The following is a 230,686-nucleotide window of genomic DNA, read 5'->3' on the forward strand; positions in this document are numbered from 1 at the left end:
CACCCTTATGGCTGGCACTAGGGCGCGATGCCGTCACCACCTGCTGGATAGCCGCGCGCACCGCGTGGAACTGGTGATAGCCGGCAATCTTCTTGACCAATGCACCGTCATCCTCGAACAGTACAAAGAAGCGCAGGTAGTCCAACAGGTAGGTCGGTGCCAGCACACCGCGTATCAATGTTTCCAGCTCGTTGAACTGGCCGAGCGGGTCAAGCTTGGCGCCGTCGATGGTGCGCCATTGCATGAAGCGCTCCGTATCGGCTGAAAGCGAGCCCATGCGCGCCTGCGACCCGTCCGAAATCACCAGGACCTCGTTGTACTGGAAGACGTCCGGAATCTGCGCCTTATAGGTCTGAATCTGGTCATAGGCCTTCCAGATGTCGGCGTTCTGGTCAGCGGGGTTCTTCAGCTCCAGCAGCACCAGCGGAAGACCATTGACGAACAGCATCACGTCGGGTCGCCGCGTGTGGTGCGGGCCTTTGATGGCGAACTGGTTGACCGCCAGCCACTCATTGGCTGCCGGGTTGGCCCAATCGATGAGACGCACGAAGTCACCGCGTGTCTCACCGTCGCGTTGGTATTGCACAGGCACGCCACCGACCAGCAGCTGATGGAACCGCCGGTTGGCCGACAGCAGCGCGGGAATGCCGAGGTCCTGCACCTGTTGCACGGCATCCTCCCGTGCCTGAAGTGGGATACCCGGGTTGAGTTGAGCAATGGCGCCGCGTAGACGTTCGACCAACAAGACTGTGCGATAGTCGGCACGCTCGGCGCCGGCGCCGTCAGGCGCGAGGTCTGGGCCGAAGAGGCAGCTGTAACCTACATCGGCCAGCCAGTCCAGCGTTTCCTGTTCGAGTTGGTCTTCGGTCATGGTCGTTCTTAGGCGGCGAGTGCTTCGGCTTCGGGTAAGCGGAGTTGGCCAGAAATTAAGCGAGGGAGCAAACCGTCGCGCACTACCGCCAATTGCCCACACAATTGCCAGTTTTCTGCGACCCGTTGCAAAAGAGGCCTAACCGTATTGGTGAATGCCCCATAAGTTTCGGCTGTCGCTATGACAGTCCGTAACGAAGCTACTTGGTCTGGCTTCACTCTTTGGTGACTATTCGAGGTACCAGTCACCAAGGTTCGGACTTCCGCTTCAAACGCCGTACTTTGCAAAAGGCAGTACACAACCTCGGGGCTTGCGGGAGCCTTCGCTAACCAGGGTAAGAATTCCGTTGAGCAAACTGCCGCCGTCCCAACAGTTTGGGGATACCAAACACGGGGAATATGAGGATTCAGTTTCGATTGAAGTACGACGCCCGAACACATACGGGTCTTGTTGCTCTTGATGGACGCACCAAGCTCAACCACAGGGAGCCGGTGTGCATCAAATGCCGGCAGACTGTAATGCTCGAATTCCCGGCTCGGCGTATCAAGCGGATTCACAGAGCCTTTCACCTGTACGGCTAGGTCTCCAAAAACGCCTACCCGCCACCCTTTGGGCGCCAACCCCAGCTCCGACTCCTCGAACCCATCCGGAAAAAGCGTAGCAGTGGCCTCGTCCACGCCTTCGGGCGCACGACCTTCCAGCTTGGCGCGAACGGGGTCGAAATTGATAAACCAAGACTTGAACAAGGCTTGAGCGATAGCTTCCAGGGTAACGTTGGTTTCACGTAGGATGCAGATGCGGTCGTCGAGGGCTCCTAAGAATTCCGCAATCTTTCGTTGCTCCGAAAGCGGCGGCCAGGCAGTTTTTATCGGATGAACGTGATTTCGATTCAAAGTCGGGTTTGCGGACCCTACATCAAGGGCAGCAAGGTCCGCCGCGCGTGAACGAAAAAAGTAATAAACAAAAAGCGCATCGTTCCCGTGAAAATCTTTGACCCAGAGTGTTGTATCGTGGGGCCAGAAGTCTTTATTTACGAAGTACACGCTACCGACCACGCCTTTACGACCGAGCACAACGCCAGGTCCCTTTACCGCTGCAGCATTGTGGTAGCTATTCGTGCCCCCTGACGAAATCACAGGAATGCTGCCCTCTCGTTGCTGCGCCTTCGTAATGTCAAAGCCCCTCTGAAGGGTGGCCTGGTCGCCTATCGTTGTTGGAATCCACTCAGAATTCATATCCCAGCCCCCCCAGCTTCTGCCGAATCAACTGGTCCAGTTCTGCGCCCTTCGCCATCTGTTCGCCCAGCTTTTCCGTGAGTTTCTGCATCTTCTCGGCAAACGCTTCATCGTCGTCCTCAATCTCCTCGGTACCGACGTAACGTCCCGGTGTCAGCACATGGCCGTGCTCAGCAATTTCGGCAAGGCTCACGCTGCGGCAGTAGCCGAGGATGTCCGCGTATGCGTCGACACCATCAGTCGCGTCGCCACGCCAGGCGGCGACAGTATTAGCAATGCGCGTAATAATCTCGTCGGACAGTTCCGTCTGCGTACGGCTAATCATGCTGCCGAGCTTGCGGGCGTCGATGAACAGCACTTCACCCTGGCGGTTGACTTTCTGTTTGGCGAGAAACCACAGACAGGCTGGAATCTGGGTGTTGAAGAAAAGTTGGCCCGGCAATGCGACCATTACTTCGACCACGTCAGCGTCAACCATGGCACGACGGATGTCGCCTTCGGAGTTCTGGCTCGAGCTCATCGAGCCATTGGCCAGCACGATACCCGCGCGGCCATTGGCCTTGAGGTGATACAGCATGTGCTGGAGCCACGCGTAGTTGGCGTTGCCCTGCGGCGGCGTTCCATACACCCAGCGCGGGTCGCCTTCCAGGCTGCCGTGCCACCAGTCACTTATGTTGAAAGGCGGATTGGCAAGCACGAAGTCGGCGCGCAGGTCCGGGTGCTGGTTGCGTACAAACGTGTCGGCCGGTTCGCGCCCGAGGTTGTAGTCGATACCCCGAATGGCGAGGTTCATCGCCGCCAACCTCCAGGTGGTAGGGTTGGACTCCTGCCCGTAGATAGACACGTCACCCAGCTTGCCGCCGTGGGCTTCGATGAACTTCTCGGACTGCACGAACATGCCACCGGAGCCACAGCAGGGGTCGTAGACTTTGCCGTGGTGAGGTGCCAGCACAGCCACAAGCGTCTTGACGATGGACGCCGGCGTGTAGAACTGCCCACCCTTCTTGCCTTCGGCACTGGCGAACTGGCCGAGGAAGTATTCGTACACCTGCCCGAGCACATCGCGCGCCTGGCTGGCGTCCTCGCCAAAGCCGATGGTCGAAATCAGGTCGACCAGCTCGCCCAGTTTGCCGTCCGGCAACTGCGAGCGGGCATAGCGCTTGTCCAGGATACCCTTGAGCTTGGGGTTCTCGGCTTCGATTTCCGCAAGAGCGTCGTCAATGCGCTTGCCGATGTCGGTCTGCTTGGCCGCGCTGCGCAGGCTCTCCCAACGCGCGGTTTCGGGCACCCAGAATACGTTGACCTCGCGGTAGTAGTCACGGTCTTCAAGCTCGTCGGCGAGCAGTTCGTCGTCACAGCCGTGCAGGAAGTATTCGTCGCCTTCGTCGGCAAAACGGCGGGTCAGCTCTGCGCGCCGGGCCGCAAAAGTATCGGAGATGTACTTAAGGAAAATGAGGCCGAGCACGATGTGTTTGTACTCGGCAGCGTCCATATTGGCGCGCTGCTTGTCGGCGGTTGCCCAGAGGGTCTTTTTGATGTCATCAAGCATCAGAACTGGTTCGTCCGGTCAAAGTCAGGTGTATCTCCAAGCAAAAGGCCCGGCATCTCGCCATCAGGAAATTGGAAGCGATTCTATCTTGAATGACACATGGACTCGCCCACTGCCTTAAGTACGGTGCCGCGGGGTGTCCAGACGTATGGCGAGCGGTAGATTTCGCCGGAAACCATGCGCGATGTTTCCCGTCAGCTTTCACGTGCGGCTACCTCACCGTCCTTGTCGCCTGACGCCCGTCATGTGTTCGCGAGGCTCGTCAGATACTCGAATGTATTCCGCGCATCGCTACCATTGACGGTTACTGGCATGGAAGCGTTTGGGCAACCGCTATCGCAGTTCTTGCAGCGCTTGGACTAACGCCGTTGCTGCGGCTCTATGGCGCTCAGAACGTACAAGCAGCTCTGCGAATTTTTGAATAAGCGGGTCTGCGGTCTGGGTCTGTTCGACCGAAATTTGCAAATAATCTACTATTTTTTGCAAATTCTTTGACGAATATTTGAACTCACCCCTTTCGAAGCGGGACAGTTGTCCTACATCTACCCGAACCTTCCTCGACAGCTGGTCAAGCGTTAGTTCGAGCTGCGTCCGCCGCTGACGAATAGCGCTCCCCAGTACTTTAGCTTCCAGTTCGGACTTGCGGTTTATTTGCATACTGTTTATTATTTTGCAAATATTTTTGCAAAAAGGCAAGCATGGCGATTTACGTCGACGACGAGCGAATTCCTTGGCGGGGCAAGTTGTGGTGCCATCTCGTAGCAGACTCTTTGACGGAGTTGCATGAGTTCGCCCAGCGTCTCGGCTTGCGCCGAGCTTGGTTCCAGGAGAGGTCGGTCTATCCCCACTATGACGTCACGCTGGGCGTTCGAGACAAGGCATTAGCGATGGGCGCCGCGCTGGGCGACCGCAGCACCATTATCGGTTGTGCAAAGCAGCTGAAAGCGGAGCTTTACGAAAGTCAGGACCCTGTGCCACAGTCCTAGATAATAAATACAGCGAGAGGCCGACGGTATGTACGCTATTGAGGATGCTACTGGCAAGCAACTGTCTCTGTCCGAATACCAGGCTCGTGCCAGTGCAGCCAATCGTTTCAAAGGCAAAGAGGACGCATTTAGCCAGCTTAGATTCGGTTTTTTTGGTGAAATTGGTAGCGTATTGTCCGCGGTCAAAAAAACAAGCCGGGATTTCGGTCTAGCGGAACAAGCAAATGTCACGGAGGAGCTCGGCGACGCTCTCTGGTATCTGGCGACTATCGCTGAGGAATGTGGCCATACCCTCGACCAGGTTGGTGCATCCGCGTTGACCGTCCTGCAACGCCGGCTCGATGTAAATCACACGCACTCAGGTGATACGCTGAACTTCGCAGAATTTGATGGATTGGTGGCGTTCTGCCGGAGCAAAATCGAATCGCATTCGCGCGCGACCGCCCTATGCGAGCTCGGTGCAAACTGCGGCCATTTGATGGCTGTGCCGGCGGCTGGCAACGATTTGGCGGGACAGTCACGGCTCGAACCGCTTGGCACGTTGTTGGCGGACATGGTCTTGGTGAGTGCACACTTCCATGTGAAATTCGAAAAGGTTGCGACCGACAATATGAGCAAGTTTGAGTCGCGGTGGCCGCGCGAAGGTACAGAGCACGTGCCCTTGTTTGATGTCAACCTGCCGGAGCTCGAACAACTCCCTCGGGAATTCACGATGCGGTTCATTCAGTTGGTGGGGGCGGACGGGGTTCCGTACGTTATTCAGCAGCTGAACGGTGTGAATATTGGAGACCGGCTTACCGATAACCGCACCGAGGCCGATGGCTACCGATTTCATGACGTAATCCATTTGGCGTACGTGGCGCACCTAGGTTGGTCTCCCGTTATCCGAGGCTTGTTGAAGCTTAAGCGCAAAAGCAAGCCGGACGTTGACCGTGACCAAGATGGCGCCCGCGCGATGATTATCGAAGAAGGCATTGCTACCTGGATTTTCAATCACGCTCACCGCCGCCGTTTTTTTGTGGACACCGAGCCGGGTAAGCTCGAGTACGGGCTACTCAAGCAGGTAAGGGATATGGTGAAAGGCTATGAGGCCTATGACTGTCCGCTTTGGCAGTGGGAGAAGGCTATCTTGGAAGGTTTCAAGGTCTTCCGTGAGCTATACGACGCAGGCGGTGGTGATGTGCATGTCAACATGCTCGCGCACACAATCAGTTTCAGCCCCGTAGCCGACAGGCCTCAGGCTCCGATTCTCCGTCCCAAAAACCAAAAATTGGTCGGTGCAGTTCTACCGCCCTTGAGTACAGAGTAATTATGACTCCCCGCTCGTTCGTTGCTGCCCTTTCGCAAATCAACATGGAAGGTGTGTTCAACCCATACAACCATCGCTGTGACGTGCACGACCTTGCAGATGCACCCGCAGTTCGCCGGCGGAATCTGAGGACATACCTTGCAGCAATCGAGCAATTGGGGGTGGATACTATCTGGATGGGACGCGACCTTGGCTATCGTGGTGGCCGACGCACTGGACTCGCACTGACGGACGAACGCAGACTCGACGCCGTCGCGCATTCCTATCCCGGCGCTACACCAAGCAAAGCGACACGAGGCCCAGTCGTCGCAGAGCGAACCGCCGCAGAAATCTGGGCAATATTGGAGCGGCTTGACCGGCTGCCGCTGCTGTGGAACGTGTTTCCGTTTCATCCCCACGAGGTGGATGACCCACTGACGAATCGCAAATTCACGGCAAAGGAACTCGCAACTGTCACGGAGCTTAATCACGAACTCTTCAAATGGCTTGGTATTACGCGCATCATTTGCATCGGCCAAGATGCTACCAACTACGCGAAGGCGTTTGGAGCCACAGTTGATTGCGTGCGGCATCCAAGCTACGGTGGCGTGTCCGACTTTCGCAACGGAATGGCTCGAATCTATGGCCACAGTCTTTCGCCCGCTCCCGCATCTGCACAAGTCTCGTTATTCTAATTTGCCGACAGGCCCAATATAGCCCGGGTGCGGTCGACACCGCCCCACTCATCCACGTCAAGTACAGCGTGAGAAGACAAGCAGGTGAGTGTGCCGACCTCTAGCTTGGCCTCCTTCGCAACGAATGAGAGCAACTGTGCTAAGCCGATAAGATTGCCGAGCGCTCGGGCGCAATAGTGGTGCGACCGATACATCGCGGTAAGGTGCACGGCGTGACCGGTTGCCGTCTTTATGCGCTTGAAGCTCAAATGAGAGAGGCACGGTAGTCCCAACCAGCGGCGCCCGTCCAACCCTGCATCGTATGTTGGAACATCTCCACCCAAATCAGCTAAATCGGCGATACCCAAGTCGGACTCTGGGTCCGATACCGCCAATTCATAAGCCGAGGTGTACGACGATGACTTTCCGTCTTTTTGGCTTGGTTGACCACTGTCGCTTAGCCGCTCGATGAGCATCTCCAACGGATTGATTCGACCTCTCCCTTTGGAGGAAGGCCTGTCCATCATCCGCAACGCATAGGTGCCCCATGTGCCTTGTTTTTTGCCGCGCACAATCATCTTCTTGTACGCATCATAAAAGTCGGGGCGCCCGTATCGATGGTAAAACGCCAGCGGGAAAATCGTTCCCGCCACCGTGCTCAGTGTCAGGTCGAGTTTCTCCAAGGCGACATCCACTCGGCCCATTATCGCTTTGTCGTCATCTGCAATCGTGAGAGGGTCGGAAATCTCCAAAACGATGTTCATTGCCTTGCGGTCGGGCATCTTGTCGAGATACTGAGCTGCTGCCAGCCAAGTTGGTACCACGCGAGACTGCTTGTCGAACAGAATGGCCATGTTTTCCTTTACACCGAGAATCCCTCTTGCATGTGTAATCGGAGATATCGCTCCGATACCCAAGCATGCCCTTGTCGTCCCCACCCCGCACCCCAGGAGTTTCGCAGCAAAACGTGTGTCTCGTGTGATTGCGTGTGCGCGCCAACGCCAACGGCCAGCAGCGCATGGAACTGATTCGGAATGACGAAGGGGTCAAACTCGACGATTCCGTCTTGCGGGTAAAACAGTGATTTCGTGACCGCTATTACTATACAGACCGCGCGGGCGACCCGAACCTGAGTCAGGACATCTTCAAGCGTTAAATCTTGTTCCCTCACATTGCCAGAGTAGAGCGGCAAAAGATTCGCCGGCGGTGCCAGGAGTGGCGCATCGGGCGTACCTATCTGATACGGATAGATTTCTTCCGATGGCTGGCCAGGGCGAGTGAGCGCTGTAAAAACTTGGTCCGTCGTAAAGCCGTCGCCAGGTTGCCAGCCATCTATTGCCTTCGCGGCGAAGTGGCACAAGTACTCGACACTGAGATGCCCCGTCGAGTGAGCGAAAGCGTTCAGGTCGGATGCAGCGAATGCCAAGCATGTTGGCCGTCTACCCTGGTTGCGCGGAGGACCGAGGCGGTCCGAATGGTTCACCTCGATTTCAATCATCCACGCCCCCTCGAACTCTTTCCAACCTTCGCGCACGCTCGGGCTTCGACAGTCCGCCTTTGATGTCGTCAAATTCAGTGCTGAACGAAAATGCATCGTGGCTTGGTGCTGTGGCCGCCCACGGGGTGGTCTCGTGAACCGACACTAACGCTCGCACGTTGGGTTCGGAACTGAGGCCCTGCGCGAAGTTGGCGACCGGTGTCAGCGAATACCTCAGGGTACGGTCAACGCCCAGACCGCCCACGATTATGGAATCGCGCGGTGGCTTCGACACCGTTCGGGCGTCGTGAGTGAATGGTTCTAGGGTGAAGCCTTCACAGCGTAGCTCGTCAATTGTCCACAAATGACCGGCCGCTGCATGATTTGGTAGGTCGACTACAAAACTGTCTTTCGTCGATGGCTCAATGACTCGGTCCCTGTCCGACGAGTCGAGTACCCAAACGTCGCCCTCGACCTTTGTCGACGCATCTTTCTCGTACAAGGCGGCAAGCTTCAAGGCTTTTGGGCTTTGCCCCAAAGCCGGCGTCGCTTGCCCCTCGGAGAGAAGGCCCAAGCGTACTAGAGACCATATCATTGCCGAATAGCTCGTCCCAAGGCGCAACGACAGTTGATAAATTACAGACGGGTCAGCGAGGTGATGTTTTGACCAACGCTTCATCCTCATGATGGTGGCTATCAGCCACTGCGGCGCGAGTAACGAATATGCGAACTGGTTTGCTTGCCGTTCGACGAGGCTAGCACTCTTGCCGATGTCGACCGTTTCATCGGTGTTGCTTTCGTGGTCAAGGAAGTAGTGCCCAAGCTCGTGAGCACACGTCATATGAACCAACCCTCTGGGCCGCTCGGAGTTGACCAATATGCCGACTTGGTCGCCTTCACGCAAAAACCCCCCGAGGAGACGCTCGAGTGGGCGGAACATCACAGTCACGCTAGCTTCGCTAGCCAAGCGTGTCGGGTCAACGCGTGTGTATCCCGCAGTAATGCGGTCACGAACAGAGAAGTCGTTCAAAACCTCTGCGGCTCGCCGCGCAGCCTGCAGCAAATCGTCGCGTGCCATTACTCGCCTCGACGTTTGGAGTTGCCCGAACTGCGCAAAAATTCAGCGAAGCGTCCCAACTCTTCCAAATCCTGGGAGCTTAAGCCGTGGGTCGCCCTTGCCAGAAAGGCGAGGCGTGCGTCATTTGTAGGGGAGGAACCAGTGAGAAGGTATTGAACCGTCTGGCCATAGAGCTGGCTTAACTTGTCCAACTCCAAGGCCTCGACCTTTCGCGTTCCCGCCTCAATGTTTGTTACGGCGGGCCTAGATATGCCTAATGCCGCGGCGACATCTTCTTGAGAAAGGCCGACGTATTCGCGAGCCTCACGCAATCGCCGGGCTAGTGAGAGGCGCTGGTCTTCATCTGATGCTGGCGTCTCTTGACTCATTTTTTTGCAGCTGTCAGATGCGCCATCACCCGTGCCGATAAACGGGTTACAAACTCGTCTTTCGTTTTGTATCCACCAGCTTGAATAAGTGTGTTCGGCAGGGCTTTTCCGACAATCTTATCGAGCGTTGATAGCACTTCAACTGCGGTCATCGACTCAATCGGTTCCAGTAACTCGTCAACCGTGCCCTCCGTGCCAACCTCGACAACGATGGCACGCTCATCCCAAAACTGAACCAACGCCGCTTTTATGCGTTCCTCGATTTCGTTCATTTCGTCCTCCGTCATACGGGGTTGAATGTACGAAAATCGTACATAGGATGTTCGATTTTGTCAAGGTCAAACATTTTGAGGTTTTCGCAGGAGGCATTGGAGAGCACGAACGAGGTACGCGTCTGGACGCACTAAGGTTTCAGGCTTGCCCTTTCAGTCGAAAAAGCGCTTGCGTGCTGACACGGGTCCGACGGACCTGCAACCGTCACCGACTTCGCCAGATTCCACGTTTTGGCGACATCGGACTGAAAGATGCACCGCCGCCCGCTCGGAAATCTTTGCGAGACGGTGGGCGTTGATGAGTTATCGGTTAATTCGAGCTATCAAAGAAAAAGACCCATAAGTTTCTCAGCTCATGGGTCCCAGATTCTCAGGTTATGCGTTCAGCTACACTTCAGCTCAAACGTCAATATTCCCCGCCCTAAGCGCATTCGACTCAATAAACGCTCTCCGCGGTTCCACATCATCCCCCATGAGCGTCGTGAAGATACCGTCAGCCGCAATAGCATCCTCAATCTGCACACGAAGAAGACGACGCACGGTCGGATCCATCGTAGTCTCCCAAAGCTGCCCAGGGTTCATCTCACCGAGACCCTTATAGCGCTGCTTCGAAATATTCCGCTCAGCGTCGGCCAGCAACCACTTCATCGCACTCTTGAAGTCGGTAACCGCCATACTCCGCTCACCCCGCTTGATCACCGCCCCAGCCTGAATCAACCCCTTAAACGTATTAGCCGTATTAATAAGCTGTCGGTAATCCGCAGTCAGCTGAAACTCTTCATCCAGCACAAAAATCTTCTGATTCCCGTGATGCGTCCGCGCGACGCGCAGTGAGCGCAACTCACGCACTTCGTCATACATCGTCGTCACCTTAACTTCAGGCTTCAGCGGTTCATCGCGCAACTTCGCTTCCATCGCCCGAGCCGAAGCCTCAGCCGCTTCCTCACTGGACAGGTCCATCACGACCCCATCCATCACCGCTTCAAGCGCGCCAGCGTCATACAAACGGCTCAACCGATTCACTACCGCCTGCGCCAGCAAATAAGCACGAGCCAACTCACCCAACGCGTCACCAGTAATCGGCGTAGCGCCTTCAGCCGGCACCAGTTCCGAGCCCTGCAACGCCAGCTTCAAAATGTGAGCATTAACCTCGGACTCATCCTTCAAATACCGCTCATCCTTCCCCGCCTTGATCTTGAACAGCGGCGGTTGCGCGATATAGATAAACCCACGCTCGATCATCTCCGGCATCTGGCGATAGAAGAACGTCAGCAACAGCGTTCGAATATGCGCGCCGTCCACGTCAGCATCGGTCATGATGATGATGCGGTGATAACGCAGCTTCTCCAGGTTGTAATCGTCCTTGCCGATCCCACAACCCAACGCGGTAATCAGCGTAACGATCTGCTCGGAAGAAATCAGCTTATCGAACCGCGCCTTTTCAACGTTCAGCACCTTGCCGCGCAACGGCAAAATCGCCTGAAACTTCCGATCGCGACCCTGCTTCGCCGAGCCGCCTGCCGAGTCACCCTCGACGATATAAATCTCGGACTTCGCCGGATCCTTTTCCTGGCAATCCGCGAGCTTCCCAGGCAAGCCAACGCCGTCGAGCACGCCCTTACGCCGCGTCATTTCGCGCGCCTTCCGAGCCGCATCCCGCGCGCGAGCCGCGTCGACAATCTTGCCGACGATGATCTTCGCGTCGATCGGCGTCTCAAGCAGAAACTCCTCGAGCGCCTTCGCGACCACATCCTCCACCGGCGCGCGCACTTCCGACGACACCAGCTTGTCCTTCGTCTGCGCGCTGAACTTCGGCTCCGGCACCTTCACCGACAACACGCACGACAACCCTTCGCGCATATCGTCACCCGACGTCTCGACCTTCGCCTTCTTGGCGACGTCGTGATCGTTGATGTACTTGTTCAGCACGCGCGTCATCGCCGCACGCAACCCGGTCAGGTGCGAGCCGCCGTCACGCTGCGGAATGTTGTTGGTGAAGCACAGCACGTTTTCGTTGTAGCTGTCGTTCCACTGCATCGCGACTTCGACGGCAATGCCGTCCTTCTCGCCGCTGACGTGGAAAATATTCGGGTGCAGCACGGCCTTGTTCTTGTTGATGTACTCAACAAAACCCTTCACGCCGCCCACAAACGCAAAATCTTCTTCCTTACCCGAGCGCTGATCCGTCAAACGAATCCGCACGCCGTTATTCAGGAACGACAGTTCGCGAATCCGCTTCGCCAGGATGTCGTAGTGATATTCGACATTGCCGAAAATCGTGTCGTCGGCGAGAAAGTGCACTTCGGTACCGCGATTCTCGGTATCGCCCGTCACCTGAATCGGCGACACGGCCACGCCATCGATCTCTTCGATGATGCGGTTCTGCGGCACGCCACGGTGAAACTCCATGAAGTGCTTCTTACCATCGCGACGAATCACGAGACGCAACCACGCCGACAGCGCGTTCACGCACGACACACCCACGCCGTGCAAACCGCCGGACACCTTGTAGCTGTTCTGGTCGAACTTGCCGCCGGCATGCAACTCGGTCATCACGATTTCAGCGGCACTGCGCTTCGGATCGTGCTTGTCGTCCATCTTCAGACCGGTCGGCACGCCGCGGCCGTTGTCGGTGATCGAGATCGAGTTATCCGCGTGAATAATCACCTGGATGTCGTTGCAATGCCCGGCCAATGCTTCGTCGATCGAGTTGTCGAGCACCTCGAACACGAGGTGATGCAAACCGGTGCCATCCGATGTATCCCCGATGTACATCCCCGGCCGCTTGCGCACCGCCTCCAGACCTTCGAGGATCTGAATGGACGAGGCGCCGTAGCTGTTGTCGGGTTGCGTATTGTTCGTTTCAGTCATGGATTTTTTCCGGTTCTGCGTTACTGCAAGGTTGCTGCTCGGGACTTTTCAAAACACCATAAAAACGCCAAAGGGGCACTGCGCCCCTTGGTGTCTTCTCGGTATTGGACGCGTTAGATGCGCATCGGCATCACTACGTATTTGAACTCGTCGTTCTCGGGAATCGTGATCAACGCGCTGGAGCTGGCGTCGCCCAGGCTCACTTGCAACATGTCGACCTTCAGGTTCGCGAGCACGTCGAGCAGATACGTGACGTTGAACCCGATATCGACGCTGTCGCCGTCGTACGCGATTTCCAGTTCTTCCTGCGCCTCTTCCTGATCGGCGTTGGTCGACATGATCTTCAACTGGCCCGGCTCGATAATGCAGCGCACGCCCTTGAATTTGTCCGACGTCAGAATCGCGGCGCGTTGCAGCGAGCGCTGCAGTTCTTCACGGCCGATCAAAAATTGATTCTTGTGCGACTTCGGAATCACGCGCTGGAAGTCGGGGAATTTGCCTTCCACCAGTTTCGACACCAGTTCGACCTGGCCGAACGTGAACTTCACCTGCGTTTGCGCGATGTCGATCTTCAGCGTGTCGTCGATGTCTTCCAGCAGACGCTGCAATTCCAGAATCGTCTTGCGCGGAATGATCACTTCCTGACGCGCGAACGTGCCCTCGATCTTCATCGACGAGAACGCCAGACGGTGGCCGTCGGTTGCGACTGCCATCAACTGATCGCCGTCCACTACCAGCAGCATGCCGTTCAGGTAGTAGCGAATGTCCTGCTGGGCCATCGAAAAATGGACCATGCCGAGCAACTGGCGGAACGTTTTCTGGGGAACCACGAGGTTCGCGCCGTAATCTTTAGCTTGCGCGACCGTCGGGAATTCGTCCGCCGCGAGCGTTTGCAGCGCAAAGCGGCTCTTGCCGGATTGCACGGTCAGACGCTTGTCGTTCAGCGTGAGCGTGACCTGCCCGTCGGGCATGGCGCGCAGAATGTCGAGGAGCTTTCTTGCTGCCACCGTGGTCGCCACCGAATCGCCGCCCACGCCGAAATCGGCACGCGTGGTGATCTGCAACTCGAGGTCGGTGGACAGGAACGACACGTCAGGGCCGTTCTTGGTAATCAGCAAATTGGCGAGGATCGGCAACGTATGGCGGCGTTCGACGATGCCGCTCACGGTTTGCAGCGGCCTGAGGAGGTTATCGCGTTCGGTCTTGACCAGTTGCATAGAGTTCCTTCGTTGATATAACGGCCTGCGCGCCTTGCCAGGCAAGCGATCCAGCTCACAGCCGTGGCCCCCCGCCGGCGCCACGCAGCGCCTGCCACAGCGTGAAATCCGCCCGCGGCCGCCGGGCGGTTAAACCTGTATTGTGCCTGAAAACAGAACCGCCTCACTAAAATGGGGGCGAGTTTGGAAATAAACAGGTCGTTTTTCCCAGTCGACTTGCTTAGCCCTTCAGCGTCTGCTCCAGCACGTGCAATTCGTGGTTCAGTTGCGCGTCAGTGCTGCGTTCGGCTGCGATCTTGCGCACCGCGTGCAGCACCGTGGTGTGGTCACGCCCGCCGAACAGCTCGCCGATTTCCGGCAGGCTCTTCTGCGTCAGCTCCTTCGCCAGATACATCGCAATCTGCCGCGGCCGCGCGATGTTCGCCGGACGCTTCTTCGAATACATGTCCGCGACCTTGATGCTGTAGAAGTCCGCGACCGTCTTCTGAATGTTTTCCACCGAAATCTGGCGGTTCTGCACCGTCAGCAGGTCTTTCAGCGCTTCCTTGGTCAGTTCGATCGTGATTTCGCGGCCGTGGAACTTCGAATACGCGAGGATCTTGCGCAGCGCGCCTTCCAGCTCACGCACGTTCGAGCGCAAGTGTTTCGCGACGAAGAACGCGACGTCCTCGTTCAGGCTCACGAACTCCGATTGCGCCTTGCGCATCAGAATCGCGACGCGCATTTCCAGCTCGGGCGGCTCGATCGCCACCGTCAGGCCGGAGTCGAAGCGCGAGATCAGACGGTCGTCGATGCCCGAAATTTCCTTCGGATACGTGTCGCTGGTGATGATCACCTGCGCCTTGTTCGCGACCAGCGCCTCGAACGCGTAGAAGAATTCCTCTTGTGTGCGCGACTTGCCCGAGAAGAACTGAATATCGTCGATCAGCAGCAGGTCGAGCGAGTGGTAGTAGCGCTTGAAATCGTCGAACGCCTTGCGCTGGTACGCCTTCACCACGTCGGACACATACTGTTCCGCGTGAATGTAGCGAATCCGCGCGCCGGCCTTGTCCATCAGAAGCTGGTTGCCGATCGCGTGGATCAGGTGGGTCTTGCCGAGGCCGACGCCGCCATACAGGAACAGCGGGTTGTACGAGATGCCGGGGTTATCCGCGACCTGAATCGCCGCGGCGCGCGCCAACTGGTTGGCCTTACCGGTCACGAAGTTGTCGAAGGTCAGCACCGGGTTGAGCTTCGAGCGCTCGTACATCGAATCGTTTTCGCCATTGCCGTTCGAGTTCGCGCTCTGACCCGGACGCCACGTGCGACGGGCGGCCGCGGCTTCGTTCGCGTCGAGGCTGGGCAGATCGAGGTCGGCGGCGTCTTCGGCGGCGGCGGATGCCGCGCGCGCGTTCGCATGTTGCTGCGCGGCGGCGTTCACGCCGCCGGCGCGTGTGGCATGCGCCGCTTGCACGGCGCCGACGGCCGCGTCCACTGCGGCGCCACCGCCAGAGTTACCGCCCATTGGCGCGGATGAAGATGAAACAGTACGGGTCGAACCCGGCGACGACGTGGCCTGCGGCGCGCGCATGCCGGCTTTCGGGTCCAGAACAAATTGCACGTCGACCGGGGCTTGCCAGAAATCGCGGGCCATATCCGCGATGCGGCCGGAGAACTGGCTCTTGACCCAGTCGAGCTTGAAGCGGTTCGGCGCGGCGATGCTAAGCGTGTTCGCAGCGGCGTCGAAGGCGACCGGGGCCAACGGTTTGATCCACGTCACGTACTGCTGGGGCGTAAGCTCACGCTCCAGCAATGCGGAACAGTGTTGCCAGAAATCGTTCATCGAGTTGCTGTCGTTATGGTGTGCACGGCGGTCGCCGCTGCCCCTGTCGCGTGCGCGCAACAAGGCCCTGAGCAGCCAGGCGTAACGGCTCCAGGCGCTTGTGCCACAAGGGTTTGCGGGGCAAGCGAGCCGGAGCGGCGTGCAGGATTTTTGGGAAGTAAGGCGAGATTCTAACGCCAAATGCTACCCGGAAGGGAGTTATCCACAGGGACGGATCATCGGCCCGAGCCAGCGCCGTCGCAGGCCGGCGAGCGCTAAACTATTGACGGCCAACAGAAAACCGGTTTAAATAGCGGGTTCCGCGAAAACCAATTCTGTAAACCTCCGGCCATTGCCGCTTCAGCGATGATCGTGCGGTTATTTTTCGATCAGTCGATCAAGTGAGAGCAACATGAAACGTACTTACCAACCTTCCGTTACCCGTCGCAAGCGCACCCACGGCTTCCGCGTTCGCATGAAGACCGCAGGTGGCCGCAAGGTCATCAACGCACGTCGCGCGAAGGGCCGCAAGCGCCTCGCCATCTAAGGCAGGCGAGCGGATTGCGCGCTGTGACTGAAGCCCGCGGTGAGGCGGGAACAGGTGGGGCGCAGCAACTGGGCTCGGTTCCGTTGCGAGCGCAAGCCGCCTTCCCCAAAGCCGCAAGGCTACTGAAAACGGATGAATTTTCATCCGTTTTTCGTTTGCGCCCGTGGCGCCGCACCGCGCACTTCGTGGTGTACGGCCGGCCCACCGGCAACGACGCACGTCTTGGCCTCGTAATCGGCAAGAAGTACGCGCCGCGCGCGGCCACGCGTAATCTGGTACGTCGAATCGCGCGTGAAGCCTTCCGGCTGCGTCGCGCGGAATTCGGCGGTTGGGATGTGCTGCTGCGTTTGCACACGCGCTTCGACAAGAAAGCTTTGCCGAGCGCCTCGTCGCCGCCTTTGAGGGCGTTGTGCCGCAGCGAAATCGAGGCGCTGCTCGACAAGGCAGCGCGCGAAATTGTCCGTCGTCAGGCGCCGCCCGCGGAAGCGCCCCAAACGGAATGACGCTCAAGTGACTGCCCGTTGCGCCGCTTTGCGGCTCCCGCAGCCCTGCTGCGCGGGCATCCACCCGGACCTCCACGTTGCGCGGCGCTGTTAGCCGCACCAGCCATGCAAACGGTACTCTTCGCTTTATTGCGTTTCTACAAGGTTGCCGTGAGCCCAATGCTCGGCAACCGGTGCCGTTTTTACCCTTCCTGCTCTGATTACGCGCGCGAAGCAATCCAGTATCATGGCGCCGCGCGCGGGACTTATCTCGCCGCCAGGCGTATTTGCCGTTGCCACCCGTTTTCCGCGGGCGGCATCGATCTCGTCCCGCCTCCCACTTCTGAAAAGCGCTGACGCGCCGTTCCATCGACACTGAGACAACGCATGGATATCAAACGCACCGTCCTATGGGTCATCTTTTTCATGTCAGCGGTCATGCTGTTCGACAACTGGCAACGCGACCACGGACGCCCGTCGATGTTCTTCCCGAGCGCCACGCCGACGCACACCGTCGGTAGCGCCGAACCGGGAACCACGACGCCGGGAACCCAGCCCGCCGATTTGCCGGCCACGAACGCAGCTGCTCCGGGCAACGCGCCGGCCGCCGCGCAATCGCAACTGATCAAGTTCAGCACCGACGTCTATAACGGCGAGATCGACACCCGCGGCGGCACGCTGTCGAAGCTGTCGCTCGTGAAGCAAGGCGACGGCAAGACGCCGGACCTGGTGATCACGCTGTTCGACCGCACCGCGAACCATACGTATCTGGCGCGCACCGGTCTGCTCGGCGGCGATTTCCCGAACCACAACGACATCTACACGCCGTTGCCGAACCAGCCGCACGATCTGACGGGCGACGAAAAATCGTTCCAGCTCAGCTTCGAATCGCCGGTGAAGGGTGGCGTGAAGGTCATCAAGACCTACACGTTCACGCGTGGCAGCTATGTGATCGGCGTCGACACGAAGATCGAGAACGTCGGCACCGTGCCGGTGACGCCGTCGGTCTATATGGAACTGGTGCGTGACGATCAGCCGGTGGAAACGCCGCGCTTCTCGCACACGTTCATCGGGCCGGCTGTCTATACCGACCAGCATCACTTCCAGAAGATGACGTTCAGCGACATCGACAAGAACAAGGAAGACTTCGTCAATTCGGCCGACAACGGCTGGGTCGCGATGGTGCAGCATTACTTCGCGTCGGCGTGGATTCCGAAGCAGGGCGTGAAGCGCGACATCTACGTCGAGAAGATCGATCCGGCGTTGTATCGCGTCGGCGTGAAGCAACCGGTGGCGACGATTGCCCCGGGCCAAACGGTCGAGGTCTCCGCGCGCCTGTTCGCCGGTCCGGAAGAAGAGCGCATGCTCGAAGGCATCGCGCCGGGTCTGGAACTGGTGAAGGACTACGGCTGGGTCACGATCATCGCGAAGCCGCTGTTCTGGCTGCTCGAGAAGATTCATAGCTATGTCGGCAACTGGGGCTGGTCGATCGTGCTGCTCACGCTGCTGATCAAGGCGGTGTTCTTCCCGCTCTCGGCCGCGAGCTACAAGTCGATGGCGCGCATGAAGGCGATCACGCCGCGTATGCAGGCGCTGCGCGAACGCTTCAAGGGCGATCCGCAGAAGATGAATTCCGCGCTGATGGAGTTGTACAAGACCGAGAAGGTCAATCCGTTCGGCGGCTGTCTGCCGGTCGTGATTCAGATTCCGGTGTTCATCTCGCTGTACTGGGTGCTGCTGTCGTCGGTGGAAATGCGCGGCGCGCCGTGGATTCTGTGGATTCACGATCTGTCGCAACAGGATCCGTTCTTCATCCTGCCGGTGCTGATGGCCGTCTCGATGTTCCTGCAGACACGTCTGAACCCGACGCCGCCGGACCCGGTTCAAGCCAAGATGATGATGTTCATGCCGATCGCGTTCTCGGTCATGTTCTTCTTCTTCCCGGCCGGTCTGGTGCTGTACTACGTCGTGAACAACGTGCTGTCGATCGCCCAGCAGTACTACATCACGCGGATGATGGGCAAGTCGAAGACGAAAGCGGCCTGAGATCGGGTCTGACGGCGAGCGCTAACGCGCTTGCCGTCCGCAAGACCGATTCACGCCGACGCCAGCTGATCGCGGTATTAAAACCGCAGCAGCGCGTAAAAAGAAAAGCCGCCCGGTGCAAACCGGGCGGCTTTTTTCATGGTCGGCGCGTCAACGTTCGGCCGGCAAACGCCGCGGTTATTCTCCCGCCGTATCCTCGCAGTAAAAACGCACGATCATCTCTTCCACGAGGAACCGGTCCTTCGGGGTAAGCGACTCGATCTTCGACGCCAGTTCGATCGTTTCGGGCGAAGGCGGATACTTTTCGCCCCGCGCGAGCGGCCTCGCATTCGCGCCCGGCGCCGGTCCGTAGTGAAGCCAATGCTCTTTCACATTCAGCCACTCGGCCAGCATGCGCAGCTTGTCCGGCTTCGGAATCGTCGCGCCCGACAGCCACTTGTGGGCGGCTTGCGTCGTCACCGGACGCTCCCCGTGATAACGCAGATTAAACTGTTCGGCGAGCTTGGTCCCGCCGCGAATTTTCAGCGGTTCTAGCAGGTCACGCAGCCTCTTGGCAAAGGCCGCTTTCTCTTGTTTGGTCGGCATGGGCCAGATTGTGCAATTCAGCGTCTAACCAGTTGACAACCATACGAGCTATGATTTAGCGTATTTGAGATAGATTTAGCTTGTATCCCGCTTCACGCAAGCCGTTTCGCAGAATTCAAATTTTTTGATTTTTCTTTGTATGGCGGGCGTGCCAGCGACATGACCATCTTAGAAAGCCTTAATTTGTCTCAACAATCGCGGTAACAATCCTAGCTTAGTTGAGATAAATCCGAATCGCTGGCAGAAAGTGGTGCCCGAGGCGGGTCACAGCAATCGCACCCACACCCCGCAACACACGCTACGTCTCACCCTCCCCCGCCTTCATCTCTTCCACCGGTTCCACCTCTTCACCGTAAAACCGCACGATCATCTCCTCAACCAGAAAGCGGTCCTTCGGATTCAGCGCGCCGATCTTCGAAGCCAGTTCGATGATTTCAGGCGACGGCGGATACTTCTCCTCGCGAGCGAGCGGCTTCGCGGCCATGCCCGGCGACGGTCCATAGCGAAGCCAATGTTCGGTCACCAGCAGCCATTCGGCTAACGTGCGCAACTTGTCGGGCATCGGAATGGTGCTGCCCGAGTGCCACTTATGCGCGGTTTGCGGTGTCACCGGTTCGCCGCGATAGTGTTTATTGAATTCCTTGGCGAGCTTCGTCCCACCGCGGATCTTGAGCGGTTCCAGCAGGCCCTTCAGTCTCTTGGCGAAGGCGGCTTTTTCTTGTTTGGTCGGCATGCGCCGGATTGTGCAATTCTACGTCCGGTCTGTTGACAACCCCGCGGGCTATGGGGTGGCGTAATTGAGATAAATTTAGCTTGTCTGCCGCTTCGTGCAACGCGTTCCGCCGATTTCAAATTTTTCGATCTTTTCCTTATTGGATGGCCTTCCAGGCGATTCGGCCGGCCTACGCGCTCCTAATTATTCTCGGAAACCACGACTACATTCCTAGCTTATTTAAGATAAATCCCAACTGGCGGGGTAAAGTGACCGATGCGACGCGCCACCGTTGCTGGAAGCCGCCCGTCGCAAACCTTGGCAAACGCTCGCGTTACAATGCCTCGCGCCGCGTCGGCCCACTCGGCCCACACTACGCCGCGCCGCCCTTCCTCCGTTTTTTGCCAAGCACCCCATGCTCACCACCGATTCCGATCCCATCGTCGCCATTGCCACCGCACCCGGTCGAGGCGGCATCGGCGTCGTGCGGATTTCGTTCGGCCGTGCGGGCGAAGCGGCGGCTCAGCCGTTGATGCTGGCGCTCACCGGTCAGTCGCTAGCAGCGCGTCACGCGAGCTACGTACCGTTTCTCGACGGCAGCGGCAACGTGCTCGACCGTGGCATCGCGCTGTACTTTCCGGCGCCGCATTCGTACACCGGCGAACACGTGCTCGAACTGCAAGGCCACGGCGGTCCGGTCGTCCTGCAACTCGTGCTGCAGCGCTGCGTCGACGCCGGCCGCGCGTTCGGCCTGCGTCTCGCGGAGCCGGGCGAATTCACGCGCCGCGCCTTCCTCAACGACAAGCTGGACCTGGCGCAAGCCGAAGCCGTCGCCGATCTGATCGAGGCCAGCACCGAAGCCGCCGCGCGCTCGGCCGGCCGCTCGCTCGACGGCGCGTTTTCGCGCGACATTCACGCGCTGGTCGAAGACGTGATCACGCTGCGCATGCTGGTCGAAGCCACGCTCGACTTCCCGGAAGAGGAAATCGACTTTCTCGAAGCCGCCGACGCCCGCGGCAAGCTCACACGCATTCGCGAACGCCTCGCGCACGTGCTGAGCGAAGCGCGCCAAGGCGCGCTGCTGCGCGAGGGTTTGTCGGTGGTGCTCGCGGGGCAGCCGAACGTCGGCAAATCGTCGTTGCTGAACGCGCTGGCCGGCGCTGAATTGGCGATCGTCACGCCGATCGCCGGCACGACGCGGGACAAGGTCGCGCAAACCATCCAGATCGAGGGCATACCGCTGCACGTGATCGACACGGCAGGCCTGCGCGACACCGAGGACGAAGTCGAAAAGATCGGCATTGCGCGCACCTGGAGTGAGATTGAACGCGCGGACGTGGTGTTGCATCTGCTGGATGCGCGCATCGGCATGACCGCCGAAGACGAAACGATCGCCGCCCGCTTCCCGGGCGGTGTGCCGGTGGTGCGCGTGCTGAACAAGACCGACCTGACCGGCCTCGCGCCAGCGACGCAAGCGCTCGATACCGACGCCGAGCTCAGCGAGGTGCGGCTATCGGCGAAACAGGGCGATGGCGTGGCGCTGCTGCGCGACGAGTTGCTGCGGATTGCCGGCTGGCAAGCGGGCGCGGAAAGCGTCTACCTGGCGCGCGAGCGGCATCTGATCGCACTGCGCGCCGCCGAGGAGCATCTCGCGACGGCGGCCGCGCACGCGGATCAGAACTCGCAGGCGCTGGATCTGTTTGCGGAAGAACTTCGGCTCGCCCAGGATCAACTGAACTCGATCACAGGCGAATTCAGCTCGGACGATCTGCTTGGGGTGATTTTCAGCAGGTTCTGTATTGGGAAGTAGCGAGTGCTCGGCTTGTTCGCTAGCTTGACAGAAAACCTCATCAAGAAAGGCTCGCTTGATCAGCCACCACATTCCGATCGGCCGCCTTCAACCCACCGTTGTGATGCCAAAACACAGCCAATCTTTGGTACACAGACCGGATAAGCGCTAAAATCCCCGCTGGCCACGTACCCGCGATCCCAGCATGCCCCGACTAGCCGTCCCGCTCACCGAAAGCCAGATTCGCGCGCTCGAACCGCGCGCCACCCGCTATTGCGTCGCGGACGGCAACGGCCTCGTCATCGAAGTCATGACGACCGGCACCAAGGTCTGGCGCTTCCGCTATTCGCTGAACGGTCGCCGCCAGCCGCTCGCCACGATCGGCGATTATCGGATGATCTCGCTGCGGGTCGCGCGGGCCAAGGCGCAGAAGTATGCGGAGATGGTCGCGCAAGGCGTCTCGCCGGTCGCGACGGCGCGCCGGGACCGCGGCGCCGAGAGCAAAGCCGACGTGCTGCGCGAAGCCGCCGAGCTGTACCTTGCAACGGAAATGGCGGGCAAATCGGCCGAATACCGCCGCACCACCCGTCGCGCGCTCGATAAAGACGTGTTGCCGGCCATCGGCGGCATGGCGATCAAAGCGGTGACCGCAGACGACGTCGTCGCGATCTGCGAGCGCATCAAAAGCCGTGGCTCGCCGAAAATGGCGCTGCACACCCGCAACGTGATCAAGCGTCTCTATGCGTATCTGATCGCCCGCCAACTCGCCACCAGCAATCCGGCCGACGTCGTGCCGGCGCGCTCCATCGCCACGTTCGACAGCCGCACCCGCGTGCTCTCCGGCGACGAGATCGGCGTCATGCTGCGCGCTATCGACGCGTCGAGCATTCGCCGCCCATTGAAGCTCGCGCTGCATCTGCTAGTGCTGACGATGGTCCGCAAATCGGATCTGGTGGAATCGCGCTGGGACGAATTCGATCTGGACCACGCACGCTGGACGATACCCGCCGCACGTCTGAACAAAGAGCAGGATCAACGGGTGCCTCTGCCGCGTCAGGCCGTGTCGATGCTGCGCGAGCTTCAGCACGCCAGGGCAAGTGGAAGCTTCGTATTCCCGAGCGTCAGGGGCGGCGACAAGCCCATCGCCAAAAGCACGCTGAATCAGGCGGTCAAAGCGCTGGGGCTGGAGGTGGAGCATTTCGTCCTGCATGACTTCCGGCGCACGGCGGCCGCGCATTTGCGGAACCTGACGCAATCGACCGACGCGGCAGATGAAACCGCCGGTCAAGACACGAACCAAAAAGACGCCGCGGAGCAGCGTGCACAGGGGCAGGGCTGGGCGGACTTCGTCGATTCGCAAATCGAGAGTGGGCGGAAAGCCGGGGGGTGAGCCGCGTCTAGCGATCAACGCTTCCGGCTCGACACCGGCTTCGCGAAACCTCAACCAAGTCGTCTTTTTGGTACACAAGACCTAAAACACCCGACTTAAACCATTGTCAAAAAAAGAAATCACCTTCTTCGTCGCGTTTTAAAAGGTGAGAAGAATAGGACGCCTCCACGCACATCACGTCGCCCTTTTTTCCTGCGATTCATCGCCTAAACTGAAAGTCCGACGCGACCCAATACGGGGGCTCCCATGTCTGAATCGTTGTTGGCTTATTTGCTGGGACCCGTTGTCATGCTGCTGGTCGGCGTGGTTATCTGGGCAGCGTCCCACTATCACCACAAGACCAGGCCGCCAAAATTCGAGCGCTGGCTCGACACGCACTACGCGGAGTGGCTGCATCACCGGCACTGAGCGGCATATGAAACAAAAAGCCGTCGCTTCAAAGGCGACGGCTTTTTTATGTTCGTACAGCGCGCGCGAGGCGCGCCGGACGCTCACCAACCCGGCTGAGGCTGCGGATATCCCGGATACCCGTATTGCGCTTGCGGAGGCGGCCCACCGCACGCGACATAGCCGCCGCTATACTGGTCATAGCAATATCCCGGCGGCGGACCCGCATACACGGGGGCCGGCTGATACGCCGGTTGCGCATAAACGGGCTGCGCATACACCGGTTGCTGGTAAGCCACTACCGGCGCCGGATTCAGCGCCGAGGTCACCACCGCGCCCAGCAAGGCCCCGCCGATCAGCGCACCGACCACGTCGCCGCCATTGCCATGAGCCGAGGCTTGCCCCGCCATGCTCAGGCTCCCAATCATCACCAACGCCACTGCGATCTTTTTCATGTTTGACTCCCGCCGTTGAGGCATGGAACGGATTGTGGAGGTCGCGGGCAGAAATAGATGCTGCAAGTGGTAACTAGACATTACCCGTGTAACCGCCGCGCGCCGTGCGTCGCAAACCAGTTTCCCAGGGGTTCCACCGCTCAACGAGATCAGCCCCCCAATCCGCCGATCAATGTAAAATTCGCCGCACAAGCTGTCGGATCAATCCGGCAGCCCGCAAAGCTTTCCGATCCCTCGACCCGAGACATCCCACGTCGACCAACCGGGTTCGAGACAAAGCCAAAGTAAGGGGCGTGCGCGTGAAACAATGGACCATCCGGCAACGGATTCTGTGCAGCTTCGGGATCGTGCTGATCGTGATGCTGACAATGGCGATCGTCACTTTCGAACAGCTCGGCGGCATCGACCGCAACGCCAGGAGCCAGCAGCAGGACTCCATGCCTGGCCTCTACTACGCCACCGCCATGCGCGCGGCGTGGTTCGAGAACTACTCCGTCACGCAGCGCCTTATCTATGTCGACGCGGACCCCGATTCCGTCAAGCGCGATAGCTTGCGTCTGCAGGAAACCCAGCAGACGCTGCAGAAGCTGCTCAACGACTACAGCGCGACCATCTTCCGCGACGTCGACCATGAGCTCTTCAACGATTTCCGCCAGCAGCAGGCGCAGTACGTGCCGATCCAGGCGTCGTTGCTGAACGTCCTGCCAGCGTCGAAAGACAACGCCGCGCGCATCTTCAACACGCAACTCACGCCGATCTGGGAAACCGGTCGGCTGTCCGTGCGCAAGCTGGTCGAGAACAACAAGAGTTACGCCGACGCCTCCGCCGAAAGCATTCGCGGCTCGGTCGAAGCGACCCGCATCGTGCTGCTCGTGATGATGCTGCTCGCCGCGACTGTCGCCGTGCTGTCCGGCTACTGGCTGCTGCGCGCGGTCACGACGCCAATGGCCAAAGTGCTGCAGGTCGTCGACATCATGCGCACGGGCGATCTGACGCAACGCCTGCAACTGAACCGCGCGGACGAAATCGGCGCGCTCGAAACGGGCTTCAACCGCATGACCGACGAAATCACCGCACTGGTCGGCCAGGCGCAGAAATCGGCGGTGCAGGTCACCACCTCGGTCACGGAAATCGCCGCGACCTCGCGCGAACAGCAGGCCACCGCGAACGAAACCGCCGCCACCACCACCGAGATCGGCGCAACCTCACGCGAGATTTTCGCGACGTCGCGCGATCTGCTGCGCACCATGAACGAAGTCTCCGAAGTAGCCGGCCAGTCGGCGGCACTCGCGGGCACCGGTCACGCCGGTCTCGCGCGCATGGAAGAAACCATGCGCCTCGTGATGGAAGCGGCCGGCTCGGTCAACGCGAAGCTCGCGATCCTCAACGAGAAGGCCAGCAACATCAACCAGGTCGTCGCCACCATCACCAAGGTCGCGGATCAGACCAACCTGCTCTCGCTGAACGCGGCGATCGAAGCGGAAAAAGCCGGCGAATACGGCCGCGGTTTCGCGGTCGTGGCCACCGAAATCCGCCGCCTCGCCGATCAGACCGCGGTCGCGACTTACGACATCGAACAGATGGTCAAGGAGATCCAGTCGGCCGTGGCCGCAGGCGTGATGGGCATGGACAAGTTCTCCGAAGAAGTCCGGCGCGGCATGCTCGACGTGCAGAACGTGGGCGGCCATCTCACGCAGATCATCCAGCAGGTGCAGCAACTCGCGCCGCGCTTCTCGATGGTCAACGAAGGCATGCAGACCCAGGCGACCGGCGCCGAACAGATCACTCAGGCGTTGACGCAGCTTTCCGAGGCCGCGCAGCAAACGGCGGAATCGCTGCGCCAGTCGACCCAGGCGATCGACGATCTGACGCACGTCGCCAACAGTCTGCGCACCGGCGTGTCGCGCTTCAAGGTCATGGCCTGACGCGCGGCAGCCCGCGCCACGAAGCCAGACACCCTTCCCGTCCAGCCACCGCCCACGCCGATGCTCTTCATCCTCTTCACGCTCGATAGCGAACGCTACGTGATCGACGCGACGCAGGTGGAGCGTCTGATGCCACTTACGCCGCAATCGCCGCCGAAGACGATCCCCGGCGCGCCGTCATGGGTAGCCGGCGTGCTGGACCACGAGGGCACGCCGCTGCCGCTGATCGATCTGCCGGCGCTCGCGCTCGGCCGCCCCGCCGCGCAACTCATGTCGACGCGCGTGGTGCTGGTGCGCTATCCGTACGCGGGCACCGTGCGCCTGCTTGCGTTGCTGCTCGAAGGCGCGACCCGCACCTTGCGTCTGGACGCCGACGCGTTTCACGACGCCGGCATCGACCTGCCGCACGCGCGCTATCTCGGCCCGGTCGCGAGCGAGGCCGGCGGTCTGGTGCAATGGATTCGCGTCGAACATCTGCTGCCCGACGACGTCAAGGCGCTGCTGTTTCCCGAGGCGCACGCATGAACGCGCATCACGACAACGCGCCGCTGTACCGACGCTTCGCGGAACTCCTGCACCGGGCCATGGGACTCGACGCGGCGTCGCTCGGCCATAGTGCGATCGAGCGCGCGGTCGACCAGCTCGCTGCGGCGTGGTACGCGGACGGTCACCCCGACGCCACGCTCGCCGACTACTGGAACGCGGCGCTCGCGTCGCCGGCCATCGTGCAGGCGCTGATCGAAACCGTGGTGGTGCCGGAGACCTGGTTCTATCGCGACGCCGACGCGTTCAAGGCACTCGCGCGGCTCGCGCACGAGCGCTTATACGAACGCGGCGCCGCGCTGCCGCTGCGCATTCTGAGCCTGCCGTGTTCAACCGGCGAAGAACCGTACACGATCGCGATGACGTTGCTCGACGCGGGCATCGACGCCGCGCAGTTACGTATCGACGCGATGGATATCAGCGAACGTTCGCTCGCCGTTGCGCAGCGTGCACACTACGGCCGCAATTCGTTTCGCGGCAACGCGTTTCCGTTTCGCGACGCGCACTTCACACGCACCGAAGACGGCTGGCGTCTCGCGCCGCGCATCGTCGATACGGTGCGATTCTCGCGCGCCAATCTGATGCAACTCGACGCCGCAGCGCTGGGCGTCTACGACTTCGTGTTCTGCCGCAACGTGCTGATCTACTTCGACCGTGACGCGCAGCAAACCGCGTTGCACGCGCTCAATCAGGTGCTCGCCGAAAACGGCACGCTGTTCGTCGGTCCGGCGGAAACCGGGCTGCTGATGCGTTACGGCATGCAGTCCGCGAAGATTCCGCTCGCGTTCGCCTTCCATCGCGCGGCGCCGGGCGAAACGCAGTTGAACGGTTGGCATACCGCGCCGCTCGCCACCGCCGCCGCACTCGCCATGACGCACGCGCCGGTGCCCGCGCTCGCTCCCTTGCAAGTGTTCTCGGCGGAGCCGTTCGCGTGGCCCGATCCGGTTGCGCGCGCATCGATCAACGGGGCGGCACAGAGCGCACCGTTTAACGGCATCACTGCCGGGTCCACCACGCCGCTCAACGAGGCAATGCCGTCCGCGTCGCTTCATGCCGGATCGTTGCCAGCGCGACAATCGCCGATGACTTCGTCGCCAACGCACAACGTGCTGCCGCCCACCGTCACCGCGCCGACCAACGCCGCCCGCGACAGTCTGGACGCCGCGCACGCGCTCGCCGATGCCGGCCGTCTCGCGGAAGCCGCCACGGCGATCAACGTTTATCTGGAGCAACACGCGCCGCACGCCGACGCGTTTTATCTGCTCGGCGTATTGGCCGACGCCAACGGCGAAACAAACCTCGCGCGCGGCCACTATCGCAAGGCGCTCTATCTCGATCCGCAGCACACGGAAGCACTCGCCCATCTGGCGACATTGCTCGAACTCGAAGGCGACCGCAACGGTGCGCGTTTGCTGATGCAACGCGCGTCGCGCACACAGGGAGCGCCACGTGGCTGATACGCAGACGATCGGCTTCGACGATTGCTGGAACCGCATCGGCGTGCGCGGCGATTCGTCGTGCGAGCGTCTCGACGACTATGTGCGTTGCCTGAATTGCCCGGTGTTCGAGGCGGCCGCGGCCAGACTGCTGGAGCGGCCGATTCCGCGGGTGGATCTCGCGCTGCATGAAGCGCGCGTGCCGGCGCAGACACATCAAAAACGCGAAGGACAAAACGCGAGCGAATCCTTCCTCGTCTTTCGTATCGGTGACGAATGGCTGGCGCTGCCCACGCCGATCTTCAAGCGCATCGTGCAGACGCGGCCGATTCATACGTTGCCGCATCGGCAACATCGCGCGGTGCTGGGCGTGGTGAATGTGCAGGGCGAGTTGCTGGTGTGTTTGTCGCTCGCGCATCTGCTCGGTTTCGACGCCGGCGGCGTTGCGCAAGACAAGCGCGATAAGCGCAACGACCGCAACAGTCGCGACGACCGCGCGCGGCACGAACTGCCGCGTCTGCTGGTGGTCACGCGCGGCGAAGAACACGCGGTGTTGCCGGTCGACCAGGTGGACGGCGTGCACCGGTTCGCGCTCGACAGTTTTTGCCCGCCGCCCGCCACGCTGTCGCAAGCGGCCGCCGCGCATACGCGCGCGGTCGCGCCGTGGCGCGGCATGAGCGTCGGTCTGCTCGACGCCGACGCGCTATTCGATACCTTGAACCGGAGTCTCGGATGACGGACGACCCGCGCCGCCCGTCGCTGATCGATCTTTTCCGCGAAGAAGCGCGGACCCAGGCACGCGTGCTGAACGACGGCCTGCTTGCGCTCGACCGTGCGCCGCGCGACGCCGCCGCGCTCGAAGCCTGCATGCGAGCCGCGCATTCGCTGAAGGGTGCAGCGCGGATTGTCGGCGTGCAGGTCGGCGTCGAACTCGCGCACGAGATGGAGGAGTGTTTCGTCGCGGCGCAGGAAGGGCGCGCATTGCTCGACGCGGTGTGGATCGACGAGTTGCTGCGCGGCGTGGATATCATCGCGCGCATTGGCAATGACGAGGATGAATCGGCCCGCGATGAGGTCGGCACCTGCGTGGCGGCATTGCATGCACGGATGGCGAGTGTGCTGCCGCATGGGGCAGCGACGCGGAGTGGGTTTGCGTTGGGTGCTGACTCGGCACTGACGTCGGCTTCCGGCTCCATGGCCGCTTACGGTTCTACGCCCGCTACGTCTGCCACTCCTTCCGCAGCCGCACCGAGCACAACGACGCCATCACCCGCCCCCGCCAACGCCCCCCCAGCATTCGACCCCGACGCCGCCTTCAACCTGCTAGCCGAAGCGCTGCGAGCTGAAGCGAAGTCGACTGCCTCCGCGCCTGCGCCTGCGAACGTCTCCACATCTGCGAGCGCACCCGCAGATCCCACAGCCGCCCCGCTGCTGCCATCAGCGCCCGCCTCGATCATCGCCGGCAACGCAATTCCCGCGCAGCCCGCAGCGCCCTCGGCGAGCAACGCGAGCACCACCACCGAATCCGGCCGCATGCTGCGCGTACGCGCCGACAACCTCGACCGTCTGCTGTCGCTGTCCGGCGAATCGCTGGTCGAATCGCGCTGGCTGAAACCCTTCGCGCAATCAATGCTGCGCATCAAGCGCGTCCATCGCGACGGCACCCGCGCGCTCGATCAACTGCACGAAACGCTCGCCGACCTCAAGCTCGACCCACGCGCCCAGGCCGCGCTCGAAGAAGTGCGCCGTCTCACCGCCGAATCGCAGCACCTGCTCGCCGAGCGTCTGGCCGATCTCGAAAGCTTCGACCGTCGCTCGACGCATTTGTCGCAGCAGCTCTACGACGCCGCGCTGCAATGCCGGATGCGTCCGTTCGGCGACGGCACCGGCGGACTCGCGCGGATGGTGCGCGATGTCGCGCGTTCGCTCGGCAAAAAGGTGCGCTGGCAACTAGTCGGCGAATCGACCCAGGTGGACCGCGACATTCTCGACCTGCTCGAAGCGCCGCTCGGCCACATGCTGCGCAACGCGCTCGACCACGGCATCGAAGCGCCCGCCGTGCGCCTCGCGCGCGGCAAGCCGGAAGAAGGCACGCTCACGCTCGACGCACGCCACACCGCCGGCGCGCTGCTCATCACAGTCTCCGACGACGGCGCGGGCATCGACCTCGACGCGTTGCGCGCGTCGATCGTGCGCAAGAAGCTGGCGAGCGACGAAACCGCCGCCCGTCTGTCCGAAGCCGAACTGCTCGAATTCCTGCTGCTGCCCGGCTTTTCGCTGCGCGATCAGGTAACCGATCTCTCGGGCCGCGGCGTCGGACTCGACGCGGTGCACGACGTCGTCAAACGCGTGCGCGGCACGGTGCGCATCACCCATGAACCCGGCCTCGGCACGCGCGTGCAACTGCAATTGCCGCTCACGCTGTCGGTGATCCGCAGCCTGTTGATCGAAGTCGCAGGCGAGCCGTACGCGGTGCCGCTCGCGCACGTGAACCGCACGCTGAACGTGAGCCGCGCGGAGATCGAACTGCTCGAAGGCCATCAGCACATCGCCTTCGCCGGCCGGCGCATCGGCGTCGTCACCGCGCATCAGATTCTGGACACCGCCGCACCCGCCGATCAAAGCGACGCCGTCAGCATGATCGTGATCGGCGACGGTCCGCACACGTACGGCGTGGTGGTCGACCGTTTTCTCGGCGAGCGGATGCTGGTGGTGCAGCCGCTCGACCCGCGTCTCGGCAAGGTCCGCAATATCACCGCCGGCGCGTTGATGGAAAACGGCGACCCGGTGCTGATCGCCGACGTCGACGACTGGTTGCGTTCGGTCGAACGGCTCGTCGCGGGCGGCGATCTGAGGCACACGCAACACGGTGTCGCGCCGGCCGCACAGCGCACGACCCGCCGCGTGCTGGTGGTCGACGACTCGCTCACCGTGCGCGAACTCGAACGCAAGCTGCTGGCCACGCGCGGCTACGACGTGACGATCGCCGTCGACGGCATGGACGGCTGGAACGCCGTGCGCGGCGAACGCTTCGACCTCGTCATTACCGACATCGACATGCCGCGCATGGACGGCATCGAACTGGTCACGCTGATCAAGCGCGATCCGCAGTTGCAGTCGCTGCCGGTGATGATCGTTTCGTATAAAGATCGCGAAGAAGACCGTCGCGCCGGCCTGAACGCCGGCGCCGACTACTATCTGGCGAAAGGCAGTTTTCACGACGAAGCACTACTCGATGCGGTGCGTGATCTGATTGGCGAAGCTTACGGCTAAGCCCGGGGGTAAAACGGATGAAAATCGGAATCGTCAACGACATGCCGCTCGCCATCGAGGCGCTGCGCCGCGCACTCGCGGCGCGCCACGACTACGACGTGCTATGGGTCGCGCAAGACGGACAGCAGGCGGTCGATTTCTGCACCGCGCAGCGGCCCGACATCGTGCTGATGGACCTGGTGATGCCGAACGTCGACGGCATCGAAGCTACGCGCCGCATCATGGCGCGTGCGCCGTGCGCGATCCTGATCGTGACCGTCGACGTCGGCGCGAACGCGTGGCGCGTCTATGAAGCGATGGGCGCGGGCGCCCTCGACGCCGTCGATACGCCGTCGCTGAGCGGGCCCGACGCGCACAAAAGCATCGCCACGCTGATCGCGAAAATCGACCGCATCGGCGCGCTGGTCAAGGAGCGCATCGCACCCGGCGCGGCAGCTGCCGGCACACCCGTCAGCGCGACGAACAGCGATACGCCGCTGGTGGCGATCGGCGCATCGGCGGGCGGTCCCGCCGCGCTCGCAACCTTGCTCGCCGGTCTGCCGAAAGATTTTCCGGCGGCGACCGTGATCGTGCAGCACGTTGACGCGGCGTTCGCGGCCGGCATGGCCGACTGGCTGAACCAGCAATCGGCGTTGCCGGTGCGGATCGCCCGCGAAGGCGACCGGCCGCAAGCGGGCCTCGTGCTGCTCGCCGCCACCGACGATCACCTGCACCTCAAGTTGCCGAACGTGCTCGGCTACACACGGGTGCCGGAAGAAACGCCGTACCGCCCGTCCGTCGACGTGTTTTTTCACAGCGTGGTGGCACGCTGGCCGGCGCGCGCGGTCGGCGTGCTGCTGACCGGTATGGGTCGCGACGGCGCAATCGGTCTCAAGGCAATGCGCACCAAGGGCTATCACACGATCGCGCAGGACGAGGCGACGTGCGCCGTGTACGGCATGCCGAAAGCGGCGGCCGCGCTCGACGCCGCCGTCAGGATTCTGCCTTTACCGAGGATTGCTACTGCACTCGCGGCTGCGATCAGCGCGTGATTGGCGCACACTGTCCGCGCGACCGCATCTGAGCACGTTTCGATTCACTGACATTCATTCTGGCTGAACATCATGGACACTCCTAAACCGCATCGGAACGCCGCCGCGCAGGACCTCGCAGAAGACGACGCGAACGCGCAGGCGCAAGCGTTGGAAGCGGAGGACGCCCCCAATCTCGCCGTTGACGACGCGTTGGCCCGCATCCTCGGTAATCCGCCGGCTGCCGAATGCCCGATCATGGTGTTGCTGGTCGACGACCAGGCGATCATCGCCGAAGCGATCCGGCTGGCGCTGGCCGGCGAGTCGAGCGTCGATTTCCATTACTGCGCGTCGCCCGAAGAGGCGGTGCGCTGCGCCGACGAAACGCGCGCCACCGTGATCCTGCAAGACCTGGTGATGCCGGGCACCGACGGCCTCACGCTGGTGCGTCAGTACCGCCAGAATCCGGCCACGCGCGACATTCCGATCATCATGCTGTCGACCAAGGAAGAGCCGCTGGTGAAAAGCGCGGCATTCGCTGCCGGCGCCAACGACTATCTGGTGAAGCTGCCGGACCGCATCGAGTTGATCGCGCGGATTCGTTATCACTCGCGCTCGTATCTGAACCTGCTGCAACGCGACGAGGCGTATCAGGCGCTGCGTCAGTCGCAACAGCAGTTGCTCGCGACCAATCTGGAGTTGCAGCGGCTCACGCATTCGGACGGGTTGACGGGGCTGTCGAATCGCCGCTACCTCGATCAGTATCTGGCCGCCGAATGGCGCCGCGCCATGCGCGATAAAACCGGCCTCGGCTTTCTGATGATCGATGTGGATAACTTCAAGGCCTACAACGACACCTACGGCCACGTGGCTGGCGACGAAGTGCTGAAGCGCGTCGCGCAAACCGTCGAAGCCTGCCTGGGACGCTCGCCGGATCTCGCAGCGCGCTTCGGCGGCGAAGAGTTCGCGGTGGTGCTGCCGGGCACGTCGTCGGGCGGCTTGCGGCTGCTTGCCGAGAAGATCCGCATCGCGATCGAAGGGCTCATGATTCCGCATGCGGGCTCCGCGAGCGGCGTGGTGACGATCAGCATCGGCGCGGCGACGCTGGTGCCGTCAGCGGCCGAGCCGGTGACCAAGCTGATCGAAGCCGCCGACATCGGCCTGTATCGCGCCAAGCGGGACGGGAAAAATCAGGTCGCGGTGAGCGACTGATCGTTCAGCGTTGCCAGGACGCGGCGCCGGGCGCTGCGTCACCCCGATAGCGGGCGCGCACTTCGGCGAGTACCGTGGCCTCGATGGCGCCCTCGTCCACCAGCGCCTTCAGTGCAGCGATCACGATGGAGCGGCGGTCCACTTCGAAGAATTCGCGCAGCGCCTGGCGCGTATCGCTGCGGCCGAAACCATCGGTGCCGAGCGTCACGTAGCGGCGCGGCACGTAGGCGCGAATCAGTTCGGGCACCGCGCGCACGTAGTCCGTTGCGGCGATGATCGGACCTTGCGATGCGGCGAGCGCTTGCGTGACGTAGGGCGTGTCTGCATCGGTATCGGTGCCGTTGCCGAGACGCGCAAGCCGCTCCGCCGCCATCCCGTCGCGCTGCAACTCGGTGAAGCTCGTCACGCTCCACACGGCGGCGTCGATCTGCCAGTCGTCCTTCAACATCTGCTGCGCCGCGATCACTTCGCCGAGAATCGCGCCCGCGCCGAGTAACTGCACCCTGGCGTTCGCGGCACTGTCCTGCTGAGCGCCCAGCGCGTAGATGCCCTTCAGAATCCCTTCCCTCAGCGTCGTCCAATCGCTATCCGGCACCGAAGGCTGCGGGTAGTTTTCGTTCATCACAGTGACGTAATAGAACACGTCGCGCTGTGCCTCGACCATCTCGCGCATGCCCTCGTCGACGATCGCGGCAAGCTCGTACGCGAACGCCGGATCGTACGCGCGGCAATTCGGAATCGTCGATGCCGCCAGATGACTCGACCCGTCCTGATGCTGCAAACCTTCGCCGCCGAGCGTCGTCTTGCCCGAGGTCGCGCCGATCAGAAAACCTCTCGCGCGTTGATCGGCCGCCGCCCAGATCAGATCGCCGATGCGCTGGAAACCGAACATCGAGTAGTAGATGTAGAACGGCAGCATCGGCAGATCGTGCACGCTGTACGACGTCGCCGCCGCGACCCACGACGACACCGCGCCCGCCTCCGAAATGCCTTCCTCGAGAATCTGGCCTTGCGTGTCCTCGCGGTAGTACAGCATCGAGCCGAGGTCTTCCGGCTCGTACAACTGCCCGAGCGGCGAATAGATGCCGACCTGCCGGAACATGTTCGCCATGCCGAAGGTGCGCGCCTCGTCGGCGACGATGGGCACGACGCGCTGGCCGACTTCCTTGTCCTTCAGCAGCGCGGTCAGCATGCGCACCAGCGCCATGGTCGTGGACATCTCGCGGCCGTTCGACTCCAGCGCGAATTGCCCCCAAGAGGACACCGGCGGGACGATCAGCCCCGTCGATGCGACTCTCCGCCTTCTGGGCAGATAGCCTCCAAGAGCCGCCCGGCGAGCATGCAGGTACTGCATTTCCGGGCTGTCCGCTGCGGGTTGGTAAAACTTCACCTGTTCGACGTCGTGGTCCGTCAGCGGCAGGCGGAAACGGTCGCGAAACGCCTTCAGGTCATCGAAATCGAGTTTCTTCTGTTGATGCGTGGTCATGCGGCCCTGCCCCGCGGTGCCCATGCCGAAGCCCTTCATCGTCTTCGCGAGGATCACCGTCGGCTGGCCTTGATGGGCCAACGCCTTCGCGTAGGCCGCGTGCAGTTTGCGCACGTCGTGACCGCCGCGTCGTAAACGGTCGATATCGTCGTCGCTCAATTGCGCGGCGAGCGCGGCCAACTCCGGGTTCTGGCCGAAGAAGCGCTCGCGGTTGTACGCGCCGTCGTTCGCCGAGAAGGTCTGGAACTGACCGTCGACGGTTTGCGCGAACGCGCGCAGCAAGGCGCCGGTGCGGTCGCGCGAGAACAATGCGTCCCAGTCCGAGCCCCACAGCACCTTGATCACGTTCCAGCCGGCGCCGATGAAATGCGCCTCCAGTTCGTCGACGATGCGGCCGTTGCTGCGCACCGGGCCGTCGAGACGCTGCAGGTTGCAGTTGATCACGAACACCAGATTGTCGAGCCCCTCACGCGCGGCGAGCGAGAGCGCGCCGGTCGATTCGGGCTCGTCCATCTCGCCATCACCGAAGAAGCCCCACACCTTGCGGCCTTCGGTTTGTGCGAGGCCGCGGTTGGCCAGGTAGCGCATGAAGCGCGCCTGGTAAATCGCGTTGATCGGGCCGATGCCCATCGAGCCGGTCGGGAACTGCCAGAAGTCCGGCATCAGCCACGGATGCGGATACGAACACAAACCCGGGCCGCCGATCTCGCGCCGGTAATGCTGCAGGTTCTCCTCGGACAGGAAGCCTTCGAGGTAAGCCCGCGCATACACGCCCGGCGACGAATGCGGCTGGAAGTACACGAGGTCGCCAGTGCCCGCCTCTCCGCCCGGCGCCGCCGCGCGGAAAAAATGGTTGAAGCCGACTTCGAACAGATCCGCCGCCGACGCATAACTCGCGATATGACCGCCGAGTTCGCCGTAGGCCTTGTTCGCGCGCACCACCATGGCGAGTGCGTTCCAGCGCAAGGCGGCGGCGAGCCGTTCCTCGAGTTCGAGGTTGCCCGGATAGCGCGGCTGCTGCTCAACCGGGATCGTGTTCTGGTACGGCGTGACGTTGGTGCGTGCCGATTCGACACCGAGCGACAGCGCGTGGCTCGCCAGCTTGTCGAACAGGAACTGCGCGCGGTCGCGACCGACGTGTTCGACCACCGCATCGAGCGCGTCGAGCCATTCGGCGGTTTCCTGCGGATCGTCGTCCGCCTGCTCCGCGCCGCCGACTTGCTGCACATTCAACGCCCGCACCTGCTCATTACCGTTGGACAAATCCGTCATGGCACCACTCCCGCAATCGACGCGTTCGGCTCAAGATCGAGTGAGTCAATGGTAACCATGAGGTCGCAAAATGAGCGTCTGAATTGCTTGTGATCGTCCGCTGCGATAGGCTATTTATTCCGAAATTCGCCGCCCACACGGAATATTTCATCTATGACGACGCCACCCCGCCGGCTAGACCGTATCGACATCGGCATCCTGAGCCAGTTGCAGCAGAACGCGCGCATCACCAATGCGGATCTGGCGCGCTCGGTGAATCTGTCGCCGACGCCGTGCTTCAACCGCGTACGCGCGCTCGAAAAGCTGGGCCTGTTCAAGCAGCAGGTCACGCTGCTCAATCCGGAACGGCTCGGGCTGCGCATCAACGTGTTTATTCAGGTGAGTCTGGAAAAGCAGGTGGAAGACGCGCTGCAGCGTTTCGAGCAGGCGATTTCGGAGCGGCCCGAGGTGATGGAGTGTTATCTGATGACGGGCGACGCCGATTATCTGTTGCGCGTCGTGATGCCGGATATGCAGACGCTCGAGCGCTTCATCGTCGATCATTTGACGAAGATTCCGGGTATTTCCAATATCCGTTCGAGTTTTGCGCTCAAGCAGGTGCGCTATAAGACGGCGTTGCCGTTGCCGTCGTCGGGATTGACGCTGGTCGATCCCGACGACGTGGCGACGGATTGGCGCTAGGGCGCCGCGCCGTACAGCCTTCTTCAAGCCGCCTTGGCGCTCGCGTAACGAGCGGCCGGCAGCTTGTGCGACAGATTCGGCTGCAAATGCTGGCGCGCGGTGTTGAAACGCTCCCAATCCGCGGCGTCCGGCAACGACGGAATCGTCACGAGTTCGCCCTGGTCCAGACCGGCGAGCGCCGCGTCCACCATGTCTTCGGCGGTCATGACGATCTGCGCGGGCAAATGCTCGACCGCGAGTCCGGCACGGTCCCAGAACGCCGTGCTGGTCGCGCCCGGCAACACCGCCTGCAACTGCACGCCCTTGTCGCCCACTTCGTGCTGCAGCGACTGCGTCAGATTCAGGACATAGGCCTTGGTACCGCTATACGTGCCGTTCAACATCTCCGGCGACAACGCCACGACCGACGACACATTGATCAGAATCCCTTTGCCGCGCGCGACGAAACCCGGCACGGCCGCCGCCGTCAACCGCGTGAGCGCGGTCACGTTCAGCTCGATCATCTGCTCGAGCGAGTCGACATCGGAATCGATCAGCGACGCCGTCGCGCCGACGCCCGCGTTGTTGACCAGCATCGTGATGTTCTGGTCCACGCGCAACCGGTCTTCGATGCGGCGCGTATCGGCCTTCACGGTCAGATCCGCGCCGATGGTCTCGACGCTGCGACCGGTGGCCTGCTTCAGACGGTCGGCCAAACCGTTCAACCGGGTGACATCCCGTGCGACGAGGATCAGGTCGTAGCCGCGCCGTGCGAGGCGATCCGCATACACCGCGCCGATGCCCGACGATGCGCCTGTAACCAATGCTGTTCCTTTGTTGCCTGCTTGCGTTGCCATTTGAAGCGCTCCTCGCGGGCGTGGCGCTTTGCGCCTGTGCCCTGTCAGATTCAGATGAAGGGAAAAACCGGAAACCGCCGCTGCCGTGCCGTTTTCATCGCGCACTGCAGGTTGACGAGGCAAGTCTAGACGCGTAGTCTTTCGTCTCAAATGTCGTAATTACCTCGTTTTAGGACATCGCAATGAGACACGTCGGCGTGGTGGTTTTTCCGGGCTTCCAGATCCTCGATATGGTCGCGATCTCGGTGTTCGAACTGGCTAACCTGGTGGCTGGGCAGCCCGAATATCAGGTCGAGGTGATTTCCGAACTCGGCGGCACGGTGCGCAGCTCGTCCGGCGTCGAGGTCGTCTCGCGACCATTCGGCGATCCCACCTACGACACGGTGGTCGTGACAGGCGCCATGGAGATCGCGCCGTCGTCGCCCGGCATGCTGGCGTTTCTGAACGACGCGCTCGCTGCGTCGCGCCGCACCACCAGCATCTGCACCGGCGCCTTCGTGCTGGCGGAAGCCGGGATTCTCGACGGCCGCCATGCCACCACGCACTGGGCCTATGCGGGCGAGCTGCAACGGCGCTTTCCCGGCGCGCGGGTCGACGACGACCGCATTTTTATCGTCGACGGCTCCGTGTGGACGTCCGCCGGCATGACGGCGTGCATCGATCTTTGTCTGGCGCTGGTTGAAAACGATCTTGGCACGGCGGTGTCGCGCGCGATCGCCAGGAAGCTCGTGGTGTATCACCGGCGCACCGGCGGCCAGTCGCAGTTTTCGGCCATGCTCGATCTCGAGCCGAAATCCGATCGCATCCAGAGCGCGCTGTCGTATGCCAAGAACCATCTGCGCGAGCCGTTGACGGTCGAACAACTCGCCGACGTCGCGCATCTGAGCCCGCGGCAATTCAGCCGCGCGTTTCGCGACGAAACCCGTCAATCGCCCGCCAAAGCGATTGAAGCGTTGCGTGTGGAGGCCGCGCGCGCCATGCTGGAGGCCGGCCGCCATTCAATGGAAGCCGTCGCCGTCGACACCGGTTTCGTCGACACCGAACGAATGCGGCGCGCCTTTCTGCGGGCGTATGGCCAACCACCGCAGGCAATCAAGCGCGCGGCCCGCGCGCTGTAACAGTCGAGGCGGACAATAGAGGCGAATGCGGCATCCCTCGAACTGTCCCTGCAACCCAGGAAAGGAAGCGTGATGAACTACGACAACAGCAATCCCTTCGCGAGGATTCTGCGTGGCGAACTACCCTGCATCAAAGTCGCGGAAACCAGTACGGCGCTGGCCTTCATGGATCTGATGCCGCAAGCGGACGGCCATTTGCTGGTGGTGCCGAAAGAGGCGGTCGTGGAGATTTTCGAGCTGTCGGATGCGTCGACGGTGGCCTGCATGCGCATGACGCAGAAGCTGGCAATCGCCGTGCGCGCGGCCTTGCGGCCCGACGGCGTGTTTATCGGCCAGTTCAATGGCGAGGCGGCCGGTCAAACGGTGCCGCATGTGCACTTTCACGTGATTCCGCGCTGGGACGGCCAGCCGCTGCGCATGCACGCGCGCGAGGTCGCCGACGCGGATACGCTCGAAGCCCTCGCCCAACGGATTCGCGCTCATTGGCGTGCCGATTGAGGCGGCCTGAAGCATCGCTCGAAGCTGAACGCCGCGTATTGCGCCGTAATAACTGTAAAAGCCGGTGAAACCAGCGGCGCGCGTTCACAAGTTAGACTTATCTCTGCCTTGTGTACCCGCAAGGCATTGAGTGTGGATCTCTTTTTCAGCCTGCCCGAAACGGCAGGCTTTTTTATTGGCGGCACGTATTTGCACGCGCCGTGCTGCCGGTCTCGGGCGCCCTGCATAAAAAAACCCGCGCGCGGCGGGTTCGTGATGCATCAACGGTGATACGGCGCCGGGCCATGATGCGGCGGCGGCCGACGATGATGGGGGTAATGATGCGGCGGCGGCACGCGACGGCAGCGCTTCACCAGCCGACCATGCACCCACACGCGTTTGCACACCACCCGGGAATGGGAATGCGCCTCGGCAGCCGCCGGCACGAAGGCCGCGGCGGTGGCCGCCAGCAGCATCAAAGACATCAGTTTGCGCACAACACCTCCTGTTCAACGGGCCGTCATTCTAAAACGGCACCGTCGATTCGTGCTGTGCAGCACCCAGGAGGATCAGCGGCCAGTCAAAGCCCGCGCATTAAAGCCGATGCCGCGTGCGGCGCAACGGATGCCGCCAGTCGATGCGCCGCGGTTTAACGTGCGCGGGTCGCATCTCGTGCAGATGGCGGTGTTCTTGCCACAATTCGTCGGAGAAAAGAAACGCGACGATAAGCAGCGGAATCACCAGAAAAACGCCCAGAATCAAGTGCTCGATCACGGTGGCCTCCGATCGCAGGAGCAAGATTTCATTGTAGAGCACCGCATGTGCCCGAACGGTGTCGCGCCACGCATAAACACGCGGCAGGCCACCTGCGACAACGCGACGCCCCGCCCGCGCCAAACCCGCGCGCCGCCTCGGTTCGCCGCGTGGATAGGTCGCACCGCGCTGGCACGCTTTACGAACTCCCGGCTACGCGCCCTGACTAACTAGCGCGCGCTTGATGCGCCGTCACCGGCCTCGCGCGCCTAGACCAATAATTCTCAAGGGGAATCTCATGACCACCGAACGCAGCAACGACCTCACCTTGCGCCCACTCGAGCGCACCGATCTGCGCTTTGTGCACGAAGTCAACAACAACGCGAAGATCATGCGTTACTGGTTCGAGGAGCCGTACGAAACCTTCTCCGAACTGACCCAACTGTACGACCAGCACGTGCACGATCTGCGCGAGCGCCGCTTCGTCGCGATCGACAACGAAGGGCAGACCGTCGGCGTCGTCGAGTTGATCGAACTGGACTATATTCACCGGCGCGGCGAGTTCCAGATCATCATCGCGCCTCACGCTCAGGGCCGCGGCTACGCGACCGTCGCGACTCAACTCGCGATCGACTATGCGTTTTCGGTGCTGAATCTGCGCAAGGTCTACCTGATTGTGGACAAGTCGAATACCGCGGCAATCCACGTCTACGAGAAGTGCGGCTTCCGCCACGAGGCCGAGTTGATCGAGGAGTTTTTCGGCAACGGCAGCTATCACAACGCGTTGCGCATGTGCCTGTTCCAGGCGCAGTTCTTCGCGTCGAAGCAGCGCGAAAAGTGAGCGCGCGAGGGTTGCCGGATGTCGCTGACGCGCACCGGCGACTCAGCCTGGCATTGTTTATCTTCTGCACGTACACCGTTATTTCGCGATTTTTCATTGATCGTCTGAATGACTTTGTGTGCAATGCACCAAGTGCGCGAATTAAATGTAGTAAATCGCTTAATTGGTGCTACTCGTTTACGCCGATACGCGCCGCAAAGCTTTACTGGTTAAAGCGGCGTGCCCTGCTTGCCTGTCAGTTATCCACCGCCATTCCAATCATTTAAGCGGCTGCTCAATGTTTAAGCAGCCATGGCGCATGGTGCGACAATTCGCCACTGTTGCGACCGCACACAAGATGTGCTTGTTGTTCTTCGCCATTCTCCTAAAGTGCAAGTTGCGGGTGGGACGTTAAAGTTAAATACATAGCTAACCAGAGTATTCCCGGCCCGCACCGGAGGAAAATATGAAAACGCGAATCGCCCTTGTTTTCGCCATTGCGGGATTGGCTGCCGCGACTGTTCAGGCGCAAGACGTCATGATCAAGCCGCAGCAAACCATTCAGTTCAAAGCCAATGCGTACGGCTGTCTGTCGAAAGATAAACTCGACGCCGCCGATGTGCATGCCCAGGCCGGCGAACAGCAGAAAATGCAGGAATTCTTCTCCGGATATCAATGCGTTTCGACGCCGGAAAATTCGAGCTTCCGCGTGGTGCGCGTAGTCGGCCACGACGTCGAGTTCGTGAATTCCGGCAATAGCGATACGGAAGGCCTCTGGGCAAACGATCGCTTTATCAAACAATAAACTGAAAATAAGCTGAACGCCGTCATTCCGGCATCACGCCGGAATGAGTTGTTGTGTCGGACAATTAGATTCTCTGACTGTTAAAAGCCGGAGGCGGTGGACCTGTGAGTAATAGATCGGCCGGGCATTATGTGCCCGGCCGATTTTATTTTGTGCGTGGCGTTTTTTACGGGTTAACGCTTTGACGCCGAACTGAAGCGGACGCGGACAAAAAAGCCGATGCGGCCTATCGGCCCACATCGGCAGTACGCCTTCTCGCAAAGCGCAGGTTCAATCAATCCATTCTTGAGTCAACGCGTCATTCAGCGCAGCGATCAATGCGAATCGCGCGGCACCGCCGCGCCGCTCGAGCCGACGAGGAAGTCCAGGTCCGCGCCCTGATCCGCTTGCAAGACATGCTCGACATACAGCTTGTAGTAGCCGCGTTTGGGTGGCTCCGGCGGCTGCCATGCGGCGCGCCGGCGGGCGAGTTCGTCGTCGGAGACGTCCAGGTGCAGACGGCGTGCTTCGACGTCCAGTTCGATCATGTCGCCGGTTTGCACGAACGCGAGCGGGCCGCCCGCGGCCGCTTCCGGCGACACGTGCAGCACCACCGCGCCGTAGGCCGTGCCGCTCATGCGGCCGTCGGAAATCCGCACCATGTCCGTGATGCCTTTTTGCAGCACCTTTTTCGGCAGCGGCATGTTGCCGACTTCCGCGAAACCCGGATAGCCCTTCGGGCCCGCGCCCTTGAGCACCATGATGCAATGCTCGTCGATATCGAGCGACTCGTCGTCGATCTTCGCGTGCAGTTCCTCGATGTTCTCGAATACGACCGCGCGGCCGCGATGCTTGAGCAACTCCGCCGTCGCCGCCGAAGGCTTGATCACCGCGCCATTCGGCGCGAGGTTGCCCTTGAGCACGGCGATGCCCGCCTTCGGCTTGAACGGCTCGGCGAACGTGGTGATGACTTTCTCGTCGTGATTCGGCGCGTTGCGCACGTTGTCCCAGATCGTTTTACCGTTGACAGTCAGCGCTTCGCGATGCAACAGGCCTTGTTCGCCCATTTGCTTCAACACCGCCGGCAAACCGCCAGCGTAGTAAAAATCCTCCATCAGATATTCACCCGACGGTTGCAGATTCACCAGACACGGCACGTTCGAACCCAGCTCCCAATCCTCCAGCGACAACTCCACGCCAATCCGCTTGGCCAGCGCGATCAGATGCACGACGGCATTGGTCGAGCCGCCGATCGCCGCGTTCGTGCGAATCGCGTTTTCGAACGCCTGGCGTGTGAGGATCTTGTCCATGGTCAAATCCTCGCGGACCATGTCGACAATCCGCCGGCCCGCCAGATGCGCGAGCACCTGACGGCGCGCGTCGACGGCGGGAATCGCCGCGTTGTGCGGCAAGCCCATGCCGAGCGATTCGACCATCGACGCCATCGTCGACGCCGTGCCCATCGTCATGCAGTGACCACGCGAGCGGTTCATGCACGACTCGGCTTCGGTGAATTCTTCCTGCGTCATCGAGCCGGCGCGTACTTCCTCCGACATCTGCCAGACGCCCGTGCCCGAACCGATATGCTTGCCGCGAAACCGGCCGTTGAGCATCGGCCCACCGGACACCGCCAGCGCCGGCAGATTGCACGACGCGGCGCCCATCAGCAGAGCGGGCGTGGTCTTATCGCAGCCGACCAGCAGAATCACGCCGTCCATCGGATTGCCGCGAATCGACTCCTCGACGTCCATTGAAGCGAGGTTGCGAAACAGCATCGCCGTGGGCCGCAAATTGGTCTCGCCGAGCGACATCACTGGAAACTCGAGCGGCAGGCCGCCCGCTTCGTGCACGCCTTTTTTCACGTACTCCGCGAGCTCGCGAAAGTGCGCGTTGCACGGCGTCAGTTCGGACCACGTGTTGCAGATGCCGATCACCGGACGCCCGTCGAACTCGTCGTGCGGAATGCCCTGGTTTTTCATCCACGAGCGATGCAGAAAACCATCGCGGTCCTTGAGGCCGAACCACGCCTGGCTGCGCAGCGGCTTTTTAGTCTGGTTCGAATCAGCCATGAAATCTCCTGTTGGCAAAGAGGGGGAGCAGGGCGTGCGTCAGTGCACGCGCTTGCTGCGGCGGAACTGATCGAACAGCACCGCGAGCAGCAGAATCCCGCCGCGAATCAGGTACTGATAAAAGGTCGGCACGTTCATCAGGCTCATGGCGTCCTGCACCGAACCCATGATCAGCACGCCGACCAGCACACCGGAAATCGTCGCGACGCCGCCCGTCAGCGACACGCCGCCGAGCACGCAGGCGGAAATCACACCCAGTTCGAGCCCGACCGAAGTTTTCGGATCGCCCAGACTCATGCGCGACGCCAGCATCACGCCCGCAAAACCCGTCACGAGGCCTTGCAATACGAACACTGTGATCTTGATCCGCGTGACCGGCAAGCCCGCCAGCAAGGCCGCCTCGCTATTGCCGCCGACCGCCAGCACGTTCTTGCCGAATACGGTTTTCTTCAGCAAAAATCCGAACAGGACGAAGCCGACGATGTTGCTCCAGATCGGGTACGAAATACCGAGGAACGCACCGCCGCCCAGGTCGAAGAAACGTTCTTCGGAGATCATCACCGCGTCGCCGTTCGAGGTGATGTAGGCGAGGCCGCGCACGACTTCCATCATCGCAAGCGTGACGATCAGCGAGTTGATCTTGAAGCGCGCGACCAGCACGCCGTTCACCAGCCCGACCGCGCCACCCGCGAGCACGCCGGCCGCAATGCCGAGCGTCACGCTATGCGTCGCGGTGATCAGCGTGGACGCCACCACGCCCGCGAACGCGACGATCGACGCCACCGACAGATCCACTTCGCCGAGCGCGAGCACGAACATCATCGTTACGGAGATCGAGCCGATCAGCGTGACCGAGAGCAGCAGGCCCTGAATGTTTCGCGAGCTCAGAAAATCCGGCACCGTGAACGACAGCACCGCGAACAGAATCACGAACACCATCACGATGCCGGACTTGTTGATCAGATCCCAGGTGCGCGCGGCGCGCGCGCTGAGACCTGAGGCGACGACGGGGGCGGTCGAGGTGTCGGTTGAAGGTGTCTGCATGATGTGTGTTCCGTTTCAATGGCGCGATGCGCCTGCTTTGTTTCGCCGGGTGCGGTGCGGCCGGTTGCCGTTAGCGCGGCAACGCGAGCTTGATCAATGCGTCCGGCGTGGCCTGCGCCTTCGGCAGATCGCCGACAATGCGGCCTTCCTTCATCACGATCACGCGATCCGCCACGCCGATCACTTCGGCGAGATCGCTCGACACGACGATCACCGTGCGGCCCGCTTCGGCGAGTCCATACAGCAAGCCGTAGATTTCACTGCGCGCGCCGACGTCGATACCGCGTGTGGGTTCGTCCATCAGAAACACGTCGATCTCTTCGGCAAGCCAGCGCGACAGAATCACCTTCTGCTGATTGCCGCCGGACAGCGTGCCGATCGGCGTGTCGCCGTTACGCGTCTTGATCGCGAGCTTGCCGATGAAGGTTTTTGCGGTCTGCGCTTCCTTGCGGCCGTTGAGCACGTTGAAGCGGCTGAAGTGACGGCGGCAACTGATGTTGAGGTTGTCCGACACCGACGCGATCGAAACGATGCCTTCCTGCTTGCGGTCTTCCGGACACAGCGCGACACCGGCGCGCACTGCGTCGCGTGGTGTGGCGAAGCGCACCGCTTTTCCCTTGAGCGTGATGTCGCCGGCTGTCGGTTTGACCGCGCCGTAGATCAGCTTCATCAACTCGGAACGTCCCGCGCCGACCAGGCCGAAAAAGCCGACGATTTCACCGCGGCGCGCGGAGAACGAAGCCGGCTCACGCAGGCCGCGTCCCATCAATCCTTTGACGTCGAGTTGCACGTCGCCGAGTTCGCGTGAGCGGTAGCCGTACACGTCGGCAATCGAGCGGCCCACCATGCAACTGATCAGACGATCGCGATCGAGTCCTTCGCCGGCGTCGAACGTATCGATGCGGCGTCCGTCGCGGAACACCGTCACGCGATCGCATAGCTCGTAGACTTCGTCCATGCGATGCGTGACGTAGATAATCGCGCGGCCTTCGGCCTTCAATGCGCGAATGATCCGGAACAGTTGCGTGGTTTCGCGCGAAGACAGCGAACTGGTCGGCTCGTCGAACGCGATCACGCGCGCGTCGCGCATCAACGCCTTGCCGATTTCGATCATTTGCCGCTGGCCGATCGAGAGATTCTTCACCTGTTGCGACGGATCGATCTTCTCGCCGAGCCGTTCGAGTTCATGCACCGCGCGCGCCACCAGCGCCTTTTCGTCGAGCACGCCGAAACGGTTAGGCAGTGCGCCGAGCATCAGGTTTTCCGCGACCGTCAACTCCGGCACCAGATGCAGTTCCTGATAGATGATCGCGACGCCCGCCGCGATCGCCGCTTTCGTCGTGGTGAATTGCTGCTCGACGCCGTCGAGCGACAACGTGCCCGCAGCGGGTTGATTCACACCGGAGAGCACCTTGAGCAGCGTCGATTTGCCGGCGCCGTTTTCGCCCATCAAGCCATGCACTTCGCCGCGTCGTACTTCGAGCGAAACCTGGTCGAGTGCGAGCACGCCGGGAAAGCGCACGGTGATGCCGTCGAGTCGCAGATAAGGACGCGACGACGCAAATGCCGTTGCGGGCGAGGGCGCTTGCGTCGGCAGCGCCGTCTCGCCAAGGTGAGACTCACTGGGTGAAGCCGTCATCGAAAACCTCGAAACCTCGAACTGATAGACAACCAACCGGTGCAGGCCGCGCTCGCGTGAATCCGCAAGAGACGGCCCGCCGCGTGCGAACGCGAATCCCGCTTAAATGCCGAGTTCTTTACGCACGTCCTGCCAGTTGCCGCGCACCATCAGCTTGCCGGTGGTCTGCGTATCGGCGGGCGGCTGCTTGCCGTCCTTGATCCACTCGACGAGGTTCTCCGTGCTCTCCTTGCCGTGCATCGTCGAGCTCACGGCGATCGTGCCGTAGAAGCCCGTCGGTTCTTTCTTCTGGAATTCGGCGAACGCTTCGCCCGCGCCGTTGATGCCGACGCCGATCACATCCGCCGCCGGAATATGCAACTGCTCGGTCGCGCGCACGCCGCCCAGCACGCTCTCCTCGTTGAGCGCGAAGATCACCCACTTCTTGATGGTCGGATGCTGCGCCAGCACCGGCGACGAAGCGTTGAAACCGCCTTCGTCATCGGTCGTTTTCTGCGGGGCGTCGAAGATGTTTTCCTTCTTGAAGCCGCCGGCCAGCAGCGATTGCGTCGCGCCATCGGTGCGCAGCTTCGCGGTCGGCAGTTCGTAGTTCGTGATGCGCAGCGCGCCGACTTCTTCGGGTTTCCAGCCACGGCGTTTCATTTCGTCGCTGATCGCCTGACCGACCTGATTGCCGATCTTGAGCGCGGACATGCCCAGATGCGGCACGTTCGGCAACGGCTTGCCGGTGGAGTCGACGAGTTGATCGTCGACGGTGACGAACTTCATGTTGTAGCGCTTCGCGCGGGCCTGAATCGCAGGGCCAAGGCGCACGTCGGGTGCGCAGATCACGAAGCCGCTCGCGCCTTGCGCACCGAGGTTGTCGATCGCGGCGAGCACTTTTTCGCCGTCGGGCGTGCCGATGTTGACCACCGAGAAGCCGTCTTTCTGACCGAGTGCGGAGGCCGCTTTCTGCTCGTTGATGAACCACGCCTGTTCCGGCATCTTCACGAGGAAGCCGACCTTGAGCGGCTGGTCCGCGTGCGCGGAAAACTGGGCGGCGAAGGGCGCGGCGAGCGCGGCGGCGGCGAGCGCGGATAGCGTCAAACGACGAAGCTTGCGGGTCATGGTTGTCTCCTGAAGTTGTAGTGCTGCGTTGATTTGATTTATGGGCAGCGGGGCGAAGCGGAACGGCTCAGAAAGTCCACGAATGGTATGAGCGGCTCCGATAACTTTCCAATCCCTTTTTAGGCCAACCCGATACCAATTCCGGTATGGCATCATGAAGCCTTGCTCGGCGCTCACGAGCCGGCGAACAGCGTTGAGCCGTTTTGTGCCAATCGTCGGGAAGTCTGGGAGACAAGCCATGACGCGTAACTACTCGAACTGGTTCGTCCGCGCGCGCCTGAAGACGCGGCAATTGCAGTTGCTCGCGGCTATGGAAGAGGAGGGCAACGTCCGGCGAGCCGCCGACATGCTCGGCATGACCCAGCCGGCGGCGTCGCGTTTGCTGAAGGAGTTGGAGGACATGCTGGAGGTCAGCCTGTTCGACCGCACGCCGCACGGCATGCGCGCCACGCTGTATGGCGAAGTGATGATTCGCCACGCACGCATGGTGCTGTCGAATCTGAGCCACGCGCACGACGAGATTTCGGCGTTGCGCGCCGGTCTGGCGGGGCAGGTGCGGATCGGCGTGATCGCGGCGGCCGCCGCGACGATGGTGCCGCGCGCGATCTCCCGCGTGAAAGAGCGCTATCCGCAGTTGCAGATCTGGGCCGAAGTGGAAACCTCGGATGTCATGCTGCCGCGGCTCGCCGAAGGTGAGCTGGACATCATGATTGGCCGCGTTCTGGAGCGGCAGAACCAGTTCAAGGCGGAAGTCAGCTACGAACCGCTCGCCGACGAACCGCTGTGCGTGGTCGCACGCCCCGGGCATCCTCTCGAAAATGAGACAGGTTTGACACTACGGGGAATCGTCAACGCAAGCTGGGTTTTGCATCCGCCGGGCAGCGTGTTGCGTCATCGCTTTGATCTGATGTTTTCGCACATTGGACTGAATCCGCCGCAAAACGTCGTGAATACGAACAATTTTCTGGCGATTTCGAGCTTACTGTTGCAAAGCGACATGTTGGCGGTTTTACCGGAAGAAGTGGCGCGTCAGTACCAACAGTACGGTGTCCTGAAGCGTATACCGATCGATTTACCGTACAGGATGGATACATTCGGTATCATCACGCGCCAGTCGCATCTCCTTTCTCCCGCGGCCTGTGTCGTGCTCGACGCCTTACGGGACGCGGCCGGCGAGGTCTACGGCACGGCTTTCGAGCCGGGTGTGGCGCGATAAATGCTTCTCCCGTGGTATCAGAAGCCGGCCGACGGCGCGGGAGGACCATACGATGTACAACAAACACGGAAAACGGCAACGCGCCGTCGACGATTCTTTTTCTGTTCGCTCCGGTGGAGCGAGCGCCTGGTTTAGCAACGGCATGGCTCTTAAATCGACGATTTACAAGGCGGAACTGCAGATCGCCAACATGGACCGGCACTATTACGCCGACCATGCGCTGACGATCGCCCGCCATCCCTCGGAAACCGACGATCGGATGATGGTCCGCGTCGCCGCGTTCGCGCTATTCGCGCAGGAACGCCTCGAATTCTGCAAAGGTTTGTCCGATGTGGATGAACCGGATCTGTGGCAGAAGGACCTGACTGGCCAGATCGAAACCTGGATCGAAGTCGGTCAGCCGGACGAACGGCGCATTGCCAAGGCAAGCGGTCGCTCGAACGAGGTGATCGTGATCGCCTACGGCGGCCGCACGTCGGACATCTGGTGGCAAGGCGTGCGTAGCAAGGTGGAACGCATGCGCAACGTGACGGTGTGGTCGCTCGGCGAAGATATCGCCACGGCGCTCGGCTCGCTCGCCGCGCGGACCATGCGGCTGCAATGCACGGTGCAGGACGGCGAAGCCTGGCTCGGCAGCGCCGACGCCGATGCGGTGAAAATCGACTGGACGGTGTTGAAAGAGCCCGCCAACGCTTGATGTCGGCCTGACGCCGGCGGCGCCTGACGCTCAGAGCGACGTCATGCGCGCCGCTTCAGGCGGGCCTTTGAGTTCGACCATATTGCCTTCCGGGTCGAACAGATACAGCGACGGCCCAAAGCCGTCCGCGCCGTAGCGCAGTCCCAGTTCGCCCAGCCGGACGCCGTGCCCCGTGAGATGCGCCTTGAGCGCGTCGGCGTCGAACGGATCGACGCGCAGACACAGATGATCCATATTCCGCCCGGTGCCCGGCACGCCGTTTTCGGGGTGATCGAGCCGCGCGCCGACCTGCAACAGGTCGATCAGTGAATGCCCCGCGCGCAACTGCGTCAGACCCAGATCCCGCTGTTCCTTTTCGAGGCTGCAACCGAGCACGTCGCAGTAAAAGCGCGCCATCGATTGGGCGTCGGCCGCGCGAATGACGACGTGGTCGATCTCGCGAATGTGGATTTTCATGTCGAACGCCCCTTGGCAGGTTCGCGGAACGGAGGAATCGCCAGTGTAGAAGAAAGGGCGCGGCCGCGAGCGGAGCGCGTGAAGCCCGCCTGAGGGGCCGGATCGGGAAACGATGGACGAAAAAAAGCCCGCTCTATGTGGAGCGGGCTGAATCCATATCAGGAGGAGACATGGAGGAGACAAGAACTAATATACACACAGGGTTGGTGCGACGCAATAACTTTTTAAGGGAAAACCCGATATTGAGCCAAATTGTCGCAGTTTTCGGCAAAACGACCGTCCGGCGGGCGTTTCGGCCCACGGTGAAGCGCAATGACAGAGCAAGAACCGGGGCGTAGTGTGGGGGCAGGCAGCCTACATTGCTGAGCATCGACATCGCCCATTCGGAACCCTCATGACCCGCAATCCTATCGAGCACGCATCCGGCCCCGTGAGCTGGACTTCCGACGACGACCGCTGGGACGCCGTCACTCGCCGCGAGCCGCAGGCCGACGGCGCGTTCTTCTACGCCGTCAAAACCACTGGCGTGTTCTGCCGCCCGTCGTGCGCGTCGCGCCAGCCGCGTCGCGAGAATGTGGCGTTTTTCACCGATGCCGCGGCCGCGCGCGCTGCGGGCTTTCGCGATTGCAAGCGCTGCCAGCCCGGCGGTCTGCCGCGCGAACTGGCCATCGTCAATCGTGCCTGCGCCGCGCTGGATGCCGACCCGCAGCAGCGTCTCACGCTCGCGCAACTGAGCGACGCCGTGCACGTCAGCCCGTTTCACCTTCAGCGTCTGTTCAAGCGGGTGGTGGGCGTGTCGCCGCGTCAGTATCAGGCGGCGCAGCGCGGCGCGGCATTGCGCGATGCACTGCAAAGCGGCTCGGACGTCACGCGCGCCACGCTCGACGCCGGCTTCGGCTCGCCGTCGCGCATGTATGACAGCGCGTCGGCCGAGTTGGGCATGGCGCCGTCCGCGTATCGCCGCAAGGGCGCGGGGCTCACCGTGCGTTACGCGTGCGCGCCGACATCGCTCGGTGTCGTGCTGGTCGCCGCGACGGACAAAGGCATCTGCAAGATCGGTTTCGGCGACGACGAAGCCATGCTCGCCGACGACCTGCGCGGCGAATTCGCCAACGCCGATCTGCTGCAAGACGCAGACCGGCTCGCACCGTTCATCGCACAGATCGACGCGTATTTGCGCGGCAGCCGTCAGGACTTCGATCTACCGCTGGATATCGCCGCGACCGCGTTCCGGCAGCGCGTCTGGGATGCGCTGCGGCGCATTCCGTACGGCGAGACGCGTAGCTATTCGGACATCGCCGAAGCGGTCGGCTCGCCGCGTGCCGTGCGCGCGGTGGCGAGTGCGTGCGCGACGAATCCGGTCGCACTGGCGATTCCTTGTCATCGCGTGGTGCAGAAGGGTGGGGCGCTGGCAGGTTATCGCTGGGGTCTGCCGCGCAAGGCGGCGTTGCTCGATAATGAAGCGCAGCATGCCGGCCATGTTTCGTCCAATTCACGCCTGCGCCAGCAAGGCACCGCTGACGACGCAAGCGCAAGCGCCGGCGCCGGTGTCAAACCCACCCATACCAAACTGGATCACGTCGCGTGAGTACGCTTGAAGACGTAGCAACTCTCGAACTACCGTTCAAACCTCCCTTCGACTGGCCGCGTCTGCTGCGATTTTTCGGCGGACGCGCGACGCCCGGCGTCGAAGCCGTCGAAGACGGCGCGTATCGCCGCGCGATCGATTGGGCCGGCGACAGCGGCACGCTCAGCGTGCGGCTGCATCCACGCAAACGCTGTCTGGTTGCGACGATCGACGGACCGGCAAGCCGTCACGCCGATGCGCTCGCCGCGCCGATCGCGAAGATGTTCGATCTACGCGCCGAGCCGAAAAAAATCGCCGCCGAGCTCGCCGCGGACCCGTGGCTCGCGCCCTTGGTCGAAGCCGTGCCCGGTCTGCGCGTGCCCGGTGCGTGGTCGGGTTTCGAGCTGGTGGTGCGCGCGATCGTCGGCCAGCAGGTGAGTGTGAAGGCGGCGACCACGATCATCGGCCGGTTGGTGCAACGTGCCGGCGAGCGCATTGAAGGGCATCCGCATGAGAACACCGCGTGGCGTTTTCCGACGCCTGCCGCGTTGGCCGCGGTGGATCTCGCGCAGATCGGCATGCCGGGTAAACGCGTAGCCGCGTTGCAGGGTTTCGCGCACGCGGTCGCCACCGGCGAAGTACCCGTCGACAGCACAACCGCCGACAGCGCCACGTTACGCGCCGCGTTGCTCGCAAGGCCCGGCATCGGACCGTGGACGGTTGAATACGTCGCGATGCGCGTATGGCGCGACGCCGATGCGTGGCCCGCGTCGGACCTCGTGCTGATGCAAGCGATCACCGCGCGCGATCCCTCGCTCGTACGGCCCACGCAGCAGCGTGCGCGTACCGACGCATGGCGGCCCTGGCGCGCCTACGCGGCCATGCATCTGTGGAATGAGATTGCGGATCGGGCGGGCGGAGCACGCGGCGGTTGACGGCGCGAGCGGGGAGATTCAGGCGCTGAAAACGCCCGCCTAAGCGGCCTCAAGCAGCCGTTCTGGCGAGATGTTAAAGTGCCCGCTACTGAAAATTCCGCCGAACGTTGTCGACCGCGCCGTGCTGCCAGCGAGCAGCGCAGCGGCACATGGCGGCCGACAACGCCCGACTCGCCTCAATGCCAAACACCACACCTTCCCGCACGACCGACGCGTTCTCGCACCGCCTGTCCGTGTTGACCTCAGGCCCGCAGCGCGACGCGCTGTTGCGCGGCTTGCGCGGCATCGAAAAGGAAAGCCTGCGCGTCACGCACGAGGGCCAACTCACGTTGACGCCGCATCCGCGTACGCTGGGTTCGGCGCTCACGCATCCGTCGCTCACTACTGACTATTCCGAAGCGCTGATCGAACTGATCACGCCGGCTGAGCACGACGTCGCGCTGACGCTCGGGAAGCTCGATACGCTGCACCGTTTCGTCTACGCAGAACTCGACGGCGAGATCCTGTGGAACAACTCGATGCCGGGCCTGCTGCCCGACACCGACGAAGGCATTCCGATCGCGCGTTACGGCAACTCGAACATCGGCAAATTGAAGTACGTTTACCGCATTGGTCTCGCGCTGCGTTACGGCCGCACGATGCAGTGTATTGCGGGCATCCACTACAACTATTCGCTGAACGAAGAAGTCTGGCGAGTGCTGCATGCCGATCAGCAATCCACCGCGAACGCCGTCGACTATCAGTCCGAGCGCTATCTCGCGCTGATCCGCAATTTCCGCCGCACCAACTGGCTGCTGATGTATCTGTTCGGCGCGTCGCCGGCGCTGGATCGGCGCTTCCTGCGCGATCGACAACACACGCTCGACAGCTTCGACGCCGACACGTTGTACCGTCCATACGCGACCAGCCTGCGCATGAGCGACCTCGGCTATTCGAACACCACGGCGCAGGCCGAGTTGCATGCCGACTACGACACGCTGCCGGGCTATCTCGACGCGCTTGCAAAAGCCGTGAGCCAGCCGTACCCCGCGTACGAGGCAATCGGCACGCAACGCAACGGCGAGTGGGTGCAGATCAACACCAACGTGCTGCAGATCGAAAACGAGTTCTACTCGACAATCCGTCCGAAGCGCGTCACGTATCCGGGCGAGCGTCCGCTGCATGCGTTGGCCGCGCGCGGCGTGCAATACGTCGAAGTGCGCTGCATGGACATCGATCCGTTCGAGCCGACTGGTATTTCGCTCGAGACGTCGCGTTTTCTCGACGCCTACCTGCTGGTTTGCGCGCTCGACGACAGCGCGTTGCTGCCGCCGGACGCCTACGCGGAAGCGAACCAGAACTTCGGCCGCGTGACGATGGAAGGCCGCAAGCCCGGCCTCGAACTGACGCGCGACGGTCAGCCGGTCGCCATGCTCGACTGGGCCAACGAGTTGATGCTCAAGATCGACGCCGCAGCAGCAACGCTCGACGCTTTGCACGGCGGCGACGCGCATGCACGCTCAGTGGCAGTGCAGCGCGCGAAGCTCACGGATGCGTCGCTGACGCCGTCGGCACGCGTGCTGCAAACCATGCGCGACAAGCAGCAGAGCTTCCTCGCGTTCGGTCTCGAACAGAGCGAAGCGCACGCTGCGCATTTCCGCGCGCGTCCGCTGGATGCCGAGGAAACGAAGGTGTTCACCGACCTCGCTGCGCAGTCGCTCGCGGAGCAAACCCAGCTCGAACAGGAAGAAGTCGGTTCGTTCGATGCATTCGTCGCGGCTTATCGGGCCTACACGTTGAATCGCTTCAGCGTCTAAGCGGCGAGCACGCCAGCGCGTACGACGAAAAGCGGCCCACGTGGCCGCTTTTTCTTTGTGCGCAGGTAACGTCTACGTCAAAAGCGGTCGAGCGCCGCGCGATATCGGCAAATTCTCCGCACGCTCTGACGATTCTCTGATGCAGATGAAACACCGCATCGACAGGACGGTCCAAACTTGCATGACGCACTCCAGCGAGGGAGGAATCAACGTGATGAAAAAAGGTCTGTTGGCTGTGTTGTGCGCAGCGGCGGCGGGGTGTTCGACACAAGGGCAGGTCAACCCGGACGTGATGCAGATCGCGACAACGCCGTTGACGTGCACGAGCAAAGCTCAGTGCGACGTCTGGTGGCAACGCGCGCAAACGTGGGTGTCGGGTCACTCGAAGTACAAGATCGAATCCGCCACCGACACCTTGATTCAAACCGCCGGCCCCGACGGCGGCAAACGGGCGCTGGCGTATCAGATCACGCGCACCGCGAACCCCGACGGCACCGCGACGATCGGCTTCGCCGCGCATTGCGATGGCGCGATGGGTTGCAAGCCGAATCCGTGGGAAGCGGGCGCCGACTTCAAGGAGTACGTGCGCGGGGTCGCGAACGGTACGCCGCAGAGTGGGGACGGTGTGAAACCGGCGGCGCATCCGGATGTTTCGCAGAGTCAGTCGATCCCGTCGACGAATGGCGAAGCATTGACGCAGTGAAGAGCGGTTTCGGCCTTAGCGGAAGCTGGAGCCGAAGCCAAAAACGAAAACGCGCGACTAGGAGCTTGGACAAACTCCGCTTCGTCGCGCGTCTTCGTTTTAACGTGAAGGCCTGGCTTAATGGCCCAACGAAGGTCCAGCACCCTTGCGCGGCCTGGTGAACCAAACCAGCACCGCCAGCGCGAGAAAAGCCGCACAGGAAATCCGGAAGAAATCGTTCGTGGCCATCATATAAGCCTGCGCGGTGACCACCTGATTCAACTGCGCGGTGATGCTATCGCCCGTCAAACCAATGCTGGCCAACGCATTGGTATACGCATTCGTATTGTCCGCATAGACGTTGACCGAATCGGTCAGCATCGCGTGATGGCGGATCATGTCGTTTTCCCAATACGTCGTACTGATCGCCGTGCCGATCGCGCCCGACAAAGTCCGGAAAAAGTTCGACAGACCGGACGCACTCGCGAGCCGCTCATCCGACACGCTCGACAGCGTAATCGTCGTCATCGGCACGAAGAAGCACGCCACGCCGATGCCTTGCACAATCCGCGGCCAGATCACATGATTGAACGGGACGTCGAGCGTAAAGGTCGAGTTCCAGATCGAGACGAACGCAAACACGATGAACGCGAAACTCGCCACCACGCGCAGATTCAGGCGGTGCATGTTCCGGCCGATCATCGGCGATAAAAACAGTGCGAGCAGACCGACCGGCGCGGTGGCGAGCCCGGCGAGCCCGGCCGTGTAGCCCATCACCGTCTGAAGCCACAGCGGGAAAATCACCACCGAGCCGAAGAAGGCCATGAAGCCGAATGAAATGATCACCACGCCGAGCGCGAAATTGCGATCCTTGAACAGCGAGAGATCGACGACCGGCTCTTTCTCCGTCGTCTCCCACACCAGCATGAAGGCGAGCGACACCACCGCGATGATCGCCAGCGTCACGATGAACGTGGAGTTGAACCAGTCGCGGTCCTTGCCGAGGTCGAGCACCATCTGCAGGCACGACACGCCGATCACCAGCAACGCGAGCCCGACCGCGTCGATACGCTGTTTGGTGATCTTCGTTTCGCGGCCACGCAACAGCAGGTACGCGCACACCGCCGAGAACAAACCGATCGGCACGTTGATGTAGAAGATCCACGGCCACGTGTAGTTGTCGGTGATATAGCCGCCCATCACGGGGCCGAAGATCGGCGCGCAGATCACGGTCATCGCCCATAGGCCGAGCGCGAGGCCGCGCTTTTCCGGTGGATACGAGCGCATCAGAATGGTCTGCGAAAGCGGCACCATCGGTCCGGACACGAGCCCTTGCAGCAACCGGAACGCGATCAGCGACTCGAAGTTATGCGCGAAGCCGCACAGCGCCGAGGCGATTGTGAACAGCAGCACGGACAGCGTGAAAAGCCGCACTTCGCCCACGCGCCGCGCGAGCCAGCCGGTCAGCGGCACCGCAATCGCCGAAGCAACCGAATACGACGAAATCACCCAGGTGCCCTGGCTGGTCGCCACGCCAAGGCTGCCGGAAATGGTCGGCACCGCGACGTTCGCAATCGATGTGTCGAGCACTTCCATAAACGTGCCGAGCGCAAGGCCGACGGTGAGCAGGGCCAGCGTGCCGCCTTTGAGCTGCGCGGGTTCGGCGGCGGGTAGGGCGGCGGCGGGAGCCGTAGCGCTCATAGGTTCTTCTCCTCAGCCGGGAAAGCTTGTCGCGGCAGCTTTATCGCACCCATCAACCGGTGTGCTTATATGCCGGATCACTCTCTGCCCAGACAGATATCCTCAGACTTCGACGCCCTCAAAAGCGCCGTGTGATTAGGGTTCGCCGCGCTCCGGCGACGATGCTTCGGGTGCTGCCTGCTGCGATTCATCGTGCGCGCCTAACCCGCAGCCCGCGCTGATGCCCTCGCTGATACCGTTCGCGATAAAGCGCGCGAGCAGGTCGATCAACGTGGTCAGGTCGGCGGTGGAAAAGCCGCGCAACTGCTCGTTCAGCACTTCCGCGCCGAGCCCCGGCAACTGCCGCGCAGCTTCGTGGCCTTGCGGCGTCAGCTCCAGTTTCACCATGCGGCGATCGGCTTCGCTGCGCGTGCGCACGATAAAGCCTTTCTTTTCAAGGCGATCGAGCAGGCGCGTCATGGATCCGCTGTCGTAAGACATGGCGCGCGACAACTCGAATGGCGTATTCGCCCGCCCCGACGACAACATCAGCACCACGCCGATCTGCTGCGCGGTCAGCCCCAGCGGCTTGACGGCACGGTCGGTTCGCTCGACCAGCACATTCCGCGCTTTCGACAGGTAATAGCCAAGACTCGATTCGAGGTGAATCTCGTCCGCCTTGTAGGGACCGTCAGTCATTGTGTTTTCGGGACATCATCAAGCAGATCGAATCTTAGCTGCCTAAGCAGACAAGTCAAATCTGATTTCGCGTAGGGCAAACCGTCAAAAAACAACGGTATGGTTTCGCCCGGAGCAAAGTATCTTGAAATTTAATTGCATAGTCAATATTATTATAGGCAACGAGTTACGCGCGATCCGCGCCACCCGAGACCATGTTCTGACCGATTGTCTGCACGCCGCAAACGCGTCGTGCGAAAAAGGATTTCCCCCATGCTGTACCTCAAAAACACGCTTGGCGGCTTGAGCCGCTCCCTGACCGATTCCGCGCTGAACAGCTTTCAAGGCCCGCACCGCTGGTGGAAACTGGCGCTATTCGCGGTGTTGTTCGTGCTGCCCGGCGGGTCGGTGGGCGTGGCGGTATTGGCGTGGGTCGAGCATCGGCGGGCACGCAAAAGCGGCAAGGTGGCGGCGGTGAAGCTGCTCGGCGCGCCGGCCTCGTCGGCGAGTGTTGCTCATGCCGGGCATTCCGCCGGCGCCCCGGGCTCGGCGCTTCAACCGGGCAATCTGGTGGCTGCCGCCGGTCCGTGCCTCGCGCGCGGCGACGCGCCGTGCCGCGCGGCCGCCGGCAAACAGGCCCGCCAAACCAAGTCGACGGAATCGCGCGTTTGACGCGCGGCCAGTAACAGCACGTAACCATCGCGACACCCTCAGTAACACACCTGCGCTCTTCCCCGCATTACCCTTTCAGTTTCCCGCGCTCAGGCGGGCTCATACGCTAACATTCCGGCAGACCATGATCTCGCCCGGCCAGTGGTGCCGCCGTTGCCGGCGCCGCGGCGTCCTGAAGGAATCAATTGCATGCAGTCTGATCGAATCTCGCGCGCGCGGACGTTTGCGCCTCGCGCCCTGACCATCGCGGTAGCCGCTGCCCTCGCCAGCCTGCTCACCGCTTGCGTGGTCGGCCCCGACTACCGGCGGCCGGCGGCGGAAATTCCCGCTTCGTACAAGGAAGCAGCGCCCGGCTGGAAAATCGCGGAACCCGCTGATCAGCAGGATCGTGGCGCCTGGTGGACCATTTATCAGGACCCGCAACTCAACGCGCTCGAAGACAAGCTGAACGTCGCGAACCAGACCGTCGCCCAATACGCCGCCGCTTACCGGCAGGCGCGCGCGCTGGTCGGCCAGGCGAGGGCAGCGTATTTCCCGACTATCGGTGCATCGGCGGGCGCAACGCGCTCGGGCAACGGCTCGTCGTCGAGCGGCAATTCGACGACGGCAACGAGCCGCTCGGGCGTCAACAACAGCTTCAACGCGCAACTCCAGGCGAGCTGGGAGCCGGATCTGTGGGGTTCGGTGACTCGCTCGGTGAATTCGCAGAAAGCCGGTCAGCAAGGCGCCGCCGCGGACCTCGCGAACGCGCGGCTGTCCGCCCAGGCCACGCTCGCGCAAACGTACTTCTCGCTGCGCGCGCTCGACTCCAGCCAGAAGCTGCTCGACGATACCGTCGCGGCCTATCAGCGCTCGCTGCAACTCACGCAGAATCAATACGCGGCCGGTGTCGCGGCGCGCTCCGACGTGATTCAGGCGCAAACGCAATTGCAATCGGCGCAGGCCGCCGCGATCGACAACGGCGTGCAACGCGCTCAAGACGAGCATGCAATCGCCGTGCTGGTCGGCGAACCGGCCTCGACCTTCGCGATTGCGGCATCGCCGCTGACCGCCACGCCGCCTGCCGTACCCGAGCAGATGCCGTCGGCGCTGCTCGAGCGGCGGCCGGACATTGCGTCGGCGGAACGCAAGGCCGCGGCGGCGAACGAACAGATCGGCGTCGCGATCGCCGCGTTCTTCCCGACCTTGACGCTGTCGGCCACGGGCGGCTACGAAAATTCGGTGTTCTCGCAATTGCTGACCATGCCGTCGCGTTTCTGGACGGTCGGCCCGCAACTCGCCGCGACGCTGTTCGACGCAGGTCTGCGCCAGGCGAAAACCGAAGCCGCGCGCGCGGCTTACGACCAGGACGTCGCGAGCTACCGTCAAACGGTGCTGGCCGCGTTCCAGGATGTCGAGGACAACCTCGCGTCGCAGCGCATTCTCGAACAGGAAATCGTCGTGCAGCAGCAAGCGGTGGATTCGGCGCGTCAGGCGCTCGCCATCGTCACGAATGAGTACAAGGCGGGCACGGTCGCTTACGTCAACGTACTGACCGCGCAAACTACCGCGTTCACGGCGGAGCAGAAGCTCGAAACCATCGCCGGACAGCGGATGGTGTCGTCGGTTGGTCTGGTGAAGGCGCTGGGCGGCGGCTGGGACATCGCGCAGATGAACCGCGAAACGGGCGATGTCGCGGCACCCGCGCCGTTGCCGGCATCGTCGGCCATGCCGGTTGCACAGAGCGGCGCGACGCCGCCGGAGATGCCGGCGTCGCAGAACAAATAGGCGCAATGACGGATGAAGTAAAAAGGCCTGGCCGCGAAATGCGTCCAGGCCTTTTTTATCGGTGCGAGTAATGCAGCGAGTCTGTGCGCAAAAACAAAGCGCGTTCGCTAAGCGCCCGCCAGCCGCCCGCTTACCCGTCCGACATGCCAATCAATGCGCAAACGTCAGCGCCACCGTATCCGGACCGCTCGGCCGTCCCAGTAGATTCAGCAGTCCCGCGAGGTTATCGCGCGCTTCGGGCGCGGCGCTCGCCGTGCCATGAAACTCCGTCGAAGCCGCCGACACCGTGCCGTTCCCCGACAGCATCAACGGCCCCTTGATGGTCGTCAGATCGAGCGTCGACGACGCGCCCTGCGCCTGAAACACCACCCGGTACGACCCCAGCGGCCTGACCAGCGAAACGCGCGAACTGGCGTCGGTGAGCATGATCGTCATCTGACCGAACGCTTCGTGATTGAAGCGACGCCAGTCAGACCACGACAGTTGCACATCGCCCTGCAAATCGAGCGTATTGAACGGCGCGCCCAAACCGCTCAGCAACGAAGCCGGCACGGCGATCGTGCCGGGCGTCACCGTGGCGGTGCGCAGCGTGGCGTCGACGGTGATCGGCTCCGGCATCGCCTCGCTGTGCCGCATGGTCATCCGCACACGGCCGGTGAAGAGCGGCCAGAACGCCGTCTGCCATTCGATCCGTCCGGGCAGCAGCGTCGCCGCGCTCGTATCGGCGCCGGCGGCCAGCATCAGCGTGGCCGAACCGTGCCACAGCGAGCCCGCCGGGTTGACGAGATTGACGTGACCGCCGGTCTGTCTGGCGAATTGCGGGGTGATCCAGGCGGCCGGCAACAGCGTGAGCATCACAGCTGCGGCCGACAACACCGCAACCACGAGCCAGGGTAGCGCGACGCGTAGGCGCCGCATCCAGTAAGTCATGCGAGAAAATCCTGTGACGACGCCGCGATCATTTCGCGGTGGACGGCTGCAACGACGCCGTCAGATCCACCTGGCCATCGTCCTTCAACGCGGTCACGTGCGCTTCGGCGACTTGCACCTTGAACTGCTTGCGCGCGTCGTCGACCCAGCTCGTCCACGCCGGAAACGACGCGTTCTTCATCTGGATCTGCACGGCATTGCCGATCACCTGCACCTGCGTCGCGGCAAGACCGTGATCGGTGAGCGACGCGGCGAGCGCATCCTTCAACGCGGCGCCGGTCGGCGCGACGCCTTGCGCGGCCGCCGACAACGTACGCGCTTCGTTCGACTGCGCGGTCATCGAAGCGAGTTGCCGTTGCAGGCTCGGCAGCGATTCCTTCAGATGCGCGCGGCCCTCCTGCGCCGGCGCCCACAGCACCGACCACGCGATCACCACCGCGAGGACACCGCTGCCCCACGCGAGGATGGTTTTTTCGCGCTCGGAGCGCTGGTCCCAGAATCCGGCCCATGTTTGAGCGAGTTCAGCTTTCATTGTCCGTTCCTGATGGTCCACTTGCCGGTGTTGCTGTCGATCTCGCCAGTCAGGCCGTTGCGCGCGAGGCGCTTGGCGAAGTCCGGATCGAGTTTCACCTCGGGTTTGAAGGTCACGTCGAGGCGACGGTCGTGATAATCGAGCGCGGCGATGCCGTTGACCGGCACCGGCGCCAGCGAGCGCGCGAGGCCGTCGGCGAGCGACAGGAAGTCGTCCGGCGACAGCTCACCCGCCGCCACGCGCAGTTGCTGCAATTGGCGCGACATCTGATCGGGCGCGTCGAGCACGACGGTCGTCTTCGGGAAGGTGTTGAGCAGCAGCTCAGTCATCTGCGTGTTGATCGCGTCGCGTTGATGCGCGAGCATCAGCCACTGCACGTTCATGCCGACAATCGCCACGACCAGCGCGCCGACGCCGAGCAACACCGGCAAACGCAGACGGCGCAGCGTCGCGCGGTCGAGCCGCCACGGCTGCGACGCGAACTCGAACTGGCACAGGTCGAAGCGGCATTCCAGCGCGCGCCGCGCCAGTTGCTCGAACGGCAGCGGACTCGCTCCGTGGATGTGCGCAGCCAACCGCGCCGGGCTTTTTGCAGCGAGGCTGGGCTCATTGCCCGGCAGTTCGGTCAGCATGTACAGCGAGACGGGCGCCGCACCCGCGAGCGCGGCGAGTGTCGCGTTGACGGCGGTGGCCGGCACCGCCAGCCCTTCGCCTTGTACGCCGCGAGCAATGGCCAGTTCGACGCGCGGCACGCCGCTGTCGACCACGCTTTCGAGCAGCAGCGCGGGCGCGGTCTGGACCACCGCGCCGAGCACCGTCGCCACCATCGGCATGACGGACGCCACGCCGGGCGCGACCACCGGCGCGACGCCCGGCAGCGACGTCGCCACCTGAGCAGCGCCGCCCACGCCGGGTTCACCTGCGCTGACCAGTTCGGCGACTTCAGCGGGCACATCGGGCGAGACGGCTTGCGGCAGGCAGCGCGTGACCGGCACGGCGCGCAGGCTGCGGTGTCCGGCGGCCGAGAAGGCTTCGCAGATAAAGCGGAACCAGCCACGGTCGATGATCGCGAGCATCTGCTTACCGCCCGCGAGCGGTTTCGGGTCGACGGCGATGTGACAGGTTTGCGGGTCCTGGATCAGTTGATCCTCGACGATATTCGGCAGGGCCTGACGCAGCTTCGGACCGCGCAGCGGCGGCAGCGTGGTCGGCATCATCAGCAGATCGCGGGCGGCGACCATCAGCACCGTCGACGACGCGCGCGGCAGCAGCGCGAGCGACGAGCGTCCGGCGCGCTGGGTGCGGCCTGACTTGTCGAGCAGCACGAACGGCAGCTCCGGCAGTTGCCATTCCTGCGATGGCACCGCCGGATCACGCGGCGGGAGTAGGACGATCAGCGTGCTCAAAGGCCACTCTCTCTGGGAAAGGCGTTATTCATAGTTGGTCTTGTACTCGCACGATACGCGTAGTGTGAGTCAATGGATCGCGATAGACGAGGGTGGTGCGATCGACTTCCGCGCGTTCATGCTGCACGCGGCCGTGGATCAGGAAATAGCTGGTGTTGACGTCGAGCTGATTCGGGTCGATTGAGGCTTGCTGGGCGCCGGCGCCTTGCAGCGCGAGCATCACGTCGCTGGCGTTATGGAAGAACACGGTTTGCCGACGTGCGACGAATGCTTGCGCGGACGACAGGCTCATGCCCGGCACGATGGCCGCGACCACTTCCGCCGAGGCGGTGTTCATGTTGACCGCCGAGACGGTGGGCAGCACGGTGACGAACGGGCGCAGGCGCGCGACGGTTTCCGGCGTGTAGCCGGGGATATCGAGCAGCGAGTCGACGCTGGTTAATTGCAGCGGGGCTTGCGCGGAGTTGTCGTTGCTGTCTTCCATGCCGGGTTTATCGGTGAACGTACCGCCGGTGGCGCCGCCTTGCGGCGTTGGGGTCGGTGCTGTGCCGTTGGTCGACGTGATCGTCTGGAAGCGGGTCGCCGATTGGCCCAGGCTTGCGCGGACTTGCAGGGCGGTTGCTTTGGCTAGCTGGCCGCTTATGCCTAGCGAGACCAATAGGCGCTGGTAGGAGGCGATTTGCTCCACGTTCAGTTGCATGACGCCTGGGGCCGGGCTTGAGACCAGGTTTCGCAGATTGAACTTGGATTGGGCGTCTTCTATCGAGCCTGACAGGTAGGTTTCGGCGCCCTGGGCGGAGCGGGCTTCGCCGATCTGGCCTAAGAAATCCGATAGGCGCGTTTTGGCGATGGGGACGCCCCATAGGCCGCCCAGGTACGTTATGCCCGCTGAGGTGTCGCCTTCCGAGCGCAGGATCAGGCGTGTCCAGTCCAGCGCGCCTCGCGAGACCCATTGGGCCTGGGACAGCAGGCGCTGGTTTTCTATCCGGCGGATTTGGACTTGCTGGCGCCAGAGCATGCCGGAGACCAGGATCGCTGATAGCGCGACTACCAGCAGAGCGCTGATTATGGCTACGCCGGTTTCTTGGTTTTTTCTGGTTAGGCTTGTGGTCTTGTTGTTGGCCTTTCCTTGTTTTCGCGGTGGTCTATTGGCGTTCCCCCTGTGCGGGGGGGCACCTACTTTTCTTTGCCTGCCGCAAAGAAAAGTAGGCAAAAGAAAGCGGCTCACACCGCTAACTCTTAAGTGGGCCCCGTGGTCCACCACCGGCAGTGGTGCATCTGGAATCCGTGCCCCCGCACACTCCGCGCTTGTGACAAAGCCGTCATTCGTCCCGTCTTGCACTGCGTGCTCGTCGGAACGGCTAACCAGGAACCCCCTCGGGTTTGTTGGCGTGTTAGGGGGGCCGTCGGCTTCGCCTTGGCGTGGAGCGAAAGCACCCCGCTGGTTTTCGAAGCTGGCGGTCGGCGCGCGTAGCGGCGCCGGAGCTGATGATGGCTTTGTCACGAGCGCGGAGTGTGCGGGGGCACGGATTCCAGATGAGCCAATGGCGTGGCTGCGCGAGGGACCCGCTTCAGAATTAGCGGTGTGAGCCGCTTTCTTTTGCCTACTTTTCTTTGCGGCAAGCAAAGAAAAGTAGGTGCCCCCCCGCACAGGGGGAACGCCAATAGACCACCGCGAAAACAAGGAAAGGCCAACACAATCAGAACAACGACAAAAACAAAACCCCCGTCCAGAAGAACGAAAACCCGAAGAGCGTCGCGGAGACAAAAAACAGAACCTCATTTCATTCTCCGACGAGAAAAACGCGCGTCACTGGCCGCGCCAGCGAAGTAGCCCCAATACTGACCTCAAGCCCGGTAACCGACCGCGGCAGCGGCGCACTCCCCAACTGGGGAACCTTCAAATTGTTATCCGCCTCGGTAATCGCATTCTGCACATCGCCCATCTGGGTAGTCCAGCCAACCTTAGGCACATACAACCGCGCATTGATCGCCCCAACCCCACCCATCAAAGGCACAGCACTCCACCCATCGCCTTCACCACCGCGCAACGCGCGCCGCAAATCCCCAGCATTCCCCAACGGCGGCGACGCATACCGAATCACGCGTCCATTGGAAATCCGATACCGCACCACCTGCAACCGCGGCGCCGTCCCGGGCAACATCAACTGCCGCACAACCTGCAATACATTGCCCGACACCGACACCGCCGCCTGACCCGCTTCGTCGTCCGACGCGGCCTGACGCACGTCGATCCGCATCTGATCGAACAGCTGCGCAAACACGCGCTCGTCTTCCATCGCGTTCGTAATGGTCTGCCGGCCACGAATGATCTGGTCAAGCCCGCGCCACGACAGCACGGCAATCACCGCCAGGATCGCAATCGCGACCATCAGCTCGATCAGCGTGAAGCCACGCCCGCCCGATCGGCGGCGGCGCTCAGAGCGAACGGTTCGTTTCATTCGCGACCACCGTCACCATCTGGGCAAGATTGCCTCTACCGCCAGGCGTCGTCACCATCACTTCCACCCGACGAAACACCGGGTTCGGCGTCGCCGTCACACGCTCAGTACAGATCAACTGCAAATTACCCTGCGAACAATCGAAACTCGTCGAACCGACATTCGGCCAGCCATGCGTCAAATGCAATTGCGCCAACGTGTTGTCCGCGCTCCAGCCAGCCAGCAAACGCTTGTGCAAATCGGCCTCGCCAGTCGCCAGACTGCCCACGGCGCGCAACGACGCGGCCAATGCCACCGCGATGATCGCCAGCGCCACCAGCACCTCGATCATCGTAAAACCGCGCTGCGCGCGGTCGACCTTCTCGTGAGCCATCCTGCTCCTGCAACGACGCATCTCAGTGCACCTCGTAGCGGCCATTGCCGGTGCCGACGATCGTCGCGCGCCCCGCCGCCGAAAACAGCGTGATCTGCACAGGCACGTCGATCGCCTCGGTGCCGAACACCACCCGGCTCGGTTGCGTATCCGAACCGGGATAGTTGATCGACACACCCGTCACGCCGCCTTCCCAACGGCGCGGTCCAAGCAGATCGTCGCGCAGCGGACGCCAGCCGTCTTCGGTGCGCAGATCGAAACGGAAACCGCCGTCCACCGGCTGCCATGCAACCGGTCGTGCGCGCACCTGCGCTTCATCGCCGGCCGACTCGAACAGCAGCGCGAGACGTTGCGCTTCCTCGTTCAGATCGGTGCGCGGATTGCGCGTGATCGTCAGCGCGGTCAACGACACCAGCAAGCCCGCGATCACCAGCACCACCAGCATTTCCAGCAGCGTAAAACCCGCGGTGCGGCGGCGGCCGTTCGGCAGTGGACCTCGCATGAAAATCTTCTCTACGCCGACGGATTACTGCCACGACCCGACGTCGGCATCATTGCCTTCGCCGCCTGGCTTGCCGTCCGCGCCATAGCTGAACACGTCGATCTCGCCATGCACGCCCGGATTCAGATACTGATAGGCATTGCCCCACGGATCGTTCGGCAGACGTTCAAGATAACCACCGTCCTTCCAGTTGTTCGGCACCGGGTCCGTGCTCGGCTTTTCGATCAGCGCGCGCAGACCTTGCTCCTGGGTCGGATAACGGCCGTTGTCGAGGCGGTAAAGCTTCATGGCCTGCATCACGGTGCCGATGTCCTGCTTCGCGGCAACACGCCGCGCTTCATCCGGACGACTCATGATCTTCGGTACGATCAATGCCGCCAGAATGCCCAGAATCGCGATCACGACCATGATTTCAATCAGCGTGAATCCACGTTGACGACGGCTGCGCGAACCCGCGATTTCAGTACGGCGAGTGGTCGACAGTTGCATAGCTTGCTACCTCTTATCAGGTGGAATTTTTTGACGGGGCGGGATCCGCGTGTCAGCAATCAGGCTGCCATTGAACACGCCCGGCCGGTCATTTTAATGTTACGCAGTTGAAGGGTTGTCAGAAAACACCGAGACACTTTCCACCAACGCAATTTTCACAATAGTCCGTACAATGATGCGCATGAACGCTATCCAAATCCGCCTTCTGTCGCTCGCACTGTTCGCCGTGTTTTGCGCGACGGTGACCTACTGGGTCATCACGCTCAGCACGTTGTCCGGTGCGCCGTTGCCCGCTGCCGCCGCGCACGCGCAGGTCTCGACCGACCAGGCCGCCACACTGTTCGGCGGACAGCTCACGCGCAACGCCAATCAGGACGTGCATCTGTTCGGCATCCTCGCTTTGACGGAAGGCGCCGCGGCCATCGTCAGCGTCGGCGGCGAACCGCCGCACGCGGTGTCGCTCGGTAGCACGCTGATGCAAGGTGCCACGCTCGGCGAAGTCCGTGCCCGCTCGATCATCATCAACCGCAATGGCGCGCATTCCGAAGTATTTCTGCCGGCCAATCCTGCAGGTCCCACGATCTACGTGCGCTGAAGCGAAACGCATCAAATTGCCGCTTCGTTTCAGTTGACGCTTCATCTGATCGCGCGGCCGCCGCAACGGTGGCCGCCGTGCTGAGCTCTACAGCGAGGCCGCGAGCCCCGTCACGCAACCTCCGCCGCTGCGCAATCCAGACTCCCCAGCCTTACTGCACCAGGTTGTTCAACTCGATGATCGGCAGCATCACCGCCAGCACGATCACCAGCACCACGCCCCCCATCGCCAGAATCAGCAACGGTTCGAGCAGGCTCGTCAGGAACATCGTGCGACGCTCCAGTTCGCTCGCTTCGCCTTCGGCCGCGCGGTCGAGCATGGTCGTCACGTCGCCGGTTGCTTCGCCCGAACGGATCAGGTGAACCAGCACCGGCGGAAACGTCTTCGTATTGCCGAGCGCGCGCGACAGCGACGTGCCTTCGCGCACCCGCACGATCGCATCGTCGATGTTCTCGCGCATCGCGTTGTTGCTGAGCGTTTCGGCCGCCGCTTGCAGCGCGCGCAGAATCGGCACGCCCGCCGCGGTCAGAATGCCTAGCGTGCTGGCAAAGCGCACGGTGTTATAGCCGCGCACGAGTTTGCCGAGCAGCGGCGCGGTCAACAGCCAGCGGTCGAATGCGAGACGCGGGCCGGGCTGCCTCAAAATCGAGCGCACCAGATACGCGAGCACCAACACGCCGATCAGCATCGCCCACCACCAGTGCCGCACGAACCCGGACAACGCCATCATCATGATGGTGAGAATCGGCAGTTGTTGTTTGGTGCTGGCGAACACGTTCACCACCTGCGGCACCACGTAGCTCAACAGAAACGTGACGATGCCGAACGCGATAATCGTGACGATGCCCGGATAGGTGAACGCGAGCACGATCTTCTGCTTGAGCGAGTTGCGTTGCTCGATGTAGTCGGCGAGCCGCGACAGCACGAGACCGAGCTTGCCGGTGTGTTCACCCGCCGCGACCAGCGCGCGATAAATCTCAGGAAAGTCTTTCGGATGCTGCGTCAGCGCATTGGCGAGCGAATGGCCGCCGAGCACTTCCGCGCGAATCGACGCCATCAGCTCGCGAATGTAGTCGCGCTCCGATTGCTCGGTCAGCACGGCAAGCGCTTCGTCGAGCGGCAGCCCGGCAATCAGCAGACTCGCGAGTTGCCGCGTGAGGATTGCCTGTTCGCGCTGCGACAAACGCCGGCCGAGCGACAGCCGTTGATTGCGTTCGCCACGCGTGCGCGACGCCGCCGGTTCGACGACGAGCGGCGTCAGTCCCTGCGAGCGCAGATTGGTTCGCGCGCCGCGCGCGCTGTCGGCGTCGAGCACGCCTTTTTGCGCCTTGCCCGCCGCGTCGATTGCTTCGAAACGAAATGCCGGCATGCGCTTACGCTCCGCCCGTTACGCGGATCACTTCTTCGAGTGACGTCAGCCCCGATTCGAGCCAACGGTCCGCGTCCTCGCGCAGCGTACGCATACCTTGCGCGCGGCCTGCCGTGAGAATTTCCGAATCGGCCGCGTTGCGGTGAACCAGCGAGCGGATCCCGTCGTCGATCAGCAGCAGTTCGTACACGCCGCGCCGTCCCGCATAACCGGACTGCCCGCACTTGTCGCAACCCACCGGATGCCAGCGCACGCTGCCGTCTTCTTCGGTACGCTCTTCGCGGCACACCGGACACAGGCGCCGCACCAGTCGCTGTGCCAGCACGCCGAGCAGCGACGACGCCAGCAGATACGGTTCGACACCCATGTCGGTCAAACGCGTTACGGCAGATGCCGCGTCGTTCGTGTGCAAGGTGGCGAGCACCAGGTGGCCCGTCAACGAGGCCTGCACCGCGATCTGCGCGGTTTCGAGGTCGCGGATTTCACCGATCATGATGACGTCCGGGTCCTGCCGCAGAATCGAGCGCAGCGCTCGTGCGAAGGTCATGCCGATCCGCTCGTTGACCTGCGTCTGGCCGATGCCGGACAGGTCGTATTCGATCGGGTCTTCGACCGTCATGATGTTGGTGGTCGCCGTTTCGAGCCGCGACATCGCTGCATACAGCGTGGTCGTCTTACCCGAACCGGTCGGGCCGGTCACCAGCACGATGCCGTGCGGCTTGCCGATCAGCTTGTCGAATTTGACCAGCGTGTCACGGCCCATGCCGAGCGCTTCGAGGTTCAGGCGCGACGCGTCTTTTTCCAGCAGACGCAGCACCGCGCGTTCGCCGTGACCTGTCGGCAACGTCGAGACCCGCACGTCGACCGGACGACCGCCGACGCGCAGCGTGATCCGGCCATCTTGCGGCAGACGCTTTTCGGCGATATCGAGCTGCGCCATGATCTTGATCCGCGAGATCAGCGCGCCGTGCAGCGCTTTCTTCGGCCGCACGACGTCGCGCAGCGTGCCGTCCACCCGAAAGCGCACCACCGACGAAGTCTCGAACGGCTCGATGTGAATATCCGATGCCTGTTCACGCGCCGCTTGCGTCAGCAGCGCGTTGATCATGCGGATGATCGGCGCGTCGTCTTCCGATTCGAGCAGATCCTCGACCTCGGGAATGTCTTGCATCAGGCGCGACAGATCGACTTCGCCTTCCACTTCGCCGACCACTTGCGCAGCGCTGCCGTCCTGGCGCGCATACGCCTGGTTGATCGCCTGCGCGAGTTCATCGGCGGACAAACGCACGACCGAGACCGCGCCGAAGTTGCGTGTCACTTCGGCGAGCGCGGCTTCGCTGGTGCGTTCGCTGATCCAGACTTCGAGGCTGTCGGGATGCTGGTGCGCCACCAGAATCTGGCCGCTGCGCGCGAAGCCGTACGGCACGAGGCGTGCGGCGAGCGGCGAGGGCGCGCCGCGTTCGACGGGTTCAGCCGCGCCACCGCCCGGCATCGCCGACGCTTGAGTCGACGCAGCAGTACGCGACGCTGACGGCGGCGTGGACGGCGTGCTCACGGCTGCACTCCAGGCGCTGCGGTCGACGGCGTCGGGCTGCTTTGCACCGCGCCGTTGTTCGACGGCACCGGGTTGGTCTGCACCGCACCACCATTCGCCGGCGGGGGCAGATTGAGCGGCGGACGCGTCATCTGCTGGCGACGCATCTGGTCGAGATCGAACAGATTCATGGCCGGCGCCACACCCTGACTCGGGCCGAGCGGCATCGGCGGCATGACCGGATCGTCGTTGTCCTTGATCAGCCGGTTATCCGACTTGTATGCGCCTTGCACACCCTGGATGTAGTCGTAACGGTTCGACGTCACGGCCTGCGCGGTGCTGCGATCGTTGATGATCACGGGGCGCAGGAACACCATCAGGTTGGTCTTGTTGCGGGTCTTCTGCTCCGAACGGAACAGCTGGCCGATCCACGGAATATCGCCGAGCAGCGGCACCTTGCTGTTGCTGACCTGGTAGTTGTCCTGCATCAAGCCGCCGAGCACGATGATCTCGCCGTTGTCGGCGAGCACCGTCGACTGGATCGAACGCTTGGTGAATTCCGGGCCGGCCGGATTGGTCGTGACGTTGGTCGTGCCGTTCACGATCGCCGAGTCTTCGGTGTAGAGCTGCAGCTTGAGAATGCCGCCGTCGGTAATCTGCGGCTTGACGTGCAGCGTCAGGCCCACGTCGACACGGTCGTAGGTATTGAACGCCGAGCTCGCCGTGGAACTCGTGAGGTTCGAATACGAACCGGTCTGGATCGGCACGTTCGTCCCGACGACGATCTTCGCTTCTTCGTTGTCGAGCGTAATCAGGTTAGGCGTGGACAACACGTTCGCGTCGGCGGTCTGCGACAGCGCCTGCAGCAGCGCTCCCAATCCCTGCACACCGAAAATGTTGCGGATCCAACCAACGTTGAGGCCCTGCTGAAGCCCGCCCTGGCTTGCGAGCGCGCCAGCGAGTCCGCCGGTCCCCGCGGTCGCTGCGGCCACCGCCGCGGCCCCCGTCAGGTTGACGATGCTGTTGCCGGTGCCGCCCGTCGTCAGGTTCGTGCCCGCATAGATCGAACTGTTCGCCACTTGCCACTGAATACCGAGATTCGCGTTCGTGTTCGAGTTGAGCTCGACGATCAGCGCTTCGATATAAACCTGCGCGCGCCGTGCATCGAGCTGGTCGATCACCGCACGCAGATTGCGGTACACCGGCTCGGCTGCCGTGATGATCAGCGAGTTCGATGCAGCGTCGGCCTGAATCATGCCGCCGGGCTGATTGTCGTCGCCCTTGTCCTTGTCGCCGCCGAGCAGGCCGGCAGCACCGGCGCCGCCGTTCGAGCCATAACCGCCCGAACCGCCGCCGCCCAACGACGACGAACCGAGCGAGCCACCGCCGCCGAGTCCGCCCGAGGGCAACGGCGGCGTACCGGAGCCGCCCGTCGAATTGTTGCCTAAGCCACCGCCACCGCCGCCACTGCCGTTCTGGTTGAACGAATTGGCTTCGTTCGAACTGGCCGACGAGCCCGTGTCACCCTTGCCGAGCATACCGCGCAAGGTCTTCGCGAGCTTGGTCGCGTCCGCGTTGCGCAGCGGCACGACGTGGATGTTGCCGGGCATCGAGGTCGGTGCGTCGAGTTCTTTCGCCAGCGTCTTCGCGGCCGCGAGACGCGCGCCGTTCGACGCGCGGATTAGCAGCGAGTTGGTGCGCGGGTCGGCGGTAATTTGCACCTTCAGCGTCGCATCAGTACTGCCGATCGCGCCGGGGTCGAGCATCTTGGTCAATTGCTGCGCGATGTCGAGCGCGTTCGCGTTCTTCAGCGGCACGACCGACACCGACTGGCCCGCCGCCGTATCCACCCCCGCGATGATCTGCGCGATGCGGCGTACGTTGTCGGCGTAGTCGGTGACGACGATCGTATTGTTGGCCGGGTAAGCGGCCACGGTGTTGTTCGGCGAGATCAGCGGACGCAGCACCGGCAGCAGGTTGTTGGCCGATTCGTTCTTCAGCACGAACACCTGCGTGATCACCTGATCGCCCCGCGCGACCGGCGTATTGCCGACGTAGGTCGGCACGCCTTGCAGCTTGGCGTCGGCCTCCGGTACGACCTTCAGTACGCCGTGGTCCTGGACCAGGGCGAAGCCCTGCATACGCAAAGCGGATTGCAAGGTCTTCAGTGCCTGATCTTCAGGCACTGCATTTTCCGACACCAGGTTCAACTGCCCCTTCACACGCGGGTCGACGATGATCGTTTTACCGGTGGCCGCGCCGATCGCCTTGGCCACCTGGTCGATGTCAGCGTTCACGAAGTTCAGTGTCACCTGTGCCTGTGCTGTCTGCGCGGTGATCAAGCCAGCCACCAGCAGCGCCGTTGCGACGCGACGCAAAGCCATACGATTTATTCTCATGGAATGTGGTTTCGATGCCGGCAGCCAAAACTGCCGACGGTCACGCCGTGCGGACATGGGAACAGGCCGCCGCCCTATCGGTCTGCCAGGCCGCCTTGCGAACAGACTTGGCCCGCTTCGTCGGCCACCCTATGTCCGAAAAAAATGAACAGTAACAGTTTTTCATGTCGGATTTGTCACAAAACGAACGGCGCCGTGCGAATACTCTAAAGACCGTTTGTTGCCGTCAATCAAATGAAAGCTCGTGCGAGGTTGGGCGCGAATGACGCAGCGCCTTGTTTCCACATGCTTATGTCTGTTAGCTAACTTGACGCGAGTCTGCCTGTCGGTATGATACGAGCCGTTCGAGTCAGCGGTTGCGGCTTGCCGACGCGGGTTTTCCCCGATGCCGGACAAACGCCCGGCCAGTGCGGCTCGACGGCTGCAAGCGGCTGAAGTATGGCCGACGAACCGCCTTACCAAACCTTACCCTTGCGCTTTACTTAGTCGTCTTGACCGATGAAACGAACCTTCGTCACTGTCGTCGCAGGACTTGCCGTGCTGGTTGCAGCAGGGCAGGCGCGCGCCGATTGTTTCGACGAAGCGGCGAAGTATCAGAAAGTCAACCCGTTGATTCTGCGCGCCATTGCTTGGCAGGAGTCTCACAATCGGCCCGATGCCCAGCATAAGAACGCCAACGGCTCGATCGACTACGGCGTTATGCAGATCAACTCGATTCATCTGCCGGTGCTCGCGCAATACGGCATCTCGCAAGGCACGCTGATGGAGCCGTGCAAGAACGTCTACATCGCGGCGTGGCATCTGCGCCGTCAGATGAACAAGTACGGCAATACCTGGCAGGCAATCGGCGCATACCACTCGGAAACGCCGGCGCTGCGCGATAAGTATGCGATGCAGATCGCCACGATCCTGCGCAAGTGGAATCTGATGCCGGCCGCACGTTAAGCGAGCGTGTCGGTTTTATTCGCTTTGGATCGTTACTCTTATATATAGACGATCTTTCGTCTGGCCGTTCGGTCATACGCTCCAACGTCGACTTAAGCACCAACTTCAGCCTCTGCGTCATTTCAGCCGTGTGCCGATCCGGCTCGCCAGGAGGGCTTCGCCCGTTTTGATGCACAATGCGGCTTCGTGCTGCCGTCGCGATGCGACCGCCAACGCGGTCATGGGTCACGCGGTCCTGCGACCCACGCCCGGCACGCCTTCCAATCCTCTTGTTTCCCGTACTGCGATGAACCAGCCGCTTTTGCCCGTCACCGTGCTCTCCGGTTTTCTGGGCGCCGGCAAGACCACGCTCCTGAATCACATTCTCGCGAATCGCGCCGGCTTGCGCGTCGCCGTGATCGTCAACGATCTGGCCGCCGTCAATATCGATGCCACCCTCGTGCGCGACGCCGCGGCGCTCTCGCATGTCGAGGAGCAACTGGTCGAACTGTCGAACGGCTGCATCTGCTGCACGCTGCGCGACGACCTGCTGAAAGAGATCAAGCGCCTTGCCGGCGAACAGCGTTTCGACGCGATCCTGATCGAATCGACCGGCGTAGCCGAGCCCATGCCGATCGCCGAGACCTTTACCTTCGTCGACGACGACGGCGCGTCGCTCTCCGACGTCGCGCGGCTCGATACGATGGTGACCGTGGTCGACGCGTTCAACTTCCTGCGCGACTACGGTTCCGCCGACGCGCTCGCTGAGCGCGGCATTGCCGCGACCGAAGAAGACGATCGCACGCTGGTCGAGTTGCTGATCGAGCAGATCGAGTTCTGCGACGTGCTGGTCGTGAACAAGGCCGACCTCGTCAGCGCCGACGAGCTCACGCGTTTGCAACGCATCCTCGCCCGCATCAACCCGCGCGCGGTGCAGGTGGTCAGCCGTTTCGGCGAAGTGCCGCTCGCGGAGGTGCTGAACACCGGCCGCTTCGATTTCGACGAAGCGTCGAGCGCGCCGGGCTGGCTGGCGTCGCTGAATCATGAACATGATCACGAGCACGGTCATGCGCATCACGGTGAAGCGGACGAATTCGGCATTGGCAATTTCATTTACCGGGCGCGTCGGCCGTTTTATCCGGAACGTCTGTGGGCGCTGCTGCATCAGGAGTGGAAGGGCGTTCTGCGCAGCAAAGGCTTCTTCTGGCTGGCCACGCGTAACGATATCGCCGGTTCGCTGTCGCAGGCCGGCGGCGCTTGCCGGCATGGTCCGGCGGGCATGTGGTGGGCTGCGCAGGACCGCAGCGAATGGCCGGACGGTGACGACGAGCTGGCGGCTGAAATCGCCGCCGACTGGCATGGCGATCCGGACGATATGAGCATCGGCGACCGTCGCCAGGAACTGGTGATGATCGGCGTCGGTATCGAACCGGCGGTGTGGAAGGCGAAGTTCGACGCCTGCCTGCTGACCGATGACGAATACGCGTTGGGACCGCAAGCGTGGCAGCAGTTCACGGATCCGTTCCCGGCATGGGACTTCGACGAAGATGATCATGATCACGATCATCATGGCCACGGGCATGATCACGGTCACGACCACCACGACCATGATCATGACGGTCACGGCGAAATCATCCACCGCCACGACTAGCCAGACTTGACTGACCGCGCCTGAAGGTTGAACCGCGACACACGTCGCCGTTCAACCCGCTGCTGCAAAACCAGCAGACGAAAAAAAACCCGCCGTTGGCGGGTGTCAACTGCCGGGCAGTAATCTGCTTAGCGCTTGTTGACTGCGTCCTTGAACGCCTTACCAGCCGTGAACTTGACGGTCTTGGCGGCCGGGATCTTGATAGTCTCGCCGGTCTTGGGGTTACGACCCGTACGTGCTGCGCGCTTGCCCGAACCGAAGCTACCGAAGCCGATCAACTGGACCGCGTCGCCCTTCGACACAGACTTCTTGATCACTTCAAGCAACGTGTCCAGCGTTTCACCGGTTTGAGCCTTGCTGGCGCCCGTCTGTCCTGCGACGGCGTCGATCAGTTCCTGTTTGTTCATTAAGGTTCCTTTCTGAGTTTAGGTTGACACGAACAGCGCGAACGCGCCGATTATACGTGCGCGGGCCGCGCCGTCGAGCAGCTGCGGCTCCGGATCCCCTCCGGACCTGAACGCCCGGCAGATGACTGCCTGGCGGCCGTGCCGCCGCTCCCTTCGCGGCGCTTGCTATGATAGCGCAGCGCAAACCCAATCAGGATAAGGGTTTCGAAGATTTACGCGGTTCCGGGGCCGATATCGCAAGGAAACCGCAATTTTTGCTGTCGGCGCCTCCCGCGGATGGCTGAAACCCAGTATGGACGGGGCTTGGCGTTGGATTTTGCCAACGTTCGGCGCGTCTTTTTCGCCGTCCGGCGAGCGGCCCGCGCGGACGGTAACGTTCGACCCGCTCTTGCGAGCCTCCAATTCCGTCCGGCATGACCGATCCGCTGATCCCCGCTGTCGTCGCTTTTCGCGATAACGGCTCGCTTTATTCGCCGCTTTATAACGACATTTATCACAGTGTCGTCGGCGGTCTCGAACAATCTCAATACGTTTTTCTGCGCGGTAATGCGTTGCCGGAACGATGGCAAAAACGCCGCGTTTTCACCGTGCTCGAAACCGGTTTCGGCATGGGCATCAACTTTCTGATGACGTGGGCCGCGTGGCGCGCCGATCCGGCGCGCTGCGAGCGGCTGCATTTCGTGTCGACCGAGAAGCATCCGTTCCTTCTGGACGATTTGCGCACCGTCTACGCCAAAACCATTTCCGACCCGACCATTAGCGCGCTGGCGGAAACGCTGGCCGACGCCTGGCCGATGCTGGTTCCGGGCACGCATCGGCTCGAATTCGACGAGGGCCGCGTCGTGCTCACGCTGGTATTCGGCGACGCGCTCGAGAGCTTGCCGGCGTTGAGGCTACGCGCCGACGCGTTCTATCTCGACGGTTTCGCGCCGGCCAAGAACCCCGAACTCTGGACCCCGGCGATCTTCAAGTCGCTCGCGCGCCTGGCGGGCGAGGGCGCGACCTTCGCCACTTACAGCAGCGCCGGCGACATCAAACGCGCGTTGACGCAATGCGGCTTCGAGTACCGCAAAGTGGACGGCTTCGGCTGGAAACGGGCGATGCTGGTCGGCCATTTCGCGCCGCGCTGGCGCGTGCGGCGTTATGAACCGCCAGCGCCGCTTGCGGTGGAAGAACGGCACGCGGTGGTGATCGGCGCGGGGCTCGCGGGCTGCGCGGTGATCGAGCGGCTCGCGGCGCGCGGCTGGCGCGTGACGTCGCTGGAGCGGCATGCGTCGGTGGCCCAAGACGCGTCGGGCAATCCCGCCGGCGTGTTCCATCCCATGATTTCCCGCGACGACAGCGTCGCGTCGCGCGTGACGCGCGCGGGCTTTCTATACACGCTCAGGCGCTGGGCCGCGCTGGAACGGCTCGGCCATCAACCGTTGCGCGGCGCGCGAGGCCTGTTGCAAATCGCCGCGGACGACGACGAAGCCCGCTCGATCGGCGACGCGATCGCCGCGTTCGGCTATCCGTCCGAGTACGTCACGCCCGTGTCGGCGCAAGACGCGCAAAAACTCGCCGGCATGCCGCTCGCGCGGGGCGGCTGGTTCTTTCCACACGGCGGCTGGATCGATCCGGCTTCGCTGTGCGCCGCACAATGCGCCGCGGCGGGCAACTTGCTTGAACGTCGCTTTGGCGTGGACGTCGCGCGAATCGAGTGGGATGGCGACCAATGGACCGTGTTCGACACGTCGGGGCAAGCGGTGGCACGCGCGCCGGTGGTGATCGTCGCCAGTGCGCACGATGCCGCGCGCATCGCCGGTTTGCGGCATGCGCCGACGCGCAGCATCCGCGGCCAATTGACCTTGCTGCCAGCCGGCGCGGTCGCGCCGCTGGCGCTGCCGGTGATCGGTGAAGGCTACGCGGTGCCGCTCGTCGACGGCGTCACGCTGACCGGCGCGACCTACGAACTGGACGATCCCGACACATCGCTGCGCGCGGACGGCCATCTGGAAAACCTCGAGCGCGTCGCGCAGATGCTGCCGGCGTTCTCGGGCGTTGCGTCGGCGACAGCGACGGCTCAAGCCTCACAAGCTGCTCAAGCCGGCCGAGCCGGACAGATGCCGTCGGCCGCGTTGGCCGGCCGCGTCGCCTTCCGCTGCGTCACCAGCGACCGCATGCCGATGATCGGCCAACTCGCCGACGAAACCCTCGCCACACGCGACGCCCAACGTCTGCGTGGCGCCTGGCCGCTCGACCTGCCGCGCACGGACGGCTTGTACGGCGCCTTCGCCTACGGTTCCCGCGGCCTGGTGTGGGCGGCGCTCGGCGCGGAACTGATCGCGTCGCAGCTCGAAGGCGAGCCGTGGCCAATCGAACGGGATCTGGCAGAGGACATCGATCCGGCTCGCTTCCTCCTGCGAGCATTGCGTCAGGGCACCGTGAGTTAACCGCGCGTCGAGCCGTGTGAACCGTGTTAACCCCGGTGGATAACTTATCCACCACACCCTGTGGATAAGCTTGCCGTTAACCGGCGAAACTCATGTGGAACCGTTGTGGACGTAAACGGGGTAACTTTGCCGCCGCCGGAAATCGCCAAAAGTTACCCCTGTATACCCGCCGCTCCCGCACAAGCTGTGCATCCGGTTATGCCGTCGGCAAGCTGATGATTCATTTCGGTAAACAGGAGTTATCCACAGAAACCGAGGCAGCTTGTTAACTGTTACTACGTATACATACGGTAAACCTGTAAACAGAAAGACCGAGGCGAGCTGGAAAGCGGTCGTCATCGGAAAGCCCGGCCAACCGCCCTCCAAACCGCCCCAAAATTTCCGGTTAACCTTCCCGAAAAACACATCTAGCTCCGTCAAACTGAACGTCCAGACGACCCAAGCTCATCTCAAAACGGTCGCTTTTTCCTCATGCTGCGAAGATAACGTACGTTTTTACCGTTTTGCCTGCATGTTCGCGCCTTTTCGGTCAACTCTGAAAAAGCTATGGCACAATCGCCGTTCTTTTCCGCGTCGTGCTTCGCCTCTAGCGGCACACGCAACAACGGAACGGTGCCGCTCAATCAGAATCTGATTCAAAGTCGCCGGCGTTCTTTCACCGTGCCGTGCCGGTTGCTACGGCCGCACTCAGGAATGCGCCGGGCTCCCAGCGGCTGCGGTGCATTCAGATCATCCGATCGTTGAAAAACTCGCAACGCGGGTCACGCGAAGCGGTCGCGACTGTGAGCGCTTCATGCGCTCGCCCGCTCGCCGGTGTTCGCGCCGGTTCGTGTCGCCTGCCGTTGCTGCCAAGGAGAACCCATCACGATGAAGTCGGCGTTTTCATTCTTTCCGGCCTGGCCTCTCGCACCCGACGCCATTTTTTGGGCGGGTCTCGCCTTGCTTGCCGCCGGCCTGTGCGGTGAACTGTGTTATCGCGCGTGGCGTCTGCCGCGCATTTCCGGCTATGCGGTGATTGGTCTCGTCGCCGGCGCGGCCGGTTCGGGCGTGATCGATGCCGATTCCGCCAGCGCCGCGCGACCTTTGCTCGACGTCGCGCTCGGTTTGCTGTTGTTCGAACTCGGTAGCCGGCTCGATTTGCGCTGGATTCGCCGCAACCCTTGGCTGATCCTGTCGAGCGTGGCGGAAGCGACGCTGACGTTCGCGTTGGTGTTGCCGGTTTTGCTGTTGCTGAACGTACCGGTGATCGTGGCGACGGTGCTCGCCGCGATTGCGATGGCCACCTCGCCCGCGATGGTGATCCAGCTCAAAACGGAATTGCGCGCGGAAGGCCAGGTCACGCAACGCATGCTGACCTTGACCGCGTTGAACAGCATGTACGCCGTGGTGATCGAAAAGCTGGTGTCGAGCTGGTTGCATCAGGAGGCTTACGGCAATGTTTTCGCCACCATCCTGCAACCGCTGTATCTGCTGGTCGGCTCGCTCGTGCTCGCCTATCTGCTCGCGCGGACCTGCACGTTCTTTTATCGCCGTCTGAACATGCAGGACGAGCATTCGTTTGTCGCGCTGTTCGGCCTCGTGTTGCTGGCGATCGCGGTCGCGCATCTGTTCAAGCTCTCGACGATTCTGGCGCTGCTCGCGGCCGGCATCATCGTGAAAAATCATGAGGCGCGTCCGCAATTGTGGCCGGAGCATTTCGGTACCGCCGGCTGGTTGCTGACCGTGATTCTGTTCGTGCTGACGCTGACTTCGTTCGAATGGAAAGATATCGCGCTCGGCGGCGTGGCGGCATTGGGCCTGATCGTTGCGCGTCTCGTAGCAAAACTGGTCGGTGTGCTGGCTTTCGCGAAACCGAGCGGCTTGAACTGGAAGCAGGGCATAGCGCTCGGTTTATCGTTATCGCCCATGTCGGCGCTCGCGTACCTGCTGGTTGACGATACGTACAACCTGTATCCGAACTTCGATCCGCAACTGCGCGCGATCGTCATGTGTTCGATTTTCGTGCTGCAGATTCTCGGGCCGTGGCTCGTTTATCGCAGTCTCGCGATGGTGGCCGAGCGGCGCGAAGCGTAAGCGCTCGGCGCTGCTCGATGTTTCATCCGCCTGATTCGACTTACTCGAGTTATTCGATTCAAAAACGGCCGGGCAGGCGACAACTTCCCGGCCGACTGACACAGGGGACGCTATGTCACTCGAACCCTTCATCGATTCGAAACCGTTTACCTTCGGTGTCGAACTCGAGATGCAGATCGTCAACACGCACGACTATGATCTGACCAAAGCCGGCTCGGATCTGCTGCGCCTCATCAAGGATGAAAAAATTCCCGGCAACATCACGCCGGAAATTACCGAAAGCATGATCGAGCTGTCGACCGGCATCTGCACGACGCACGAGCAGGCCGTCACCGATTTGCGCAAGATTCGCGACACGCTGGTTTCCGCGGCGGATCATCTGAACGTCGGTTTGTGCGGCGGCGGCACGCACGCGTTCCAGCAATGGAGCGAACGGCAGATCGTCGATACGCCGCGCTTTCAGTACCTGTCCGAGTTGTACGGCTATCTGGCCAAGCAATTCACGGTGTTCGGCCAGCACGTGCATATCGGCTGTCCTGATCCGAACAGCGCGCTGTATCTGTTGCATTCCATGTCGCGCTTCATTCCGCATTTCATCGCGTTGTCGGCTTCGTCGCCGTTCGTGCAAGGCGTCGACACCGGCTTTCATTCGGCACGCCTGAATTCCGTGTTCGCGTTCCCACTGTCGGGCCGCGCGCCGTTCGTGCTGACGTGGGACAGCTTCGAGGAATATTTTTCGAAGATGGTCCACACGGGCGTGGTCAATAGCATGAAAGATTTCTACTGGGACATCCGGCCGAAGCCAGGTTTCGGCACGATCGAAGTACGCGTGATGGACACACCGCTATCGGTGGATCGCGCGGCGGCGATTGCCTGCTACATCCAGACGCTGGCGCGGCATTTGCTGCTCGACAAACCGATCACACCGCAGGAAGACGATTACCTCGTCTACACCTTCAATCGCTTCGAAGCGTGCCGCTTCGGTCTGGCCGGCACCTGCATCAATCCGCAAACCGGCGAACGCAAGACGATTTCCGAAGACATTCTCGAAACGCTCGATCTGATTGCACCGCACGCCGAAGCATTGGGTTCGGGTAATGCGCTTGCCGAGATCGGCGCGATCGCGCGCGGCCAGGTGAACGATGCGACCTGGGTGCGTGGCGTGTTCGAGAAAGAAAAATCCTTGCACGAAGCTGTCCGTCAGCAATGTCTGCAATGGCGAGCCTAGTCAGGATTAAAACGGATTACGTCAAACCGTAAGGAAACCCGCTTCGTGCGGGTTTTTTTATGTAATTTATTTTTCCAGCCGGACGTGTCTTAGGTTTTTATAAAGTTAACGTATACCAAAGTAGTAGTAGTTAACAAGCATCGCCCAGGCCTGTGGACAACTGAATAATTCCCTGCAAAGTCAACGTGCTGCGTAAACCATAACCGGTCGGGACGTGAGCACATCGACGCCGGTATACGAGGACAACTTCAGCAGGTAAAAACACCGCCTGGATGGTTATCAAGAATCGGTGCACAAGCCGTCCCCAGGTTTTCCCGTGGTTATCCACAGCTTGCCCTGGATAAGTTAGCTGTACGATTCGCCGCTCTCGCATAGAATGTCGTTTTCGCAGCCTTGGCTGGTCAGGCGGCAAATTTTTGAGATAGTAGAAACCGTCTTGTCCGTAGTTGGGCAAGGCTACCCCCACAGGCTGCGGGCGCGGTCGGCGAGCAAGTCGCCGGTCTTGAACCAAGGCTGTAAATAAACGAATCGAAGATTATGAGCGAAGGCGTATACGGAGAACAGGCAGCCGGGCGGGTGACCCACAGCCTCTTGCGATTGAGCACGGCGATGCGAAGCCAGGCTTGGGAATGGGCCGAAGGCGCGGGTCTCACCCCGACGCAAGGCGAAATTCTCGTCCTGCTGATGCAGCGCAAAGGCCCGATGCGCCTCGGCGAAATCGCCCGTGAAACGGCTCTGACCGCAGCGACCACGAGCGATGCGGTCAGCACGCTCGAAACCAAGGGTCTGGTCGAAAAGCGCCGCGCACTCGACGACGGCCGCGCGCTCGCGGTTCGTCTGACGGCACGTGGCCGTACCGCTGCGAAGCGCGCCGCGCAATGGCCGGACTTCCTCGCGAAGGCGGTCGGCACGCTGCGTGACGATGAGCAGTCGGTGTTCTATCGCACGTTGCTCAAGACCGTCCATCAGCTGGAAGCGCAAGGCACGATTCCGCCGCACCGCATGTGCCTGAGCTGCGCGCATTTCGAGCCGAGCAAGAATCCGAAGAAGACGCCGCATCACTGCTCGCTGCTCGACATGAACATGTCGGACACGAACGTGCGTCTGGATTGCTCGGTCTACGAAATCGCCGACGTCGCCACCCAGAAAAAGACCTGGAAGATCTTCGCCCAGTAAGGCGGCTTCTTCCGGGACAATCCGCTACACTGCCAAGCCGGCTTGGGGTGGCATAAGCCACCCTGAGCCGATCGGCGCCGCGTAGCGGCAAGTCTTTAGTCAACCTGAAGGTGGGTCAGGCCGATGAATCGCGAAGTTCTGGCCATTCGCCATGTGCACTTCGAGGATCTGGGCAGTCTTGAGCTGGTGCTCGGCGAGCGCGGCCGTCCGGTCCGTTATCTCGACGTCGGCTTAGGCCGTATCGAGGCGCCGAATCCGGTGTCCGCGTCGGTCATGGTGGTGCTCGGCGGGCCGATCAGCGCCACCGACGACGCGCTTTATCCGACGCTCGTGCCGCTGCTGTCGCTGATCGAAAAACGCATTGCTGCCGGTTTGCCGACGCTCGGCATCTGCCTCGGCGCTCAACTGATCGCCCGTGCGCTCGGTGCGCGGGTTTATCCCGCCGGGCATACCGAACTCGGCTGGACACCGCTCACGCTGACCGATGCCGGTCGCGCTTCGCCGGTGCGCCACCTGGACGCCGCGCAAACCTCCATGCTGCATTGGCATGGCGATACCTTCGATCTCCCTGACAACGCCACGCGTCTTGCTTCCACGCCGGCCTGCGAAAACCAGGCGTTCAGTTGGGGCAATCATGTGCTCGGTTTGCAATGCCATCCGGAGATTCGCACCGATCGCTTCGAACCCTGGCTGATCGGCAATGCGTGCGAGCTTGTCGGCCACGGTATCGATGCACGCCAGTTGCGCGCCGAAACCGCGCAGTTCGGCCCCGCACTGGAAGCCGCTGCCTGCCGGATGTTCGGCGAGTGGCTCGATCAAGTCGAGCCAAAGCCTTAAGCCCTTCGCTCAAGCGACCCCTGTCTGCAGTAAATTCCCTGCGGTGCTATGCTCGATCGCTCTCGGGTTTCTACTGGGCGACATCCATGAGCGCGCTTTTTTCTCCGCTTACGCTGCGTAGCGTGACGCTTCCCAATCGTATCGTCGTGTCCCCGATGTGCCAGTATTCCGCCGATCGTGGCGAGGCCACCGCGTGGCACATGATCCACCTCGGCAGCATGGCTTTGTCGGGCGCCGGCATGTTGTGCATCGAGGCGACCTCGGTCGAACCGGACGGCCGCATCACCCCCGGCGATCTCGGCCTGTGGGACGACGCGACAGAAGCCGCGCTCGTGCCGGTGCTGGCCGCGATCCGCAAGCATTCCCACATCAAGGTGACGATGCAGTTGTCGCACGCCGGGCGCAAGGCATCGAGCCAGGCGCCGTGGGAAGGCGGCCAACTGATTCCGGTGTCGCAAGGCGGCTGGTTGCCGCATGCGCCGTCGGCGCTGCCGCACAAGGCCGGCGAAGAGCCGCCGTTGGCGCTCGATACGCCCGCGCTGAACCGGATTCGCGAAGCGTTCGCGGCCTCCGCGCGGCGTGCGGCGCGCCTCGGTATCGACGGTCTGGAAGTGCATGCGGCGCACGGTTATCTGCTGCATCAATTCCTGTCGCCGATCGCCAACCAACGTACCGACGACTACGGCGGTTCGCTCGAAAACCGCATGCGTTTTCCGCTGGAAATCTTCGACATCGTGCGCGCCGCGTTTCCCGCCGACAAACCGGTCGGCGTGCGTGTCTCGGCAACCGATTGGGTCGAGGGCGGCTGGACGCTCGAAGACACGATCGCGTTCGCGCAGGAATTGAAGAAGCGCGGCTGCGACTGGATCGACGTGTCGTCCGGCGGTGTCTCGCCGTTGCAGAAGATTCCGCTCGAACCGGGCTATCAGATTCCGTTCGCGAAGGCGGTTAAAGAGGCCACCGGCCTCACGACCATCGGCGTGGGCCTGATCACCGATCCGCTTCATGCCGAGCAACTGATCGAAGCCGGCGACGCCGATCTGATCGCGCTGGCCCGCGCATTGCTGTACAACCCGCGTTGGCCGTGGCACGCCGCAGCGCAACTCGGCGCGACGGTCGAGGCGCCGCCGCAATACTGGCGTTCGCAACCGCGCGAGCAAAAAGCGCTGTTCGGCGACATTTCGTTCGGACAACGTTGAAGCGGGTGAGGTGCGTGACACGATCACGTCTTTTTGACGGTTGAAGGATGCCGTCTGGAGCGTGTAGGATGCCGGATGTGGCGTAGGTGCGCCGCAAGTCGACGCGGCGCTCGCAAGGCGCCGCGTTTGCTATCCGCGTCGGAAAAAAGCAGCGCGTCAGACGCGGGCATGTCCGGCGGCTGCCGGACCTCATCCCCGTTATTCACAAGGATTCATTCAATGAGTTCACGCAGGATCGCCGTGCGCCGTTCGGGTGTGCACGGCAAAGGCGTGTTTGCCATCGAACCGATCAAAGCCGGCGAGCGGCTAATCGAATACAAGGGCGAGCGGATCTCCTGGAAGGAAGCGTTGCGTCGGCATCCGCATAATCCGGCCGAACCGAACCACACGTTCTATTTCGCGCTCGACAGCGGCAAGGTGATCGACGGCAAGGTCGACGGCAACAGCGCGCGCTGGATCAACCACTCGTGCGCGCCGAATTGCGAAGCCGAGGAAATCGACGGTCACGTGTACGTGCACGCGCTGCGCGACATTGCGGAAGGCGAGGAAGTCTTTTACGACTACGGCCTCGTGATCGACGCGCGTCAGACGAACAAGTTGAAGAAGGAATACGAATGCCGTTGCGGCGCGCGCAAGTGCCGCGGCACGATGCTGGCGCCGCCGGAGAAAGAGAAGGGCGAGAAGTCGGCCAGGAAGGCCAGCAAGAAAGCGAAGAAGAAATGAAAACGCGGGCTGCCGCGAGCTCACTTCAGTGAGCGATCGCGGCAGCCCGCGTGGGGTATCCCTACGTTAGATGTCGATCGGCGCCGAGTGCGCCGATTTTTTTACCGGACGCCGTTCGTCGGCAACCGGCTCGTTCTGCACGGTGATCGGCACGAGCGGAATACGCACGATGAAACGTGCGCCGCCATCGGGCGCATCTTCGTAATGCACGCTGCCGTGATGCAGCACCATGATGTCGTGAACGATCGCGAGGCCGAGACCGGCGCCGCTGTCGACTCCGGCTTCCGTCTGACCGTCGCCGCGGAAAAAGCGTTTGAACAGATCCGCTTGCTGCGTGAAGGGCACGCCCGGTCCGTTGTCTTCGACGATGATCTCCGCCATGCGCAATTCGTCGATCACCGTTTGCGACACCGTCACGGTGATACGTCCGCCATCGAAGCGCGACGGCGGCACGTACTTCAGCGCGTTATCCAGCAGATTGGCGATCACTTCGTGCAGCAACACCGGATTGCCGCGCGCGATCAACGGCTGCGCGTTGGCGGGGTCATCGAGGCGCTGGAAGCCGAGGTCGACCTGGAAGGTCAGCGCGCGCGGCACCCATTCCGCGCCGGTGTCGAACGCGAGCGCGGCCATGTCGACATTGACGAAGCGTGCCGCCTGTTCACCCGGCTCGGCGCGCGCAAGCGACAGCAACTGATTCGACAAGCGCACCGCACGGTCGGCCGCCGCGCGTAGTTCGCGAACCGCCTTGAGCGTCTGCTGCGGGTCGCGCGCAACGGCCGCCTGTTCCGCGTGCAACTTGACGGCGGTGAGCGGCGTACGCAACTGATGTGCGGCGTCGGCGATGAATTTGCGCTGACCGTCGAGCGCGGTTTTCAGACGATCGAGCAGCGCGTTCAGCGCGCCGGTCAGTGGCCGGATTTCGACCGGCACATAGGTTTCGTCGACCGGTTCGAGCGAGGTGTGCGTCTGACGATTCAACGAGTCGGCAAGATCGGTCAGCGGATTGAGCTGCTGATTCACCACGCGCCACACGATCACCCAACCCGCCAGCAGCAGCAACAGCAGCGGCATCATGATCGCGACCAGAAACTCGGCGGCGATCCTGAAGCGGTGATGCACCGGCTGCCCGACTTCGACGACGATCGGATTGCCGCTCGGTTGATCGACGCGCACCTGAGCGACGCGCACGGTCGTGCCCTCATGCTGCGTCTCGAACACATAGGCGTAGTGCATCCGTCGTACGCTGGTGCCTTGCAGCGGCAGATTGTGGTCGCCGGCGATTTCGGTATCGCCGTTGCTGATCCGGTAGACCAGATTTTCGGCCGGGTCGGAGAACATGGCTTGCGCGAGCGGTGGCACCGTGATGCGGGCATCCGGTCCGGCAATCTGGATCTGCTTGGAAATTGCGGTGGCGAGGTCGGCGAGCGAACGGTCGACCACGTGTTGCGTGTATTGCCACGCGAGCCAGTAAGCGATCAGGCCGCTCATCAGCGCGAGCAATGAAAGGGGAGCAGCGAGGCGCCGCAGCAGCGTGCGGCGCAGACTATTGGCGGCCGGCTGGGGCATGATCGAACGCGCGGGAAAGTAGCTACGGCACAGACGCCGTGAAATTCCGCCGGGTGCCGGCGTGGTGCGCACCGAGTGCGCGGCGCCGGCCCGGCGCCGTCAGGCCACCATGACGATGGCGGCCTTCATGACGATTATGCGGCCTGACGGATTTCCTGCAACAGGTAACCGAAGCCGCGCACCGTGACGATCTCGACACGGCAGTTCTCAAGCTTTTTGCGCACCCGGTGCACGTAGACTTCGATCGCGGTGTCGCCGAGATCGCCGCCGAAATGCGTCAGGTGGTCTTGCAGTTGCGCCTTGCTGACCACGCGGCCGTGGCGCAGCAACAGCATTTCGAGCACCGCGAATTCACGCGGCGACAGTTCGAGCGGCTTGTCGTCGTTGAAAATACGACGGTCGACGCCCGACAGACGCACACCGCCCAGCGACACTTCCGGACGCGGCATATCGCCGTGCGGACCGCTGCGGCGCATCACCGCGCGAATGCGTGCTTCGAGTTCGGTGGGTTCGAACGGCTTCAGCATGTAGTCGTCGGCGCCGGAATTCAGGCCCTGGACACGGTCGTTCAATTCGTCGCGCGCGGTGAGAATGATCACCGGCGTATGACGGTTGCTCTGGCGGAAACGCGACAGCAGCGTCATGCCGTCGATACCGGGCAGACCCAGATCGAGGATCACGAGCTCGTGGCGGTTTTGGGTCAGGGCCTGTTCGGCGAAAATACCGTCATGGACCATGTCGACGGTGAAGCCGGCTTGTTCGAGACTACTTTGGATGCCGCGTGCGATGGGGCGGTCATCTTCGATCAGAAGGAGTCGCATGGATTTCGCTCAAGTACAATGGGTTTAGGCGTTTGGGCAAGCGGTTCGCCGGGGCGCCTGCTGCACAGATCTGGAGAGCGATCACGACGTCATGTCCGAAATAAGCATTCACGAACTGGAAGCCGCGATCAACTTCTGGCGCGCCCGCTCACCATCAAGCGGCGACGAACTCGTTCTGTGCAAGGAGGCAAGCGCGCTCTCCAAGCCGTATGCGCTGATGATTGTACAGCGTCAGCACACGCTATCACTGGAACGTTTGGACGGGATTGCCAGGCAAGCATGGGAATCTTACGTGCGGCTTAATAATAGCCTGTAGAACTGAAGGTTTCGATAAGGGATTGCCTGCAATGCCCTTTCATTCCGTCCCATTGTTTGAATCACCGGGCATAAACGTCATCGAATCGCCTCGGATCGCGTGTATTACGCGGTAATACTATCAATGAAGGTGGCGAGTTTGATGTCGCGCTCGGTCAGTCCATTGGCGTCGTGCGTGGACAGCGTGATCTCCACCTTGTTGTAGACGTTGAACCACTCCGGGTGGTGATCCATCTCTTGCGCCTTGATGGCCACGCGCGTCATGAAGCCGAATGCTTCGTTGAAGTCGGCGAATTTGAACTGCCGCTGAATCGCATCGCGTCCGGCCACAGCTTGCCAGCCGTGCAACTGGGCGATCTTCGTCGCGCGTTCTTCGGAAGTCAGTTTGCTGATCATGATGTTTACCTCTCGGGTCTGAACGGGCCTGCCGGCCAGCAGGTCCATTCGCTATTTTTCCATGGATGCCGTCAGGCCGTTGCCAATGCGTTCAGCCGCTTCGCTCAGATATCGCCGTCGGTTTGCCAGCCTTGCTGCGAGCCACGCGTAATCACGCGATCGTGCTCGAGCACATCGCCGGCCGCGAACGCGGGCTCGCTGACGAGCTTCGCCAGAAGCGGCGCGAAATCGGTTTGCGCGACGCCGAACAACTGGGCGAAGTCGTCGATTACAAAGTAGGTTTTCTGGAACGTGTCGATGCGATAGCGCGTGCGCATCACCCGTTCCAGGTCGAAGCCGATCCGGTTCGGCGCCGCGTCGTGCTGGCTGTAGACCGTCTCGCCTTTGCTCGACACAATGCCCGCGCCGTAGATCTTCACACCGTTCGGACTCGCGGCGTCGCGGATCAGTCCGAACTCCACTGTGTACCAATAGAGACGCGCCAGCAGCGGCAGCGCGCCGGCGTCGCTGGCGGCTAATGCGGCACGGCCGTACGCGTGCATGTAATCGGCGAACACGGGGTTGATCAACAGCGGCACGTGGCCGAACAGATCGTGAAAACAGTCGGGTTCCTGCAGATAATCGAGCTGGTCCGGACGGCGCATCCACCACGTCACGGGAAAGCGGCGGTTCGCCAGATGCTCGAAGAACACCTGGTCAGGCACGAGACCCGGCACCGCGACGATCTGCCAGCCGGTGGCGGGCGTGAGCTTCGCGTTGATTTCATCGAACGACGGCACGCGATCGGCCGGCATGCCGATACGTTCCACCCCTTCAAGAAACGCGTCGCAGACGCGGCCTTTGAGCAGCGCCGTCTGGCGGGCATAAAGCTGTTGCCAGACGGCATGGTCGACCGCGCCGTAGCGTTCGGTCGGTTGATCGATGGTGAAGTCCGCGCGGGTTTCGAGGCCGGCGTCGAATTGCTCTTTCAGTTTGGCGGTGTTCGCGGTGGACATGGTGCTGGGGCTCTACGGCGTATGCCGATCAAAATCGATGATGCGAGTGTAGAGCGGCACACATGCGGAATGGGCGCAATCATGGTGTTTTATCGTGTCGATATGCAATAATCGTGCATAAAATAGCGATTACATGCGGATATCTAACATGCTAGAACTGGATCACTTCGATCTCGCGTTGCTCGACGTGTTGCAACGCTTCGGCAGGGCCACGCATCAGCAACTGGCCGAGCAGGTGCCGCTGTCGCCGTCGCAGATTGGACGGCGCTTGCAGCGGCTGGAGCAGGTCGGCGTGGTGGACGGTTATCGCGTCGTGCTGCGGCCGGAGAAACTCGGTCTCGGCGTGACCGCGTTTACCAGTTTGAAGTTGAAGCACCACGGCGATTCGATCATCGAGCAATTCCAGCAACAGATCGACGTGTTGCCCGAAGTGCTCGAATGCCATGCGGTGGTGGGCGACGCCGATTATCTGCTGCGGATTGTCGCGCCGGATCTGAACTATCTGTCGACGTTCGTGATGAAGAAGCTGATGCGCGTGCCGGGCGTGGACAGTGTGCGCTCGAATATCGTGCTGACCACGTTCAAGCGTAATGGGCCGTTACCGCTTGGGCATCTGTCGCCGGGGGGCGCCGCCGCTTGATGCGGCGGCTGTTAGAAGAGCGCGGCGTTTGTACGCCTCCTGCGTGTCCCACGCGGCCCACGCCGCGAAAAATCGCTCCGCTTAAATTTTAAGCAGCCTGCTTCGGCTCGCTCGCCGGGCTCAGCAGGTCGACGTAAGCCACCGCTACCAGATCCGACTCCGGCACACCGAGCGTTTCGAACATGGCATGCGCTTCGGCGTGGCCGCCTTCTTCGTCGTCATCTTGCGCGAGCAGCACTTCGAGTTCAACAAAGTCACCCAGACCGTCCACCCGGTCCAGATGGATTCGCGTGCGTCCAGTCAGGTACACATGGCGTTCTTTGGTGACGATGCCGCGCGTGGTCAGCGCGGTGGCGAGCAGCGCATGCATGGCTTCGGGATTCGTCACCGGGCTGCGCGTGTAGTACGAGGCCTTCGGACCATCACGATCGTCGCGCTGATAGAAGATCAGCTCGGCCGGCGTGCCGTCGTCGAACTGGCGCAGCTTCAGGCGCCCGCGCGGCACGTCGTAGAAAAAATCCTGCTGGCGGAAGATCAGCGGCGCGTCCGGCGCGAGCTTGGCTGCGCGCTCACGGAGTTGCTCGAAATGCTGGGCGCGGGCTTTGATTTCAATGTTGCGTGCCATGTCAGGTTCCTGTCGAAAGGGTGGAGTGGTCGGCGGCTTCCGGCGAGGCCGGGGCGAAGCTGCCGGGAAGGACAGAGTCAGGCGAAACGAACAACGATGCGGACCGGCGCGTCAGCGCGAACCCTCAATCTAACAAAAACTGCGTGACGGTGTGGTTTCAGATGAAGGGACAGGGGCGGGCGATGGTTGGCGGTTTGCCGGCGAGTGGCGGTGTGCAAGGCGAGTAGCGTGAGCCTGACGGCGTGCAGGTGGCTAAAAGCCGCAGAGTGGGTCGGCTCGATACGAGGTCACGCTCAACCGAGGCGGCTCGGCTGTCATGAGAACAGCTCATATCGCTGCGTAGCGCGTAGAGCCCCTACGCACTACGCCGCAAACACGCCATCACGTCAGCCACTGCTGCTCGATCAACTTCAACGCCGCGGCAATCGCCGGCTCGTCCTTGCGTGCGTCGAGCGTGATGAAACTGAGCTGCGTCGGCACCGTCACGCCTTCGACGATGGTCAACGCGTGCGCATGTGCTTCGGCGATCGCGGTGGCGTCGCGTGCGAGCGTGAGACCGACGCCCGACTTGACCAGATCGAGCATCGACGGCTCCTGATCCACTTCCGCGACCTTCACCGGTTTCACGCCCGCCTCGTCGAAGCAGCGTGACAACAGCCGATTGTGCGCGGACGCGGGCGGCGTCCAGATCCACGGTAGCGCGGCGAGCGAGCGCCAGTCGCGCGCGCCTTTCACGCGATCTTTCCAGCCGGCTGGCGCCAGCACGCGATACTGGAATTGCGTCAACGTGACGGCGTGAAAGGCGGCACCGTCGCGCGGTTCGTCCTCTGACGGCAGGCCGATGTAATAGCCGACATCCAGCTCGCCCGCGCGCACCTGCTCCAGCACCCAGCCCGACATGCCATGACGCAGCGCCGTCTCGATGCGCGGCCAGGTTTCCACCAGCTGCTTGAGAAAGCCACCCAGACGCAGAAACGCCGGGTCGAGGATCGTGCCGATCCGCAAGCGCCCGCGCACTTCATGCCGCAGCGACTGCGCCGCGCGCTGCACATCGCTGGCCGCGCCGAGTGCGCGTTCGGCGTGGGGCAGCAGGGCCTGGCCATCGCGTGTGAGCGACAGCCCGTGCGAGGTGCGGGTGAACAACGTCACGCCGAGCGTCTCCTGCAAATGCTTGATTTGCAGGCTGACGGCGGGTTGGGTCAGGTGGAGTTGCACCGCCGCGCGCGTGAGGTTGCCCTCGCGTGCAACGGTGACAAAGGCCCGTAGCAGAGTCAGATCCATATCTTGATATTAGCGTGCCTTATATCGCAATTGAGCATTACTCATTGGATTTGTTGCCCCGAAGCGCCGTACGCTTGCCCTTCGACACGCCCGCACGACGCCTTTGAACCGGCGCGGACACGGGGGGCGGAAGACTTCACCGAAAGAGGAAAACCATGAGCGAGACAGATCAGGACGCGGCTGCGCGCAGCGAAACCCAGGCGCGCGCGCTGACCCATTTCATCAATAGCAAGCCGGTCGAGGGCACGAGCGGCCGTTTCGGCGACGTATTCAATCCCGCGCTCGGCAGTGTCAGTGCGCGCGTGCCGCTGGCGAGCGTTGCCGAAGTGGACGCCGCGGTTGCCGCCGCCAAGGCCGCTTTCCCCGCATGGAGCGAAACCGCGCCGATCAAACGCGCGCGCGTGATGTTCAAGTTCAAGGAATTGCTCGACCGTCACCACGACGAACTCGCGGAACTGATCACGCGCGAGCACGGCAAAGTGTTTTCCGACGCGAAGGGCGAGGTGATGCGCGGCATCGAGATCGTCGAGTTCGCGTGCGGCATTCCGAATCTGTTGAAGACGGACTTCACCGATCAGATCGGCGGCGGCATCGACAACTGGAATTTGCGTCAGCCGTTGGGCGTGGTGGCCGGCATTACGCCGTTCAATTTTCCGATGATGGTGCCGTGCTGGATGTTCCCCGTCGCGATTGCGTGCGGCAACACCTTCGTGCTGAAGCCGTCGGAACGCGATCCGTCGTGCGCGATTCGTCTCGCGGAGTTGCTGAAAGAAGCCGGTTTGCCGGACGGCGTATTCAACGTGGTACACGGCGACAAGACCGCGGTCGATGCGCTGCTCGTGCATCCGGACGTGAGCGCGTTGTCGTTCGTCGGATCGACGCCGATCGCCGAATACATCTATACGGAAGGCACGAAGCACGGCAAGCGCGTGCAGGCGTTGGGCGGAGCGAAGAATCATCTGGTGGTGATGCCGGACGCCGATCTCGACCAGGCTGTCGATGCGTTGATCGGCGCCGCGTACGGTTCGGCCGGCGAGCGTTGCATGGCGATTTCGGTGGCGGTCGCAGTGGGGCATATCGCCGATGAACTGATCGAACGGCTCACGCCGCGCGTGAAGAGCCTGAAGATTCTCAACGGCATGGAATCGGCAGCGGAGATGGGGCCGTTGGTGACTGGCGTGCATCGCGACAAAGTGGTCGGCTATATCGACGCGGGTATCGCGGCGGGCGCGAAGCTCGTGGTCGACGGACGCGGTCATCAGGTCGAAGGACACGAGAAAGGCTTCTTCCTCGGCGGCACCTTATTCGACGATGTTTCGACCGACATGAAGATCTACCGCGAAGAGATTTTCGGGCCGGTGTTGTGCGTGGTGCGCGTGCCGGATTTTGCGTCGGCGGTAGAACTCATCAACGCCAACGAATTTGCTAACGGTGTCTCGTTGTTCACGTCCGACGGTGGCGTCGCGCGTGCGTTCTCCAGACAGATCCAGATCGGCATGGTGGGCATCAACGTACCGATTCCTGTGCCGATGGCATGGCATTCTTTTGGCGGCTGGAAGAAGTCCCTGTTTGGCGACCATCACGCGTATGGTGAAGAAGGCGTGCGGTTTTACACGCGCTACAAGAGCATCATGCAGCGCTGGCCCGACAGTATCGCGAAGGGTGCCGAGTTCACGATGCCGGTGGCGAAATAGTGTGACGCGTTGACCTTCGGTGCGGCGTTCCATCGCGCCCCGAAGGTCAACGCAAGAAAGCGCAACGAACAAATAAAATCGGCCCGACGCCGCAGGCGCAGGGAAGCATCGCCTGTCTGCGGGCAGAGAAGCTTAGGAGACTAGACCATGAGCGACACGCACACCAAGGCCGTATCGGAAGGCCGGCGTCTGGAAGGTGAATTCGACTACATCATCGTGGGTGCGGGGACGGCGGGTTGCGTGCTGGCCAATCGACTGAGCGCGGATCCGGACGTGCAGGTTCTGCTGCTCGAGGCCGGCGGCAAAGACGACTATCACTGGATTCATGTGCCGGTCGGCTACCTCTACTGCATCGGGAATCCACGCACCGATTGGCTTTACAAAACGCAGCCCGAGGCTGGCTTGAATGGACGCGCGTTGTCGTATCCACGCGGGCGCGTACTCGGCGGCAGCTCTTCCATCAACGGCATGATCTACATGCGCGGTCAGCGCGAAGACTACGACGAATGGGCGCGCGTCACCAACGACTCGTCATGGTCCTGGAACGGGGTGCTGCCGGTCTTCAAACGCAGCGAAGATCATCACGCCGGCGCGAATGAATCGCATGGCGCGGGCGGCCCATGGCGCGTCGAAAAGCAGCGCCTCAAATGGAAAATTCTCGAAGAGTTTTCGCAGGCCGCGCAGCAAACCGGCATTCCCGCCACCGACGATTTCAATCGCGGCGACAACACCGGCGTCGGCTATTTCGACGTCAATCAGAAACGCGGCATTCGCTGGAATGCGTCGAAAGCGTTTTTGCGTCCGGCGCTCAGACGACCGAATCTCACCGTCATCACCGGCGCGCAGACACAGCGTGTCGTGTTCGAAGGGCGCCGTTGCAGCGGTGTCGAATATCGCGGCGACAACACCGACTATCTCGCCAAAGCGCGCTGCGAAGTGATCCTCAGTTCGGGCGCGGTGAACTCGCCGCAATTGCTCGAACTGTCCGGCATCGGCAACGGCGCGCGTCTGCAGAATCTGGGTATCGATGTCGTCAACGATCTGCGTGGCGTCGGCGAAAATCTGCAGGACCATTTGCAATTGCGCATGGCCTATCGGGTCGACGGCGTGCGCACGCTCAACACGGCGTCCGCGCATTGGTGGGGCAAGCTGATGATCGGCATGCAGTACGCGCTGTTTCAAAGCGGGCCAATGTCGATGTCGCCGTCGCAACTCGGCGCGTTCGCCAGGTCCGATCCGCACGATCGCTCGCTCACGCGGCCCGACCTCGAATATCACGTGCAGCCGCTGTCGCTCGATCGCTTCGGCGAACCGCTGCATCGCTTCAATGCATTCACGGCGTCGGTGTGTCAGTTGCGGCCCACGTCGCGCGGCAGCATTCATATCGAGTCCGCGGATGCGTCAGCGCCGCCGCTGATCGCACCGAACTATCTCTCCACCGACTACGACCGTCACGTCGCCGCCAACGCACTGCGTCTCACGCGACGGATCGCCGCCGCGCCCGCTTTGGCCCGCTATCAGCCACGGGAGATTTTGCCGGGCATCCAGTATCAAACCGAAGAAGAACTTCAGCAGGCCGCCGGTGCGGTCGGCACGACGATCTTCCATCCGGTCGGCACCTGCCGCATGGGCACGACCGACGACCCGGCCGCCGTAGTCGATAACCGCCTACGTGTTATCGGTGTTGACGGCTTGCGGGTGGTCGACGCATCGGTCATGCCAGTCATCACGTCGGGCAACACCAACTCGCCCACGCTGATGATCGCCGAGCGCGCCAGCGAGATGATTCGCGAAGACCGCCGCGCCCGCGTGGCCGGCAGTCGCGAGGCGCAAGGCATGGCGGGCGCGTCGATGTCGGCTGTGTGACAGCGGCACGTTGATTGCATGGGCCGCCCGCCGCCTGCCACGCGTAGGCCGGGCGGCCTGCGTGCGTCCGCTGTTAGGCGCGCCGGCACGTTCCGCGCGGCAGACCGACGTCATCCACTAAGTGCAAATCCCAATGAATGCGCTGCATCATTGGCGCGACAATGGCAGCCATGCTGCGTGCCGCGCCATGGATTACCGTCCGGATTGGTGCAGTACGCCAACGAGCGGCATGGGGTGCCGCCGTCATAACAAGTCGCGCAAAACTTCGCGCGTAAGATCGTAGTGCTTCGCCTTACTCCGTATGGAAGGGAACATGATTCTCGGCGATACGATTCTCGAAACGCGCGGCCTCACCCGTGAGTTCAAAGGCTTCATTGCCGTGAACGGGGTGAACCTGCGCGTGCGCCGTGGCTCGATCCATGCGCTGATTGGTCCCAATGGGGCAGGCAAGACCACCTGCTTCAATCTGCTCACCAAGTTCCTCGAACCGACCGCGGGTCAAATCGTCTTTAACGGTATCGACATTACCGGCGAACGCCCTGCGCAGATCGCGCGGCGCGGCATCATCCGTTCATTCCAGATTTCCGCGGTGTTCCCGCATCTGACAGCATTGCAGAATGTGCGCATCGGTTTGCAGCGCCAGCTTGGCACGGCATTTCACTTCTGGAAAAGCGAGCGCACGCTGCGCCAGCTCGACGATCGCGCGATGGATCTGCTCACCCAGGTCGGCCTGACCGATTTCGCCGATGTCATGACGGTCGAACTTTCCTACGGCCGCAAACGCGCGCTGGAAATCGCCACCACGCTCGCGATGGAACCGGAGCTGATGCTGCTCGACGAACCGACGCAAGGCATGGGTCACGAAGATGTGGATCGTGTCACGGCGTTGATCAAGAAAGTCTCGAGCGGCCGCACGATCCTGATGGTCGAACACAACATGAACGTGATCGCCGGCATCTCCGACACGATCACCGTGCTGCAACGAGGCGAAGTGCTCGCCGAAGGCAGCTACGCCGAAGTGTCGAAGAACCCGCTCGTGATGCAAGCCTACATGGGCAGCGCCGACGCGGCGCTCGCCGGAGCCCACGCATGAATACGATTGCCGAGCGCGAAAGCCTCGAAGTAAGCGGCACCGCGGACGCCGTGCCCGCGCTGGAGATTGCGGGTTTGCAGGCGTGGTATGGCGAGTCGCACATTCTGCATGGCGTCGATCTGACGGTGAATCGCGGCGAAGTCGTCACGCTGCTCGGCCGCAATGGCGCGGGCCGCACTACCACGCTGCGCGCGATCATGGGTTTGACGGGCCGGCGCACGGGCTCGATCCGGATCGGCGGTCGCGAAACCATCAACATGCCCACGCATCGCATCGCGCACTGCGGCATTGGTTACTGCCCCGAAGAGCGCGGGATTTTCTCGAGCCTTTCGTGCGAGGAAAATCTGCTGCTGCCGCCGCCCGTCGGCGACAAAGCGCACATGATGTCGCTCGACGAAATCTATTCGATGTTCCCGAATCTGCAGGAACGCCGCATGAGCCAGGGCACGCGGCTCTCGGGCGGCGAGCAGCAGATGCTGGCGGTCGCGCGCATTCTGCGCACCGGCGCGAGTCTGTTGCTGCTCGACGAGATCTCGGAAGGGCTGGCGCCGGTCATCGTGCAGGCGCTGGCACGCATGATCATCACGCTGAAAGAGCGGGGCTATACGGTCGTGATGGTCGAACAGAATTTCCGCTTTGCCGCGCCGCTTGCCGATCGCTTCTATGTGATGGAGCACGGCACGATCGTCGAGCACTTCGGGGCGGGTGAACTCGAAAGCAAGATGCCGGTGCTGCACGATCTACTGGGCGTATAAAAGCCGCCCGATTGCCTCTGATAACCACAAGTGAAGAAACAGGAGACAGGAATGAAAAAGAACCCACTCGCGCGACTCGCCACCCTTTGCTTCGCGGTCGCCGCCGGCGCCGCTCTGACAATGGGCAGCGCGCAAGCGGCTGACGACGCGGTGAAGATCGGCTACATCACCGATCTGTCGGGGCTGTATGCGGATATCGACGGCCCGGGCGGACTCGAAGCGATCCGTATGGCGATCGCGGACTTCGGCGGCAAGGTCAACGGCAAGCCGATCACGCTGGTCTACGCGGATCACCAGAACAAGGCGGACATCGCCGCATCGCGCGCGCGCGAATGGTTCGACCGCGACGGCGTCGACATGCTGATCGGCGGCACGAACTCGGCAACGGGTCTGTCGATGAACACGGTCGCGGGCGAGAAGCACAAGGTCTACATCAACATCGGTGCGGGCGCCGATACGCTGACCAACGAGCAATGCACGCCGTACACGATCCACTACGCGTACGACACGACCGCGCTCGCCAACGGCACGGGTTCGGCGGTGACGAAGCAGGGCGGCAAGACGTGGTACTTCCTGACCGCCGACTACGCGTTCGGCAAGGCGCTGGAAAAAGCGACCTCGGACGTGGTGAAGGCGAACGGCGGCCAGGTGCTGGGCGCCGTGCGTGCGCCGCTGTCGGCGTCGGACTTCTCGTCGTTCCTGTTGCAGGCGCAAGCATCGAAGGCGCAGATTCTCGGCCTCGCGAATGCGGGGGGCGATACGGTCAACTCGATCAAGGCCGCGAAGGAATTCGGCCTGACCAAGACGATGAAGCTGGCCGCGCTGCTGATGTTCATCGACGACGTACACAGCCTTGGTCTGGAAACCACGCAAGGTCTGGTGCTGACGGATAGCTGGTACTGGAACAAGGACGCCACCACGCGCAAGTGGGCGCAGCGCTACTTCGAGAAGACGAAGAAGATGCCGTCGAGCCTGCAGGCCGCCGACTACTCCGCGACCATGACCTACCTGAACGCGGTGAAGGCAGTCGGTTCGACCGACACCGACAAGGTGATGGCGCAACTGCGCAAGACCAAGATCGACGACTTCTACGCGAAGGGCTACATCCGTCAGGACGGCAGCATGATCCACGACATGTACCTGATGCAGGTGAAGACGCCGGCCGAGTCCAAAGAGCCGTGGGACTACTACAAGATCATGGCGACGATCCCGGGCGAGCAGGCGTTCACGACCAAGGCGCAAACGCGCTGCGCGTTGTGGAAGTAAGCGCGGGCTGAGGGCCCGACGCTGAAGGTCTGCTAGTCGTCTGTCCGCAGACCGCAAACCGTTTCACATGCCGCGCGCGTTTCGGCGTTATTGCCGCCGAAACGCGCGCCGGCCGGATCGTGCGTCACCGATCTCACCTTGGCGATAGCTTCAGGGGTTAAGGCTTCAATGGAAATCTTTGGCATTCCGCTACCGGCGATGCTGAGCCAGCTGCTGCTGGGGCTCGTGAACGGCTCGTTCTACGCGATTCTGAGTCTCGGGCTCGCGGTGATCTTCGGCTTGCTCAACGTGATCAACTTCGCGCACGGCGCGTTGTTCATGCTCGGCGCAATGCTCGCGTGGATGGGCTTTTCGTATTTCGGCCTGCCGTACTGGGTGATGCTGGTGCTCGCGCCGCTGATCGTTGGGCTGTTCGGCATCGCGATCGAACGCACCATGCTGCGCTGGCTCTACAAACTCGATCACGTGTATGGGTTGTTGCTGACCTTCGGTCTGACGCTGGTGGTCGAAGGTGTGTTCCGCTCTATTTACGGTTCGTCCGGCCAGCCGTACGACGTGCCGTCGGCATTGTCCGGCGCGACCAACCTCGGCTTCATGTTCCTGCCGAACTATCGCGCGTGGGTCGTGGTGGCCTCGCTCTCCGTCTGCTTCGCGACGTGGTTCGTGATCGAGAAGACGCGGCTGGGCGCCTATCTGCGCGCGGGCACGGAGAACCCGAAGCTGGTGGAAGCGTTCGGTATCAACGTGCCGCTGATGGTCACGCTCACCTACGGCTTCGGCGTCGCGCTGGCGGCGTTCGCGGGTGTGCTCGCCGCGCCGGTCATTCAGGTTTCGCCGTTGATGGGCCAGCCGATGATCATCACCGTGTTCGCGGTGGTCGTGATCGGCGGCATGGGCTCGATCATGGGCTCGATTCTCACCGGCCTGATGCTCGGCGTGATCGAAGGACTGACGCGCGTGTTTTACCCGGAAGCGTCGGCGACCGTCGTCTTCGTGATCATGGCGCTCGTGTTGCTGGTGCGACCGGCGGGTCTCTTCGGCAAGGAAAAATGATGCAGAGAAAAATGCTCTACGGTCTGCTGCTGATCGTGCTTCTCGCCGTGCCGGTGCTCGGCATCTATCCGCTGTTCGTGATGAAGGTGCTGTGTTTCGCGCTGTTCGCGGCGGCGTTCAATCTGCTGATCGGGTACACCGGTTTGCTGTCGTTCGGCCACGCGATGTTCCTCGGCTCGGCCGGCTATGTGACGGGGTACGCGATGCAGACGCTCGGCTTCTCGCCGGAGCTTGGCGTGCTCGCGGGCACCGCGGCGGCCACCTTGCTCGGTTTCGTGGTCGGACTTTTCGCGATTCGCCGTCAAGGCATCTACTTCGCGATGGTCACGCTGGCGCTCGCGCAGATGGTCTACTTCGTGTTCCTGCAGGCGCCGTTCACGCATGGCGAGGACGGTCTGCAAGGCGTGCCGCGCGGCAAGCTGTTCGGCCTGCTGGATCTTTCGTCCGACGTGACGTTGTACTTCGTCGTGCTCGCTGTCATGGTGCTGGCCTTCCTGCTGATTGTGCGGATCGTGCATTCGCCGTTCGGTCAGGTGCTGGTCGCGATCAAGGAAAACGAACCACGCGCGATCTCGCTCGGCTACGACACGGATCGATTCAAGCTGCTCGCGTTCGTTCTGTCGGCGGGTCTCGCGGGTCTCGCCGGTTCGCTGAAAGTGCTGGTGCAGGGCTTCGAAACCTTGAGCGACGCGTACTGGACCATGTCCGGCCTCGTGATCCTGATGACGCTGGTCGGCGGCATGGGCACGCTGTTCGGGCCGCTGCTCGGCGCGGCGTTGATCGTGGCGCTGGAAGATCGTCTCGGCGACATCGGCACGGCGCTCGCGTCGTCGACGGGCATCGACTGGTTCCGCTCGCTGGGCGAGTCGGTCACGATTGTCACCGGTTTGATTTTCATCGCGTGCGTGCTGGCGTTCCGGCGCGGGATTGTGGGCGAGATCGTCGCGCGAGTGCGGCCGTTGCGCGCGTGATTCCGATTGGTCTGCGTAACTGCTTCGGCATCCGATATAATCCGCAGGCAGTTGAAATGGCGAGGCGGGCGTTGAAGTCCGCCAGCCATTCGACGCAAGCGGCCAAACCCGCGCAAATGCGCCCCAATTCAGTGCGGCAGTGCACCACTAGGGTAATTGCTAGTTGTAGTACACCATGTGCTCGTTTAATCTTCATGCAGTTCTGATGCACCACGAATTTTGCAGGTGGAGAACGAGGAGACAATGAGGCACTCAGTGCCCAGACGAAAGCGCTGTTGGATTGATATCCAGCAGCGCTTTTTATTTGTGCTTTCGGAATGGCACGACACCAATTGCGTGCCAATTTCCCGGCCCTTTTTTATTCCCTTAGCCATTCCATTTCCGCACGCCGTTTCCCTGCAAAACGCTTGCAGCGCGGGGCTGCGCTCCGCTACACTCGCTATTCACCGACCGCTGGGTCGGGATTAAATCCGCAGAATGGAATTCGCGGATTTAACGTCAAATGAATAACGGGGTAGACAGAGGAGCGGGATGAAGTCGGCATTGCGTTGGATAAGCGCGGCATTAGTCGCCACCGGGGTATCCGCAGCATGGAGCGGTATTGCATTCGCGGACGTGAAAATCGGCGTGACGGTATCGGCAACCGGCCCGGCTGCGTCACTCGGTATTCCGGAGAAAAACACGATCGCGCTGCTGCCTAAAGAGGTAGCCGGCCAGAAAATCGATTACATCGTGCTCGACGACGCGACCGACTCGACCCAGGCGGTCAAGAACGCCCGCAAGCTCACCAGCGAAGACCACGTCGACGCGCTGATCGGTTCGACCGTCGTGCCGAATTCGCTCGCCATGATCGACGTCGCCGCTGAAAGCACCACGCCAATGATCTCCATGGCGGCCGCGGCGAGCATCGTCGAGCCGATGGACGCAAAGCGCGCGTGGGTCTTCAAGACGCCGCAGAACGATATCCTGATGGCCACCGCGATCGCGCAGCACATGTCGAATCATGGCGTGAAGACGGTCGCGTTCATCGGCTTCTCCGACGCTTACGGCGAGAGCTGGTTCAAGGAATTCGGCAAAGCCGCCGAACTCGTCAAAATCAAGATCGTCGCGAACGAACGCTTCGCGCGCAGCGACGCGTCGGTGACCGGGCAGGTGCTGAAGATCATGTCGCAGAACCCGGACGCGGTGCTGATCGCGGGGGCGGGTACGCCGGCCGCGTTGCCGCAGAAAACCCTCAAGGAACGCGGGTACAAGGGCAAGTACTATCAGACGCACGGCGTCGCGAATAACGACTTCCTGCGCGTGTGCGGCAAGGATTGCGAAGGCACGTATCTGCCCGCTGGCCCGTTGCTGGTCGCCGATCAGTTGCCCGATTCGAATCCGGTGAAGAAGACGGCGCTGACCTATAAACGCGCCTATGAAACCGCTTACGGTGTCGGCTCGGTGTCGACCTTCGGCGGCCACGCGTGGGACGCCGGTTCGCTGCTGCAACGCGCGATTCCGCTGGCGCTGAAGAAGGGACAGCCGGGCACGCCCGCGTTCCGCGAGGCGCTGCGTGCGGCGCTTGAAAGCACGAAAGACATGCCCGCGTCGCACGGCATCTTCAACATGAGCGCAAACGACCACTCTGGCCTCGACCAGCGGGCGCGCGTGATGGTGGAGATTGTCGGCGGCAAGTGGAAGTTGGCCGGCGACTGAGCGAGGGCGAAGCGATACGGAACCCCATTCAAAAAGACGCGTGCAGTTGACGCGTCTTTTTTATTGGCCGTTTCACGTGAAGTCGCGCGACGTCGCGTGAAAAAGTGTGGTGTCGCGGCTTCAGGACAAACCCGTATTGGGCCCGCAGCCGCTTGACCGTCGATGATGCAGAACGCAATACTACTAACATGTTAGTGTTTTGCTCGCGACAAATCGCAGCACTAAATCGCGACGAAGATCGCGAGAAAATCAGCATGGGAATCGCAGCAGTCCGCAGTCGTGGCACGCAGCAGGGAAGTGGCACCAACGGGGGAGGCAACTCGCGTCGAGCAGGGAAAACCATGCTTGGCATGCCCGAACCCTATAACTAGATTCAGACACCCGGCCCGTGAGCCGGATTACAGATACGCGCTTCAAAGCGTTTGGAGACTGGCAATGAAAAAGACAAATCAATGGGTACGTACCGGCATCGCGATGGCGCTCATGTGCGGCGCGGGCGCCGCGTTCGCGCAGGTGAAAATCGGCGTGACGCTGTCCACCACGGGGCCGGCTGCATCGCTCGGCATTCCCGAGAAGAACACGATCGCGCTGCTGCCCAAGGAGATCGGCGGCAAGACGGTGCAGTACATCGTTCTGGATGACGCGTCCGACACCGGCAAAGCCGTGCAGAACACGCGCAAGCTGATCGACGAAGACCACGTCGACGCCATCATCGGCTCGACCGTCACGCCGAACTCGCTCGCCATGCTCGATCCCGCTGCGGAAGGCAAGACGCCGGTGATCTCGCTGGCGGCGTCGGCGGCGATCATTTCGCCGATGGACGCGAAGCGCGCGTGGGCCTTCAAACCGCCGCAAAACGATAGCCTGATGGCCGACGCGATCGCCGACTATATGGAACGTCACGGCGTGAAGACGGTGGGTTTCATCGGCTTCGCGGACGCGTATGGCGACGGTTGGAACAACGTCTTCACGGCGGCCGCCGCGGCACACCATCTGAAGATCGTCTCCAACGAGCGCTTTAACCGTACCGATGCGTCGGTGACCGGTCAGGTGCTGAAGACCATGGGCGCGAACCCGGACGCGGTGCTGATCGCGGGCGCGGGCACGCCGTCGGCGCTGCCGGCCAAGACGCTCAAGGAGCGCGGCTACAAGGGCAAGGTCTATCAGACGCACGGCGTCGCCAACAACGACTTCCTGCGCGTGTGCGGCAAGGATTGCGAAGGCGAATTCCTGCCGGCCGGCCCGATCCTGGTTGCCGATCAGTTGCCGGATTCGAATCCGGTGAAGAAGTCGTCGGAAGCTTATAAGACGGCTTACGAGAAGGCCTATGGCGCGGGGTCGGTGGCAACCTTCGGCGGTCACGCCTGGGACGCCGGCCAGATGCTGCAAGCGGCGATTCCGGTCGCGTTGAAGACCGCTCAGCCGGGCACGGAAGCGTTCCGCGTGGCACTGCGCGGCGCGCTGGAAAACATCAAGGAACTGCCGGTGTCGCACGGCATCATGAACACCACGCCGACCGACCACAACGGCCTCGACAAGCGCGCACGCGTGATCGTGGAGATCGTCGACGGCAAGTGGAAGCTGCAGAACGACTAATAACAAAAGCGGTACGCGCCTCTCGCGCAATGTGCGGCCTATGACGCCGCATTGCCATTCTGGTCGATGAGAATGGTATCGACCGCCGCGCCGTGTCCCGGCGCGGCGGTCGCCTTTTCAGACTTGCAGGTCGCTGGCCGCTACGGTGCCGCCACGACTGTTTCCCGGTTTCGATTTCGACGCTTCAGGACGAGGAAGTATGGATCTATCAATTGCGGCGATCCTCGCGCAGGACGGCATCACCACCGGCGCGATCTACGCGCTGCTCGCGCTTGCGCTGGTGCTGGTGTTCTCCGTGACGCGGGTGATTTTTATCCCGCAGGGGGAGTTTGTTTCGTACGGCGCGCTCACGCTCGCCGCGTTGCAGACACAAAAATTTCCGGCCACCTGCTGGCTGCTGATGGCGATGGGCGCGGCGTGTTTCGTCGTCGAAGTCGCGGGTCTCGTGCGGCATGCCGAGCGACGTCGGCACGCGGCGCGCACGCTGGTGACGCTGGTCAGCAAATATCTGCTGTTCCCGATCGCGGTGTACGCGGTGACGCAAGGTCTTTTCCTGCATCCGCTGCCGATGATCGCGCAGATCGCGTTGACGCTGCTGATCGTGATTCCGATGGGACCGTTCGTCTACCGGTTGGCGTATGAGCCGATCGCGGAGGCGAGCACGCTGCTGCTGTTGATCGTGGCGGTGGCGGTGCACTTCGCGATGGTCGGCGTCGGGCTCGTGATGTTCGGCGCGGAAGGCTCGCGGACCACGGCGTTTTCCGACGCGACGTACAACCTGGGCAGTCTGTCGATCTCCGGACAGAGCTTGTGGGTGATCGGCACCGCGGCGGTGTTGATCGGGGCGCTGTATCTGTACTTCGACCGCACGATCTCGGGTAAGGCCTTGCGCGCGACGTCGGTAAACCGGCTCGGCGCGCGGCTCGTCGGCATCGGCACGACGCAGGCGGGGCGCCTCGCGTTCACGCTGGCTGCGGGGCTCGGTGCGCTGTGCGGCATCCTGGTTGCGCCCTTGACCACCATCTACTACGACTCGGGCTTCCTGATGGGTCTGAAGGGCTTCGTGGGCGCGATTATCGGCGGACTCGTCAGCTATCCGCTGGCCGCTGCCGGCGCGATCCTGGTCGGCTTGCTGGAATCGTATTCGTCGTTCTGGGCGAGTGCTTATAAGGAAGTGATCGTGTTCACACTGATCATCCCGGTGCTGCTCTGGCGAAGTCTGGCCAGCCCGCACAGCGAAGAGGACGAGGAGTGACGCGATGAAACGGATCATGCAAAACAAGTTCTTCTGGTTGTTCCTCGTGGTGCTGTTCGCGCTGCCGGTGTTGCCGCATCCGATTCACGTGCCCGAGTACTGGGTGACGCTGCTCAACTACATCGGTCTGTATTCGATCGTCGCGATCGGCCTCGTGCTGCTGACCGGTATCGGCGGCATGACGAGTTTCGGGCAGGCGGCGTTCGTCGGGATCGGCGCCTATGCAACCGCCTATCTGACGACCACGTATGGCGTGTCGCCGTGGCTCGCGTTGATCGCGGGTGTGATCGTGACGGCGCTGATCGCGCTGATGCTGGGTCTGGTGACGATGCGTCTGTCCGGGCACTTTCTGCCGCTCGGTACGATTGCGTGGGGCCTGGCGCTGTTCTACCTGTTCGGCAATCTGGACATGCTCGGCAAGTACGACGGCATCAACGGGATTCCGGTGCTGAATGTTTTTGGCATCAACCTGGAGTCCGGCCGCCATATCTATTACCTGATCTGGGTCGTCGTGCTCGGCGCGGTGATCTCTGTTCAAAATCTGCTTAATAGCCGGCCGGGGCGGGCGATTCGCGCGTTGCGCGGCGGCGGCATGATGGCCGAGGCGATGGGCGTCAATACGGCCTGGATGCGCGTGGTGATTTTCGTCTACGCGGCGGTGCTGGCGTCGATCTCGGGCTTTCTGTACGCCCACCTGCAACGCGCGGTGAATCCGACGCCGTTCGGTTTGAATCACGGCATCGAGTTTCTGTTCATGGCCGTGGTGGGGGGCGTGTCGCACGTATGGGGCGCGGTGCTCGGCGCGGCGATCCTGACCGTGTTGCAGGACTATCTGCAAACCCTGCTGCCGAAGCTGCTCGGCGAAAACGGCAACTTCGAAGTGATCGTGTTCGGCATCCTGATGGTGCTGTTGCTGCAATACGCTCGACAAGGCGTCTGGCCGTTCGTCGCGCGCTTTTTCCCACGCGGGCCGCGTGCGCATCTGGCGGAACATGCGGAGCCGTTGCCGCAACGCAGCAAACCGACGGCGGGTGAAAACCTGCTGACGGTGAACAAGGCACGCAAGCAGTTCGGCGGTCTGGTCGCGGTGAACGACGTCAGTTTCGAGGTCAAAGCGGGGCAGATCATCGGGTTGATCGGCCCGAACGGTGCGGGCAAGTCGACGACGTTCAATCTCGTGACCGGCGTGCTGCAAGCCACCAGCGGCGAGATCACGTTCCGCGGCGAGCGCATCGATTCGCTGAGTTCACGTGAAATCGTCAAGCGCGGGATCGGCCGCACTTTCCAGCACGTCAAGCTGCTGCCGGGGATGACGGTGCTGGAGAACGTCGCGATCGGCGCGCATCTGCGCGGTCAGGCGGGCGTCTGGCGCAGCATCGCACGCTTGAACGGCGCGGAAGAAGCGCGCTTGATGGCGGAGGCCGCGCGTCAGATCCGCCGGGTCGGGCTCGAGCAGCATATGTACGACGAGGCGGGCAGCCTGGCGTTGGGGCAGCAGCGGATTCTGGAAATCGCCCGCGCGTTGTGCTGCGACCCGACCTTGCTGCTGCTGGACGAGCCGGCGGCCGGGCTGCGTTATCAGGAAAAGCTGCAACTCGCCGACCTGCTGCGCCGGCTGAAGGCCGAGGGCATGAGTGTGCTGCTGGTCGAGCACGATATGGATTTTGTGATGAATCTCACCGATCGTCTGGTGGTGATGGAGTTCGGCACGCGGATCGCGGAAGGTTTGCCACAGGAAGTCCAGCAAGACCCGGCCGTGCTTGAAGCTTATCTGGGTGGGGTGGAGTGATGGAAAACACGATGAATGCTGCGGGTCCCATTCTGGACGTGAGTGGTCTGTCGGTTCGCTACGGTAAGGTCGAGGCGCTGCACGGCGCGGCGATCAAAGTGCGGCCGGGGCAGATCGTCTCGGTGATCGGCCCGAACGGCGCGGGCAAGTCGACGTTGCTGAACGCGATCATGGGCGCACTGCCCACTACGGGTCATGCGAAAGGAACCGTTCTCTATCAAGGTGAGGATGTGAGCGCGGTGCCGGTCGAAAAGCGCGTCGCGCGCGGCATGTGTCTGGTGCCGGAGAAGCGCGAGCTGTTTGCGTCGATGACCGTGGAAGACAACCTCGTGCTCGGCGCTTACCGTCGCAAGCGGGCAGGGGAGCGCAATTTCCTCGATCAGCTCGAACCGGTGTTCACGCTCTTTCCGCGGCTGAAGGAGCGTCGGCAGCAAGCGGCCGGCACGTTGTCCGGCGGTGAACGGCAGATGCTGGCAGTCGGCCGGGCGCTGATGGGCAAACCCGATCTGCTGATGCTGGACGAGCCGAGCCTCGGTCTCGCGCCGCTGATCGTGAAGGAAATTTTTCACATCATTAGCGCGCTGCGTCAGACGGGCGTGGCGACGCTATTGATCGAGCAGAACGCGCGCGCGGCGCTGCAGATTTCCGACTACGGCTATGTACTTGAAACCGGAGAACTGGCACTGGAAGGTCCGGCGGCGGATCTGGCGCAGAATCCACGCGTGATCGAGACGTACCTCGGGCTGGCGAAAAAGGTGGCCTAGTTTTTCGTTTTTCGCCGACCGTGGATGTCTGAAGCGGTGTGTTTCACGTGAAACACACCGTTTTTTTTATGGGCTGACCAATCGGGCGAAATTCGGGCCTAAACCGAACCCGTTATAATTCGCTCATACATTTTCCTTTGAAGGCTCACGCGACGATCTGGCGTGAGATCCGCGATGCTCTTTCCCACAGAATTTGACGTAATCGTCGTCGGCGGCGGCCATGCCGGCACCGAGGCCGCATTGGCTTCGGCGCGCATGGGCAACACCACGCTCCTGCTGACCCACAACATCGAAACCCTCGGCCAGATGAGCTGCAATCCGTCGATTGGCGGCATTGGCAAAGGCCATCTGGTCAAGGAAGTCGATGCGCTCGGCGGTGCGATGGCGGCCGCGACGGACGAGGGCGGTATCCAGTTCCGCATCCTCAATTCGTCGAAAGGGCCGGCTGTTCGGGCGACGCGCGCTCAGGCCGACCGTCTGCTGTACAAACAGGCGATCCGGCATCGGCTGGAGAATCAGCCGAACTTGTGGCTGTTCCAGCAGGCGGTTGACGATCTGATGGTGGAGGGTGACCGCGTGGTCGGCGCGGTGACGCAGGTGGGGATTCAATTCCGCGCGCGCGCCGTTGTGCTGACGGCGGGGACGTTCCTCGACGGCAAGATTCACGTGGGTTTGAACAACTACACCGGCGGCCGTGCTGGCGATCCAGCTTCGGTGTCGTTGTCCGCGCGCCTGAAGGAATTGAAGCTGCCGCAAGGGCGCCTCAAGACCGGGACGCCGCCGCGAATCGACGGCCGCACGATCGATTTTTCGAAGCTCGAAGAGCAGCCGGGCGATCTGGATCCGGTACCGGTGTTCTCGTTTCTCGGGCGGGTTGAGCAGCATCCGCGGCAGGTGCCGTGCTGGGTCACACATACGAATGAGCGGACGCACGACATCATCCGCGGTGGCCTTGATCGTTCGCCGATGTACACGGGCGTGATCGAGGGAGTCGGGCCGCGCTATTGCCCGTCGATCGAGGACAAGATTCATCGGTTTGCGTCGAAGGAATCGCATCAGATTTTCCTGGAACCGGAAGGGCTAACGACCAACGAGTTCTACCCGAACGGGATTTCGACGAGCCTGCCGTTCGACGTGCAGCTTGAGTTGGTGCGTTCGATGCGCGGTTTGGAGCACGCGCACATCCTGCGCCCCGGCTACGCGATTGAGTACGACTACTTCGATCCGCGTGGGCTGAAGGCGTCGCTGGAAACGAAGGTGATCAACGGCCTGTTCTTCGCGGGACAGATCAACGGCACGACCGGCTATGAAGAAGCCGCGGCGCAAGGCCTGCTGGCCGGTATCAACGCGGGTCTTTTCGTTCAGGGCAAGGAGGCGTGGTGCCCGCGTCGCGATCAGGCTTACCTTGGTGTGCTGGTCGACGATCTGGTCACGCGTGGCGTGTCGGAGCCGTATCGCATGTTCACGAGCCGCGCCGAGTATCGCCTGAGCCTGCGTGAAGACAATGCCGATATGCGGTTGACCGAGATTGGCCGCGAGCTTGGCGTGGTCGACGACGTCCGTTGGGACGCGTTCAGCCGCAAGCGTGATGCTGTTTCACGTGAAACAGAGCGTCTTCGCACGACGTGGGTGAATCCTAAGACGTTATCGGCCGACGAAGCGACCGCGCTGCTCGGCAAGCCGATCGACCATGAGTACAGCCTGGCTGATCTGCTGCGTCGTCCGGGTGTCTCGTACGACGGCGTGTGCGGCCTGCGTGCGGGTGCCTGCGCCGCGCCGGAGATCCTCGCGGAAGACGACGTGCTGCTCGCCCAGATCAAGGAACAGATCGAGATTGCGATCAAGTACCAGGGCTATATCGATCGCCAGGCTGGCGAGATCGAACGTAATGAGGCGCACGAAAGCACGCGCTTGCCGGATGCATTGGACTACGCGGAAGTGCGCGGGCTGTCGTTCGAGGCGCGCCAGAAGTTGACGCAATTCCGTCCTGAAACCATCGGTCAGGCATCGCGCATCTCCGGTATCACGCCGGCGGCGATCTCGTTGCTGATGGTTCATCTGAAGCGCGGCTTGGGGCGTCGTTCGACGAAACCCGCCGAACCCGGCACCGACAGCACGCCGGTGACGCAATGACGGTAAGCCAGAAGGGAAGCGGTCGGGAAGCATTGGCGCCGTTGCTGGAAGAGGGCGTCCGCGAACTCGGCCTCAAGTTGAGCGATGCCCAGCTTGGCAAGCTGCTCGACTACGTCGCGTTACTGTCGAAGTGGAATGCCGTCTACAACCTGACGGCTATCCGCGATCCGCGGCAGATGCTGATCCAGCACATTCTCGATTCGCTTTCGATCGTGCCGCATCTGGCGCCGCGCGGTCCGTCGTCGGTGCTCGACGTCGGCTCGGGCGGCGGTTTGCCGGGTATCGTGCTGGCGATCGTTTTGCCTGAATGGACTGTGACCGTGAACGACATCGTTCATAAAAAAACGGCGTTTCAGTCGCAGGCTAAGGCCGAACTGGGTTTGGCCAATCTGTCGGTGGTGACCGGCCGCGTCGAGACGTTGCAGCCCGGCGCCGAAGTACCCGCAAAGTTCGATGTAATCGTCTCGCGCGCATTCGCAGAGCTCTCGGATTTCGTTACACTGGCCCGTCATCTGGTGGCGGAGCAGGGCGCGATCTGGGCGATGAAAGGCGTGCGTCCGGAAGGCGAGATCGAGCGTTTGCCTGCCGGCGCCCACGTGGAACAGATCGTCCGGCTGAATGTGCCGTCGCTCGACGCCGAACGGCATCTGATCAAGGTTCGGGTGGATTCAGCCAACTGACGGCCGCAGCTTCGTGGGCTGCTGGCCACTAGCCGGTAGACGCGCCCCGTACCAGCAGCAAGCTTTATTTACTTCATCCAGGCAGCAAAAGGGACACACCAACGATGGCAAAAATCTTCTGCGTTGCGAACCAGAAAGGCGGCGTCGGCAAGACGACGACCACAGTCAATCTGGCCGCGAGCTTGGCAGCGCAGGGACAGCGTGTCCTTCTCATCGACCTGGACCCGCAGGGTAACGCCACGATGGGCAGCGGCATCGACAAGGCCGCCTGCGCGAATACGGTCTACGAAGTGCTCGTGGATGGCGTCGCGGTGACCGACGCGCGAGTACGGCCCGAAGCGGTCGGCTACGACGTGCTGCCGGCGAATCGAGAACTCGCCGGCGCGGAAGTCGAGCTGGTCAGCGTTCAGAACCGTGAGCGTCAATTGAAAAACGCGCTTGCCGCGGTCGAAGGCGAATACGATTTCGTGCTGATCGATTGCCCACCGGCTTTGTCGCTGCTGACGCTCAACGGCCTGTGCGCCGCACACGGCGTCGTGATTCCGATGCAGTGCGAGTACTTCGCGCTCGAAGGTCTGTCCGATCTCGTGAACACCATCAAGCAGGTGCACGCCAATCTGAACCGTGATCTGAAGGTGATCGGCCTGTTGCGCGTCATGTTCGATCCGCGCATCACGCTGCAACAGCAAGTCTCCGATCAACTGAAAGAGCATTTCGGCGACAAGGTATTCGACGTGGTGATCCCGCGCAACGTGCGTCTGGCCGAAGCGCCCAGCTACGGTTTGCCGGGCGTGGTGTTCGACCGTGCATCGCGCGGCGCGCAGGCGTACGTGCAGTTCGGCGCGGAAATGATTGAGCGGGTGCGCGCGTTGAATGACGCGCCCCAGGCATCCTAAGCGGATCGAGGAAGCACGATGAACGCAGTAGCGAGAAAGAAGGGATTGGGTCGCGGCCTTGAAGCACTGCTGGGTGGCAGCGCGGATATCACCGAGGCCGTTGCCATTGAAGGCGCGCCGAACGTGCTGCCGCTTAGCAAGATGCAGGCGGGCAAGTATCAGCCGCGTACACGCATGGACGAAGGCGCGTTGCAGGAGCTGGCGGCGAGCATCCGCGCTCAGGGTTTGATGCAACCGATCCTGGTGCGTCCCGTGTCCGCGGACAAATACGAGATCATCGCCGGCGAACGGCGTTTCCGCGCGGCGCGGCTTGCCGGACTGAGCGAAGTGCCGGTGCTCGTCAGGGACGTGCCGGATCAGGCCGCCGCGGCGATGGCGCTGATCGAGAACATTCAGCGCGAAGATCTGAATCCGCTGGAAGAGGCGCAGGGCATCCAGCGCCTGCTCGATGAGTTTAATTTCACGCACGAGCAGGCGGCGGAGTCGGTGGGGCGTTCGCGCAGTGCGGTGTCGAATCTGCTGCGCCTGCTCAATCTGGCGTCGCCGGTACAGACCATGCTGCTCGCCGGCGATCTCGACATGGGCCATGCGCGCGCGCTACTGGCCGTGGATGCCGCGACGCAGATCACGCTGGCCAATCAGGTCGTCAATAAGCGCATGTCGGTGCGTGAGACCGAGAAGCTGGTCACGACGACCACCAAGGCCGCGCCGGCAGTGAAGGCGCGCGCGAATCCGGACGGCGGTCGGGACACGCGGCGGCTCGAGGAAGAGCTGTCCGATTTGCTGGCGGCGACGGTGAAGATCAAACTCGGCCGACGCGGGCGAGGGCAGGTGCTGGTCGACTTCGGCGATCTGGATGCGCTGGAAGGTATTCTGGTGCGCTTGCGCGGTAACGCTGCGGCTGTTTGATTGGCGAACTGAAGTAGGGCGCTTGCGACGGATCGGGGTGAGATTTCGATCGCAAGCTACTTCTTGGCGCGTTGCAGGTTATCAGCTGCGACGGAGTGGGGCCAAGCGATGCAAGCCCGCGGCGTTGATTGAGCCGCCGCCTGGCGATCAGAGCGTGCTGGAGTCCTAACTAAATCCTGTGTCGAATAATCGGGATTCCAGATGTACGCGGCTTGGCCTGAACAGCTAACGCGATCTACGAAGCCGACTGCCTACCCAACGCCGCCCCGCCTGTCCACCCGCGCGCGCAAAAATCGGCGTTTGTTGCATTTTCGAGACGACCGTTACAGCGTTAAAAGGCCGTTTGCGCGGGCGCAAATTGATGCGATTCAATGCGCATGTTTTGCTACCCCCCAGCCGCCTTACATTTGGCGCGTTTTGGCCCGCCAGGAAGCCATTCCCGCATCGTGAGGGGCGGTTTCACGCAGCTTATTGAACGGCCTAAAGTCTTGAATTGCCTGCAACTATCGCTTACAATCGCCCGGATTTAATTGCACGGCAACCCCGTAAGCGCAGCGTAAGCTGGCGGGCTGGAACAAGACTTTCGGAACACTGCGATGGCGGTCAAAACGTCGAATCAAGCGCCGAAGAATGGGCACGACGAATCCGCTGAACGCACCGCTTCCGTTGCGTCCACCGGTCAGCGAGTCCCTTCTGACGAAGCGTGGGATGTCGAGCAACAAGATAACAATATCGTTCCGCTCACGCGGACCGAAGCTGAAAAGCTGTTTGGTCCGAATGTGAGTCGTCCATCGCGCGTTACGCCTTTCAAGGTCGTGGCGGCGCAAATGGTTTTGTCCCTGGGTGCAACGCTGCTGTGGTGGCTGTTCTACAAGCCGCCGGGCGATGCTGCGCTGTCCGCGTTCCTGGGGGGAGCGATCTGCTGGGTGCCGAGCGCGTTGTTCGCGGCACGACTTAGAACGCTGAGCGGCGCCACGACAGCCATGAGCTGGATGATTGGCGAAGCGCTCAAGATGGGGACAACGATCGCGATGTTTGTAGTCATCGCCTTCTGGTATCACGACGTAAGCTGGGTTCCGCTGCTCGTGACCTACCTCGTCGCGCTCAAGACGTACTGGATCGCCTTAGCCTGGCGCTAAGGGTGCAGGAACAAAAGCAGTACAAAATTCAGGCTGGCGCGCAGCGCCGGCATCAGGAGTGCGGATATGACACGATCCGCACCCGGCGTGTTCCCGCAATACAGAATTGCTGCGGGAACGGCCTAAGACGATTTTCGACAATTTGGGTGGCTTTAACGATATGGCAGCTAGCGAAGGCACGCGCGCAATGGATCCGTCCGAGTACATCGCGCACCACTTGCAGAACTTTTCCACCGCGCATCAGACGTCGATTTTCGACATTCACGTGTGGAATCTGGACACCCTTTTCTGGTCGATCGTTTGCGGTCTGGCCACCATCTTCATTCTGCATCTCGCTGCCCGCAAGGCAACGTCCGGCGTGCCGGGCCGTTTCCAATGCGCAATCGAAATGCTGGTCGAAATGGTCGAGGATCAATCGAAGTCGATGATCCACGGCTCGCGCACCTTCATCGCGCCGCTCGCCCTGACCGTGTTCGTCTGGGTCGCGCTGATGAACTCGCTCGACTTTATCCCTGTGGACCTGCCGGGCAAGATCATTGGCTTGCTGGGTCTGTCCGAAGTCATCCCGCACCACCGCATCGTGCCGACCGCTGATCTGAACGGTACGCTCGGCATCGCCCTCGGTGTGTTCGCGCTGATGATTTACTACAACATCAAGATCAAGGGCGCCGGCGGCTTCGTGCATGAACTGCTGTCCGCTCCGTTCGGTGCGCATCCGCTGCTGTGGATCCCGAACCTTGCACTGAACATCATCGAGTTCGTCGCCAAGACGGTCTCGCTCGGCATGCGGCTGTTCGGCAACATGTACGCGGGCGAACTGTTGTTCCTGCTGATTGCCCTGCTCGGCAGCATGTGGGGTTTCGGCGCGGACGTGTCGGTGCTTGGCTTCATCGGCCATGTGATCGCAGGCACGGTTTGGGCGATCTTCCACATTTTGATCGTTCTGCTGCAGGCGTTCATTTTCATGATGCTGACGCTGGTGTACCTCGGCCAGGCTCACGATACCCACTAGTAGCGGCTGCACGTCGCGAATAGTTTTTGGTTTTAGCTTTAGTTTTTTAAATCCCAGTTCCAACCAGTTCTAAAAGACTTTTCACAAAGGAGTGATCATGCAAGCTTTCATCGCCAACATCCAGGGTCTGACCGCCATCGGTATCGGCATCATCATCGGCCTGGGTGCAATCGGCGCCTGTATCGGTATCGGCCTGATGGGCGGCAAGTACATCGAAGCATGTGCTCGTCAGCCGGAGTTGATGAACCCGCTGCAAACCAAGATGTTCCTGCTGGCTGGTCTGATCGATGCGGCGTTTCTGATTGGCGTTGGTGTGGCAATGCTGTTCGCGTTCGCGAACCCGCTGCTGTCGAAGCTGGCAGGCTGAGGTTCCTCGGAAGTTTGCGCCTGAGCTATAACTGGTAAAGGCGCAGGGCGGAACGGGCACTTGGGCGCTGATCGAATACAGAATCGATGAGCGCCTTGCCGTTTCACTTTCCGAACTAGCAACGTTTAAGGAAACACCGTGAATCTTAACGCAACCCTGTTTGCGCAAATGGTCGTGTTCCTGATCCTCGCGTGGTTCACGATGAAGTTCGTGTGGCCGCCGTTGATCAACGCCCTCGACGAGCGCTCGAAGAAGATTGCTGACGGTTTGTCGGCTGCTGAAAAGGGCAAGGCTGAACTCGAAGCCGCTCATAAGCGCGTCGACCAGGAACTCGCTCAGGCACGCAACGACGGTCAGCAACGTATTGCCGACGCAGAAAAGCGCGCTGTGACAGTCGCTGACGAAATCAAGGCGCAAGCACACGCTGAAGCCGCTCGCATCATCGCGCAAGCGAAGGCCGACGCGGACCAGCAAGTCGTGAAGGCGCGCGAAACGCTGCGCGGCGAAGTCGCTTCACTCGCAGTGAAGGGCGCTGAACAGATCCTGAAGCGCGAAGTCGACCAGGCAGCTCACGCTGACCTGCTGAATCAACTGAAAGCCGAGCTCTGATCATGGCCGAACTTGCAACCATCGCCCGTCCGTACGCAGAAGCGCTGTTTGGCGTGGCCGAAGCTGGTGACATCGCCGCCTGGTCCACGCTCGTGCAGGAGCTGGCACAGGTTGCGCGTCTGCCCGAAGTGCTGTCGATCGCCTCGAGCCCGAAAGTAAGCCGCGCCCAAGTCAGCGAACTGCTGCTGGCCGCGGTCAAGTCGCCGCTCAAGGACGACGCGCAAGCGAAGAATCTGGTGCAAATGCTGGTGGACAACCATCGCCTGCAATTGCTGCCGGAAATCGCTACGCAGTTCGAAGAGTTGAAGAATGCCCGCGAAGGGGCGGCCGATGTGCTGATCGTCAGCGCATTCCCGCTCGAAGGCGCGCAGTTGAACGACCTCGTCGCAAGTCTCGAACGCAAGTTCCACCGCAAGCTGAAGCCGACGGTCGAAGTCGACTCGTCGCTGATTGGCGGTGTGCGCGTGACGGTTGGCGACGAAGTGCTCGATACCTCGGTCCGCGCGCGGCTTGCCAGCATGCAGACGGCTCTGACGGCCTGAAGCGCGTAACGCGCTGAAGCGGCTGGCACGCAACAGAATTGACTATCAGGAGCGAATAATGCAACTCAATCCCTCTGAGATCAGCGAGCTGATCAAGAGCCGGATCCAGGGCCTTGACGCGAGCGCAGACGTTCGCAACCAGGGCACCGTGATCTCCGTGACCGACGGTATCGTGCGTATTCACGGCCTGTCGGAAGTGATGCAAGGCGAAATGCTCGAATTTCCGGGCAACACCTTCGGTCTCGCGCTGAACCTCGAGCGCGACTCGGTCGGCGCCGTGATTCTGGGTGAGTACGAACACATTTCGGAAGGCGACATCGTCAAGACGACGGGCCGTATTCTCGAAGTGCCGGTGGGTCCGGAACTGCTCGGCCGCGTGGTCGATGCACTCGGCAACCCGATCGACGGCAAGGGCCCGATCAACGCGAAGAAAACCGACGCAATCGAAAAGATTGCACCGGGCGTGATCTGGCGTAAGTCGGTTTCGGAACCGGTCCAAACCGGTCTGAAGTCGATCGACGCGATGGTGCCGGTTGGCCGTGGCCAGCGTGAGCTGATCATTGGCGACCGCCAGTGCGGCAAGACCGCAGTCGCTGTCGACGCGATCATCAACCAGAAGGGCAAGAACCTCTTCTGTATCTACGTCGCGATCGGCCAGAAGGCTTCGTCGATCATGAACGTGGTTCGCAAGCTGGAAGAAACCGGCGCGCTGGAATACACGATCGTCGTGGCCGCTTCGGCTTCGGAATCGGCAGCGATGCAGTACCTCGCACCGTACGCCGGCTGCACGATGGGCGAATACTTCCGCGACCGCGGTCAAGACGCGCTGATCGTGTATGACGATTTGACCAAGCAAGCCTGGGCATACCGTCAGATCTCGCTGCTGCTGCGCCGCCCGCCGGGCCGTGAAGCTTACCCGGGCGACGTGTTCTATCTGCACTCGCGTCTGCTGGAACGTGCGGCTCGCGTCTCGGAAGACTACGTCGAGAAGTTCACGAACGGCGAAGTGAAGGGCAAGAGCGGTTCGCTGACGGCACTGCCGGTCATTGAAACGCAAGCCGGCGACGTGACCGCATTCGTTCCGACGAACGTGATCTCGATTACCGACGGCCAGATCTTCCTGGAAACCGACCTTTTCAACGCAGGTATCCGCCCGGCAATTAACGCCGGCGTGTCGGTGTCGCGCGTTGGTGGTGCGGCTCAGACGAAGGTCGTGAAGAAGCTGTCGGGCGGTATCCGTACCGACCTCGCGCAGTACCGTGAGCTGGCTGCGTTCGCGCAGTTCGCGTCGGACCTCGACGAAGCGACCCGCAAGCAACTGGAGCGCGGCCGCCGCGTGACGGAACTGCTGAAGCAGCCGCAATATCAACCGCTGCAAGTGTGGGAACTGGCGGTCGCGCTGTTCGCCGCGAACAACGGTTACCTCGACGATCTGGAAGTCTCGCAAGTGCTGCCGTTCGAAAAGGGCCTGCGCGAGCATCTGAAGTCGAGCCACGCTGACCTGGTCAAGCGCATCGAAGATACCAAGGAACTCTCGAAGGACGACGAAGGCCTGCTGCACACGGCCCTCAAAGACTTCAAGAAGTCCGGCGCTTATTGATCCGCGAGTGATCCGCAAGGCATAAACGGACCTTGAAGCGGCGCGGGCCGCATGAGAATGCTCCCGCGCTGCTTCGATGGGCCCGAGTCAGCGCTAAAGCGCTAACTCGGGCCGACAAGGAGCAAGCAATGGCTGGAATGAAGGAAATTCGCGGCAAGATCAAGAGCGTGCAAAACACGCGCAAGATCACGAAAGCGATGGAGATGGTGGCCGCATCGAAGATGCGCCGCGCTCAGGAGCGCATGCGCGCTGCTCGCCCGTATGCCGACAAGGTCCGCGATATCGCTGCACACATGAGCCGTGCGAACCCGGAGTATCGTCACCCGTTCATGGTGTCGAACGAAGGCGCGAAGGCGGCCGGCATCATCCTCGTGACGACCGACAAGGGTCTGTGCGGCGGCATGAACACCAACGTGCTGCGTGCGTCGGTGCAGAAGTTCAAGGAACTGGAAGGCCAGGGCAAGACGATCGAAGCAACTGCGATCGGCACCAAGGGTCTGGGTTTCCTGAACCGTTTGCGCGCGAAGGTGGTGTCGAACGTCGTGCATCTGGGCGATACGCCGCATCTGGAAAAGCTGATCGGCGCGGTGAAGGTGCAGCTCGACCTGTACTCGGAAGGCAAGGTTTCGGCGGTGTACCTCGCGTACACGCGCTTCGTCAACACGATGAAGCAGGAGCCGGTGATCGAGCAACTGCTGCCGCTGTCGGCAGAACAGTTCGAGCGCAAGGAAGAAGACGGCACGACGCCGAGCACGCAGTGGGACTATATCTACGAGCCGGATGCGCAGGCCGTGGTGGACGAACTGCTGGTGCGTTATGTCGAAGCGCTGGTCTATCAGGCCGTCGCGGAAAACATGGCATCGGAGCAGTCGGCCCGCATGGTCGCGATGAAGGCCGCTTCGGACAATGCGAAGACGGTCATCAACGAACTGCAGCTCGTGTACAACAAGAGCCGTCAGGCCGCGATCACGAAAGAACTGTCGGAAATCGTCGGTGGCGCGGCGGCTGTCTGACCGTGACGGTCAAGCACACCGCTTCGTGTGCGCCGGTATGGCGCACCCACCGAAACTGCGCCTTTGCGCGAGTGAAGAATTGAGTATCTAAAGGAAAAGCGATGAGTACTACTGCTTTGGTAGAAGGCAAGATCGTACAGTGCATCGGCGCGGTGATCGACGTGGAATTTCCGCGTTCGGACATGCCGAAGATTTACGACGCGCTCATTCTCGAAGGTTCGGAACTGACCCTCGAAGTCCAGCAACAACTGGGCGACGGCGTTGTCCGTACCATCTGTCTGGGTGCATCGGACGGCCTGCGTCGCGGTACGGTTGTGAAGAACACGGGTAAGCCGATCAGCGTGCCGGTCGGCAAGCCGACCCTCGGCCGGATCATGGACGTGCTGGGTCGCCCGATCGACGAAGCCGGCCCGATCAACTCGGACGTGGTGCGCGGTATTCACCAGAAGGCTCCGGCGTTCGACGAACTGTCGCCGTCGACCGAACTGCTCGAAACCGGCATCAAGGTTATCGACCTGATCTGCCCGTTCGCTAAGGGCGGCAAGGTGGGTCTGTTCGGTGGCGCCGGTGTGGGCAAGACCGTGAACATGATGGAACTGATCAACAACATCGCTAAGGAACACGGTGGTTACTCCGTGTTCGCCGGTGTTGGCGAGCGTACCCGCGAAGGGAACGACTTCTATCATGAAATGAAGGACTCGAACGTTCTCGACAAGGTCGCGCTGGTGTACGGCCAGATGAATGAGCCGCCGGGCAACCGTCTGCGCGTGGCGCTGACCGGCCTGACGATGGCTGAGCACTTCCGTGACGAAGGTCTGGACGTGCTGTTCTTCGTCGACAACATCTACCGTTTCACGCTGGCAGGCACGGAAGTGTCGGCACTGCTCGGCCGTATGCCGTCGGCAGTGGGCTATCAGCCTACTTTGGCTGAAGAAATGGGCAAGCTGCAGGAGCGTATTACGTCGACCAAGACCGGCTCGATCACGTCGGTTCAGGCCGTGTACGTCCCTGCGGATGACTTGACCGACCCGTCGCCGGCTACAACTTTCGGCCACCTCGACGCAACCGTCGTGTTGTCGCGTGACATCGCTTCGCTGGGTATCTACCCGGCAGTCGACCCGCTCGATTCGACCTCGCGTCAGATCGACCCGAACGTGATCGGCGAAGAGCACTACGCGATCACGCGTGGCGTGCAGCAAACGCTGCAGCGCTACAAGGAACTGCGCGACATTATCGCGATTCTGGGCATGGACGAACTCGCGCCGGAAGACAAGCTCGCCGTCGCGCGCGCTCGTAAGATCCAGCGTTTCCTGTCGCAGCCGTTCCACGTTGCTGAAGTGTTCACGGGCTCGCCGGGCAAGTACGTGCCGCTGAAGGAAACGATCCGTGGCTTCAAGATGATCGTTGAAGGCGAGTGCGACCACCTGCCGGAACAAGCGTTCTACATGGTCGGCACGATCGACGAAGCCTTCGAAAAGGCCAAGAAGATCCAGTAAAGGTCGGGTGTAACGAAGCGGGCGCCGGCCTCGCGCGTATCGCTACCGAACGGTAGCGGAACGCAAAGCCGGCGCCTCTTACTACGTTCAACCCAGCCTTGCATGAGACGAGGGGAAGCGCTAAAGCGCCCACTCTCGTCGACAGGAGTCGACACTTATGGCAACTATTAAAGTAGACGTCGTCAGCGCGGAAGAGCAGATCTTCTCGGGCCAGGCGAAGTTCGTCGCACTGCCGGGCGAAGCAGGTGAACTCGGCATTCTGCCGGGCCACACGCCGCTCATTACGCGGATTCGTCCGGGTGCGGTGCGCATTGAAGCTGAAAACGGCGAAGAAGAGTTTGTGTTCGTCGCCGGCGGCATCCTCGAAATCCAGCCGGGCGCTGTGACGGTTCTCGCCGACACCGCGATTCGTGGCAAGGATCTCGACGAAGCCAAGGCTGAAGATGCACGCAAGCGTGCAGAAGAAGCGCTGCAGAACACGGGTTCGAACCTCGAGTACGCCACCGCGCAAGCGGAACTGGCGTACGCGACGGCGCAGCTCGCTGCGATCCAGCGTCTGCGCAAGCTGCGCGGTCAGAACTAAACAGCGGTTAAGCGTTTCTAGGACTAAGCGGCGTGTGTCGCTGCCTCCGGCGGAACGGTAAGAATGAAAAAGGGCTCCTGATAGGAGCCCTTTTTTACGTCCGCTTGCTGAACGGTGTGACGCGTCAGGCTTTAGGGTCGTTCTGAACGAACGCCTGCATGTTAAGACGCGTCAGTCGGTCCTGGTTTCGATTCAGATGCATGTTGGCGATATCCGTCTCGGCGTGATACGGGACACCCGCATAACGATTCAGATACGCGCCAAAACGCGACCAGTTCCTATCACCTTGCGAGAGCGTCGAATCGTGAACATCGTTCATGAAGGTCCTATATTCCGACGACGACGCTTCGGCGTTCGTCATCTTGCCGTTTTGAACGCGATTGAGATTGGTCGATATCCGGTCGAAGGCCTGGTCGGATAGGCCAACCTGCAATCGCGAAAGTCCATCGTTCACGAGTTTGACGCTGTTTGCGTAGCTCCCCGGATCGCTGGCACTTCGGATCACGCCGAGTTGGGCGCCGAGCGTTTGGCGGTTGGTGTTGCGGTCCGCCTCGCTGTAACTCGACGAGTTGGCCGGTGTCTTGTCGAAAAGACCGCCGCCCTTGAGTCCCACGTTGCTATGCAGCGTGAAGTTGCCGTCGGCATCACGCCGTATCGGGTATTGGGGTTTGTAGGCCCTGTCGGGCTGCCAGACGCGCAAAGTGCCGTTGTCGGCGTCATCGCGCACCGGGTACCAGCCTGAATCGTGATGGAGGTATTGGCTGCCGCCCGCGTCACGATAGAGGTTCGGTTGCCGGGTGACCGGCGATAGCTCGCCTGCGGGGCGCTCCACGGCATAGGCGGCCGGAAAACCCGGCACCGGTTCGCGCAAGGCGGCACCGCTCGCCGCGTCGTGCGGATTCAATGCCGGCGTCGGCGCATCTAGTCGGTTTTGCGCGCACGCCATGTCTGCAGCCGGATGACAGGTGTTGCTGACTACTCTCATTTCAATTTCCTTCGAAGCGTCGAGTTCACGGCGTCGCCGGTCATCGCGCTGCCGGATAGGCCGACGTGGAATAGCCGCGGTGATTCGGGGCGCCACCCGGTCGCGAGCGACTAACGCATCGCGATCGTTCGGTTTGCCCGGGCGAACACGACAGCCACCGTGGTCGTTGTGCTTCGCCTGCATTCCGTGTCTCCATCTTCGCTGTGCTCGCCGAGCCCCGGGGACGCTAACCGCCCGCGCCATGACCACGGTCGACAACGCCACACAATTCGCCAATGGGCATGACGGGGTAACACCACCGGCCTGCGGTGCGGGTAAGACTTGATGCCGCCGCGCCAGGCGGTAATGGCACAATCGGCTTCAAATTCATTTCAATAGAGCAACGATTGCCTCTCGGAGACTTCACCATGGCAGCTCAGCTAACAGACGAAAGTGCGCTCATCGAGCCCCGCGACGGCATCTCTTATGTGCGCGGCTCGACGCAGGTCCCGCTCAGCGATGCGACGGTGAGTCAGTTTCTTCGGGACACCGCACAACGCTTTCCAACCAGGCCGGCCGTAGTTTTCCGGGAGCAGGGCATCCGCTGGACATGGCGGGAATTCGCCGACGAGGTCGACGTGCTCGCGTCGGGGCTGGCCGCGCTGGGCATCGTGAAAGGCGATCGCGTCGGGATCTGGTCACCCAACCGTGTCGAATGGTTGCTGACCCAGTTCGCCACCGCGCGGATCGGCGCCGTGCTGGTGAATATCAATCCCGCCTATCGTCTGGCCGAACTCGAATACGCGCTGAACAAGGTGGACTGCAAGGCGATCATTGCAGCAGAGCGCTTCAAGTCGTCGATGTATCTGCAGATGCTGCAGGAACTCGCCCCCGAGCTAGCGAGCGCTGCGCCCGGCAACCTGCATGCCGCGCGCCTGCCGGGGCTGCGGATCGTGATTCGCATGTGCGATACCGAGACGCCCGGCATGCTGTCGTTTTCGGAGGTGGTTGAGCAGGGCCGTGCGTCGCTCGACCCCGCGAAGCTCGACGCGGCCGCCGCGACGCTGCACGCCGACGAGCCGATCAATATCCAGTTCACCAGCGGCACGACCGGCAACCCGAAAGGCGCGACGCTGACGCATCGGAACGTCGTCAACAATGCGCGCTATATCGCGATGGCGATGCGCCTGAGCGAGCAGGACGGCCTGTGCATTCCAGTGCCGCTCTATCACTGCTTCGGCATGGTGCTGTCGGTGCTGGCGTGCGTGTCGGTTGGCGCCAACATGGTCTTTCCCGGCGAGGGCTTCGACCCGGCGGCGACGCTCGCCGCGGTCGCGGAAGAAAAGTGCACGGCGCTGCACGGCGTGCCGACCATGTTCATCGCCGAACTCGACCTCCCTGATTTCGCCACCTACGATTTGTCGCGCCTGCGCACCGGCATCATGGCCGGTTCGCCGTGCCCGATCGAGACGATGAAAAAGGTCGTCTCCAGAATGCACCTGAGCGAGATCACCATTGCTTACGGCATGACGGAAACGAGCCCGGTGTCGTTCCAGAGCTCGACCACGGACCCGCTGGACAAGCGAACGACGACCGTCGGCCGTATCCAGCCGCATCTCGAAGTGAAGATCGTCGACCCGCTCGGCGAGATCGTCCCGGTGGGCGAAACCGGCGAGCTTTGTACGCGCGGCTACTCGGTGATGCAAGGTTATTGGGGCGACGAGGCGAAGACGCGCGAAAGCATCGAAAATGGCTGGATGCATACCGGCGATCTGGCGACGCTCGACGCCGACGGCTACTGCAACATCGTCGGTCGTCTGAAAGACATGCTGATTCGTGGCGGCGAGAACATTTACCCGCGCGAGATCGAGGAGTTTCTGTTCCGCCACCCGAAGATCCAGAGCGTGCAGGTGTTCGGCGTGCCGGATGCGAAATACGGCGAGGAGGTTTGCGCGTGGGTGGTATTGCGTTCCGGAGAGCAGGCCACTGCGGAAGATATCCAGCAATTCTGCCAGGGGCAGATTGCGCACTACAAGGTGCCGAAGTACATCCGTTTCGTCGACGAATTGCCGATGACGGTGACCGGCAAGGTGCAGAAATTCATCATGCGCGAACGGATGATCAGCGAACTGAAGCTGCAGGAAAACAAGACGGCTTGACTTTAAGGCCGGCCGATCAACAGAAGCCGCGCCTGCAAGTCATCTTGCGGCGCGGCTTCCGGATCGAAAAGATTGGTCAAAACCGTTTGCTGTGCAAGCCCGCGCAAGCCACTAACTGGCTACGAACAGACTCCAACCGGCGCGATACCGCACCGCGCAAACGTTTGACCGGGCGAAAAAAAAGCGGGCCTGGAGCCCGCTAAAAACCACACGCTACGGGGTTAGCGCGAGGAGACCAAAGGTGGAACCCACTGAGACGACGCCCCAGCGTCGACTACGGCCCCAGCAGGGATGCCCCTTCACAGGGCTTCGGCATACGCCGACCGGCAAGTGCATCGTATCCGCTCACACCACGCACCCAGCCACATCCGTGTTGAAACCGTTGAGGGCATTGTGGGCGAATTAACCTACGAGCGCCGTAACAAAGTGTTTCAGGTTGTAACGCCCGCCAGATAAGGCGTTGCGGGACATATTGCCAAATAAAAATGTTTTAAACGTAATTATGACCGATGACTTACCCGCAATTTCATACGCATGATTGATGCTATTCGCGACGCATGGTGCGGTGTAGTCCATTCAGTCGATTCCGCATGAAATGGTTGCATCCTCATCGTTTTTCTCAAGGATCGCCTGTGTTACATGGGATTTTCCAACTCGAGAAATTAATCAGAGAAAACGAACCGCGGCGTGCTGCATTGCGGAACGTCGAACCGACTAGAAGGCCGGAACGGGGCCAGCTCATCAGAGGCAATCCGGCCACATTGTTCGGCTTTCGCTTAACTCGTCGGCGTTCCGTTACATGATCGAGTGGGCGATGCGGCCCTATCAATGCGTCGAACCGCCGTCCCTCCGTCAAATAAACCGACCGCGCCGCTCAACCTCGAAGGTTTATTTCAGCCACTTATCCGAGATCGCCTGATACTCGCCCGTCGCGCGTGCGAGGTGCAGCCACTGGTCAACGTACTGCTGGAACGTCACGTCGCCGCGCGGCAGCAGCCAGGCTTTCTCGCCGTACTGGAATGGCTTGTCGGGATGTACCGAACACAGACCCGGATTCAGCTTTTGCTGCAGCAAGGTTTCCGACGCGTCCGTCACCATCACGTCGGCCTTGCCGGCCAGAATCTGCTTGAAGACCGTCACGTTGTCCGGATAGACGGTGAGGTTCGCATGCGGAAAGTATTGCTTCGCGAACCGTTCGTTGGTGCCGCCCGGATTGACGATCACACGAGTGCCCGGTTGGTCGATCTGCGCGACGGTTTGATACTTGTTGACGTCGTCGCAGCGCACGATCGGCGTTTTGCCGTCCACCATGTACGCCTGCGTGAAGAACGCGCGCTTTTGCCGTTCGAGTGTCGGCGACACGCCGCCCATGCCGATATCGCATTTGGCGACGAAGTCGTTCATCAGATTCGACCACGACGTTTTGACGTACTCCACCTTCACGCCGAGCGACTTGGCGAGCGACTCCGTCATGTCGATGTCGATGCCCTCGAACTGGCCGTCCGGCTTGTAGAACGAGTAGGGCTTGTAGTCGCCGGTCGTGCAGGCGCGCAGTGTGCCGCGCGCAAGAATATCGTCGAGCCGGGAGGGCGCCGCGGCGGTGCTGGTCTGCGCCACGGCCACGCCTGCGTGCATCAAAACACCGGCCAGTGCGCCGAGCAGTGCGAGTGCTGCCTTGTTCATGGAGTCTCCTTGTTTGCGTGTAATTGTCCGGTAAGGTCGTCGGATAATAGCCCGGCGTTTCGGGGTTGAACATTAGCCGTTCAGCCAGGTACGCATCGGTATTGGGCGCCGCCAGCCGCGCCCACCGGCCGGTTGCGCAACAGTTATTGCCCGCATCAAGCGCGATGCCGGGAGCCGGGTCCGGTAAAATGCCCCTTTGCCCTCAGTCGTACGCACCGTGGCCCATAAACTCCTGAACGACACTTTCCTGCGCGCGCTACTGCGCCAGCCGACCGACTACACGCCGATCTGGCTGATGCGGCAAGCTGGCCGCTATCTGCCGGAATACAACGCCACACGTGGCCGTGCGGGCAGCTTCCTGGGGCTCGCGAAGAACCCGGCGTTCGCAACGGAAGTCACGCTGCAGCCGCTCGAACGCTATCCGCTCGACGCCGCGATTCTGTTTTCCGACATCCTCACGGTGCCGGACGCCATGGGCCTCGGCCTCGAGTTCGTGACGGGAGAGGGGCCGAAATTCGCCCGCCCGGTACGTACCGAAGACGACGTCGCGCGTCTCGCCGTGCCGGATATCGACGCCACGCTGCGCTATGTGACCGACGCCGTGCGTGAAATCCGCACCGCGCTCACCGACGCGCAAGGCCGTCAGCGCGTGCCGCTGATCGGCTTTTCGGGTAGCCCGTGGACGCTCGCCTGCTACATGGTCGAAGGCGGCGGTTCGGCCGACTTCCGCACCGTCAAATCGATGCTGTACGCGCGTCCGGACCTGATGCACCGCATTCTCGAGATCAATGCGCGCTCGGTGGCGGCGTATCTGAACGCGCAGATCGAAGCCGGCGCGCAAGCCGTCATGATTTTCGACACGTGGGGCGGGGCGCTGGCGGACGGCATCTACCAACGTTTCTCGCTGCAGTACATCCAGCAGGTGGTGAGCCAGTTGAAGCGCGATCACGACGGCGAAAAAGTGCCGGTGATCACCTTCACGAAGGGCGGCGGCCTGTGGCTCGACGAGATCGCCGAGATCGGCGTGGATGCGGTCGGCCTCGACTGGACCGTGAATCTCTCCAAAGCGCGCGAGCGTGTCGGCGGTAAGGTGGCCCTGCAGGGCAATATCGACCCGTCCGTGCTGTTTGCGCCGCCGGCGGCGATCCGCATGGAAGCGCGTGCCGTGCTCGACAGCTTCGGCAATCATCCGGGCCATGTCTTCAATCTGGGCCATGGCATCTCGCAATTCACGCCGCCGGAAAATGTCGCAGAGCTCGTTGACGAAGTGCATCGTCATAGCCGGGCGATTCGAAGCGGCGCGCATGCACCGGCGTGATGCTGTAATCGTTACCGTTTTTGCTGCAACGCGGCGAAGTGGGCTCTCGCTCTAAGGGAAAATTGGCATGCCACAGGCCGTCAGACGGCGGTCCTGCGAAAGTCAAGACTTGACTTATGCACATTCTTCACGCTGCGGCGCGGTAGAAGCTTTCGTCGTACGGTGGCCCTTGCACTTTGCCGGCGCATTTGATCCAAGCCTTGTCTGGCAAGGGTTTCAAGGGTTCACGGCAAAGTGTGCGGAAACCCACAGAAGGCCGCTGCGGCGCGCTTCGCGGCCCTTTCCAGCGAAGTTCTCAACAAAGTTATCCACAGGCACGCGGACCGATTGCAATTGTTCAGCCGAATCCAAAACTTAGCGCCGAAATTGAAGTTTTACTTTAACTTCGACGGGTTCGGCACGTGCTCAACGTGCACGGAGATGCGGCGTCGTGCCGCGCCGGCGCATCCGCTTCGGCTTGCCGCGTGAGCGACGTGTTCGTCCGTGTTGCGCTGGATCATCCGCTGCCGACTCTGTTCGACTACCGGTGCGACACGCCCGAACTTGCCGAACCCGGCATGCTGGTCAGCGTGCCGTTCGGCAAGCGCCACGTGGTGGGGCTCGTCTGCGAAGTAACCGCTCACAGTGACGTGCCCGCCGACCGGCTCCGCGCCGTGAGCGCCGTGTGCACGGCGTGTCCGCCGGTGTCGGCGGAATGGCTCGCGCTGGCCGGCTTCGCAGCGGATTACTATCAACGCGGTCTCGGCGAAGTCGCGCTGCCCGCGCTGCCTCAAGCGCTGAGGGACGCCTCGCGTTGGTCGCGCCTGTTTGCGCCCGAAGAGCGCTACAGCCTCACGGCCGAAGGGCGTGCGGCTTTGCCCGACGCATTGCCGGCGCGCGCCAGCGCGCTGCGCAAGCTCGCCCAGGCACTCACCGAAGCCGATTTCCTGCTAGCCGCCGACGCCCGCGCGCTGCATCCCAAAGCAATCGCCACCTTCGAAGCGTGGCAAGGGCAAGGCTGGGTTGCGCTGGAAGTGATCGAAGCCGCCGCCGTAGTCGGCGCGGCGGCCCCACCCGAGACGCCAGCGCCCACGCTACCCACGCTCACCGACGAACAGGCCGCCGCCGTTGAAGCCATTCGCGACGCGAACGGTTTCGCGCCGTTCCTGCTGCACGGCGTGACGGGCAGCGGCAAAACCGAGGTCTATCTTCGCGCGCTCGCCGAGATTCTCGCGGCCAAACCGGACGCGCAAGCGCTCGTCCTCGTCCCCGAAATCAATCTGACGCCGCAGTTCGAGGCAGCCTTCCGCGCCCGCTTCGCCGCGCTCGAAGGGACGTCGATCGTCACGCTGCACAGCGGTCTCGCCGAAGGCGAACGCGCGCGCAACTGGTTCGCCGCACACACCGGCCGCGCCCGTATCGTACTCGGCACGCGACTCGCGATCCTCGCGTCGCTGCCAAAGCTGGCGGTGATCGTCGTCGATGAAGAACACGATCCGGCGTACAAGCAGCAGGAAGGCTTGCGCTATTCGGCGCGCGATCTGGCGATTTACCGCGCCAAGCAGCTCGGTTTGCCGGTCGTGCTCGGCTCGGCGACGCCGTCGCTGGAAAGCTGGTGGCAGGCCGACCAGGGGCGCTACAAGCGCCTCACGCTGTCGCGCCGCGCGGTGGCGGACGCCGTGCTGCCGACCGTCCGGCTGATCGATCTGGAAGAAGAGCGACGGCGCGGACGGGCGTCGGTGGAAGGTCTGTCGGGGCCGCTGATCGCTGCGCTGAAGGCCCGGCTCGAACGCGGCGAGCAAAGCCTCGTGTTTCTGAACCGTCGCGGCTATGCGCCGCAACTCGCGTGCGATGCCTGCGGTTGGGTCGCCGGCTGTCCGCGCTGTAGCGCTTACGTGGTTTTGCACAAGCCGGAGCGCGCGCTGCGTTGTCACCATTGCGGTTGGGAGTCGCGCATTCCGCGCTCGTGCCCGGACTGCGGCAATGTCGACATCGAGCCGATGGGGCGCGGCACGCAACGCGTCGAAGAAACGCTCGCGAGCGCGGTGCCCGGCGCCCGCGTGTTGCGCATCGACGCCGACAGCACGCGCCGCAAAGGCAGCGCGCAGGCGCTGTTCTCCGACGTTCACGCCGGCGAGGTCGATATTCTGGTCGGTACGCAGATGATCGCGAAGGGCCACGACTTTCAGCGCGTGTCGCTGGTGGGCGTGCTGAACGCCGACACCGCGCTGTTTTCGCACGACTTCCGCGCGAGCGAGCGCCTCTTTGCGCAACTGATGCAGGTGAGCGGCCGCGCCGGCCGGTCAGGTTTGCCCGGCGAAGTGCTGGTGCAGACGCGTTATCCGCGCCATGCGCTGTATCACGCGTTGGGTCGTCACGACTACGTCGGCTTCGCCAATTCGACCTTGGCCGAGCGCCGCGACGCGCATTTGCCGCCGTTCGTTTATCAGGCGCTGCTGCGCGCCGAAGGGCGCACGCTCGAGGCCGCGATCGCGTTCCTGCAACAGGCCGCGGCGGCGTTGACCGGCATTCCGGCCGCTGAACGCGTAACCGTCTACGACGCGGTGCCGCTCACCATCGTCAAGGTGATGCACGTGCATCGCGCGCAGTTGCTGATCGAAAGCGCTTCAAGGGCGGCTTTGCAGGCGACGTTGCGCGCGTGGCAACCGCTGCTGCGCGGCTTGAAAGGCGTGCTGCGCTGGAGTGTCGAAGTCGATCCGCTCGACATCTGACGACCGCGCCGTACCACCCGCGCTACTCAAATCAATCGTTCAACGCCGTCCGCGTATCGCCAGCCGATGCACGCGATGCCGCGCGCGTGCGTCCTTCGACCGCCGCGCGTTTGTCCGCACCGCCGGTTGCGCCACGAATAAACAGCACCGCGCAAGTCGCACACATTGCCCAGATACCCAATACCACCAGCCACTTTTCCATTTCACCGATCCTCTAAAACGCCAAACCCCGTTTCGTTTTTTTTGCGTGCCGTGAGGCCGCTTGCCGCCATGTTCTCTATAACGGCGCGCCGTCCCGTTTGATAAGGGTAAAAGCAAAAAGAATCACGCCAGGGAAAGTACTGACCGCAACCCGCTCCGCCGCACGCGGTGCCATCGGGCGCAAACCCGCGCCCCGCAAGGGTTTAAAGAAGGTGCAACCATATACCCGGTATGGTTGCACCTTTTTATTGAGAGGCGTACGATTCGCCAACTTTTAGTCTTTCGCCGGGCATTCGCCTGGTATCCGAAGAAGGAAACATGGCTAGCACCACCCTTGGCGTCAAGGTCGACGACCTCCTGCGTTCCCGGCTGAAAGATGCCGCCACTCGCCTCGAACGCACTCCGCATTGGCTCATCAAGCAGGCGATCTTCGCTTACCTCGAAAAGATCGAGCACGGCCAATTGCCGCCCGAGTTGTCCGGGGTGATGGGTTCCGCCGATCTGGCCGATGGCGCTGCAGTCGAACAGGAAGAAGACGGTGCCTCGCATCCGTTCCTCGACTTCGCGCAAAACGTGCAACCGCAGTCGGTGCTGCGCGCGGCGATCACGGCGGCTTACCGCCGTCCGGAGCCGGAGTGCGTGCCGTTCCTGCTGGGTCAGGCGCGCTTGCCGGCCAACCTCGCCGGCGACGTGCAAGCCATGGCTCACAAGCTGGTCGAGACGCTGCGCACGAAGAGCAAGGGCGGTGGCGTCGAAGGGCTGATCCACGAGTTCTCGCTGTCGAGCCAGGAAGGTGTGGCGCTGATGTGCCTCGCCGAAGCGCTGCTGCGCATTCCCGACCGCGCAACCCGCGACGCGCTGATTCGCGACAAGATCAGCAAGGGCGACTGGAAGTCGCACGTCGGCCAGGCGCCGTCGCTGTTCGTCAACGCCGCGACGTGGGGTTTGATGATCACCGGCAAGCTGGTGACGACCAATAGCGAAACGAGTCTTTCGTCGGCGCTCACGCGTTTGATCGGCAAGGGCGGCGAACCGCTGATCCGCAAGGGCGTGGACATGGCGATGCGCCTGATGGGCGAGCAGTTCGTCACGGGCGAGAACATCTCCGAAGCGCTGGCCAACAGCCGCAAGTACGAAGCGCGCGGTTTCCGCTACTCGTACGACATGCTCGGCGAAGCGGCGACCACCGAAGCCGACGCGCAGCGCTACTACGCGTCGTACGAGCAGGCGATCCACGCGATCGGCAAGGCTGCCGGCGGCCGTGGCATCTACGAAGGCCCGGGTATCTCGATCAAGCTCTCCGCGCTGCACGCACGCTATTCGCGTTCGCAGCAGGAACGCACGATGAGCGAACTGCTGCCGCGCGTGCGCTCGCTCGCGATCCTCGCGCGCCGTTACGACATCGGTTTGAACATCGACGCCGAAGAAGCCGACCGCCTCGAAATCTCGCTGGATCTGCTCGAAGCGCTGTGCTTCGATCCGGAACTGGCGGGCTGGAACGGCATTGGTTTCGTGATCCAGGCATATCAGAAGCGCTGCCCGTTCGTGATCGATTACGTGATCGATCTGGCGCGCCGCAGCCGTCATCGCGTGATGGTGCGCCTCGTGAAGGGCGCGTACTGGGACACCGAAATCAAGCGTGCGCAAGTGGACGGCCTTGAAGGCTATCCGGTCTACACGCGCAAGATCTACACGGACGTGTCGTACCTCGCCTGCGCGAAGAAGCTGCTCGGCGCGCCGGACGCGGTGTATCCGCAGTTCGCCACGCACAACGCGCACACGTTGTCGGCGATCTATCACCTCGCGGGCAACAACTACTATCCCGGCCAGTATGAGTTCCAGTGCCTGCACGGCATGGGCGAACCGCTGTACGAGGAAGTGACCGGCCGCGACAAACTGAACCGTCCGTGCCGCGTGTACGCGCCGGTCGGCACGCATGAAACGCTGCTCGCGTACCTCGTGCGCCGTCTGCTGGAGAACGGCGCGAACACGTCGTTCGTGAATCGTATCGCCGACGAAAACGTCGCCATCAAAGACCTGATTGCCGATCCGTCCGACGAAGCGTCGAAGATCACGCCGCTCGGCGCGCCGCACGCGAAGATTCCGCTGCCGCGCAATCTGTTCGGCGCGGAGCGTCTCAATTCGATGGGCCTCGATCTGTCGAACGAACACCGGCTGGCTTCGCTGTCGTCGGCGTTGCTGGCGAGCGCGCATCATCCGTGGCGCGCCACGCCGATGCTCGAAGACAACGAGATCGCCGTGGGCACCGCACGCGACGTGCGCAATCCCGCCGATCAGCGCGACCTCGTCGGCACCGTCGTCGAATCGACGCCGGAGCACGTGAGTGCCGCATTGGCGCACGCAGTGGCCGCCGCGCCGATCTGGCAAGCCACGCCGGTCGATGCGCGCGCCGATTGCCTCGCTCGCGCCGCCGATCTGCTCGAAGCGCAGATGCATACGCTGATGGGTCTGGTGGTTCGCGAAGCCGGTAAGTCGCTGGCGAACGCGGTCGCGGAAATCCGCGAAGCGATCGACTTCCTGCGTTACTACTCGACGCAGATTCGCAACGAGTTTTCGAACGACACGCATCGTCCGCTCGGACCGGTGGTCTGTATCAGCCCGTGGAATTTCCCGCTGGCGATTTTCATGGGCCAGGTGGCCGCGGCGCTGGCCGCCGGCAACACTGTGCTCGCCAAGCCGGCTGAACAGACGCCGCTGATCGCCGCGCAAGCCGTGCGCATTCTGCGCGAAGCCGGCGTACCGGCTGGCGCGGTGCAATTGCTGCCGGGCAATGGCGAAACGGTCGGCGCCGCGTTGGTGGCCGATCCGCGCACCCGCGCGGTGATGTTCACCGGTTCGACCGAAGTCGCGCGCCTGATCAACAAGACGCTGTCGAATCGCCTCGATCCGGACGGCAAGCCGATTCCGCTGATCGCCGAAACGGGCGGCCAGAACGCGATGATCGTCGACTCGTCGGCGCTCGCCGAACAGGTCGTGGCGGACGTGCTGCAGTCGTCGTTCGATTCGGCTGGTCAACGGTGTTCCGCGTTGCGCGTTCTTTGTTTGCAGGACGATATCGCGGACCGTACGCTCGAAATGCTGACCGGCGCGATGCGCGAACTGGCGGTGGGCAATCCGGACCGTTTGTCGATCGACGTCGGCCCCGTGATCGACCTCGACGCGAAGCGCGGTATCGACGCGCACGTCGCGGCGATGCGCGAGAAAGGTCGCAAGATCGAACAACTGCCGATGCCGGACGGCTGCGCCCAAGGCACCTTCGTACCGCCGACGCTGATCGAACTCGACAGCATCGACGAACTGAAGCGTGAAGTGTTCGGCCCGGTGCTGCACGTGGTGCGTTATCGCCGCAGCCAGCTGGACAAGTTGCTCGAACAGATCCGCACGACGGGTTACGGCCTGACGCTCGGCATTCACACGCGAATCGACGAAACGATCGCTCACGTGATCAGCCGCGCGCACGTCGGCAATATTTATGTGAACCGCAACGTGATCGGCGCGGTGGTGGGTGTGCAGCCGTTCGGCGGCGAAGGTTTGTCGGGCACGGGTCCGAAAGCGGGCGGCGCGTTGTATTTGCAGCGTCTGCTGGCCACGCGTCCGGCCGGTTTGCCGAAGTCGCTGGCGCAGTCGTTGATCGCCGACGTACCGCAAGGCGGTGAAAACAGCGACAATCCGTCCGCCGCGCTGACCGCGTTGCGTGACTGGCTGATCGCCGAACGTCAGCCGCAATTGGCCGCACGTTGCGACGGCTATCTGTCGCATGTACCGGCCGGCGCGACGGCGGTATTGTCGGGGCCCACCGGCGAGCGCAATACCTACACGCTGGGCGCACGCGGCACCGTGCTGTGTGTCGCGTCGACGGCGAGCGGCGCGCGCGTGCAGTTCGCCGCGGCGCTGGCTACGGGAAATCGTGCGTTGTTCGAAGGCGCGGCTGGCGAACAATTGGTGTCGCAACTGCCCGCCTCGCTGAAGTCGCATGCGAGCGTGAAGAAGAGTGCCGACACACCCTTCGACGCCGTGCTGTTCGAAGGCGATAGCGACGAATTGCTCGCGCTGGTTAAGGAAGTGGCGAAGCGCACCGGGCCGATCGTGTCGGTGCAAGGTGTCGCGGCGCGCGCGCTGGAAAGCGGCGACGAAGACTACGCGCTGGAGCGTCTGCTGACGGAACGCTCGGTCAGCGTGAATACCGCGGCAGCCGGCGGTAATGCGAATTTGATGACGATTGGTTGAGCGACCCTCTTTCCGATCTTTTCAACAAAACGGAAGCGGTACGGCGACCCCGAAACCGCTCCATCCACACCTGGTACCAAGGAGAAGCTATGCAATACAAGATGAAACAGCTGGCAGGCGCCGCATTGGTTGCGGCGATGTCGCTGGCGGGGACGGCTAACGCTCAATCGACGGAAGACGTGAAGGTCGGTTTCGCCGGCCCGATGACGGGTGCGCAGGCGCACTACGGCAAGGACTTTCAGAACGGTATCGTGCTGGCCGTGGAAGACATGAACGCGAGCAAGCCGATGATCGGCGGCAAGCAGGTTCGTTTCGTGCTGGATTCGGCCGACGACCAGGCTGACCCGCGCACCGGCACGACCGTCGCGCAGAAGCTGGTGGATGACGGTATCAAGGGCATGCTGGGCCACTTCAATTCGGGCACCACGATTCCGGCGTCGCGCATTTACGCGAACGCGGGCATCCCCGAAATCGCCATGGCAACGGCGCCGGAATACACGCAGCAAGGCTTCAAGACCACGTTCCGCATGATGACGTCCGACACGCAGCAAGGTTCGGTCGCCGGCACGTTCGCGGTCAAGACGCTGGGCATGAAGAAAATCGTGATCGTCGACGACCGCACGGCTTACGGCCAGGGTCTGGCGGATCAGTTCGAGAAGGCAGCGAAGGCTGCGGGCGGCCAGGTTGTCGATCGTGAATACACGAACGACAAGGCTGTCGACTTCAAGTCGATCCTGACGAAGCTGAAGTCGGTCCAGCCGGATCTGATCTATTACGGCGGCGCGGATTCGCAAGCAGCGCCGATGGTCAAGCAGATGAAGGCACTGGGCATCAAGGCGCCGCTGATGGGCGGCGAAATGGTCCACACGCCGACGTTCATCCAGATCGCGGGTGACGCAGCGAACGGCACGGTGGCATCGCTCGCCGGCCTGCCGCTGGAACAGATGCCGGGCGGCAAGGACTACGTTGCGAAGTACAAGAAGCGTTTCAACGAGGACGTGCAAACGTACTCGCCGTACGCTTATGACGGCGCAATGGCGATGTTCGACGCAATGAAGAAGGCGAACTCGACCGATCCGGCGAAGTACCTGCCGCTGCTCGCGAAGACTTCGATGCCGGCAGTGACGTCGTCGAACCTGGCTTACGACGGCAAGGGCGACCTGAAGAACGGCGGCATCACGCTGTACAAGGTGGTAGATGGTAAGTGGACGACGCTGCAAAGCGTGGGCGGGAAGTAAGTTTCCGTTCGAGCATGTGCGCGTCACGTCGTGATTTGACGTGATGCTTGATGCGAAAAAGCCCTGCGATTCTCTGAATCGCAGGGCTTTTTATGGGTAGCTTCGCTGCATGCGTCGCGTGCCAAATCCGCGCTACGCTTCCCCGCGCAACTTCCTCCCCTGCTCGCGAATCTGCTCCAACGTCGCCCCCGGCGTACTCGCTTCCTGCGGCATGCGGATCTCGATCACCGCCGCGCGCTTCGCTTCCATCGCGCGTTGCAAGGCCGGCAGAAAATCTTCCGTGCGCTCCACGGTTTCACCGTGCGCGCCGAACGATCGCGCGAACGCCGCGAAGTCCGGATTGGTCAATCCCGTGCCATGCACGCGCCCAGGATAATGCCGCTCCTGATGCATGCGGATCGTGCCGAAGTGGCCATTGTTCACGACGATAAAAAGCACATGCAGGTCGTACTGCATCGCCGTCGCGAGTTCTTGCGCCGACATCATGAAGCAGCCGTCACCGGCTAACGCAACCACGGCGCGCTGCGGGTAAAGCGACTTCGCCGCGATCGCCGCCGGCACACCGTAGCCCATCGCGCCGCTCGTCGGCGCGAGCTGCGAGCGATAGTGCCGATACGAAAAATGCCGATGCAGCCACGTCGCGTAATTGCCCGCGCCGTTCGTGAGAATCGCGTCGTCCGGTAGATGCGCGCGCAACTGCTGGATCACTTCGCCCATCTGCACATCGCCCGGAATCTGGCGCGGCTTGCGCCAGTCGAGATACGCGCGGTGCGCTTCGTCCGCCGCGCCTCGCCAGGCGAGCGCGTCGTTAGAGGCGGGTTTCATTGCCGCCAGCATCGCCGCCAACTCGGGCATACCGGAGACGATCGGCAGATCCGCGGCATACACGCGTCCCAATTCCTCCGCGCCTTGATGGACGTGAACGAGCGTCTGCTTCGTCTTCGGAATGTCCAGCAACGTGTAGCCATTCGTCGTGGCCTCGCCCAGACGTGGTCCGATCGCAAGTAGCAGATCCGCGTCGTGGATACGCTTTGCGAGCGCCGGATTGATGCCGAGGCCGACATCGCCCGCATAGTTCGGATGCTCGTTGTCGAGCGTGTCCTGAAAGCGGAACGCGAGCCCGACCGGCAACTGCCAGTTCTCGACGAAGCGCCGGAAATCCGCGCAGGCCTCCGGCGTCCAGCCGCTGCCGCCCGCGATCACCATGGGCCGTTGCGCGCCTTCCAGCAGTTGCCGCAATGTGTCGATCTGCGCGACCGACGGCGACGCCGCCACGCGCCGATAAGCCGGCGCGCCGGCCACGACATCGCACGCCTCGCTCAGCACATCTTCCGGCAAGGACAACACCACCGGCCCAGGCCGTCCCGACGTCGCGGTGTGAAACGCATGACTCAGATATTCGGGAATGCGCTTCGGATCGTCGATCTGCGCGACCCACTTCGCCATCTGACCGAACATGCGCCGATAGTCGATCTCCTGGAACGCCTCGCGATCCAGATGCTCGCGCGCGCATTGGCCGATCAGCAAAATCATCGGCGTGGAGTCCTGAAATGCGGTGTGCACACCGATCGATGCATGCGTGGCGCCCGGCCCGCGCGTGACGATCGCGATGCCCGGGCGGCCGGTCAATTTGCCGACGGCTTCGGCCATATTCGCGGCGGCGGCTTCGTGACGGCAAACGACGGTCTGGATGCGTTCCGTCTCATCGTGCAGCGAATCCAGCACAGCGAGAAAACTCTCGCCGGGTACACAGAAAACACGTTCGACACCGTGCGTGAGCAAGGCATCGACAACGAGACGCGCGCCAGTGGTTTGAGCGGCGACGGAACCTGAAACGGGAGCATTCGGCAGCGACATTGCGATGAAGCCTCCAGGCAGTACATGAGTGCGATCTGAGATTGCCGCATCGGCGAAGAGGGGGGCCGATCGGCGCTTCGACAGCTTACGCCGACAGCGCATGCACTGTCATGGCGCAGCGCAATGGGCGCACATACGGCGAAGCGTCATCGCCGAGCCATGCAACCGCGCGCCCATAAAAAAACGCGGACCGTAGCCCGCGTTCATCGTCATTCACCGTACAACACAGCGCTCAACATTCGACGATATTCACCGCCAAGCCGCCGCGCGAGGTTTCCTTGTACTTGGTCTTCATATCCGCGCCGGTCTGCATCATCGTCTTGATGACGGAGTCCAGCGACACGTAATGCGTGCCGTCTCCGCGCAGCGCCATGCGCGCGGCGTTGACCGCCTTGACCGAACCCATCGCATTGCGCTCGATACACGGAATCTGCACCATGCCGCCGACCGGATCGCACGTGAGCCCGAGGTTGTGCTCCATGCCGATCTCGGCCGCGTTCTCGACTTGCCTCGGCGTGCCGCCCATGACCGCGGCGAGCGCACCCGCCGCCATCGAACACGCGACGCCTACTTCGCCCTGACAACCCACTTCCGCACCCGAAATCGACGCATTCAGCTTGTACAGAATGCCGATCGCCGCGGCCGTCAGCAGGAAATCGATCACGCCTTGCTGGTTCGAACCCGGCATGAAACGCACGTAGTAATGCAGCACCGCCGGGATGATGCCGGCCGCGCCGTTGGTCGGCGCGGTGACCACCCGGCCGCCCGCGGCGTTTTCTTCGTTGACGGCGATCGCGTAGAGATTGATCCAGTCGACCATCGACAACGGATCGCGCAGCGCGAGTTCCGGATTGCCCGACAACGCGCGATACAACTGCGGCGCACGGCGCTTCACCTGGAACGGTCCCGGCAGGTTGCCTTCGGCATCTGGATTGTTGATGCCGCAACCACGCGACACGCACGACTGCATCACGTCCCAGATCTTCATCAGGCCTGTGCGCGTTTCTTCTTCCGTATGCCAGACACGCTCGTTTTCCCACATCAACTGAGCAATGCTTTTGCCGGTCGATTCGCACAGCGCGAGCAGTTCATTGCCGCTGCGAAACGAGTGCGGCAGTTGATCGACGGCGCTCAGCACCTTCGTGTTCGGTGCGCCGGCCGTCACCACGAAACCGCCGCCTACCGACAGATAAGTCGACTCGCGCAGCGTCTCGCCTTGCGCGTCGAGCGCGCGCAGCTTCAGGCCGTTCGGATGCTCGGGTAGCGCCTGGCGATAAAACGAAATCTGCTCTTTCAGCACGAACGGCACCTCGTGCGTGCCGAGCAGCGCGAGCTTGCGCGTGACCCGCACAGCTTCGAGCCGCTGCGCGATCGTGTCCGGGTCGACGGTGTCGGGCGCGTCGCCCATCAGGCCGAGCATGACGCCGCGGTCCGTGCCGTGGCCCTTGCCGGTGGCGCCGAGCGAACCGTACAGATCCACCTTCACCGACGCGGTGTTGTCGAGCAGCCCGTCGCGTTCAAGCCCTTGAGCGAACATCAGCGCCGCGCGCATCGGCCCGACCGTATGCGAACTGGACGGACCAATGCCGATTTTGAAGAGATCGAACACGCTGACTGCCATTTACTGCTCCATGCTTAATGAGTGTGGGTTTATCGCGCCGGCAGCGGCAAACACACGGCGAGCCACGCGGGCGGCGTCGGTGCGAGCTGTAGCGCGATCGGCGTATAGCGTCCGTCGAGACGCGCCGCCAGGTGAAACAGTTCCGTCGCGTTCTTCGGGTCCCATTGACCCGAATAGCCGGGCAAACCGGCCTCGCGACGTTTGGCATCGAACGGAACGCTCGAATGCACGAATTCTTCATGCGTCTTGCTGCCGGTCGCGTACGGCGTGAGCCAGTTGAGCGCGGCCTGCAGCGACGCGCCGTTCGAGCCCTTCTCCGGCAACCAGTTGCGGTTGTGGCGGCGCGCCGACAGCGCGGCCGTGACGAGCGGCTGCAAGTCGTAGGTCACGTAATGCAGCGCGTCACGTTCGTTGAAGTCGATCGTCGAGCCGTCCGGCGCGATGTTGTCGCCGATATGCTCGTCGAACAACCGTTGCGCCGCGTTGATCATCCTGCGGTTGTCGAGCGTGAACGCGGCCATCGCGATCAGCTTGATGCGGTGGCTCTGCCAATTGTTGCGGAAGGTGCCTTTGAGCGGTCGCGGCTGCGCGTCGATCTGACCGATGTAACCGTTCGCGAGTTTCGTCAGGAACGCCATCGACGCATTGCGCGTTTTCACGGGCAACGCACTGGCGGTCATGTCGTACGCGAGGATCAGGCCTTCGAAATGCGTTTCGTCGATCGGATTGAAACTCGGCTGATACGTGGTCACCCACGCGAACAGCAAACGGTCGACGAGCTTCAGATAACGGTCGTCGCTAGTTGCGCGCCAGGCGAGCGCGGCGTCGCGCAGCAGATCGAGATCTTTCTCCGCTTCGACGCTCTGATCGTGGATGCCCTCGTGCGGCAGCGTGCCCTCGGTGTGCAGTTTCTCGAGCGCGTGCGGCGCATCGTTCAGATGCGCCTGCACGTTGCTGACGAGTGCTTTCACACCGGGATCGGCGTTCGTGCGTTCGCTGGTTTGCAGCGCGGGCGCCGCGCAAAAATTCATCGCTGCCTGCGCTTGCCGCAACGGCAGCAGCAACGCCGCGCTCGCCAGCGTGAACGCGCAAGCCTGCTGCCACGTCTTCTGGGCTTGCCTGATACCGGTCCGGCTATGCATCGATCGCACCTTTCGCGCCATGCGAAACTCCTCGTTAGGCTGATTCGGTGTGTGATGTTAGCCGTTTGCGGCCACTCGCGACAGAAATGCGGACCGAACCGCGCACCGCCTGCTGATAACCACAGGCGGTGCGCGGCAGCGGCCACGCTTACTCGTAGTCGGCGATCGGCACGCAGGAGCAGAACAGATTGCGGTCGCCGTACACGTTGTCCGCACGGCCAACCGGCGGCCAGTACTTCTTCGTGATCAACGTGGGCAGCGGATACGCGGCGGTTTCGCGCGCATACGCGTGCTTCCAGTCGTCGGCAATCACGACCGCAGCAGTGTGCGGCGCGTGCTTCAGCGGATTGTCCTCGCGGTCCGAGCGGCCTTCTTCGACGGCGCGGATTTCGTCGCGGATCGCAATCATCGCTTCGATGAAACGGTCGAGTTCTTCCTTCGATTCCGATTCGGTCGGCTCGACCATCAGCGTGCCCGGCACCGGGAAGCTCATGGTCGGTGCGTGGAAACCGTAGTCGGCGAGACGCTTGGCGACGTCGTCGACGCTGATGCCGCTGGTTTCCTTCAACGGACGCAGATCGAGAATGCATTCGTGCGCGACCAGTCCGCCCGGGCCCGAATACAGCACCGGATAATGCGGCGCCAGTTTGTTCGCGACGTAGTTCGCGTTGAGGATGGCGGTTTCAGTCGCGGCGGTGAGGTTCTTCGCGCCCATCATCGCGATGTACATCCACGAGATCGGCAGAATCGAGGCGGAACCGAACGGTGCCCCCGACACCGCGCCGATACCGTTCGGCGCGCGCTCATAGCCCGACGAGATCTGGTTCGGCAGGAACTGCGCGAGATGCGCGCCGACCGCGACCGGACCGACGCCCGGTCCGCCGCCGCCGTGCGGAATGCAGAAGGTCTTGTGCAGGTTCAGGTGCGAGACGTCGCCGCCGAACTGGCCCGGCGCGGTCAGACCGACCATGGCATTCATGTTCGCGCCGTCCACGTACACCTGGCCGCCGTGCGCATGCACGATCTCGCAGATTTCGCGAACATTCTGCTCGAACACGCCGTGCGTGGACGGATACGTGATCATGATCGCCGCGAGCTTGTCGGCGTGTTGATCGGCCTTCTTCTTCAGGTCGTCGATATCGACGTTGCCTTGCGCGTCGCACGCCACCACGACCACCTGCATGCCGGCCATTTGCGCCGATGCCGGGTTCGTGCCGTGCGCCGAAGCGGGAATCAGGCAGACGTTGCGATGCGCTTCGCCGCGCGACGCGTGATACGCGTGGATGATCAGCAGACCCGCGTACTCGCCTTGCGAGCCGGCGTTCGGTTGCAGCGAGATTGCCGCATAACCCGTTGCCGCGACCAGCATTGCTTCGAGCTGATCGATCATTTCGCGGTAGCCGACGGTTTGCTCAGCCGGTGCGAACGGATGGATCTGGCCGAATTCAGGCCACGTGACCGGCAGCATTTCCGAGGTCGCGTTCAGCTTCATCGTGCACGAGCCGAGCGGGATCATCGAGCGGTCGAGCGCGAGGTCCTTGTCGGACAGGCTACGCAGATAGCGCAGCATTTCCGTTTCAGAGTGATGACGGTTGAACACGTGGTGCGTGAGATACGCGCTGGTGCGTTCGAGCGCGGCCGGCACCGATGCGGTGTTCGAGGCCGCGAGTTTTTCGTCGAGCGCGTCGATTTGCGGTACATCTTTCGAACCCGCGGCTTCGGCGAACACCGCGAGCAGATCGGCAAGATCGCGACGCGACGTGGTTTCGTCGATCGACAGGCCCACTTGCGTGGCGCTCACGCGGCGCAGGTTAATGCGCCTCGCGTTCGCCGCGTCGTGCAGTGCTTGCGTGCGCGCGCCGCTGTTGAACGTGAGCGTGTCGAAGAAGTTTTCGTTGGCGAGCGTGTAGCCGAGTTGCTGCGCGCCTTCGGCGAGCAGCGCGGCGATACGGTTCACGCGCAGCGCGATGGTCTTCAGACCGTGCGGGCCGTGATACACCGCGTACATGCTGGCCATGATCGCGAGCAGCGCTTGCGCGGTACACACGTTCGAGGTCGCCTTCTCGCGGCGAATATGTTGTTCGCGCGTTTGCAGCGCGAGGCGCAGCGCGGGATTGCCTTGCGCGTCGACGGTCACGCCGACGAGACGGCCCGGCATTTGACGCTTGAATTCGTCACGCACCGCGAGGTAAGCCGCATGCGGACCGCCGAAACCGACCGGTACGCCGAAACGCTGCGTGTTGCCGACGGCCACGTCCGCGCCCCATTCGCCCGGCGGCGTGAGCACGGTCAGCGCGAGCAGGTCGGCGGCGACCACCACATGACCGCCCGCGGCGTGGATCGCTTCGGTGAGCGCGCGGTAGTCGCGCACGTCGCCGTTCACACCGGGGTATTGCAGCAGCACGCCGAACGCATTCGCGCTGGCGGCTTCAGAAGCCGGGCCCACTTTCACTTCAATGCCAACTGGCGTGGCGCGCGTCTTCACCACTTCGATGGTTTGCGGCAGCACGTCGTCGGCGACGAAGAACACAGTCGACTTCGACTTGCCCACGCGTTGCAGCAGCGTCATCGCTTCGGCGGCGGCGGTGGCTTCGTCGAGCAGCGACGCGTTCGAGATTGCCAGACCGGTCAGGTCGACGATCATCTGCTGGAAGTTCAGCAGCGCTTCGAGACGGCCTTGCGAGATTTCCGGCTGATACGGCGTGTACGCGGTGTACCACGCCGGATTTTCCAGCACGTTGCGCAGGATCACCGTCGGGGTGTGCGCGTTGTAATAGCCCTGCCCGATATACGAGCGGAACACCTGGTTCTTGTCCGCGAGTTCACGCAGCGCGGCGAGCGCTTCGGCTTCGCTCTTCGGTTGCGCGAAGGGGCCGAGCGGCAGCGGTTCGGTGCGGCGGATCGTCTTCGGAATGACGGCGTCGATCAGCGCGGCGCGCGACGCGAAGCCGAGGGCTTCGAGCATGGCGTGCTGGTCGGCCGTATCCGGGCCGATGTGCCGTTCGGCGAAGGCGTCATGCACTTCGAGCGCGGCGAGCGAGAGAGGAGTGCGGTTCATCAGACGATCCGGGTGTTCGAGCTTCATGGGTGTTCCTGGCGGTGCGGCTGTCTTTTCGAAGTCTCGAAAGTGACGGGCCGCACCTGACGGGTTAAACGTAAAGGTGAATCAGGCGCCGATGGCCTTGGCGTACGCGTCGGCATCGATCAGACGATCGTGCGTGGCGTCGTCGGACGGCTTGATCTTGAAGAGCCAGCTGTCGTACGGCGTGGTGTTAACCGAATCGGGCGTGTCGGCGACGGCGGTGTTCGCTTCGATGATTTCGCCCGAGACCGGCGCGTAGATGTCGGAAGCGGCTTTCACCGATTCGATCACGGCGACGGTGTCGCCGGCTTCGACGTTCTTGCCGAGTTCCTGGACTTCGAAGAAGACGATATCGCCGAGCGCTTCCTGCGCATGGTCGGTAATGCCGACCGTCAGCGTGCCGTCCGCTTCAGTGCGGACCCATTCGTGCGATTCGGTATATTTCAGATCGGCCGGGATGCTCATCGGATGCTCCTATGCGGTGTTCGGATGGTGTTCAATAAAGGGGGAGGCGTACGCGCCGGCCTGCTTAAACCGCGAGCACTTTGCCGTTGCGCACGAACGGCAGTTTTACCACGCTTGCGGGAACGTTTTTGTCACGAATCTGAACGTGAACGGTGTCGCCCGGCTGCACGCCTTTCGGCACGCGCGCAAAGGCGATCGATTCCTGCATGGTCGGGGAAAACGTGCCGCTGGTGATTTCGCCTTCGCCGTGCGACGTGACGACTTTCTGATGAGCACGCAGCACGCCTGCAGCCTTGCCGTTGTCTTTCAGCAGGATCAGGCCGACGAACGCGGCCTGCGAACCGTTCGCTTCCAGCTTGTCCTTGCCGACAAAGGCGCGCGGCGACGTGAGGTCGACGGTCCACGCGAGACCGGCGTCGAGCGGCGAGACGTTGTCGTCCATATCCTGGCCGTACAGGTTCATGCCGGCTTCGAGGCGCAGCGTGTCGCGCGCGCCGAGGCCGGCCGGGCGGACGCCTTGCGCCTGCAGCGCGTCCCACAGGGCGGCGACGTGTTCCGCCGGCACGATGATTTCGAAGCCGTCTTCGCCGGTGTAGCCGGTGCGGGCCACGGTGAGTTCGCCGAACGGCGTACCGTCGATACGGGCGGCGTTGAACGGCTTCAAGGCTTCAGTCGCGGCGCGCGCAGCCGGCACGGTTTGCCAGACCTTGTCGCGTGCGTTCGGGCCTTGCACGGCGACGATCGCGTAATCGCGACGCGGCGTGATGGTCAGGCCAAAGCTGCCTTCGGCGTTGAGCTGGCCGAACCAGGCGATGTCTTTGTCGGCGGTGCCGGCGTTCACGACCACGCGGAAGTGATCTTCGCCGAAGTAATAGACGATCAGATCGTCGATCACGCCGCCGTTCGGGTTCAGCAGACAGGAGTAGAGCGCACGGCCCGGGGTTTGCAGCTTGCCGACGTTATTGGCCAGCGCGTAGTCGAAGAAGGCGCGCACGCGCTCGCCGGTGAAATCGACGACGCACATGTGCGAGACGTCGAACATGCCGGCGTCGGTGCGCACGGCGCGGTGTTCGTCGATCTGCGAGCCGTAGTTGACGGGCATGTCCCAGCCGCCGAAGTCGACCATGCGGGCCTTGAGCGCGCAATGGGTGGCGTGGAGCGGGGTGTGTTTGAGTTCGGTCATGGGGCCTCAGGCGTCTCGCGAAACAAAAAAGGCCATGCGGCGCTACGCCTCACGGCCTGATGGCTGCGAGCGATGCGCTGCATGGCCCCTCTGTCCTCGATACCTGAGAGATTGCGTTGCCGCGAACACGTTGACGTGCCACGGTGGAACGCGCGCCCCTTCGGTGGGCAGCCTGCCGGAATCTGCGTTTGCAGATGGCTACTGCCGCTCTCCAGAGTGCGAAAAACCGGCGCCTCGATGCTGCAGTGAGGCGGGTTTTTCGACGCGGTCGGTCCTTTTGCCTGAGAGTTTGCGGGTGTGCCCCTTCGGCGGCGCGGCCTGCGATTTTCAGCGGCCAGCACGCTCTCCCGACGCGTGCGGCGAATGTACGCGACGCCCCCGAGCTTGTCAAATAAAGGCGCGCGAGCGGCGCGGGCATTGGCGCAGCGTGATTGCGCCTGTCAAAAAAAAGCGCGGGACGTGATGCCCGCGCTTCTTTTGTACCGCATGACCCGAACTGGCGCGATTATTCGCCGATGGCGTGTGCCGCGTTGTCCAGTTCCTGGTTCAGCACGCGCTGTTCGTCGCCGGACAGCCCGCCGCCGTGTTGCGCGGCCATGTCGTGCGCTTCCTGACGGATCACGTCGAGGCGATGATGCAGCGCGCCGCCTTGCGGGGGCGGGTAGTAGCCTTGGTTGACGTGAGCGTCGATGCGGCGGCTCAGGTTGTCGAGACGGCCGTCGACCTGATGCAGGCGCTCATACGCGATCTGCTGCGGGTTGGGGCGCGGGGCCGGCGCCGGTTGGGGCGCCACCACGCAAGCGGCGAGCGAACTGAGCAAAGCGCATGCTGCTACTGCGCGAATGATACGGGGCATGGACTCTCCGGAAGTCGTTGTCGTTTTCTGGTGCTACCCGGGTAGCAACGGATAAGACGGCCTTCACGCTGACCGGAGAGGGGCGCTTATTTGTAACGTTATGTTCCTTTCGGGCTTGTCAGTTTAGGCGGCGCGGCGACGGTTTGTGAGCCAGTTTTGGGTACACAAACCGTCGCCGGACGCCGGCAAGCCCCTTAGCGAATTCGCTCGAACGGCAAGCGGACGCCTTCCTCCGAACTGCGCGCGGCCAGTTCGATAATCGTCATGACGTCGACGGCTTCCTGCGCGCTGACCGGGAATTTCACGCCGTTCTGGATCGCATCGGCGAGAGCAATGTAGAAGCCGGCGTAGTCGCCGTTAAGCGTCGGCAGTTCGCGTTCGACTTCCTGATCGCCTTCCAGCACGCGCAGCACGCCCGCTGTATTACCGGCGGCGAAGCCCTCGTCACCGGGGCGCAGGCCGGCCTTCAACTGATCTTCCTGGGTGTCGAGCCCGTATTTCACGTAGCTCCCGCGCGTGCCGTGGATCGCGAACCGCGGCGCGAGCAGCATGGTGAGCGCGCTGGCGTGCAGCACGACTTCGAATTCGCCATAGCCGAGTTGAATGTGCACGTAGTCCGGCGCACTGGCTTCGTCGCGATGCGTGCGCACGGTTGCCGACACGGTCTGCGGCGCGCCAAACAACGCAAGCGCCTGGTCGATCAGATGCGGTCCGAGGTCGAACAGCAGGCCGCCACCGCGCGACGCCTCTTCGCGCCAGCGTTGCCGCACTTCCGGCCGGAAGCGGTCGAAATGCGATTCGAATTGCGTGACGCGCCCCAAGGTGCCGGCGGCGAGCAGGTCGCGCACGGTCATGAAATCGCCGTCCCAGCGGCGGTTATGGAACGGCACGAAGCGCTTGCCGCGGGCCAGCGCGATGTTGGCGAGCGTATGCGCGTCGGCGGCGGTGAGCGTGACCGGCTTGTCGACCACCACGTGTTTGCCGGCTTCCAGCGTGCGGCGCGCGAGGTCGAAGTGCGTGTCGTTGGGCGTCGCGATCACGACGCAGTCGATTTCCTCGAGCGCGAGCAACGCGTCGAGATCGGCCACCACTTTCGCGTGCGGATAGTCGGCGAGCGCCTGCTCGGGCCGGCCCGTCGCGATTGCCGCGACGCTCGCGCGCCCGCAGTGGTCGATCACCGGCGCATGAAAGGTGGCGCCAGCAAAACCGTAACCCATCAATCCAATCTTCAGCGATGCGGACATGCGTGTCTTCCTGCAAAACGGCGCGCCGCCTGGCCACCGTGGCGTCGGCGCGCAACGCTGTAATTGTGGCATGTTCGGCCGGCCGGCCGCGGGCGTAGCCGTCACGGATTGTCGGGGGCGTGCGGCCGGATTGCCCGGCGTGCCTGTCTGGCGAAGTCAGCCGGCGTGGCGGCACGGAAGGTCGACGAGCGTCGTCGTCCGTCATATTCATCCGTGTTAACATCGCTCCTCTCGCGCGAACCCAGGCGGGCCGGAACACCCGCACAGTGCGCCGGGCACGCGTTCCAGCCGCCGGCGCCGCGCAGCATGATCTTGGGCCTCCAGACCGCCGGCCGGCAATGCCGGGCCGCCGCGTCTTCCGCCGCCTTCAACCGCATTACCCATCCACACACGATGTCCGCAGGCCTGAACCCCGCCCAGAATGAAGCGGTCCGTTATCTCGACGGCCCGTGTCTCGTGCTCGCCGGCGCCGGCAGCGGCAAGACGCGCGTGATCACGCAGAAAATCGCGCACCTGATCGAGGCCAAGGGCTTCGAGCCGCGCCACATCGCCGCCGTCACGTTCACCAACAAGGCCGCGCTGGAAATGCGCGAGCGCGTGGGCAAGCTGCTCGAAGGCAAGACGCTCACCACGCCCGGCAAGGAAGGTCGCAAAGTGCCCGTCAACCAGTTGACGGTCTGCACCTTCCACTCGCTCGGCGTGCAGATTCTGCGGCAGGAAGCGGAACACGTCGGGCTGAAGCCGCAGTTCTCGATCATGGATTCGGACGACTGCTTCGGCATGATCCAGGAGCAGGTGGGGTCCACGGACAAAGGCTTTATCCGCAAGATCCAGTCGATCATCTCGCTGTGGAAGAACGGCATGATCATGCCGGAGCAGGCGATCGCGATCGCGGCGAACGAGGACGAGCATCAGGCCGCGATCGTCTACCGCAATTACGTGGCGACGCTGCACGCGTATCAGGCGGTCGATTTCGACGATCTGATCCGTCTGCCCGCCGAGCTGTTCGAGAAGAACGAGCCGGTGCGCGACCGTTGGCAGAACAAGCTGCGCTATCTGCTGATCGACGAGTATCAGGACACCAACGCGTGCCAGTACGAGCTGGTGAAACAGCTGGCCGGCAAGCGCGCGGCTTTCACCGCAGTGGGCGACGACGATCAGGCGATCTATGGCTGGCGCGGCGCGACGCTCGAAAATCTCGGCCAGCTCAGCAAGGATTTTCCGAAGCTGCACCTGATCAAGCTCGAGCAGAACTATCGTTCGACGGTGCGCATTCTGACCGCCGCGAACAACGTGATCGCGAATAACCCGAAGCTGTTCGAAAAGAAACTGTGGTCCGAACACGGCATGGGCGACACGATCACGGTCACGCCCTGCAACGACGAAGAGCACGAAGCCGAGTCCGTGGTGTTTCGCCTCTCCGCGCACAAGTTCGAGCGCCGCGCGAATTTCCGCGACTACGCGATTCTGTATCGCGGCAATTTCCAGGCGCGGATCTTTGAACAGGTGCTGCGTCGGGAACGGATTCCGTATGTGCTGTCGGGCGGTCAATCGTTTTTCGACAAGGCCGAGATCAAGGACATCTGCGCGTATCTGCGCCTGATCGCCAACGCGAACGACGACCCCGCGTTCATCCGCGCGATCACCACGCCGCGCCGAGGCATCGGCAATACGACGCTCGAAGCGCTCGGCTCGTTCGCGGGCCAGGCGAAGGTGTCGCTGTTCGAAGCGGTGTATATGGGCGGCATCGAAGCGCGCCTGTCGCCGCGCCAGATCGAACCGATGCGCGTGTTCTGCGACTTCATGCAGCGCCTCACCGATCGCGCGGAGAAAGACGCCGCCGGACCGTTGCTCGATGAACTGATGGACGCGATCCACTACGAGGCCTACTTGTACGACGCGTTTGACGAGCGTCAGGCGCAGTCCAAGTGGCAGAACGTGCTGGAGTTCATGGAATGGCTGAAGCGCAAGGGCACCAAGGCCGAGCCGGAAGGCGCCGCGAATAGCGAGGCGACCGGCTACGACACCGCCGACGGTCTCGGCGACACCGGCAAGAATCTGCTCGGCCTGATTCAGACGGTCGCGCTGATGTCGATGCTCGAAGGCCGCGAGGAAGATCCCGACGCGGTGCGGCTGTCGACGGTGCATGCGTCGAAAGGGCTGGAGTATCCGCACGTGTTTCTGGTGGGCGTCGAGGAGGGCATCATGCCGCACCGCGGCGGCCCCGACGACGAGCCGATCGACGACGCGCGCATCGAGGAAGAGCGCCGATTGATGTACGTCGCGATTACGCGTGCGCAACGCAGTCTGCATCTGAACTGGTGCAAGAAGCGCAAGCGCGCGAGAGAGACGGTGGTGTGCGAGCCGTCGCGCTTTATTCCCGAGATGCTGCTCGATGACGCGCCGCCGCCTACGGCGGATGAGGCGCCGATGTCGCCGAAAGACCGGCTGGCGAGTTTGAAGGCGTTGTTGCAGAAGCCTTGAGCTGCGGCTTCTAGCGGCGTGGTGTCGTGTCGTGTTGCGCGGCGTCGTGATGCGCAAAACCCCGCGAGCGACAGGTGCTTCGGCGGTTTGGCGGCGTGCTCGCGCTAGAGTGACGCGGCTCGTCGATCGTGAAAGTCGGCGGGCACCGTCGCTCACTGGAGACCGCCCGCATGACCTCGCTGCCGCTCGCACCCTATCGCCGCGCGCTTGAAACCTACATCGACGCGAAAGACAACACGCGGGCCGAGCGCATCGCCGAGGCCTTCGCTGCCGACGCTGTGCTCACCATGTCGCTCGCGACGTCGAATATCGCGTTTCCGGCGCGCACCGTCGGCGCCAATGCAATCGCCAAAACGCTCGTCACCGATTTCGGCGCGCAGTACACACGGTGCAGGACTTATTACGTGTGCGACGCGCTCGCCGTGCAAGACGGCGTGATCGACGCGTTGCCCTGGCTGGTGGTGATGCGCGAACCGGCGACGGGCGCCTTGCGCGTCGGCCACGGCGTGTATCGGTGGACGTTCGACGAGACACCGGTCGTCACGGGCTTTCACATTCATATCGCCCGCATGGACGTCGTGCCCGATGCCGATGGCGTTTTGCTCGACGCGCTGCAAGCGGGGCCGGCGTATCCGTGGCTTACGCCGGCTGCTTTGCATGAGCATCTCGCCGCGCTGGCTCGCGACACGCCGGCGTTGGCGTTTGTCGAAGCCTTCAGCCGGCCGGCGATTGCACCGAAGCACGATTAATAAGCAAAAATCCCTGCCTCACGTTGCCGTGAGGCAGGGATTTTTCTTTACGCAACGACCGCCGCGAGCGCTCGATATTCGTGGAGTGGGTTACTTCACCGCGCTGACCATGTAATCGACTGCAGCCTTCACGTCCGCGTCCGAGGCGTTCGATCCGCCCTTCGGCGGCATCGCACCCTTGCCATGCAGCGCGTAGTTATAGACCGTGTCGATCGGATCTTTCAGGCGCGGCGCCCAGGCGTCCTTGTCGCCGAATTTCGGTGCGTTCAGCACGCCGGCCGCGTGGCAGGCCTGGCAGACCTGCGTGTACAAGGCTTTGCCCGCTTGCGACGCATCCGCGCTTTGGGCGCCGGCTGCCGGCGCGGCGGCTTGCGGCACGCTCGCCATGGCGGCCATGGCCGCGGCGGCTTGGGCCGCGCCTACGTCGGAAGCGCCGGCCGGCGCGGCTGCTGCCGCTGCGCCAGAAGCCGCTGCCGGCGCACCCGCTGCCGGTTGTGCCGGTTCCGGGAAGCTCGCGCCGGAATTGTTCGCCATATAGACCACGGCGCGGGCAATTTCGAAGTCGCTGTAGTCGTCGGGGCTAGTGCCGCCGCGCGGCGGCATCGCGCCTTTACCGGCGAGCGCCGTGTGCCACAGCGTGTCGAAGCCCTGTGAAATGCGCGGAGCCCAGTCGGCGGTATTGGTGAATTTCGGCGCGCCTGCCGCACCCGACGCGTGACATGCGGAGCAAACAGCTTTGTAGACTTCTTCGCCCGTCTTGTAGACGCGCGGTGCATTGGCGTCGCGAATGTCGACCTGCGCGAACGGCTTGATGCGGGCGGTGACTTCGGCTTCGGAGAGAGAGTCGGTGCCGGCGCCGGTGCGTGTCGAATTATCGACGTACGCGACCAGCAGAACGATGATGACGATCGGAACAGCAAAGCTGGCGATAATCGCGGCAATGAGCTGTCCTGGGGTTTTGATCGGGGCTCCGTGTGGTGCTTCGCTCATGCTTGTCTCGTCTCCGTGGGTATGTGAGCGGTACAGCGTGACGGCAACTTCTTGTTCTATATCAGCCACGGACGATTATAGACGCAAGCTTTCGACGACGGCGAGGGGCGCGGCGCGGTGTTCAGCAGGCGTTTACCCGCATCGGCGAGGGCGGGCCGAGGGCGGCCGACGGGGCTATCGAGGCCGTCCGGTGGACGCTTGGGCCGAAACCGGGTATTCTCTCGGTCTCGCTTTGGCGTCGCTTCCGCTCTGGTTGCCGCGCTTTTGTGTTGAAGCGCCCGTAGCTCAATGGATAGAGTACTGCCCTCCGAAGGCAGGGGTTGCTGGTTCGATCCCAGCCGGGCGCACCAATCCTGACAAGGGTTTCAGCGGGTTCTCCGCTCAGTGGTTTCCCTCCAGTACAGTGAAAATACAGTCAGACCTGTCAGCCGGCCACGGCTTGCAGGTCCACGACCTGCGTGTGCGGCTGCACCCAGCGCGCCAGGTGATCGGCGGACAGGTGCGCGTACCGCTGCACCATTTCCAGCGTTTCCCAGCCTCCCAGCTCCTTCAGCACCTGTAACGGCGTGCCGCGCTGCACATGCCAGCTCGCCCACGTATGGCGCAGATCGTGCCAGCGGAAATCGCGGATGCCGGCGCGTTTGCACGCTTCCCGCCATGCCGCGGTCACCGTCTGGTAGACGGGCTTGCCGTGGTAGACGAACACGCTTTCGACGCATTCCGGCTTGCGCTTCTTCGCGCGCTGGCGGCGCAGCACCGCGATCGCCGTGTCCGACAGCGGCACCGTGATCGCCTTGCGGGCCTTGGCCTGGTCCGGGTGAATCCACGCGACCCGCCGCACCAGATCGACCTGTGACCATTGCAGCCCCGTCACGTTCGAGCGGCGCAGTCCGGTTTCAAGACTGAACTGCGCCATGTCGGCCAGGTGCACCGGCAGCTCGGCCAGCAGCCGTTCGGCTTCCGCCAGCGTCAACCAGCGTATCCGGCGCGACACGATCTTCGTCTTTTTCGTCTTTGGCACCCGGTCAAGCCACTCCCATTCCAGCGCCGCGTTCAGCACGGCCTTGAGTACACCCGTCACGCGATTGACCGTCCCCGCACTGACGTTGCGCCCGAGCTTCTTCTGACCGTTGCGCGTCTGGATGACCCGCGGCTCCATCCGCTTGATATGCGCAATGGCGTCGATGCGGTTGCGGTCGATCTCCGCCAGCTGGACGCCGGACAGGTGCTGATCGAGCCACCGCAGGTGCGTCTTGCTGGTTTCCAGACTGGCGATGCCTTCGCGTTCGGCGACGTAGCGCACGACCGCATCATTCCAGGTGTAGCGCGGCTTGTGACCGAGCCTGGCCTGATTCCACAGATCCACCTTCAGGCGGTCGTAGAACTCCTGCGCCTGCTCCCTGTTGCTGGTGCCAGTGCTGCCTTGTAGGACTGGACCGCCATCCGGCGGGGAAAGCCGGTAATACCAGTTGGGGCTTCTACTTCGTTTATAGAGCGACATTTTTCTAAATTCTCCTGCTGATCCCATTTGCTGTTGTCTTGTCGCCATTCAGGATCAGATATCGTTGCATAGTTTGAGCTGCCGGTTTTACCAATGACTGCGCGGGGCATCATGCTGGTAATCGAGCGATGTCCCGTTTTTGCATCCAGGCTTCGATTGGTGATTTGCCCACACGCGCGTAGCGAATCCGAGACAATCTGTCTGAATGGACAGTGCAGAGTGAGCGTGCGTGGCTCTATGAGCGGCCGTCGGTCGGAAGCATCAGGCACGGCTATCTAATCCTGGGCGATCGGGCTCAGCGCGGGCGACACCGGTGTCGAGAAAAACAGCCGCGCGTGATTGGGAAACGCCATGACCGATTGTTGGTCGGAGCACCATGCCTCTCGCGAAAAAAGCAATACAGAAATAAGGAAGCCGAGCCGTGCCGCTCTGCGCATGTTCAGTATGCTCACCTTCACGCCGGCAAACGGATTAGCCAGCACATAGTGCTGCTCGATCAGCCAACGAAACGGGGCGCGAAGATCGACAGCGCATGCGCCACGGAACGAAGAAAAGCTGCCGTTAAACGGTCGCCTGTCAGGCGCGGTGCGTGGCTGCACCGGTGCGCGAACGCGGTGAAGGTGCCGCACGAACACGATACGCGATCGCCGCCGTGAGGGACGACAGCGCCCGGCCACGCTTCAGGATAGCCCAGAGAATCAGCCGCTCGGCCTTCTTGCGATAGGTGTGCGGCCTGGCGAGTGACAGATTCAGCACGGTCTACGGTTCGGTTCGAGAAATGAAATACTACTTGCACTTTGTCTCATTGCACTTGAAGAAGGATTTCACGGCGCTCGCGGTCTTGTAGGGAAACAAAGTTTGCTCTCCCTCCTGATAGCCATCCATTCCGGTCATTGCGCTGTTGTCGACCACGCTCTTATTTTCGATCAGTCGGCCTTGTTCGTCTGTGGTATAGGCATATATTTGGTAGTATTTGCCGTATGTACCAATTCCGCGAGAATTTACATCCCAGTGAACAATGGTGAAAATATTCTGCTTACCATTGAGATTCATGAAAAAGAGGGAGTCGACATTCGGCGCTCCGCCTTCTATGGAATATTTTGCGAAGATCGTCTTTTCGCAGCCATTTGAATTCGGTCGGTAAATCGACAAGTTTATCGTGTGATCCGTATCGTTCTTTTCGATCGATACGACTGAGTCTTTTTGTATTTTTCCTGCGGAAAATACACCAACGGATGGCGATACAGCGGGGCAGATAGCCGGTTCGTCCGCGTTCGCATAAGCCAACGAAGCGGACGAAAGCAAAACATAGCAAGCAAGGCATTCGAAAAAACGTTTAATTTGTTTCTGGCGGAAGCCCCAAAATCGGTGCAACTTTGTTGTATGCGATAAGTCTTTCGGCATGTCCATTTTGTCCTCCGTTGATCTGTTGTGTCACAGCCGCAACATCTCCCGTGTCTGCCACCGGATTCACACTGCGAGTTATGACCCAAAAGACGAATGCAGATTCCACTCCATATTCGAGATTCGAAAGAAGAAGATCAGGGTTATCTAGGAAGTTTTTCTGATCATCGGGGAAGCGATGATTGTGCTCCCTGTTGAATACTTCGTAGTTGGTGTTGATTTGCACTGAATTCTGACCCACCTGACACGGTGATTTGCATCGAATATTGACCCACGTGGAACACACTGGCCCGCTGTGCAGCTAGCGGGAGAACGGAGTGATCGACATGGCAATATTGAGCATCATCCGACGCTGGCATTATCGCGATCATGTCTCGCTACGCGAGATCGCCAAACGGCTTGGCGTTTCAAGAAACACCGTCAGGCGCTATATACGTGCCGGCACCGTAGTGCCCACCTATCCGGAACGGCAGAGCCCGAGCAAGCTCGACGGATTTGCGGCCAAGCTCGCCGGCTGGTTAAAGACGGAAGCAAACCGGCCGCGCAAACAGCGCAGAACCCTCAAGCAGATTTACGCTGACCTCACCGTGTTGGGATTCACAGGGTCCTACGACCGGGTCGCCGCCTTTGCGCGCCGCTGGCGACAGGAGCAGCAGGAGCAGGCAAGGAGCGCAGCACGTGGCACCTTTGTGCCGCTGACCTTTGCACCCGGAGAAGCATTCCAGTTCGACTGGAGCGAGGACTGGGCCGTGATCAACGGCGAGCGCACCAAGTTGCAGGTTGCGCAGTTCAAGCTCAGTCACAGCCGGGCGTTCTTCCTGAGGGCCTATCTGCTGCAAACCCACGAGATGCTGTTCGACGCTCACTACCACGCGTTCGTGGCGTGGGGCGGCATTCCGCGCCGTGGCATATATGACAACATGAAGACCGCTGTCGACAAGGTTCGTCGTGGCAAGCTGCGGGACGTCAACGCGCGCTTCAGCGCCATGGTCAGTCACTATCTGTTTGACGCCGAATTCTGCAATCCGGCCTCAGGCTGGGAGAAGGGGCAGATCGAGAAGAACGTTCAGGACAGCCGTCACCGGCTGTGGCAACGCGTGCCGGCGTTCGGTTCGCTCTCTGCATTAAACGACTGGCTGGCCGACCAGTGTGTCCTGCTCTGGCAGCAGACGCAGCACCCTGAGCAGGACACAACGATCTGGGACGCGTGGTCGGTCGAGCGACCCCATCTGATGCCGGTCGGCCAGGCATTCGACGGCTTTGTCGAGCACACCAAACTCGTCTCGCCCACGTGTCTGGTGAGTTTCGACCGCAACCGGTATAGCGTGCCGGCGGCATTTGCGAACCGGCCCATCAGCCTGCACGTCTACGCGGCCCAGCTCGTCTTCGTCGCCGAAGGGCAGGTCATCGCGGAGCACGTCCGGCGTATCAACCGCAGCCATGATCGCGGAGAAACCATCTACGACTGGCGTCATTACCTCGCAGTCCTGCAGCGCAAGCCTGGAGCATTGCGCAACGGCGCGCCGTTCGCAGAGTTTCCTGCCGCCTTCAAGCGGCTGCAGACAATCCTGCTGAAGCACGCCGGTGGCGACCGGGAGATGGTCGAGATACTGGCGCTGGTGCTGCTGCACGACGAACAGGCCGTACTCACCGCCGTCGAGCTGGCACTTGAGGCCGGTGCGCCCTCAAAGCAAACGGTGATGAACGTCCTGAGCCGGCTGCTTGACGGGGCTCCCGTGCCTCCGCTGCAGACGCCCCAGGCCTTCGCCCTGCGCGTCGAGCCGCAAGCCAACGTCGGCCGTTATGACGACCTGAGAGGCCGGGAGGATCATCATGCAGCCTGACGCCATGATGGAAATGCTCAAGTCACTGAAGCTGCACGGCATGGCCCAGGCGCTTGGCGAGCTGGCCGCGCAGGATTCCCCCGCGTACAAGTCGGCATCGCTAGTTCTGGCAGGTCTGCTCAAGGCGGAGATGGCGGCCCGTGAGGTACGTTCACTGGCCTATCAGATGAAGGTCGCCCGCTTCCCGGCGTATCGGGATCTCAACGGCTTTGACTTCGGTTGCAGCGATGTCAACGAAGCAACCGTGCGTCAGTTGCATCGGTGTGAGTTCATGACATCGGCACACAACGTCGTGCTGGTCGGCGGACCGGGCACGGGCAAAACGCATCTGGCGACGGCGATTGGCGTGCAGGCGATCGAACATGATCGAAGCCGCGTGCGTTTCTTCTCCACCATTGAACTCGTCAATGCGCTTGAGCAGGAGAAGCTGACTGGAAAGCCTGGGCAACTGGCTGTGCGTCTAATGTACGCCGACCTCGTCATCCTCGACGAACTGGGTTATCTGCCGTTCAGCCAGACCGGGGGCGCCTTGCTCTTCCATCTACTGAGCAAACTCTACGAGCGCACGAGCGTCGTCATCACAACCAATCTGAGCTTCTCTGAGTGGGCCAACGTCTTCGGCGACGCGAAGATGACCACGGCGCTGCTCGACCGGCTCACACACCACTGCCACATTGTAGAAACCGGCAACGATAGCTATCGTTTCAGGAACAGCACGACACAGCCTGAAAAGGAGAGAAAACGAACCCCGAAACACCCAACCTGAACCCCAAAACTGGATCAAAGGGTGGGTCAGTATTCGATGCAAATCCTGGGTCCGGATTCAGTGCAAATCAACAGCGGGGTGATGTTCTGCGCGGCAGGGGGTGTCGTTGCCGGTGGATTCTGCGGCTGGGCGTTGCCATTCGTCGGCTGCGGGAGTATCGGCGGGAGAACGAGCCGATGGCGCACCAGCGTAAATCCCTTCGAGTAGCCCGCCTTGATTCCGTCCGGGTAAGCGACTTCCTGGAGCTTTTCATCCAGACGGAACGCGACGACCTCGCCGTCCGCGATGCATTTCACGCCGCCATCCTGCTGGAACTTGCCAGCGGTCTGCGCGCCGAAATGAATGCCGCCATGCCAGAGGCCATTGGCGCCGAGCGGATAGAAACCGTCCTCGGCCACCGCGAGCGCCTGGAGATAATCCTCGGGCGCGAGCGTGATGTTTGTGGTCTTCAGAGGAAAGGGATACGCCCAACTCTCGACTTTCGACGGCTGTTCCTGTTGTTGCGCCACACGCTATCCTTTGTTCAAGTTGCTGTTGCAGACTGTGTCGGCCACTGTCGCCGTTACCCGGAAAAATCCACCGCGCGGCGCGGCACGCTGTCGTTCCACGACGGAAACTTTTCATCGATCCGGGTCGGGCCGTTGAAGCTGTGCTGCGCACCCTTCACGTCGATTTTTCCTGGAGCGTGAATCTCGATGTTGCCGTCCTTGATACGGATATAAGCGCCCCCTGAGGTCAACAGGATTTCGCCCTTGGCGATGGCCTGAATCTGCTCGGTCGCTGAAACGAGCTTGACGCTCTTTTGTGCGGTGAGCTCGACGTTATCGTTGTGCGCCTGGATCTCCACCTTTCCTTTGGCGGCGAACAGTTTCATTCCGGCATTCTGGACGAAGAGGCTTAGTTTCTGGGTGACGCTCGCAATCAACGATTTGCCAGTTGCGATGTGGGTGCTCTGTCCGCTCACGAGGTTGGTCTGTACATCGCTGACGATGTGCACGGACTGCTGCGTGGACATGGCGATACCAGAGGGGCTACCGAACAGCATGACGGGTTCCTTGAACCCATTCGCGTTCCCGGTACCACCGCCCGCCGTGTTTCCCCCTGACGATGAGCCAGACACGCTGTTCTGTGTCGCGTCCGTGTATGACTTCAGCGAGTCATAGCCATCCTTGAGACTTTCTGCCTGATGCGTCGTGCTGGCGTTCGACATTGCTTCCAGCACGCTTTCCGAATTCACTAACTGCGAGGTCGCTTGCCGTGCATCCAGCGGCTGGCTGGTCGCCGGATAGGTGGTGACATACAAGCCTTGGCCCGCACGCACTGCACCGTAAGCGTCGGACTTCAGGTCAAAGCCACTCCCCAGATAGCTGCCTCGGTTGTTCCCGGCCTGATCAATCAGGTAACCCAGATGCAGATGTGCGTTCGTGCTCGTTGAAAAAAGCTGAACACGGTTCTGGCCCGTCGAGTCGTCCATCACCATCTGGTTGTAGCCGCTGCCCTGATATTCCTTGGACTTGTAGCCGGATAGCAGACCGTTGGAATGCCAGTGAGGTTGCGTTGCGCCGTTGTAAACCCGGCCCGTTACAAGAGGTCTATCGCAATCGCCGTCTACCCAGTTGATCAGCACTTCTTCGCCGATTCTCGGGACATGTACACCGCCATACCCACCACCGGTATCAGACATGGCGACACGAACCCAGCACGACGCTTTTTCGTCACCCTCGTTGAGGCGATCCCAGTGAAAACGCACCTTGATGCGATTCAGCGGATCGGTATAGACCTCCGCATTTGCAGGGCCGACGACAATCGCGGTCTGCAAATGCATCTTCGGTTTGTGATGGGTAAATGGGCTGCGAAACGGAACAATCTTGCGCTGAGCTTCGATCTCAACGAGAAAGAATCCTTCGCTGCCATCCGCATGCGCGACCTTCAGGCCGTGATGGTTAGCTTTCGCAGCAGCGAGCTCGCTCTTAAGGCTGTGCGGGAAATCGGTCGCCTGACTGGACACTGGCAGGTTGTTCTCGATGAACCAGGCGGTTTCGATAATCGCAAACTGGCGGTTTTGCTGGCTATCTGGCGCATGGCCGGGATGATCGTCAAGCTGAAACCAGTATCCCGCATCCGCACCCCGCACACCACCCGAGCCATAGAACCGTTTTGCCCGCGATTCCCATTCTTCCACGCGGATTTTTGACAGTGCGTCGCCCCGGTCCTGCGTCCCATAGGTGTAGGCTCCGGTGTATTCATACACCTCAGCCTGCTCAGGCAGATTCCCCTGCGTAGGAAGCGTTGGAATGCTTGTGCCCTTGGCAAAGGTGGGGGAAGCGGGTGCCTTGTAATCGAAGGTGCGGGTCGTGAGTGTCGTGCTTTGCAGTGTTCGCGTGCCCGACCACTGAACCAGCGCATCGGTTTCGCTGTTCGTGCCGGCGCGATAAAACTGAACTGTCTGCGGTGAAAGAGGCTGGAACGTGTCGAGGCTGTCCGTAACGATGAGCGTATGGGACTTGCCATCGCTCGCCTGCTCGAAGTAGCCGAATAGCCCCTCGTTTTCCATCAAACGGTGGACGAAATTCCAGTCGTCCTCGTATTGCATGCAGAACGACCGCGAGGGCAACGGCTTGCTCAATGCAAAGCGAAATGCACCCTGGGCTTGCGGGTGCATGTTGAAGACATCAGTCAGGATTTCGTCGGCGGGCTTGTCCTGCCAGATTCGAGCATCCTTGCGAAAACGCAGGAAATGCATCCATGACGCATAACCGATCTGATAACTCGTGAGCGCGCTGTCCGACCCAAGACGCCGCGCGGTGTGCACATAACCGTGATGCGGCAGATAGGACCTGTCTGTCTGCTGGACCCAAAGCGTCACCGGCTGGGCGATCAGCTTCTTGAGTTCGATCGTGCCGGAGGTGGACACGACATCAGCCGTAAATTCGTAGTGGCGGCCGATTCGTGAATAACCGGTGACCCGCTGGGGCAGCAGGACGTTACCTCCCAAGGGACTATCCAGCTTAAGCAGGCGATCACTCTGGACGAGTCCGCCAGTGAGTGCCCCGATTATGTCTTGCGCTCCCATACCGCCTCTATTCTGTTCCGATTGACCGAGCAACCGCTTCACGCGCGATTTTACGAAACTTCACACGAATCGGCCAGCTATTCAATGTCAGTAAGTGTGAGGCGGCATGAATTTTTTGGCTAACCAATGCGAGCGGCATATCTGTAAATTCTGTCAAATAACGTTTCGGATATTTCTTTCAGATTGCGAAATGGATTGCGATGCCCGGCTTTGAGGGCAACAACCAGATAGCCCAATCCATAAGCCATGCAGCAGGCAGAGTGTGACGAGCGTGGTGCGATGGGCTCAGATTGACCCGTTGCCGTCCTTCTACACTCTCAAAATCGGCCATTCGTTTATAGCCGGAAGTCGGCTCTATAAGCGAAGTATAGGCTTGTCCAGCGAATCCCGTCTGTATGCGGGTGCCACGCGGGCTTCGATCTCGTTGATATCCAAACAGCGGAAACTCATATTCAGTTATCGTTCGACAGGAAGGGTCACCAATCGACACTGCACGTCCGAGAGATACATGAAAAACATCGTTGTTTTCATTGATGGAACCTGGAATGACGAATCTGTTTCCGACGAGCTGACCAACGTCTACAAGTTGTTTTCGCTCTGCATACACGATGCGAATCAGAAGGTTGCGTACATTCGAGGCGTTGGAACCGGAAAGAAGGTAGAAAATGTTGGCCCTCTCGGTCGGATGAAGCTTCCGGCAGTTCTTCGAATACCTGTCCGACGCGCTCGGAACGCGGTGGATGCTCTCTTAGGCGGCACGCTCGGCGAAGGAGCTACCGAGCGTATCAAGGAAGCTTACACCTTCATCTCGCAACACTACGATCAAGGCGATCAAGTCTTCCTTTTCGGTTTCAGTCGCGGCGCATTCATTGCCCGTGCTCTCGCAGGTTTCATTGATCAGGTTGGCGTGCTTCTGCGCAACGTAGCTCTGAGCAAACGACGTCACTACAGGGTTGAAGAGGCGTTTGAGATTTACTGGGCGGATCCCAGTCCCAGCCGCCTACGTTGGTTTCTGAGGAAGGTGACTGGACACGTGGTACTGGGAGAGAGGTTCCGGTTGCCGATTCACTTCCTGGGGCAGTGGGACGCGGTGGAGGCCCTGACGCTTCACGGCTACAGTTCCAAAATTGAGCGCCAGTTGCTCAAGATAGCGAATCGAGAGCGTGAACGGCCTGTTCCGCAGACTCTGTCGAGAACGCGACATGCACTCGCACTGCATGAACTCCGAAGCCTTTTTCTACCATTGCTTTGGAAGGTCGACGTCACGTCTGACAGTCAGCCAAATCTCGAACAACGATGGTTTGCAGGAGCGCACGCCGATGTGGGCGGAGGTTATGCCAACAGTTCGCTATCCGACGTATCGCTGCGATGGATGTACGAAGAATCTAAGGCGGCCGGCCTTCGCCTCGTGACTTTCTCGGGAAGTCGATATGACAAGAGTTACAAGTCGACGACTCTCCCTTATAACGTCATCAGTGGAAAGTACAAATTTTCCAGGATTGCCATCAGAGGCGAGATTGCCACCAACAGACGTCATTCACTTTTTGAATCGATCGACGGAAGCGCGATTCGTAGACTGTTTTCCGAAGATCTGAGTTACAGGACGAATCGGCCGATTCCAGCCGCAACTGCTCTTGCCCAGATTGATGAGCTTACCTTGAGAATACATAGTGGTTTCGAGTTCTGGCGCAGAAACGAAGGCAGCACTCCTTTATGGAGCTTTTGGCTACCAGGCTCGCTAGCCGACACTCCGTTCCTCGAGTTCGGAGACAGAATGCGAAGCTTCATCAAGGGAGATATTGCACTGACCGACGCCGAAATTCGCAACTCCTTGGTGCTCGCGCTGGACGTGGCTGGCAACTTTGCTTTCGACCTCCGAGATTTTGCAGAAATGGCGGTCGCCAAAGTTCGGAGCACAATGCCGACCCCTGCGGAGCGGGCCTCGTCAATGACGCGAATTCGAAGACTCTACGATGCGGCCGACTCTTTGAGCGGCACCCACCCAAGCATGGCGCGGATTCAGATCCTGGTTCTTGCTTTGACTTTGGAGCCAAGGTTTGCATAAGGCCCCTTGTATCGCAACAATCCGCCCGACGGCGAAATCGGAGAGATCTGAAATAATAGAACGCGAGAGCAGTTAACATCTCAATCACGCGAAAGCAATGTAAATGGAAATTAATAGTATGTCGATCGATGTCGACAACCTAACCGACAACCATCTCCGCGCGATAGCGCAAACACCAGGGCCGTCTGGCCGGCGGCTGGCAATGTCCACTGACTCACCGCGACGTGTAGCCTGCAGAGCAACTGTTTCGGTAGGTCATGACGGACATTCCTCGACCCGATTAGGTCAGCCGCTATGCCGCAAAGCAGCGTTGGCCGCTACAGAATGGTGAGTATCCGTGTCAGGGGCGCTGAAGCCATCAAGTCATCGGGAATAGTCTTCAGTATACGGCGTCAAGCACCATGGCCGGTCAGCGACAACTATCGTGGCAGGTCAACGGGTGTAGTTTTCGCTGGTTAATCGGTCATAGTTGTCGTTCCTCCTTCGCTATTGTCGTCGGGTAATTGACGTCGGCGGGCACTCTGCTTGTCGCTGGCCTTACGACGGCGATAGCTTTCGACGTTGAGCCCGAAGATCGTCGAGTGATGCACAAGCCGGTCGATGGCGGCGATCGTCATGCCCGGGTCAGGGAGCACATCGTTCCAGCCCGAGAAGGGCTGGTTGGCCGTAATCAGAAGGTTTTTGCGCTCATATCTCTCCGCGATCAGTTCGAACAGCACGCTGGTTTCGTGCCTGGTCCTTGCGCGCGTATGACAGGTCATCAAGGATGATGAGATCGAAGCGATCGAGCTTCGCGAGCGTGGATGGCAGTTGCAGGCTCTGGCGAGCGGTCTGGAGCTTCTGGACGAGTTCAGCGGTGCGCGTGAATAGCACGCGGTAGCCGGCGTCAATCAGCGCATGGCCGATGGCTGAGCCTAAATGACTCTTGCCGCCGCCCGTCGGGCCGAACAGGAGAATTGTGGCGCCTTTCTCCAGCCAGAATTCTCCTGTGTCCAGCGCCGTGACATGCGCCTTCGAGACCATCGGCACCATGCCGAAGTCGAAGGTAGCAAGCGTCTTGGTCGAGTCCAGACGCGACTCGGTAGGGTGCCGCGCGATGCGTCGCGTCGCGAATGGTGTGTCTCAAGGCACAACGGTCAGCGAAGTCGATTTGTAAATAACAAGTAGCTCAATGCCATCCCTGCCTGTAGTGCCTGCGGCTTGCCGTAGGCGGTCACGGTTTGCGATTTGAGTGCGACCGTGATCCGGTAGAACGTGCCATTGGGGTCGGCGGGACCACCGCTCGTCATGAGTTCCGCGCTGGACAGCGCAGTGCGCGCGATCGATACGACGGTGGCCGCGTATTGCCCGAACTTCTGATACGGGTACGCCTGGTAGCGGATCAGCACCGGATCGCCGACGTGAACGAAGCCCACTGCGGCACTCTGCACGAACAGGTATGCCTGCCAGTGTGCGCCATCGGGAACGATGCTCGCGAGCGGGTGGGTCGTATCGACCATCTGCCCCGGTTCAGCGATCACGGCAGTCGCAGTGCCGGTTTCGGATGCGGTGATCGCGAGTTCGCGCCTGGCCTCGCTCTCGATCAGGCTCTGATCGACTTCCATCACGCTGCGGCTGATCTGTGACACCTGGTTCTGCTGTTTGAGCGTGAGTCCGGCAAGTTCGTTGGTGGCTTCCTTCAGCGACTGTGCCCTGCTGGTGCGGTCCCCCAGCAGGGCATTGAGCTTCGATTGCTGGTCGAGCAGATCGGCCTCGCGCTGTTGGGCCTGGTCCGTCGAAATGTAGTCCTTTGCGAGCAGACCCGCATAGCGCGAGGCTGCATCAGCGGCAAGCGACGCACGCGTGCGCTGCGCCGTGATCTGGTTGTCGATGCCGGCGAGTTCTGCACGCAGGCTCGCGATCTTCGCCTGCAACGTGTCACGCTCGTCGCTTTGCAACTGCCGGATCTTGCTGATTTCCTGCTGCAACGATGCCTTGCGCTGGCGGGCCTGATCGATGAGCGCGGCCTGCGTCTGGCCCTCGACCGCGCTTTGCACGTCATCCGACACGGTGTACAGCACCTGCCCGCGTGTCACTCGCTGGCCCTCGGTCACGCGTCTGTTCAATACGATGCCGCCCTGCTGCGCGTAGATTTTGACAAGACCAGCATCGGGCGTCAGCACGCCTTCCACAGTTGTGCGTCGCGTGTAGGTGCCGAAGGCGAACAGCAGAATTACGGCGAATGCCATGCAGGCGCTGAAGGCCGTCAGGAATGAAAAAGACAGCGGCTGAACCAGGATTACTTCCCCGAGTAGCTGTGTTCCCTGTGCGTTTTGCGCTTCGCGCCGGAACAAATCATTTTTGGAATTAATTTTTATAAAATGAAACTGAAGGATATTAGCTTTCTGAAATATTCCCTAGGAATAGGCTGGGGCGTTGTCAGAAATCGTTTAAGTGTGTCTGGAGCGTGTTAAGCACACTTATCCGACACTCCGAAAATAGCTTGGGTCGAACAATCGGCCGCGTGTTCCGAGTGAAAGCGATTCTGAGGTATACAAACCGGGAATAACTCAAAGCGTTCCCGAAACTGGATATTTGGCCGCGAAACGATTTAGCAAACGTTTGCGTGGCCAAGCTAACGAGCTGACCTGTCAAAGTCAAGAAAGAACGAAAAACAGGCCCGCTTGATGACAACCCTGGCGCTCGCCTAGCCGCCGCCGCCAATTTTCTTCATCCCGCCTACCACGCCACCGGTAATCATTCCGCCGATGCCTGAGTGCGCCCAATTGAGGCCCGAATACGCACCGGTTAGCGCGCCAGTAATGCCGCCGTAAAACGCGCCTGACGCGATGGCGTACACGATGCCGCTCACGCCACCAGCATCCTGATTCGGCTGGTCCTGCTGCTCCATTCCTCCTGATACCACTGCAATTTCGCTGGCCGTCAATTCATGAATCGAGGGACAAAAACCAATATTTACATGATCAATCATCACCTTTCTTCCTTCCATTTTCGAAGTTAAAGAAAATCTCAGCTAACAGGACAGATGAGGCGCCAACGAGAACATCTTTCCATACAGAGCCATTTAAAATTTCAATTTTTCCGAGGATGACGGCCATTGCGATCCCAATCAGAAAAATAAGTACGCATTTTGCCAAAATATCCGTAATGGATGTTTTCATGAAAAGTCCGTGTATCACAGCGACAGAATCTTAGATTCTTAACATTTACCTCGTAAGTATGTCTAGTAAACGTATTTGAACGCTGTTAATTTCTCGGCGTTGCCTCACGCTGAGGTAGTTGATGAAGTGCGCCATCGTCCTGAGCAAACTCGAGGAGACGACCTTGATGCATTTATTCTTCAAGCGCATCAATATTCAACACACTTTATATGCAGTCACAGTTTGAAACAAGATGTAACGAATACAGTCAAAATAGTTGGGAGATTGAAATTATTCTCATCTATGTCCGTATTAATTGTGTAATGGTTGTGAAAATAAAGATATGCACATAGCATTGCAAAAACCAAACCCGATCGTCGCGGATGTGTATAACAATCAGCAGGTTATTGGCATCTCAAATTTACCCTCCAAAATACTTTCTATTTGTAATTTTTTAAAAATATCTTGCATTTAGCTTTTTATTCTAATTTTGCCCTTGACGCAGGATTGTTACCATTACCAGCGATGGGCTTGATTGCATCGATGCTAGGAGGATCAGTGAGATACGTATCTTTGCGAAGTGTGTCGTGCGGTAGGGAGCAACGGACAATCGATGCCTACATCGCCTGAAGCTCTAAAACTCAGTCCCCTCCGCGCCTGCGGGCTTCTCTTGTGGGGCGGGTTTTCATGTAGCGGGCCATCTAGGCGGGAAACCCGCACGGGGTGGGTTCGCCAGCGTTTGACGACATCAGAAAGCGTTGCAGTTTGATGCAAGATGACGCACTTTGATGCGCGTGTAGAGTCACAGGCAGGCGTAGCTAAAGTACACCTTGAACAGCACTGAGTGATCTTGATTAGCCTTGGTTTTGCAATTTGTAATTTGCAATTTGCGTGAGGCATTGATTCAGCAAGGAATTTGTTGCGTAGATAAAACTGCCGAAAGCAGGGGTTGCTGGTTCGACCCCAGCCGGGCGCACCAATAGCCGTAAGGCTTCCAGCGGTTTTTCCGTCTCTCCGTCTCCGTCGCTGCAGCTAGATTGCAGCTAGCATCGATTCGGACGGTGCCGTCAGCGGCGCCACCCAGCGCGCCAGATGATCGGCCGACAAGTCGGCATACCGTCGCACCATTTCCAGCGTTTTCCATCCGCCCAGCTCCTTGAGTACCTGTGGGGGGCGTGTCGCGTATCACCGACTGCCTTTCTCGCCTTCAAGCTGCAGAAACTGGACGCTCAGGTGAGTTACGGATACGTGCTGCTGCAGAGAAAGTACTCGAAGGAAATCTCGTACCAGGATCCGGGGAGAATCGGTCAGATCGATTGGGGACTCAATGTCCGCAACAAATGCACGACGGCGGATTGTCTGTCGAAAGCCGATTCGTTGCGCATCAACTATATAAAGACGAAGGTGTCCGACAGCTACCCGTCTTATCCGGAAGAAGAGAACGACTGAAGCGGACTTCTTCGAAGGAACTGACGGAAACAGACTGGCCGCCGCCCAGGGCGGCCTTTGTCACATTCTCGATCAGTTCACTTTTCAATTCACCGGTGCCGCACCCGCCGCCGCATCACTCGCCGCCCCATCCGCCTTAAAAACCGTCTTCCAGTCCCCCTTCATATCCACAACCAGCCAGCCCTTCGTCCCGGCTTCGTCCAGACCCTTATCGAGTTTGCCGCTCTTCGATGTGCGGTCGTACGCATACTCCCGCTCCGCATCCGTGTGATGCACAAGCGCAGCAAGCCGCGGCCCATCGCCGGCCGAAGTCCATTCCAGCATCGGCACGTCGCCATCCGAGTTGCCGAATGCAATCACCGGACGCCGCCCGATTACGCGATCAATCGCAAGCGGCTTGGCCGAACCGTCGACCAGACTGTCGACCTGCGCGAGACGGGTCAGCGAGACCGCGCCGTTGGTCTGCGTATAGCGGTATTTAACGGTGCTACCAATAACCTGCTCCGGCGGAATGCCATACACGCGCTGCGCCAGATCCCGCACGAATTCGACGTCGCTGCCGGTCACCAGATAAGTCTTGAAGCCGTTGGCGCGCAGATAGGCGAGCAATTCGAGCATGGGCTGATACGCGAGATCCGCATACAGCCGGTTGAAGCGCGGATCGCTCGCGGAATCGAACCATTCGTGCACGAGCGCGGCGAACTGGTCGCTGGTCATGCCGGCGTGGGCCGCCGCGAGGACGCGCATCGACCCGGTGTCGCCGCTCGCGGCTATGCTTTTCAGATTGCCTCTAAGAATCGAGCGAAACGGTTCCTGGCGCTTCCACTCCGGATGCTTGCCGGCCACCGTCTTCACGCGTTGCAGCGCGAACACCAGTTGCACCGACGCCGGTTGTTCGGGCCACAGGGTGCCGTCGTTATCGAACACGGCGATACGGTCTGCGCGCGGGATGAAGTCCTTGGACTCGGGCGTCGTCACCAGTTGGACGAAATCGACGATCGAGCGCTTGGCCGTGGTGTCGTTCCATGACGCCAGCGACGCCGCCGTCGATGCGCCGGCCGGCGCTTCGCTCACGTCATGACGTGGCGTGACGGAGCAGGCTGAAAGGACTACGACGGCGAAGGCAATGCAGTATCGGTGCATCGTGCGAATCATGAAAGCCTCATCGAAAGCGGTGATCGAACTTTAAGCGAGCGCCAGTCTAATCGTGTGCGTCGCTTATTGCAGCTTTTATGTTTTTTCGACGAAGCGGTTAGAGTCCGACCGGCGTCCAATAAAAAATGCCGGTTAAGAACTTGATCAGCGCGGGAAACCGGGCCGGGAGGGAGGCATTGAAAATGCGGAATGGATCGACACAAGGCGAAGCACGTCGTTGTGACGACCGCTTTATAGACTGCCCGAGGCTTCTTACAACCAGGCAGGACACGAGCCACATTGCGCTCGCGCTATTGAAAACGGGTAATGCGATCTGCACCCGCAGATCGCATTACCCGCCGGAACTCAGACCGCCGCTGCCTGTTTGATAAGCAACGCATGCCCATTCAGGTTATGAACGAACAGGCCGTTGTGCACGCTGGCCACAATCTCATTGATTGCCTGATTGGCGCCTTCGCAGCCGAATATCGCGTAGTCGTCGAATACCACCACGCCGTTCGTCTGCACGTTCGGCCAGATCGATTCGAAAGACTGTTTCACGGATTGGTAGGTGTCGACGTCGATGTGCGCGATGCAGACTTTCGCGGGCAGCGCGGCCAATGTGTCGTCCGGGAAAATGCCGCGATGAATATGGGCCTTGGCGCCGACTGTCGCGAAAAGATCGGTGACGATCCGTTCGTCGGTATCGGCGTGCTCGCCGCCGGAATAAAACGTGTCGAACCGGGCGTCCTGCTTGGCGACGCCGGTGAAGGTATCGAACAGGTGCGCCGCCTTCTCGGGCAACGCGCGCGCCATCAACGCCGCGGTGCCGCCACGCCAGACGCCGATTTCCACGATGTCGCCCGCCACGTTGCGGCACTGTTGAGCCAGTCGATAAAGCTCGTAGCAACGATAGATATCGACCATCGTGCAGGCTTTGGCGATTTCATAAACCGTTTTGAATCCTTCGTCGTCCAGCCAGGGCGAATAGGTCGCGAAAGGAATGATCTGTGAATGGCTGCAGCCCGCTTTGAGCGACTCGAAGCGGGTTTGTCTCATCCGATTGAGAAGGTCCTGTCGCTCGGTGCGTAGTACGCGCAGGAAATCCGGTGATGTCTTCTCCACGACTGTAACTCCCTAGGTAATGAGAAATTCGATCATGTCCACGTCCAGAACCGGAATTGCGTGCCGTCTTGCGACGTCCATTCGTTCTGGAAAATGGTTGTCGATAAAAATCGAAGTGGGTGTGATGTGATCGGCCTTCGACTCGTCCTCGCCGAGCACGATGATCCGGTCGAACAGACCCGCATCGATGCGCGCCTTGGCCAGCGTTTGCGCGACGTCGAAGCGGTGTCGGGTAATCAGATGGATCTTCTTGCCCGAGGCCACCGATTGGTAAAGAAACGCGATGGTCTGCGGCACGGCGAACCCGTCGAGAATCAGCGTGTCGTCGAGATCGACGCATACGGTGTCGTAGTCGAAGTCCAGCAACGCACGGGTCGCGATGCTGCGCTCGATCAACCTGACCTGCGAGTTGTCGAGCGTCGTCAGGTCGCGCCCCATGAAGTCCTGCACCGCCATCAGCGGCAGGTTGATGCCGCGGGCGCGCTGCGCCACCATGGTTCCCGCGACCCGGCATGAAATTTCGAGCAGTTTCCACTTGCCGTTGCGGTCGGCTTTGAGCTGGAAAAACCACGGGCCGCGCAGAGTCAGCCGTTCGTTGATGGTGCGGGCAATGGCGTCGATTTCCGGGCTCGGCGGCAACAACCGCGAGCGCATCGTAATCCCCGCCCTGACACGCTCGCGCGTTCGCGGACCGGTCCAGAGCAGCCGACGCTTCCGGTCGGTGAAACAGTCGACGGTGATTTCCTCGCCGGGCAGATATTCAACGAGGATCGGTTCCGCCGTATTGCGCAGCACGTCGCGCGCGTGCTCTTCAGTGCGAACCAGCGTGACGCCCTGGCCGCCTTGTCCGAGATCCGGCTTGACGATGGCGGGCCACGCGGTGACTTCTTCCACGCTGCGAAAAACCGCCGGCACCCACGCGGTGTCCGAGAACAGCTCGTAGGTCGCGCTCTTTCTACGGGCGACGGTGGCGGCATGTCGATCGCCGTTGACCAGGAAAACACCCATGTCTGCGGCGTGCTTCGACAGGTAATCGAGCACGGTGTCGTGCGTGGCGAACACCATGTCGATTTCGCACGCTGTCAGCAAGGCGGCGAATTCAGCGTCGAAATTGTCGTCGGTAATTTTGGGCAGGCCGCCCACGTATCGTGCGAAGCGAAACTGTCCAAAGTCGTCCACGCTGGAGGCGCCGATCAGTTCAACGTGCAGCGAGTAGCGCAGTGCCTGATGGATCTCGCCGGCGTTCTCCGAGCCACAGGGAAACACCAGCACTTTCACTTTCTTCGTCATGTCTTCAACATCCAATGGATATACCTGCAATGCACAGGTACGTCGGCGCACGCTTTCACGCGTGTGCGGGCCGGGTCCGTTCGCCTGGCGAGTCGCGCTCCGCCAGCTTCGCGGCCAGAAACCCGGCCATCTGTTCGATCTGATCGGGAGCGAGACGCTGATCGCACGGTATGAACAGCGTGCGCTTCGCCAACTCGCGCTCGAGGGGCGGCGCGCTGTCGTTTGTGGCGACTTCCGGCCAGTAGCCCGGCGTGTAGATGCGTTCGCCGAATAGCGTTTCGCGCAACCCGTCGGGCGCGCGGAACAACGGATAGCACAGCGGCACAGAGTCCGGATGACGCGCCAGCGCGGACGGGTTGTACGCGCGCAACCGGCTGTGCAGCAGGTCATAGTTGGCGCGGCGCCGGCGCTGCACCGATTCATAGTCGATGCCGCTCAGCATGTGCCGCGTGAGCGCCGACATGCGTTGCGGTTCCTGCCCGCTCAAGCTCTGTTCCGCTGCGGCGTAATCCGCGTAGCCGGTTTCGGCGTCGAAGGCGAGGCGCTTCAGAAGGTGCGCACTGCGATCCAGCGATCCCGTATCGATCTGCGTGGGCTCGCTGAGCGCGGCGCGCCCGATCAGATAACCCCCATCCGGCACACCGACGAATTTTCGCGGCGAGTACAGGTTGGCGAGACAGTCGCGCGGCATGGCGAACAAGGCTTGCGCGTTGTCGATCAGCACCCGTTCGGGGGGGAAGCGGCGCAGCACATCGTCCACCTGCGAATCGCAGAGTCCGAAGTAATTCACATAGAGCAGCCACTCGTCGGCGGCGACGTCCGCGGCTTGCACGTAAAAATCGCGGTCGATCGAATAGCGCTTGATCGCGACGCCGGCGGCATGCAGCGGCTCGATCGCGCTGTCGCAGATATACCAGGGCAGCCACACCGCGGCGGGGCGCTGCACTTGCAGCAAAGCAAGCAAGGCCGCACGCGATGATTGATAGCGCAACGCGTCCGCGTGTAATTCGGCCCCGTCATAGCGCAGCTCGAACTGCAGATACCCGCCGATCGCCGGGCGGTCCTCCGCCTGGCCGCTCATGCGGCCTCCCGCGCGCACAGCATGTCCTTGACCTGAGACGGGCCGTTGAACATCAGCACGTCGAGAATGGACAGCGCGGGAATGAACGGTGTGCCGCCCTGCGGATAGCTTCGCAAGTCCGGCTCGATGAACGCCAGTTCGATGCCGGCCGCCGTGAACGTGTCCGCACTGTAGAGCGCACGGCCGCCGGGCAGATTCACATAGGCGGTCGCGTGTTCGGCGCGGCAAATGTCGAGCACGCGCTCCACGCTTTTCAGTTGTGCGTTCGCGTAAATCGTCGACGACGGCACGAACTCCGTACGGATACCCACGTAGTCGCAGATGGCCGTGACACTGCGCGCCGCCAGCTCGCCGATATCGTGTGCCGGCGCCGACAGGATTCGCACAATCAGGTCGCTGACCGGCGCGTAGTAGGGCGCTCTCGCGTACGCGTGGCGAACCTGTTCGAGCGTCTTGCGCAGCCAGACGCCCGGCGGTTGCACCGCCACCTCGTTGATTTTCAGGCTCGGACTCGCGCCGGAAAGCGGCACGGTCAGATAGCGGATCTCGTCGCCGAGCGCAATCCGGTTACGGTTGATCCAACCGTTCTTGATGAAATTCACGTCGTCGTAGAAGACGAATCGATCGCTGGCCGCCGCGAGCTGAAAATACCCTATGTACGGAAACAGATAGGGCTGCATGATCGCGAGCTTCATGCTTTGTCAGCCGGCGATCAGACCGACGATCCGTTCGAGCATGTCATCCGTCAGGCCCGGGAAAATCGGCAGACACAGCACTTGCTGCGAGACCCCGTGCGCGACCGGCAGGTTTTCACGACGCGCCGACGGCAGTCCACGATAGATCGGGAATTCCGAAATCAGCGGATAGAAATATCGCCGTGCGTAGATCTCGTGGTCGCGCATCTTCTGATACAGCGCGTCGCGGCTGATCGGATAGTCGGGTTCGACGAGGATCGGGAAGTAGGAGTGGTTCGCGACCTTTTCGCCGGTCTTCGGCAGGCAGCGAATGCCCGGAATGTCGCGCAGCCGTTCGCGGTAGAGCGCGTCGATCTGCGCGCGGCGCGCCAGCGCCTCGTCGATATGCTTGAGTTGCAGCAAGCCGAACGCCGCGTTGATCTCGCTCATCTTGCCGTTGATGCCCGAGGCCACCACCGTCACTTCATCCACGAAACCGAAGTTCTTCAGATGATCGATGCGCTGTTTGGTCTTCGCGTCCTGACAGATGATCGCGCCGCCTTCGAACGTGTTGAAGACTTTGGTGGCGTGAAAACTGAGCACCGCGAGGTCGCCATGTTGCAACACGCTGCCGCTATCGGTTTGCACGCCGAATGCGTGGGCCGCGTCGTAGATCACCTTCAGGTTGTAGTTGTCGGCGATTTTCTGGATGGCGTCGACATTGCAGGGCTTGCCGTAGCAATGCACGGGCATGATCGCGGTGGTTTGCGGCGTGATGGCCGCCTCGATCTTGGCCGGGTCGAGATTCAGCGTATCCGGATCGATGTCGACGAACACCGGCTTGATGCCGTTCCACACCAGCGAGTGGGCGGTGGCGACGAACGAATAGGGCGTCGTGATCACTTCACCGGTCACGCGCAGCGCCTGCAACGCGGTGAGCAGCGCGAGCGTGCCGTTGGTAAAGAGCGCGAGATGCTTCACGCCGAGATACTCGCAAAGCGCCGCTTCGAACTGCTGGTGAAACGGACCGCCGTTGGTCAATATCTTGCTGTCCCAGATCTGCTGCAGATAGGGAATGAATTCGTCGAGCGGCGCGAGGTGCGGCTGCGTGACATAAATACGCTCGTCGATTGGCTGCTCGAACGCCTTCAGCGGCAAGGCTGCATTCATTTCGATTCCCCTGTCTGCGACGGCGCGGAAGTCTCGACGGCGACGCCGTCCAGTTCCTGCGCGAGTACTTCGAACGCGGCGGCGGGTTCGCCGGCGCACCAGCGTTCCCACATGGTCCGCACGGCGCGCGAGACGCCGGCCGCGACCACATTGGTGTGAAACGCGGGCGACGCCAGGCAGCGCGCGCGCAAACCGTTGCGGATGGCCGCCAGCGCGGGAATGTCCGCGGCCAGCGCGATGCCCTTTGTGACGAATTCGGCTTTGTCGGCGGCCACGAACTGTTCGAGCCCGACTTGCGACAGCCAGCCCATTGCCGCGCGGGCCGGCAGCGTATTGCCGGCGATGGTGAGCGTCGGCACGCCCATCCACAGCGAGTTCAGCACCGTGGTGGAACCCGTGTAGGGGTACGTATCCAGGCAGATGTCGACGTGGAAATGCTGCTGCAGGTAGACCGGGATGCTCGAACGCGGCTGGAAGGTCAGCCGGTCGCTCGTAATGCCTTCGCTCGCGAACCAGCCGGTCAGGAGCTGGCGGTCCTCGTCGGTCGCGCTGGCGCCCAGTTGCATGCGTGAAGACGGCACGGCATGCAGCAATTCAGCCCACAGCGCGATCACGTCGCGGCGCAGCTTGTTGAGCCGGTTGAAGCTGCCGAAGGTGATATAGCCCTGGTGCATCGCGGGCAGCAGATTGACCGGCGGCGCGTTTTCTTCCGGCAGGAAGGCGGCGCTGGCCGGAATCTGCACGACTTTTTCCGAGAACTGTTGCTCCATCGGACCGAACGGCAAAGCGAACCGGTCCGCGAGGTAATAGTCCATGGCGCTCAGGCCGGTGGTCGCCGGGTAGCCCATCCAGCTCACCTGAATCGGCGCGGGCTTGCGCGCGAACGTCAGGAGCCGGTTACGGCCCGTATGGCCGGACAGATCGAACAGAACGTCGATACGATCGTCGCGGATCTTGTTGGCGAGCTGAACGTCCGGCATGCCGGTGACCTGATGCCATTCGGCCGCGCACTGACGCATCTTGCGCGTGTAATCGTCTTCGAGGATGTGGTTGCTGTACACATGCAGAGACAGCGTCGGATCCTGGGCCAAATGCTCCATGATCGGCAGCAGGTAGGACGCTACCGCGTGGCGGAACAGATCGCCCGACACAAGGCCGATCTTCAGCTTGCGCTCCGGCGCCCGCTTGTTCACGTGACGCGGCCATTGCGACAGCACCGGCGCTTCGTGACGTTGCGCGAACTTGAGATGCTCCGCGAACAGCACGTCCGGATCGATGTCGGGATTGTGATTGAGCGCGAACAGATAGTTGTCGCCCGCGATCGCGTCCTTCGGGTCTTTCTCCAACGCCATGCGGAAGCTTTCCTCGGCGTCGCCCACCAGCCCGAGATCGAGCTGCAACACACCGAGCGTGCTGCGCGCGGTGGAACTGTCCGGCGCCAGTTCGATGGCGCGCCGTGCCGCGGCGAGGCCCTCGGCCACACGGCCCTGATGCACCAGCGACATGCCGAAGATACGCTGTGCTTCGGCATATCCCGGGTTGATCGCGAGAATCGCGCGACAGACGGTTTCGCAGTCTTTGTGCAGGCCTTTCAGGCGCAGCGTGTCCGCCAGGACGGTGCGGCTTTCGAGTTCTTCCGGGATCAGTTCTTCCGCTTTCCTCAGCGGTTCGAGTGCTTCGTCGTAGCGGCCCAGACGGTGCAGCGCGATGCCGAGCCAGCGCCACGCTATGCCGTCAGCCGGAAAACGCTGGGTCAGCGAGCGGGCCAGTTTGAGCGCCTCGGCGATCTGGCCGCGGTTGTACAACGAGGTGTACCGGTTGGTTTCCTGCTGGCTGACGCGCCGGCCCGAGGCAATCGTGGACTTGACCGGCGCGGCGGCCGGCTTGCCGGTGTCGCCTTGCGTGTCGGCCACAGCGTCGGTGTCCAGTGCGGGGCTCGGCTCGTTCACGGCATACGTGGGAATCACCGAGCCCGGGCTTGCCAGCCGCACGATCAGGCCATCCACGGCAGGGCCCTTCAAGCCTTGTTTCTGCCCCATCTCCAGTGCGAGCCACGCGGCGGCGGATTCGCCGGCGTCGATCAACGCGCCGATATAAGCCGTCCAGTATTGGCCGTTGTGCGGTTGCTGACCCAGCGCCAACTCGAGGTGGCTCAAGGCGTCTTTGGGGCGGCTGGTTTGCACCAGCAGCACGCCCAGATCGTAAAGCGCATCCGCGTGAAGCGGCTTCGCGTCGAGGATCGCCCGATAGAGCGCTTCGGCGTCGTCGAATTCGGCCTTGTGATGGTGCTCGAGCGCTGTCTGCAAGACGAGCGCGATGTCTTGCTCGAGTTGCTGGTCGGGCGTCAAGGGTTCGGCGGTCGGCTGCTCGTACAGGTGCGTCATGGTCTCAGCGCGGAATGGTCTATGAAGGAAATTGTGCGACGGGGACGGGGTTTCCGATGCGCGGAGATGACGGTAAAAACGCCGCCTGTTTAGCGTATGGACGGGCGGGCGCGGGCGCCGGATACAAGAAAAAAGCCCGCACAAGGCGGGCTGAGGGAACGAGCGCGTCTCACTTCGACGCGTAGTTCTTATTGTCGGGTTGTAGGCGGGGACCCGGTGCCGGCGTCCGCTTGCCTCGCGGCAGAACGACGGCTCTCAGGTTCCGCGGTAAGTCGGCTTACATGCGCGCCATGCGCTGGTACTCGCCGGCTGCCTTGGCGCGTCCCATTGCCGCTTCGAACTCGATATGCAGTTCGTTTTGCGTCGTTTCGGCTTCCACGAGCAGCGCCGCGTCCATGGTCTGGATCTGGCGGATCTTCTGCAGCGCGGCCGGTTCCTGCTCCGCCACCAGCGACATCAGCAGCGGCGAGCGAGCTTCGATCAGGCGGGCCGCTTCCGGCCAGTCGGCCAGCGACGCCGCCTGGGTGATTTCCTGTGTCATCGACAGCAGGCGGTCGACCAATTCCGTCTGGTTCATGGTGTGCGCGTCCTTTCTGCCCGACCGTTACTGGCTGTTGGCGGTGGCCAGCGCACCGGCGCTGTTGGCGCCACCGAACAGGGCGGTCAGGTATTGCGAGTTGCTGTTTGCACTCGCCATTAACGTGTTCAGCGCCGTGAACTGCGCCTGATACTGGCTCGTCAACTGCGCCGTGTAGTCGGCGAGCGCGCTTTGCTGCGAGGCGACGCTCTTCAGATCGGTGTTCAGCCCGGTGTTCTGGGTGTCGATGATGCCGCCGGTCTGCGTGAACGTCGTGATGTCGTTGTTCAACTGCGCGGCAATGCCGGTGGTCGAGTTGAACAGCGAGGCGACCGTTGCCGGGTTGGCCGTCAGCGCGGTGGTCAGTGTCGGGCTGTCGACCACCAGGGTGCCGTCCGCCGGATCGTCTTTCAGCGTGATGCCGATCGACGCCAGCGTCGTGCCGGTGCTGCCCGAGCCGACCGCGCCGCCGACCACCGAGGCCAGTGCGTTCTGGATTGTCAGCAGCGTCGAGTCGCCCAGCAGCGGGCCTTGCGACGATGACGACGAGTTATACGAGGTGAGCGTGGCCATCGTCGTGACGACGGTGTTGTACAGGCTCACGAAGTTGTTGATCGCGCTGCTTTCCGCCGTCGTGTCCGGCGTAACGTTCAGCGTCTGCGACGTGCTGACGGCCGCCGCCGACAGATTCAGCGTGACGCCCGAAATGGCGCTCGTTACCGAGTTGCTTGCGCTGGTCGCGGCGATGCCGTTGATCGAGAACTCCGCGTCCTGCGCGAAGGTGCTTTGCGACCAGGCGCTGCTCGTATTCGCCGAGGTAATGGTCGACTGACCGCCCGTCGTGCTGGCCGTCGACGTCACGCCGAGGCTCGACAGCCCGTTGTCGCTCGTGACGTTGGTCGTCACGTTGATCACGTTGGCCGCGCCGCTGTTCGCCGAGCGCAGCACGAGGTGAGCGCCGTCCGTGCCGGTCACGACGGTAGCCGTCACGCCGGGGTTGCCGCTGGCGCCGTTGATCGCGGCCGCAATGCCGGACAGCGTGTTGTTGGTGCTGTCGATGTTGACGTTCACCGTCTGGCTGCCGAGCCCGATCGTCAACGTGCCCGTGCCGAGTTGCGTGGTCGCGCCGAACGCCGCCGACGACAACGCCTGCGAACCGGCGATCTGTTGCACGGCAACCGTATAGCTGCCGGCCACGGCGCCCTTGCCGGCCGTAGCGGTCAGGCCGGTGCCGCTGGCGGTGGCGGTGAACGTGGACAACGTCGAACCGCTCGCCAGCCCGGCGATGCCGGATTGGAGTGCGCTCAACGCGGCGCTCAGTGCGCCGTACGCGGAGAGTTTGGTGTTGTCGCTGGTTTGTTGCGCCGTCAACGCCGCGGCTTGTCCCGCGGTCTTGGCGTTCACGAGTGCCGTGACGAGCGTCGACACGTCCATCGACGAATTGCCTGTCGAGCCGCTGATGATCGACTGAGCGGCCGACTGCAGCGCAGCGTTAGCGCTCGCTGTAGAAGACGTGGTTGAGATCGAGGACATGCAGAGGCTCCAGGCGTCTAGGAATCTGAAATTGGGTAGTGCGGGATGCTACAGCATCGGGTGTTGCAAATGCACATCGGGAGGCGAGCCTCCCGTTGCTTGAAACCCGACTGCGCGCCGTCTCCTGATAGCGCGGCGCGCAGCCGGTATTACGTCAGCTCTTATTGCAGGAGCTTCAGAACTTGCTGCGGGTTCGAGTTAGCTTGCGCCAACACCGAGATACCAGCTTGTTGCAGCACTTGCGCCTTGCTCAGGTTCGCCGTTTCTTGCGCGAAGTTGGCGTCCGTGATTTGCGACTGTGCCGACGACAGGTCGGTCGACTCAGCTTGCTGCGACGTGGCGATTGCCGTGAAGCGGTTTTGCGCGGCGCCCAGCGATGCTTGCAGGTTGTTGACCGTTTGCAGAGCGTTGTCGATGGAGACCATCGCTTCGTTCGCGCCGGTCACCGTGCCGATGTTCAGGCCCGAAACCGTCGGCGGGTTGTTGATCGCGTTGATCTGCGCAACCGATGCCGTTGCCACGCCCGAAGCCGTTGCACCCATTGCCGTCGCCAGCGTGGTGTTCAGCGTCAGGTTGGTGACCGCCGTGCCCGTACCCGCGGCAGTGCCTGCCGAGAAAATGTTGGAAACCGCGCCCGACGAGATCGCCTGGTTGTTCTGGTCCGTGAACGTGTAACCACCCTTGCCGTCCGACAGAACGTTCACCGAGGTGATCGTTGCGCCCGTGCTGGTGTACGTACCGGTCGAATCCGTGCTGATCGCAACCGTGCCGACCGTTTGACCGGTTTGCACCAGGCCGCCGCCGATCTTCGCTGCCGACATCGACTGGCTCAGGTTCAGGCTGATCGTCTGACCGACGTTCGCGCCGACCTGGAACGTCACGCTACCCGCCGAGCCGTCCAGAATGTTCGTGCCGTTGTACGTCGTTTGCGACGCGATACGGTTCACTTCCTGGATCTGTGCCGAAACTTCCTGTTGCAGTGCTGCCTGGTCGCTCGACGACAGCGTGCCGGTCGACGCTTGCACGGCCAACTGGCGAATACGTTGCAGGCTGGCGGTCAGCGATGACAGTGCGCTCGACGCGGTTTGAATCATCGACACGCCGTCGTTGGCGTTCGACACGCCTTGATTCAGACCGTTGATCTGCGTTTGCATACGCGTCGAGATCGCCAGACCTGCTGCATCGTCGGCCGCGCTGTTGATCCGCTTACCCGACGACAAACGCGTGATGGCTTGCGAGAGGGCGCTTTGCGAGCCATTAAGGTTTTGCTGTGCAACCAGCGAGTTGATGTTGCTATTGATTCCGAGCATGAAAATCTCCTAAATAAGCCTTGAGCCCAATACGCCACGTTGGCATCGGCGGAAGCACTCGTTCATTGCTGGCCGCCTCAGTGAAGGTTGACGGCGCGTTAAAAAAAAACTTGAGGCAATTTGTTCGAAGTCTTCCCAATTGTTTTACCGGCGCGACACCGTGCGAAACCGCTGGGAGGCGCTTGCAGCCTTGCTCGGCGCGCTCACTGCAGGTATTGAAAAGAGGGCGTATTCTCGTTTTTTCTTGTAACAAACTCGGGAGAAATCATGCAGAAACGCAAGGTTGGAAGATCCGAATTGCAGGTCGCGCCGCTCATGTTTGGCGGCAATGTTTTCGGCTGGACCGCGGATGAAGCGACCTCGTTTTCCATTCTGGATGCGTTCGTCGACGCCGGTCTCGACTTCATCGATACCGCCGACGTCTACTCCGCGTGGGTGCCGGGCAACCGGGGCGGCGAGTCGGAGACCATCATCGGCAAGTGGTTCCGGCAGAGCGGCAAGCGCGACCGGATCGTGCTGGCGACCAAGGTCTCTAAGCATCCGCAGCGTCTGGGGTTGTCGGCGGCCAACATTCAGGCAGCGGTCGAAGATTCGCTGCGACGCCTGCAAACGGATTACATCGACATCTATTTTTCCCACGACGACGACACGGCCACACCGCTCGCCGAAACGCTCGGTGCTTATCAGAAGCTGATCGAGGCCGGCAAGGTGCGGGTGATCGGCGCGTCGAACTATGGCGGCGCGCGGATCGAGGCGGCGCTGGCGGTGTCGCGTCAGCACGGACTGCCCGAATATCAGCTGCTGCAGCCGGAGTACAACCTGTATGATCGCGCCGCGTATGAACGCGACAACGAACCGGTCGCATTGGCCAATCAGCTCGGGGTGGTCGTGTACTACAGCCTTGCGAGCGGCTTTCTGTCCGGTAAATATCGATCGACGACGGATCTGGCGAACAAGGTGCGCGGCGGCCGCGTCGAAAAGTATCTGAACGAACGCGGCTTGCGGATTCTCGGCGCGCTCGACCGGGTCGCCGACCAGCATGGCAGCACGCCGGCCACCGTCGCCCTGGCCTGGTTGATCGCGCGGCCCAGCGTGACGGCGCCGATTGCCAGCGCGACCTCGGTCGAGCAGCTGAAAAGCCTCGTGGCGGCCGTCCACCTGATGCTCACTGGCGCCGATATTCGCGAGCTGGACGAGGCGAGTGCGTGACGCTCGGATGGCCTGGCGCAATCGCTAAACCCCTGGTAGGATGGAGAGTTTCCTGATATCATCGGGAGTGAATTGAGATCTTTGCCTGTTCCGTCAATGTTTTTCGTTGATGAAAGGTTGGCGAAACGGCAACAGACGCGGCTTTTTGCATTAACGTCTGTCCGCGTTCGGCGGTGAACTCCCCACCTCTCTTTTCCGGCCTCCGTGGCCGCTTTGCCTCTCGTTTCATTCGTGGTTTGGCCGGGTTCTGCCCGCGTTTGCCTGTTACTGGCCATGAATCGAAACGACCGGAGGGCCGGCGCGTGAGCGGTTTCCCGCCACGCAAATTAACCCGTATCAAGTGATTGATTTAGGAATTACATGACGACGATTCTTCTGAAGGAAAACGAGCCGTTCGAAGTGGCGATTCGCCGCTTTCGTCGCGCAATCGAAAAGAATGGCCTGATCGCTGAACTGCGTGAGCGCCAATCGTACGAAAAGCCGACTACGGCACGTAAGCGCAAGAAGGCTGCTGCTGTGAAGCGCCTGCACAAGCGCCTGCGCAGCCAGATGCTGCCGAAAAAGCTGCACTAAGCACGCTTTTTTAGCACGGCCGAACGGCGGTGTGAGCTTCGAAAGAAGCCACATCGCCGTTTTGCTTTTGGGGCTTTGAAAGCCTTTTGAGGGCAGTCGTTTTGGGGGATTAAGCGGCGCTTTTCAGTCGCTCGGCTGACAGGCTGAATTGGACGGCGATCGAGCTCAATCGCTCGCGCCATTCCCAGGTGCCGAACACGTCGTGGACGTTCTGCAGGCAACTGAGCAGGTCGATGGTGGTTGGATCGTAGACATTGAGGCGCGCGCGCAGCAGCGCCTTCTTCAGCGCCGACACGCCCACGTCCATGTAAGCGGGCACCTGCACGGGCGTTTTGCCGATGTAGCGCACGGGAATGCCTTCCATCGCGCTCATGTAGTCGAGCGGCTTGATGAAGCTGCCGACCGGACAGCCGCCGCAATAACCGCGGTAGGCGCCACCGCCGCGCGGCAACAGCGCCGCGCGCTTCTGGCCGAGCAGATGACTCACGGCCTGGTCGAAAATATCCTGATGCGTCAGGAAGCTAAGCGTTTTCATGGTTGGTCTCCCACGCGTTCCGCAGCGGTTATTCGTTGTTAGTGCGCATGACGATCAGTATCAGGCGCGCACCGATTAACGAAGCCCCGACTAGCGTGACGAAAGACCCTCAATTCGCGGGTTTGGCGCGTCGGCCGCTTCAACTTGCCTTGCGGTTGCGTCCCTTCTTGCCAAGCGCCGCGCATTGCGCGCGGCACATGCAACCCGTCTCGTGGTCGTTCACCATGCCGACCGCCTGCATGAACGCATAGCAGATGGTCGATCCGACAAACTTGCAGCCGTAGCGTTTGAGTGCCTTGCTGAGCGCGTCCGAAACTTCAGTCGACGCTGGTGCCTGCTTATACGAAGCCCAATCGTTCTGGATGGGCGTCTGATCCACGAACGACCATACGAAGTTCGCCAGCGAGCCGTGCTCGCTCTGAATCTGCTGCACGGCGCGCGCATTGGTGATCGCCGCTTCGATCTTGCCGCGATGGCGCACGATGCTTTCGTCCGTGACCAGCGCCTCCACGTGTTTCGGCGTAAAGCGGGCAACCTTGTCGATATCGAAATCGACGAAAGCGCGGCGGTAGCCGGTCCGTTTATTGAGAATCGTCGACCACGACAAGCCCGCCTGCGCGCCTTCCAGCACCAGCATCTCGAACAGATGCTGGTCGTCGCGCGAGGGCACGCCCCATTCGGTGTCGTGATAGTGTGCGAGCGATTCGCTCGACGCCCAGTTGCATCGCTGTGTCACGGTCGTGCTCCTGCGTTGTCATGTCGCCCGCCAGCATAGCCGAAGCCGCATGCGGCGCAAGCTGGCCATTCGGCCGATTGCGGGATTGAATCGGACCTGCCACGCTACGCGTTATTCACCTTCTGAACTCTTTTAATTCGATGAACCAAGACCTCTTTCTGATCGGCGTTGACGGCGGCGGTAGCGGCACGCGAGTGGTGCTCGGCGACGCGCAGGGCCGCGAACTGGCGCAGGCGGCAAGCGGGCCGTCGGGTTTGGGGCTGGGCGTCGAGCGCGCGTGGCAATCTATCGCGGCCGGTTGCGGTGACGCATTCGCGAGCGCCGGGATCGCGCTCGACTGGTCGCGCTGCGTGCTGGGCTGTGGTTTGGCAGGGGTCAACAATCGCGAATGGCTCGCCGCGTTTCGCGCGCAGGCGCCCGCTGTGGCGGGGCTCGCGGTAGAAAGCGACGCCTACACCACGTTACTCGGCGCGCACGGCGGCGCGCATGGCGTGATCGTCGCGCTGGGCACCGGCAGCGTGGCGGCTGCGCTCCACAGCGACGGCGAATGCCGCATCATCGGTGGCTTCGGCTATCCGTCGGGCGACGAGGCGAGCGGTGCGTGGCTCGGCCTGCGCGCCATCGTGCATGCGCAGCAATCGCTCGACGGGCGCGCACCCCGCGACGATCTCGCGCAGGCGCTGCTTGCCCACACCGGCGCGCATGACCGCGACAGCCTGGTCGTCTGGCTTTGCGAGGCCAATCAGACCGCTTATGCGAGACTCGCGCCGATCGTCATCGCGCATCGCACGCATCCGTTTGCGGCGCGTCTGCTCGATGAGGCGGGTGTTGAAGTGGGCAAGATGATCGCTGCGCTGGATTCCTCGGCGAGCCTGCCGGTTGCCTTGTGCGGTGGCCTTGGCGCACCTCTGCGCGAGCATGTGCCGCAGGCTTACCAGGCAAGGTTGCGCGAACCGTTGGCCGACTCAGCGCATGGTGGCTTGCAACTGGCGCAGCGCGAAGCCCAGCGCATTGCCCGTTGAATTCGCCGGTTAAGCGCGCCGGTTAAACTCGCCCGCTGAGTTCGCCCGCTGAGTTCGCCGGCTAAGCCCGCTGGCTTAAGCTCGCCAGGTGAGTCTACAAGCTGAACGCGCCGGCTACGTTTGCGCGGCAGAATGCGCCTGCTAACTTTGGCCGCCGGCCGTGAAGACCAAAGCCGCGACTTCGTCAGGCAACGGTAAAATACGCGCTTCGACGCTGCCCGGTTGCTCACACCATGTACAAAGTCATTGCCACGGATCTCGACGGCACTCTGCTCAACGCGGATCATCAGGTGGACCCGTTCACGGTCGCCACCGTGCGCAAGCTGGAAAGCGACGGGCTGCACTTCGTGATTGCAACGGGCCGTCACTATTGCGACGTCGCGGGTATTCGCGACGTGCTGGGCATCAGCCCGTATCTGATTACGTCGAACGGCGCGCGCATTCATGCGCCGGACAACACGGTGATCCACGCCGACGACCTGCCGCCGGCAATCGTGCAGCGCCTCGTGCAGCCGGAAATCGTCGGCGAGCATGGCCGCGTCATCGTCAACCTGTTCGCCGATCAGGCGTGGTTGATCGATCGCGATGCGCCGGATCTGTTGAAATTCCATCAGGATTCCGGCTTCACCTACGAGGTGACCGATCTGCCGAAACACAACGGCGCCGACATCGCGAAGGTTCTCTATATCGGCGACCCCGCCGATCTCGCGCAAGTGGCAACGAACCTCGCGCGCGAATTCGGCGACGCGTTGTACGTCACGTATTCGCTGCCGGACTGCCTGGAGGTGATGACGTCGAACGTATCGAAGGGACGTGCGTTGCAGATCGTGCTCGGGCGCCTCGGCGTCAATGCCGCGCAGTGCGTGGCGTTCGGCGACAACATGAACGACATCGACCTGCTGGAGACGGCGGGCCATCCGTTCATGATGAACAACGCCAATCCGGATCTCATCACGCGCCTGCCGAACGTGCCGCGTATCGGCAACAATTTCGAGGCGGGCGTTGCGCACCATCTGCGTAAGCTTTTCTCGCTCAACGACGAGTTGATGTCGTGAGCTGAAATGAAACCGGCCCGGTTCCAGTTTCATGGAAGCGGGCCGGTTTCGGACGCGAGCCGTTTGAAAACCCCGTGCAGCGCGCGCTCAGTGATTCAGCGGCATCGTAGGGCGCGTTACCGCGCCGAACCATCAGCCGTGCCATCCACCGCGGTAACCGCCGCGATCGTCATGGCCCCCGCGTCGGTCGTTGTGATCCCAGCCACGCTCATACCGGTGGTCATGGCGATAGTAATCGCCGCGATCATAGCGATGGTCCCATCCGCCATTGCGGTAGTAGACCGGTTGCGGCGCTGCGTAGACCGGAGCGGGCTGCGCATAAACCGGTGCGCCGAGCGACAGGCCGATGTTCAGATCCGTATGCGCTTGCGCGACACCGCATACGCCGACCGCGAGTCCGGCGGCAACCAGCAAGTGAGTGACGATGCGTTTCATGTTGTTCTCCTGTGAGGCGACGAGTGTTTGTCGCACAGGACCAATGTACGCATGCCGGCACGCGGTGACTGCGACGAGATGTTACGGACTGCAAGCATCTTCACAGGGTTGAAAGCTCACTGAAGCTTGGTCTACAACCCACCTCGCTGCATGATCGCTTCAGTCAACTACCTGTTCCATAAGCGATTTCAGCACGTCGACGAATGAAGAATCACGTCGGCGCAAAGATTGGCCAGAAACCTGGCCGCCGAGCCCGTAATCGCGACTTACATCTGTATTACCGAATTAATCCGCCGCGTTCGTGGAAGCCGCCGATGCCGCCGCCGACGCCGCGTCGGGCAACGCCGCACACGGGCAATCGGTAGAACGCCCATCAAGCCCCTGGCGGTCATGCTTGAAGCTCGCCTGGGCAACGCCGTTCTGCCAGTTGAGGCGAACAATGTAAATACTGTCGAAGTCGTCGCTCTTCCAGTTCGGGACATCGGCGGGATTGCCGCCATGCGTGCTCAACATTTGCCGCAACAGCTTAACGATCAGCTTGTGCTCCCAGGCGACGACGATCAGCTTGCCGCGATTGTCGGGATTCACGAGCGCGGTACTCAACTGGTCGATCTGTGCAAACCCATACGGCGTTTGTACGGGCATCTGGAATTGAATGGCGGTCGGCTCGATCGTGGCGAGCGGCCGGATGTAGTAGTAAGGGTGGCCGCTGTCGTCTTTCTGCTGGCCGGGATCGGGCGCGTAGATCGCGTCCGGTTTGCCGAACTTGGCTGCGATCACTGCCGGCAAAGCCAGCGCCCGATTCAACCCCTGGCAATTGAGTTGCCCGTAGCCCGCTGCAGGTTTCTCGCCGTGCCGCACGAACACGAGCGTTTCGGTTTGGCTGTCGGCTGCATGCGCATTGGGTAGCGCTAGCGCGCCGGCACACAAACCGCCGATCAAGAGTGCGATGGCATGCAGGAATCCGCGGAAACGGTTCATCGGTCGTACCTGTGCGAGCTTGGGAAGTCGCACGATTCTAGCAGCGGACTTTCAGCGCGGCCTTCGACGAATATCGATCGGCACACAGGGTTGAAACCGCAACGAAGCGAACCGAAACGCTAAAAAACGAAATGGGCACCGAGGCGCCCGCTCAACCTGCTCGCTCAACCGCATCTACCTATCAGTCGACCGCCAGCGTCGTCGAATTGCCGCGCCGGTTTTCGGCGATGACCGGATACAGCACGCCCGCGATCACCGCGCCGAGGATCGGCGCCACCCAGAACAGCCAAAGCTGATCCATTGCCGCCCCGCCGACGAACAGTGCCGGCCCGGTCGAGCGTGCCGGATTGACCGACGTGTTGGTGACCGGAATCGAGATCAGATGGATCAGCGTCAGACAGAGGCCGATGGCGATCGGTGCGAAGCCGGCCGGCGCGCGCTTGTCCGTTGCGCCGAGAATGACGAACAGGAAGAAGCCGGTCATGACCACTTCGCAGATAAACGCCGCCACGAGCGAATAGTGGCCCGGCGAGCGCTCGCCGTAGCCATTGCTGGCAAAGCCGCTAGCCACGAGGTCGAAACCGGGCTTGCCCGACGCGATTAGCGACAGCACCAGTGCGCCGAGCACGGCGCCGACCACCTGCGCGACGATATACGACGGCAAGTCACGCGCCGGAAAGCGCCCAGCGACCGTCAAACCAACGCTCACCGCCGGATTCAGATGGCAGCCGGAAATGTGGCCGATCGCATAAGCCATGGTCAGCACGGTCAACCCGAATGCGAACGCCACGCCCACGAAGCCAATACCGAGGCCATGAACCGGGCCGGCGAAGTTGGCGGCGAGCACCGCGCTCCCGCAGCCTCCGAGCACGAGCCAGAAGGTGCCGAAGAGCTCGGCGGCTAGGCGTTTTGACAGCGGCATGGTCGGTAATCCTAAAAAGAATGGCGCTTTACACGGCACAGATGAGACAAGCCGCGGCTAGATGTTTGAGCGCGCAATTCTAGGGAAGGACAGCCAGAATGGGTGTCAAGAATTGTCAAAAGTGGAGTCTGATTTACCTATTATTACCGGATAAAGATGGCGTTTTACAATTCATCGAAGCTTAATAATTATCAGAGGATATCTTCCTAAATCGGTATTATTGGCCATTGCGAATTTTTATAATTGCAGTTAGTCTGCGAGCGAATGAGTTCTAGAAAAGGGGAGAACCGGAATGTCACAATACGCAGATCTCAAGGCGCAGATCGCCAAATTGCAGGCGCAAGCAGAAGAAGCGCGCCGTACTGAAATCGACAATGTTGTCGCCGACATCCGCCAAAAGATCGCTGAATACGGTCTGAGTGCGCAAGACCTGGGCTTTGCGGTCGCCGCACGGCGCGGACGCCCGCCCAAGAAGGCGCCGTTGCCGGCGAAATACCAGGATCCCAAATCGGGCAATACGTGGAGCGGCCGCGGCAAACCGCCTAAGTGGATTGCTGGCAAGAATCGTGAGCGTTTTCTGATTGGCGCGGCGTGAGTCTATTTGCGGCCCGACGAAAGCAAACTGAAGGTTAGTCGGCAATCGGACTTATTGGCCGTACACGAATCCGGTATGGGAGCGTATCCATACCGGCATTAAAAAGCCGCCCGGGGAGGCGGCTTTTTCTGCAAAAGAGGTGGGATAACTCTGACTTCCCGACCGCGCAAACGATTCACATGGTGAATTGACTGCCAATTTGACCAGAAAATGGGAAAGCGGCGTAAGCGGGCGGGGGCCACGCTTAAACGCCGCTAAGGCATGGGACATAAGCCGCTTGTCCCACGCTATTCACCTCATTCAACCTGGCGCTCAGCCCACCGCCACCTGGCGCAGCATCGGTCGGCGGGTCGCTTCGATCAGTGCCGAATAGCCATCCACATAGTTCTGCGCCATCGTTTTCGAACTAAAGCGGCGTTCGAATTGCGCGCGAATCTCAGTACGCGACAACTCGTCCAGACGCTGCAGCGCGGCCACCGCGCCTTGCACGTCCTCGACGATATAGCCGGTCACGCCGTGGTCGATCACTTCCGGCACCGAACCGCGATTGAACGCGATCACCGGCGTGCCGCAGGCCATCGACTCGATCATCACGAGGCCGAACGGCTCCGACCAGTCGATCGGGAACAGCAGCGCCTTGGCGCCGGACAGGAACTCCGGTTTCTGCGCCTCGTTGATCTCGCCGACGAACTCCACGTGCGCCATCGACAGCAGCGGCTCGATCTCGCGTTTGAAGTATTCCTGGTCGACCTTGTCCACCTTGGCGGCGATCTTCAGCGGCAAACCGCTTTGTGCAGCGATCTTGATAGCTGTATCGACGCGCTTCTCCGGGCAAATTCGGCCGAGGAACGCCAGGTATTCCGGCTTCTTGTGCGCCTGCGGCGTCAGCAACTGATCCGGCAAGCCGTGGTAAATCGTGTTCAGCCAGTTGGCTTGCGGCAACGGCAGGCGCTGCGAATCGGAAATCGACACCACCGGTACGTTGGAGAACGCGTCGAACACCGGTTGCAGCTCCGGCAAGTCGAGGCGGCCGTGCAGCGTGGTCACGAACGGCGTGTCCATGGTCGTGAACAGCGGGAACGGCATGTAGTCGAGGTGAAAGTGCAGCACGTCGAACTCGTGCGCGACCTTACGGACCTTTTCCATCATCAGCACGTGCGGAGCCAACGCGTCCCGGATCGTCGGATCGAGACGCAGTGCGCGCGGCCAGCAGGCGTCGAGGTTCGCGGACGTGACCGAGTCGCCGCTCGCAAACAGCGTGACATCGTGACCGAGGTCGACCAGCGCTTCGGTCAGGTACGACACGACGCGTTCGGTGCCGCCATAGAGTTTCGGCGGGACGGCTTCATACAACGGCGCAATTTGGGCGATTCGCATGCGTTTCTCCTGTTCATATCGGCTTCGCACAGCAATGCTCGGTTCGAGCGAAGCGCGAATGCCTGTCGGACGGTTGGGCGCGGTAAGCCGCCGCCCGGGGGTGCTCCGAACCTGCATCGGGTAATCCCTTAGCGTCCATTATCGGGATCGGCCGAGCGAATTCGAGTTATTTTTCAAACGCTTAATGTTGTTACAGCGCGAAACATGGTGCGTTACAGGTCGGCTGGACGCTCACCGTGGGCATTCAGCCGATAGTCGCGGCACGTAATGAAACGCTGCGCAGCCTCCAGCAAGGCGCGCGCCTGACGGCTGGAGGGCAATACCTACGCCCCTGCGTAAGGACGCGTTGCGCTGAAGTGAAATGGTCTTATAATTCTTTTTCACCGCTGCAAAGGTGCGGATTCAGAGTCGCTCAAGGCTCACCATTCAGTCCGTACCCGTCTCCAGGCGAGTATTCAAAGCGCATTGCAAACCGCAAATTGCGCGCATACCGCGCCAACTCTCTCCCTCGCGCGCGGCCCTGTGTAGGAATTATTCCTACACGAATGACGGATTAATCCGTCAGACAGGCTGGGTGTCTGTCCGATTTTCGTCCGCCGCCCCTTTCGAGACAATGTGCGCAAGACCAGAAACGAGCCGATTCGTGCGGTTGGGGTGCGCGCGTTCGAGCAAACGTTTCCGTAACGGCCTGACCAGCCAGATTTACCCCGGGGGAATCATGAGCGCGACAAGCGAAATGCTCAATGAGATCAGAGAAGTCAACCTGTCGTATCTCCTGCTAGCGCAGCGATTGCTGCGCGAAGACAAGCCGATGGGCATGTTTCGCATGGGGATTTCGGACCAGTTAGCCGATGTGCTCGCCAGTTTGTCTCTGGCGCAGACCGTGAAGCTGGCGGCGTCCAATCAGGTGTTGTGCCGTTTCCGTTTCGACGACCATGCCGTGCTGTCCGCGCTCGCGGACAAAGGCAAAACCAGCGCCGTGGCTCAGGCGCATTCCGCGATCCTGATGGCTAGCCAGCCAGTCGAGCAACTCGGCTGATGGCAGCTCGCATGTCAAACCACGCGATCAGGACGGGAGATTGGCACACGGATGGCCTATAAAAGTGTGGTGCTCGAAGTCAGGGAAATCACCCTGGCCATCGAACTGATTGAACTGGGCGCGCGCCTGCAATTGCTGGAAGCGGAAACCAGTCTGTCGCGCGACCGGCTCATCAAGCTGTACAAGGAATTGAAAGGGGTGTCGCCACCCAAGGGCATGTTGCCGTTTTCGACCGACTGGTTCATGACCTGGCAGCCGAACTTTCACTCCTCGCTGTTCTACAACATCTACCGTTTCATGGCCGGCCACGGCGGTTGCCAGACGATCCAGTCGATCGTGAAAAGCTACCGGCTGTATCTGGAACATGTCCAGTTGCACGACGACGAGCCGGTGCTCAGCCTCACGCGGGCGTGGACGCTGGTGCGCTTCTTCGATTCCGGCATGCTGCAAATGACCGCCTGCTGCCGTTGCGGGGGACATTTTGTCGCGCACGCACACGATCCGCAGCATGCGTTCGTCTGCGGGTTGTGCCAGCCGCCGTCGCGGGCCGGTAAGACAAAGAAATTCGCCGACGCCAAGAAATTCGCCGACGCTCGCGCCCGCGAGAACCTTGCCGAGCTCGAAGCCTGAGTCGTGGCGACTACGGGCGGCCAACACAGCCACCCCGGCCGCCACAGCCGCCCGCGGCACGCCGACGCACCCCGCGCCGGCCGCTTCCCTATCCGGCGGACCCTCCGGTCCGCCCGTCCCGCGCCGACCCTTGCCGGGTCTGGCGCACCCGACTCTGGTTTACACCGGAGCGACGAGCCGCTTTTCCACCAAAGTTTTCTGCTCCGTTGCCGTAAACCAGATTAACGACGGTCACCGTCGCTTCTTTGTGAGGGCTCGGCAGTGCTGATTTTCGTGGGAACTCTCGTGACGCTGTTGTCCGTTTTCGGCGGTTACGCGCTGGAAGGCGGCCATCTTGGCGCGCTGCTGCAGCCTGTTGAAGTGCTGATGATCGTCGGTGCCGGCGTCGGCGCGTTCATTCTCGGCAACGGAATGAAGACGATCAAGGCGACGCTGCGCGTCATTCCAACCCTGTTCAAGGGCGCGAAGTACAACAAGGACGTCTACATGGAGCTGATGGCGCTCCTCTACGTCCTGCTCGCCAAGGCGCGCAAGGAAGGCACGCTGACGCTGGAAGCGGACATCGACGATCCGTCGAAGAGTCCGATCTTCACGCAATACCCGAAGATTCTCGCCGACCATCACATCATCGAATTCCTGACCGACTACCTGCGCTTGATGGTGGGCGGCAACATGAATGCGTTCGAGATCGAAAGTCTGATGGACGAGGAAATCGAAACGCATCACCAGGAAGGCGAGGCGCCCGCGCACGCGCTGAACAAGGTCGGCGACGCCATGCCGGCGTTCGGGATCGTGGCCGCGGTGATGGGCGTGGTGCACACCATGGCCTCGGCCGACAAGCCGCCCGCGGTGCTTGGCGAGATGATCGCGCAGGCGTTGGTCGGCACCTTCCTCGGGATTCTGCTCTCGTACGGGCTGATCGGACCGCTCGCGAGCGTCGCCGAACAGCGCGTGACCGAGTCGACCAAGATGTTCCAGTGCATCAAGGTGACGATTCTGGCCAGCCTGAACGGTTACGCCCCGGCAATCGCCGTCGAATTCGGCCGCAAGGTGCTCTTCTCGACCGAGCGCCCGTCGTTCGCCGAACTCGAAGAGCACGTGCGCCGCGTCAAGGCCAAGTAAAGGGCGCCGGGAACCGAATCGATGAGCAAGGATAAAGACCGCGCCATTGTCGTCAAGCGCGCAGCGCCGAAGAAGGCCGGCCATCACGGCGGCGCGTGGAAGCTCGCGTATGCCGACTTCATGACCGCGATGATGGCGTTCTTCCTGCTGATGTGGTTGCTGAGTTCGGCGTCCACGGTGCAGTTGAAGGGGATCGCCGATTACTTCAACCAGCCGTTGAAGGTCACGTTGTGGGGCGGCGACCGCAGCGCGGAAGACTCCAGCATTCTGAAGGGCGGCGGCCGCGACATTTCGACCGACGCCCAGGGCATTACACGTATCACCGACGGCCAGAACAGCCGTGCGCAGCGGACCGTTTCGCACAGTAACGACGATTCGATGAACCAGTCGCAAGGCGAGCTGGAACGCCGCGAGCAGGTCCGGCTGCACGATCTGCAGGTCAAGCTGATGGCCGCGATCGAAGCGAATCCGGTGCTGCGCCAGTTCAAGCAGCAGATCCGCATCGATTCGACGCTGACCGGCCTGCGCATCGAGATCGTCGACTCGCAGAAGCGGCCGATGTTCGCGACCGCGAAAGACCAGGTGGAGCCGTACATGCGCGACATTCTGCGCGAGATCGGCCACACGCTGAACGACGTGCCGAACCGCATCATCGTGCAGGGACACACCGACGCCGCGCAGTACGCGGGCGGCGAGAAGGGTTACAGCAACTGGGAACTGTCCGCGGACCGCGCCAATGCGTCGCGCCGCGAGCTGATCGCCGGCGGCATGGACGAAGCGAAGGTGATGCGCGTGCTCGGTCTCGCGTCGACGCAGAACCTGAACAAGGCGGACCCGATGGATCCGGAAAATCGCCGCATCAGCATCATCGTGTTGAACAAGAAGTCGGAGGAGGCGCTCGATCATGACGACTCCACCACGACTACCTTGTCGGACGACGCAGCCGGCTCCAAGCCGTTGCTGCAAAAGCTTGCGCAGCCGGTGACGGCTGCACCGAAGTTGCCGGCGGCAGCGCCGGCGGCCCAGTAACAGACAGCGGTCGTCTGGCCGGTCCACGCGCCAACAGGCGCGGACCGCCGGGCGATCCATAGCGTAAGTGCAGCGAGGTTTTCATGATCAGGCATATCCTGGCAATCGACGATTCGGCATCGATGCGGCAGATTCTCGCCGCGACGCTGACGACGGCCGGCTATGAGGTGACGCTCGCGTCGGATGGCATCGAAGGGCTCGAAAACGCGCTCGCCATGTCGTTCGACCTCGTGCTGACCGACCAGCACATGCCGGGCAAGACCGGCCTCGATCTGATCGCCGCGCTGCGCGGCAACCCGGCCTACCAGGCGACACCCATCCTCGTCCTCACGACGGAATCGGGCGAGCCGTTCAAGGCGGCGGCGCGAGCGGCGGGCGCGACCGGCTGGATCGAAAAGCCGCTCGACCCGGACATGCTGACCGAACTGGTGGCGGCGTTGGCCGAACCGGATCAGGCGTAAGCATCACCCTTAGACCAAGTTATAGAAGCTCTCGACGCGGCGGCACGGTAGCCCAAGCCTAGACAGGAACTCTCGCGGTGACCCAGGCATGACACTCGACATCACTCAGTTCTATCAGACGTTCTTCGACGAAGCGGACGAACTGCTCGCGCAGATGGAGCAGTTGCTGCTCAATCTGGACATCGCGCATCCGGACCCGGAAGACCTCGCGGCGATTTTCCGCGCGGCGCATTCCATCAAGGGCGGCGCGGCGACGTTCGGCTTTACCGCGTTGACGGAAACGACCCACATTCTCGAATCGCTGCTCGACCGCGCACGCAATAACGAACTCGTGCTGCGCAAGGACATGATCGACACGTTCCTCGAAACCAAGGACGTGTTGTCCGGCCAGCTCGCCGACTACCGGGCGAGCGCCGAGCCGGACGCCGCGATTGCCAAGGCGATCTGCGCGAAGCTCGAACAGTTGCACGCGGAAAGCCGCGCAGGCGGCGCGCCGGCAGCGGCAGCCGCCGCACCGGTTGCGGCAGCAGTCGTTGAAACACAGGCAGTACAAGGCGGTACCCCGCCGGAGCACGTCGTCGAACAGGCGGTGCAAGCGGCGGCGGGTGAATGGATTGACGGCGAACCGGCTCAGACCGGACAAGCCGCAGGTGCCGGCGCGGACGATAACGCCGGTCCCCATCTGAAAATTACGCTACGGGGCGTTGGGGAGAAGGACCAGGAACTGCTGGCCGAAGAGCTCGGCAACCTGGGGAACATCGTCGGGCAGGTCAAGAGTGGCGGCGATTTCACGCTGTGGCTCAAGACCGACGTGACCTCCGACGATATCATCGCCGTCTGCTGTTTCGTGATCGACGAAAGTCAGATCTCGATCGGCCGCGGCACCGCACCGGCGGACGAAACGCAGCAAGGCGAACCTGGAACGCCCGACGCTGCCGATTCGGCCCCGGCGCAAGCAGCACAGGCAGCACAAGCGGTGCAGGCAGCGTCGTCGGCCCCGGTGGCCAACACCGCTGCGTCCGCTGCAACACACGGCTTGTTCGACGCAGCGGCGGCGCAACCCGCCGCGGCTAGCAGCGCACCGGCGGCCAGTGCGGCGCCGGCGGCGAGCGCTGCCGCGCCTGCCGAACACGACCGTAAGGCCGCGGCCCGTCCGGCTGCGGCTGCCGGTGGCGCGGAAGGCAGTTCGATTCGCGTCGGCGTCGAAAAGGTCGATCAGCTGATCAACCTGGTCGGCGAACTGGTGATCACGCAAGCCATGCTCGCGGAAACCACCAGCACGTTCGATCCGGCGCTGCACGACCGGCTCTTCAACGGCATGGCGCAGCTCGAGCGCAACGCGCGCGATCTGCAGGAAGCGGTGATGTCGATCCGCATGATGCCGATGGATTACGTGTTCAGCCGCTTCCCGCGTCTGGTGCGCGATCTGGCGGCGAAACTCGGCAAGGAAGTGGAGCTCGTCACCTTCGGTCAAGCGACCGAACTCGACAAGAGCCTGATCGAACGGATCATCGATCCGTTGACTCACCTCGTGCGCAACAGTCTCGACCACGGTATCGAAACCGTGGAAGCGCGGCGCGCGGCGGGCAAGGATGCGACCGGCCAGCTGGTGCTGTCGGCGGCTCACCATGGCGGCAACATCGTCATTGAAGTGAGCGACGACGGCGCGGGTCTGCGGCGCGACAAGATTCTCGCGAAGGCGGCCAAGCAGGGCATGCAGGTCAGCGAGACGATGAGCGACGAAGAAGTCTGGAACCTGATTTTCCTGCCGGGCTTCTCGACGGCGGAACAGGTCACGGACGTCTCCGGCCGTGGTGTCGGCATGGACGTGGTGAAGCGGAACATCCAGTCGATGGGTGGTCACGTGGAAATCACCTCGCACGCCGGCAAGGGCAGCACCACGCGGATCGTTCTGCCGCTCACGCTGGCGATTCTCGACGGCATGTCGGTGAAAGTAGGCAGCGAGATTTTCATTCTGCCGCTGAACTTCGTGATGGAGTCGCTGCAGCCGCAAGCCGAAGACATTTACACGGTGGCCAACGGCGAGCGCGTGGTGCGCGTGCGCGGTGAATACCTGCCGTTGGTCGCGTTGCACGAAGTGTTCAACGTCGACGACGCGAAGCAGGAGCCGACCCAGGGCATCGTCACCATCATGCAAACCGAAGGGCGCCGCTTTGCGATGCTGATCGATGAACTGGTGGGCCAGCAGCAGGTGGTCGTGAAGAATCTGGAAACGAATTACCGCAAGGTGCACGGCATTTCCGCGGCGACCATTCTCGGCGACGGCAGCGTCGCGCTGATCGTGGACGTGGCGGCGCTGAACCGCGAAACGCGCCACGCGCATGGCGCGATGAGCCTCGCATGATGCCGCTCACACTCGACGTAACACTCACTCAACTTATTTCATCCCAACCGTTTGGGGGCTAACGTGGCAGAAGTCCAATCCATCAATTCGAGCGTCGCGAACGCGAGCGGTACGAATGGCCGCCGCGACGCGCAGCAGGCAGACGCCGGCGGTCAGGAGTTCCTCGTCTTCACGCTCGGCGCCGAAGAGTACGGCATCGACATTCTCAAGGTGCAGGAAATCCGCGGCTACGACAACGTGACGCGGATCGCCAATGCACCGGAATTCATCAAGGGTGTGATCAATCTGCGCGGCATCATCGTGCCGATCGTGGACATGCGCATCAAGTTCCATCTGGGCCGCGTCGAATACGACCACCAGACGGTGGTGATCATCCTGAACGTCGCGCATCGCGTGGTCGGGATGGTGGTGGACGGCGTGTCGGACGTGCTGACGCTCGCCACCGACCAGATCATGCCGGCGCCGGAATTCGGCGCGACGCTGACGACCGAGTACCTCACGGGACTGGGCACCGTCGACGGCCGCATGCTGATCCTGATGGACATCGAGAAGCTGATGACCAGCCGCGAAATGGCGCTGATCGAAGCGCTCGGCGCGTAACGGCAGCGGCAGCAGCCAGCTTTAACGACAGATTGGGACAGGGAGCATCGAGATGCTGAGCAGGTGGTCGATTCGCACGTCATTGACGATGGTGGGGATCCTTCTGGCGGCGCTGACCGTGGTGGTCGGCGCCCTCGGGCTAACCGCGCTGAATCGCGCGAGCCAGTCGCTCGACCGCATTGCGCGCGGCGATCTGGTGGCGATTCACGCACTCGACGATGCTTCCGCGTACCTGTTGCGCTCGCGTCTCGCGATCGACCGCTTCAACACGCTGTCGGCCGCGGGTAACGCGGACGAAGCGAAGAAGGCGATCGACCGCGCGCAGGAACTGCTGGTCAAGGGCAATCAAAGCTGGCAGGCGTATCTCGACGCGCCGAAAGCCGGCATCGACCCGGCGCTGCTCGACGACGTGCTTGCCAGGCGCACGTCGGTGATGCGCGACGGCGTCGATCCGGAGTTCGCGGCGTTGAACGCGAACGACATGAACGCGTACCACGCGATCGCCGACACCAGGATCAGCCCGATGTTCATCGCCTATGACGGCGCGGCGTCGGCGGTCATCAAGGCGTTGCAGCAAAGCGCCGTGGATCTGCAGGCCGGCGCGCAGTCGAACATCTCGCTGATGACCACGCTGATCATCGTGTTCACGTTGTTCGCGCTGGTCGTGGTGGTGGGTATCCGTTTCGCGCTGCGCGGCCTGATCGTGCAACCGCTGAAAGATGCGACCGCGTGCTTCGAGCGGATCGCGGCGGGCGATCTGTCCGAGTCGATCGACGTGTTCAGCCGCAACGAAATCGGCATTCTGTTCGCCGGCATCAAGCGGATGCAGGACAGCATGTCGACGATGGTGAAAGCGGTACACAGCAGCACCGAATCGATCGACACCGGCGCGCGCGAAATCGCGATGGGCAACACCGATCTGTCGCAACGTACCGAACAGCAAGCCGCTTCGCTGCAGGAAACCGCGTCGAGCATGGAGCAACTGACGGGCACCGTGCGGCAGAACGCCGAGAACGCGCGTCAGGCGAGCCAACTGGCCGTCAACGCGTCGGACATCGCCACGCGCGGCGGCGACGTGGTGAGCCAGGTCGTCACGACGATGCAGGACATTGCGACCAGCTCGAACAAGGTCGTCGACATCATCGGCGTGATCGAAGGCATTGCGTTCCAGACCAATATTCTCGCGCTGAACGCGGCGGTCGAAGCCGCCCGCGCCGGCGAGCAGGGCCGCGGTTTCGCGGTGGTGGCCGGCGAAGTGCGCAGCCTCGCGCAGCGCAGCGCGAGTGCCGCGAAGGAAATCAAGGAATTGATCGGCGACTCGGTCGACAAGGTGCAAAGCGGCTCGGCGCTGGTCGGCCGGGCGGGCACCACGATGGACGAGATCGTGCAGGCAGTGCGCCGCGTGACCGACATCATGGGCGAAATCAGCGCGGCGTCGGAAGAACAGTCCGGCGGCATCGAACAGGTGAATCGCGCGGTCGTGCAGATGGACGAAGTTACGCAGCAGAACGCCGCGCTGGTCGAACAGGCGGCGGCCGCAGCCGCGTCGCTCGAAGATCAGACGCGTCAATTGCAAGCGGTGCTGACCGGCTGGAAGGTGGCCGGCGGGCAGACTCGCAGTAGCGCGGCACCGGCGGCGCGTTCGCCAGCGGTGACGCGTAGCAGCGGCAATTTCAGTAGCAAGGGCAGCAAGAGCAAACCGGCTGCCAAGGCCACGCCGCAAGCCGGCGCGGCTCATGCAACGAATCACGCCACATCGGCAGCAGGCGCGGCAGCGGCAAGCAACGCGGCAACACACGCAGCACCGGCGGCAACCGCACACGAAGCAGGCGCGGCACGCGTCGAACCGGCGCTGCGGCCGAAGACGATTCGTCCGGCCGCCGATTCCGCAGCACGTTCGGGCGCGTCGAGCGCGACCGCGGCGGGCTCGGACGCGGACTGGGAAACGTTCTAGGAAGTGGCACAAAGACATGCAGTCATTCGACATCTCGCTCCATGAGGGGCGAATCATCGAAGCACGCTTACAAGGCGTGTCGCGGGCCGACTGCGTGTTGCAGGAACTCGCGGGCGGGCGCGACCCCGCGAACACAATCCCTTGCTCCCAGAGACACCCTTTGGGCGGCGAGCGGGATGGCTCGTATTGCAGGCAGGAACTTTCATGATGGCAACGCGCGCACAGCAACGACCCGATCGGGCGGAACCGGTTCGATCCGGTGAACAGGGACGGGACTTCGAATTCACGTCGGCGGATTTTGGTCGCATTCGCGACCTGATCCATCGCAGCGCGGGCATTTCGCTGTCGGATCACAAGCGCGACATGGCGTATAGCCGTCTGGCGCGCCGTCTGCGCGCCCGCGGTCTCGACACGTTCAAACAGTATCTCGATCTGCTCGAAGCGGAGAACGATCCGGCTGAGTGGGAAGCCTTCACCAATGCGCTGACCACCAACCTGACCGCGTTCTTCCGCGAGGCGCATCACTTTCCGATTCTTGCCGAGTTCGTGCCGCGCCGCCCGCAGCCGGTCTCGGTCTGGTGCTCGGCGGCATCCACCGGCGAAGAACCGTACTCGATCGCGATGACGCTGATCGAAGCGCTCGGCGACAGCGGCGCGCGCCAGGCCTCGGTGCTCGCCACGGACATCGACACCCAGGTGCTCGCGAAAGCCGAAGCCGGCATGTACCAGTTCGACCAGGTCAAGCATCTGTCGCCCGAGCGGCTCAAGCGCTTCTTCCTGAAGGGCACCGGCGCGCATGTCGGGATGGTCAAGGTGCGCCCGGAAGTGCGCGCGCTGGTGCGCTTCCAGCAACTGAACCTGACCGACCGCGATTACCAGTTGCGCTCGCAGTTCGACGCGATCTTCTGCCGCAACGTGATGATCTATTTCGACAAGCCGACCCAGGCTCAGGTGCTCGGCCGCTTCGAACCGCTGATGAAATCGGGCGGCCTGCTGTTCGCCGGTCACTCGGAAAACTTCACGTACGTCACGCAGGCGTTCAAGCTGCGCGGCCAGACCGTCTACGAACTGACGCGTGACGCCACCGGCGCGCGCGCGCCGGCGCGTGCATCGACATCGACGTCGTCTCACACGACGAGCGGGGTGACCGTATGAGCAGCCGCCTGCCGATCGCAACCAATCTGTATTACGACAACCACTTCCAGCGCCCCGGCGTGAAGCTGTTGCCGAACGAGTTCTACACGACGCACGAAGACATGGTGCTGGTCACCGTGCTCGGCTCGTGCGTGGCGGCCTGCATTCAGGACCGCACCGCGGGCATTGGCGGCATGAATCACTTCATGCTGCCCGACGACGGCGCGGACGTCGCGCAGGCCGCGTCGGATTCGATGCGCTACGGCGCGTACGCCATGGAAGTGCTGATCAACGAACTGATCAAGGCCGGCGGCCGGCGCGAGCGCTTCGAAGCCAAGGTGTTCGGCGGCGGCGCGGTGCTCGCCGGCATGACGACGATGAACATCGGCGACCGCAATTCGGAATTCGTGCGCCGCTATCTGGCGCTCGAAAAGATCCGGATCGTCGCGGAAGACTTGCAGGGCTCGCACCCGCGCAAGGTCGCGTTCATGCCGCGCACCGGTCAGGTGATGGTGAAAAAATTACGCCTGCAGCAGGAAGCGGGCGTGGCCGAGCGCGAACAGGCGCTCGTGCGGCAGGGCGCCGAGGCCCGTGCCGAGCGGCTCGCAGCCGCGCGCAAGCGGGTCGAGCTGTTCTCGACGCCGGCTGCGGCGCGGCCCAAGGTCGAGCTGTTTTCGTCGACGGGCGCGGCACGCCCCAAGATCGAGCTGTTCAGCTCGAGCGCCGGCGGAGCAGCGGGAACAGCAGGGTCGGCGGCAGGCAGTGCGGGCGCAGCGAAGCCGCGCATCGAACTGTTCGGCGCCGGCTCGCGCCCGATTAACTCAAACAACGCCAGAACTACAGAGGAGGCGTGAGCGCTGTGCAAAAGATCAAAGTACTGTGCGTCGACGATTCGGCGCTGATCCGCAGCCTGATGACGGAAATCATCAACGGCCAGCCGGACATGACGGTCGTGGCGACCGCACCCGACCCGCTGGTCGCGCGCGATCTCATCAAGCAGCACAACCCGGACGTGCTGACGCTCGACGTCGAAATGCCCCGCATGGACGGCCTCGACTTCCTCGAGAAGCTGATGCGCCTGCGACCGATGCCGGTCGTGATGGTGTCGTCGCTGACTGAACGCGGCAACGAAATCACGCTGCGCGCGCTGGAACTGGGCGCGGTCGACTTCGTCACCAAGCCGAAAGTCGGGATTCGCGACGGCATGCTCGACTACTCGGAAAAGCTCGCCGACAAGATCCGCGCCGCAGCCCGCGCCCGTGTGCGCCAGGCCGCGCCGGTCCAGCATGCGGCGGCTCACGCGGCGCATGCGCCGGTGGGCGCCGCGCCGCTGTTCAACAATCCGCTGCTCAGTACCGAGAAGCTGATTATTGTCGGCGCGTCGACGGGCGGCACCGAAGCGATCCGCGAAGTGCTGGTGCCGCTGCCGCCGGATGCGCCCGCCGTGCTGATCGCGCAGCATATGCCGCCGGGTTTCACAAAATCTTTTGCGCAACGCCTCAATGGTTTGTGCCGGATTACCGTTAAAGAGGCAGAGCATGGTGAACGCGTGCTGCCGGGACATGCGTACATCGCACCGGGCCACGCTCACCTGTTGCTGGCCCGCAGCGGCGCGAACTATATTGCGCATCTGTCGGACGATCCGCCGGTGAACCGGCATCGGCCGTCGGTGGATGTGCTGTTCCGTTCGGCCGCGCAGCACGCGGGCAAGAACGCGGTCGGGGTGATTCTGACCGGCATGGGGCGCGACGGCGCCGCCGGACTGCTGGACATGAAAAAAGCGGGGGCGTATACCCTTGCGCAGGACGAAGCGAGCTGTATCGTGTTCGGCATGCCGCGCGAAGCGATTGCGCTCGGTGCGGCGGACGAGATCGCATCGCTGCCGGAAATGAGCCGGCGCGTGATGGCGCGTCTGTCGTCGATGGGCGATCGCGTTCAACGGGTATGATGCTGGCCGGGAGATTGAGGCGTTTATTTGATGCGCTGTTTTGACACGGTCAAGCGCCGCACATGGATCAAGCTAAGGGAATGAAATGGATAAGGGAATGAAGATTCTGGTAGTTGACGACTTTCCGACGATGCGCCGGATCGTCCGCAACCTCCTCAAGGAGCTGGGCTATTCGAACGTCGACGAGGCGGAAGACGGTCAGGCCGGCCTCGCGCGTTTGCGCGGGGGCACCTACGACTTCGTGATTTCCGACTGGAACATGCCGAACCTCGACGGTCTGGCCATGCTCAAGGAAATCCGCGCCGACGCGAACCTCACGCACCTGCCGGTGCTGATGGTGACGGCCGAGTCGAAGAAGGAAAACATCATCGCGGCGGCCCAGGCCGGCGCGAGCGGTTATGTCGTCAAGCCGTTCACGGCCGCGACGCTCGACGAGAAGCTGAACAAGATTCTCGAGAAGATGGCGAAAGCCGGGAGCTGATGTGACTCTGCCGACCAATGCGCAAGGCGCCGAAGCGGTGAATGAGAGCGGCGACTTCGCGTCCGACCGCATCCTCGCCCGCATTGGAGCACTGACCCGCACGCTGCGCGATTCGATGCGCGAGCTCGGGCTCGACAAGCATGTCGAGCGTGCGGCCGAAGCGGTGCCGGATGCGCGCGACCGCCTCAAGTACATCGCGACCATGACCGAGCAGGCCGCCGAGCGCGTGCTGTCGTCGATCGAAGTCGCCAAGCCGATCCAGGAGCAGCTGCAGAAAGACGCCGGCGTGCTGGACGCGCGTTGGGAGCAGTGGTACGCGGCGCCGATCGAGCGCGAAGAAGTGCGCGCGCTGATGAACGACACGCGGACCTTTCTGCGCGGCGTGCCCGAAGCGACCACGGCAACCAATTCGCAGCTCATGGAGATCATGCTCGCGCAGGACTTCCAGGATCTGACCGGTCAGGTCATCAAGAAGATCACGGATGTGGTGTACCTGATCGAGCAGCAGTTGCTCGGCGTGCTGGTCGAGAACATCGCGCTCGAGCGGCGCGAACAGTTCGCGGCGAACGCGGCGGCATTGGCCGCGGCGGAGATTTCGCCGACCGGCAGCCCGGAGAGTCTGCTGAACGGTCCGCAGATCAATCCGGAAGGCAAGACGGACGTGATGCAGGACCAGTCGCAAGTCGACGACCTGCTGGCCAGCCTCGGCTTCTAAGCCTGCAGCGCAACCGGCGGCCCGCCTACCGGGCCGCCCGCATCGTCTGGACAAACCAGTCCGCATGGCACGGCACGCGCCCGCGTGCGCTTGCTGTCTACCGACACAAACCACAGGCATACTACGAGTTCAAGCAGCGGCACGGCTAACCGGTGACGACAGTCGCCGGGCGGTGGCAAGGTGAGGAAAACCCCTCCCGTTTGCCAGGTCGGCGGTGCCGTATGATCTGCATACATGCAGCCGGTCGCACGTTGTGCGAACCGTGCGCAGCTCGGGAGGAGCCTCGTCATGTGGAGTCGTGTACGCCGCGCCAGGATCGTTACGGCGCTAGTCTTGCCCAGTTCGCTATTCGCCGTGCCGTCCGCCTATGCGGGATTGGGCGGCGCCCCGATGACGCCGCCCGCGGATGCATCGGTTTCCTCCCGCACCGTTCAGCCCGCCGCGAGCGCCGCGTTGAGCGTGATGCGTTCCGCATCCGGTGCCGCTTCCTCCAGTGCCGCTTCCGCGTCCTACACCGTGCGTGAGACCACGCTCGGTAACGGCACGGTAGTTCGCGAATATCTGGCCGCCGACGGCTCGGTGTTCGGCATTGCGTGGCGCGGCCCGCAAATGCCCGATCTGAACGAGATGCTCGGCAGTTATTTCCCGCAGTACGTCGCTGGCGTGAAGGCTGTGAAGGCCGGGCGCGGCGGTGCCCGTGGGCCCGTCGCGGTCGATCAGAGCGGTCTCGTGGTCCGTTCCGGCGGCCACATGGGCGGATTCAACGGGCAGGCCTGGTTGCCACCCGCATTGCCGGCTGGTGTCAGCGGCTCCGACATCCAGTAATAGCGAGGACGACGATGCGAACCATGCGTATTGCCATGAAGGGGATGACGCCCGGAAGCTGGATCCAGGCCGTTGCGGCCGTGATGCTGATGTCGGTGCTCGTTGCTTGCGGCGGGGGAGGCGGCAGCGGCGGCAGTAGCAGCAGCGGCGGCTCGAGCGCGCTGAATGGCGGCTCGTTGCCGCCCAGCCCGAACCAGACGCCGATCGTGCCCGAAGTCTCGAACACTGCGCCGATTGCGGTCGGCCCAGGGTTGAGCAGTGTTGCCAATCTGCCTATGGTCAGCGTGACGATCTGCGTGCCGGGAGGCACCCCGCATGATTGTCAGGACATCGATAACGTCCAGCTCGATACCGGTTCCTTTGGCTTGCGGCTGGTCGCCGCGAAGATCAATCCGGCGCTTCTTCAAACTTTCCCGATCAGCACCATCAACGGCACGCAGCTCGCAGAGTGCGCGAACTTCGCGGACGGCTACACGTGGGGCACGGTGCGCACCGCGGTTGTCGCGATCGGTGGCGAGGAAACTACCAACGCCATTCCGATTCAGATCATCGGCGATCTGCTCACCAGCTCGACGCCGACGCAAGGTTGCAGCGGCACGGCGGAGAACACCGCCGCCGATCTCGGTGCGAGCGGCATTCTCGGCATCGGCCCCGCGCCTGTCGATTGTGGCGCAACCTGCGCGACCCCGTCGACGGCCGCGACTTACAGCAACTACTTTGTGTGCCCGGGCGGTGTGGTTCCGTGTAGTCGTGCCACGGTGCCGGTCTCGCAGCAGGTCGCCAATCCGGTGGCGAACTTCCCGACCAATAACAACGGCGTGATCGTGCAACTGCCGGCGGTGCCTGACACCGGCGCGTCGTCGGTCTCAGGCACGCTGGTGTTCGGCGTCAACACGCAGTCGAACAACATCGTGTCCAGTTCCGCGCAGAATTTCATCACAGACCAGTGGGGCAACATGAACCACAGCGTCTACAACGGTGCGACGGTGCAGGCCTTCCTGGACTCGGGTTCGAACGCTTACTTCTTCTTCGATAACACGCTCACTCAGTGCGGCAGCAACTATGCGGGCTTTTATTGTCCGCCGAACGCGCAAACCCGCTCGGTGACGCTGGGCGGCCAGGACATAGGGCGGGGCGATGCCGTCCTCGGCATCCTTTCCGCATCGACGCTATTCGGCAGTAGCAACAACCTGGCGTTCAGGGATCTCGCCGGTCAGCTCGGCGCCAATGGCGAGTTCGACCTCGGCCTGCCGTTCTTCTTCGGCCGCTACGTGTACTACGGTTTTGACCAGACCGCGACTGGCGGCCCCGCGCCTTTCGTCGCGTTTTGACACCTGTGCCTGACCGTATGAAAACCGGCCTGCCGACCGCCTGAAAAGCGGGCGGCAGGCCGTGAGCCGGCGCCCCGGTGCGGTTTGCGCCGCTCCATCTCTCGAAATACCCCCCTTTCTCCGCCCTTATCCCCCGATCAGCGCTTGCGTCGAGCGGGAATAATCGCTCTCACTGGAAAGAGGCGTCGTGCCTCGGCCGACTGGAGAGCTTTTGTGGCAGAGGACAGCGACCTCGAAAAAACCGAATCAGCCACTCCCCGGCGCCTGCAGAAGGCGCGCGAGGAAGGGCAGATCGTGCGTTCGCGGGAGCTGTCGACGTTTGCGTTGCTGGCGGCGGGGTTCTTCGGCGTGTGGGGCATGTCCAGCAGCATCGGCGAGCATTTGGAGAGCATGCTGCGTACGGCCTTCACCTTCAATCACGCGACTGTCTTCGAGACCCGGCGCATGATGATCGGTGCCGGCGTGGCGGGTCGCGAAGGGCTTTACACGCTCCTGCCGGTGCTGGCTTTCACCGGCGCGGCCGCATTGCTCTCGCCGCTCGCACTGGGCGGCTGGCAGTTGTCTTCAAAGGGACTCGAGCCCAAGTTCAACCGGCTCAATCCGATTGAAGGGCTCGGCAAGATTTTTTCGATCAATGGCCCGGTCCAGCTCGGCATGTCGCTCGCGAAGACGCTGGTGGTGGGCATTATCGGCGGCACGGCGATCTGGAATCGCCGCGAAGAGATTCTCGCGCTGGCGACCCAGCCGTTGAATCTCGCGCTGGCCAACTCCGCGCATCTGATCGCCGTGTGCTGCGGCATGACGGTGGCGGGCATGTTCGTGGTCGCCGCGATGGATGTGCCGTATCAGCTGTGGCAGTTCCACAAGAAACTGCGCATGACGAAGGAAGAAGTGAAGCGCGAGCACCGCGAAAGCGAAGGCGATCCACATGTGAAAGGCCGGATTCGTCAGCAGCAGCGCGCCATTGCCCGCCGTCGCATGATGACCAACGTGCCGAAGGCCGACGTGGTGGTGACCAACCCGACGCACTTCGCGGTCGCGCTGCAATACACCGACGGCGAGATGCGCGCGCCGAAGGTGGTCGCCAAGGGCGTCAACCTGGTGGCCGCGCGGATTCGCGAGATCGCCGCCGAAAACAACGTGCCGCTGCTGGAAGCGCCGCCGCTCGCGCGGGCGCTGTATCACAACGTCGAGCTGAACCGCGAAATTCCGGGCCCGCTGTATGGCGCGGTCGCCGAAGTGCTCGCGTGGGTGTATCAGCTGCGGCGCTTCAATACCGAAGGCGGCACCGTGCCGGTCGCACCGACCGATTTCGACGTGCCGCCGGAACTCGACAAGGGCGGTGTGGCGGAAGACGAAGCCGACCAGGAAGCCGCCGACGTACTTAATCCCGCTAACGACGACGCATCAGGACGTTCCGCATGAACACTCGCGCCGGTTTCCTCGCCCGACGGCCGGATGCCTTGAGCAGCACCAATTTGCGCGCCCTCGCCGGGCCGGTGCTGATCGTAATGATCCTCGGCATGATGATTCTGCCGTTGCCGCCGTTCCTGCTGGATCTGCTGTTTACCTTCAACATCGCGCTGTCCGTGATGGTGCTGCTCGTCAGCATGTACACGATGAAGCCGCTCGACTTCGCCGCGTTCCCGAGCGTGCTGCTGTTCTCGACCTTGCTGCGGCTGTCGCTGAACGTCGCGTCGACCCGGGTCGTGCTGCTCGAAGGCCACACCGGTCCCGACGCGGCCGGTCAGGTGATCGAGTCGTTCGGCCACTTCCTCGTGGGGGGCAACTTCGCGGTCGGTATCGTCGTCTTCGTGATCCTGATGGTGATCAACTTCATGGTGATCACCAAGGGCGCGGGGCGGATCGCGGAAGTGTCCGCGCGCTTCACGCTCGACGCGATGCCCGGCAAGCAGATGGCGATCGACGCCGATCTGAACGCCGGCCTGATCAACGAAGACCAGGCCCGCAAGCGGCGCCTCGAAGTCTCGCAGGAAGCCGAGTTCTACGGTTCGATGGACGGCGCGAGCAAGTTCGTGCGCGGCGATGCGATCGCCGGTTTGCTGATCATGGTGATCAACATCTTAGGCGGCCTGATCGTCGGGATGGTGCAGCATGGCATGGACTTCGCCTCGGCCGGCAAGACCTACACGCTGCTGACGATCGGTGACGGCCTCGTCGCACAGATCCCGTCGCTGGTGATTTCGACCGCGGCCGGTGTGATCGTGTCGCGCGTGGCGACTAATGAAGACATCGGCACCCAGCTCACCGGGCAGTTGTTCACTAACCCGCGCGTGCTGGCGATCACCGGCTGCATTCTCGTGCTGATGGGCCTGATTCCGGGCATGCCGCACTTCGCGTTTCTGCTTCTCGGCGGCGGGCTGATCCAGCTCGGCCGCACGATGAAGAAGAAGGCCGACGACCGCAAGAACACCAACGCGCTGGTCGACGTCGCGCCGGCCGCGATGACGCCGGTCGAGAACACCGAAGCAAGCTGGGACGACGTGACGATGATCGACACGCTCGGCCTGGAAGTCGGCTACCGCTTGATTCCGCTGGTCGACAAGAACTCGGACGGCGAACTGCTCAAGCGAATCAAGAGCATCCGCAAGAAGTTCGCGCAGGAAATCGGCTTTCTGCCGCCGGTCATTCATATTCGCGACAACCTTGAACTGCGGCCGAACGGCTACCGTATCGCGCTGAAGGGCGTCGAAGTGGGCGTCGGCGAGGCGTATCCGGGGCAATGGCTGGCGATCAATCCCGGTCAGGTGTCCGCAGCGCTCCCGGGCACGCCGACGCAGGATCCCGCGTTCGGTTTGCCGGCGATCTGGATCGACACGAATCTGCGCGAACAGGCGCAGGTGTACGGCTACACGGTGGTCGATTCGAGCACCGTGGTGGCGACGCACCTGAATCATCTGGTGGTCACGCATGCGTCGGAGTTGCTCGGCCGCCGCGAAGTGCAATCGCTGCTCGAGCGGATGCAGAAGGACACGCCGTCGCTGGTCGACGATCTGGTGCCGAAGTCGCTGCCGCTCACCACGCTGCAAAAGGTGCTGCAGAACCTGCTGGAAGAGGGCGTGCCGATCCGCGACATGCGCACGATTCTCGAAGCGCTGTCCGAACATGCGCCCAAGGTCACCGACGCGCACGATCTCACTGCGGCCGTGCGGCTCGCGCTGGGTCGCGCGATTACGCAGCAGTGGTTCCCGGGCACCGGCGACATGCAGGTGATGGGCCTCGATTCGAATCTGGAGCGCGTGCTGTCGCAGGCGCTTTCCACCGGCGCCAACCCGGGGCTCGAACCGGGTCTCGCGCACACGCTGCTGAACGAAACCCAGAAGGCGATGACGCGTCAGCAGAACCTCGGGCTCTCGCCCGTGCTGCTGGTGCAGCACGCGTTACGGCCGATGCTCGCGCGCTTCCTGCGGCGCAGCCTGCCGCAACTGAAGGTGCTGTCTTATGCGGAAGTGCCCGATACGCGCAATATCAAGGTGGTGAATCTGATCGGGGCCCATTGAGCGCCGTCATTAATCCGGCATTGAATCCCGCGTTGAACCGGGCAACCGCACCGGTTCATCTCGCAGGCTGTCTTTCACCGGCGCTCTTCGAGCGCCGGTTTTCATTTCCGCGCCTCACTTCTGGCGCCGCAAGCCGGCCGCGTCGTTCATGATGCGCCCGCGGACGCCCCGTCGTGCGGGCATGAAAGGCGCGTTTAAAACCGCTGTGCGCGGGACTTGCAGCACGTTTCCATCGTCCGAATTACCCCCCTTTAACAGTCTTTATCCATCGATCGTCGCTCGAAGGGTTTCGCAATAATGATCTCAATGGGAAGCGGTATGTTGCCGGTCCGTTAGTTCCGTTTACCTCATCGGGGGTCCAGCTTGAACATTCGTAAATTTGTCGGTGCAACCAGTCGTGATGCGCTGCGTCTCGTACGCGAAGCGTTGGGCGCGGACGCGGTCGTACTGTCCAATCGCACGATGGACGACGGCAGCGTCGAGATCGTCGCCTTGGCCGACAGCGACCTGGCTGCCATCACCCCCAAGGCGCCGCGCGCAAGCACCGGGTCGATGAATGGCACGGCTGGACATCCCGCGCTGGCCGCACCGCGCGCGCTGCCGATGGGCAATCCGATCGGCAATCCGTACGCGAGCGGCATGCCCGACGTCTTTTCGTCGGTGTTCGGCGCGAGCCCGGAAGCCGGTGCCGAGAGTGACAGCGGTCATGCCGCCGGCCCATACGCCTTCGACGACGCTTTAAGCGACGAACCGGCTGCCGCACCGAATCAGGCCATGAAGGCCGCCGCGAAGCCGGCGCCGTCCGCCGCGCCGAAAGCGGCATTGCCGGGCGCCACGAACGTGCTGTCGGCTGGCGCGCTGGGCAAGCCCGCCTCCGCTGCGCCGCAAGCAGCCGGTGCCGAGCAGCCGAGCGCCCGTGCCGCGGTCGCGCGTCTGAATGAAGACATCCGCGCCGATCTGCTCAAAGCCGCCGGCGTGCCGGTCGCTGACTCGCAAACGCCGCGCACGATGGCCGAATCGAACCCCTGGCTGATCGACCACGCTCGTCGTATCGCCGCTGAACAGCAACCGGAAGGCGCTTACAGCGCGCGTCCCGCCGCGATGACGCCGGCCGCCGCCATGGCCAAGGGCCTCGGCGCCGCCGTCCAGCCGGGCAGCGCAAACGCTGCGCAATCCGCCGACACCCCCGAGTGGGCGCGCGAAGCCGCGCAGCTCGCCGCACGCCGCGCCGCGCAGAAAATCGCGCCGTCGCTGACGCAGAACGATGACCGCACGCCGGCGTCCGTCGCGGAAGCGATCAAGGTGCGCATGGAGCAGGTCGTCAACGACACGGTGATGAACGAGCTGTCGTCGATGCGCGGCATGATGGAAGAACACTTCGCCGGCCTGCTGTGGGGCGATCGCCAACGCCGCAACCCGGCGCGCGCCGCGCTCACCAAGCATCTGTTCGCGGCCGGTTTTTCCGCGCAACTCGTGCAGATGATGGTCGACAACCTGCCCGACGAAGTCGACAGCATGGAAGGCGGCATGGACTGGGTGCGCTCGGTGCTCGAGTCGAACCTGCCGGTGATGGAAGACGAAGACGCGCTGATGGAGCGCGGCGGCGTGTTCGCCCTGATGGGCCCGACGGGCGTCGGCAAGACGACGACCACCGCCAAGCTGGCCGCGCGCTGCGTGATGCGCTTCGGCGCGAGCAAGGTCGCGCTGCTGACCACCGACAGCTACCGGATCGGCGGCCACGAACAACTGCGCATCTTCGGCAAGATTCTCGGCGTGTCGGTACACGCGGTGAAAGATGGCGCCGATCTGCAACTCGCGCTCTCCGAACTGCGCAACAAACACATCGTGCTGATCGACACGATCGGCATGAGCCAGCGCGACCGGCTCGTCTCCGACCAGATCGCGATGCTGTGCCGCGCCGGCCAGCCGGTGCAGCGCCTGCTACTGCTCAACGCGACCAGCCACGGCGACACCCTCAACGAAGTCGTGCAGGCCTATCAGCGCTCGCCGGACCATCAGCCGCTCGCCGGCTGCATTCTGACCAAGCTCGACGAAGCCACCAATCTGGGCGGCGTGCTCGATACGGTGATCCGCTACAAGCTGCCGGTGCACTACGTGTCGACCGGTCAGAAGGTGCCCGAGAACCTGTACGTCGCGACCAGGAAATTCCTGATCAAGAGCGCCTTCTGCATTCCGCGCGACAACTCGCCGTTCGTGCCGCACGAAGACGATATTCCGGCCTTGCTCTCCTCGCTGTCCGCCCGCTCGACAGCCGACCTTCACGAGGTCCGCTTTGGATAAGCTCATCTCCGATCAGGCAGAAGGACTGCGGCGCCTGCTGGCGCGTAGCGGCTCGCGCGTGATTGCGGTGACGGGCGGCTCGACGGGCGCAGGCTGTACGACGACGGTGGTGAACCTCGCGGCGGCGCTGGCGCAGCAAGGCAAGGACGTATTGGTGATTGACGAGTGCCTCGGCGAACTGTCGGTGAGCGGGATGCTTGGCGGCCTGCGCGGCGCGGGTAATTTCGCCGCCGTGATGCGCGGCGAGATGGCGCTCGACGACGCCGTCGCGCGCCACGCGCTGGGCTTTTCGGTGCTGGCCGCGTCGCGGCTGAACCGCGAAGGCCACTCGGCCACGCAGTTCGGCGTGGTACTGCACGGTTCCGCGGATGTGGTGCTGATCGATGCGCAGTTGGACCCGCAAGGCCACCTGTCGCCGCTCGCCAAACAGGCGCACGACGTGATGATCGTTACGCGGATGGCCGCGCAAGCGATCACCGAGGCGTACGCCTGTATGAAGCGCCTGCACTACGCGCACGCGCTCGCACAGTTCCGCGTGCTGGTGAATCACGTGCAGAGTCCCGGCGACGCGCATACCGCGTTCGCCAACCTGGCCGGCGTGGCCGGGCGCTACCTGACGGTGGCGCTGGAAGACGCCGGTTGCATTACCGCCGATGCGCGGATGGCGCGAGCCCTGGAGTTGTCGCGTTGTGTCGTCGATGCGTTCCCATCGACACCGGCTGCGCGCGACTTCCGGCACCTCGCCGCCGAATTGCAGTACTGGCCGATGCGGCCAGCGATGTCGTCGCAAACGCCATGGATGGCGTCTGCGACAGTTACAGCGGCGCAACACGCCGACCAACCGTCTGCGCAGCACGCCTGAGTGGCGGCACAAGGACAAGGGGAGCACGATGTATAACGCTCAGGGAAAAATTTCCCAAGCCGAAGTTCTGACGAAGTACGCACCGCTGGTGCGCCGCCTCGGCTTGCAGCTCGTTGCCAAGATGCCGGCCAGCGTCGATCTCGACGATCTGATCCAGGCCGGCATGATCGGCCTGCTGGACGCCGCGAGCCGCTACAAGGAAGACCAGGGCGCGCAGTTCGAGACCTATGCCAGCCAGCGGATTCGCGGCGCGATGCTCGACGAGCTGCGCAGCAACGACTGGTTGCCGCGCAGCCTGCGGCGTACCTCGCGCGAAGTCGAATCGGCGGTGCACAAGGTGGAGCAGAACCTGGGCCGCTCGGCGAGCGAAACGGAGATTGCCGACCACCTGCAAATGCCGCTCGACGAGTATCAGTCGATGCTGCAGGACCTGCACGGCAGCCAGTTGATCTACTACGAAGACTTCGACCGTTCGGCGGACGACGAGCCGTTCCTCGACCGCTACTGCGTGGACCATTCGGACCCGCTGTCGGCGTTGCTCGACGATAGCCTGCGCTCGGCGCTGGTGGAAGCGATCGACCGCCTGCCGGACCGCGAGAAGCTGCTGATGTCGCTCTACTACGAACGCGGCATGAACCTGCGCGAAATCGGCGCGGTGATGGAAGTCAGCGAGTCGCGCGTGTGCCAGTTGCACAGCCAGGCGGTGGCGCGTTTGCGCACGCGCCTGCGCGAAATGGCCTGGGCGAATGCCGAAGCGACTTAAGGCGACCTGAAGCAACCCGAAGGCGCGCCACCTAACCCGACGTCACCACGTAACCTGAAGCGCCGGCCGGATTACCCCGGCGCTTCAGCTCACGGCGATTCTGGCAGTAAGCCCGAACCCCGCCTGCTTCACACCGCCATCTCACGCTCTGCGGCGAGCGCGAGAAATGCCGACCGCGACAGACCGCGCGTTTGCGCGTAGACGTCGATATCCTGGACCAGCACCTCCGGCAGCGAGATGTTGATGCGCACGGCCTTCTTCAGGGCTGGAATATTCCGGGTGGTGACAAATCCCCACATAAAGCCCGCGTAATCCGGATTGCGATGATGCTCGCTCAATTTGAGCGGCTGCGGCACCGGCAGCCCTTCGTCGAGCAACGTGTCCAGATGCGACTCGACCGCCAGCTTCGCATTGGCAAAAGCCTCTTCAAGCGTATCGCCGGCCGCAAAGCAGCCGGGCAGGTCCGGCACCACCACGCCGTACGCATGCTCGTCGTCACCTGATTCGACTGCGATCGGGAAAATCAGATTTTTCATTTCAGGCCCGCCTGTTTCAGGATGCTATTCAATGTGCCGGGCGGCAGATCTTTCTTGGGATGAGGGATGGTCACGAGACCGCCCCTGAACGGATGCCGGAAATGATGGTGGCTGCCCGAGATACGGACCAACTGCCAGTCATTCGCCTGAATCCATTTGATTACCGCGGCGCTGTTCATCTTGCACTCCTGAAATCATACACACGACTACACAATATTGCTAGGGCTTGACGTTCCGCCTTGGCCTTCGTATCGGCGTCGACGCGCGAGACGGAGCGCGAAAAACCACAGTGGGGGAGGGCATGATTTCAACCCGGCGCACGCTTTCGCGCCACCTGGCCGGATGGCTAACGTGCGGCTGGGAAAGGGGAAGTGAAGGCGAAAAACAGAAAGGGCTCGTCGATGACGAGCCCTTCGTTCAAGACAATAGATTCAGCGCAGATTCAGCCGTAGACGTGTGCCGCAATCGCGTGCAGCGACGTCGCCCGGCAGCTCCGGGAAGTCCGGGAAGTCTCTACGCCGCGGGTTGCGCGGGAATCCGCCCATCCGGTCCGTAGAAGCCGACCTTCTGCGGCACTTCGACCTGCAGCGCTGCCAGCGCGCGCTGGTTGTAATCCATCCGTACGCGGATCAGCTCACCGTTGCTGGTATTGAAGCGCCGCGCCCGTTCGGCGGCTTTCTGCAGTAGCGACCATTGTTCGGCGACGCGCGCGTCGGTGCTGGCTGCGAGCTCCATGCCAGGCCAGCCGGCCGGCAAGCCCATGTCGGCGAGCAGCGTGTCGCGGGTGGATTCGAGATTGGCCAGTACGCCGATCAGTTCGGTTTTCTTCTCGACGATCGGCGGCAGCAATTCGAGCGGCGACAAGGCGGTCAATGCCTTGGTCTCGAGGGTCAGAATCGAGGCGAACGCCTCGACAGCCGAATATTCTTCGACGAGGGTGGCAAGCAGGGCGTCTTTCATTTCAACAACTCGCTGAACACGACGGCTCGCGCTAGATTCGCGAGCCGGGTTTGTCGAACGTCGCCCGGCAAGTCACCGTACTTCGATGCGTCGATCAGTTGCCGGTCGACGAGGTTTTGCTTTGCAACAGGTCGCGTGCGGTGTTCAGCACGCCGTCGGCGATCTTGCCGGAGTCGATCGTCAGCGAGCCATTCTTGATAGCCTGCTTGATCGACTCGACGTGCGCCGTGTCGATGTCCGCCGAACCGGACGCCGCAAGGCTGCGCAGATGCTGCGACAGGCCCGACAGGCTGACGCTGGCGTCGCCCGAGGTGCCGCTGGTGGCGGGTTGCGAGGCGGTGCTCGCGGTCTGCGCGTTGCTGTTCGCGGTCGTCGCGTCGCTTTGTTGCGAACGGGACAGGGCGTCTTTCAACGACGGCAGATTCGAATTGGTTGTGGAATCGACTTTCACGATTGGCTTCCTGAACGATTTGATCCTGATAACGGCACTCGCTGATCAAAACTTTAGCGCAATCGCTCCAGGTTTTGCCTTGCCATTCAAGACGATCCGGCCCCTTGGCAGGCCCGACCCGTGTCATCCGCACTGCCGGCATCCGGCCCCGCGCGGTGTGGTGCACGCGCGAATCCCGGGCGGCGCGTGCTGCATGCCCGTTCACAGTTGAATCTCCACCGTCGAGCCATCTTTCACGATGCCGGAAATGATCTGGCCGTTGGGCGTACGAACCCGTACCTGCTGGCCTGGCGACGCGTTGTTCATCGCGCTGCCTTCGGACGAAATCGAGAAACCGGCGCCCGCCGCGACGACCCGCACCGTCTGGCCGATCGAGACCGCCGAGGTGCTTTTCAGCATGTCACGGCGCAGCGGCATGCCGCCGGCGACACGCGTGAGCGTCACCGAGCCGATTGCCTGCGACGGGTCCGTGACGATCGCCTGCGGCAAGCCGGTCAGGTCGCCGTCACGCGCAACGAGGTCGGCGGCGGTCAGCACTTCGCCCGGCGACATGGCGCGGGCGGCCAGGTAGTAGGTGGCGTTCAGCGAAATACGCGCTTGCAGATAAATGGTCCACGGCCGTTCGCCGGCGCAGCGCACGCCGACGGTCACGCGGCCCCACAGGCGCGCGCCGCTCGGCATGAAGGGTTCGAGTGCCGTGCAGGCCGCGAGGCCGCGCGGAAACGCCTGGGCGACGGTGATCTCGACCTTGCCCGGCAAACCGGCGGATTGCTGCTGCAGGAACGCGAGAGCGGCGCTGCGGATTGCTTCCGCGTCCTGCTGGCCGGGCAACGGCGCGGGTTGCGCGATGGCCGCGGCGCGCATGTTTTGCTGTGCAATGGCCGGTGCGATGGGACGAGTGGCCGATACGCGGGCGATCGTCGCGGGCGTCGGGACCGCTGCCGGCGTGGCGCTATTGGCCGCAGCGGCGGCAGTGGTCGAGGCGGCGAGCGGCGCGACAGCCGTGCGCGTTGCGATTGCCCGCGCTGCGAGCGGCTTGCCGTTCGCGCCCAGTTGCGGCGGTTCACCGCGTGAAGCAAGACTGTCGAAGCCGTCGGTAGCGGAGGTGCTGCTGGCAATGCCGTTGACGCCGCTGGCGCTGCTGACGACACCGCTATTCACGCCGCGATACCCGCCGTTGACCGGTGCGTTGGCCGCCACCGGCTGCACGCCCACCGCTTGCCGCGCGGCCGGCGTCACGACGACCGGCACGACCTGGCGCTGGCCCGGCATGACATTGACGTTGGCCACGCCGGTCGGCGCATTGGCCGCACCCGGCGCGGGAATCGTCACGACGCCGTTCGCGTCGGGTTTGAAATTGGTACGGATCATTTGCGGCGCGGCAGGCGGTTCGCCTTCGCCGGCAATCACGATCGAGCCGCTCGCATTGGCGGCTCGGGTGAATTCGTCCGTGGTGCGCGAGACCGGTCCGCGCCCCAGCGATTGCGCGGTGGCGGCAGCCAGCGTCGCGGCGGTGCCGGCGCGTTTGGCCGGCGCGGCTTGCATCTGCTGCGCGAGATCGGCGAGCGCCGCCGGATTCTTTTCGCCCGGGCCGGGAATCACGATCGGTCCATCGGCTTCCTGCGCGTAGGCGCTCGGCGCGAGCAACAGGGCGCTGGCCGGCAGGCACAGCGCCGAACTCAGCGCCAGGCGCGCGAGCCGCATCGACCAGGCCGGCTGTTTCTTTGCCCGGCGCGGCACGCCCGCACCGACGCCATGCGCCGCCGCGCGGTTGGCGCGGAGCGTCGGATCGAAGGTGGGCTGGTCCATCGCGTTTCTCCATCGAATGCATCGGTACGCCTTGCATTCTAGTGAGCGCCCCCTTTGCGCAAACGTTGAATAGAAGCCCCCTTTCCCGGTTATTCGTCCGATTGCTCCTTGCGTAGCGCCCATAAGATGCACTTCATGCAAAAAGGCCTTCTCGCCTCACGCAGTCCTCACGCGAGGCTGCAGCGGGAAGCCTCGGGAACGTTCTCCGGAGATTTCTTATGCTGGACAAACTCGATGCCGAATTCGCCTTTGGCCGCCAGGCGCTCGATGTACGCGCTTACCGGCAGGAGCTGCTGTCGTCGAATATCGCCAACGCCGATACCCCCGGGTATAAGGCGCGCGACGTCGACTTCGCTTCCTCGCTCGCCGGCGCGCTGAAGAAGGGCGACGGCGCCACCGGCACCGCTGCGTCGAACAACTCGACGCTCGCGATGACGCAGCCCGCGGGCGTGACGAGCGGCATGTCGATGGTGTCGACGTCGCCCGGCCACATGTCGGGCAAATCGACGCTGACGCCGACCGGCGGCGCGTCCGACGACTACGGCAATCTGCAATACCGCATTCCGACGCAGCCCGCGCTCGACGGCAACACGGTCGACATCGACACCGAACGGGTGCAGTTCGCGGACAACACGTTGCACTTCGAATCAGGCATGACGGTGCTGTCAGGCCAGATCAAAACGATGCTGGCGGCGATCCAGTCGGGCTCGTAATAACCGACGCCGCGCAGGACAGCAGGTCGCAAGAACAATCGCTACGGGAATTAACAGGAAGCCGGGTCGAACCGGCAGGAGAGGTCAGGAAACCATGCCATCCCTGATGAACATTTTTGGTGTTGCAGGCTCCGCGATGTCGGCGCAGTCGCAGCGGCTCAACGTGACGGCGTCGAATCTCGCCAACGCGGACAGCACGACCGGCCCGGACGGCCAGCCTTATAAGGCCAAGCAGGTCGTGTTCGCGGTCAGCCCGCTGGGCGGCGCGCGCACCGCGTCCGGCCAGCAGGTCGGCGGCGTGCAGGTCACCGGCGTGGTCGACGACCCGACGCCGATGAAGACCGCGTACGACCCCGGCAACCCGGCCGCCAATTCGGACGGCTACGTCACGCTGCCCAACGTCGACCCGGTGCAGGAAATGGTCAACATGATCTCGGCCTCGCGCTCGTATCAGGCCAACGTCGAGACCCTGAACACCGCCAAGACACTGATGCTGAAAACGCTCACGATCGGAACCTGAGGAGAGCTTCTTGACCACCAACACCACCATCGGCAGCAACGGCACGAACGTGTCGCAGACGCTGCTCGATACCATGAACGGCACGGGCAAGAGCTCGAGCGCGACGGGCGCGACCAGCTCGACGAGTTCGAGCAGCAGCACCTCGGCCAGCAGCCTGCAGCAGACCTTTCTGCAATTGCTCGTCGCGCAGCTGCAGAACCAGGACCCGACCAACCCGATGGACAGCTCGCAGATGACGTCGCAGCTGGCGCAGATCAACACGGTGTCGGGTATCAGCCAGTTGAACACGACGCTGAGCTCGCTCGCGACGCAGATGTCGGCGGGCCAGCAGTCGCAAGCCGCGCTGCTGATCGGCTCGACCGTGCTCGCCCCGGGCAACTCGGTCTCGGTCGCAAGCGGCAAGGCCGGCTCGTTCGGCGTGCAGCTCGCCAACGCGGTGAGCGATCTGCAGGTGGTCGTGAAGAACTCGGCAGGCACGATCGTCAACACGATCGACCTCGGCAAGCAGTCGGCCGGTACGGTGCCGGTGGGCTGGACGCCGACCGACACGGCCGGCAACACGCTGCCGGACGGCACCTACACGATCAGCGCCGTGGGCACGATCAACGGCCAGCAGGCAACCGCGACCACGCTGTCGAGCGCGACCGTGCAGAGCGTCGTCATGCAGAGCACCGGTACGCCGGGCCTCGTGCTGTCGAACGGCACGACCGTCGGCCTGACCAACGTCGCCGCCATCCTCTGATTCAGATTCAGTCAGTTACGACTTTCCAGATACGGAGACCGTCATGGGTTACCAACAAGGTTTGAGTGGTTTGTCGGCATCGTCGAGCGACCTCGACGTGATCGGCAACAACATCGCCAACGCGAATACGGTTGGCTTCAAGAGCGGCGCGGCGCAATTCGCCGACATGTACGCGAATTCGGTGGCGACCGCGGTGGGCAACCAGGTCGGTATCGGCACCAAGCTCTCGGAAGTGCAGCAGCAGTTCTCGCAAGGCACCATCACCAGCACCAACCAGGCGCTCGACGTCGCGATCAACGGCAACGGCTTCTTCCAGTTGTCGAATAACGGCTCGCTGGTGTACTCGCGTAACGGCGTGTTCCAGCTCGACAAGAACGGCTTCATCACCAACGCGCAGGGTTTGCAACTGATGGGCTACGGCGCGAACGCCGCCGGCATCATCAACACCGCGCAAACCGTGCCGTTGAGCGTGCCGACCGCGAACATCGCGCCGCAAGCAACGACCAAGATCGTTGCCGGCCTGAACCTGAACGCGCAGGATCCGCTGATGCTCGGCACGCCGCTCGTAGCGCCCACACTAGGAACGGGCAGTACGCTGTCCTCGCCGGGCGCGACGATCACGAACACCGCGTCGGGCACGAATAACGACAGCTACACCGTCAACTTTACGAGCGCGACCACCTACACGGTGACCGATACCACGCTCGGCACCACCACGGCGCCCGCGACGTACACGGCCGGCTCGGCGGTTTCGCTCGGCAACGGTCAGACGATCACGATGAACGGCACGCCGGTCCTCGGCGACAAGATGACGATCACGCCGACGCCGATCGCGTTCAACCAGAACAGCTCGACGACGTACAACTACTCGACCAGCACGACGGTCTACGACTCGCTGGGCGGCTCGCAGACGGTCAACATGTACTTCGCCAAGACGTCGGCGGGAACGTGGAACGTGTACGCGGGCACCTCGACCGGCACGGCGAACCTGGTGGGTCAGGCGAACTTCAATTCGTCGGGCACGCTGCTCGGCACGACGCAGGTCAACACCCCGATCGCGACGCCGCCGACCTTCAGCGCGACCACGACCCCGTACGTCTACAACTTCAGCATTCCGACCACCGACGGTTCGTCGACGCCGCAGAACCTGACGTTGAACATCGGCGGCACGACGCAGTACGGCGGCAAGGACGGCGTGAACTCGCTGCAGCCCGACGGCTACGCGGCCGGCACGCTGACGAGCTTCACGATCGGCGCCGACGGCACGCTGACCGGCAACTACTCGAACCAGCAAACGGCGGCACTCGGTCAGATCGCGCTGGCGAATTTCTCGAACCAGAACGGTCTCGTGAACCTGGGCAACAACGAGTTCCAGCAAACGTCGCAATCGGGCGTCGCGCAGATCTCCGTACCGGGTTCGACCAACCACGGCGTGCTGCAAGGCGGCGCGGTGGAAAACTCGAACGTCGATCTGACCAGCGAACTGGTGAACCTGATCACCGCGCAACGCAACTATCAGGCGAACGCGCAGACGATCAAGACTCAGCAGACCGTCGACCAGACCCTGATCAACCTGTAAGCGACCGGGACTTCCCATCATGGATCGGCTGATCTACACCGCGATGTCGGGCAGCACGCAAGCGCTCGAACAGCAGGCTATCGTCGCGAACAATCTGGCGAACGCATCGACCACCGGCTTTCGCGCGCAGCTCGCGACGTTCCGTGCCGTGCCGATGTCGTTCGGCGACGGCAGCACGGTCGACGACAACACCACCCGCACGTTCGTGCTGTCGTCGACGCCGGGCGCGGACTACACGCCTGGCCCGATCCAGCAGACGGGTAACCCGCTCGACGTAGCGATTCAGGGTCCGGGCTGGCTGGCGGTGCAAACCGCCGACGGTAACGAGGCCTATACGCGCGCCGGCAATCTGCACGTCGACGAAAACGGCCAACTGGTGAACGCGATGAACCAGACCGTGCTCGGCAACGGCGGCCCGGTGTCGGTGCCGCCGGGTGCGGAAATCACCATCGGCAAGGACGGCACGGTGTCGGCCCTGACCCCTGGCGATCCGCCGACGGCGGTGGTGACGGTCGATCAGTTGAAGCTGGTGAATCCGGATCCGCAAACCATGACGCGTGGCGACGACGGTCTGTTCCGGACCGCCGACGGCAACCCCGCCGACGCCGATCCGGCCGTCACGGTGGTGCCGGCCTCGCTTGAAGGCAGCAACGTGAATCCGGTCAGCGCGATGGTCGCGATGATCACCAACGCGCGCCAGTTCCAGATGCAGACCAAGCTGCTGGAAAACGCGGACAAGAACGATCAGTCCGCCAACCAGTTGCTCAGCTTTAGCTAACGCTAACAGGATGCGCCGGGTTCGCCCGGCCCCCAGGAGAACAAAAGTGAACCGCTCACTGTATATCGCCGCCACCGGCATGAATGCGCAACAGGCGCAGATGGACGTGATCTCGAACAACCTCGCGAACGTCAGCACCAACGGCTTCAAGGGCTCGCGCGCCGTGTTCGAAGACTTGCTGTACCAGACCGTCCGCCAGCCGGGCGCGAATTCGACGCAGCAAACCGAACTGCCTTCGGGCATCCAGCTCGGCACCGGCGTGCAACAGGTCGCCACCGAGCGTCTGTACACGCAGGGCAACCTGACGCAGACCGGCAATTCGAAAGACCTCGCGATCAACGGCGCGGGCTTTTTCCAGGTGCAGATGCCTGACGGCACGACCGCCTACACGCGCGACGGCTCGTTCCAGACCAACGCGCAGGGTCAACTGGTCACGTCGAGCGGCTATCAGGTGATTCCGGCCATCACGATCCCGAACAACGCGACGTCGATGACGGTCGGCAGCGACGGCGTGGTGTCGATCACCGTGGCCGGCTCGACCAACAGCCAGCAGCTCGGCTCGATGCAGCTCGCGACCTTCATCAACCCGGCCGGTCTGGATGCGAAGGGCGAAAACCTGTTCTCGGAAACGGCTTCGTCGGGCGCACCGAACATCGCGCAACCGGGCCTGAACGGCGCCGGCTCGCTGAATCAGGGTTACGTGGAAGCATCGAACGTGAACGTGGTGCAGGAACTGGTGAACATGATCCAGACGCAACGCGCTTACGAAATCAACAGCAAGGCCGTGACGACCTCCGACCAGATGCTGCAGACCCTCAGCCAGATGCAGGTTTGAGGGACTGGGAATTAAACAGGCGGTAATCATGATGTCGCACTTCTCTCGTAACCCGGTTCATTCGCGCACCGCTCAGGCGCTCGTGCAGCTCACGCTGCTCGCCGCCCTGGGGGGGTGCGGCCTCGTGCCCAAGCAGCCCATCACGCAGCAACCGATGACGGCCCTGCCGCCGCCGCCGCCGCAGATGCAGTCGCCGGGCTCCATCTATAACCCGGGTTACGCGGGCCGGCCGCTGTTCGAAGATCAGCGGCCGCGCAATGTGGGCGACATTCTGACGATCGTGATCCAGGAAAACGTCAACGCGACGAAGTCCTCGGGCGCGAACGCGAACCGTTCGGGCAGCACCAATTTCAACGTGCCGACCGCCGGTTTCCTCACCGGGTTGTTCGGCAAGACCAACCTCAGCGCGACCGGCGCCAACGTGTTCCAGGGCACCGGGGGCGCGAATGCGTCGAACACCTTCAACGGCACGATTACCGTGACGGTGACGGGCGTGCTGCCGAACGGCAACCTCGCGGTGAGCGGCGAAAAGCAGATGCTGATCAACCAGGGTAACGAGTTCGTGCGTTTTTCCGGCGTGGTGAATCCGAACACGATTTCCAGCCTGAACGCGGTGTATTCCACCCAGGTGGCCGACGCGAAGATCGAGTATTCCGCGAAGGGCTATCTCGACGAAGCTGAAAATATGGGCTGGCTGCAACGCTTCTTCCTCAACGTGTCGCCGTGGTGATCATGCGTACCGTCTTCTCCCGCCCCGGCCGCTTCGCGCGACTCGTTCATCTCGGCCGAGCGATGGCCTTCGTCGCGCTCGTCTGCGCGGCACTGCCGGCCGCGACGCCCGCTCATGCAGAGCGCCTGAAAGACCTCGTGCAGATTCAGGGCGTGCGCGACAACCCGCTGATCGGCTACGGCCTCGTCGTCGGTCTCGACGGCACGGGCGACCAGACCACGCAGACCCCGTTCACCACGCAGACGCTCGCCAACATGCTGGCGAACCTCGGCATCTCGATCAACAACCAGGCGGCGGGCTCGAGCAATTCGCAGTCGACGCTGTCGAACATCCAGTTGAAGAACGTCGCCGCGGTGATGGTGACGGCGGTGCTGCCGCCGTTCGCGCGTCCGGGCGAAGCAATCGACGTGACCGTGTCGTCGCTCGGTAATTCGAAGAGCCTGCGCGGCGGCACGCTGCTGCTCACGCCGCTCAAGGGCGCGGACGGCCAGGTGTATGCGCTCGGTCAGGGCAACCTCGCGGTCGGCGGCGCCGGCGCGAGCGCGAACGGCAGCAAGGTGCAGGTGAATACGCTCAACGCGGGGCGGATTGCCGGTGGCGCGATTGTCGAACGCGCGGTGCCGACGTCGGTGTCGCAAGCGGGCACGATGCAGCTCGATCTGAACGACATGGACTACGACACCACGCAGCGGGTCGTGTCGGCGGTGAACAATACGTTCGGCAGCGGCACGGCCATGGCGCTCGACGGCCGCACGATCCAGTTGCGCGCGCCGAGCGATCCGGAACAGCAGGTCGCCTTCATGGCGCAATTGCAGAACATCGACGTCAAGCCGGCGCAGGCCGCCGCGAAGGTGATCCTGAACGCGCGTACCGGCTCGATCGTCATGAATCAGATGGTCACGCTGCAGAGCTGCGCGGTCGCACACGGCAATCTGTCGGTGGTGATCAATACGCAGCCGGTGGTGAGCCAGCCCGGCGCGTTCTCGAACGGTCAGACCGTCGCGGCCAAGCAGTCGCAGATTCAATTGAAGCAGGACAACGGCGCACTGAAGATGGTGACCGCCGGCGCGAACCTCGCCGACGTGGTGAAGGCGCTCAACGCACTGGGTGCGACGCCCGCGGATCTGATGTCGATCCTGCAGGCCATGAAGGCAGCGGGCGCTTTGCGCGCCGACCTGGAAATCATCTAAGGAAGACAGCAGATGAATTCGGACACGATCAATTCCGCCAACTCGGCCAATGCGGCCAACGAGCTGACCCAGCGCTTCGCGCTCGACGTCCAGGGTTTCAGCAAGCTGAGCGCGCAGGTCAAGGCGTCGCCGCAAGCCGGCATGAAGATGGCTGCGCAGCAGTTCGACGCGGTTTTCACGCAAATGATGCTGAAAAGCATGCGCGATGCGACGCCGCAGGATGGTCCATTCGATTCGCATGACAGCGCGACCTTCACGTCGATGATGGATCAGCAGATGTCGCAGCAGTTGTCGCAAAAGGGTATCGGCGTGGCCGATGCGATGCTCAAGCAGTTGATGCGTAATCAGGGCATCCAGACGGGCGGCGCCGGCGGCGCGGGCGGTCTCGCCGGCATGGCCAACGCACTGGGCGGCGGCAGCGGCGGTGGCGACGAAGGTCAGACCGCGGCGCTGAACGCGCTCGCAAAAGCGTATGGCAATGCGCAAGCCAACGGCCAGTTGGCCATGGGCAGGGGCTACTCGGCCAACAGCGCGCTGACTCCGCCGCTCAAGGGCGACGGCACCTCGCCGAAGGTCGACGCGTTCGTCGACAAGCTCGCCGCACCCGCTCAGGCTGCCAGCGCGGCGACCGGGATTCCGGCGCGCTTCATCATCGGTCAGGCCGCGCTCGAATCGGGCTGGGGCAAGAGCGAGATCAAGAAGACGGACGGCTCGACCAGCCACAACGTGTTCGGCATCAAGGCAACCAAAGACTGGACCGGCAAGACCGTTTCGACCGTCACGACCGAGTATGTGAACGGCAAGCCGCAGCGCACCGTCGAAAAATTCCGCGCGTACGACTCGTACCAGGAAGCAATGACCGACTATGCGAGCCTGCTCAAGAACAATCCGCGTTATGCGCAAGTCATCAACTCGGCGCACGACGTGAGCGGTTTCGCCAACGGTATGCAGCGCGCCGGTTACGCGACCGACCCGCATTACGCGAAAAAACTGATGTCCATCATGCAAAAGATGGGCTGAGCGATATCCCATGCACGCGACGGGGCCAGGTGCATAACAAGACGGACGAGGCCGGCTGTCCACGGGCAGCCGGCCCAGCCGCGCGAGGCGGATGGGGTGAATCGGGCGGTTTTAACGTTTGCGGCAAATAATTCATTACAGGCCCCTAAATTTTGGCCTGGCGATGCCGCTAATCAGTTAGACCCGATACCGGAAAGCGCAGTATTGTCCGGTTGAATGCGCGTGCTGCGGCTTCGATGAAGACCGCGCGAAAGCCCCGGCAGGAGCCTTGGCACGCGCCCGCAAGAACATGCATACCGGCAAGCCCATGGATATGAACCAGTCGAATGGCCAGACCGAAGCGCCCGGCCAGCCGCACGCTTCACCAGACGAAAGTTCCAACGATTTCGGTCGTCGCAATCCGCTGGAGATCGGCGTACAGCTACGCAATCTCGTCAATCGCGGCGATTTCCTCACTGCTCAATACGCGAGCGGCCAGCTCGTCACGCGGCTGCTCGACGTCGACGTGCGCGGGCGCACCTTCACGTTCGACTGGGGCGCGCTCGCCGAACAGAACCAGGGCCTGCTGGCCGCGCCGCGCTGCCAGTTCCATGCGCAGCCGGACGGCGTGCGCGTCGAGTTCGCCACCTCCACACCGCGCGAGACCCGCTACGAAGGGCTGCCGGCGTTCGAAGCCGACTTCCCCGAGGTGCTGTTTTACGTGCAGCGCCGCGAATATTTCCGCGTCGATGCGCCGATTCTCGATCCGTACATGTGTACCGGCCGTTTGCCTGAGGGCGATACGTTCCGCTTCGAAGTGCACGATCTGTCGCTGGGCGGCGTCGGCATGCGCACCACCGACGAACGCGTCGCCGAATTGCCGATGGGCACCCAGCTGCTGGATTGCGAGCTGATGCTCGGCGCGCTCGGCCGTCTTTCGCTCGATCTGCAACTGGTGTCGCACCGCTCCACCGCGTTGCCGAACGGCACGCAGCGCTACCAGTTGGGCTTCCGTTTTCTGACGCTGCCGGGCAGCGCCGAAAACACGCTGCAACGCCTGATCACGCAGCTCGAAATGAAGCGCCGCTCGCTGGTGCGCTGAGCTTTCGCGGATGGATCACGAGGCCCCGGCGGCACGGCCTCGCAAACGTTGAAACAAACGTCGAACACGCATCGGAACGGCCTCAATTTTTCCGCATCGAGGCCGTTAAACAGACTGTTCAAGCAACGCGGCGGCATGCGGTCGATGTCGCCCTTCAGGATGACGCATGTCAGATCTCATCAATCTCGGCCTCAGTGGACTGAACGCAGCCCAGTGGGGACTCACGACGACCGGCCAGAACATCAGCAACGCGTCGACGCCCGGCTATACGATCGAAACCCCGGTCTACGCGGAAAGCGGCGGCCAGTACACGGGTTCCGGCTATCTGCCGCAAGGCGTTTCGACCACCACGGTGACGCGCCAGTACAGCCAGTATCTGACGACCCAGTTGAACAATGCGCAAGCGTCGGGTAGCTCGCTGTCGACCTACAACACGCTGATCTCGCAACTGAACAATCTGATCGGCAGCCCGACTGCCGGGATTTCGAGCGCGATCACCAGCTACTTCACCGGCTTGCAGAACGTCTCGAACAGCCCGTCGACACTGTCGACCCGCCAGACCGCGGTGAGCGGCGCGCAGACGCTGGTGAACCAGATCAATGCCGCGGGCCAGCAATACGACTCGCTGCGCCAGAGCGTCAACACGCAGCTCACCAACACCGTTTCGCAGATCAACAGCTACACGCAGCAGATCGCGCAGTTGAACGGCCAGATCGCTCAGGCCAGCACGCAAGGCCAGCCGCCGAACCAACTGATGGATCAGCGCGACCTCGCCGTGTCCAATCTGTCGCAACTGGTGGGCGTGCAGGTCGTCAACAGCAACGGCAGCTATAGCGTGTTCATGGGCAACGGGCAGCCGCTCGTGTCGTCCACCAACAGCTATAACCTGGGCACCGCGCCGTCGACGGGCGACTCCAGCGAACTGTCCGTGCAGTACCTCGGCCAGGCCGGCGCGAATCCGGCCGCCACGCCGCAAAACCTGCCGGACAGCAAAGTCACCGGCGGCTCGCTGGGCGGCCTGCTGCAGTTCCGCAGCCAGACGCTCGATCCGGGTGAAGCGCAACTCGGCGCGATCGCCGTGAGCTTCTCCGCGCAGGTCAACGCGCAAAACAGCCTGGGCATTACGCTCGGCGGCACCCAGGGCGGCGCGCTGTTCTCGGTGGGCAGCCCGACGGTCTACGCGAACACGCAGAACACCGGCAACGCCTCACTGAACGTTTCGTTCGCGAACCCCGCGCAGCCGACCACCGGCGACTACACGCTCGCCTTCAACGGCAGCACCTACACGCTGACCGACAACTCGAGCGGCGCAGTGGTGGGCTCGGCGAGCAATCTGAGCCAGCCGATCAACGGCCTGAATTTTTCGACCACCGGCACGATGAAAGCCGGCGACTCGTTCACGGTCGAGCCGACCCGTGGCGCGTTGAACAGCTTCGCGACCGCCTCGACCGATCCGGCGGCGATCGCCGCCGCGCTGCCGTTGCAGGTGGCGGCCTCGACCGGCAACACCGGCACGGCGACGATCACCTCGCCGTCGGTGACGGCCGGCTACACGATGCCGAATTCGACGACCACGCTGGCGTACAACGGCACGGGTCTGACCGGTTTCCCGGCCGGTTCGACGGTGACCGTGGCCGGCACGCCGCCGACCAGTTATCCGATTACCGACGCGACCACCGTGGTGCCGTATTCGACGGCCAACGGCGCGACGCTGACGATCACCAATTCGTCCGCCGGCCAGATGAACAAGGTCACGATGACCATCAGCGGCACGCCGGCCGCAGGCGACAAGTTCACCATCGGCCCGAACACCGGCGCGACCAGCGACGGCCGCAACGCGCTGGCGCTGTCGAACCTCTCCACCGCGAAGGCGTTGGCGGGCGGCACGGTCACGCTGAGCGGCGCGTACGCGAACTACGTCAACCAGATCGGCAACCAGACCAACCAGGTGCAGACGGCGAGCACGGCGCAAACCGCGCTGGTGACGCAGATCACCGCCGCGCAGCAGTCGGTCTCGGGCGTGAACATTAACGAGGAAGCAGCCAACCTGCTTCAGTATCAGCAGCTCTATCAGGCGAACAGCAAGGTGATTCAGACCGCGCAGACCCTGTTCCAGACGTTGCTTGGCATCTTCCAGTGAGGCGTTGAACATGCGTATCTCCAGCGCGCAGTACTTCAACATGAACGTGCAGACAATGAGCAACCAGCAAGCTCAGTTGTCGCAGATCTATGCCGAGATTTCGAGCGGCGTGAGTCTGTCCACGCCGTCGGACAATCCGCTCGGCGCGGCGCAGGCCGTGCAGTTGAGCTCGACGGCCACCACGCTTGCGCAGTACACGACCAATCAGACCTCCGCGCTCGCGTCGATGCAGCAGGAAGACTCGACGCTCGGCAGCGTCAACACCGTGCTGACGACCATTCACACGCTGGTGCTGCGCGCCGGCGACGGTTCGCTGACCGACAGCGACCGCGGCGCGCTCGCCACGCAATTGACGAGTCTGCGCAGCCAGTTGATGACGCTCGCCAATTCCACCGACCCGCAGGGCAACTACCTGTTCGCCGGCTATCAAAGCGGCGCCCAGCCGTACTCGACGACCGCCTCCGGCGCCGTGACCTATTCGGGCGACACCGGCTCGCCGGCTGTGCAGATTACCGGCTCGCGTACGCTGCAGACCGGCGATAACGGGCTCGCGATCTTCGGCAGCGTCGCGTCGATCGGCACCAGCGCGGTGCCGGCGGGAGCGGCCGGCAACACCGGCACCGGCGTGGTCAGCAGCGTCAGCCTGACCAATCCGACCGACCCGACCAACGCGGACACGTACAAGATCAACTTCGTGTCGGGGACCACCTACACCGTGAGCCAGACCAATCCGGCCACCGGCGCGACGAGCACGAGCCCGGCGCAGCCGTTCACGGCCGGTTCGGCGATCACGATCGGCGGCCAGTCGGTGTCGATCAGCGGCGCGCCGAATTCGGGCGACAGCTTTACGGTGACGCCGGCGACGCAGGGCAGCATGGACGTGTTCGCCAATCTGAGCCAGTTGATCACCACGTTGCAAACGCCGCTCACGCCCGGCGCGCAGACGGCCAGCTTCCAGAGCCAACTGACCACCAGCATGACGCAGCTCGAAAACACGATGAACAACGTGCAGACGGCGCAGGCGACCGTGGGTGGCCGCATGAACGAAGTGCAGGCTTTGCAGACGGTCACGCAGACCAACACGCTGCAGACCGCGAGCAACCTGGCGGATTTGACGCAGACCGACATGGTCAAGACGATCGGTCAGTACACGCTGACGCAGAACGCGCTGCAAGCGGCACAGCAGGCCTTCGCGAAGATTCAGAACATCTCGCTGTTCCAGTACCTGAACTAGGCGTCAAAGCAGTCTGAAACGAAGAAGGGCGGATCCCGGTGTGAACCGGGATCCGCCCTTTCTGTTTGTGGCAGCGTTTCTTTTCGTTGCGGTCAGGTCTTGCTATCTATCGAAACCCGGCCGCCACGCGTCCCATCTGATCGATCCCGATGTCGAACAGCCGCATGAAGAACGGAATCATGTTCGGGATCATCAGCTGCAGGAGCAGCATGCCGATCAGCATGGTCAGCGGGAAACCGATCTGGAACACGCCGATTTGCGGCGCCGCGCGGTTCAGGATGCCGAGCGCGAGGTTGGTGATGAGCAGCGCGACGACCACCGGCAGCGACAGCAGCAGACCCGCCGAAAACACCGTGTTGCCGAACATCGCCAGCGTGTGCCAGCCGGGCGCGCCGAGCAGATTCGCCGACACCGGCACCGACTGGAAGGTTGCGAGCAGCGCGCTGATCATTTGCAGATGACCGTCGATCACCAGAAACACGAGCATCGCGATGGTGTTCATGTAGCTCGACAGCACCTGGCTCGAACTACTCGCCTGCGCGTCGAAGAAGGTCGCGAAGCCGAGGCCCATGCCGAGGCCGACGAAGTCGCCGGTCGCGCTAATGGCCTGGAACACGATCTGCATGGTCACGCCGAGCGCGATGCCGATCAGAAACTGATTGATGATGATCCACACGCCCGCGCCGGAAAACACCGTGAATTGCGGCATCGCGCCGAGCGTGGGCGCGACGATGATCGTAATGAAGGCCGCGAGGCCGATCTTTACGCGCATCGGCAAGGCTTTGTTGCCGAGCACCGGCGCGGTGGCGACCAGCGCGAGAATCCGCACGAACGGCCACAGGAAGGCCGTGAGCCAGCCGTTCAGTTGCGCGTAGGTGACGGAGAACATGACAGCGGGGAAGGGTGAGCGAGGACCGGCGCCGCGCTCAGTTGACGAGCGTCGGAATGTTGGTGAGCGTCTGGCGCAGATAGTCGAGCATGGTGGTCAGCATCCACGGGCCGGCAATCACCATGGTCACGGCAATCGCGAGCAGCTTCGGAATGAACGACAAGGTCGTTTCGTTGATCTGCGTGGCGGCCTGGAACAGGCTCACCACCAGACCGACCACCAGCGCGACCAGCAGCAGCGGCGCGGCGAGCAGCAGGCCGACATACATGGCCTGGTGCGCGAGCGTCATGACGGATTCTTGATTCATGGCGAGGGAACCGGAAAGCGTGAAGGGCGTCAGCCCCGATTAAATAGCGCGCTTAAACGAAGCTCTGCGCGAGCGAGCCGAGCAGCAACTGCCAGCCGTCGACCAGCACGAACAGCATCAGCTTGAACGGCAGCGAGATCGTGGCGGGCGACACCATCATCATCCCCATCGACATCAGCACGCTCGCTACCACCATGTCGATGATGAGGAACGGAATGAAGATCGTGAAGCCGATCTGGAAACCCGTCTTCAGTTCGCTGGTGACGAACGAGGGCACCAGCAGCGACAGCGGCACGTCTTCCGGACCTTGCATTGGCGCGGCGTGCGAGATGCGGGCGAACAAGGCCAGATCGGTTTCGCGGGTCTGCCGCAGCATGAAGGTCTTGAACGGCGCGAGACCGCGATTGACCGCCGTTTCCATCGGAATCGTGCCGTCGGAAAAGGGCTTGTAGCCGTCGTTGTAGGCCTTGTCGAGAACCGGCGACATGACGAACAGCGTGAGGAACAGCGCCAGACCGACCAGCACCTGATTCGGCGGCGTGGTGGCCGTGCCGAGCGCCTGGCGCAGCAGCGACAACACGATGATGATGCGCGTAAAGCTCGTCATCATCAGCACCATCGCCGGCAGGAACGACAGCATCGTGAGCAGCAGCATTGTCTGCACGCTCAGCGAATAGGTCGTACCGCCGTTCGGACCGGGGCTCGTGTTGAAGGCCGGCAAACCGGCGGCTTGCGCGAACGACAGCGTCGGCAGCGCGAGCATCAGCGCGGGCAGTGCGAGCGGCGCGATACGGCGCGCGACGCGACCGAGCGCGGCCATAACTGTCGAAGCGGTGCTGTGCATGCGAGCGGATTGCGCGTGACGCGCCGAAGAAAGACTGAACTGCATTAACGAACCCCGTTGCCTTGCCCGTTGAACCGTTTGCCCACTTCGCCTTTCAACGCATCGCGAAAGCGTTGGCCGAAGCTGCCGGGCAACGCGGCGCTGGTGCCGGGCGCAGCCGGCGACGTGGCGCCGGCGGGATCGAGCGCGGCGGAACCCGCCGGCATCGTATGAAGGAGTCGTACATTGCCGGGCGCCGTGCCGAGCACGAGCCACGTATCGCCGATCTCGACGACCGCGACGCGTTCCTTGCCGCCGAGCGAGGCGCCGCCGACCGTTTTCACGAGGCCGCCGCGACTGGCCGGCTGCAGGCCGAAACGGCGCGCGAGCCAGCCGCACGCGAACACCAGGCCGATCACGACCAGCAACGCGAAGATGGTTTGCAATACCGCGCCGACGCCGAGTGCCGGAACGGCGGTGCCGGCGCCGACACCGGAAGCGATTTTCGCGGCGTTGTTGACCGCGTTCATGTCGGCCGCGAACGCCGCGAACGGCATGGCCAGCAGGGCGATCGAGGCCGAAGCGCGACCGGCAAAGCGTTTCATCGATTCAACTTCCGGATACGTTCGGACGGCGTGATGATGTCGGTCAGACGGATACCGAACTTGTCGTTCACCACCACCACTTCACCCTGTGCGATCAGACAGCCGTTGACCAGCACGTCCATCGGTTCGCCGGCCATGCCGTCCAGTTCCACCACCGAACCCTGCGCCAGCTGCAGCAGGTTGCGGATCGCGATCTTGGTGCGGCCGAGTTCAACGGTCATCTGGACAGGAATGTCCAGGATCATGTCGATGTCGTTGCGCGTCGTGGTCGGTTCGACTTTCGACAGCGGCTGGAACACGCCCGCCGTGGTCGGGCTGGCTTCTTCGTTGTCGTTCTGCTCGGCCAGCGCGCTGGCCCAGTCCGCCATTGCCGTATCGTCTTCGGCCGAGACCTCGTCAGCCGCCATTTGGGGCGCAGTGCCGGCCAGTTCGGTCTCAGGCTTTGCGTTCAGATCACTCATATCCACCTTCCTTCATCGTGTCGGCTGCGCTGATCATTTTCTGGACCCGCAACGCGTACTGACCATTGAAAATACCGTAGCCGCATTCCATCACCGGCACGCCATCCACTTTCGCGGTGATGTGTTCGGCAATGTTGATCGGCAGAACATCGCCTTTGCGCATGTTCAGAATCTTTTCGAACGTGATCGGCACCTGCGCGAGGTCGGCGGTCAGTTCCACTTCCGCGGCCTGCACCTGCTGCGACAGCACGCGCACCCAGCGGCGATCGACTTCGAGCGCTTCGCCCTGAATCGGCGACACCAGAACGTCGCGAATCGGTTCGATCATCGAATACGGCATGCAGATGTGCAGCGTGCCGCCGGTCGTGCCGAATTCGATCGAGAACTGCGTGACGATGACGATTTCGTTCGGCGTCGCCACGTTGGCGAACTGCGTGTGCATTTCCGAGCGCACGTATTCGAACTGCAGCGGGCGCACGCTTTTCCACGACGCCGTGTAGTTGTCGAACACCAGGTTCAGCAACTTGTTGATGATGCGCTGTTCGGTCTGCGTGAAATCGCGGCCTTCGACGCGGGTATGGAAACGCCCGTCGCCGCCGAACAGGTTGTCGACCACGAAGAACACCAGGTTCGGGTCGAACACGAACAGCGAGGTGCCGCGCAACGGCTTCACG

The 230,686-nt window shown here is 62.2% G+C and carries 204 protein-coding genes, 1 tRNA gene, 4 pseudogenes and 2 riboswitches (2 of these 211 only partly in view); of the genes and pseudogenes, 117 read left to right on the forward strand and 92 right to left on the reverse strand.

The features are described 5' to 3' along the window. From FA94_RS19430 to FA94_RS39905, 4 genes and pseudogenes are all read right to left on the reverse strand, one after another. Window positions 1–871, reverse strand: a pseudogene (locus FA94_RS19430) (type I restriction endonuclease subunit R) (its annotated part extends 1,502 nt beyond the left edge of the window); the annotation flags it as partial. 8 nt (window positions 872–879) lie between these two features. After that, the gene (locus FA94_RS19435; RefSeq protein WP_035554184.1) at window positions 880–2,106 is read right to left on the reverse strand and encodes a restriction endonuclease subunit S; all 1,227 of its coding nucleotides are present in this window, start codon (window positions 2,104–2,106) and stop codon (window positions 880–882) included. Next, window positions 2,096–3,655 carry a class I SAM-dependent DNA methyltransferase gene (locus tag FA94_RS19440; protein ID WP_035554186.1) on the reverse strand — a complete coding sequence of 520 codons (1,560 nt, stop codon included), beginning with the start codon at window positions 3,653–3,655 and terminating at the stop codon, window positions 2,096–2,098. Before FA94_RS19440 ends, FA94_RS19435 begins: the two co-directional genes overlap by 11 nt. A gap of 333 nt (window positions 3,656–3,988) precedes the next feature. Beyond that, window positions 3,989–4,312: a helix-turn-helix domain-containing protein gene (locus FA94_RS39905; RefSeq protein WP_156126675.1), complete on the reverse strand. Its 324-nt coding sequence runs from the start codon at window positions 4,310–4,312 to the stop codon at window positions 3,989–3,991. A 41-nt stretch (window positions 4,313–4,353) separates the two neighbouring features. On the opposite strand from FA94_RS39905, the gene FA94_RS19450 reads away from it, so the two are divergent. From FA94_RS19450 to FA94_RS19460, 3 genes are read left to right on the forward strand one after another with little or no spacing between them, the layout of a single operon-like run. Next, window positions 4,354–4,641, forward strand: coding sequence for a DUF4031 domain-containing protein (locus FA94_RS19450; protein ID WP_035554189.1), 288 nt, complete (start codon window positions 4,354–4,356; stop codon window positions 4,639–4,641). 28 nt (window positions 4,642–4,669) lie between these two features. Then, window positions 4,670–5,950: a nucleoside triphosphate pyrophosphohydrolase family protein gene (locus FA94_RS38720; protein WP_063771790.1), complete on the forward strand. Its 1,281-nt coding sequence runs from the start codon at window positions 4,670–4,672 to the stop codon at window positions 5,948–5,950. Between the two features lie 2 nt (window positions 5,951–5,952). Further along, a complete protein-coding gene (locus FA94_RS19460) occupies window positions 5,953–6,624 on the forward strand; it encodes a uracil-DNA glycosylase (protein WP_035554191.1) in 672 nt (223 codons plus the stop codon). Here the strand turns inward: FA94_RS19460 and FA94_RS19465 are convergent. The 8 genes from FA94_RS19465 to dnaA form a co-directional block, all read right to left on the reverse strand. Continuing rightward, complete coding sequence (locus tag FA94_RS19465) at window positions 6,621–7,457, reverse strand: thymidylate synthase family protein (RefSeq protein ID WP_035554194.1); 837 nt, start codon at window positions 7,455–7,457, stop codon at window positions 6,621–6,623. The two genes, FA94_RS19460 and FA94_RS19465, sit on opposite strands and share 4 nt — an antisense overlap. 8 nt (window positions 7,458–7,465) lie before the next feature. Next, window positions 7,466–8,101 (reverse strand): C1 family peptidase, encoded by a 636-nt coding sequence (locus tag FA94_RS19470; protein WP_035554196.1) that lies wholly within the window; start codon window positions 8,099–8,101, stop codon window positions 7,466–7,468. Next, window positions 8,094–9,158 carry an ImmA/IrrE family metallo-endopeptidase gene (locus tag FA94_RS19475; RefSeq protein WP_035554198.1) on the reverse strand — a complete coding sequence of 355 codons (1,065 nt, stop codon included), beginning with the start codon at window positions 9,156–9,158 and terminating at the stop codon, window positions 8,094–8,096. The genes FA94_RS19470 and FA94_RS19475 overlap by 8 nt, the downstream gene beginning before the upstream one ends. Continuing rightward, window positions 9,158–9,526 carry a helix-turn-helix domain-containing protein gene (locus FA94_RS39910; protein ID WP_035554200.1) on the reverse strand — a complete coding sequence of 123 codons (369 nt, stop codon included), beginning with the start codon at window positions 9,524–9,526 and terminating at the stop codon, window positions 9,158–9,160. The genes FA94_RS19475 and FA94_RS39910 overlap by 1 nt, the downstream gene beginning before the upstream one ends. Then, on the reverse strand, window positions 9,523–9,798 hold the full coding sequence (locus tag FA94_RS19485; protein ID WP_035554201.1) for a hypothetical protein: 276 nt from the start codon (window positions 9,796–9,798) through the stop codon (window positions 9,523–9,525). Before FA94_RS19485 ends, FA94_RS39910 begins: the two co-directional genes overlap by 4 nt. A 399-nt stretch (window positions 9,799–10,197) precedes the next feature. Next, window positions 10,198–12,669: a DNA topoisomerase (ATP-hydrolyzing) subunit B gene (gene gyrB, locus FA94_RS19490; protein WP_035554203.1), complete on the reverse strand. Its 2,472-nt coding sequence runs from the start codon at window positions 12,667–12,669 to the stop codon at window positions 10,198–10,200. Between the two features lie 113 nt (window positions 12,670–12,782). Then, window positions 12,783–13,886 carry a DNA polymerase III subunit beta gene (gene dnaN, locus FA94_RS19495; RefSeq protein ID WP_035554206.1) on the reverse strand — a complete coding sequence of 368 codons (1,104 nt, stop codon included), beginning with the start codon at window positions 13,884–13,886 and terminating at the stop codon, window positions 12,783–12,785. 220 nt (window positions 13,887–14,106) lie between these two features. Continuing rightward, window positions 14,107–15,708, reverse strand: a complete 1,602-nt coding sequence (dnaA, locus tag FA94_RS19500; protein WP_035562529.1) for a chromosomal replication initiator protein DnaA — start codon at window positions 15,706–15,708, stop codon at window positions 14,107–14,109. 391 nt (window positions 15,709–16,099) lie between these two features. On the opposite strand from dnaA, the gene rpmH reads away from it, so the two are divergent. From rpmH to yidC, 4 genes are all read left to right on the forward strand, one after another. Beyond that, complete coding sequence (gene rpmH / locus FA94_RS38095; RefSeq protein ID WP_004198824.1) at window positions 16,100–16,234, forward strand: 50S ribosomal protein L34; 135 nt, start codon at window positions 16,100–16,102, stop codon at window positions 16,232–16,234. Window positions 16,235–16,257: 23 nt separating this feature from the next. Beyond that, window positions 16,258–16,737: a ribonuclease P protein component gene (locus tag FA94_RS19505; RefSeq protein ID WP_035562531.1), complete on the forward strand. Its 480-nt coding sequence runs from the start codon at window positions 16,258–16,260 to the stop codon at window positions 16,735–16,737. A 105-nt stretch (window positions 16,738–16,842) separates the two neighbouring features. Beyond that, window positions 16,843–17,073 (forward strand): membrane protein insertion efficiency factor YidD, encoded by a 231-nt coding sequence (yidD, locus tag FA94_RS38100; protein WP_081936011.1) that lies wholly within the window; start codon window positions 16,843–16,845, stop codon window positions 17,071–17,073. A gap of 30 nt (window positions 17,074–17,103) precedes the next feature. Next, on the forward strand, window positions 17,104–18,762 hold the full coding sequence (yidC, locus tag FA94_RS19510; protein WP_035554208.1) for a membrane protein insertase YidC: 1,659 nt from the start codon (window positions 17,104–17,106) through the stop codon (window positions 18,760–18,762). A 177-nt stretch (window positions 18,763–18,939) separates the two neighbouring features. Here yidC and FA94_RS19515 read toward each other — a convergent pair whose 3' ends face one another. Further along, window positions 18,940–19,347, reverse strand: coding sequence for a hypothetical protein (locus FA94_RS19515; RefSeq protein WP_035554209.1), 408 nt, complete (start codon window positions 19,345–19,347; stop codon window positions 18,940–18,942). Window positions 19,348–19,645: 298 nt separating this feature from the next. Continuing rightward, window positions 19,646–20,080: a hypothetical protein gene (locus tag FA94_RS19520; RefSeq protein WP_035554212.1), complete on the reverse strand. Its 435-nt coding sequence runs from the start codon at window positions 20,078–20,080 to the stop codon at window positions 19,646–19,648. A gap of 394 nt (window positions 20,081–20,474) precedes the next feature. Here FA94_RS19520 and mnmE point away from each other — a divergent pair, with 394 nt between their 5' ends. The 3 genes from mnmE (at window position 20,475) to FA94_RS39190 (ending at window position 23,646) form a co-directional block, all read left to right on the forward strand. Beyond that, a complete protein-coding gene (mnmE, locus tag FA94_RS19525; RefSeq protein ID WP_035554214.1) occupies window positions 20,475–21,869 on the forward strand; it encodes a tRNA uridine-5-carboxymethylaminomethyl(34) synthesis GTPase MnmE in 1,395 nt (464 codons plus the stop codon). 184 nt (window positions 21,870–22,053) lie between these two features. Continuing rightward, window positions 22,054–23,238 carry a tyrosine-type recombinase/integrase gene (locus FA94_RS19530; protein WP_035554216.1) on the forward strand — a complete coding sequence of 395 codons (1,185 nt, stop codon included), beginning with the start codon at window positions 22,054–22,056 and terminating at the stop codon, window positions 23,236–23,238. Window positions 23,239–23,484: 246 nt separating this feature from the next. After that, a complete protein-coding gene (locus tag FA94_RS39190) occupies window positions 23,485–23,646 on the forward strand; it encodes a hypothetical protein (protein WP_176058968.1) in 162 nt (53 codons plus the stop codon). An 83-nt stretch (window positions 23,647–23,729) separates the two neighbouring features. Here the strand turns inward: FA94_RS39190 and FA94_RS19535 are convergent, their stop codons facing one another. Continuing rightward, window positions 23,730–24,080 carry a hypothetical protein gene (locus FA94_RS19535; RefSeq protein WP_035554218.1) on the reverse strand — a complete coding sequence of 117 codons (351 nt, stop codon included), beginning with the start codon at window positions 24,078–24,080 and terminating at the stop codon, window positions 23,730–23,732. A 299-nt stretch (window positions 24,081–24,379) separates the two neighbouring features. On the opposite strand from FA94_RS19535, the gene FA94_RS19540 reads away from it, so the two are divergent. From FA94_RS19540 to FA94_RS19570, 7 genes are all read left to right on the forward strand, one after another. After that, complete coding sequence (locus FA94_RS19540) at window positions 24,380–26,005, forward strand: methyl-accepting chemotaxis protein (protein WP_035562533.1); 1,626 nt, start codon at window positions 24,380–24,382, stop codon at window positions 26,003–26,005. 60 nt (window positions 26,006–26,065) lie between these two features. Continuing rightward, window positions 26,066–26,530, forward strand: coding sequence for a chemotaxis protein CheW (locus tag FA94_RS19545; RefSeq protein ID WP_035554220.1), 465 nt, complete (start codon window positions 26,066–26,068; stop codon window positions 26,528–26,530). Next, entirely contained in the window at window positions 26,527–28,005 is a 1,479-nt protein-coding gene (locus FA94_RS19550) for a CheR family methyltransferase (protein ID WP_051980645.1), read from the forward strand. Before FA94_RS19545 ends, FA94_RS19550 begins: the two co-directional genes overlap by 4 nt. Continuing rightward, window positions 27,998–28,720: a chemotaxis protein CheW gene (locus FA94_RS19555; protein WP_035554222.1), complete on the forward strand. Its 723-nt coding sequence runs from the start codon at window positions 27,998–28,000 to the stop codon at window positions 28,718–28,720. The genes FA94_RS19550 and FA94_RS19555 overlap by 8 nt, the downstream gene beginning before the upstream one ends. After that, complete coding sequence (locus tag FA94_RS19560) at window positions 28,717–31,257, forward strand: hybrid sensor histidine kinase/response regulator (RefSeq protein ID WP_035554224.1); 2,541 nt, start codon at window positions 28,717–28,719, stop codon at window positions 31,255–31,257. Before FA94_RS19555 ends, FA94_RS19560 begins: the two co-directional genes overlap by 4 nt. Before the next feature lie 17 nt (window positions 31,258–31,274). Further along, window positions 31,275–32,288, forward strand: coding sequence for a chemotaxis response regulator protein-glutamate methylesterase (locus FA94_RS19565; protein WP_035554226.1), 1,014 nt, complete (start codon window positions 31,275–31,277; stop codon window positions 32,286–32,288). Window positions 32,289–32,360: 72 nt separating this feature from the next. Continuing rightward, a complete protein-coding gene (locus FA94_RS19570; RefSeq protein WP_035554228.1) occupies window positions 32,361–33,479 on the forward strand; it encodes a diguanylate cyclase in 1,119 nt (372 codons plus the stop codon). A gap of 4 nt (window positions 33,480–33,483) precedes the next feature. Here FA94_RS19570 and mdeB read toward each other — a convergent pair whose 3' ends face one another. Next, window positions 33,484–36,237 (reverse strand): alpha-ketoglutarate dehydrogenase, encoded by a 2,754-nt coding sequence (mdeB, locus tag FA94_RS19575; protein WP_035554229.1) that lies wholly within the window; start codon window positions 36,235–36,237, stop codon window positions 33,484–33,486. 153 nt (window positions 36,238–36,390) lie between these two features. Here mdeB and FA94_RS19580 point away from each other — a divergent pair, with 153 nt between their 5' ends. Next, the gene (locus FA94_RS19580; RefSeq protein ID WP_035554231.1) at window positions 36,391–36,918 is read left to right on the forward strand and encodes an Lrp/AsnC family transcriptional regulator; all 528 of its coding nucleotides are present in this window, start codon (window positions 36,391–36,393) and stop codon (window positions 36,916–36,918) included. Window positions 36,919–36,941: 23 nt separating this feature from the next. Here FA94_RS19580 and FA94_RS19585 read toward each other — a convergent pair whose 3' ends face one another. Next, window positions 36,942–37,754: an SDR family NAD(P)-dependent oxidoreductase gene (locus tag FA94_RS19585; protein ID WP_035554233.1), complete on the reverse strand. Its 813-nt coding sequence runs from the start codon at window positions 37,752–37,754 to the stop codon at window positions 36,942–36,944. Between the two features lie 182 nt (window positions 37,755–37,936). On the opposite strand from FA94_RS19585, the gene FA94_RS19590 reads away from it, so the two are divergent. The 5 genes from FA94_RS19590 to sap1 all read left to right on the forward strand — a co-directional run bounded on the left by FA94_RS19590 (window position 37,937) and on the right by sap1 (window position 41,727). Further along, window positions 37,937–38,872, forward strand: coding sequence for a GlxA family transcriptional regulator (locus FA94_RS19590; protein ID WP_035554235.1), 936 nt, complete (start codon window positions 37,937–37,939; stop codon window positions 38,870–38,872). A 72-nt stretch (window positions 38,873–38,944) separates the two neighbouring features. Then, the gene (locus tag FA94_RS19595) at window positions 38,945–39,370 is read left to right on the forward strand and encodes an HIT family protein (RefSeq protein WP_035554237.1); all 426 of its coding nucleotides are present in this window, start codon (window positions 38,945–38,947) and stop codon (window positions 39,368–39,370) included. Window positions 39,371–39,748: 378 nt separating this feature from the next. Beyond that, entirely contained in the window at window positions 39,749–40,336 is a 588-nt protein-coding gene (locus FA94_RS38725) for a hypothetical protein (protein WP_156126676.1), read from the forward strand. Window positions 40,337–40,400: 64 nt separating this feature from the next. Beyond that, the gene (gene speG, locus FA94_RS19610) at window positions 40,401–40,943 is read left to right on the forward strand and encodes a spermidine N1-acetyltransferase (RefSeq protein WP_035554242.1); all 543 of its coding nucleotides are present in this window, start codon (window positions 40,401–40,403) and stop codon (window positions 40,941–40,943) included. Between the two features lie 445 nt (window positions 40,944–41,388). Beyond that, window positions 41,389–41,727, forward strand: coding sequence for a surface attachment protein Sap1 (sap1, locus tag FA94_RS19615; RefSeq protein ID WP_035554244.1), 339 nt, complete (start codon window positions 41,389–41,391; stop codon window positions 41,725–41,727). Window positions 41,728–42,041: 314 nt separating this feature from the next. Here sap1 and FA94_RS19620 read toward each other — a convergent pair whose 3' ends face one another. The 4 genes from FA94_RS19620 to FA94_RS19635 form a co-directional block, all read right to left on the reverse strand. Continuing rightward, complete coding sequence (locus tag FA94_RS19620) at window positions 42,042–43,775, reverse strand: IlvD/Edd family dehydratase (RefSeq protein ID WP_035554246.1); 1,734 nt, start codon at window positions 43,773–43,775, stop codon at window positions 42,042–42,044. Between the two features lie 39 nt (window positions 43,776–43,814). After that, the gene (gene araH, locus FA94_RS19625; RefSeq protein WP_035554248.1) at window positions 43,815–44,819 is read right to left on the reverse strand and encodes an L-arabinose ABC transporter permease AraH; all 1,005 of its coding nucleotides are present in this window, start codon (window positions 44,817–44,819) and stop codon (window positions 43,815–43,817) included. Window positions 44,820–44,889: 70 nt separating this feature from the next. Next, on the reverse strand, window positions 44,890–46,458 hold the full coding sequence (gene araG, locus FA94_RS19630; protein ID WP_035554250.1) for an L-arabinose ABC transporter ATP-binding protein AraG: 1,569 nt from the start codon (window positions 46,456–46,458) through the stop codon (window positions 44,890–44,892). Window positions 46,459–46,560: 102 nt separating this feature from the next. After that, window positions 46,561–47,565: an arabinose ABC transporter substrate-binding protein gene (locus FA94_RS19635; RefSeq protein ID WP_035554252.1), complete on the reverse strand. Its 1,005-nt coding sequence runs from the start codon at window positions 47,563–47,565 to the stop codon at window positions 46,561–46,563. A gap of 238 nt (window positions 47,566–47,803) precedes the next feature. On the opposite strand from FA94_RS19635, the gene FA94_RS19640 reads away from it, so the two are divergent. Both FA94_RS19640 and FA94_RS19645 read left to right on the forward strand, forming a co-directional pair. Next, window positions 47,804–48,781, forward strand: coding sequence for a LysR family transcriptional regulator (locus FA94_RS19640; RefSeq protein ID WP_035554253.1), 978 nt, complete (start codon window positions 47,804–47,806; stop codon window positions 48,779–48,781). A 142-nt stretch (window positions 48,782–48,923) separates the two neighbouring features. Continuing rightward, a complete protein-coding gene (locus tag FA94_RS19645; protein WP_035554255.1) occupies window positions 48,924–49,478 on the forward strand; it encodes a YaeQ family protein in 555 nt (184 codons plus the stop codon). A gap of 30 nt (window positions 49,479–49,508) precedes the next feature. Here the strand turns inward: FA94_RS19645 and FA94_RS19650 are convergent, their stop codons facing one another. Next, window positions 49,509–49,934 (reverse strand): VOC family protein, encoded by a 426-nt coding sequence (locus FA94_RS19650; protein WP_035554257.1) that lies wholly within the window; start codon window positions 49,932–49,934, stop codon window positions 49,509–49,511. Between the two features lie 394 nt (window positions 49,935–50,328). Between FA94_RS19650 and ada the strand changes: the two genes are divergently transcribed. From ada to FA94_RS19670, 4 genes are all read left to right on the forward strand, one after another. Beyond that, on the forward strand, window positions 50,329–51,522 hold the full coding sequence (ada, locus tag FA94_RS19655; RefSeq protein ID WP_035554260.1) for a bifunctional DNA-binding transcriptional regulator/O6-methylguanine-DNA methyltransferase Ada: 1,194 nt from the start codon (window positions 50,329–50,331) through the stop codon (window positions 51,520–51,522). Next, entirely contained in the window at window positions 51,519–52,436 is a 918-nt protein-coding gene (locus FA94_RS19660) for a DNA-3-methyladenine glycosylase family protein (RefSeq protein ID WP_035554261.1), read from the forward strand. Before ada ends, FA94_RS19660 begins: the two co-directional genes overlap by 4 nt. Window positions 52,437–52,615: 179 nt before the next feature. Then, window positions 52,616–54,232, forward strand: coding sequence for a glutamate--cysteine ligase (gene gshA / locus FA94_RS19665; RefSeq protein WP_035562542.1), 1,617 nt, complete (start codon window positions 52,616–52,618; stop codon window positions 54,230–54,232). Between the two features lie 214 nt (window positions 54,233–54,446). Continuing rightward, a complete protein-coding gene (locus FA94_RS19670) occupies window positions 54,447–54,935 on the forward strand; it encodes a hypothetical protein (protein ID WP_035554263.1) in 489 nt (162 codons plus the stop codon). A 117-nt stretch (window positions 54,936–55,052) separates the two neighbouring features. Here FA94_RS19670 and FA94_RS19675 read toward each other — a convergent pair whose 3' ends face one another. Then, window positions 55,053–56,615 (reverse strand): DHA2 family efflux MFS transporter permease subunit, encoded by a 1,563-nt coding sequence (locus FA94_RS19675; RefSeq protein ID WP_035554265.1) that lies wholly within the window; start codon window positions 56,613–56,615, stop codon window positions 55,053–55,055. Between the two features lie 135 nt (window positions 56,616–56,750). Beyond that, window positions 56,751–57,293 carry a MarR family winged helix-turn-helix transcriptional regulator gene (locus FA94_RS19680; protein ID WP_035554267.1) on the reverse strand — a complete coding sequence of 181 codons (543 nt, stop codon included), beginning with the start codon at window positions 57,291–57,293 and terminating at the stop codon, window positions 56,751–56,753. Between the two features lie 252 nt (window positions 57,294–57,545). On the opposite strand from FA94_RS19680, the gene FA94_RS19685 reads away from it, so the two are divergent. After that, entirely contained in the window at window positions 57,546–57,944 is a 399-nt protein-coding gene (locus tag FA94_RS19685; protein WP_035554269.1) for a hypothetical protein, read from the forward strand. A gap of 189 nt (window positions 57,945–58,133) precedes the next feature. Then, the gene (locus tag FA94_RS19690) at window positions 58,134–59,711 is read left to right on the forward strand and encodes an efflux transporter outer membrane subunit (protein WP_035554271.1); all 1,578 of its coding nucleotides are present in this window, start codon (window positions 58,134–58,136) and stop codon (window positions 59,709–59,711) included. Window positions 59,712–59,861: 150 nt separating this feature from the next. Here the strand turns inward: FA94_RS19690 and FA94_RS19695 are convergent, their stop codons facing one another. The 8 genes from FA94_RS19695 to gspG form a co-directional block, all read right to left on the reverse strand. Next, a complete protein-coding gene (locus FA94_RS19695) occupies window positions 59,862–60,641 on the reverse strand; it encodes a type II secretion system protein N (protein ID WP_035554273.1) in 780 nt (259 codons plus the stop codon). Window positions 60,642–60,669: 28 nt separating this feature from the next. Beyond that, window positions 60,670–61,173 carry a type II secretion system protein M gene (locus tag FA94_RS19700; RefSeq protein WP_035554275.1) on the reverse strand — a complete coding sequence of 168 codons (504 nt, stop codon included), beginning with the start codon at window positions 61,171–61,173 and terminating at the stop codon, window positions 60,670–60,672. Continuing rightward, window positions 61,170–62,579, reverse strand: coding sequence for a type II secretion system protein GspL (gene gspL, locus FA94_RS19705; protein WP_035554277.1), 1,410 nt, complete (start codon window positions 62,577–62,579; stop codon window positions 61,170–61,172). The genes FA94_RS19700 and gspL overlap by 4 nt, the downstream gene beginning before the upstream one ends. A gap of 28 nt (window positions 62,580–62,607) precedes the next feature. Further along, a complete protein-coding gene (gene gspK, locus FA94_RS19710; protein ID WP_051981268.1) occupies window positions 62,608–63,648 on the reverse strand; it encodes a type II secretion system minor pseudopilin GspK in 1,041 nt (346 codons plus the stop codon). A 715-nt stretch (window positions 63,649–64,363) separates the two neighbouring features. Continuing rightward, a complete protein-coding gene (locus FA94_RS19715; RefSeq protein ID WP_035554279.1) occupies window positions 64,364–65,041 on the reverse strand; it encodes a PulJ/GspJ family protein in 678 nt (225 codons plus the stop codon). Continuing rightward, window positions 65,019–65,435 (reverse strand): type II secretion system minor pseudopilin GspI, encoded by a 417-nt coding sequence (gene gspI / locus FA94_RS19720; protein WP_035554282.1) that lies wholly within the window; start codon window positions 65,433–65,435, stop codon window positions 65,019–65,021. The genes FA94_RS19715 and gspI overlap by 23 nt, the downstream gene beginning before the upstream one ends. A 1-nt stretch (window position 65,436) precedes the next feature. Beyond that, window positions 65,437–65,916 (reverse strand): GspH/FimT family pseudopilin, encoded by a 480-nt coding sequence (locus tag FA94_RS19725; RefSeq protein WP_035554284.1) that lies wholly within the window; start codon window positions 65,914–65,916, stop codon window positions 65,437–65,439. Between the two features lie 24 nt (window positions 65,917–65,940). After that, the gene (gene gspG, locus FA94_RS19730; protein ID WP_035554286.1) at window positions 65,941–66,405 is read right to left on the reverse strand and encodes a type II secretion system major pseudopilin GspG; all 465 of its coding nucleotides are present in this window, start codon (window positions 66,403–66,405) and stop codon (window positions 65,941–65,943) included. Between the two features lie 181 nt (window positions 66,406–66,586). Between gspG and FA94_RS19735 the strand changes: the two genes are divergently transcribed. After that, a complete protein-coding gene (locus tag FA94_RS19735; protein WP_035562549.1) occupies window positions 66,587–67,000 on the forward strand; it encodes a type II secretion system protein N in 414 nt (137 codons plus the stop codon). A 151-nt stretch (window positions 67,001–67,151) separates the two neighbouring features. Here FA94_RS19735 and gspF read toward each other — a convergent pair whose 3' ends face one another. From gspF to gspD, 3 genes are read right to left on the reverse strand one after another with little or no spacing between them, the layout of a single operon-like run. Next, entirely contained in the window at window positions 67,152–68,369 is a 1,218-nt protein-coding gene (gspF, locus tag FA94_RS19740; RefSeq protein ID WP_035554287.1) for a type II secretion system inner membrane protein GspF, read from the reverse strand. 4 nt (window positions 68,370–68,373) lie between these two features. After that, on the reverse strand, window positions 68,374–69,924 hold the full coding sequence (gene gspE / locus FA94_RS19745; RefSeq protein WP_035554288.1) for a type II secretion system ATPase GspE: 1,551 nt from the start codon (window positions 69,922–69,924) through the stop codon (window positions 68,374–68,376). Further along, window positions 69,921–72,287 (reverse strand): type II secretion system secretin GspD, encoded by a 2,367-nt coding sequence (gene gspD, locus FA94_RS19750; RefSeq protein WP_035554289.1) that lies wholly within the window; start codon window positions 72,285–72,287, stop codon window positions 69,921–69,923. The genes gspE and gspD overlap by 4 nt, the downstream gene beginning before the upstream one ends. A 513-nt stretch (window positions 72,288–72,800) precedes the next feature. On the opposite strand from gspD, the gene FA94_RS19755 reads away from it, so the two are divergent. Both FA94_RS19755 and FA94_RS19760 read left to right on the forward strand, forming a co-directional pair. After that, window positions 72,801–73,247 carry a lytic transglycosylase domain-containing protein gene (locus FA94_RS19755; protein WP_035554290.1) on the forward strand — a complete coding sequence of 149 codons (447 nt, stop codon included), beginning with the start codon at window positions 72,801–72,803 and terminating at the stop codon, window positions 73,245–73,247. Window positions 73,248–73,533: 286 nt separating this feature from the next. Further along, the gene (locus FA94_RS19760; protein ID WP_035554292.1) at window positions 73,534–74,877 is read left to right on the forward strand and encodes a GTP-binding protein; all 1,344 of its coding nucleotides are present in this window, start codon (window positions 73,534–73,536) and stop codon (window positions 74,875–74,877) included. A gap of 128 nt (window positions 74,878–75,005) precedes the next feature. Here FA94_RS19760 and FA94_RS19765 read toward each other — a convergent pair whose 3' ends face one another. Continuing rightward, window positions 75,006–75,284 carry an HU family DNA-binding protein gene (locus FA94_RS19765; RefSeq protein WP_006050811.1) on the reverse strand — a complete coding sequence of 93 codons (279 nt, stop codon included), beginning with the start codon at window positions 75,282–75,284 and terminating at the stop codon, window positions 75,006–75,008. A 413-nt stretch (window positions 75,285–75,697) separates the two neighbouring features. On the opposite strand from FA94_RS19765, the gene mnmC reads away from it, so the two are divergent. From mnmC to FA94_RS19800, 7 genes are all read left to right on the forward strand, one after another. Then, complete coding sequence (gene mnmC, locus FA94_RS19770) at window positions 75,698–77,716, forward strand: bifunctional tRNA (5-methylaminomethyl-2-thiouridine)(34)-methyltransferase MnmC2/FAD-dependent 5-carboxymethylaminomethyl-2-thiouridine(34) oxidoreductase MnmC1 (RefSeq protein ID WP_035554293.1); 2,019 nt, start codon at window positions 75,698–75,700, stop codon at window positions 77,714–77,716. 867 nt (window positions 77,717–78,583) lie between these two features. Further along, window positions 78,584–79,789, forward strand: a complete 1,206-nt coding sequence (locus FA94_RS19775; RefSeq protein WP_035554294.1) for a cation:proton antiporter — start codon at window positions 78,584–78,586, stop codon at window positions 79,787–79,789. Between the two features lie 112 nt (window positions 79,790–79,901). Beyond that, entirely contained in the window at window positions 79,902–81,017 is a 1,116-nt protein-coding gene (locus FA94_RS19780) for a YbdK family carboxylate-amine ligase (RefSeq protein WP_035554296.1), read from the forward strand. A 537-nt stretch (window positions 81,018–81,554) separates the two neighbouring features. Beyond that, window positions 81,555–82,193, forward strand: a complete 639-nt coding sequence (locus FA94_RS19785; protein ID WP_035554298.1) for a MarR family winged helix-turn-helix transcriptional regulator — start codon at window positions 81,555–81,557, stop codon at window positions 82,191–82,193. Window positions 82,194–82,316: 123 nt separating this feature from the next. Continuing rightward, the gene (locus FA94_RS19790) at window positions 82,317–83,030 is read left to right on the forward strand and encodes a glutamine amidotransferase (RefSeq protein WP_035554300.1); all 714 of its coding nucleotides are present in this window, start codon (window positions 82,317–82,319) and stop codon (window positions 83,028–83,030) included. An 86-nt stretch (window positions 83,031–83,116) separates the two neighbouring features. Continuing rightward, on the forward strand, window positions 83,117–84,229 hold the full coding sequence (locus tag FA94_RS19795) for an NADH:flavin oxidoreductase/NADH oxidase (RefSeq protein ID WP_035554303.1): 1,113 nt from the start codon (window positions 83,117–83,119) through the stop codon (window positions 84,227–84,229). A 219-nt stretch (window positions 84,230–84,448) separates the two neighbouring features. Further along, window positions 84,449–84,952, forward strand: coding sequence for an SET domain-containing protein (locus FA94_RS19800; protein ID WP_035554305.1), 504 nt, complete (start codon window positions 84,449–84,451; stop codon window positions 84,950–84,952). 66 nt (window positions 84,953–85,018) lie between these two features. Here FA94_RS19800 and FA94_RS19805 read toward each other — a convergent pair whose 3' ends face one another. Together FA94_RS19805 and FA94_RS19810 are read right to left on the reverse strand one after the other, a co-directional pair. Next, window positions 85,019–86,521 carry a sensor histidine kinase gene (locus FA94_RS19805; RefSeq protein WP_035554307.1) on the reverse strand — a complete coding sequence of 501 codons (1,503 nt, stop codon included), beginning with the start codon at window positions 86,519–86,521 and terminating at the stop codon, window positions 85,019–85,021. Window positions 86,522–86,655: 134 nt separating this feature from the next. Next, entirely contained in the window at window positions 86,656–87,342 is a 687-nt protein-coding gene (locus FA94_RS19810; protein WP_013590077.1) for a response regulator, read from the reverse strand. Window positions 87,343–87,433: 91 nt separating this feature from the next. On the opposite strand from FA94_RS19810, the gene FA94_RS19815 reads away from it, so the two are divergent. Further along, window positions 87,434–87,658: a DUF3717 domain-containing protein gene (locus FA94_RS19815; RefSeq protein WP_035554309.1), complete on the forward strand. Its 225-nt coding sequence runs from the start codon at window positions 87,434–87,436 to the stop codon at window positions 87,656–87,658. A 104-nt stretch (window positions 87,659–87,762) separates the two neighbouring features. On the opposite strand, the gene FA94_RS19820 is transcribed toward FA94_RS19815, so the two are convergent. Both FA94_RS19820 and phhA read right to left on the reverse strand, forming a co-directional pair. Beyond that, window positions 87,763–88,101, reverse strand: coding sequence for a 4a-hydroxytetrahydrobiopterin dehydratase (locus FA94_RS19820; RefSeq protein WP_279614176.1), 339 nt, complete (start codon window positions 88,099–88,101; stop codon window positions 87,763–87,765). Between the two features lie 56 nt (window positions 88,102–88,157). Further along, entirely contained in the window at window positions 88,158–89,048 is an 891-nt protein-coding gene (phhA, locus tag FA94_RS19825) for a phenylalanine 4-monooxygenase (protein WP_035554311.1), read from the reverse strand. 148 nt (window positions 89,049–89,196) lie between these two features. Here phhA and FA94_RS19830 point away from each other — a divergent pair, with 148 nt between their 5' ends. Further along, window positions 89,197–89,688, forward strand: coding sequence for an Lrp/AsnC family transcriptional regulator (locus FA94_RS19830; RefSeq protein ID WP_035554313.1), 492 nt, complete (start codon window positions 89,197–89,199; stop codon window positions 89,686–89,688). Between the two features lie 88 nt (window positions 89,689–89,776). Here FA94_RS19830 and FA94_RS19835 read toward each other — a convergent pair whose 3' ends face one another. After that, on the reverse strand, window positions 89,777–90,313 hold the full coding sequence (locus FA94_RS19835) for a class IV adenylate cyclase (RefSeq protein WP_035554316.1): 537 nt from the start codon (window positions 90,311–90,313) through the stop codon (window positions 89,777–89,779). A gap of 381 nt (window positions 90,314–90,694) precedes the next feature. Continuing rightward, window positions 90,695–91,594 carry a LysR family transcriptional regulator gene (locus FA94_RS19840; RefSeq protein WP_035554318.1) on the reverse strand — a complete coding sequence of 300 codons (900 nt, stop codon included), beginning with the start codon at window positions 91,592–91,594 and terminating at the stop codon, window positions 90,695–90,697. Between the two features lie 155 nt (window positions 91,595–91,749). Here FA94_RS19840 and FA94_RS19845 point away from each other — a divergent pair, with 155 nt between their 5' ends. The 25 genes from FA94_RS19845 to FA94_RS19965 all read left to right on the forward strand — a co-directional run bounded on the left by FA94_RS19845 (window position 91,750) and on the right by FA94_RS19965 (window position 120,373). Continuing rightward, the gene (locus tag FA94_RS19845; RefSeq protein ID WP_035554320.1) at window positions 91,750–93,288 is read left to right on the forward strand and encodes a CoA-acylating methylmalonate-semialdehyde dehydrogenase; all 1,539 of its coding nucleotides are present in this window, start codon (window positions 91,750–91,752) and stop codon (window positions 93,286–93,288) included. Window positions 93,289–93,435: 147 nt separating this feature from the next. Beyond that, window positions 93,436–95,154, forward strand: a complete 1,719-nt coding sequence (locus FA94_RS19850) for a GMC family oxidoreductase (RefSeq protein ID WP_035554321.1) — start codon at window positions 93,436–93,438, stop codon at window positions 95,152–95,154. A gap of 313 nt (window positions 95,155–95,467) precedes the next feature. Continuing rightward, a complete protein-coding gene (locus FA94_RS19855) occupies window positions 95,468–96,247 on the forward strand; it encodes an ABC transporter ATP-binding protein (protein WP_035554323.1) in 780 nt (259 codons plus the stop codon). Then, entirely contained in the window at window positions 96,244–97,002 is a 759-nt protein-coding gene (locus tag FA94_RS19860; protein ID WP_035554325.1) for an ABC transporter ATP-binding protein, read from the forward strand. The genes FA94_RS19855 and FA94_RS19860 overlap by 4 nt, the downstream gene beginning before the upstream one ends. Window positions 97,003–97,053: 51 nt before the next feature. Then, window positions 97,054–98,268 carry an ABC transporter substrate-binding protein gene (locus FA94_RS19865; RefSeq protein WP_035554327.1) on the forward strand — a complete coding sequence of 405 codons (1,215 nt, stop codon included), beginning with the start codon at window positions 97,054–97,056 and terminating at the stop codon, window positions 98,266–98,268. A 168-nt stretch (window positions 98,269–98,436) separates the two neighbouring features. After that, a complete protein-coding gene (locus tag FA94_RS19870) occupies window positions 98,437–99,321 on the forward strand; it encodes a branched-chain amino acid ABC transporter permease (protein ID WP_035554329.1) in 885 nt (294 codons plus the stop codon). Continuing rightward, on the forward strand, window positions 99,321–100,292 hold the full coding sequence (locus FA94_RS19875; RefSeq protein WP_035554331.1) for a branched-chain amino acid ABC transporter permease: 972 nt from the start codon (window positions 99,321–99,323) through the stop codon (window positions 100,290–100,292). Before FA94_RS19870 ends, FA94_RS19875 begins: the two co-directional genes overlap by 1 nt. Before the next feature lie 531 nt (window positions 100,293–100,823). Then, a complete protein-coding gene (locus tag FA94_RS19880; RefSeq protein ID WP_035554334.1) occupies window positions 100,824–101,990 on the forward strand; it encodes an ABC transporter substrate-binding protein in 1,167 nt (388 codons plus the stop codon). 435 nt (window positions 101,991–102,425) lie between these two features. Beyond that, complete coding sequence (locus FA94_RS19885) at window positions 102,426–103,586, forward strand: ABC transporter substrate-binding protein (protein ID WP_035554335.1); 1,161 nt, start codon at window positions 102,426–102,428, stop codon at window positions 103,584–103,586. A 199-nt stretch (window positions 103,587–103,785) separates the two neighbouring features. Further along, window positions 103,786–104,841 (forward strand): branched-chain amino acid ABC transporter permease, encoded by a 1,056-nt coding sequence (locus FA94_RS19890; protein ID WP_035554337.1) that lies wholly within the window; start codon window positions 103,786–103,788, stop codon window positions 104,839–104,841. 4 nt (window positions 104,842–104,845) lie between these two features. Beyond that, window positions 104,846–106,630, forward strand: a complete 1,785-nt coding sequence (locus tag FA94_RS19895) for a branched-chain amino acid ABC transporter ATP-binding protein/permease (RefSeq protein WP_051980646.1) — start codon at window positions 104,846–104,848, stop codon at window positions 106,628–106,630. An 11-nt stretch (window positions 106,631–106,641) separates the two neighbouring features. After that, on the forward strand, window positions 106,642–107,394 hold the full coding sequence (locus FA94_RS19900; protein WP_197070225.1) for an ABC transporter ATP-binding protein: 753 nt from the start codon (window positions 106,642–106,644) through the stop codon (window positions 107,392–107,394). 174 nt (window positions 107,395–107,568) lie between these two features. Next, window positions 107,569–109,527, forward strand: a complete 1,959-nt coding sequence (gene mnmG / locus FA94_RS19905; RefSeq protein WP_035554342.1) for a tRNA uridine-5-carboxymethylaminomethyl(34) synthesis enzyme MnmG — start codon at window positions 107,569–107,571, stop codon at window positions 109,525–109,527. Further along, window positions 109,524–110,207: a 16S rRNA (guanine(527)-N(7))-methyltransferase RsmG gene (rsmG, locus tag FA94_RS19910; RefSeq protein WP_035554344.1), complete on the forward strand. Its 684-nt coding sequence runs from the start codon at window positions 109,524–109,526 to the stop codon at window positions 110,205–110,207. Before mnmG ends, rsmG begins: the two co-directional genes overlap by 4 nt. A 104-nt stretch (window positions 110,208–110,311) precedes the next feature. Beyond that, window positions 110,312–111,103, forward strand: a complete 792-nt coding sequence (locus tag FA94_RS19915; protein WP_035554346.1) for a ParA family protein — start codon at window positions 110,312–110,314, stop codon at window positions 111,101–111,103. Window positions 111,104–111,121: 18 nt separating this feature from the next. Then, complete coding sequence (locus FA94_RS19920) at window positions 111,122–112,012, forward strand: ParB/RepB/Spo0J family partition protein (protein ID WP_035554348.1); 891 nt, start codon at window positions 111,122–111,124, stop codon at window positions 112,010–112,012. Window positions 112,013–112,608: 596 nt separating this feature from the next. Next, window positions 112,609–113,151, forward strand: coding sequence for an ATP synthase subunit I (locus FA94_RS19925; RefSeq protein WP_035554350.1), 543 nt, complete (start codon window positions 112,609–112,611; stop codon window positions 113,149–113,151). A gap of 160 nt (window positions 113,152–113,311) precedes the next feature. Further along, complete coding sequence (gene atpB, locus FA94_RS19930) at window positions 113,312–114,163, forward strand: F0F1 ATP synthase subunit A (protein ID WP_035554351.1); 852 nt, start codon at window positions 113,312–113,314, stop codon at window positions 114,161–114,163. A 97-nt stretch (window positions 114,164–114,260) separates the two neighbouring features. Further along, entirely contained in the window at window positions 114,261–114,530 is a 270-nt protein-coding gene (gene atpE, locus FA94_RS19935; protein WP_007180033.1) for a F0F1 ATP synthase subunit C, read from the forward strand. 138 nt (window positions 114,531–114,668) lie between these two features. Next, window positions 114,669–115,139, forward strand: a complete 471-nt coding sequence (locus FA94_RS19940) for a F0F1 ATP synthase subunit B (RefSeq protein WP_035554353.1) — start codon at window positions 114,669–114,671, stop codon at window positions 115,137–115,139. A gap of 2 nt (window positions 115,140–115,141) precedes the next feature. After that, window positions 115,142–115,681, forward strand: a complete 540-nt coding sequence (locus FA94_RS19945) for a F0F1 ATP synthase subunit delta (RefSeq protein ID WP_035554356.1) — start codon at window positions 115,142–115,144, stop codon at window positions 115,679–115,681. A gap of 58 nt (window positions 115,682–115,739) precedes the next feature. Then, window positions 115,740–117,281, forward strand: a complete 1,542-nt coding sequence (gene atpA / locus FA94_RS19950) for a F0F1 ATP synthase subunit alpha (protein ID WP_035554357.1) — start codon at window positions 115,740–115,742, stop codon at window positions 117,279–117,281. 128 nt (window positions 117,282–117,409) lie between these two features. Beyond that, entirely contained in the window at window positions 117,410–118,294 is an 885-nt protein-coding gene (atpG, locus tag FA94_RS19955) for a F0F1 ATP synthase subunit gamma (protein ID WP_035554359.1), read from the forward strand. A 101-nt stretch (window positions 118,295–118,395) separates the two neighbouring features. Next, window positions 118,396–119,790, forward strand: a complete 1,395-nt coding sequence (atpD, locus tag FA94_RS19960; RefSeq protein ID WP_035554361.1) for a F0F1 ATP synthase subunit beta — start codon at window positions 118,396–118,398, stop codon at window positions 119,788–119,790. Between the two features lie 157 nt (window positions 119,791–119,947). Further along, complete coding sequence (locus FA94_RS19965; protein WP_012434800.1) at window positions 119,948–120,373, forward strand: F0F1 ATP synthase subunit epsilon; 426 nt, start codon at window positions 119,948–119,950, stop codon at window positions 120,371–120,373. Between the two features lie 124 nt (window positions 120,374–120,497). Here FA94_RS19965 and FA94_RS19970 read toward each other — a convergent pair whose 3' ends face one another. Continuing rightward, the gene (locus FA94_RS19970; protein WP_156126679.1) at window positions 120,498–121,541 is read right to left on the reverse strand and encodes a hypothetical protein; all 1,044 of its coding nucleotides are present in this window, start codon (window positions 121,539–121,541) and stop codon (window positions 120,498–120,500) included. Window positions 121,542–121,765: 224 nt separating this feature from the next. Between FA94_RS19970 and FA94_RS19975 the strand changes: the two genes are divergently transcribed. Next, the gene (locus FA94_RS19975; RefSeq protein WP_035554367.1) at window positions 121,766–123,496 is read left to right on the forward strand and encodes an AMP-binding protein; all 1,731 of its coding nucleotides are present in this window, start codon (window positions 121,766–121,768) and stop codon (window positions 123,494–123,496) included. 888 nt (window positions 123,497–124,384) lie between these two features. On the opposite strand, the gene FA94_RS19980 is transcribed toward FA94_RS19975, so the two are convergent. Further along, window positions 124,385–125,179 (reverse strand): transporter substrate-binding domain-containing protein, encoded by a 795-nt coding sequence (locus FA94_RS19980; protein WP_035554369.1) that lies wholly within the window; start codon window positions 125,177–125,179, stop codon window positions 124,385–124,387. A gap of 217 nt (window positions 125,180–125,396) precedes the next feature. Here FA94_RS19980 and hemE point away from each other — a divergent pair, with 217 nt between their 5' ends. Both hemE and FA94_RS19990 read left to right on the forward strand, forming a co-directional pair. After that, on the forward strand, window positions 125,397–126,497 hold the full coding sequence (gene hemE / locus FA94_RS19985) for a uroporphyrinogen decarboxylase (protein ID WP_035554370.1): 1,101 nt from the start codon (window positions 125,397–125,399) through the stop codon (window positions 126,495–126,497). 464 nt (window positions 126,498–126,961) lie between these two features. Continuing rightward, a complete protein-coding gene (locus tag FA94_RS19990) occupies window positions 126,962–129,208 on the forward strand; it encodes a primosomal protein N' (protein WP_197070294.1) in 2,247 nt (748 codons plus the stop codon). 31 nt (window positions 129,209–129,239) lie between these two features. Here the strand turns inward: FA94_RS19990 and FA94_RS39195 are convergent, their stop codons facing one another. Beyond that, window positions 129,240–129,410, reverse strand: coding sequence for a hypothetical protein (locus FA94_RS39195; RefSeq protein ID WP_176058936.1), 171 nt, complete (start codon window positions 129,408–129,410; stop codon window positions 129,240–129,242). Window positions 129,411–129,727: 317 nt separating this feature from the next. Here FA94_RS39195 and putA point away from each other — a divergent pair, with 317 nt between their 5' ends. Continuing rightward, window positions 129,728–133,657: a trifunctional transcriptional regulator/proline dehydrogenase/L-glutamate gamma-semialdehyde dehydrogenase gene (gene putA, locus FA94_RS19995; protein WP_035554372.1), complete on the forward strand. Its 3,930-nt coding sequence runs from the start codon at window positions 129,728–129,730 to the stop codon at window positions 133,655–133,657. Window positions 133,658–133,746: 89 nt separating this feature from the next. Next, the gene (locus FA94_RS20000) at window positions 133,747–134,895 is read left to right on the forward strand and encodes a branched-chain amino acid ABC transporter substrate-binding protein (protein ID WP_035554375.1); all 1,149 of its coding nucleotides are present in this window, start codon (window positions 133,747–133,749) and stop codon (window positions 134,893–134,895) included. Between the two features lie 132 nt (window positions 134,896–135,027). On the opposite strand, the gene FA94_RS20005 is transcribed toward FA94_RS20000, so the two are convergent. The 8 genes from FA94_RS20005 to FA94_RS20040 form a co-directional block, all read right to left on the reverse strand. Beyond that, window positions 135,028–136,752 (reverse strand): thiamine pyrophosphate-binding protein, encoded by a 1,725-nt coding sequence (locus FA94_RS20005; protein WP_035554376.1) that lies wholly within the window; start codon window positions 136,750–136,752, stop codon window positions 135,028–135,030. A gap of 232 nt (window positions 136,753–136,984) precedes the next feature. Further along, on the reverse strand, window positions 136,985–138,373 hold the full coding sequence (locus FA94_RS20010; protein ID WP_035554379.1) for an L-serine ammonia-lyase: 1,389 nt from the start codon (window positions 138,371–138,373) through the stop codon (window positions 136,985–136,987). 29 nt (window positions 138,374–138,402) lie between these two features. Next, window positions 138,403–139,536: an alginate lyase family protein gene (locus FA94_RS20015; protein WP_035554381.1), complete on the reverse strand. Its 1,134-nt coding sequence runs from the start codon at window positions 139,534–139,536 to the stop codon at window positions 138,403–138,405. A gap of 127 nt (window positions 139,537–139,663) precedes the next feature. Beyond that, window positions 139,664–142,600, reverse strand: a complete 2,937-nt coding sequence (gene gcvP, locus FA94_RS20020; protein WP_035554383.1) for an aminomethyl-transferring glycine dehydrogenase — start codon at window positions 142,598–142,600, stop codon at window positions 139,664–139,666. An 81-nt stretch (window positions 142,601–142,681) separates the two neighbouring features. Beyond that, complete coding sequence (gene gcvH / locus FA94_RS20025) at window positions 142,682–143,062, reverse strand: glycine cleavage system protein GcvH (RefSeq protein WP_035554384.1); 381 nt, start codon at window positions 143,060–143,062, stop codon at window positions 142,682–142,684. 64 nt (window positions 143,063–143,126) lie between these two features. Continuing rightward, the gene (gcvT, locus tag FA94_RS20030; RefSeq protein ID WP_035554386.1) at window positions 143,127–144,245 is read right to left on the reverse strand and encodes a glycine cleavage system aminomethyltransferase GcvT; all 1,119 of its coding nucleotides are present in this window, start codon (window positions 144,243–144,245) and stop codon (window positions 143,127–143,129) included. 80 nt (window positions 144,246–144,325) lie between these two features. Then, a riboswitch (glycine riboswitch) is annotated at window positions 144,326–144,470 on the reverse strand. A gap of 34 nt (window positions 144,471–144,504) precedes the next feature. Next, window positions 144,505–144,605: riboswitch (glycine riboswitch) on the reverse strand. 145 nt (window positions 144,606–144,750) lie between these two features. Further along, window positions 144,751–145,101, reverse strand: coding sequence for a hypothetical protein (locus FA94_RS20035; RefSeq protein ID WP_035554389.1), 351 nt, complete (start codon window positions 145,099–145,101; stop codon window positions 144,751–144,753). A gap of 194 nt (window positions 145,102–145,295) precedes the next feature. Further along, window positions 145,296–146,345 (reverse strand): oxidoreductase, encoded by a 1,050-nt coding sequence (locus FA94_RS20040; RefSeq protein WP_035554390.1) that lies wholly within the window; start codon window positions 146,343–146,345, stop codon window positions 145,296–145,298. 393 nt (window positions 146,346–146,738) lie between these two features. On the opposite strand from FA94_RS20040, the gene FA94_RS20045 reads away from it, so the two are divergent. Next, window positions 146,739–148,829 (forward strand): UvrD-helicase domain-containing protein, encoded by a 2,091-nt coding sequence (locus FA94_RS20045; RefSeq protein WP_035562561.1) that lies wholly within the window; start codon window positions 146,739–146,741, stop codon window positions 148,827–148,829. Between the two features lie 170 nt (window positions 148,830–148,999). Beyond that, window positions 149,000–149,578, forward strand: a complete 579-nt coding sequence (locus tag FA94_RS20050) for a hypothetical protein (protein WP_035554392.1) — start codon at window positions 149,000–149,002, stop codon at window positions 149,576–149,578. A gap of 90 nt (window positions 149,579–149,668) precedes the next feature. Here the strand turns inward: FA94_RS20050 and FA94_RS20055 are convergent, their stop codons facing one another. Next, a complete protein-coding gene (locus FA94_RS20055) occupies window positions 149,669–150,568 on the reverse strand; it encodes a c-type cytochrome (RefSeq protein WP_035554394.1) in 900 nt (299 codons plus the stop codon). Window positions 150,569–150,842: 274 nt separating this feature from the next. On the opposite strand from FA94_RS20055, the gene FA94_RS20060 reads away from it, so the two are divergent. Continuing rightward, window positions 150,843–150,918: transfer RNA gene (locus FA94_RS20060), tRNA-Arg, on the forward strand. Window positions 150,919–150,992: 74 nt separating this feature from the next. Here the strand turns inward: FA94_RS20060 and FA94_RS20065 are convergent. The 4 genes and pseudogenes from FA94_RS20065 to FA94_RS39200 all read right to left on the reverse strand — a co-directional run bounded on the left by FA94_RS20065 (window position 150,993) and on the right by FA94_RS39200 (window position 153,699). After that, on the reverse strand, window positions 150,993–152,069 hold the full coding sequence (locus FA94_RS20065; RefSeq protein WP_035554396.1) for a tyrosine-type recombinase/integrase: 1,077 nt from the start codon (window positions 152,067–152,069) through the stop codon (window positions 150,993–150,995). A 449-nt stretch (window positions 152,070–152,518) separates the two neighbouring features. Further along, a pseudogene (locus FA94_RS38105) lies at window positions 152,519–152,822 on the reverse strand (integrase); the annotation flags it as partial. A gap of 33 nt (window positions 152,823–152,855) precedes the next feature. Beyond that, a complete protein-coding gene (locus FA94_RS20075; protein ID WP_035554401.1) occupies window positions 152,856–153,479 on the reverse strand; it encodes a hypothetical protein in 624 nt (207 codons plus the stop codon). Beyond that, window positions 153,406–153,699, reverse strand: a complete 294-nt coding sequence (locus FA94_RS39200) for a lysozyme family protein (RefSeq protein WP_197070226.1) — start codon at window positions 153,697–153,699, stop codon at window positions 153,406–153,408. Before FA94_RS39200 ends, FA94_RS20075 begins: the two co-directional genes overlap by 74 nt. Before the next feature lie 100 nt (window positions 153,700–153,799). On the opposite strand from FA94_RS39200, the gene istA reads away from it, so the two are divergent. Further along, a complete protein-coding gene (gene istA / locus FA94_RS20080; RefSeq protein ID WP_156126484.1) occupies window positions 153,800–155,317 on the forward strand; it encodes an IS21 family transposase in 1,518 nt (505 codons plus the stop codon). Next, window positions 155,307–156,083, forward strand: a complete 777-nt coding sequence (gene istB, locus FA94_RS20085; protein WP_035546074.1) for an IS21-like element helper ATPase IstB — start codon at window positions 155,307–155,309, stop codon at window positions 156,081–156,083. The genes istA and istB (FA94_RS20085) overlap by 11 nt, the downstream gene beginning before the upstream one ends. 26 nt (window positions 156,084–156,109) lie before the next feature. On the opposite strand, the gene FA94_RS39915 is transcribed toward istB (FA94_RS20085), so the two are convergent. Beyond that, on the reverse strand, window positions 156,110–156,592 hold the full coding sequence (locus tag FA94_RS39915; protein ID WP_035554402.1) for a hypothetical protein: 483 nt from the start codon (window positions 156,590–156,592) through the stop codon (window positions 156,110–156,112). Window positions 156,593–156,645: 53 nt separating this feature from the next. Continuing rightward, window positions 156,646–159,156, reverse strand: coding sequence for a type VI secretion system Vgr family protein (locus FA94_RS20095; protein ID WP_081936013.1), 2,511 nt, complete (start codon window positions 159,154–159,156; stop codon window positions 156,646–156,648). Window positions 159,157–159,664: 508 nt separating this feature from the next. Here FA94_RS20095 and FA94_RS20100 point away from each other — a divergent pair. After that, window positions 159,665–161,221, forward strand: a complete 1,557-nt coding sequence (locus FA94_RS20100) for a phospholipase effector Tle1 domain-containing protein (RefSeq protein ID WP_035554404.1) — start codon at window positions 159,665–159,667, stop codon at window positions 161,219–161,221. 455 nt (window positions 161,222–161,676) lie between these two features. On the opposite strand, the pseudogene istB (FA94_RS20105) reads toward FA94_RS20100, so the two are convergent. The 5 genes and pseudogenes from istB (FA94_RS20105) to FA94_RS39510 all read right to left on the reverse strand — a co-directional run. Beyond that, window positions 161,677–162,325, reverse strand: a pseudogene (istB, locus tag FA94_RS20105) (IS21-like element helper ATPase IstB); the annotation flags it as partial. A 32-nt stretch (window positions 162,326–162,357) separates the two neighbouring features. Next, the gene (locus FA94_RS20110; RefSeq protein ID WP_051980647.1) at window positions 162,358–163,572 is read right to left on the reverse strand and encodes an HlyD family secretion protein; all 1,215 of its coding nucleotides are present in this window, start codon (window positions 163,570–163,572) and stop codon (window positions 162,358–162,360) included. 335 nt (window positions 163,573–163,907) lie between these two features. Then, window positions 163,908–164,192, reverse strand: a complete 285-nt coding sequence (locus FA94_RS20115) for a hypothetical protein (RefSeq protein ID WP_156126680.1) — start codon at window positions 164,190–164,192, stop codon at window positions 163,908–163,910. Beyond that, window positions 164,185–164,382: a hypothetical protein gene (locus FA94_RS38730; RefSeq protein WP_156126681.1), complete on the reverse strand. Its 198-nt coding sequence runs from the start codon at window positions 164,380–164,382 to the stop codon at window positions 164,185–164,187. Before FA94_RS38730 ends, FA94_RS20115 begins: the two co-directional genes overlap by 8 nt. Window positions 164,383–165,393: 1,011 nt before the next feature. Next, window positions 165,394–165,534, reverse strand: a pseudogene (locus FA94_RS39510) (tyrosine-type recombinase/integrase); the annotation flags it as partial. A 60-nt stretch (window positions 165,535–165,594) separates the two neighbouring features. Here FA94_RS39510 and FA94_RS20120 point away from each other — a divergent pair. After that, window positions 165,595–165,810, forward strand: coding sequence for a hypothetical protein (locus FA94_RS20120; RefSeq protein WP_035554408.1), 216 nt, complete (start codon window positions 165,595–165,597; stop codon window positions 165,808–165,810). 84 nt (window positions 165,811–165,894) lie between these two features. Here FA94_RS20120 and FA94_RS20125 read toward each other — a convergent pair whose 3' ends face one another. The 10 genes from FA94_RS20125 to FA94_RS20170 all read right to left on the reverse strand — a co-directional run bounded on the left by FA94_RS20125 (window position 165,895) and on the right by FA94_RS20170 (window position 178,088). Further along, complete coding sequence (locus FA94_RS20125) at window positions 165,895–166,965, reverse strand: HAD family hydrolase (RefSeq protein ID WP_035554409.1); 1,071 nt, start codon at window positions 166,963–166,965, stop codon at window positions 165,895–165,897. Window positions 166,966–167,310: 345 nt separating this feature from the next. Then, window positions 167,311–168,003 carry a TylF/MycF/NovP-related O-methyltransferase gene (locus FA94_RS20130; protein ID WP_231584991.1) on the reverse strand — a complete coding sequence of 231 codons (693 nt, stop codon included), beginning with the start codon at window positions 168,001–168,003 and terminating at the stop codon, window positions 167,311–167,313. A gap of 78 nt (window positions 168,004–168,081) precedes the next feature. Then, on the reverse strand, window positions 168,082–169,359 hold the full coding sequence (locus FA94_RS20135) for an ATP-grasp domain-containing protein (RefSeq protein WP_035554414.1): 1,278 nt from the start codon (window positions 169,357–169,359) through the stop codon (window positions 168,082–168,084). Window positions 169,360–169,414: 55 nt separating this feature from the next. Next, window positions 169,415–170,440: a hypothetical protein gene (locus FA94_RS20140; RefSeq protein ID WP_063771791.1), complete on the reverse strand. Its 1,026-nt coding sequence runs from the start codon at window positions 170,438–170,440 to the stop codon at window positions 169,415–169,417. Continuing rightward, entirely contained in the window at window positions 170,437–171,135 is a 699-nt protein-coding gene (locus tag FA94_RS20145; RefSeq protein ID WP_035554416.1) for a WbqC family protein, read from the reverse strand. The genes FA94_RS20140 and FA94_RS20145 overlap by 4 nt, the downstream gene beginning before the upstream one ends. Before the next feature lie 6 nt (window positions 171,136–171,141). Beyond that, entirely contained in the window at window positions 171,142–172,284 is a 1,143-nt protein-coding gene (gene vioA / locus FA94_RS20150; protein ID WP_035554418.1) for a dTDP-4-amino-4,6-dideoxy-D-glucose aminotransferase VioA, read from the reverse strand. Next, window positions 172,281–174,668, reverse strand: a complete 2,388-nt coding sequence (locus tag FA94_RS20155; RefSeq protein WP_035554420.1) for a tetratricopeptide repeat protein — start codon at window positions 174,666–174,668, stop codon at window positions 172,281–172,283. The genes vioA and FA94_RS20155 overlap by 4 nt, the downstream gene beginning before the upstream one ends. Window positions 174,669–174,945: 277 nt before the next feature. Next, window positions 174,946–175,245 carry a flagellar protein FliT gene (gene fliT, locus FA94_RS20160; protein ID WP_035554422.1) on the reverse strand — a complete coding sequence of 100 codons (300 nt, stop codon included), beginning with the start codon at window positions 175,243–175,245 and terminating at the stop codon, window positions 174,946–174,948. A gap of 27 nt (window positions 175,246–175,272) precedes the next feature. Next, on the reverse strand, window positions 175,273–176,778 hold the full coding sequence (gene fliD / locus FA94_RS20165) for a flagellar filament capping protein FliD (protein WP_035554424.1): 1,506 nt from the start codon (window positions 176,776–176,778) through the stop codon (window positions 175,273–175,275). A gap of 161 nt (window positions 176,779–176,939) precedes the next feature. Next, window positions 176,940–178,088, reverse strand: coding sequence for a flagellin (locus tag FA94_RS20170; protein ID WP_035554425.1), 1,149 nt, complete (start codon window positions 178,086–178,088; stop codon window positions 176,940–176,942). Window positions 178,089–178,355: 267 nt separating this feature from the next. Between FA94_RS20170 and FA94_RS20175 the strand changes: the two genes are divergently transcribed. Beyond that, a complete protein-coding gene (locus tag FA94_RS20175) occupies window positions 178,356–179,297 on the forward strand; it encodes an aldo/keto reductase (RefSeq protein WP_035554426.1) in 942 nt (313 codons plus the stop codon). Between the two features lie 360 nt (window positions 179,298–179,657). Further along, window positions 179,658–179,870 carry a 30S ribosomal protein S21 gene (gene rpsU / locus FA94_RS20180; RefSeq protein ID WP_006050883.1) on the forward strand — a complete coding sequence of 71 codons (213 nt, stop codon included), beginning with the start codon at window positions 179,658–179,660 and terminating at the stop codon, window positions 179,868–179,870. 109 nt (window positions 179,871–179,979) lie between these two features. Here rpsU and FA94_RS20185 read toward each other — a convergent pair whose 3' ends face one another. Continuing rightward, a complete protein-coding gene (locus tag FA94_RS20185) occupies window positions 179,980–180,405 on the reverse strand; it encodes a hypothetical protein (protein ID WP_035554427.1) in 426 nt (141 codons plus the stop codon). 139 nt (window positions 180,406–180,544) lie between these two features. Beyond that, the gene (locus FA94_RS20190) at window positions 180,545–181,141 is read right to left on the reverse strand and encodes a DNA-3-methyladenine glycosylase I (protein WP_035554428.1); all 597 of its coding nucleotides are present in this window, start codon (window positions 181,139–181,141) and stop codon (window positions 180,545–180,547) included. A gap of 140 nt (window positions 181,142–181,281) precedes the next feature. Between FA94_RS20190 and FA94_RS20195 the strand changes: the two genes are divergently transcribed. Both FA94_RS20195 and FA94_RS20200 read left to right on the forward strand, forming a co-directional pair. Beyond that, window positions 181,282–182,163, forward strand: a complete 882-nt coding sequence (locus tag FA94_RS20195; protein ID WP_035554429.1) for a glucosamine kinase nucleotide-binding domain-containing protein — start codon at window positions 181,282–181,284, stop codon at window positions 182,161–182,163. 233 nt (window positions 182,164–182,396) lie between these two features. Further along, window positions 182,397–183,218: a Cof-type HAD-IIB family hydrolase gene (locus FA94_RS20200; protein ID WP_035554431.1), complete on the forward strand. Its 822-nt coding sequence runs from the start codon at window positions 182,397–182,399 to the stop codon at window positions 183,216–183,218. A 132-nt stretch (window positions 183,219–183,350) separates the two neighbouring features. Here FA94_RS20200 and FA94_RS20205 read toward each other — a convergent pair whose 3' ends face one another. The 3 genes from FA94_RS20205 to aqpZ form a co-directional block, all read right to left on the reverse strand. Next, complete coding sequence (locus FA94_RS20205; protein ID WP_035554433.1) at window positions 183,351–183,653, reverse strand: PXPV repeat protein; 303 nt, start codon at window positions 183,651–183,653, stop codon at window positions 183,351–183,353. A 285-nt stretch (window positions 183,654–183,938) separates the two neighbouring features. Next, a complete protein-coding gene (locus FA94_RS20210; RefSeq protein ID WP_035554435.1) occupies window positions 183,939–184,634 on the reverse strand; it encodes a hypothetical protein in 696 nt (231 codons plus the stop codon). Window positions 184,635–184,815: 181 nt separating this feature from the next. Beyond that, window positions 184,816–185,556, reverse strand: a complete 741-nt coding sequence (gene aqpZ / locus FA94_RS20215; protein ID WP_035554437.1) for an aquaporin Z — start codon at window positions 185,554–185,556, stop codon at window positions 184,816–184,818. Window positions 185,557–185,848: 292 nt separating this feature from the next. Here aqpZ and FA94_RS20220 point away from each other — a divergent pair, with 292 nt between their 5' ends. Continuing rightward, window positions 185,849–186,151, forward strand: a complete 303-nt coding sequence (locus FA94_RS20220; RefSeq protein ID WP_035554438.1) for an H-NS histone family protein — start codon at window positions 185,849–185,851, stop codon at window positions 186,149–186,151. Window positions 186,152–186,463: 312 nt separating this feature from the next. Here the strand turns inward: FA94_RS20220 and FA94_RS20225 are convergent, their stop codons facing one another. Beyond that, on the reverse strand, window positions 186,464–187,528 hold the full coding sequence (locus tag FA94_RS20225; protein ID WP_035554440.1) for a glycosyltransferase family 4 protein: 1,065 nt from the start codon (window positions 187,526–187,528) through the stop codon (window positions 186,464–186,466). Between the two features lie 718 nt (window positions 187,529–188,246). Here FA94_RS20225 and flhD point away from each other — a divergent pair. The 20 genes from flhD (at window position 188,247) to FA94_RS20330 (ending at window position 210,609) form a co-directional block, all read left to right on the forward strand. Further along, complete coding sequence (flhD, locus tag FA94_RS20230; protein ID WP_035562573.1) at window positions 188,247–188,567, forward strand: flagellar transcriptional regulator FlhD; 321 nt, start codon at window positions 188,247–188,249, stop codon at window positions 188,565–188,567. A gap of 51 nt (window positions 188,568–188,618) precedes the next feature. After that, window positions 188,619–189,197 carry a flagellar transcriptional regulator FlhC gene (flhC, locus tag FA94_RS20235; RefSeq protein ID WP_035554442.1) on the forward strand — a complete coding sequence of 193 codons (579 nt, stop codon included), beginning with the start codon at window positions 188,619–188,621 and terminating at the stop codon, window positions 189,195–189,197. A gap of 261 nt (window positions 189,198–189,458) precedes the next feature. Continuing rightward, entirely contained in the window at window positions 189,459–190,319 is an 861-nt protein-coding gene (motA, locus tag FA94_RS20240; protein ID WP_006050895.1) for a flagellar motor stator protein MotA, read from the forward strand. A 21-nt stretch (window positions 190,320–190,340) separates the two neighbouring features. Beyond that, a complete protein-coding gene (motB, locus tag FA94_RS20245) occupies window positions 190,341–191,348 on the forward strand; it encodes a flagellar motor protein MotB (protein WP_035554444.1) in 1,008 nt (335 codons plus the stop codon). 83 nt (window positions 191,349–191,431) lie between these two features. Beyond that, window positions 191,432–191,809 carry a response regulator gene (locus FA94_RS20250; protein ID WP_035554450.1) on the forward strand — a complete coding sequence of 126 codons (378 nt, stop codon included), beginning with the start codon at window positions 191,432–191,434 and terminating at the stop codon, window positions 191,807–191,809. Between the two features lie 88 nt (window positions 191,810–191,897). After that, window positions 191,898–194,174, forward strand: a complete 2,277-nt coding sequence (gene cheA / locus FA94_RS20255) for a chemotaxis protein CheA (RefSeq protein WP_035554452.1) — start codon at window positions 191,898–191,900, stop codon at window positions 194,172–194,174. A gap of 63 nt (window positions 194,175–194,237) precedes the next feature. After that, window positions 194,238–194,774, forward strand: a complete 537-nt coding sequence (locus FA94_RS20260) for a chemotaxis protein CheW (protein WP_035562576.1) — start codon at window positions 194,238–194,240, stop codon at window positions 194,772–194,774. Window positions 194,775–194,826: 52 nt separating this feature from the next. Then, complete coding sequence (locus tag FA94_RS20265; protein ID WP_035554454.1) at window positions 194,827–196,728, forward strand: methyl-accepting chemotaxis protein; 1,902 nt, start codon at window positions 194,827–194,829, stop codon at window positions 196,726–196,728. A gap of 204 nt (window positions 196,729–196,932) precedes the next feature. Then, entirely contained in the window at window positions 196,933–197,883 is a 951-nt protein-coding gene (locus tag FA94_RS20275) for a CheR family methyltransferase (RefSeq protein ID WP_035554458.1), read from the forward strand. Then, complete coding sequence (gene cheD / locus FA94_RS20280; RefSeq protein WP_035554460.1) at window positions 197,880–198,716, forward strand: chemoreceptor glutamine deamidase CheD; 837 nt, start codon at window positions 197,880–197,882, stop codon at window positions 198,714–198,716. Before FA94_RS20275 ends, cheD begins: the two co-directional genes overlap by 4 nt. Before the next feature lie 5 nt (window positions 198,717–198,721). Continuing rightward, the gene (locus FA94_RS20285) at window positions 198,722–199,810 is read left to right on the forward strand and encodes a protein-glutamate methylesterase/protein-glutamine glutaminase (RefSeq protein ID WP_035562579.1); all 1,089 of its coding nucleotides are present in this window, start codon (window positions 198,722–198,724) and stop codon (window positions 199,808–199,810) included. A gap of 85 nt (window positions 199,811–199,895) precedes the next feature. Then, a complete protein-coding gene (gene cheY / locus FA94_RS20290; protein ID WP_007179968.1) occupies window positions 199,896–200,291 on the forward strand; it encodes a chemotaxis response regulator CheY in 396 nt (131 codons plus the stop codon). A gap of 1 nt (window position 200,292) precedes the next feature. Further along, complete coding sequence (gene cheZ / locus FA94_RS20295) at window positions 200,293–201,006, forward strand: protein phosphatase CheZ (RefSeq protein ID WP_035554461.1); 714 nt, start codon at window positions 200,293–200,295, stop codon at window positions 201,004–201,006. 288 nt (window positions 201,007–201,294) lie between these two features. Then, window positions 201,295–201,831, forward strand: a complete 537-nt coding sequence (locus tag FA94_RS20300; protein WP_035554464.1) for a DUF2844 domain-containing protein — start codon at window positions 201,295–201,297, stop codon at window positions 201,829–201,831. Window positions 201,832–201,845: 14 nt separating this feature from the next. Next, window positions 201,846–203,162: a DUF3443 domain-containing protein gene (locus FA94_RS20305; protein ID WP_035554465.1), complete on the forward strand. Its 1,317-nt coding sequence runs from the start codon at window positions 201,846–201,848 to the stop codon at window positions 203,160–203,162. A gap of 213 nt (window positions 203,163–203,375) precedes the next feature. Next, complete coding sequence (gene flhB / locus FA94_RS20310) at window positions 203,376–204,587, forward strand: flagellar biosynthesis protein FlhB (protein WP_035554466.1); 1,212 nt, start codon at window positions 203,376–203,378, stop codon at window positions 204,585–204,587. Continuing rightward, window positions 204,584–206,683 carry a flagellar biosynthesis protein FlhA gene (gene flhA, locus FA94_RS20315; protein ID WP_035554467.1) on the forward strand — a complete coding sequence of 700 codons (2,100 nt, stop codon included), beginning with the start codon at window positions 204,584–204,586 and terminating at the stop codon, window positions 206,681–206,683. Before flhB ends, flhA begins: the two co-directional genes overlap by 4 nt. A 363-nt stretch (window positions 206,684–207,046) precedes the next feature. After that, entirely contained in the window at window positions 207,047–208,984 is a 1,938-nt protein-coding gene (gene flhF, locus FA94_RS20320) for a flagellar biosynthesis GTPase FlhF (protein WP_035554473.1), read from the forward strand. Next, entirely contained in the window at window positions 208,977–209,846 is an 870-nt protein-coding gene (locus FA94_RS20325) for a MinD/ParA family ATP-binding protein (protein ID WP_035554475.1), read from the forward strand. The genes flhF and FA94_RS20325 overlap by 8 nt, the downstream gene beginning before the upstream one ends. Window positions 209,847–209,874: 28 nt before the next feature. Then, a complete protein-coding gene (locus FA94_RS20330; protein ID WP_035554477.1) occupies window positions 209,875–210,609 on the forward strand; it encodes an RNA polymerase sigma factor FliA in 735 nt (244 codons plus the stop codon). A gap of 128 nt (window positions 210,610–210,737) precedes the next feature. Here FA94_RS20330 and FA94_RS20335 read toward each other — a convergent pair whose 3' ends face one another. The 5 genes from FA94_RS20335 to flgA all read right to left on the reverse strand — a co-directional run bounded on the left by FA94_RS20335 (window position 210,738) and on the right by flgA (window position 214,365). Beyond that, the gene (locus FA94_RS20335) at window positions 210,738–211,145 is read right to left on the reverse strand and encodes a type II toxin-antitoxin system HicB family antitoxin (protein WP_035554479.1); all 408 of its coding nucleotides are present in this window, start codon (window positions 211,143–211,145) and stop codon (window positions 210,738–210,740) included. Beyond that, window positions 211,142–211,324, reverse strand: a complete 183-nt coding sequence (locus FA94_RS20340) for a type II toxin-antitoxin system HicA family toxin (RefSeq protein ID WP_035554480.1) — start codon at window positions 211,322–211,324, stop codon at window positions 211,142–211,144. Before FA94_RS20340 ends, FA94_RS20335 begins: the two co-directional genes overlap by 4 nt. Window positions 211,325–211,658: 334 nt before the next feature. Beyond that, a complete protein-coding gene (locus FA94_RS20345; RefSeq protein ID WP_035554483.1) occupies window positions 211,659–212,105 on the reverse strand; it encodes a flagella synthesis protein FlgN in 447 nt (148 codons plus the stop codon). 94 nt (window positions 212,106–212,199) lie between these two features. Beyond that, window positions 212,200–212,556 carry a flagellar biosynthesis anti-sigma factor FlgM gene (gene flgM, locus FA94_RS20350; RefSeq protein WP_035554485.1) on the reverse strand — a complete coding sequence of 119 codons (357 nt, stop codon included), beginning with the start codon at window positions 212,554–212,556 and terminating at the stop codon, window positions 212,200–212,202. A 201-nt stretch (window positions 212,557–212,757) separates the two neighbouring features. Further along, window positions 212,758–214,365, reverse strand: coding sequence for a flagellar basal body P-ring formation chaperone FlgA (flgA, locus tag FA94_RS20355; RefSeq protein WP_035554487.1), 1,608 nt, complete (start codon window positions 214,363–214,365; stop codon window positions 212,758–212,760). Window positions 214,366–214,583: 218 nt separating this feature from the next. On the opposite strand from flgA, the gene flgB reads away from it, so the two are divergent. The 12 genes from flgB (at window position 214,584) to flgL (ending at window position 226,927) form a co-directional block, all read left to right on the forward strand. Then, on the forward strand, window positions 214,584–215,078 hold the full coding sequence (gene flgB / locus FA94_RS20360; RefSeq protein ID WP_035554489.1) for a flagellar basal body rod protein FlgB: 495 nt from the start codon (window positions 214,584–214,586) through the stop codon (window positions 215,076–215,078). 94 nt (window positions 215,079–215,172) lie between these two features. Then, window positions 215,173–215,598: a flagellar basal body rod protein FlgC gene (flgC, locus tag FA94_RS20365; RefSeq protein ID WP_012434707.1), complete on the forward strand. Its 426-nt coding sequence runs from the start codon at window positions 215,173–215,175 to the stop codon at window positions 215,596–215,598. Window positions 215,599–215,608: 10 nt separating this feature from the next. Continuing rightward, on the forward strand, window positions 215,609–216,340 hold the full coding sequence (locus FA94_RS20370) for a flagellar hook assembly protein FlgD (protein WP_035554492.1): 732 nt from the start codon (window positions 215,609–215,611) through the stop codon (window positions 216,338–216,340). Window positions 216,341–216,383: 43 nt separating this feature from the next. After that, complete coding sequence (locus tag FA94_RS20375) at window positions 216,384–217,919, forward strand: flagellar hook protein FlgE (RefSeq protein ID WP_035554494.1); 1,536 nt, start codon at window positions 216,384–216,386, stop codon at window positions 217,917–217,919. Window positions 217,920–217,938: 19 nt separating this feature from the next. Beyond that, the gene (gene flgF / locus FA94_RS20380) at window positions 217,939–218,697 is read left to right on the forward strand and encodes a flagellar basal-body rod protein FlgF (protein WP_035554496.1); all 759 of its coding nucleotides are present in this window, start codon (window positions 217,939–217,941) and stop codon (window positions 218,695–218,697) included. A gap of 46 nt (window positions 218,698–218,743) precedes the next feature. Beyond that, window positions 218,744–219,532, forward strand: coding sequence for a flagellar basal-body rod protein FlgG (gene flgG, locus FA94_RS20385; protein WP_035554498.1), 789 nt, complete (start codon window positions 218,744–218,746; stop codon window positions 219,530–219,532). 31 nt (window positions 219,533–219,563) lie between these two features. Further along, window positions 219,564–220,262 carry a flagellar basal body L-ring protein FlgH gene (gene flgH, locus FA94_RS20390; protein WP_035562582.1) on the forward strand — a complete coding sequence of 233 codons (699 nt, stop codon included), beginning with the start codon at window positions 219,564–219,566 and terminating at the stop codon, window positions 220,260–220,262. A gap of 2 nt (window positions 220,263–220,264) precedes the next feature. After that, window positions 220,265–221,452: a flagellar basal body P-ring protein FlgI gene (locus FA94_RS20395; RefSeq protein WP_035554499.1), complete on the forward strand. Its 1,188-nt coding sequence runs from the start codon at window positions 220,265–220,267 to the stop codon at window positions 221,450–221,452. A 12-nt stretch (window positions 221,453–221,464) separates the two neighbouring features. Further along, on the forward strand, window positions 221,465–222,472 hold the full coding sequence (flgJ, locus tag FA94_RS20400; RefSeq protein ID WP_035554501.1) for a flagellar assembly peptidoglycan hydrolase FlgJ: 1,008 nt from the start codon (window positions 221,465–221,467) through the stop codon (window positions 222,470–222,472). Between the two features lie 313 nt (window positions 222,473–222,785). Continuing rightward, a complete protein-coding gene (locus FA94_RS20405) occupies window positions 222,786–223,553 on the forward strand; it encodes a flagellar regulator YcgR PilZN domain-containing protein (RefSeq protein WP_494471401.1) in 768 nt (255 codons plus the stop codon). A gap of 166 nt (window positions 223,554–223,719) precedes the next feature. Beyond that, window positions 223,720–225,693 carry a flagellar hook-associated protein FlgK gene (gene flgK / locus FA94_RS20410; RefSeq protein WP_035554504.1) on the forward strand — a complete coding sequence of 658 codons (1,974 nt, stop codon included), beginning with the start codon at window positions 223,720–223,722 and terminating at the stop codon, window positions 225,691–225,693. 10 nt (window positions 225,694–225,703) lie between these two features. After that, window positions 225,704–226,927, forward strand: coding sequence for a flagellar hook-associated protein FlgL (gene flgL, locus FA94_RS20415; RefSeq protein ID WP_035554505.1), 1,224 nt, complete (start codon window positions 225,704–225,706; stop codon window positions 226,925–226,927). 106 nt (window positions 226,928–227,033) lie between these two features. On the opposite strand, the gene fliR is transcribed toward flgL, so the two are convergent. The 6 genes in view from fliR to fliM are tightly spaced (at most 52 nt apart) and all read right to left on the reverse strand, a layout consistent with a single transcriptional unit that may run on beyond the window. After that, the gene (fliR, locus tag FA94_RS20420) at window positions 227,034–227,816 is read right to left on the reverse strand and encodes a flagellar biosynthetic protein FliR (RefSeq protein WP_035554506.1); all 783 of its coding nucleotides are present in this window, start codon (window positions 227,814–227,816) and stop codon (window positions 227,034–227,036) included. Window positions 227,817–227,853: 37 nt separating this feature from the next. After that, window positions 227,854–228,123: a flagellar biosynthesis protein FliQ gene (gene fliQ / locus FA94_RS20425; RefSeq protein ID WP_035554507.1), complete on the reverse strand. Its 270-nt coding sequence runs from the start codon at window positions 228,121–228,123 to the stop codon at window positions 227,854–227,856. 52 nt (window positions 228,124–228,175) lie between these two features. Further along, complete coding sequence (fliP, locus tag FA94_RS20430) at window positions 228,176–229,012, reverse strand: flagellar type III secretion system pore protein FliP (protein WP_035554508.1); 837 nt, start codon at window positions 229,010–229,012, stop codon at window positions 228,176–228,178. Continuing rightward, entirely contained in the window at window positions 229,012–229,551 is a 540-nt protein-coding gene (gene fliO / locus FA94_RS20435) for a flagellar biosynthetic protein FliO (RefSeq protein ID WP_035554510.1), read from the reverse strand. Before fliO ends, fliP begins: the two co-directional genes overlap by 1 nt. Further along, complete coding sequence (gene fliN / locus FA94_RS20440; RefSeq protein WP_035554512.1) at window positions 229,548–230,012, reverse strand: flagellar motor switch protein FliN; 465 nt, start codon at window positions 230,010–230,012, stop codon at window positions 229,548–229,550. The genes fliO and fliN overlap by 4 nt, the downstream gene beginning before the upstream one ends. Continuing rightward, a protein-coding gene (fliM, locus tag FA94_RS20445; RefSeq protein WP_035554514.1) for a flagellar motor switch protein FliM crosses the window boundary here: on the reverse strand, window positions 230,005–230,686 show its 3' portion. 317 nt of this gene lie beyond the right edge of the window; the window shows 682 of its 999 coding nt (coding positions 318–999); its start codon lies off the right edge, out of view; it ends in the stop codon at window positions 230,005–230,007. The genes fliN and fliM overlap by 8 nt, the downstream gene beginning before the upstream one ends.

The organism is Burkholderia sp. 9120 (assembly GCF_000745015.1).
GTDB lineage: Bacteria > Pseudomonadota > Gammaproteobacteria > Burkholderiales > Burkholderiaceae > Paraburkholderia.

What these genes read in the sequence shown, in the direction of transcription:
- FA94_RS20040 (WP_035554390.1), bottom strand. Translation starts at nt 146,345, where the DNA reads ATGTCCGCATCGCTGAAGATTGGATTGATGGGTTACGGTTTTGCTGGC.
- FA94_RS19790 (WP_035554300.1), top strand. Translation starts at nt 82,317, where the DNA reads ATGAATCGCGAAGTTCTGGCCATTCGCCATGTGCACTTCGAGGATCTG.
- mnmE (WP_035554214.1), top strand. Translation starts at nt 20,475, where the DNA reads ATGCTCACCACCGATTCCGATCCCATCGTCGCCATTGCCACCGCACCC.
- gcvH (WP_035554384.1), bottom strand. Translation starts at nt 143,062, where the DNA reads ATGAGCATCCCGGCCGATCTGAAATATACCGAATCGCACGAATGGGTC.
- gspI (WP_035554282.1), bottom strand. Translation starts at nt 65,435, where the DNA reads ATGCGTCGTTGCAGGAGCAGGATGGCTCACGAGAAGGTCGACCGCGCG.
- cheA (WP_035554452.1), top strand. Translation starts at nt 191,898, where the DNA reads ATGACACTCGACATCACTCAGTTCTATCAGACGTTCTTCGACGAAGCG.
- FA94_RS19700 (WP_035554275.1), bottom strand. Translation starts at nt 61,173, where the DNA reads ATGAAAGCTGAACTCGCTCAAACATGGGCCGGATTCTGGGACCAGCGC.
- FA94_RS19945 (WP_035554356.1), top strand. Translation starts at nt 115,142, where the DNA reads ATGGCCGAACTTGCAACCATCGCCCGTCCGTACGCAGAAGCGCTGTTT.
- FA94_RS20130 (WP_231584991.1), bottom strand. Translation starts at nt 168,003, where the DNA reads ATGAGACAAACCCGCTTCGAGTCGCTCAAAGCGGGCTGCAGCCATTCA.
- flgC (WP_012434707.1), top strand. Translation starts at nt 215,173, where the DNA reads ATGCCATCCCTGATGAACATTTTTGGTGTTGCAGGCTCCGCGATGTCG.
- araG (WP_035554250.1), bottom strand. Translation starts at nt 46,458, where the DNA reads ATGACGGCTTCACCCAGTGAGTCTCACCTTGGCGAGACGGCGCTGCCG.
- flhD (WP_035562573.1), top strand. Translation starts at nt 188,247, where the DNA reads ATGAGCGCGACAAGCGAAATGCTCAATGAGATCAGAGAAGTCAACCTG.
- FA94_RS19685 (WP_035554269.1), top strand. Translation starts at nt 57,546, where the DNA reads ATGCTGTACCTCAAAAACACGCTTGGCGGCTTGAGCCGCTCCCTGACC.
- FA94_RS20375 (WP_035554494.1), top strand. Translation starts at nt 216,384, where the DNA reads ATGGGTTACCAACAAGGTTTGAGTGGTTTGTCGGCATCGTCGAGCGAC.
- FA94_RS19485 (WP_035554201.1), bottom strand. Translation starts at nt 9,798, where the DNA reads ATGAACGAAATCGAGGAACGCATAAAAGCGGCGTTGGTTCAGTTTTGG.
- sap1 (WP_035554244.1), top strand. Translation starts at nt 41,389, where the DNA reads ATGAAAACGCGAATCGCCCTTGTTTTCGCCATTGCGGGATTGGCTGCC.
- FA94_RS19860 (WP_035554325.1), top strand. Translation starts at nt 96,244, where the DNA reads ATGAATACGATTGCCGAGCGCGAAAGCCTCGAAGTAAGCGGCACCGCG.
- FA94_RS20015 (WP_035554381.1), bottom strand. Translation starts at nt 139,536, where the DNA reads ATGGCGCGAAAGGTGCGATCGATGCATAGCCGGACCGGTATCAGGCAA.
- FA94_RS20065 (WP_035554396.1), bottom strand. Translation starts at nt 152,069, where the DNA reads ATGTCGCTCTATAAACGAAGTAGAAGCCCCAACTGGTATTACCGGCTT.
- FA94_RS19460 (WP_035554191.1), top strand. Translation starts at nt 5,953, where the DNA reads ATGACTCCCCGCTCGTTCGTTGCTGCCCTTTCGCAAATCAACATGGAA.
- FA94_RS19835 (WP_035554316.1), bottom strand. Translation starts at nt 90,313, where the DNA reads ATGGCACGCAACATTGAAATCAAAGCCCGCGCCCAGCATTTCGAGCAA.
- FA94_RS20185 (WP_035554427.1), bottom strand. Translation starts at nt 180,405, where the DNA reads ATGAAAACGCTTAGCTTCCTGACGCATCAGGATATTTTCGACCAGGCC.
- FA94_RS19595 (WP_035554237.1), top strand. Translation starts at nt 38,945, where the DNA reads ATGAACTACGACAACAGCAATCCCTTCGCGAGGATTCTGCGTGGCGAA.
- FA94_RS19975 (WP_035554367.1), top strand. Translation starts at nt 121,766, where the DNA reads ATGGCAGCTCAGCTAACAGACGAAAGTGCGCTCATCGAGCCCCGCGAC.
- FA94_RS39190 (WP_176058968.1), top strand. Translation starts at nt 23,485, where the DNA reads ATGTCTGAATCGTTGTTGGCTTATTTGCTGGGACCCGTTGTCATGCTG.
- FA94_RS19620 (WP_035554246.1), bottom strand. Translation starts at nt 43,775, where the DNA reads ATGGCTGATTCGAACCAGACTAAAAAGCCGCTGCGCAGCCAGGCGTGG.
- flhA (WP_035554467.1), top strand. Translation starts at nt 204,584, where the DNA reads ATGAACACTCGCGCCGGTTTCCTCGCCCGACGGCCGGATGCCTTGAGC.
- atpA (WP_035554357.1), top strand. Translation starts at nt 115,740, where the DNA reads ATGCAACTCAATCCCTCTGAGATCAGCGAGCTGATCAAGAGCCGGATC.
- FA94_RS19435 (WP_035554184.1), bottom strand. Translation starts at nt 2,106, where the DNA reads ATGAATTCTGAGTGGATTCCAACAACGATAGGCGACCAGGCCACCCTT.
- FA94_RS19965 (WP_012434800.1), top strand. Translation starts at nt 119,948, where the DNA reads ATGGCAACTATTAAAGTAGACGTCGTCAGCGCGGAAGAGCAGATCTTC.
- FA94_RS19780 (WP_035554296.1), top strand. Translation starts at nt 79,902, where the DNA reads ATGTCACTCGAACCCTTCATCGATTCGAAACCGTTTACCTTCGGTGTC.
- rpsU (WP_006050883.1), top strand. Translation starts at nt 179,658, where the DNA reads ATGACGACGATTCTTCTGAAGGAAAACGAGCCGTTCGAAGTGGCGATT.
- rpmH (WP_004198824.1), top strand. Translation starts at nt 16,100, where the DNA reads ATGAAACGTACTTACCAACCTTCCGTTACCCGTCGCAAGCGCACCCAC.
- FA94_RS19650 (WP_035554257.1), bottom strand. Translation starts at nt 49,934, where the DNA reads ATGAAAATCCACATTCGCGAGATCGACCACGTCGTCATTCGCGCGGCC.
- FA94_RS19830 (WP_035554313.1), top strand. Translation starts at nt 89,197, where the DNA reads ATGCTAGAACTGGATCACTTCGATCTCGCGTTGCTCGACGTGTTGCAA.
- mnmG (WP_035554342.1), top strand. Translation starts at nt 107,569, where the DNA reads ATGCTCTTTCCCACAGAATTTGACGTAATCGTCGTCGGCGGCGGCCAT.
- FA94_RS20395 (WP_035554499.1), top strand. Translation starts at nt 220,265, where the DNA reads ATGCGTACCGTCTTCTCCCGCCCCGGCCGCTTCGCGCGACTCGTTCAT.
- atpB (WP_035554351.1), top strand. Translation starts at nt 113,312, where the DNA reads ATGGCAGCTAGCGAAGGCACGCGCGCAATGGATCCGTCCGAGTACATC.
- FA94_RS19755 (WP_035554290.1), top strand. Translation starts at nt 72,801, where the DNA reads ATGAAACGAACCTTCGTCACTGTCGTCGCAGGACTTGCCGTGCTGGTT.
- atpG (WP_035554359.1), top strand. Translation starts at nt 117,410, where the DNA reads ATGGCTGGAATGAAGGAAATTCGCGGCAAGATCAAGAGCGTGCAAAAC.
- FA94_RS19465 (WP_035554194.1), bottom strand. Translation starts at nt 7,457, where the DNA reads ATGGCCATTCTGTTCGACAAGCAGTCTCGCGTGGTACCAACTTGGCTG.
- fliR (WP_035554506.1), bottom strand. Translation starts at nt 227,816, where the DNA reads ATGTTCTCCGTCACCTACGCGCAACTGAACGGCTGGCTCACGGCCTTC.
- FA94_RS38730 (WP_156126681.1), bottom strand. Translation starts at nt 164,382, where the DNA reads ATGAAAACATCCATTACGGATATTTTGGCAAAATGCGTACTTATTTTT.
- FA94_RS19760 (WP_035554292.1), top strand. Translation starts at nt 73,534, where the DNA reads ATGAACCAGCCGCTTTTGCCCGTCACCGTGCTCTCCGGTTTTCTGGGC.
- flgB (WP_035554489.1), top strand. Translation starts at nt 214,584, where the DNA reads ATGCTGGACAAACTCGATGCCGAATTCGCCTTTGGCCGCCAGGCGCTC.
- FA94_RS20250 (WP_035554450.1), top strand. Translation starts at nt 191,432, where the DNA reads ATGATCAGGCATATCCTGGCAATCGACGATTCGGCATCGATGCGGCAG.
- FA94_RS20050 (WP_035554392.1), top strand. Translation starts at nt 149,000, where the DNA reads ATGACCTCGCTGCCGCTCGCACCCTATCGCCGCGCGCTTGAAACCTAC.
- FA94_RS20275 (WP_035554458.1), top strand. Translation starts at nt 196,933, where the DNA reads ATGATGGCAACGCGCGCACAGCAACGACCCGATCGGGCGGAACCGGTT.
- fliN (WP_035554512.1), bottom strand. Translation starts at nt 230,012, where the DNA reads ATGAGTGATCTGAACGCAAAGCCTGAGACCGAACTGGCCGGCACTGCG.
- FA94_RS19875 (WP_035554331.1), top strand. Translation starts at nt 99,321, where the DNA reads ATGCAGAGAAAAATGCTCTACGGTCTGCTGCTGATCGTGCTTCTCGCC.
- FA94_RS20265 (WP_035554454.1), top strand. Translation starts at nt 194,827, where the DNA reads ATGCTGAGCAGGTGGTCGATTCGCACGTCATTGACGATGGTGGGGATC.
- FA94_RS19920 (WP_035554348.1), top strand. Translation starts at nt 111,122, where the DNA reads ATGAACGCAGTAGCGAGAAAGAAGGGATTGGGTCGCGGCCTTGAAGCA.
- FA94_RS19675 (WP_035554265.1), bottom strand. Translation starts at nt 56,615, where the DNA reads ATGAGCGCTACGGCTCCCGCCGCCGCCCTACCCGCCGCCGAACCCGCG.
- FA94_RS19635 (WP_035554252.1), bottom strand. Translation starts at nt 47,565, where the DNA reads ATGACCCGCAAGCTTCGTCGTTTGACGCTATCCGCGCTCGCCGCCGCC.
- FA94_RS19805 (WP_035554307.1), bottom strand. Translation starts at nt 86,521, where the DNA reads ATGCCCCAGCCGGCCGCCAATAGTCTGCGCCGCACGCTGCTGCGGCGC.
- ada (WP_035554260.1), top strand. Translation starts at nt 50,329, where the DNA reads ATGACCCGCAATCCTATCGAGCACGCATCCGGCCCCGTGAGCTGGACT.
- FA94_RS20035 (WP_035554389.1), bottom strand. Translation starts at nt 145,101, where the DNA reads ATGCCCCGTATCATTCGCGCAGTAGCAGCATGCGCTTTGCTCAGTTCG.
- FA94_RS19570 (WP_035554228.1), top strand. Translation starts at nt 32,361, where the DNA reads ATGGACACTCCTAAACCGCATCGGAACGCCGCCGCGCAGGACCTCGCA.
- FA94_RS19870 (WP_035554329.1), top strand. Translation starts at nt 98,437, where the DNA reads ATGGAAATCTTTGGCATTCCGCTACCGGCGATGCTGAGCCAGCTGCTG.
- yidD (WP_081936011.1), top strand. Translation starts at nt 16,843, where the DNA reads ATGCAAACGGTACTCTTCGCTTTATTGCGTTTCTACAAGGTTGCCGTG.
- FA94_RS20210 (WP_035554435.1), bottom strand. Translation starts at nt 184,634, where the DNA reads ATGAACCGTTTCCGCGGATTCCTGCATGCCATCGCACTCTTGATCGGC.
- FA94_RS20345 (WP_035554483.1), bottom strand. Translation starts at nt 212,105, where the DNA reads ATGAAAGACGCCCTGCTTGCCACCCTCGTCGAAGAATATTCGGCTGTC.
- FA94_RS19925 (WP_035554350.1), top strand. Translation starts at nt 112,609, where the DNA reads ATGGCGGTCAAAACGTCGAATCAAGCGCCGAAGAATGGGCACGACGAA.
- FA94_RS19795 (WP_035554303.1), top strand. Translation starts at nt 83,117, where the DNA reads ATGAGCGCGCTTTTTTCTCCGCTTACGCTGCGTAGCGTGACGCTTCCC.
- mdeB (WP_035554229.1), bottom strand. Translation starts at nt 36,237, where the DNA reads ATGACGGATTTGTCCAACGGTAATGAGCAGGTGCGGGCGTTGAATGTG.
- cheY (WP_007179968.1), top strand. Translation starts at nt 199,896, where the DNA reads ATGGATAAGGGAATGAAGATTCTGGTAGTTGACGACTTTCCGACGATG.
- FA94_RS20195 (WP_035554429.1), top strand. Translation starts at nt 181,282, where the DNA reads ATGAACCAAGACCTCTTTCTGATCGGCGTTGACGGCGGCGGTAGCGGC.
- fliO (WP_035554510.1), bottom strand. Translation starts at nt 229,551, where the DNA reads ATGAAACGCTTTGCCGGTCGCGCTTCGGCCTCGATCGCCCTGCTGGCC.
- putA (WP_035554372.1), top strand. Translation starts at nt 129,728, where the DNA reads ATGGCTAGCACCACCCTTGGCGTCAAGGTCGACGACCTCCTGCGTTCC.
- FA94_RS19530 (WP_035554216.1), top strand. Translation starts at nt 22,054, where the DNA reads ATGCCCCGACTAGCCGTCCCGCTCACCGAAAGCCAGATTCGCGCGCTC.
- FA94_RS20405 (WP_494471401.1), top strand. Translation starts at nt 222,786, where the DNA reads ATGAACCAGTCGAATGGCCAGACCGAAGCGCCCGGCCAGCCGCACGCT.
- phhA (WP_035554311.1), bottom strand. Translation starts at nt 89,048, where the DNA reads ATGTCCACCGCGAACACCGCCAAACTGAAAGAGCAATTCGACGCCGGC.
- FA94_RS20075 (WP_035554401.1), bottom strand. Translation starts at nt 153,479, where the DNA reads ATGGACATGCCGAAAGACTTATCGCATACAACAAAGTTGCACCGATTT.
- FA94_RS19645 (WP_035554255.1), top strand. Translation starts at nt 48,924, where the DNA reads ATGGCTCTTAAATCGACGATTTACAAGGCGGAACTGCAGATCGCCAAC.
- flgK (WP_035554504.1), top strand. Translation starts at nt 223,720, where the DNA reads ATGTCAGATCTCATCAATCTCGGCCTCAGTGGACTGAACGCAGCCCAG.
- FA94_RS19895 (WP_051980646.1), top strand. Translation starts at nt 104,846, where the DNA reads ATGAAACGGATCATGCAAAACAAGTTCTTCTGGTTGTTCCTCGTGGTG.
- FA94_RS20010 (WP_035554379.1), bottom strand. Translation starts at nt 138,373, where the DNA reads ATGGCAGTCAGCGTGTTCGATCTCTTCAAAATCGGCATTGGTCCGTCC.
- FA94_RS20225 (WP_035554440.1), bottom strand. Translation starts at nt 187,528, where the DNA reads ATGCGAATCGCCCAAATTGCGCCGTTGTATGAAGCCGTCCCGCCGAAA.
- fliQ (WP_035554507.1), bottom strand. Translation starts at nt 228,123, where the DNA reads ATGAATCAAGAATCCGTCATGACGCTCGCGCACCAGGCCATGTATGTC.
- gspD (WP_035554289.1), bottom strand. Translation starts at nt 72,287, where the DNA reads ATGGCTTTGCGTCGCGTCGCAACGGCGCTGCTGGTGGCTGGCTTGATC.
- FA94_RS20220 (WP_035554438.1), top strand. Translation starts at nt 185,849, where the DNA reads ATGTCACAATACGCAGATCTCAAGGCGCAGATCGCCAAATTGCAGGCG.
- FA94_RS19850 (WP_035554321.1), top strand. Translation starts at nt 93,436, where the DNA reads ATGAGCGACACGCACACCAAGGCCGTATCGGAAGGCCGGCGTCTGGAA.
- FA94_RS19810 (WP_013590077.1), bottom strand. Translation starts at nt 87,342, where the DNA reads ATGCGACTCCTTCTGATCGAAGATGACCGCCCCATCGCACGCGGCATC.
- FA94_RS20335 (WP_035554479.1), bottom strand. Translation starts at nt 211,145, where the DNA reads ATGAAAAATCTGATTTTCCCGATCGCAGTCGAATCAGGTGACGACGAG.
- istA (WP_156126484.1), top strand. Translation starts at nt 153,800, where the DNA reads ATGGCAATATTGAGCATCATCCGACGCTGGCATTATCGCGATCATGTC.
- gspG (WP_035554286.1), bottom strand. Translation starts at nt 66,405, where the DNA reads ATGCAACTGTCGACCACTCGCCGTACTGAAATCGCGGGTTCGCGCAGC.
- FA94_RS20000 (WP_035554375.1), top strand. Translation starts at nt 133,747, where the DNA reads ATGCAATACAAGATGAAACAGCTGGCAGGCGCCGCATTGGTTGCGGCG.
- FA94_RS20135 (WP_035554414.1), bottom strand. Translation starts at nt 169,359, where the DNA reads ATGACGAAGAAAGTGAAAGTGCTGGTGTTTCCCTGTGGCTCGGAGAAC.
- FA94_RS39905 (WP_156126675.1), bottom strand. Translation starts at nt 4,312, where the DNA reads ATGCAAATAAACCGCAAGTCCGAACTGGAAGCTAAAGTACTGGGGAGC.
- FA94_RS20305 (WP_035554465.1), top strand. Translation starts at nt 201,846, where the DNA reads ATGCGAACCATGCGTATTGCCATGAAGGGGATGACGCCCGGAAGCTGG.
- FA94_RS19475 (WP_035554198.1), bottom strand. Translation starts at nt 9,158, where the DNA reads ATGGCACGCGACGATTTGCTGCAGGCTGCGCGGCGAGCCGCAGAGGTT.
- FA94_RS19865 (WP_035554327.1), top strand. Translation starts at nt 97,054, where the DNA reads ATGAAAAAGAACCCACTCGCGCGACTCGCCACCCTTTGCTTCGCGGTC.
- FA94_RS39195 (WP_176058936.1), bottom strand. Translation starts at nt 129,410, where the DNA reads ATGGAAAAGTGGCTGGTGGTATTGGGTATCTGGGCAATGTGTGCGACT.
- FA94_RS19765 (WP_006050811.1), bottom strand. Translation starts at nt 75,284, where the DNA reads ATGAACAAACAGGAACTGATCGACGCCGTCGCAGGACAGACGGGCGCC.
- gspF (WP_035554287.1), bottom strand. Translation starts at nt 68,369, where the DNA reads ATGCCGGCATTTCGTTTCGAAGCAATCGACGCGGCGGGCAAGGCGCAA.
- FA94_RS19565 (WP_035554226.1), top strand. Translation starts at nt 31,275, where the DNA reads ATGAAAATCGGAATCGTCAACGACATGCCGCTCGCCATCGAGGCGCTG.
- FA94_RS19715 (WP_035554279.1), bottom strand. Translation starts at nt 65,041, where the DNA reads ATGAAACGAACCGTTCGCTCTGAGCGCCGCCGCCGATCGGGCGGGCGT.
- FA94_RS19775 (WP_035554294.1), top strand. Translation starts at nt 78,584, where the DNA reads ATGAAGTCGGCGTTTTCATTCTTTCCGGCCTGGCCTCTCGCACCCGAC.
- FA94_RS19840 (WP_035554318.1), bottom strand. Translation starts at nt 91,594, where the DNA reads ATGGATCTGACTCTGCTACGGGCCTTTGTCACCGTTGCACGCGAGGGC.
- FA94_RS19970 (WP_156126679.1), bottom strand. Translation starts at nt 121,541, where the DNA reads ATGCAGGCGAAGCACAACGACCACGGTGGCTGTCGTGTTCGCCCGGGC.
- FA94_RS20200 (WP_035554431.1), top strand. Translation starts at nt 182,397, where the DNA reads ATGTACAAAGTCATTGCCACGGATCTCGACGGCACTCTGCTCAACGCG.
- FA94_RS20095 (WP_081936013.1), bottom strand. Translation starts at nt 159,156, where the DNA reads ATGGGAGCGCAAGACATAATCGGGGCACTCACTGGCGGACTCGTCCAG.
- FA94_RS39910 (WP_035554200.1), bottom strand. Translation starts at nt 9,526, where the DNA reads ATGAGTCAAGAGACGCCAGCATCAGATGAAGACCAGCGCCTCTCACTA.
- gshA (WP_035562542.1), top strand. Translation starts at nt 52,616, where the DNA reads ATGCCAAACACCACACCTTCCCGCACGACCGACGCGTTCTCGCACCGC.
- FA94_RS20125 (WP_035554409.1), bottom strand. Translation starts at nt 166,965, where the DNA reads ATGATTCGCACGATGCACCGATACTGCATTGCCTTCGCCGTCGTAGTC.
- FA94_RS20155 (WP_035554420.1), bottom strand. Translation starts at nt 174,668, where the DNA reads ATGACGCACCTGTACGAGCAGCCGACCGCCGAACCCTTGACGCCCGAC.
- rsmG (WP_035554344.1), top strand. Translation starts at nt 109,524, where the DNA reads ATGACGGTAAGCCAGAAGGGAAGCGGTCGGGAAGCATTGGCGCCGTTG.
- FA94_RS20115 (WP_156126680.1), bottom strand. Translation starts at nt 164,192, where the DNA reads ATGATTGATCATGTAAATATTGGTTTTTGTCCCTCGATTCATGAATTG.
- FA94_RS19545 (WP_035554220.1), top strand. Translation starts at nt 26,066, where the DNA reads ATGCTCTTCATCCTCTTCACGCTCGATAGCGAACGCTACGTGATCGAC.
- aqpZ (WP_035554437.1), bottom strand. Translation starts at nt 185,556, where the DNA reads ATGCCGCTGTCAAAACGCCTAGCCGCCGAGCTCTTCGGCACCTTCTGG.
- istB (WP_035546074.1), top strand. Translation starts at nt 155,307, where the DNA reads ATGCAGCCTGACGCCATGATGGAAATGCTCAAGTCACTGAAGCTGCAC.
- FA94_RS19640 (WP_035554253.1), top strand. Translation starts at nt 47,804, where the DNA reads ATGACGCGTAACTACTCGAACTGGTTCGTCCGCGCGCGCCTGAAGACG.
- FA94_RS19735 (WP_035562549.1), top strand. Translation starts at nt 66,587, where the DNA reads ATGAACGCTATCCAAATCCGCCTTCTGTCGCTCGCACTGTTCGCCGTG.
- FA94_RS20175 (WP_035554426.1), top strand. Translation starts at nt 178,356, where the DNA reads ATGCAGAAACGCAAGGTTGGAAGATCCGAATTGCAGGTCGCGCCGCTC.
- fliD (WP_035554424.1), bottom strand. Translation starts at nt 176,778, where the DNA reads ATGTCCTCGATCTCAACCACGTCTTCTACAGCGAGCGCTAACGCTGCG.
- FA94_RS38720 (WP_063771790.1), top strand. Translation starts at nt 4,670, where the DNA reads ATGTACGCTATTGAGGATGCTACTGGCAAGCAACTGTCTCTGTCCGAA.
- FA94_RS20045 (WP_035562561.1), top strand. Translation starts at nt 146,739, where the DNA reads ATGTCCGCAGGCCTGAACCCCGCCCAGAATGAAGCGGTCCGTTATCTC.
- dnaN (WP_035554206.1), bottom strand. Translation starts at nt 13,886, where the DNA reads ATGCAACTGGTCAAGACCGAACGCGATAACCTCCTCAGGCCGCTGCAA.
- FA94_RS19890 (WP_035554337.1), top strand. Translation starts at nt 103,786, where the DNA reads ATGGATCTATCAATTGCGGCGATCCTCGCGCAGGACGGCATCACCACC.
- FA94_RS19690 (WP_035554271.1), top strand. Translation starts at nt 58,134, where the DNA reads ATGCAGTCTGATCGAATCTCGCGCGCGCGGACGTTTGCGCCTCGCGCC.
- FA94_RS20140 (WP_063771791.1), bottom strand. Translation starts at nt 170,440, where the DNA reads ATGAGCGGCCAGGCGGAGGACCGCCCGGCGATCGGCGGGTATCTGCAG.
- FA94_RS19815 (WP_035554309.1), top strand. Translation starts at nt 87,434, where the DNA reads ATGTCCGAAATAAGCATTCACGAACTGGAAGCCGCGATCAACTTCTGG.
- FA94_RS19520 (WP_035554212.1), bottom strand. Translation starts at nt 20,080, where the DNA reads ATGCCGACCAAACAAGAAAAAGCCGCCTTCGCCAAGAGACTGAAGGGC.
- vioA (WP_035554418.1), bottom strand. Translation starts at nt 172,284, where the DNA reads ATGAATGCAGCCTTGCCGCTGAAGGCGTTCGAGCAGCCAATCGACGAG.
- fliT (WP_035554422.1), bottom strand. Translation starts at nt 175,245, where the DNA reads ATGAACCAGACGGAATTGGTCGACCGCCTGCTGTCGATGACACAGGAA.
- FA94_RS20170 (WP_035554425.1), bottom strand. Translation starts at nt 178,088, where the DNA reads ATGCTCGGAATCAATAGCAACATCAACTCGCTGGTTGCACAGCAAAAC.
- araH (WP_035554248.1), bottom strand. Translation starts at nt 44,819, where the DNA reads ATGCAGACACCTTCAACCGACACCTCGACCGCCCCCGTCGTCGCCTCA.
- FA94_RS19440 (WP_035554186.1), bottom strand. Translation starts at nt 3,655, where the DNA reads ATGCTTGATGACATCAAAAAGACCCTCTGGGCAACCGCCGACAAGCAG.
- flgL (WP_035554505.1), top strand. Translation starts at nt 225,704, where the DNA reads ATGCGTATCTCCAGCGCGCAGTACTTCAACATGAACGTGCAGACAATG.
- FA94_RS19855 (WP_035554323.1), top strand. Translation starts at nt 95,468, where the DNA reads ATGATTCTCGGCGATACGATTCTCGAAACGCGCGGCCTCACCCGTGAG.
- FA94_RS19820 (WP_279614176.1), bottom strand. Translation starts at nt 88,101, where the DNA reads ATGGACCTGCTGGCCGGCAGGCCCGTTCAGACCCGAGAGGTAAACATC.
- atpE (WP_007180033.1), top strand. Translation starts at nt 114,261, where the DNA reads ATGCAAGCTTTCATCGCCAACATCCAGGGTCTGACCGCCATCGGTATC.
- FA94_RS19470 (WP_035554196.1), bottom strand. Translation starts at nt 8,101, where the DNA reads ATGATTGAAATCGAGGTGAACCATTCGGACCGCCTCGGTCCTCCGCGC.
- gcvP (WP_035554383.1), bottom strand. Translation starts at nt 142,600, where the DNA reads ATGAAGCTCGAACACCCGGATCGTCTGATGAACCGCACTCCTCTCTCG.
- FA94_RS19450 (WP_035554189.1), top strand. Translation starts at nt 4,354, where the DNA reads ATGGCGATTTACGTCGACGACGAGCGAATTCCTTGGCGGGGCAAGTTG.
- FA94_RS19725 (WP_035554284.1), bottom strand. Translation starts at nt 65,916, where the DNA reads ATGCGAGGTCCACTGCCGAACGGCCGCCGCCGCACCGCGGGTTTTACG.
- FA94_RS19585 (WP_035554233.1), bottom strand. Translation starts at nt 37,754, where the DNA reads ATGGCAACGCAAGCAGGCAACAAAGGAACAGCATTGGTTACAGGCGCA.
- motB (WP_035554444.1), top strand. Translation starts at nt 190,341, where the DNA reads ATGAGCAAGGATAAAGACCGCGCCATTGTCGTCAAGCGCGCAGCGCCG.
- FA94_RS19845 (WP_035554320.1), top strand. Translation starts at nt 91,750, where the DNA reads ATGAGCGAGACAGATCAGGACGCGGCTGCGCGCAGCGAAACCCAGGCG.
- FA94_RS19900 (WP_197070225.1), top strand. Translation starts at nt 106,642, where the DNA reads ATGAATGCTGCGGGTCCCATTCTGGACGTGAGTGGTCTGTCGGTTCGC.
- FA94_RS19880 (WP_035554334.1), top strand. Translation starts at nt 100,824, where the DNA reads ATGAAGTCGGCATTGCGTTGGATAAGCGCGGCATTAGTCGCCACCGGG.
- FA94_RS19695 (WP_035554273.1), bottom strand. Translation starts at nt 60,641, where the DNA reads ATGACTTACTGGATGCGGCGCCTACGCGTCGCGCTACCCTGGCTCGTG.
- FA94_RS19800 (WP_035554305.1), top strand. Translation starts at nt 84,449, where the DNA reads ATGAGTTCACGCAGGATCGCCGTGCGCCGTTCGGGTGTGCACGGCAAA.
- mnmC (WP_035554293.1), top strand. Translation starts at nt 75,698, where the DNA reads ATGACCGATCCGCTGATCCCCGCTGTCGTCGCTTTTCGCGATAACGGC.
- FA94_RS20300 (WP_035554464.1), top strand. Translation starts at nt 201,295, where the DNA reads ATGTGGAGTCGTGTACGCCGCGCCAGGATCGTTACGGCGCTAGTCTTG.
- flgF (WP_035554496.1), top strand. Translation starts at nt 217,939, where the DNA reads ATGGATCGGCTGATCTACACCGCGATGTCGGGCAGCACGCAAGCGCTC.
- flgA (WP_035554487.1), bottom strand. Translation starts at nt 214,365, where the DNA reads ATGGACCAGCCCACCTTCGATCCGACGCTCCGCGCCAACCGCGCGGCG.
- FA94_RS19580 (WP_035554231.1), top strand. Translation starts at nt 36,391, where the DNA reads ATGACGACGCCACCCCGCCGGCTAGACCGTATCGACATCGGCATCCTG.
- yidC (WP_035554208.1), top strand. Translation starts at nt 17,104, where the DNA reads ATGGATATCAAACGCACCGTCCTATGGGTCATCTTTTTCATGTCAGCG.
- flhC (WP_035554442.1), top strand. Translation starts at nt 188,619, where the DNA reads ATGGCCTATAAAAGTGTGGTGCTCGAAGTCAGGGAAATCACCCTGGCC.
- FA94_RS19980 (WP_035554369.1), bottom strand. Translation starts at nt 125,179, where the DNA reads ATGAACAAGGCAGCACTCGCACTGCTCGGCGCACTGGCCGGTGTTTTG.
- FA94_RS20205 (WP_035554433.1), bottom strand. Translation starts at nt 183,653, where the DNA reads ATGAAACGCATCGTCACTCACTTGCTGGTTGCCGCCGGACTCGCGGTC.
- FA94_RS19515 (WP_035554209.1), bottom strand. Translation starts at nt 19,347, where the DNA reads ATGCCGACCAAACAAGAGAAAGCGGCCTTTGCCAAGAGGCTGCGTGAC.
- FA94_RS20145 (WP_035554416.1), bottom strand. Translation starts at nt 171,135, where the DNA reads ATGAAGCTCGCGATCATGCAGCCCTATCTGTTTCCGTACATAGGGTAT.
- FA94_RS19590 (WP_035554235.1), top strand. Translation starts at nt 37,937, where the DNA reads ATGAGACACGTCGGCGTGGTGGTTTTTCCGGGCTTCCAGATCCTCGAT.
- FA94_RS20340 (WP_035554480.1), bottom strand. Translation starts at nt 211,324, where the DNA reads ATGAACAGCGCCGCGGTAATCAAATGGATTCAGGCGAATGACTGGCAG.
- FA94_RS19785 (WP_035554298.1), top strand. Translation starts at nt 81,555, where the DNA reads ATGAGCGAAGGCGTATACGGAGAACAGGCAGCCGGGCGGGTGACCCAC.
- FA94_RS19535 (WP_035554218.1), bottom strand. Translation starts at nt 24,080, where the DNA reads ATGAAAAAGATCGCAGTGGCGTTGGTGATGATTGGGAGCCTGAGCATG.
- FA94_RS19670 (WP_035554263.1), top strand. Translation starts at nt 54,447, where the DNA reads ATGAAAAAAGGTCTGTTGGCTGTGTTGTGCGCAGCGGCGGCGGGGTGT.
- fliP (WP_035554508.1), bottom strand. Translation starts at nt 229,012, where the DNA reads ATGCAGTTCAGTCTTTCTTCGGCGCGTCACGCGCAATCCGCTCGCATG.
- flgJ (WP_035554501.1), top strand. Translation starts at nt 221,465, where the DNA reads ATGAATTCGGACACGATCAATTCCGCCAACTCGGCCAATGCGGCCAAC.
- FA94_RS19550 (WP_051980645.1), top strand. Translation starts at nt 26,527, where the DNA reads ATGAACGCGCATCACGACAACGCGCCGCTGTACCGACGCTTCGCGGAA.
- FA94_RS19560 (WP_035554224.1), top strand. Translation starts at nt 28,717, where the DNA reads ATGACGGACGACCCGCGCCGCCCGTCGCTGATCGATCTTTTCCGCGAA.
- FA94_RS20330 (WP_035554477.1), top strand. Translation starts at nt 209,875, where the DNA reads ATGTATAACGCTCAGGGAAAAATTTCCCAAGCCGAAGTTCTGACGAAG.
- FA94_RS19915 (WP_035554346.1), top strand. Translation starts at nt 110,312, where the DNA reads ATGGCAAAAATCTTCTGCGTTGCGAACCAGAAAGGCGGCGTCGGCAAG.
- speG (WP_035554242.1), top strand. Translation starts at nt 40,401, where the DNA reads ATGACCACCGAACGCAGCAACGACCTCACCTTGCGCCCACTCGAGCGC.
- FA94_RS20100 (WP_035554404.1), top strand. Translation starts at nt 159,665, where the DNA reads ATGAAAAACATCGTTGTTTTCATTGATGGAACCTGGAATGACGAATCT.
- atpD (WP_035554361.1), top strand. Translation starts at nt 118,396, where the DNA reads ATGAGTACTACTGCTTTGGTAGAAGGCAAGATCGTACAGTGCATCGGC.
- gcvT (WP_035554386.1), bottom strand. Translation starts at nt 144,245, where the DNA reads ATGACCGAACTCAAACACACCCCGCTCCACGCCACCCATTGCGCGCTC.
- FA94_RS19680 (WP_035554267.1), bottom strand. Translation starts at nt 57,293, where the DNA reads ATGACTGACGGTCCCTACAAGGCGGACGAGATTCACCTCGAATCGAGT.
- FA94_RS19885 (WP_035554335.1), top strand. Translation starts at nt 102,426, where the DNA reads ATGAAAAAGACAAATCAATGGGTACGTACCGGCATCGCGATGGCGCTC.
- flgH (WP_035562582.1), top strand. Translation starts at nt 219,564, where the DNA reads ATGTCGCACTTCTCTCGTAACCCGGTTCATTCGCGCACCGCTCAGGCG.
- FA94_RS20055 (WP_035554394.1), bottom strand. Translation starts at nt 150,568, where the DNA reads ATGAGCGAAGCACCACACGGAGCCCCGATCAAAACCCCAGGACAGCTC.
- cheD (WP_035554460.1), top strand. Translation starts at nt 197,880, where the DNA reads ATGAGCAGCCGCCTGCCGATCGCAACCAATCTGTATTACGACAACCAC.
- gyrB (WP_035554203.1), bottom strand. Translation starts at nt 12,669, where the DNA reads ATGACTGAAACGAACAATACGCAACCCGACAACAGCTACGGCGCCTCG.
- FA94_RS20005 (WP_035554376.1), bottom strand. Translation starts at nt 136,752, where the DNA reads ATGTCGCTGCCGAATGCTCCCGTTTCAGGTTCCGTCGCCGCTCAAACC.
- dnaA (WP_035562529.1), bottom strand. Translation starts at nt 15,708, where the DNA reads ATGAACGATTTCTGGCAACACTGTTCCGCATTGCTGGAGCGTGAGCTT.